Source organism: Leucogemmata humicola, from assembly GCF_055379415.1.
On record NZ_AP040875.1, the window covers coordinates 5,574,448 to 5,797,835 of the forward strand.

Below are 223,388 nucleotides of genomic sequence, written 5' to 3' on the forward strand. Positions count from 1 at the left end.
GGCAAACGCAGTTCGGTGGTCGAACCGACGTACTCGGGACCAAACTCGACATCGGACCAGCGAAGTACACGGTGATCGGTGTCGCGCCCGACGGCTTCACCGGCTACGAGATGCAGCCGCCCGTCGCGTTCATCCCAATCGCGGCGCACGGCGCGAACATGGACTACAAGGGCAAGGGTGGGTGGAACAACACCTACACCATGACCTGGTTCAACGTGTACGCGCGCCGAAAGCCTGGCGTCTCCATTCAGCGGGCGGACGCGGACCTCACGAACGCATACTCGAAGAGCTACCTCGCGCAGATACAGGAAAATCCGAAGTCGACACCGCTCGCCATCGCCAAGCCGCGCGCGTTTGCCGGACCGGTGCTCGTCAACCGCGGTCCCAATCAGAGCGCAGAGGCGAAGGTCGCTACGTGGTTGATCGGCGTTGCCGGAATTGTGCTGCTCATCGCGTGCGCGAACGTCGCGAACCTCATGCTCGCACGAGCGCTCCGTCGACGTCGTGAAATCGCGGTCCGCATCGCACTTGGCGTGAGCCGGGCGCGATTGCTCACACAATTGATGACGGAAAGCTTGTTGCTCGCGGCGATGGGCGGATTTGCCGGTTTGGTCATCGCCCAATGGGGCGGCGCCGTGGTACGACGAGCGCTCTTTGACCTCGATACGCCCGGAGGCGCGTTCAACGATCCACGCCTGGTCATCTGCGTTGCCGCGCTTGCCGCAGCGACCGGCCTTCTCACCGGACTGGTGCCCGCACTTCAAGCGGGACGGTCGGACGTCGCGGCGTCGCTCAAAGCCGGCGTGCGCGAAGGTACGGTGCACCGATCACGCGTTCGCGTTGCGTTGCTCGTCACACAAGCCGCGCTCTCTGTCGTGCTGTTGGTCGGCGCCGGTCTGTTCGTGCGAAGCCTGCGCAACGTACAGAACATTCGGTTGGGCTACGACACGGATCGCGTTCTGTGGGTGAATCTCAATCAGCGCGGTGTGCCGATGGACAGCATTCAGCAGGTCGCACTACGCGACAATCTGCTGCAGCGCGCGCAGTCGTTGGGAAATGTCGAACAGGCGAGCCGAGCGCTCACGGTTCCCTTCTGGTCGACGTGGGAATACTCGCTGTTCGTTGCCGGCATCGATTCGGTGAGCAAGCTTGGTGACTTCACGCTGCAGGCAGCCTCACCGACGTTCTTTTCCACGCTGGGAACGCGATTGATTCGCGGCCGCGGCATCACCACCGAAGATCGCTCGACCGCGCCGAAGGTCATGGTCGTCAGCGAGGGAATGGCCAAGGTGCTCTGGCCTCACGAAGACGCGATCGGCAAGTGTGTCCGCGTGAACGCCGACACCATGCCCTGCACCACCGTCGTCGGTATCGCCGAAGACGTTCGCCGCGGAAGCCTGAGCGAGCCGGAATTTCACTATTACATGCCGATCGAACAGTTCGCGCGCGAACAAGGCGGCCTCTTCGTCAGAACGCGCGGACCTGCGGCGGCGCAGGTGGAGCAAGTGCGCCGGTCGCTCCAGCAGCTGATGCCCGGCGTGTCATACGTCACGGTCACACCGATGGAGACGATTCTTGGAGGCCAGACGCGATCCTGGCGACTCGGCGCAACGATGTTCACAGTATTCGGCGCACTCGCACTCATCCTGGCGGCGATCGGCCTGTACAGCGTGATCGCGTACAACGTGACGCAGCGGATGCACGAGATGGGCGTGCGCGTTGCGCTCGGCGCCCAGGGCCGGGACGTGATTCGATTGATCGTTCGAGAAGGCCTCACCATCGTGATCCCTGGCGTGGCGCTCGGTGCAGTCGTTGCGCTCTTGGCCGGGCGTTGGATCGCGCCGCTGCTGTTCGGTGTGTCGCCGAAGGATCCTCCGGTGATTGTGAGCGTGATCGCGACGCTACTCGCAGTGGCGATCGCGGCAAGCTGGATTCCGGCTTTGCGGGCGGCACGAGTTGATCCGAACGAGGCGCTTCGATCAGATTAGAGAGCCGGATCCGGCGACCCGCCTCTCTCCTGGAGTTCCTCGATGCTGTTCCTGCCAGCGCTCGCCGCGCTACTGCTGCAAGCCACGACTGTTCCTGACTCCGCGCGTGGCGCCGGTGCCCGCAATCCGGCCTACGCGCGCGACGGACGACTGGCGGTGAGCGTGCAGGGCGACCTGTGGATCGTCTCGAAGAGCGGCGGATGGACGCAGGTCACGTCGGGACCGGCGTGGGATCGCGAGCCCGCGTGGACACCCGATGGCTCGGCGATCGTATTCTCATCGGACCGCGCTGGAAACTTCGACCTTTGGCGCGTTGCAGTCGGTGGATCTGCAGCAGAGCCCGAGCGCCTGACGACCTCCCCGCTTCCGGACGGACAGCCGGCGATCGCGCGCGACGGACGCATCGTGTTCGTGCGCGGCCGGCTCGGCGCAGCGGCGCTCTGGGTTCGTCAGTCAAATGGCAGCGAAGCGCGTCTGACGAAGGATCGTGCGGTCGAACAATGGCCCGCCATTTCCGTTGACGGTTCGCGCGTCGCGTACGTCGCGATTGCCGATGGCGCGCGGAAGATTCACGTCCGCAACCTCGACACCGGTCGCGACAGCGTGGTGCTCACGGACGCGCGCGTCGAACATCCTGCATGGTCACCGTCGGGCGATCGTTTGAGTTGGACGGCAACGGGACCGCGCGGTTCCGTGTACGTGACGCCGCTCGATGGTCGGTACTCCAACGTCGTGAGCACACGCCATGCGGAATCGGCGTGGAGTCCAGACGGAAAGACCGTCGCGCTCGCCGATTTGCCGCCCGATGCAATCGCCCCCGTCGGTTACAATGGCGATCCCGATCGCACGGGCGATCGCGACGCAAATCTTCTGGCTACGGCGACAGGGCATTTGTGGACCATCGACGCGCCGTCGACGCCCGATGGACAACTGGCTGAACAGTCGGGCAGCCCCGCTGCGGCCAACGATCGCACGCAGCACAATGGCGACGCGTTCGATCAGCTTTGGAATCGGACGGCGTCACTCTACTACTCGGCCCCGGACGCCGCCGCTCGGCGCGCGCAGTGGGAGTCACTGAAATCGAAGTACCGTCCGCGTGCGGTCGCCGCCAAGACTGACGACGAGCTCAAAACGGTTCTTCACGATTTGCTCAAGGAGCATCCGCCGTATCGTCAGGCGGCAGCAGGACGCGCGGCAGTTTCGAGTGCGCATCCGGTGGCAACTGCGGCGGGATTGGAAATGCTTTCCAAGGGCGGCAACGTCGTCGATGCTGCAGTCGCCGTGTCGTTCGCACTCGGCGTGGTCGAACCCGACGCGAGCGGTCCTGGCGGTTACGGACAGATGCTCGTGTTTCAGAAGGGCATGGATCGGCCGCAGCTCATCGAATTCATGTCGCGCGTTCCCGAGGACGCGGGGCTCGGCAACACGAGTCTGCTACAGAACGGCCGGCTCCCCGACGGTGGTCCGGCACTCGTGAACGTGCCTGGCACTGTCGCGGCGATGTATCTCGCGTGGCAGAAGTTCGGCAGCAAGAAGCTCGGGTGGTCCGATCTCGTGCAGCCAGCGATCCGCGCGGCGCGCGACGGCTACGTCGTGAGCGAGGGCTTGGCGACGACGCTCGCGACCGAGCGTGAGCAATTCATGAAGTATGAGTCGAGCCGAGCGCTGTTCTTTCGCGACGATCAGCCGCTGCATGCGGGCGATACGCTGAAGAATCCCGACCTCGCATGGACGCTCGAGCAGATCGCGAAGGGCGGCGCCGAGGCGTTCTACAAAGGTGAAGTCGCCAAGCGGATGGTGACGGATCTACACGCGAAGGGGAACGCCATGAAGTTGAGCGACATGGCGCGATACTTCGCCGCGGAGCGCGATCCGGTTGGTAGCACGTATCGCGGATACACGTTCTTCTCGAGCGCACCGCCAGTCTCTGGCGGCGCGGAGCTCGCGGCGAAGCTGAACATGCTCGAGCAATACTCATCGCCCAAACCGTACGCCGATGACGCCGGCACGCTGCACGCGATGATCGCTGCCTGGCAACTCGTGCCGCCGACGCGCAATCGCATTGCCGATCCGAGCTTGTGGCCCACGACCACGGAGCCGTTCACGAACAAGGACACGGCGCGTACGCGTTGGGCGTGCTTCGACGCGAACCGAGCGATCAATCTGTCGGTGCTGCGCGGCGATACGTTGAGTTGTGCACAATCGGACAAGAGGACGGCGTCCGTCGAGTTGATGCGTGACGCCGAATGCTACGCCCATGGATACGGTGCGACGCAGGCGGCGTCCTGTCGCGCGGCCGGAACGACAGCATTCGCAGTCGCCGACGCCGACGGGAATCTCGTGGCAACCACACAGACGCTTGGCACCTGGGGCGGGAATTTCTACGTCACGCCTGGTTTAGGATTCTTGTACAACGATAAGTTGACGTCGTACGGCAACGATCCCAATGCCTACGGCGCTCGCCTTCCCTTCGCGCGGCACGGCAGCACCATTGCGCCGACGATCGTGTTCGAGGGAACGGGTAAATCCATGCGACCGGCCATGGCACTTGGCGCGGCGGGCAACGCGTGGATCACGTCGGCCGTGTATCAAACGCTCGTCGGCATGATCGACCAGCATCTCGATCCGCAGGCGGCACTCGAGCTTCCGCGTTTCCTGATCGGCGGCGGGGGACGCGGCGGCGCTGGAGCTGCTCCGCAGCCCGCTGGCGCGACGATTCAGCTCGAAGACGGCTTCTCGCCCGATGTCATGAAACGTCTCGAAGCGCTCGGCTATCGCACGCAGATCGTGTCGCTGCCCGGTGAGCTCCGAGAGGGCTACGGCGCGGCGGTGCGCATCGAGAAGGGACGCGTCACCGCTGGCGCCGACCCTCGCCGCGCCGGAGCGGCCGGCGCCGTTCCCTAATTGCGGGCCTTCAACGACGCGGCGAGTGCCACGTCGCGGACGGTGTAGGTCACTTCATCGTCGGCGATGTTCGTGGCGCCATCGTAAACGATCTGACTCGGATAGCCGAGCGTTGGATCGTAGATCACCTGAAGGATGACGGCGTGATTGGTAATGCCGTGATCGATGAAGTCGAACAGCTTCTTGATGCTCGGCACCCAGCTCGGGTTGATTGCCTCGCCGGTGGAGATCAGGGTCGCGCTGACGAGGGAATCGTTCACGACTGACGCGCGAATCGGCCCGTTCACGGCGCAGAAGCACGCCATCTGGATGGTGAACTGGTACGTCGCGTTGCCCTTCGCGGCCCAGGTTTGACGAGCCTTGTCGAGGTCGGTCGACGTTGGGCCAGTGGAAGTGTCACTGCAGCCCATCGCGAACGCGACAAGCACGATCAGAAGTCGAGATGTGGAGCGCACGTTTCCCCTCGGTGGTCGAGCGTGTTTCGCCCAACCGACCTCCGGAACCGCCGGTCACTCCGGCGGTTTAGCCCCGGGCATCGAAGTACCGGCGGGCATCTTCATTCCGGGTGGCATCGCGGCGGCCGCCGAGTCGGGTATCGGCGGCAGGTCGGAGAGATGTTCCTGGATGATATACCAGCGATCTCCGCGCTTCTGAAACACGGCGGTCCACGCGCCGCCGATCGTGTGCGGCAGATTGCGTGGCGTGAGATGCGGCACGTGGTACGTCGCGGTCATGACCGCAGCGTTCGGCGACAGGACGTCGAACGACATCTGGTCCCAGATCCACTTGGGCTGGCGCATGTTCGATCCGACATTCTGCCAGAACGCCTTGATCCCGAGAGCCAGTGTGTCTCGCGAACCGATCACCTGACCACCGGCCGCGGAGATGACGCGGCCGCTCTCCGGGTACAGACTGAGCAGTCGCTGCTCGACGTCAGGCTTGGACAGATCGTACGCGGCCTTGACCTGGCGGGTCAGAGAGTCCACGATAGACCGGCGCTCGGATTCGGAAACCGAAGTCGACGAGGCGCAGGCGGCGAGCGCGATGAGAGGAAGCGCAGTTGCGAGTCGCATGGGGTGTCTGACGGATTCGGACCACGGTTTGCCCAAACGATGATACCCAACATCAACGCGTTCGTCGCGTAGGGGTATGTTGGCGATCAAACGTCCCTTTGATGAGACGCTACCGTCTACGCAGAGTGACGCCTTCTGTGATTAACCGCACAGATTGACCGTTAAGAAATGGCCCATGGCCTGCTTGTCCCTTTTGATAGCATTGTTGCGCGTCGGCGTACACGCTGATCGACTCGGGGGGAGGAAACGTGCGTAAGCTCATTCAGTGGACGTTGGCTCCGGCTGCTCTGTTCGCACTTGCTTGTGGCAAGAGCGAATCGCGCCCGCGAACCGCGATGGGGGAAGATCTCAAGCGTGATCTGCAGCTCGCTTCGGCGACGCAGAACCTGAAGATCAGCCCGGACGAAATTTCGCCAAAGAGTCACGAGGAACTCGCGGTCAAGCCGAAAAAGGCGCCCGATGGTCCCAAGGTGATTCGTACGGAAAAGCCCACGGTAAAGGCGTCTGACCTCCCGACCGAAGTCGCCGAGATCAAGTCAGAGATTCCTCAAATGCAGGTGCTGGCGTCGTCGCCGACTCCGTCGGAGACGCCGAGCGCCGATGCGCCGCCTCTAGCTCGTCCGTCGGCCATTCCAGTGTCGTCGACGTATCCTGGCGCTGCGCCAATTCCTTCCAGCGGAAGCGGTGGAAGCGGTGGCATTCTGGGCGGAATCTTTGGCGCTGTCATCCGTGGCGGCGGCATCGGCGATGACGACCACTGCGACCCGCGAGGCGCGGTTCCGCGCCGTCCTGTCACAGGTCACCCAATCGGCGGCAGTGGCAACTACTACCCGTCGCCAATGGGCGGCATGGGCTCCGGCCGAGTGATTGGTGGCGGCCGCATGCGTCCGTGATGTACTGAACAAACTCCCGTCGTGGGGGCGGGATTCAACGGCGTCGTTCGACTTCGGTCGGGCGGCGCCGTTCTGCGTGAGAGGACTGACGTAAAACGATTTGAACGATTGACTCGTACGGACTGTCCAATCGTTCTGCCGTGCGCCAAGTCCTCCCCCCTTCTTCGAGACGCCCATGGACGCGCTACTTCGAGATATCGGCTACAGCGTTCGCCGCCTCCGTAAGAGTCCCGCGTTCACGGCAATCGTCGTGATCACGTTGGCGCTCGGCATTGGTGCGAATACGGCGATCTTCAGCGTCGTCAACACGGTGCTGCTTCGTGCACTTCCGTATCGATCGCCCGGTGCGCTCGTGTCGATCGAGCACTTTTATCCGTCGCTCAACAACATGGAAGCGCCCGTCTCGGCGCGCGGCTTCCGCGACTATCGCGACCGGACGAGCAGCTTCGAGTCGGTCGCCGTCGAGACGCAGTTCGGCGCGAACCTCACCGGCAGCGGCGACCCGGAGCGCGTTCCCGGTGTGCGCGTTTCCGGCGACTGGTTTCACGCGCTTGGGGTCGCGCCGTTGTTTGGACGAGTCCTCACCCGCGACGATGACGAACCGGGGCGCGAGCATGTGGTGGTGCTGAGCCACGGCGTTTGGACGCGGCTGTTCGCGGCGAGTCCGTCGGCGATCGGGAAATCGATCGAGTTGAACGGCGAGACGTTTCAGATCGTCGGCGTGATGCCGCAGGACTTCCGCAGTTTCTTCGTCCGAAACGCCGATCTCTTCGTGCCGCTCGCGCTCAAGCCGGCGGCGTTCACCAGCGGATACACCAACGAGTATCTGAACTCTGTTGCGCGACTCAAGCCGGGCGTGCCGCTCGCGCGCGCTCAGGCCGAGATGACAACGTTCGCCGAGAATTTGAAAAAGGAGAACCCGAACAACTTTGCGCCGACGTGGACGCTCAAGGTTCGCAGCTTCGACGATCTGTCGAGTGGTCGAATTCGCCCGGTACTGTTCGTTCTGCTCGGCGCCGTCGGTTTCGTGCTGTTGATCGCGTGTGCCAACGTTGCCAATCTGCTCCTTGCCCGCGCCGCCGTTCGCATCAAAGAGATCGCGATTCGGTCGGCGCTTGGAGCGGATCGCGCGTCGCTCATCCGTCAGTTGCTCACGGAGAGCGTTTTGCTCGCGCTGAGCGGCGGCATTCTCGGACTGTTGCTCGCTCAGTGGAGCGTGAAGTCGCTCGTTGCGCTCAACCCCGGCCTGCCGCGGGCCGCTGAGGTCGGCATTGACGCCAACGTAATGGTGTTCACGCTCGTGGTGTCGCTGTTTACCGGACTTCTCTTCGGCCTCGCACCGGCCCTACAGGCGTCGCGCACCAACCTTCAGGAAACGCTCAAGGACGGCAGCCGAAGCGGTGCGGCCGATTTTGCTGGGCGCTCCGTGCGCCGCGCGCTGGTCGTTGCCGAGGTGGCGCTGTCGCTCACACTGCTCGTTGGTGCTGGGCTATTGATCAAAAGCGTCTTCCGGTTGCAGGCCGTCGATCCGGGCTTCGATCCAAAGAATGTTCTGGTGTTCAATATCGCCCTGCCGGCCGTGAAGTATTCCTCAGATACGTCGCAGGTGCTGTTCGCCGAACAGTTGCTTCCACGGCTGAATTCTCTTCCCGGCGTCCGCGCGGCCGGTACGACGTCCGTCATTCCTTTCGGCGGTGGTTGGTCGACCGCGAGCTTTGCGATCGACGGACTGATCGTTCCGCCCGGACAGAACGGACCCTGGGGTGACCTCCGCGTGGTAACACCACGCTTTTCGACGCACTCCGAATTCCGCTGAAGGCAGGCCGCGGCTTTACCGATCAGGATCGCCTCGGCACGCCGAGCGTGGTCGTAATCGATGAGCAATTCGTGAAGAAGTACTTTGCCAACACCAATCCGATTGGCAAGCGTATCACGTTCGGCTTGGCGCCGGGCTCGAAGGACACCACCTGGATCACGGTTGTCGGCGTGGTTGGCCACGCGGCGCACGAAGGACTCGACGCCGAGCCCCGTATTCAGTACTACTTGCCATTCTCTCAGCGGGCGGGACGCAACATGCAGGTGGCGCTTCGCACGAGCGGCGATCCGGTGGCGCTGCTTCCGGCGGCGCGCGACGCAGTGCACGCGCTCGATCGCAATCTTCCGGTGTCGAACGTGAAGACGATGACCGAGCTCGTCGACTCGTCTGTTGGACAGCGCAAGCTGTCGATGATCCTGCTCGGCGTGTTCTCCGGAATCGCTCTGCTGCTCGCGTCGATCGGCATTTACGGCGTGATGAGCTATTCCGTCGCTCAGCGCACTCGCGAGCTCGGCATTCGTATGGCGCTCGGCGCAGCGCGGTCTCGCGTGTTGGCCCTGGTCGTCGGACAGGGCATGGTGCTCGCCGGAATCGGCGTCGGTATCGGGCTGGTTGCGGCGTTTGCTCTCACGCGCTTTCTAACAAATCAGCTGTTCGGTGTCGGTGCGACGGATCCATCCACGTTCGCGATCGTATCTGCGCTGCTCGTTGGAGTCGCGTTACTCGCGACGCTCGTACCGGCGATGCGCGCAACGCGCGTCGATCCTGTAGTTGCGTTGCGCGACGAGTAGCGAGCTACGCTGTCTCGATCATTCGACTGATCAGCTCCTTCACGAATTTGGCCGCGACGAATGAGGTCACTCCGGTCGGGTCCTGACTGGGGTTGACCTCGACGACGTCGGCGCCGACGATCGGCCCTGCGATCGTCTGAACGACGCTGAGGATTTCGCGAACCGTGAGCCCGCCCGGTTCGCGGTGCGATACGCCAGGCGCAAACGCCGGATCGATTCCGTCAACGTCGATCGACACGTACACCGGCCCTTCTACCTGCGGGCGTTTGCCAGCCGCCCACGCGCGCATGTCGATCACGTCGACGCCGAAGCGCGCTGCCTGTTCGCGCTGGTGCCCTGACATCGTTCGAATTCCTACCTGGACGAGTCGCTTGGCGAGTCCCTCCTCGAGAACGCGCGCGAAGGGACAGGCGTGTGAAAAGCGATCGCCCTCGAACGAATCGTAGAGGTCCGGATGCGCGTCGAAATGCAGTACCGTGAGATTGGCGCGCGCGCCGCCGACAGCACGAAGAACGGGGTACGTGACCGAGTGATCGCCGCCGAGCGATACGGGCCGACCGCCGTCGTCGATGATCGCGCGAACACCGTCTTCGATCATCGCGCGCGCGGCGTCCGTTGCCGAAAGGTCGAGATCGCCGGCGTCGGTGAATGACACGCCATCGACGATCTCGATTCCTGCTTCACTCCACGCATTCGACGACGAAGAGTAGAGTGCAGAGCGAATCGCCGGCGGCGCAGCCGCGGGACCGCGCAGGAACGACGAACTCGCGTCGTACGGAAGTCCAATCAGCGTCGGCAGCTTTGTCGGCATGCCCGAACTCTAGCGGCTCAGCCTGTAAACCAGACCATCGCGGCGTCGCGCATCTCGGGAGTGGCGACGTGTCCGCCATCGAACTCGTCGAAGCGGGGGTTATATCCGTCGCGCTGAAGCTGAGCGACAACACGCCGCCCGCATTGATCGATGGGCAGAATCGGATCCTGCCGTCCGTGCGATACGAACACTTTGGGGCGGCCGTGCTTTGGACCGGGGATGATGAATCCCGGTGAGTGCGCAATGACGTGCGTGAACAGATCGCCGTTTCGTAGCCCGGCCGATACGGAGTAGGTCGCGCCATCGGAAAAACCGACGATCGCGAGACGCGTCGGATCGATCGAACATCGATCGAACACGTCGTTCATCCACCGATCAATGCGGTTGAAGTCGTCGCCATAATCCGTACGAAGCGCATCCCATGTTCTCGCGTTCGAGCTCGGCGCCAAGACAACGACGCCGTGCGCCTCGGCGGCGGCGCGAGTTCCGCGAAGCATCGAGTCGCCGCTTCCCGATGCACCGTGCAACGCGAGCGCGAATGGGGCCGGCCGCTTCGCATCGTAGGTGGTTGGAACGAAGAGAATGCACCTTCTGCCGTCTTCTTCGAAGAGCACGTGCTCTCCTGCGGCGGTCGTCTTCGTTGGCTTGTGGGGGCGTGTGGCGAAGCGGCCGGTTTCGGCCGCAAAGGGCCTGCGCATGTCCGGGCTCAGCGCGAATGTCGCGGCGGCGAGCGCGCCATACTCCACGAAGTCGCGTCGAGTCAGCAGTCGGTCGAGCGGATTTGGCGTCATGGTCAGGCCCCCGACGAAAAGTGCGTACACGTTAACGCTCGCGAATCGACACCGATCGCGCCACACGAGCGATTTACAACACTCTTACCCGACCGCCGACCTCAACTCGGGGACAGGTGTCGTCTCGGCCGGTCCCGCTCTTGCGCTGTGGTTGGTGAACGGAGGAGCGATATGTCCGAACATGCTGACCACGACCGACAACTATTCCGCCCACACTTTCTCAGCGCCGACCAGCTCGCTGATCGTCCGCCAAAGGATGAGAGCGCGAAGACGGCAGAGGGGGCGAGTGGCGTCGAGCCGATCGAGAAAGAAGTCGATGGCGGATGGCTCAATGTTCGATTCGGCGATGGCGAATGGGCTTCGGTCCACGAACTATCTCCTGTGAAGACCGATCGCACGCAGCAAGGTCGCATCGCCGACGCGCCGCCATCGACGGAGTGGTCCGAGCGACCCAGCTACTCCGATCCGGTCGCGGACAACATGGATCCGACCGCGCCCGACAGCCCAGAAAGTCGATTCTAGCAGCGACAACCGGGGACGTTGCGGGACGGGCGCGCGGGCGCCAATGTCCGGCAACGCCTTCCCCGTGCAATGTCATCGACTTCTCGTCGCGATTTTCTCCGCACCTCTGCCGCTGCCGCCGCGGTTCTCGTCGGATCTCCGGCGCTGCTGCTCCGCTCGCGTGCCGACGCTGACCTCATCGTCCGCAACGGCACCGTGTTCGACGGACTCGGCGGCGCTGGAAAAGAGCTCGACGTCGTCATCGCCGCAGGCCGCATAGCGAGCATCGCCAAACACGCTGCGCAGCGCGGTACCGTGGAGATCGACGCACGTGGACTCGCAGTCTCCCCGGGCTTCATCGATATCCATTCGCACGGCGACGGCACGCTGTGGGATGACCCGCGGGCCGAGTCGCTCGTGCGACAGGGAATCACGACGATCGTTGCTGGGCAGGATGGCTCATCGCGCGCGCCGCGTCGAGCGGTCGCAGAAGACGCGAACGAATCGCGCGGGCAGTTTGCGCGCTTCAGTGAACTCTGGGCATCGATCGACAAACTCCAGCCCGCCGTGAACGTTGCGTCGATGATTGGACTCGGCACAGTGCGCGACGTCGTCATCGGCGGAAAAGATCGGCCGGCGACGCCTGAGGAATTGTCGCGAATGGTCGAGATGGTGCGACTTGCCATCGCCGATGGCGCGTGCGGCGCGTCGTCGGGGCTCGAGTACACGCCAGGTGCGTTCGCTCCACTCGACGAGCTCATCGCGCTGTGCAAGCCGCTCGCGTCACGTCGTCTTCCGTACGCGACGCATATGCGGAATGAGGACGACCGTTTGATCGAGGCGATTGACGAATCGATCGCCGTGGCTCGTGGCGCTGGATGTCCGTTACAGATTTCTCATCTCAAGACTCAGGGCCCCCGCAACTGGCCCAAGCTCGACGTCGCCTTCGCGCGCGTGGCCGCCGCGCGCAAGGCCGGTTGCGATGCCGCGTTCGATCGCTATCCCTACATCGCGTATCAGACCGGACTGTCGAATCTCTTTCCCGTCTGGAGCCGCGACGACAGCACGGGTGCCTTTCTCGCACGGCTCACCGACGCATCGACGGCGGAGCGAATCAAGACCGAGACGCTTGCGAAGGTCGCGCTGATCGGTGGCTGGAACAATGTCATGCTGTCCAACGTCTCGAGCGCCAGCGATCGCGCCGCCGAAGGTGCGCGGCTCGGGGAATACGCGTCGAAGCTGAACGCCGATCCGTATGCGACGGCGATCGGACTGCTGCAGCGCAATCGCGGGAACGTCGGCATGGTAGGCTTTGCGATGAGCGAGGACAATCTCGATCGCATCCTCGCGCACCCGCAGGGCATGGTGTGCAGCGACGGCGGTTCGTTTGCGGTCGACGGTCCGTCGCACCGTGGGCACCCGCATCCGCGCGGACTCGGCACATTTCCACGCATCATCGCGCGGTACGTGCGTGAGCGCAAAGCGCTCACGCTCGAGCAAGCGATCTACAAAATGACCGCCTTTCCGGCGTCGCGGATCCACCTCGCCGATCGTGGCCGCATTGCGCCCAAGATGGCCGCGGATATCGTGGTATTCGATCCGGCAAAGATTCAGGACACCGCAACCTACGACAATCCGTTCCAGTATCCCGTCGGCATCAATGCGGTAATCGTTAACGGAGCAATCGCCCTTCGCGACAATCAGCGTTCTGATAAGAATGCTGGCCGATCGGTAAGAGCTAGCGCGTAAGCAGGACGATCACGTCGAGCGAATGTAGGCGCAACCAGCTTCCTGTGCGCGCAACGCCGCGTACACGCCAGTTGGCTGCAGGATCATTCCGGGAACGAGGTTTACCTTCAATTCCTCGTACACTGCGCGCTGGTCGACTTTAAAGTTGCGCGCAATCACGTTCGAATAGTTTCTCGTCGCCAGATCACAGGCGAGCAGGATCTGTCCGTGCGTATTGAGCCATGCGAATGTCGGCCTGGGCTGGTCAGCCGCCGGTGCAGCACCGCCGCGTCCAGCGCTTCCGTTCAAATAGGGATTGTGCGTCGCCCAGTCGTCGGTGCGACCTTCCTTGATCTTCTTGTCCTTTCCGATCTCGTACTTCTCCCACATGGCGTCGTTGAACGCCATCACGACCGCAGCATGCCGAACGACGATCACAGTTTGCACATCATTGTCGCCTGCCGACAGCGCGTCACGCATTCCGCGGATGTAGCCCGTGGCGTTGGCCAGCGCGAGACCATCTTCGATCTGCGGTGAATCGAACACGGCCTTGTGCTTCGCGGTCAGTCGCGCAAACCAGGAATCATCCCAATGCACCGGAGCCGTCGAAGCGGGCGGGGGCGTTGGCGGCTGCGGACCGGGCTTGGCTGGCGCCGGTGCGGGCGTCGTTGCCTGTTGTCCCGTTGCGGCAGGCGTCGAACAGGCCGCCCCCGCGAGAACGATGGCCGATGCGGCAACCTGACCAAGAAACTCACGCCGCGGTTGGGTACGCTCGTCAGAAGGGTTCACGGTGCGATGAACGGTAGGAGAATGCGCACTTTCCGGCTGATGCCAGCCGGGCGAATTATCGTCGCGGAAAGCTACTGCACCAAATACGCTCGGCGAGCGGTGTTCGCTCGTGGGACGAATGGTCCCAAGGCCGGACGACTTTCGCCGGACCACGTTCAGTCCTGTTGGTGTAAATCATTCAACACCAACAGGATGAGATCCGTCGACCAGGGCATGATTGTTCCCATGGCCTCGGCAGGCCTCCTCTCCAGCCCGACGCATGGATATCCTCGCTCAAGACATTCGCTACGCCGCTCGAAAGCTGCTGCGTACGCCCGGCTTCACGCTGATCGCTGTCACGACGCTCGCGCTCGCTATCGGCGCGACGACGGCCGTGTTCAGCGTCGTGAACGGCGTGCTCCTGAAGCCGCTTCCCTTTTCCAACCCGAACGAGCTCGTACGAATGGGATCGTCGGGCAAGGATGGAAAGCTCACGCACCTCTCCGTTCCTGATTTCATCGACTATCAGAATCAGACGCGGAGTTTCGCGGCGATCGCGCAGATCGAGGATAGAAATAGCGCCAACCTCACCGTCGCAGGCGCTGAACCCAAGCGCATGAATTCCGCGATGGTCGGCGCACGCTTCTTCGACCTGCTCGGCGTCCGCATGCAACTCGGCCGCGGATTCACAGTCGGCGAAGATGCCAATGGCGCGCAGCACGTCGTCGTGCTATCGGACAAACTGTGGCGCAACGAGTTCGCCGCCGATCCGCACATTGTTGGCCGCGCGATCATGATCAATGGTGCCGAACACACGGTGGTCGGTGTTGCGCCGCGATCGCTGACGTATCCCGAGCAGCCGGATCTCTGGACTCCGTTCGTTTTCGAACCGTGGATGGCGGGGCCCGACAATCGTGGCGCGCACTTCATCACGGCAATTGCTCGGCTTCGTCCTGGAATCACCGTCGACGCAGCCAAGCGCGAGATGGCCACGATAGGTGAGCGTCTGCGTGCCGAGTATCCGAGGTCGAATGCATCGTTCGGTGGAACAGCGGTAAGTCTGCAGGAGTCGATCGTTGGCGACGTGCAGAAGCTGCTGCTCACTATGTTCGGTGCCGTTGCGTTCGTGCTGCTGATCGCGTGCGCCAACGTTGCCAATCTGCTTCTCGTGCGCGCCGCGTCGCGCGAAACCGAAATCGCGGTGCGCACAGCACTTGGTGCCGGACGCACGCGCATCATGCGTCAGTTGGTGACGGAGAGTCTTATGCTCTCCGCACTCGGAGCAGCCATCGGCGGTGCGCTCGCGGGTTGGGCCGTAGATGCAATTGTTGCATTCGGTCCGCGCGGCCTGCCGCGTCTCGACGACATCAGCGTTGACGGACGCGTGCTCGCCTTCTCCGTTCTCGTTGCCCTCGTGACCGGAGTCGCGTTCGGCCTCGTGCCCGCGCTGCACTCGGGCAAGTCCGAGCTCGGTCAGATGCTCAAGGAGAATGGCCGCGGTTCGAGCGGTCGCCGAGCGACACAGCGCACGCGTAGTGCACTCGTCGTGAGCGAGATGGCGCTCGCCGTGGTGCTGCTCGTCGGCGCCGGGCTGCTCATTCGAAGCTTTGTAAAGTTGCTGAAGGTCGATCCTGGGTTTGCGACCGAACACATCGTGAGCTTCGACGTCTCGTTACCGCCAACGAAGTACGCACAGGACCATGACATTCGGCGTTTTGCGGCCGACGTGCGCGATGGCCTGTCGTCGCTCCCGGGAACCCAGTCGGTCGCCGTTGCTTTCGCACGCCCGCTCGAGGCGCAGGGCATGCGTATGTCTTTCGACATCGACGGGAGACCTCCCGCTGCGCCCGACAAGCGAATGCTCACCGACTTGCGTCCGGCGTCGGCGAATTTCTTCTCGACGATGGGCATTCGACTCGTGCGCGGTCGTTTCTTCACGCAGGCCGAAGAAGGATTCGGTCCGCCGCCGGTGCTCGTCATCACCGAGTCGCTCGCAAAAAAATACTTCCCGTCGGAAGATCCGATCGGCAAGCATCTCACACTTGGAATCTCGCACGACACCGGGGGGACGAACACGAGCGTCACGACGAAAGGAGAGATCGTCGGGATTGTTGGCGATGTGCATCAGCGCGGCCTGAACGATGACCTCGCCCCCGCCGTGTACAATGGTTGGGGAACGCTCCCGATCAACGACATCTCGTTCCTCGTGCGCTCGAACAGCGATGCACAGACGATTGGCGCCGCGATTCGTGAGCGCGTGCACGCCGTCGATCCAACCATGCCGATCTACGAATTGCGAACGATGTCCGATGCCCTTTCGGAATCCGTCGCGCAACCTCGCTTCTATATGGTGTTGCTTGGCGCGTTCGCTGGTATTGCACTGCTGCTCGCAGCGATCGGCATCTACGGCGTCATTTCGTATTCGGTGAGTCAGCGAACTCGGGAGCTCGGAATTCGCATCGCACTCGGCGCGACACAGGAGCGCGTCGTCCGCCTCGTGCTCGGACAGGGCCTGGCGCTTACTGTCGCCGGTGTCTGCGTCGGCTTGATCGGCGCATTCTGGCTCGTTCGGCTACTCAGCGCGCTGTTGTTCGGAGTGGATGCAACGGATGCGGCGACTTTTGGCGGCGTCGCCGCGGTGCTGCTCGGCGTCGCCGCGATCGCGAGCTATCTACCGGCGCGGCGAGCTGCTTTGGTCGATCCTGTCATCGCGATGCGCGCGGACTGACCAGCGGTTGCGTCTAGGCGAGGCGCGCGGCGATTGCCCGCGCCATGCGCGGCGCGGCGCCGTCTTGAAACTCGAGAAAGAGGTTGGGCTCGATCAGCTCGAGTTCCATGAGGAGAAACGCGTCGCCGCGAGCAATGCCGTCGACGCGCGCGTACAGCGGAATCTCCGGCAGCACGCTCAGCACCCGAGCAGCCTGTGACCGGAGCGAATCGCTCGCAGTTACGCTGTCGACTCGGCCACCATGTTCAGTTTGCACGCGAAACTCCCCGGCGGTTGCACGCTTGATGGTGGCGTGGCTGAACGCACCGTCAATGAACGTGAACGAGTATTCGCCGTCGCGCGGGACTTCCTCAGCGAATGGTTGAACGAGCACATCGCCGACGGCCGCCGCACGCTCGAGTGATGCGCGCGCACCGTCATCGAATGGCGACGTGAAGGCATAAGTCTCGTGGCCACTCGCCGATACCGCCGGCTTCACCACGAAACGATTCCACCCTTCGGCAGCAGCCATGCGCGCGATGTCGTCGGCGCTGCCGTGCTCGACGATCATCGTTGGGATTGTCGGTATTCCGTGACGCGCGAGATCCAGCAAATAGCGCTTGTCAGCGTTCCAGCGAACGAGAGCGGTGGAGTTGAACACGGGCATGCGCAGCGACTCGAGGTGCGCGAGCCATGCCGCGAATTCTGTCGAGCGTAGATGGTAGTCCCAACACGAGCGAATGACGACTGCGTCGAACGAATCCCACGCGACGTTGCTGTTGGACCAAACCGACGGAACGGGAACGAGCCCGCACACCTCGAGCGCTGGCGGCAACAGCTGGTCATCGGCTGCCAAACCGGGCGCCTGTTCGTACGTCGCCAGGGCGACGCGGCGGTGTTGTTTCACTGACGACAGGGAACGTGTGGGTTAATCGGCTTCGGTACGCTCAGTCGCGGAGCGTGATCCGCGTTGGCGACGAAGATCGCTCCATCGAACACTAGCCGGGTGAGCCGCGCGTAATCCTGATAGTCGATGTACTGCGGTTCATCGGTGAGTTGGTGGTAGTCCATATGACCGCCACGCGACAGCGAGACGCTGGGGATGCCATACCGCGCATAGCTGTAGTGATCTGCGCGACAGTAGTACTGCTCGGGATGTCCGGGAGCGTCGTACTCATAGTTGAATACGAAGGGCGTTTTCTCTTTCGCGTTCACGGCCTCGAACCAGTCCCCGAATTCTTGCGACAGCCGCTTGAGGCCAACGACTTCCAGATACGCCGGACCACCACCTTTGATATCCACGGCCGCGCCGCGACCAATCATATCGACATCGAACTCGGCGACGATCGAATCGATCGGGACAGTCGCGTGGTCAGTGAACCATTCTGAACCGAGCAGTCCTTTCTCCTCGGCGGTGTGCGATACCAGTAGAATCGACCGACGCGGCTTGATGTCGCCACGCGCGAGCGCCTCGGCCAGCTCGATGAGCGCGATTGTCCCGCTTCCGTCGTCGTCGGCACCGTTGCGAATCGAATCAGGGCGTGGTGGACGCAGCGCGCGGAGGCTATCGAGCTTTCGGCGAATCTGCGTCCATTCTTCGGGCGACGGTTCGCGCATTCGACTGTCTGCGCCCATTGGGCGGACGACCGTATTGAACGCTCGTAGCGAATCGTGATCGACCGGGTGGTGCGTGAAGCCGATGTGATCGTTGTGCGCGGTGATGGCAACGTATTCGCCGCGGAGTGCCGGATCGCTTCCGGGGAATACGCCGATGACGTTTCGTGCGGGTCCGATTGGCGCCGTCGCATCACCTGGCCGAATATTTGGCACAGTCTGGAAGTACGTGCCGCTGTCGCCGGCCGGACGAAGTCCGTACTTCGCAAACTGCGACGCCACGTAGTCGGTAGCCTTCACGTTCCAGATCGTGCCCGCCTCGCGCCCCATCATGGAGTCGTTGGCGAACGCCATCAGCCGAACCCGCAGGTCCTGTGGCGTTATTGCCGCCGACGTCCCCGACGACGTCGCAACGTTGACGTGCACGCAGCCGACGACGCCGAGCACAATCGCCAGATTGGGGATGGAACGCCGAAATCGCATTGGCAACGCTGTTGAAGACATCGCAAGATCATTGGACGCGTGGCGAGCAAGCAAGCCGAAACCATGGCAAATGCTCTGTCGTACCAGTGAAGGACATCAACTCATCTTCATGAAATCTTTACGTTCGCTTCGCGCCGTGCTGCCGCTCCTCGCCATCGCATGGCCACTGAGCGCCCAGGTCATCGACCTCACGGTCAACAACGCCGGTCTCGCAATCGGCGACAAACCGCGAATGACTGGTCTTCGGATCAACTTTCGCGATCGGTCGCTGGAAGAGATCAGAGGAGTGAATATCACGATCTGGCAGCCGTATCAGCCGGCGACAGGAACCGTCCGAGGTCTGGCAATCGGCCTGCCGAGCACCGGCGCAAAGAACATCAACGGCGCAATGATCGGGATTTTCGGCGGCGGTACCGACGCATCGCTCAACGGCCTTGGAATTGGTGGCATCGGAGTCGGATCAGGCGGCAACGCTCGAGGAATCTTGCTCGGCGGCGTCGGCGTTGGATCCGGTGGCTCGATCACCGGCCTGACGATCGGCGGCGTCGGCGTTGGATCAGGCAGTTCAATTACTGGAATTCAGATCGGTGGTATCGGTGTCGGCGGTGGCGGTAGCATGACGGGGCTCAGCGTTGGCGGCATTGGAGTTGGCAGCGGCGGTCCGGTGACTGGCATTGCGATTGGCGGCATCGGCGTCGGCAGCGGTGGGCCGTTCAAGGGAATCGGCTTCGGCGGCATCGGCGTTGGCGCAGGTGGTGATGCGACAGGACTGCTCATCGGCGGTATTGGCGTCGGCGCGGGCGGAACGCTCAAGGGCCTGAGCATTGGCGGCGCTGGCGTCGGCGCTCCGGCAATCCATGGCGTCGCGATCAGCGCACTCGGCGTCGGTGCGCACGACGCGCACGCCATCGTGCTCACGGGAGCCTATTTCAAGATCGAGAACAACGGCCGGTTCGATGGTGGCTCACTGGCCGCGATCAACAACATTCAGGGCGCGCAACACGGCCTTTCGCTCGGACTGATCAACTACGCGAGAGAACTCCACGGCGCGCAGATCGGTCTGATCAATATCTCGGAGAACGACGGCAATCGTCGCATTTTGCCAGTCCTGAGCATCAGATAACGCTCAGACCTATTCTCAGGGCGGTGGCGGCGGAGTTGGGCGACGTGGAGCACGAAGCATCTCGTCCAACGAAGCCACCGTCGACAGCAGCACCTGATCGAGGTTGTACAACACCTCGTTCTTTGAAACTGGCTTGCCGCCGGCTGTGCGTGAGCGATACTGGTTCACCGCGCCGTAGTCGAACGACTGCAGCATGAGTATCGCCGTATCGCGCGGAAGCGCCTGAAGACGGATCGTGACGATGAGGTCGGAGTTCAGCGTTCTGGTGATTTCTCCGACATTCTGTGTCCGCGCGATCGTGGTGCGGACTGAATCCTGATCCACGAGCGTGAACTGCGCCTTTCGCTGACGCAGCATTCTCCTGAGACTGTCCGCAACGGCGCGGCCGAGTAGCGTTGCCTCTGGCCAGTTTCTTTGCTCCGGCGCCTCGACGATGATGAGTCGGCGCGGACCAGTCGGGGACGCGGCGGCCGCACCCGAATTCGCCGCGATGATCGAGTCCGTCATCTTGCGCTGCGTTTCTTCGGCGAGCCTCACCTTCGCGACAGAATCCTTCAGTCGCGCAGCATCGAGGCGCTTCCGCACGGCCTCGGCGATGTGCACGGAATCCTCGTGCGTGAGCAGGGGACGCGCAGGCTTCGCTGCGGGAGAAACGTTCGCGCCAGCAGTTGCTGCCGGAACCGCTGGTGCGGCGGGCGGAGCCGCTACGGTAACTGGCACACTCGCCTGAACCGGCGCCGCGTTTCCCGTCGTCTCGGCCAATCGCTGCCGGCTCACGCCGTACACGACTCCGCCAAGAATCGTGATTGGAATCACGATCGCGGCGAAGGTCTTCCAGCGTGCTCGTTGTTTGGGCGCTTCGATGCCACCGCCCGCGGGCGTGACGCCGAGCGGCATGGTCATCGAATCCAGCTCGTGCAAAACGTCGTCGGCCGTCTGCGGCCGCGCATCAGGATCCTTGGCCAAGCAACGCATGATGAGCGTCGAGAGCGACCGCGGAATTCCCGGAGAGATCTCGTGAAGCGGCTTGGGGTCGCGCGTGAGCTGCGCCGCCAGCGTCTCACGCGGTGACGGTCCCGTGAATGGCGACATGCCGGTAACGAGCTCGTACGCGAGCAGGCCCACGGCGTAGATGTCCATCCGGTGATCGGCATTCGAGTCGCCAGCCAACTGCTCAGGAGCCATGTACGCTGGCGTACCGATCGCGATCCCGGCAGAGGTTACGCCGCTGAGCGGCATCGCGGCGCTGAGCGCCTTCGCAACGCCAAAGTCGGCGACGAGCGCGTGCGATCCCTGTGTGAGGATGTTCGCCGGCTTGATGTCGCGATGGACAACGCCGCGGGCGTGGGCAAAGGCTAACGCGTCAACAATGTCATGAAGAACCCGCATGACCTCGCGAGCGCCAAACTGCTTTTTCCGTTCGAGTGCCGCACGTAACGACTCTCCCTCGATGTACGGCATCGTGTACCAGAGCAGGTCGCCCTGCTCTCCAGCCGAGAGGAGTGGAACGATGTGCGGATGTTGCAGCTGCGCGGCAACCTGGATTTCTCGACGGAAGCGGTCGCGGTTCACTCCTGCCGCTAGCTCGGGCGGCAGAACTTTGACGACGACGTTTCGGCCGAGAACACGGTCGATCGCGACGAAGACTCGGCTCATACCGCCGCCGGTCAACTCACGATCGAGCCGATAGTTGGCCCCCAACGCATTCTGGAGGTGCTCAGCGAATTCTGTCATTGGCCATTAAGGAAACACTAACTTCCTCCGCCACGGTTGCTCCGCAATGGGGATTGGCCTTTCGTACCACGTTGTTCTCGAGCGCTAAAGCGAACGTCGTTGGCAAATTGGACACAAACAGCCACGAAATCGCTGAAAATCGGCAGAGAACATGCAATTAACCCTTTCGTCTTTTCCTGGTTGGAATAAGATTAAAGCGCTCTAATGTCGCTGGACATCCTCATTCCATTTTTCCCAACGGACCGTGGCCCGAGCCAATTCAAAGAGCAGCCCTAAGCGGGCAAGCGCCGATTCCGTGATCCCGAAGAACGTTCTCGCCAAGGAAATCGCGAGCATTCTCGAGGATCAGAATCTGACCCAGACCGAAGCAGCGTACATCATGCGTGACGCGCCGTCGCAGATCTCGCTCGTCGTCACGGGCAAGCTGCGTGGTTTCTCCACCGAGCGTCTCCTCCGCATGTTAGCGCGACTGGGCCGAGATATCGACATCGTGATTCGTCCTTCCAAGGGCAAATCCGGCAAGGTCACCGTTATTAGAAAGTAGTCCCCGTTGCTTGCGCGGTGCCGTCGCCCAGTCTTCCAGGTCGTCGGCGCTGCGTGGGACTGATTGATCGACAACGCAACAGCCGTCTTGCTTCCTTTTGTTAGACGGCTGGACACTCATCGCTGGTTGCTTCGGCGATGGTACGCGTGTAAACCAATTGTAGAGACCGCGGCGCCTCTCACTCGTGGTGAATCGCGTCGATCGGGGAAAGCTTTGCGGCGCGCATGGCGGGGTACAGTCCGAACGCCAACCCCACCACCACCGACGCGCCGATCGCTACCAGCACAGTGCTCAATGACAGCCATGCCTGAATCGGGGCGTTGGCGAGTTTGCGCATGAGCGCCGTAATGCTGAACGCCGCCACCACACCGAGCAGCAGGCCGATCATGCTGCCCACGCCGGTGATCGCCACCGACTCACCGAGGAACTGCCAGAGGATATCGCGCTGAGCGGCACCCGTCGCCTTGCGAATCCCAATCTCGCGTGTGCGCTCGATCACTGAACTGAGCAACACGTTCATGATGCCGATGCCGCCCACGATGAGCGAAATGCTCATCAGTGCGCCCATGAAGAGCTTGAAGAGAAAGAGCGCCTTGGTCGCCTGCTCGAGTCTGGACTCGTCAGACATCACGCTCAGTCGATCCTTCCAGGTTGCGCCGAGTTCGCGGGCAGCCCACTGCTCGATCTGAGCTCGGGTCACCTTCACACCTTCGAGCGAGGGCGATGTGACGAGGAGCTGCGGCGGTCGCTCGCTCGGACCGCTGACGACAATGCCGGCAATCGCGCGCGACGGCATGATCGCACGCCGACTTCGATCGTTCTCCGCCGCTTTCAAAACGCCGATCACAGTTCGGCGCTGACCAAGAAAGAGTAATGTGTCGCCGACCACGTCTTTCGGCGACCGACCATGAGCGAAGTCGCTCGCCAGCCGATGAGAAATCGTTACGACCGGCGCGCCCGACGTTCCCTCGCTCGGCGTGAAATACCGTCCGGCAATCAGCATCGAGTCGGCCATCGACTGATCCGGAGCGAGCATTCCCTGCACCTGCGTCGCATGGGGAGTCGTGTCGCCGAGCGCCGTCACCAGCGAAAGCCCCATCGACACCAGGTTTACAGGAATGGAATCACCGAGCACCCGTCGTAGCGATACCGCTTCGGCCTCACCGAGCTTGGCCGGATTTGGCTGCGGGAACGGTGTACCATCCACGATCCGGAACAATCGTGGGCTGACTTGAATTCGCTGAAGGTCAGTCGTCCGGCCAATCTGCTCCCGCGCCAGACGCTCCATGCCGTCGCCAACAGAGAGGACCGAAACGAGCGCGGCCACGCCGATGATGATGCCCAGCGTGGAAAGGATGGTTCGCAATGGGTTCGCACGGAGGGTCTCGAGCCCAACACGAAGCGAGGTGGCAAGGACGGAAGTTCGCATGAGAACCCTACGCGGGGTTCGAGGATTAGTTGCCACGCGACCGCCCGTTCGAGCAGCCACGGTGACGGGCGACCGTGCCAGACGTCGTATCGACGGGCCCTCGCATCCATGGTAATATCTCGCACCTCCCGTTCGAGGGCTCGGGGTGCAGTAACGAGCGACGGTGAGCTCCAATGCGCAAAGTTCTCACGTTCGTGGGCGCGACGATCGGTGGCTACGCCGGCTGGTACCTCGGCGCTCCGATTGGCTTCATGACGGCCTTCATGATCAGCATGGTCGGTACGGGCTTCGGCATCTATCTCGGAATTCGCGTCGCGCAAAACTACGAGTGACCACCATGCTGCCACGTCTTCGTCACGCCCTGTTGATGGTCGCTAGCGCCGTTCTGGCGTTGCCGGCCGCGGTCCAGGCGCAAGGCGGAACGATCGTTGGCAGAATTCTCGTGAAGGGAACGGACCTTCCCGTCAGCTTCACGATCATTTCGGCGAAACCTGGGTCGGCGGACCGATTCACCGGCGATGACGGACGGTTTACGATCACCGGATTGATGACCGATCGCGTGGTCGTGAGCGCGAGGCACATTGGCTATGCGCCGTACGACACGAGCGTCGTCGTTACACCAGGCGACACGGTCCGACTCACCATTCAGCTCGCGCTCATCACGATTCAGCTGCCTGCCGTCCAGTCGTTGGCCAAGTCGTGCGGCCACCCGGGAGCGACTGCAGATACGCTGCTCAACCTGCAGCTTGCCATGCTGTTCGAGCAGCTCAAGATGAACGCCGAGCGTCACGCGCTGCTCTCGCGATCGTATCCGTTCGAGCTTCGTGTCGAACGTAAGATCACCAAACCAGAACCGGCAATCGAGGCGCGATTCATCGCGTTCGACACGGTCTCTCGGTCGAGCCAGAGAGATTGGCGCTATGCGCCTGGCAACATGATGGGAATGCGCGAGATCGACGGCGGCGTGTTCGGCGGCAACTGGTACACGGTCAACATGCCAGAACTCGGCGATCTCGCCGACGAACAGTTCATCAAGCATCACTGCTTTGATTTCGGCGGCACCGACGTCGTTGACGGTGACACGCTGATCCGCGTCGACTTCATTCCCGCGCCGAGCGTTCACGAGCCAGACGTGTCGGGCTCCGTCTTCCTCGATCGCGCGACGTACCAGCTTCGCCGAATGCAGGTGACCCTGGTCAATCTTTCCAAACCGCTGCGCGCGCGGATCGATGGTCAGTCGATCCGCGCCGAGTTCGTCGAGGTATTTCCTGGCGTGCCGATGCTGAGCTACGTGTCGTCCGTCGTGATCCCCAAGGAGGACCCGAAGAAACCAACTGTGGAACCAGCAACGGAGACTCAGCGAGTGCTCTCAGTGCGGTTTCTTCGCGGCAGACCCTAGGACGCTTGCGCCAGCGGTGCGCGTGACGTGATCACCGACTCGGCAAATCGCTCCATCTCCTCGAGCTGCGGACTACACTGCAACAGCAGGAGATCGACGCCAGCATCGGCGAACTCACCGACGCGATCGGCGACCTGATCAGGCGTACCCACGAGACCCGCACGCAGTCCACGATTCGACACCGAGTAGTCCTGCAGACTTACCTGCTGCTCGAGCTTGGTATTGGAGATCCAGTCTCGATAGTTCTCATAACCCGGTGAACCCGCCGCGACGTTGGTGATTCGCTCAACTTCGCGCTTTGCCTCGGCCTCGCTCTCGCGAACGATGGCATACGCGGCGACGCCAAACTGCATCGGCGGAAGATCGACCCCGAGTGCTTCCGACGCCTGCTCTCGGCGCAGTCGCATGTCGGCAATCTTTGGTGCGATGCGCTCCGGGGGATCACCGTGCATCACGTACGCGTCGCACTGCCGCGCGATGGTTTTCTTGGCGGTGTCCGACTCTCCGCCCGCGTAGATCGTTGGGCGACGACGACCTTCACGAGAAATCGGTTTGGGCTCGAGCACGATGTCGTCGTGCTGGTAGAAACGACCCCTGTAGCTGAATGTCGGTTCGCTCCACGCGCCGTCAACGACGTCAAGCCACTCCGTGGTGCGCGCGTATCGATCGTCGTGTTCGTCGAACGTCGCGCCATATCGCCGAGCCTCGTCCTTCCACCACGCCGACACGACGTTGAGCGAGAGGCGTCCATTCGAGATGCGATCGATGTTCGCCGCCTGTTTCGCGAGAATTGCCGGCGGATGAAAGGATGGTCGAACGGCTACCATCAACTCGAGTCGCTCGGTCACCGCGGCAAGTGCGGCAGCGGTGGACCATGCGTCGAGTGACGGCGCGTTGATCCCCTTGATGTCGTTGAGTAGCAGCTCGGCAATGAGCGTGAGGTCGTAGCCAATCTCTTCGCTCCGCTGCGCGAGACGTCGGATGTAGTCCCACGACGCTGCCATGCCTTCGTCTTCGACATTGCGCAGCCATCCGCCGAACACGGGAAGCCAGTACCCGTATCTCATGGGAGAAACGCGGGAAGCGGAACGTTCGACGCGGCCGTTCCGGCAAGCTTTCGATCGGCCGCTCGTGCCCCTTCTCGCCTTACTCGTCCCACCAGATAATCGGCGAAGCGCGCCCACGGATCGAAGCCGAGGACGTTGACGGGATCGGCGACGAAGTTCGACAGCGCGTTGATGTCGTAGAAGTAGTGCTTGCCGTCGCGATCGTCGATCAGATACTCGATGCCGCCGATGTCGAGACCAGCGCGACGTGAAATCGCTTCGACCTGTTCGATGATCTCGCGTGGTGGTTCGTAGCCTTCAACGCGAAGTCCCGTCTTGGGTGCGTCGACTGCGCATGCACCGCGCACGAGCTCGACACCGTCTGCCGTCTGACACGCGTCGGCCGGGCACAGATCGAACGAACCGACTGCGGGGAACACTTTGATGGCGTAGAGATACTTTCCGCCGAGCGTTTCGACGCGAACGATGTGACCATCGCGAAGTGGCGCGGACTCCTGCACGAGCGCGACACCATCGATGCCCAGTTCGACTTCGCCGCGTGCGATCGCTCCGGAGAGCGCAGCTTCATTGTCGTATCGAACGATGCCCGCGCCGCTGCCGCCGATATTCGCTTTGACCAGCACCGGATAGCGAAGTCCCTTTGCCGCTTCAGCCGCGAGTGAGGGATGGTTGATCGCGCGCGACTTTGGATATGGAAGCCCGAGCTCCTCGAGCAGATCGAGTTGCGATGCCTTGGAGAGTTCGAACGAGTAGACGCTCGATCCGTTGACGACGGGAATTCCAATTCGCTCGAGATGTCGGACCCAGTGGAGCGTATGGAAGGTCGACTGGCGGTGTCCGCGAAGGTATGCGGACGGACTCGCGCGATTGACGACGAGCGAATACGGGACGTCGTCTTCGGAGGGATCAAAGACGTGCGCCGACGCATCCAGGCGCACGTACGGCAGGTTTCGCCGCTCGAGTTCGGCGAAGAGCGGCTTGAACCAGTCCGGATGTTCGTGATAGATCGCGATCGGTTGCATGTCTGTTCCGGTGAAGGTCGTGTGAACGACTCTTTCGCTTGGTCTCGCCGGATCAGTGCGTGCAGCACCGCGTTAACAAAAAACGCTCCGATCCGGGGGAGGATCGGAGCGTTGAGTCGCGGGTAGATCGAACCTACATGCGAACGCCCAGAGCCTCAGTTGCCGGTTGGCACATGAGACACGTACACATGCAACAACAGCACATGGCCTGGGAGGACGTCATGATCCAGAAGCTAGCGGCGGGGGGAAGGCCCGCAATGCTTGGCGCGCAAAGATCTTGTAACTGGGTTTTGTATTTCAGACCGACAAATGACTCGGACCAGCACTCCATCGCTTAGTGTTTACTCACATCAGAGCATTCCTGGGTCCCTGGTTCGGCAAGGTTCACCGCACTAGAACTTGGCTTCCAAGTAGAGATCGACGCGGAACTGTTTGAGCGGATACAAACCGCGCGCAACGTCAAATCGGAACAGTCCGTCGAGGAACGAAGCACCGGCGCCAACGCCGCTCATCGGCCGCCCGACTTGACTCATCTTCGTGCGATCGCCCACCCAGCCGATGTCACCGAAGATCGTCGGACGCACGCCGGCGTCCGTCGTTCCGAGTTCGGCTCGACCGAGCCAGAATGCGTTACCACTCTGCGCGGGATCTGGGCTCTGACCGCGCACCGTTTGCGATCCACCGAGGTACCAGAGTCGCTGCGGCGGAAGTGCGCCGACCGAGCTGCCGCCCGACGCCGTCAACGCGGCGGCAAGACGTCCCATTCCGTGTGACACGGTGACATCGAGCGCCCCGCGCCCATACATCGAATCGCTCGCCGCGGCTTCGACGCGCAAATCAGTAAACACTCGAAGGCCCGACGGGTCGAGGCCGTAGTCCTTCGTGACCCGCGCACCCACTCCCGCGAAATCGGCGCGACGTGCAGTAAGGTTGCCCGGGAATTTCGATCCGTTCACGACGAAGCTCGCCTTCACCGCTGCGTTGCGTTCCTGCTCGGCGAATGCGCGCCACTCGATGCGCGAACCGCCGCCGAACGACGACGCGCGAGATCCGGAAAGCTCGAGACCTGTGGCGCGGTAGTAAAAACCCTCATCGCGTCCGAACATCAACGCCGAGAATGAACTCCCAAAACTGAGCGGACGTCCCCAGTCACTCGCCGAGACGAGATGATTGTACGCGGTCAGCCCGATCGTTTCCGCCACGTTCGAGCGTTGCAGTCCGAGCTCGACATTCGGCTCCCAGTCTGCGAGACCAAGTCGCGCGACGGCCGTTCCGTTGTAGCCGCCGCCCAACTGTTGATCGACGGATGCGCCAACGGATAGTCCTTCGACGCGATTGTATCGCAGCATCGATGGTCCGTAGGCGAATGTCGGAGGCGGAAGCAATCCGCCTTGTAGACGGAACGCGAATGGAGCCTGCGCACTCATCGACAGCGCTTCCGCCTTGAGCGCCTCGAGTTCCTTTCCGCCAAAGATTTCGTCGCCCGGATCGTAGATCGACGCCGGGAGATCAGGCGAGTTCTCCAGCTTCGACAGATCGCATGGAATCTTCAGGGCGATGGGCAGCTGTGAGTCGTACCGCCGCTGCATCACGATGCGAACATCGGATGTGTCGCACGCCTTCGGTCGGTCGCGATCGGCAACGCGCAAACCTCGTTTGATCGAGTCATTCGTCGCGCGAACCCGGGCGCGCGCGGCAAGACGCACAGAGTCGCGCCACTGCGCTTGCTGTTCGACCGTCAGTGTGTCTGGCATGCGACGACGCACAACCTCCACTCCAACCGGAAGCGTCGGCAGCGTGTCCTTCGAGTTCACGCTCGCGTACTTGAAGCTCTCTTCCATCTTGAACGGCACGTGCATGAAGCTCACCTGCGCGCTCCCCTCGGCGAGACGCAGCCGCGGCAACCAGAACTTGCCTTCATGCAGTCCATATTCAACGGCGATGGCCGAGACCTCGGCCTTCATCGGTGTGATCATTGGCTTGACCCACACCGGCACGTCGTCCATCGACTTCGGATCTTCCTGCTGCGCGACCGCCCAGATGTCCATGGGGATCGACAGGCGATACGCGGCGCGCACGATCTGACCGGACTGCGTGTCGAACCAGAGTGAACCGACGGCCAGATTCCACTTCGGCTGACGCGGTCTGAATCGAATTTCGCGCAGGCGAATCACGGTCTTGTTCGGCAGCGTGAAGCTGACCGAGTCGCCCGTTTCATACGTGTAGTAGGCCTCCGCACCATCGGCGATCGGATTGACGATTTCCGATTCATCGACCTGCGAGCGGGCCATGTCACTTCCAATCCAGAGCGGCTCGTATCCCGGGAAATACGGGATCGACGCGTTCATGTCTGGATCGGCCATCTCGTTTCGGATTTCCTTCTTGGCTTCATCGTGCGTCACGACGGGAATGGCGGTGCGTTGCCCGCGCGCTTCCATCCACACGCCCTTGCCCTGCTGCCACTGGACGCGCGCCGCGCTTTCGTGGCGGAAGAGCAACCTGTCGCGCCCGATCGCACGAAAGCCCATTCCGGCCGAAATCCGCTGGTAGGACATCGCGTCGTACCCGGTGAGCGTCGAATCCTGCTTCATGCGGGCGACACGGGCTTGGAGCAGCGTTGCCTTCGCCGTGGCGTCCTTGAACGCCGTGGCCTGGTCCTCGGCGGTCACTGCCTTTCGGACACCCCGGTTGCGACGCCGGCCGCTCGACTGGCTCGTGTCGGCGGTGCTGTCTCGAACGACCGGGGCCCGTCGCGTCGACGGTCCGATTTGGACTTGCTGAGTCAGCGCGAGAGCAACGCCGAGAATCGCGAGCATCGAGGCCTCTTTGGGGTGCGGCGGGTCCCCACGATACGAGTCGGTACCGGGGGTAGTTTCGGGGGCCGAGCCGGGCCTGCGGCGGACGCGGCCATTCGGAAGTACCTTCTCGCAATGAACCGATCCCTCGCACTGGCGACCCTCGCGTCGCTCGCCCTGGCGCCCGTCGCCGCGACCGCCCAACAGCCCAAAGCCCCGATCAACTGGGACGTGCTAACGTCGGAGACCGTCGGGCTGCTGTCGGGCTACATCAAGGTCAATACGACCAACCCTCCGGGAAACGAGCTCGAAGCGGCTCGCTTTCTCAAACGGGTGCTCGATAAGGAGGGGATCGAGAACAGGATTCTCGACACCGCCGAACTCAAACCGGCGGGGCGAGCAAATTTTTACGCTCGGCTCAAGGGCAACGGCTCCAAGAAAGCCATCGCACTCGTCCACCATATCGATGTCGTCCCGGTCAACCCCGCCACCTGGACGGTGGACGCGTTTTCGGGCGCTGTGAAGGACGGTGCCATTTGGGGACGCGGCACGATCGACATGAAGGGCGAAGGCATCGTGCAGCTGATGACGATGATCGCGATCAAGCGAAGCGGACTGCCGCTGACGCGCGACATCGTATTCATCGGCAACGCCGACGAGGAGCTCGGCTCAACGGGCGCGATCGTCTTCGTACAGCGACATCCGGATCTGCTCAAGGATGTTGAATTTCTAATGACTGAAGGCGGGGGGAATCAGGTCGAGAACGGCAAGCTGGCGTACTACGGCGTTGGTGTATCGGAGAAGCGAACGTTCTGGCAGCACGTCACCGTCGCCGGCACACCATCGCATGCGTCGCGCCCCACGAAGCTGAATCCCGTTCCACGTCTCGTGGCCGCGCTCGACAAGATCGGCAAATACGAAACGCCGCTGCACGTCACCGCTGGCGTCGAGAAGTATTTCCACGATATCGCCGCATCGTATCCGGAGCCTAAGCGCGGTTGGCTACTCGACGTGAAGAAGGGATTGGAGAACTCTCAAGCACGGGCCTGGATTCTGAGCGACGTGTACTGGAACGCGATTCTTCGCAACACGATCTCGCTCACCGGCCTTCAGGGATCGAACAAGACGAATGTCATCCCGGCCGAAGCCAGCGCCGACATCGACATTCGACTCCTTCCCGATACCGACCCGGACGAATTCATCGCGACGCTCAAACGCATCGTCAACGACACCGCAGTGCATTTCACGACGCAGCTTCAGCCCAAACCGCCGCTCGAAAATCCGATCGCGACGGATCTCTTCCGCGCGATTGAGAGAGCCTCGCGCGAACGGGACCCGAACGCGCTCGTCACCACGCCAATGCTCACGGCGGCGACTGATCGGCCGACATACCGCAAGCTCGGGATCATCACGTACGGTTTCGATCCATTCAAGCTCGAAGCGGCCGACCTGCAAAAGGGAATGCACGGGAACGACGAACACATCAGCGTGTCCAATATCACATTCGGCTTGAAGTACACCTACGATGTGATCAAATACGTGCAGTAGTACCCGGCGCGGAGGCGACCAGGGCGATGTAGTATTCACCGCTATGGCCGCTTCCGGTTCAGCCCTGCTCGTTCGCGACCTTCGCAAGCATTTTGGCGACGTCCGCGCCGTCGATGGACTCGATCTCGACGTTGCGCCAGGCGAGTGCTTTGGTCTGCTCGGTCCCAATGGTGCCGGCAAGACCACGACAATCGAGATTTGCGAAGGCCTCACGCGCGCCGACTCTGGCGACGTCCAGCTGCTCGGCCTGAACTGGGACACCGACGAGTTGCAGCTTCGTGAGCGACTCGGCATTCAACTTCAGGAAACACAGTTGGCCGAAAAGCTCACGGTCGAGGAGACCGTTCGGCTCTTTCGCAGCTTCTATCAGCGCGGCCGCACAGTGGACGAGGTCATCTCACTCGTTCAGCTCGACGAAAAGCGAAATGGACGCGTCGGCAAGCTGTCGGGTGGACAGAAACAGCGACTCGCACTCGCCTGCGCAATCGTCGGCGATCCTGATCTGATTTTTCTCGATGAGCCAACGACCGGTCTCGACCCACAGTCACGACGCCAGCTCTGGGAACTCATTACCGAATTCAAATCGCTCGGCCGTACGATCATTCTGACGACGCACTACATGGACGAGGCAGAGATCCTCTGCGATCGCGTCGCCATCGTCGATCACGGCAAGGTGATCTCGCTCGGCACGCCAGCCGACTTGATTCGTTCACTGGGCGCTGAGCATGTGGTGGAGTTCGCACTTGCTGACGGATCTGTCGTTCTCGACGATGAAACGCTGTCGCAGATCTATGGCGTTCGCGCGTATCGTCAGAAGGCCGGCGGTTACGAACTGCAGGTCGACGCGCTGCATCGCGCAGTTCCGGCGCTGCTTGCGATGCTGGCGAATCGCCGACTCGAACTCGCGCAGCTCACGACGCACTCGGCTACGCTGGAAGACGTTTTCGTGTCACTAACCGGGAGACAGCTCCGTGACGAATAATTCCGGACCTGTCACCGAACGTGAACCGGGGCTAGCAGGAAACTCGCTTTGGCAGCTGGTTGGCGTGCGGTTCAAAGAGTACATGCGCGAACCGGAAGCGCTCTTCTGGTCGTTCGGCTTTCCCATTCTGCTGGCGATTGGCCTCGGCATCGCCTTCCGGAGCAAACCGCCGGATATCGTGCACGTCGCGGTTGCTCAGTCCGGCCCTGCGTCCACGGCGCTCCGACAGGGCCTCAGTAAGAATCGCGAGCTCGAAGTCGAAGATCTTCTGCCAGACAGTGCGCTGCTCGCGCTGCGCACTGGTCGTGTGGCGCTTGTCGTTTCGGTGACCGAGGACTTTTCGCTCGAGTACACCTACGACGACACCAGGCCAGACGCGCGAACTGCTCGGCTCCTCGTAGACGACGCGGCGCAGCGACTCTCTGGCCGAAAGGATCCGCTCAAAACGTCAGAGCGACACATCCAGGAGCGCGGCTCGCGGTACATCGACTTCGTCGTGCCTGGATTGTTGGGAATGACGATCATGGGCGGGGGTATCTGGGGCCTCGGCTTCTCGATCGTCGATCAGCGTCGCAAGAAACTGCTCAAGCGTCTCGTTGCAACGCCGATGTCGCGTGCCGAGTATCTCGCGTCATACGTGATTTCGCGATTGGTGCTGCTGACGATCGAAGCCGGCGTACTGATTGGTCTATCGACGCTGCTCTTCGGCGTTCCGATGCGCGGATCATGGTTCGCGATCGCGTTCGTCATCATCATCGCTTCGCTCGCATTCGGTGGACTCGGATTGCTGATCGCGTCGCGTTCGTCGACGATCGAAGGCGTGTCGGGCCTCATGAACCTGACAATGCTTCCCATGTGGGTGCTGTCCGGTGTGTTTTTCTCGTCCGAGAATTTTCCGCCGTCCCTGCAGCCGATCATCAAGGCGCTCCCACTCACCGCGACGAACGACGCCTTGCGCGCGAACATGTTGCGCGGCGTCGGACTGTTGTCGCTTTGGCCGCAAATAGGAATTCTGTTTGCCTGGATGGTGGTCTGCTTCGCTATCGCGCTCAAGATCTTCCGCTGGAGGTAGCGTGGCAGATGACGAATCAGTGAACGAGATGCGTGGCGACCTGCCGCAACACGAGCTGTTGTCGCAGGGTCGCGCCGTTCTCGACTGGGTGGCCGCATATCTCGACAATCCTGAGCGCTACCCTGTGCTCTCGTCGTCGCGGCCAGGAGAAGTTCGAGCGTCGCTGCCGTTATCACCACCCGTTCGGGCCGAATCGCTCGAAACGATTCTCAGCGATTTCGAATCGAAGATCATTCCTGGAATCACGCATTGGAATCACCCGGCGTTCTTTGGCTATTTCGCCACGTCATCGTCGGTGCCAGGCATTCTTGCCGAACTCCTTGCCGCCACGCTCGACGTGAAGGCGATGCTCTGGAAGACGTCGCCCGCCGCGACCGAGTTGGAGCAAGTCGTGACGGACTGGCTGCGACAGATGCTCGGCATGCGCGAAGGATGGTTCGGCATCACCACCGACACGGCTTCGATTTCCTCGATGCTCGCACTCGCGGCCGCTCGCGAAGCGCGCCCCGAGCTGCAGATCCGCGAGCGTGGAATGGCCGGTCGCACCGATCTCCCGCGTTTGCGCGTGTACTGCTCGACGCACGCGCACTCGTCGATCGACAAGGGCGCGCTCGCCCTCGGGATCGGCCTAGAGAACGTCGTGAAGATCGACGACGATGGTGATTTTCGCATGCGGCCCGACGCGCTCGAGGCGGCGATCGCCGCTGATCGCGCCAATGGCTTTCTTCCGCTTGCGTGTGTAGCGACTGTCGGCACGACGAGCACATCGAGCATCGACCCTGTTCCCGCGATCGCCGCGATCTGTCGGCGGGAGAACGTCTGGCTACACGTCGACGGTGCTTACGGCGGCGTGTTGGCCATCGCGCCAGAGTACCGTGACATCCTCGCCGGTCTCGAGGAGGCTGACTCGCTCGTCGTGAACCCGCACAAGTGGTTGTTTGCCCCCTTCGACTGCTCAGTGCTGTACCTGAAGCGCCCCGACGTCCTCAAGCGCGCCTTCTCGCTCGTGCCCGAATATCTCGTGACGCGCGAACAGGACGAGGTCGTGAACTACATGGACTACGGCGTGCAGCTCGGCCGCAAATTTCGCGCGCTCAAGCTATGGATGATCATCCGCGCGTTCGGCGTCAACGGATTGGCCGCACGGTTGCGCGACCATTGCGTGCTCGCGCGGACTTTTGCCGACTGGGTTCAGTCGAGCAGCGATTGGGAACTGACTGCCCCCGTTCCCTTTTCGCTCGTGTGCTTTCGCTACGCGCCAAACGGCATGAGCGAAGCCGAGCGCGACCGACGCAACGAGGAGATCATGCACGCCGTGAACGCCGGCGGCGATGTGTTTCTCTCGCACACGAAACTGCGGGGTCGTTTCACTCTACGGCTAGCGGTCGGCAACATCCGCACGGAAGAGCGTCACGTCGCGCTCGCATGGCAACGACTGCGCGAAGCGGCGTCCAGTTAGGACGCCGCTCGCTCCGACTCAGTCGTGCGCGGCGAGTTTGTCGGTGTACATCGCGGGGAACTGCTTCTTCAGATTCACGACCTTCGGCGCATCGTTGATCATGATGTACGCGTTGGTCGGATTCAATTCGGCGTAGTTCTGATGGTACGCCTCAGCCGGGAAGAACGCCTTGTACGCCGTGACCTGCGTGACGATGCGCTTCGGATACGCGTGCGCGTCGTTCAACTGCTTGATGTACGCCTCGGCGGTTTGCTTCTGCGCGTCGGACATGAAGAACAGCGCCGACCGATACTGCGTTCCCACGTCCGGTCCCTGACGATTGAGCTCGGTGGGATCGTGCGCGACAGAGAAGAAGACCTTGAGCAAGTCGCCGTACGACACGACCGACGGATCGAATACAACGCGCACGGATTCAGCGTGTCCGGTTCGACCCGAGCTCACGTCCTCATAGCCCGGCTTGTCCGTCCAACCGCCGGCGTAGCCCGACGTCGCGCTCGTCACGCCTTTGATGTGCTGGAACACGGACTGAATTCCCCAAAAACATCCGCCCGCGAAAACCGCGGTTTCGGTCTTGGCGTTCGCGTCGCGCAGGTCGAGCGCTGGCGACGGAATGACTGTCGCCGCGCGTGTAGCACCCGAGACGCGCTGCGCGAACACAAGGCCGGCGGCCAGGACGAAGACGCCGAACATCGCGACACTTCGATTGCTGCGCATCATCATTCTCCTTGCTGAGAGACTTCGAGAGCCCCGAGAAATTTACAGGTCGTCAGGGCGAGATAGCTTCGGAATCGGCCCGGTGTCGCCCTTCGCCAACACCTCGACAACTTCGTCTTCCACGTGCCGCTTCCGCATGAACCAGAAGATGGCCGCCAAAATCAAGACGATCGCAACGATGAGATAGTTCTCATATCGCCGAACGTGGCCGAGTACAATCAACGTCGTCCGGCCGAAAGCCCAGCCCAGTAGGGTAAAAACGAACGCCCAGCTGAGTGCGCTCAGCGCCGTTCCGATCGAGTAGATCCAAAGCGGCAGTCGTGCGGCGCCGCAGGCGACAGGAAGCGTCAGTCTCAGTCCATACGCCCAGCGCACGGCGAGCGATGATCGCCACGGGTGGCGTCGTACGATTTTGAACGCCCGAAGCGTGACGATACGTAGGCGAGGCCAACGGCGGCGTGCCCAATCACCACGCTTTCTGCCTATGTAATACAACCCGAGATCGGCCAGCCATGTTCCGGCCGCAACCCATAGTCCCACAGCGGCCACATGCAGGTGCCGGTTGTGCGCCGCCAACCCGCCGATCAGCGGTGTCGCTTCTTCGGTGATGATCCCCGTGGCGCCCAGGGACAGGTATGCCCACAGGCGATGCCAGAATGAAGCGGCACCGGGATGCGACGTCGCAGCCTGCAGCAGCGCAAACATGAGCGTTACGGAACGTCGTTACGACGTCGCGTGTGCGGCCCCGCATGCCGCATCCAGATACGCTCGAAACTCAGTAACGAGCTTTGTTGTGATCGGTCCCGGACTTCCGCCGCCGACTGGGAGGTCGTTCACGCGGACAATCGGCATGACATCCGTCGTGGTTCCGGTCAGAAAGGCTTCCTCCAACCGATCGAGTTCCGATTCGGCGATCGGCACTTCCGATACCGGCATCCCCAGCCCGGCAGCGATTTCCAGCACGACTGCCCGTGTAATTCCTGGCAGAATCAGATGGTTCGTTGGGTGCGTGCGAATGACGCCGTCGATGATGCCCATGAAGTTGGCGTGGGACCCCTCGGTGATCACGCCGTCGCGAACCATCAGCGCGTCGATCGCTCCACGCTCCACCGCGGCTTGCTTGGCGAACACATTCGGCAACAGCTGAATCGACTTGATGTCGCAGCGCAACCAACGAATGTCCGGAATCGTGATAGCCGCCGCGCCGCGCGCGCGAAGCTCGTCTGCCGGTTTGAACGCGTTCACCGTCATATAGACGGTCGGTGCCGTTGCGCTCGGGGGAAACTGATGCGCTCGCGGCGCTACTCCACGCGTGACCTCGACGTAGAACGTCGCTTCGCCTTCGGTGAGGCCGGATTCGCCAAGCAACCGATCGGCGATCGCGGCAAGCTGCGTTGCCTCGAGTACCTGAGGCGCCGCAATTCTCAGCTCGCCGAGTCCGCTTATGAGCCGCGCCGTATGGCGTTCCGACTCGAACAGGCGCCCGTTGACCGCGCGCCAGACCTCGTAAACGCCGTCGCCAAAGATGAACCCGCGATCTTCAACTGAGATCGTGGCGGCGGAGCGGTCGAGGAAGGAACCGTTGAGATATGCGAGCACGGCGCTGCCTGAGTGGGTCGTTGAAGGTAATTCCGGGCGTGTGGCTGACGACAGGGACCGTTGTACGACCGCGGGAGGCTTCGTAAGATCACTCCACTGCCATCTCCTACCCATCTATGCGACTTCCAGTCCTCCTAGTCTCGCTCGCCGTCGCGGCTCCAATCTTTGCGGCAGCAGCCCAGCAACGCGCCGGTGGTGCCCCGGCCAGCGGCATCGTCCGCGTCATCATCGAGACGGAAAAGGGCAATGTCAGTGTCGATCTCGACAGCGCGCATGCTCCGGTGTCGGTCACCAACTTCCTACGGTACGTCGACGGGGGCTTTTACGATGGCGGAAGGTTCCATCGGACGGTGACTCCGGCCAACCAGCCGAAGGATACGGTTCGCATCGAGGTGGTTCAGGCCGGCGCCAACCCAGACCGGCGCAGCACCGGCTTCCCTCCCATTGACCTCGAGCGCACGAATACGACAGGCCTTCATCACAAGAACGGAACCCTGTCCATGGCCCGCGGCGGCCCGAACACGGCAACGTCGGACTTCTTTATTTGCATCGGCGATCAGCCCGCCCTCGACTTCGGCGGTCACCGGAATCTCGACGGTCAGGGGTTCGCGGCGTTTGGTCAGGTGACGGACGGTATGGCTGTCGTCCGCGCCATCCAGGCGAGCCCGGCGAACGGCCAGACGCTCCAACCGCCCATCCCGATCCTCAAGATTCGACGCGTGGCAAAATAGCGTTTGGGCTCGCTCGGCCGGCGTCGTAACTCGGCGCCGCCGCGACACGTAGGGCGGTCATGCTCGATCGAGAATTCATTGACTTTCAGCAGGCCGTCGCCGGCGAGTACTCGCTCGAACGCGAGCTCGGACGCGGCGGCATGGGCATCGTGTATCTCGCCCGCGAGGTCCAGCTCGACCGACTCGTCGCGATCAAGGTGCTCCCCGAAATGCTCGCGACGCGCTCCGACATTCGCGAGCGCTTTCTCCGCGAAGCGCGCATGGCAGCGTCGCTCTCGCACCCGCACATCGTTCCGATCTATCGGGTTGGCGAGTCGAAAGGCTTCGTCTTTTTCGCCATGGCGTACGTCAACGGCGAAACACTCGGCGAACGTCTGCGCTCGCGCGGCCCGCTTCCGCCGAGTGTGGCGACGCGGATGATGCGTGAAGTCGCGTGGGCACTGTCGTACGCGCACGGCCGCGGCATCGTCCATCGCGACATCAAGCCTGACAACATTCTCATCGAAGCGGAAACGGGTCGCGCACTCGTCAGCGATTTCGGAATCGCACGCGGAGCGGAAGAGGCGGTGCTGTCGGATCCGGGACGCGTGATGGGCACCGCGCATTTCATGAGCCCGGAGCAGGCGTCGAGTGAACCGCTCGACGGACGCAGCGATTTCTATTCGCTCGGTGTCGTCGGCTATCTCGCGCTTAGCGGGAGACTGCCGTTCGATGCGCCGAGTGTGCCGGCACTGTTGGTGAAACAGGCCAGCTCGGAAGCAGCGCCGATTGCTTCGGTCGCGCCAACCTTGCCGCGCGGACTCGCCGCGGCAATCGATCGGTGCCTGCGACGATTGCCAGCGGATCGCTACGCCACCGGCGAAGAGTTGGCGGAGGCGCTCGACGCGGCCGCGGTGACGACGAATCGCGCCAAGATGCCACTTGCTCTACGAGTCTGGGCGCAGGCGCAGGATCCGCTTCGGCCGCTGTACCTCGCGTGGAGTGGCATGTTCACGATGGGTCTGTTGAGCGAGCTGCGCTCGACCGCGTGGGGTCGCGGCGGAGACTGGCCGATCGTTCTCGCTTTCGATCTTCTTCCGCTCATACCGATCACACTCTTTCATGCGCGAAAGACGTATCAGGCGCTGAGTGCCGGCTACACGTTGCGAGATTTGCGAAGTGCGCTCGGTGCGTGGCAGCAGGAGCGTCGCGAAGAGCTGACGTTCGATTTCGACCAAACCGAATCGCGCTGGGCGCGAGTGATGCGCCTCAGCACGTACCTGCTGGTGGGGACGCTCGGTGGATTCTTCTTCGCTGGCGTTCCGCATACACTCGCTGGACGGATTGCGTTGGCGGTGGCGATCGGTGGATCAGCCGTGGCTTTTACAGCGAGCAACGTCTTCGGTGTTCGACTGATCAGTAAACAGGTTCGTCCACGTTTCGTCGGCGCCATTCGATCACTGATCTGGAATAGCCGCATTGGAGTGTGGGCAGCAAAGCTCCTTACGCCTGCGGGCAAGAAGACTGTCGCGGAGCTGGAGTATCGCCCAACGGAGATGGCGCTGAGTGTAGCCGCGGCCGATCTCTATGATGCGCTTCCCAAGGCGTATCGCGACAATCTGCCCGACCTTCCCTCCGTGGTTGCACGGCTCGAGGCACACGCAGCAGCGGCGCGTGCGCGCATCGACGAACTCGACGCACTCATGGCCATGGGCGATGCTCACCGGTCTCGTTCTGCTCCGAGTGCGACAGTCGCCGCACGCGACGCGGCCAAGCGCGAACTCGGTGATAGCGTTGCCGCACTCGAGGCGGTGCGACTCGACCTGTTGCGGTTACACGGTGGCGCCGTCGATCTCAGACCGATCACCACAGTCCTCGAAGCCGCGCGTGATCTTGGCGATCAACTCGATCGGCTTGGCAAAGCGGGACAGGAAGTCGACAATCTCACCGCTCTCCCGCTCGCGCTGGACCTCCGACCGATGACGCCAGTATAGTTCGCCTACCATGGCCATCCCCGATCGCGATTTTATCGACTTTCAGGTCGCGGTCGCGGGGGACTACTCGCTCGAACGCGAGCTCGGTCGCGGCGGAATGGGCATCGTCTATCTGGCGCGCGAAGTTCAACTCGACCGTCTCGTTGCGATAAAGGTTCTTCCTCAGAGCCTGGCGGCGCGTCCAGAGATTCGAGAGCGATTCAAACGCGAAGCCCGCATGGCCGCGTCGCTCTCACATCCGCACATCGTTCCGATCTATCGAGTCGGCGAAACCAAGGGCTTCGTCTTCTTTGCCATGGCTTACGTGGACGGTGAAACTCTCGGCGAACGGCTGCGCGGCCGAGGTCCGCTAGCTCCGGCGCTGGTGACGCGAATGATGCGCGAAGTAGCGTGGGCGCTCTCGTACGCACACGATCGCGGCATCGTCCATCGCGATATCAAGCCAGACAACATTCTCATCGAGTCGGAGACCGGGCGCGCTCTCGTCACCGACTTCGGTATCGCCCGAGGCGCCGAGGAGTCAGCGCTGTCCGATCCAGGGCGCGTCATGGGTACGGCGCATTTCATGAGCCCGGAGCAAGCGTCGAGTGAGTCGCTCGACGGTCGCAGCGACTTCTATTCACTCGGCATCGTCGGCTTCCTGGCGCTGAGCGGAAAGTTGCCGTTCGATGGGCCGAGCGTGCCAGCGTTGTTGATGAAGCAGATCGGGACGCCGGCACCGCCAATTCTGTCCGTTGCGCCGGCTGCGCCGTCGAGCCTCGGTGCGGTGATCGATCGGTGTCTCCGCAAGACACCGTCCGATCGCTTCACAACGGGTGAGGAGATCGCGGATGCACTCGATGCAGCAGCCGTCACGCGCGCAAAGCTGCCGCTCGCACTGCGAGTCTGGACACAGTCGACAGATCCGCTTCGGCCGCTGTACATCGCGTGGACGGGGATTCTGTCGATGTCGTTGCTCGGACAGATGCTCATTGAAGCGGTCATTCACCAACCGCACCGAAGCGACTGGAGTGCAATCGTCGTCGTCGGATTGCTTCCGCTGATTCCGAGCGCGCTGTTTCATGCGCGAAAGACGTATCAGGTACTGAGCGCTGGATTCACCTTGCGCGATCTACGTGCAGCATTGGCAATCTGGCGCCAGGAGCGTCGGGAGGAGCTCGCGTTCGACTTCGGGCAGCCCGAGTCGCGCTGGGCGCGCATCATGCGCGGGGCGACGTACTCGCTAATTGCCGGCGGCGCGTTTCTCGTCGTCGCCGGGCTGACGCAAACCTCCGTGGGCAAGATTCTGCTCGCCTCACTCACGGGCGGCGTAATCATTGGAAAGGTCGTGCTGGCGTCGGTTGTCGGCGGTGCAATCGTCGGCATCTCGGCGAGCAACGCGCTCGGTGTTCGCCTCATCAGCAAACGCATACGGCCGCGCTTCGTCGGCGCACTTCGATCGTTGTTTTGGAATAGTCGCGTGGGCGCGTGGGCGGAAAAACTGCTCACACCCAAGAATCGCAAGCGCACCGCGGAGCTCGACTATCGGCCAACTGAGATGGCGCTCGGCGTCGCCGCAGCCGATCTCTATGCCGCGCTCCCGAAATCGTTTCGCGAGAACATGCCCGATCTCCCCGATGTCGTCGCGCGGCTCGAAGCACACGCAACCGCAGCACGTGCGCGCGTCGAAGAGCTCGATGCGTTCATGGCGATGGGACTGACCGAACATTCGAGCGCAGCGCCGGCACCGACGGTGGCTGCACGCGATGCCGCGAAGCGTGAGCTCGCCGACAGCGTCGCTGCACTCGAAGCGGTTCGACTCGATCTACTGCGCTTGCACGGTGGCGCGGTCGATCTTCGTCCGATCACGACCGTGCTCCAAGCCGCGCGCGGACTCGGCGATCAACTCGACCGGCTTGCTCAGGCGAAGCGCGAGGCCGACGACATCGCCGGACCAATGCTCGCCTGAGCACCAGAAAGAATCAGTCCCCGGCCCCAGCGGCCGTTGGCAGCGGATGTTCAGCCGTCATCTGCTTCGGACTACGCCCAAGCATGCGCATGAACCAGTGACGCCACTCGTCGAGAATCTCGTAGCCCGTCGGAATCACGAGCAAGGTGAGGAACGTCGACGTGATCACGCCGCCGATCACCGCCACGCCGAGCGGAGCGCGGAACTGCGCGCCTTCGCCGCGACCTAGTGCGACCGGGATCATACCGGCGATCAATGCGAACGTCGTCATCAAAATAGGACGAAGACGGATCGCACCTGCTTCAATGAGCGCTTCGCGCAACGGAAGACCGCGCTCTTCACGCGCCCATTTCGCGAAGTCGATGAGTAGAATCGCATTCTTCGCCACGATTCCCATGAGCAGAATCACTCCGATCAAGCTCATGATGTTGATCGTCATCCCCGTGATCGCGAGCGACATCAGCACGCCGATCAACGAGAGCGGCAACGACATCAGAATCGCGATCGGATCAATGAACGATCCGAACTGCACGACGAGAATGAGATACATCAACAACACAGCGAGGCCGAGCGCCGAGAAGATCTGACCGAACACCTCGGCCTGCGACTCCGCGTCGCCACCGATCGTGTACCGCACGCCGGCGGGCAAACGCATCTGATCGAGGCGCGTCTGAATGTCCTTCGTCACGTCACCCGCAGCACGGCCGGAGGTGTTGAGTTCCACCGTCACAACCGGTTCGCGATTGAGGTGATCGATGATCGCCGGGCCAATGCCCTCGTGAATCGTTGCGACCTGACCGAGCGGCATCGTCGACGGTGTGCCGTTCGGACCCATCACGACCATCGGAAGTCCCATGAGGTCCGACGCGCGCTGCCGCGCTTCTGCGGCGAGACGCACCGTGACCTTACGTGACTTGCCCGTTGGATCGATCCAGTAGCCCGCATCGATTCCTGCGAACGCAGGGCGCATCGACTGCGCTACCTGACCGACAGTAAGACCCATCGAACCAGCGACGCCACGATTCAGCTCGATCTCGAGCTCCGGCTTCTGACCCTTCGTCGACAAGCCAATGTCTACCGCACCAGGAATCTTCTCGACTTCTGCCTTCACCATGTCCGCCGCTTGCGCAAGCGCGGCAACATCCTGACCGCGAAGCTGCAACTGAATCTGCTTGAAGCCGGCGTTGAAGTCGCTCGTGAAGACCGAGATCGTTGCGCCAGACATGCGCCCCGTTTCATGACGGATTTCTTCAGCGAGCTGCTCGATCGAAAGCTTTCGCGCAGTCTTCGCAACGGTACGCACGTAGATGTTTCCTTCGTCTACGCCGCCGGTCGCGCTGTTGCCGAGCGTTGTGTAGGTGTACAGCACCTCTGGATGTGAGCGTGCAATGCGCGACGCTTCATCCGCCTTGAGACGCGAGTACTCCATGTTCGATCCCGGTGGCGTTTCGAGCGCCATGATGAACTCGGCGCGATCGTCCTCGGGGAAGAATCCAGTGCCGACTGTTCGTTCGACAGGCACGACGGATGGAAGCTTCACGAACATCACCAGTCCAACCACGACGATGACCGCTCGACCGGCCCAATGCATCTTCTTTCGCGTCAGACCGAACACCACGACGGCCACGCCAACGAGCGCTGCGCCGAGACCGGTCAACCCGCGAGTCGGAAGGAAGAACGATGCGAAGAACGTCAACGCTGCCATCGACATCATGGCCGCGCGGTGATCGAGCGCCCAGGCAATGACGTTGCGATAGTTGTGCGCCTGGCGGTTGAACCATTCGTTGAACTTGTCGAGCTGACGCGTCAACCACGCGCGCTCGTGTGGCAGCTTGTGGGGATCGGGCCAGTACGCGGACAACATCGGATCGAGCGAGAATGAAACGAACAACGACACGGCCACCGAGCACGCAATCGTCAACGCGAACGGCTTGAACCACTGACCGCCGATTCCAGGCATGAAGCCGATCGGCACGAACACCGCGAGAATGGAGAACGTCGTCGCGGCAACGGCGAGACCGATTTCATCGGTTCCGTCGTGCGCAGCTCGGAAGTGATCCTTACCCATCTCCACGTGTCGCACGATGTTTTCGCGCACCACGATCGCGTCGTCGATCAGAATACCGATCGCCAACGAAAGCCCAAGGAGCGACATCGTCTCGAGCTTGAAGCCGAGCGCCCAGACGGCGATGAAGCTCGCGAGGACGGAGATCGGGAGGGCAACGCCCGTGATGACCGTCGAGCGCCACGAGTTCAGGAAGACGAACACGACCAACACCGTGAGGATTGCGCCGAGCACGAGTGCTTCCTCGACGTTGCTCACCGCGTGTTCGACGCGCGTGCCGGAGTCCTTCACCAGCTCGATCTTCGTACCGGCCGGCAGCGTCTTTTCGATCTGCGCGAGACGCTCGCGCACTTTCGCTGCGACGTCCGTCGTGCTGTAGCCATTCGACTTCTTGATGTCGATGCCGATGGCTTCCTTGCCGTTGTACAGCGCCAGCGTTCTCGGCTCTTCCGTCGCATCCTTGATCGTCGCGACCTGACCGAGACGAATGAGCTGACCATTTCGGTCGGCGACAACGAGGTTGTCGAACTCCGCCGGGTTCTGTAGACGGCCGCGCAAGCGAATGGCGCGCTCATCGAGAGCACCGTTCACGCGTCCGACGGGAGCGGCGAGGTTCTGCGCCTGCAACGCCTGAACGACCTGCGCAACGCTCACGTTCGCCGATTGCAGTCTGTGTGGATCGACTTCGACCGTCAGTTCGCGCTCGACCTTGCCGAAGATCTGAACGTCTGCCACGCCCTGAATCGCGCGCAACTCACGCGTAATGTCCGGGTCCGCGAGTCGCGTCAGCTCCGGCGGCGAGAGCACCGTCGACGAAATTGCGACCGACACGATTGGCCGGTCGGTGCTGTTGAACTTCTGGATGATCGGCTCTTTCATCTCCGCAGGCAGATCGGAGCGGACGGACGAGATCGCGTCGCGCACCTCCTGCGATGCGACGTTCATGTCCTTGCCGAAGATGAACTCGATCATCACCATCGAGTATCCGTCGTACGCCTTGCCGATGATGCGCTTCACGCCGGAGATGGAGCCAATCTGCTCCTCCACCGGTTTGAGCACCTCGCTCTCGACTACGTCGGGTGACGCGCCGGGATAGACGATTCCCACGGTGAGAAACTGCGGCGAGACCTCGGGGAATTCGTCGGTCTTGAGTTTGAACAGCGCGAACAACCCGAAGATCACCATGGCTACCATGGCAACGACGGTGATGAGCGGACGCTTGATTGCGAAATCCGAAATGATCATAGGAAAGTTGTTGTTGGCCGCCCGGGGCAGTCGCTGTAACGGTCAGCGACTAACCCCGAACGACCAACGACCCTCGTTTATTGTTTCCGTCCCGTATCCGTCGTTGCGCTGACCTTGACCGGCGTCTTCTCGGAGATGCCCCGCGCGGCGCCCAACAGAATCGTGTCGCCGGGCTGCAAACCGCCGCGGATTTCGACCGTCTCCGTTGCCGCATCGCGAATTCCGAGCGTCACTTCCGCCTTTGTTACCAGACCGTTCTTGATCAACATCACGAACGGCTTGAGTCCGCGTTCATCGAGCGCCGCGGCCGGAACAACCGGCGCACTACGCACTTCGCTTGCGACGTGTCCGTCAGCAAACAGTCCGCCGACCAACACACCGTTCGCGTTCGGCAGCGAAACGATGATGCGCACCTGGCGCGTCGACGGATCGGCGACGGGATTGATGCGCGTCACGTGTCCGGTGAATGCGCGATTCGGATAGCCGTTCACGGTGAAGTCGACTGGCGCTCCAACGCGCACCGCCGACAGCTGATCTGCGGGCACGGAGGCTTCGAGGCGCATCGACGATGGATTTACGATCGTGTAGAGCGCACCGCCCGGCTGCACGACGTCGCCCGCGCTCACCTGACGCGCGCTCACAACGCCGGAGAACGGAGCAACTACCGTGGCTTTGCCCAACTGTTTCTGCGCGTTTGCCAACTGCGCCTGCGCATTCGCCAGCTGCGACTCGCCCGCAACGAGCTGATTCCGCACGAGCTCGAGATCGCGCTCGGCGATCGCACCCGCTTTCATCAAGGCTTCGTTACGCGTCACCTGACGCTTGGCGATGTCGACCGAGTTCTGCGTGTTCGTCACCTGCGCGCGCGCCGCGAGTTCCGCTTCGCGCAAAACCGCATCGTCAATACGCGCCAGTGCAGCACCCGCGGCCACACGATCGCCCTGCTCCACCATCGTCTGGAGAATTGCGCCGCCGATTTCAGCGCGAACCGTTGCCTGCGTCTCCGGCTCGAGATTGCCGGAAATGGCTGGACCAGACCTGAGCTGCTCTGCCTTCACGACGGCCACGTTCTCGGGGCCGACGACCATTCCAATCGGAGTGGTTGCCGCCTTCGTCGTTTCAGTCCCCTTGCAACCCGCGATCGCGCCAAGCGCGACGAGCGCGGCTGCGGTCGACAGTGCACGACGACGGAGAAGAATTGTTCGCTTGCCTACCCCTTTCATGGCTGTGTGCCCCCAGTTGTGCCGCCCGTAGCGGGCTGAGTGGAACCCGTTGAACGTTGCTGCTGCTGCTGTGGTTGCTGTTGCGCGCTTGCACCCGATGCTGCGCCGCTGGTCGCCTGAATGGGCAAATCACGAATCAACGTGAGACGCACACGCGCCACGGCGAGGTTGCGCGCTGCCTGCGCGCGATTCGCCTTCGCCTGCTCGAGCAGCAGTCGCGACGCCGACAAATCGGTCTGCGTGGAGATGCCTTCGCGGTACCGGACTTCGTCGATTGCGTACGCGCGCTGCGCCTGATCAGCAGTACCGCGACTTGCTTCCCACGCGGCTTCTGCTTCATGCAGCGACGTCAGAGCGACGCGTGTGTCGAGCGCTGCAAACTCCTTCGTTTGATCGCGTTGCGCCTTCGCCTGCACGACTCCCGCCTGCGCGATCGTCTGGTCGCCCTTGATTCGGCCACCGTCGAGAATCGGGAAGCTCGTCTGAAGCCCGAGCGTCCAGTTGTTCACGCCAGCGTTGAGCGACGGGATGTTCCCGATCGGGAAGTACAGTCTCTGGTAGTTCGATACGAGCGACAGCGACGGAATGCGTTCGGACCGCGCGATCTTGACCTGCGCTTCCTGCGCGCGGATTGCTTCGTCGAGTTGACGCACCGGAGCACGGTTGCTGCTGGCCGTATCGCCCTGACCTTCAGCCGCGATCGCGGGGAGCGTCGGACCAGCGGTGCCTTCGATGCCCGTCGTGAGCCGAAGCGAATCGTCGAGAGGCATCGTGAGCAACTGCTTGAGTCGCAGATACGCGACCTGGCGATTCTGACGCGCCTGCAGGCGCACCGGAATCTGATTGTCGCGCGTCACCTGCGCGCGAAGCAGATCGTACTCCGACGAGTTGCCGACCTGGCGCGCGAGTTTCGTTTGGCTCAACACCACGTCGGTCTGCGCCAGCGACGAATCAGCGATCGCGAGGAATTGATCGGCGAGCACTGCGTCGTAGTATGCCGACGTGACGTCCAGCGAGACCTGCGCGCGCTGCGCGTTGACCTCGATGTTCGCCGACCGGAGCTGTGAATCGGCTGCGTCGTTCTGCGCAGCAATCCGGCCACCAGTGTAGATGTTCTGAGAAAAGGCGAGCGACAGTGTGTACTGGTTCTTTGCGCCGAAGCTCGTCTTGCTCAGATCAAAGCCACCGCTCGCCGCGGACTGACAGGTTGCCGTCTGCGCGAGTGCCGCGTTTCGCTCGGCCGCGGTGGCCGTGGCGGCAATGAACGGTGCGCACACCGACTGCGATGCGACCGGCCTTGGTGCCGTATCGATCGGCGTTGCCGTTGCCGAGAAGCTGGAGAACTGCGACGCAAGCGTTCTACCGTATGCGGCGCTGGCGTTGAGCTGTGGAAGGTTTTGACTGCGCGTCTGCATGCGCTGTCCGTTGGCGCGGGTCACGCCCGCGCGTGCGATTTCGATGGTGTGGCTCTGCGCCTGCGCCATTTTCAGCGCGTCGTCGAGAGAAAGGGTGACCGTTCCGCTGGTCCGACCCGAAGCTGGCTGCTGCGCGCTGGCGCGTCCGGCGCACATCGCGAGAGCGAGCGTGCCGAGGAAAAGCGCAACGAGGTAACGCGTCGATCGCGCGTCCGCGGATCGGTGCGTTTCACGTGCGGTCGCGGGTGTCATTGGCGATTGGTAAGTAGAAGTCATAACGAGCTGGTGAAATCAGTCCCCAGTGGCGGAGCGATGTACTGGAATGACAGGAACGACGAGCGCGCGGTGTTGTGCACGATCGACGCCGAGCGCACGCAGGAAGACCCGGACGTATTTGTTCGGAGCTTCCTCTAGTGGCTGCGGAAAAGCGTTCGGCATCACGTCACGCGAGATCGCGTCGCCGAACATGGCGCTCATGAGCATCGAAATAGCGGTCGCGATGTCGCAGTCGTGAGCCGCGATGCCGAGCGACTGCAGGCGAAGCACGTAGTCGGTGAGGATCATGCCGGCGCAGTTCGGCCCTTCGCACATGGAGATCGCCGCTTCGGGGCGGTCTTCGATCTCGCCGAACGACGTTCGAATGAGCGCGCTGTTTTCGCGCATGTGGCCCAACACGGAGGCGCACCAATCGGTCATCTCGAGCTCTGGATCGATTGGATTGTCTGGGAGCGCCGGGATTGGCGACTGAGAGACGTGCCCCTGCATGAGGACTTCGAAGAGCGCGGCTTTAGAGCCGAAAATGCGGAATAGAGTGACTTCGTTGACGCCAGCCTCGATGGCGATCAGGCGCGTCGTTGCGCCCCGGAAGCCGTGTTGGGCGTAGACTTTCTTGGCGGCGTCGAGAATGCGGTCGCGGATATCCATAAGGACGGGAAGGCTAAACAGAGGCGCCCACGCTTGCAAGTGGTTACTTACTTACTCACGTGTTTCCCTTAGTACGACGAATAGGCGCTCCCGGTTTCGACATTCGGTATCGACAGTCGAAACGAACGCTAATCCGCACCATTTTCCATTTTCTGGCGGCGACGAGAACGTCCCGGCCGCCGTACCGGCGAGGAAGACCGGATTGCTTGGCTCAGCCAGTACGGCCAGACTGCTGGAGTATTTAATAGCAGACTAGCGCCGTATTCGAGTCAGTATCGCGACAGATGACGTAATACGAAAGCTGCAGGCCGGAATCTCTACGGCGTCGAATCTCCCTTCCGACGCGCCGAGTGTTTTGCCGCGGAATCCACCATCGCCAGTGAATCGGAGACCGCCAAGCGCGTCTGCATTCCGCGCGCGCGCGCCAGGTCAGCGTTCACGGTGGTCGCCGCCAACGACAGCAGCCCCCGCAACTCAGGCCGCTCAGCAACGCCGGCAAGCTGCTGGATGTACTGCCCCATGAGCGCATGACCGGCGATCTGCTGCCGGACGAACGCACGATCGAGCGAACCGCGCGGCCCCGAGCGATTCGCAACCATCGAGTCGACCTGTGCCTGGAACGCGGCGCCAATCGGAACCGCAACCGCCGGCCTCACCGGCATCATGTTGAGACGCTCGGCCAGCGAATCGATGGAACGCTGAAGCACGGCATGGTCGTGCGCCATCTGCGTCGCGAAGACGCGCACGGTATCGATGTGCCATTCTCCGAGCTCCACATCCGCAGCCGCGATCTGTCGCCCGTTCATGAGCGAGAGAAGCGATAGCACATTCGGATCGGACAACCACTTCTCGACGGGCGCCCGGTCGGCCGAATCGTCAACGACCTCTCCGGCAACCTCCACCGTGTCATTGGTCGGGCCACCGGCGGTATCGCGGCCGATGCGGTCGTGTGCGGCAACGGACGTGTCCTGCGCTTGCGGCTTTGCGGTGTGGCGGCATGCAGTGGCGGTCAGCAGCGCTACCGCACTCATCGCAATGATGATTTTCGAAAGGCCCGATACCACTGCTACCCCAGTCACCAGCCCCGCCCCCTCGAAATGAAAATGCCCGGGCTCACACCCGGGCATTCTATACAAGGAGCGCGCCGAACTCTGTCGCGTTCGTTACGGAGCCTTTTTCGCGGTGTCTCCACCTGCGGCTGCGGTAGCTCCCAACTTCGTTTGGATGTCCTGCGCCTTGGTCAGGTGTCCCTGAATCATCGGCTGCGCCTTGACGATCGCGGCCTTGAGCGAGGTATCCTGCGCCGCGGCCTGGGCTGCGGTGAGAAGCGCGAGTACGGCCTGGTGTACTGCCACTTCATTGTCGATGTATGCCTTGTCCCACGACGCACCCTTTGGCTGCGCGTTCATGTTGTCAGCCATCTTTTGCGCGGTGGCCGGAAGCGTGTCGCCCGCAGGTGCAGCGGCCGTGATGTTCAGCTTCTTCGCCAGATCCTGTGCGCCTTTTCGCAGCGCATGATGATCCTTCATCATCGTTCGGCCGAAATCCTTGACGGACGCCGCAGTGCCTTTCGTCGACGCCAGGCTGCCACCAGCGCTATCAGCCGCGTTCGCTTCATCGAGGAGCGCGAAAATGTTGGCGTCAGTTAGAACGACGGCCGCCGGAGCAGCGGGCACGGCAGCAGCCGCAGCAGCCTTTGCCATGCTGTCTGCCACTGCAGCCGAATCGACCTTCGTACCGCCTTTCGAACATGCCGCACTCAGCGCGCACACGCCGAGCAGCGAGATCCCACGGGTAGCGCGAGTCAACATACGTCCTCCGCACAGGTTGAAGCTCCAAACTCGACCGTTTTGGCCAAGCGCGACCTTGGCAAGTTCTATACGCACGCGCTTGCTGTTGGGTCGGCTAACGGCCGTCGATCCAAGGCGTCGCATATGTAGGAAATCCCGCACAATCTGGGAAATCGCACGACGCGTGGTTCGTCAGAAAATTCTGATGCATCACGCGCCTGACGTGTTGGCATAGATGGTATGAAGGAGGAGTCATGATTCGTCGTTCTGCTCGGAACGCGCTGGTCATGGCGGCCGCGGCGGTATCTGCCGCGATCGCCGCACCGCCTATGGCGCGCGAGCCACTCAGCGTGGCCACAGCCGACCTCGCCGGCGCGCCGTCCTCCGCGGTCGCAAATCTCGTGAGCAGTGTTACGAGTAACGCGGCGCCCGCTCCGCAGGAAAGTCACCTCGGCTTCGACACGAACGCCTATCCCGGCGACAAAGCAATGGACGCCTGGAAGCGCTCGGGCGAATACGAGTGGGTCGGCTATTACCTCGAGGCGCCCTGTCACAAGGACACATCGTGGTCTGGAACGCGTGCGCGACTCACGAAAAGCGGCTGGGGACTCGCCGTGATCTACGTTGGACAGCAGACGTGGGGTAAAGCCGTCGGCACACCAGTGAAGGCGGTATCGGCGAAATCAAAGAAGTCGAAAGGCAAGAAAACCTATCAGATGACGCGTAAGTCGACGGCACCGGTAGCGAATACCGGCGACGGTTGCTTTGCGTCGTACGTCGGTGCAGCGCAAGGTCGCATCGACGCGCGCGACGCGATCGCTGCGGCAACTCGGGAAGGCTTCGACAAGGGTTCTGTCGTGTTTCTCGACGTGGAGCACATGGACGCTGTGCCGCAGGCAATGCGTGACTACTACACGACGTGGGCGCAGACCATGTTGGCCGACGGTCGGTATCGCCCAGGCATCTACGCGCATACGAGCAACGCCGCCACGATCTACGACGACGTGAGTAGCGTGTATCAGAAAGCAGGGATCACGACCGATCCGCCGTTCTGGATTGCTGGTACGCACGGCTTCTCCGTCGACCGACTTCCAACTGACGTCGGCCATGCGTTCGCATCAGTATGGCAAGGCGTGCTCGACGTCGTACGCACGCACAACGGTGTGAAGCTCCCCGTCGACATCAGCGTCGCGTCGGCAGCATCACCGAGCGACGCCGAGTAAGTCGAACGGCCGATTACCGCGCCGGGGTCGTGTGGCTCACGAACACGATCGCGTCGAAGTATTTCGGGAACTCCATCGGAGTCTGAAATACTTCGGCGGCCGAGGCGGAATACAGACCGGAGATCACACGCATCGGCCGCGGACCACGAAGCCAGGTCCCGCCCATGTCTTTGGGGAGCCCGCGCATGTCCAACCAAACGCCCGACTGCGGGACGCGGGCGAGTACTTCTTCATAAGTATCCGACAACGGTCGAGCGACGCGCATGTCGGAGAGTCCAGGTTCTCCGCCGCCGCGTCCCGGCTGGGCCGAGCGCGCACGAATTGTCCCGTCTCCGAACGCAAAGGCGATCGGACGATACGCGGTCCCGAGTTTATCGCCCAGTGGAACGCCTGTCTGCGTGATTTTGTTGTCCGTGAGACGACCCATCTCGAAGTCGCCACCCCACAGCACAAGCTTGGCATTCGCGCCGATCAAGTCGGAGAGAAAGAGCACGTGCTCGGCGTTGCCGTCATGTCGTGAGAGATGTCGTAGGCCGATACGAACGTGGTGCTCGACGACTCGCGCCATTTGCTCAGCGAAGGCGACATTGGCTGCGCCGGACCTTCCGCTCACTCGCCGATTGAGCGCGATCACACTGTCGAGCGCGATCTTCACCGCGGGCCCGCACGTGTTCCAGTACGCGCTGTCGGCGCTCCGGCCCTCCAACCCCCAATGCGCGCCCTCGTTGATCGCAACACATGAGTATTGTCGAACGAGCCACGCTTTGAGCGACGTGCCGACGATCGAGTCGCGCAGCGAGGTTACAACGGCAACGGCATGCTCCGCTGATGGGATTTCAAATCCGTAAAAGCCGATCTGCTCGTCTGCCGGTTTGCCGCGATTGTACTCGCGGAGGGCTTCGACGAGGGCACGCACTTCGCGCGTCTCCCATCGCCACGAGCCGAGCGTCCTGAGCCACTTAAGCGGATCGCCAACGCCAGTGCGGACGTAGCGATCCAACTCCATCGCTTCGGCCATCGGCGCCTGAATAGCGAGGCCTCTCACATGAGAGGACCCGGCCAGCGAGAACACCGAGCGGCGGACGATGTACGGGAACTGGTGCGTCCCTTCCGATAGTTCGCTAAATCCGATAATGCGTGTGGCTTCAGCCAAACCGGAGAGAAACGATCGCTCGCCGGGCGACGCAATCGAATCATCGGCCTGAAAGGCGACGGCGTTCGGCTCGACCCACTTGAGCGCAGATGCGGCTGAGTCGGACAGGGCCGGAGGTGGTGCCGGCGGCGGCGGTGGCGGCGACGAGTGACACGCCACGACGATCGCGGCAGCGAAAGCACCAGCGACAGCGAACGCGGAAGTACGGGAGTGCATGATGGACGTGTGATCGGGTCAGGGGAATGATACCCAGCCCCGTGGTGTGGTTGTTCCCGAGTCGCCCGATGCATCGTTCAGGCTGTCGGCGTCGGGCGATTCGGCGAGTAGTCCTTTCAACTCGCGCGCCGCGCCGGTGAGAGTTCGGTCGCGAAGCTCGAGTTGAGTAAGGGTACGCCGGATCACGAGCCCGTCGACACGCAGGATAGAAATCTTCTTCAGCGCGAGCTGGTCCACGGCGGCCGCCTGCGAGACGATGCCGAGGCCCAACCCGGCCGCGACTGCCTGTTTGATCGCTTCGGTTCCTCCAACACGCATGGTGTTGCGCAACCGAACTCCATGCAGCGCGAGCGCTTGCTCGCTCACCTCTCGGGTGCCGGAACCCGGCTCACGAACGAGAAACTGCTCCTTGGCTAGGTCAGTCACATCGACTCGCTGGCCAACGAGTGGGTGCTGCGGGTGCGCGATGACCACCAGCTCGTCTTCGAGCCAGGGAATCACGTCGACCCGCGGGTGCGACACCGGTCCTTCGACCAGCGCAACGTCGACGCGGAACTCGAGCAGTGCACGCAGCACGGAGCGGGTGTTCGCTGCTGTGGTTTGGATGCGCACGCCGGGATGGCGCAGGTGGAAACGCCCGAGATACGCGGGAAGCAGATAGGTGGCGATCGTGGTGCTCGCGCCCACCCGCAGAATCCCACGCTTGAGACCGCGCAGTTCACGAAGCTCTCGCTCGGCCACTCGCTCGACGCCGAACAGCTCGCTGGCCCGAGCGTAGAGGCTGGTGCCCGCCTCGGTGAGCACGATCGACTTTCCGGTTCGGTCCAGCAGGTCGACCTGTAGCTGCCTCTCCAACTCGTTGAGAGATTTGGAGATAGCTGGCTGGCTGAGACGAAGTGCCTTCGCGGCTTTGGTGAATCCGCCGTGATCGACAACCGCAGCGAACAGACGAAGGTGATGGAGGTTCAGAGCCATAACACTTCCTCATTGATTCATGAGAATAACGTACTGGATTCATAATGTTCCGGTGACCTAGAATGCTGAGTGACCATCAGCGCCCAAACGTTCAGCACAAATGTCCCCGTCGGCCGCGTTCCTCGACTACCAGGAATCGCCGCCGCGCTGGTCGTTTCATCAATCGCAATGGCCGGAGGCGCGATTCAAGAGCGCGTCTTCGGTCGGGCGATCATGGAGCCCCTCGTCCTCGCCATTCTGATCGGCATGGTGGCTCGAACCGCGCTCGGCACGGTCCCGCGCGCCGAGCCGGGCGTCCGATTCGTAGCGAAAGAGGTCTTGGAATTCGCCGTCTTCCTGCTCGGCGCAACGATGGACGTGCCGAGGCTGTTTGCGTCCGGACCTGCGCTGGCGGCGGGAATCGTCGTTCTCGTCTGCCTTGCGCTCGCGTTCGGCTACGGCATGGGACGCGTCGTGGGGCTGTCGCCCAAGCTGGCGATTCTCGTGGCATGCGGGAACGCGATCTGTGGCAACTCTGCCATTGCCGCTGTTGCTCCCGTGATCGGCGCCGATCGCGAAGACGTCGCCGCGTCGATCGCACTGACAGCCGTGCTCGGCGTCATCGTCGTTTTGGCGCTCCCACTGCTCATCCCGATTTTCGGATTATCCAACTATCAGTACGGCGTGCTCGCCGGACTCACCGTGTACGCAGTGCCGCAAGTGTTGGCGGCAGCGTTTGCAGTGAGCGCGCTCAGCGGACAGGTCGCGACCGTGGTGAAGCTTGCACGCGTGCTGATGCTCGGACCGGTCGTGACCTTCTTTGCCCTCCGCGCAAATCGCGGCGCGGCGACGATCTCGCTTCGCCGGTTGGTGCCGTGGTTCGTACTTGGCTTCATCGTGCTGGCCGCGCTACGATCGACTGGCGTCATTCCCGACGCGCTTGGAAATGACGCGAAGTTGCTCGCCGGCTGGTTGACGATTGCAGCGATGTCAGCGCTCGGCCTGTCGGTGGACGTGCGGTCGGTGAGCCAGGTCGGTGGGCGCGTCGTGATGGCAGTTGCCGGATCGCTCATCACGTTGATCGTACTCGCGCTGCTGTTGATCAGAGTGATTGGTATTCGCTGACAGTACCGGCGAAAAAAAGCGTCGACCAATTGGTCGACGCTCGTATCGAAGGCTGTAGAGCGAAAATCAGCTCGTTGTCACTTCATCGAAGCGAATGAGACGGCGACGATCTTCGTCCCACAGCGCGAGGCGGAGCGCGGCCATACCCGACCGCGGCGTCACGACCGGAGCTTCGTGAAAGATCGGATTCTCGTCATGGCAGCGCTGTAGCCGATAGTTCGGAATGCGCGGCGCCAGGTGATGCACGTGGTGCACGCCGATGTTTCCCGTGAACCAGCGGAAGATGGCGGGCAGCCGAAGATGCGAGCTTCCCTTGAGTGATGCCGTCAGGTAATCCCAGTCTTCGTGCTCCTCCCAGTACGCATCTTCAAACTGATGCTGCACGTAGAAGAGCCACACGCCCGCCATTCCGGCGAAGTAGTACGAGAGGCCGTAGACGAGCAATACGTTCTTCCACCCGAAAAGCCACGTGGCGACGCCGAGCCCAGCAACGATTGCGGCGTTGGTGGCCCAAACGCTGTTCACCTGCTTGTCGCGCGTCGCCTTGCTACGGCCGCGAATGCGCTGGCCGAGCAACAGGTGAAGCGGTCCGACGAAGAGCAGTGATGCCGGGTGGCGAATGACGCGATACCAGAATTGTTGTTTCGGGGTCTTCGCGTGGTATTCACGTACTGTCCACGTTGGGACGTCGCCATGCCCGCGTCGATCGAGATCGCCAGACGACGCGTGATGCAGCGCGTGATCTCGACGCCATTGACCGAACGGCGTCATGGTGATCACGCCGGTGACGAAGCCAATCGTCTCGCTCACGCGGCGCGACGCGAACAACGAGCCGTGCGCGCAGTCGTGCATGAGAATGAATGTCTTAACGAGCAGCCCAGCCGCGAACGGCGTGAGCAAAAGCATCGCGAAGACGGAGTAGTCGAGGGCGATCGCCATCACCCAGAACGTGATCGACAGAAGCCCGAGCGTCGTAATGACCTGCGCGGTCGCTGGCCAGAAGCTCGGCCCGATGTAGGGCTCGACGATCTGGCGCCAATCGCTCGGGCGAGTGTACTGCGTGGCTGGCGCCGGTGCGGACAGGACGCCGTTGGAAGGGGGATTCACTGTGCGAATGTACGACAGGGGCATCGACGACGCGAGCTTTTCGATGGCGCTCGAACGATCGAACAAACGGACGGCGCCTGACACACCACTAAAATTGCGACCACCGCGCGTCGGAAAATCCAAACCGCGGGAGGCCTCCCGTTACTCCGCTCGCAGCGCAATCGCCGGGTGAACACGTGTGGCACGCCACGCCGGAACAGCGCTTCCCAATGCTCCACTCACCAATAGCGCGACGCTCGCCGCCGCGAATACCCACGGATTGTGCGCCGCGGTGGCAAAGAGCATCGAGGCAATCAGTCGACTGAACGACAGTCCGAGGATCAAGCCAAGAACGATCCCCAGTCCAATTGCACGCACGCCGTCGCCGACTACGAGCTGCACGATTTGACGTTGGCGCGCGCCGAGCGCGAAACGGACACCCATCTCGTGAACACGCTGGCTCACCGAAAACGCGAGCATGCTGTAGACGCCAAGCGTCGCGACGACGAGAGCGAGGGCGCCGAACAATGAAAAGAGCGATGCGCCCAACCGCCACGGCCGCACCTCCGCTTCGAGCATGTTCGTGGCCGTCGTGACCCACGGTGGTTCAGCCGTGGGGAAGGCGCGCGCGAGCTCGCTTCGCAGCACCTCTGCGACGCGATTCACGCGGCCTGACTTCGCGCGGACGATGAGATAGCGCGGATGATGATCGTATCCAGTCATCTGCGCCATCGGGACAAACACTTCAGCAACGGGGGGCTCGACGATCTTGCGGAGATGAGTGTCGCGTGTGACGCCGATCACGGTTGCGCAGCCGCGCTTACGAGACAGCATGAGGCACTGTCCGATTGCGTTCTGGCCCGGCCAATACGTGCGAGCCGCCGTCTCGCTGACGACGACGACTGGTGTGGAACCGATGTTGTCATTCGCATTGAAGAAGCGTCCGCGTATGACGGACATTCCCGAAGCGAGCAGGTAGTTGGTATCGGCCGAGATGAGGGCTGGATCGCGAAAGCCGATCTGGGGCACTGGTGTGCCGTCGGCGAGGAAGAGCGACGTCATCGAGTATCCGCCAAGCGGCGGCGAGACGGCCGTTGCAACGGCATCAACATCCGGCATCGACGCCACACGGGCCGCCGTCGCGACGAGTCCCACATCCACTTCGTCCTCACGCGCGGAACTGAAGTAGTCGACGTAGCGGCCATTCGGATCGCGGAAGTATACGGTGCCATAGGTGATTCGTTCGGCATCGTAGCCCAAGTCGACTGAGAGAGCCGACCGAAGACTCAAAACGAAGAGACCAGCGCCCGCCACGAGTATCACTGACAGTGCCGTCTGTGCAGCGACGAGCGCCGATCGAACTCGGGATCGCTGTCCCCCACCTTCGCGAGCGCCAGACTTCAGCGCGACGTTGAGATCAGTTTTCCGCGCATGGAGGGCCGGGAAGAGTGCCGCGACTATCCCGGTGACGGCAGCAGCGGCCATCGACGCCGCGCCAAGTCGCCAGGTGAACGTGCCGTGCGCCCAGTGCGTATTGGGCAAGATCATCGCGCGAAGCAGGCGTCCGCCCTCGACGCCAACGACGAGCGCGACGATCGACGCGACCAACGCCAACAAACACCCCTCGAGCAGTAGCTGTCGAACGAGGCGAGCATGTTGAATGCCGAGCGACAGGCGGATCGCGATTTCACGCCGACGCTGGAGTCCACGAACGAACAGCAGATTGGCGATGTTCGCACAGGCGATGATCAACACGATGATCGTCACCCCGAGCAGCCGCGTTGTAATCGCACGCTCGGCCATGGGAGTAAGCGATGGACCGAGCGTCTCGAGGAGTGGTCCAGTCAGCACGGTGCCGGTCGTATCGGCAGTGCTTCTAGAAAGGTTCGCGCGTTGACCGTTGCGAAACGCTGTCGTTGCTCCCGCAGCGAGCGTCGCGTTTGCGGCTCGCGACGGCACTCGCGCCAACACGCGGACGGACATGCCGGCGCGCCAGTGCTGATACCAATGATGTCCGCCGACGTCAGTTGCTGGATACGTCGCAATTGGCAGCCAGATATCAGCACGATCGAGATCGGGACCGGAGAATCCGGTCGGAGTGATCCCAATGATTGTATAGCGCGCGAGCGCGATGGTGATCGTTCTTCCAAGCACGGCGGAGTCGCCGTTGAATTCGCGTTGCCACACCGCGTTGCTGATTACGGCTACGGGGACGCCGCCGCCCATCGCGCCTTCCGTCGCGGTGAACGAGCGACCGAGCGTGGGTTTGACGCCGAGCACGCCGAAGTAGTTCTGCGTCGCGTACACAACGCGCAACGTGTGAACGGCGCCGTCGATGGTGACGTGCTCGGAATCTGGCTTCGTGTACGCCGCCAGCCTTACGTCTCGTGGCACGGCAGCCGCCAGCGCATCGTACGCTGCGAACTCGAAGTACGGCTTGATTTCAGGAATTCGTGCTACGGTGCGCGTCGTGTTCAGATATAGGCGAGTGACATTCGACGGCTCGACGATACCTTCCGGCGCGCGAAGAAAGAGCTCGTCGGCCACGGCAAACGCCGCGACGTTGGCGCCGACACCAAGCGCGAGAAGCGCGACGATGATCGCGGCTAATCCTGGCGTGCGGCGCAGTGCACGCGCTGCATGTTTGACGTCGTCGCGAAATGCTTCCCACTTCACCGAGCGACTGGTTCGATCGTGTCGTCGCCGCGCGGCGTCGATCAACTCTTGCCGCGATTCCGACACGTCGCCGTATTCGTGTTCGGCAATCGACCGTGCGGCATCGAGCGAATGTCCGCGCGCGACGAGGTCCTGGATGCGACTCTCGACGTGGAACGCGATTTCGGCGTCGACATCTCGCTCGACGCCGCGGCGTGTCGGAATGTGAAGCCAGCGCGCGAGTCCGGTCCATGTCGGGATCATGCTGGCGCTTCCTTGCTCGCGGCGAGCAGCCGTATGAGCGTTTCCGAATGAGCCGTCAACCGCTCGGTCTCAGCTTTGAGCTGACGGCGTCCCGCAACGGTCAGCCGATAGAACTTGGCGCGGCGGTTGTTCTCAGAACGAGCCCATTCGCTCTCCACCCATCCGCGGTCCTCGAGACGATGGAGTGCGAGGTAGAGGGCGCGATCTTCGACGGCGAGCGCGTCGCGGGACGATTCCTTGATCCAGCGCGCGATCGCGTAGCCGTGACGCGGTCCCCAGCTGAGGGTCTTGAGGACCAGCGCGTCGAGCGAACCGTATAGGAGCGAAGCATCAGTCATGTCGTTCCCCGGAGTAGCTCCGGGGAACGTGCCTAGGTTTCCGCGCGGCGTCAAGACGGCGCCGAACGGCTGTGGTCGGTCTGGACCGGGAACCTGGACGCTGTATTGTGGAGTAGAATAAGGTTCGGGAGACCCCGAACTACTCTCTATACTCGGAGCAAGCGATGCACGGAATTCAGATCACGGCGCGACTGAAGCGGAGCGTGCACATCGCACTGTCCGTTGCCGCCGTAGCGATGATACCTCGTGTCGGCACCGCGCAAGCGAAGGCTGCAGGCGCATCGGCCGAGCAAGCAGCACCGGCGCGCGCCAAGACGTTCGTGAAGCCGAGCGACGGCGAACTCAAGAAGAAGCTCACGCCTCTTCAGTATCAGGTGACCCAGCACGACGCCACCGAGACACCCTTTCGCAACGAGTACTGGGACAACCACAAACCCGGCATCTACGTCGATGTCGTTTCCGGCGAGCCGCTCTTTAGCTCGCTCGACAAGTTCGAGTCGGGCACAGGTTGGCCGAGTTTCACGAAGCCGCTCGTTCCCGCCAACGTCAAAACTGCAGACGACCACACCGCCGGAATGGATCGAACCGAGGTTCGCTCGGCGGCCGCGAACTCGCACCTCGGCCACGTGTTCGACGACGGGCCTCGTCCGACTGGGTTGCGCTACTGCATGAACTCAGCGGCGATGCGCTTCATTCCAGTCGAACGGTTGGCGCTCGAGGGCTACGGAGAATACGCGTCTCTCTTCGCCAAGAAGTAAGGAAACGCACACATGCGAATCAGCGCGAGGAATCAACTACCAGGGACCGTCGAAGCGGTAAACGCGGACGGTGTGATGGCCGAGGTCGTGGTTCGACTCGCTGGTGGCGAGTGCATGGTGTCGGCCATCACGTCTGACGCGGCGAGAAACCTTGGCATCGCCGTTGGGAAGTCAGTCATCGTCGTCGTGAAATCCACGGAAGTGATGCTCGGAATCGACGATTGAGATAAGAAATGGGAGGCCGACGACAAACGTCAGCTTCCCATTTCTGACTCCGCGTTCGCGTTTAGGGTTTCGTCATCGACGCGTTGAACAGCATCGCCCGATGCTGCGCGCGGAAGCCGATCAGCAAGACCCGCCGCTGACCGAACGGCACCGACAGCATAGCGGATTTGCCGGCGATGACATTCTCGCCGAATGGCTAACGGGTCCGCAGTACGTCCTTGCCGACGTACTTCGCGAGCGATGCGCAGCCGCGGCCCCGGTCAATGCGCTGAGGAAAACGCTGGCGAATTCACAGCCTCGGAGGCGCCGCTGTCGTAGTATTCGACGTGGCAACATTCCTCTTCATTCATCGCATCGCCATGCCCGTAGCTCCGCTCCGTCGAATAAGCGTCTGCCTTTTGCTGTTGTTGTCGGCGACGAACGTCGTTGCCGCGCAGTCAGCCAAGCCGGCATTGACCAGTTTTGGTTTTCGCGTCGAACTCTCTCCCGCCGACGGGCACGTCGTTGCGCTGCGCGACTGGACTGGTCGCGTACTCGCCGGATCAGCCACCGACTCGATCGGTCTTTGGTCGATCGACCTGAAGCCGAACGCCGGAGCGCTCGGCGTACGAGCGTCGGAGGCCAAGACGTTCGTCTGGCGTAGCACGGGGCCACAGAGTCTTGAGCTCACGTGGAGCGGTTTCACCAAATCGCGTGCGCCAAAGCTACGCGTCACGGCGACGGTCGAGATGCGGCGCGACTCGACGACCGCTTGGCGTATTCGACTCGACGGACTGGACGGAGTCGAAGCAGACCAAATTCATTTTCCGCGAATTACCAACATTCCCACCACAGCGCGCGGCCTCGCGCTCGCAGTGCCGTTGTGGATGGGACAGATCGCGCGCGACCCGGACAAACTCCTCACGGGCAGCGAGGGCGCTCCGCGCCGCCTCGAGTGGGTGTATCCAGGTTCGATGTCGATGCAAACCGTCGCGCTTTCGAGTTCGGCCGACGGCGGATTGTACTTCGCGACCGACGACTCGGCTGCGTTTCGAAAGACCTTTGCACTCTGGGGGGAACGCGAAGGTGTCGCTGGATTCGACATGGTTCATGTGCCCTCGGATCCGGGCAAATTCAGCAGCTATTCGCCGTCGTACGCGACAATCGTGGGCGCGGTCGGAGGCGACTGGCTCACCGCTGTCGAGCGATATCGGAAATGGGGAACGGCTCAGTACTGGGCACGCACCAGTCGTCTCCATACCGGTGTCACGCCCGCGTGGCTCCGCGAAACCGGCGTTTGGGTTTGGAATCGCGGCAAGTCCGACGTCGTGCTCGAACCGGCGGCCGCGTTGGAGCGGGACGCAAAGCTTCCGGTGAGCGTGTTCTGGCATTGGTGGCACAACGGTCCGTACGACACGAGCTTCCCCGACTACATCCCGCCACGCGAAGGCGCGCAGCCGTTCACGGACGCGGTGAAAAAGGCGCACGACGCCGGACTACACACGATCGTGTACATGAATCAGCGGCTCTGGTGCACCAACACGCCGAGCTGGACGAAGGAAGGCGCCGAGAAATGGGCGGTGCACGAGCGCGACGGTAAGCTGCGCCTGGAGACGTACAACGTCTTCAATCCGCTTCCCTGCGCGACGATGGACATCGCGACGCCGTTCTGGCGAAACAAGTATGCCGGCATCGCCGACACGGTTATCCAGCAGTACGGCGTCGATGGGATCTACATGGATCAGGCAGTACTCAGCCTGATCGACTGGACTCCCGGGCACGGGCATCCGGTTGGCGGCGGCAACTATTGGATGAATGGCTTTCGAGAACTCGCAAAGGATCTACGTCGCCGTAATGCGACGCGTCCGGTTGGTTTCGCTGGTGAAGGCGGCGGCGAGAGCTGGATGCCGGACCTCGACGCGTTCCTCACGCTCCAGGTGAGTCAGGAGCGCTATGCGGATCCTGCGACTGGATGGGAAGTCATCCCGATGTTCCAAGCGGCATATCATCCGTATGCTCTCACGTACGGTACGTACGGTTCGCTCACGCTCCCACCGTACGACGAGCTATGGCCCGCCGAAAAGCGGCCGCCAACCGCAATGGAGCTGCTCGACCCCAAGTACATCGGACAGTTTCGTCTCGAACAGGCGCGCATGTTCGTGTGGGGCATGCAGCCGACGATCGCGAACTTCCTGCCGAATCAACTCACTGAACGGCGTGCCGAGATCGACTATCTCGAACGTCTCGCTCGCCTCAGATATTCGCTTCGCGACTTCTTCATGACCGGCACGTTCCTCCGCCCGCCAACAATCGAGGTGTCGTCGTCCGAAGTTCTGCTTTCACGAATTTCTATTTACGCAGCACGGTTGGGTGGTCCGACAGAGGCGCGCCGAATGTCGTCGGACGTGTTGTCATCGGCGTGGCGCGCGGCCGACGGGCGCGTCGCGATCGCACTGGCGAGCATCAGCTCGAAGCCGATCGTGGTGAAAGTCTCACTACCGCAGGATCGCTACGGACTGCCGCTTCGCGCGCGCATCATCCGCCACGACGACACCGGTGAGCACGGGCTCGGAACGATCGGCGATGCATCGGAGTGGCTCAACGTTCCTATCGATGCACTCGGCGGGGTGGTGCTCGAATTCCAGCCGCGAGCGACGCAACGCGGCAACAATCACTAGAACGGGGGCACGACCACGATAGTGGCGTATTGAACGCAAAGAGCGCGGATCCTGGATGGGTCCGCGCTCTTTGCTCGTTTACGGTGTGAATTCGTGCGTCTGCTCTCTCCAGCTCAGGTTCGCACGAGCTTCTTGTACGCAACGCGGTGAGGCTGATCAGCGTCGGCGCCTTTGCGACGCTTCAGATCCTCGATGTAGCTGGCGTAGTTGCCTTCGTGCCACACCACCTCGGAGTTGCCTTCGAACGCAAGGATGTGCGTCGCGATACGATCGAGGAACCACCGATCGTGGGAGATGACGACCGCGCAGCCCACGAAATCGATTAGGGCGTCTTCGAGCGCACGCAGCGTATCGACGTCGAGATCGTTGGTCGGTTCGTCGAGCAGCAGCAGGTTGCCGCCGCTCATGAGCGTTTTCGCAAGGTGCAGTCGATTGCGCTCACCGCCCGACAGATTGCCGACTTTCTTCTGCTGATCGGTGCCGCGGAAGTTGAAGCTCGACAGATACGCTCGGCTATTGAGCTCCTTCTTGCCGACCATGATCAGTTCCTGACCGCCCGAAATCTCCTGCCACGCAGAGACGTCGGCGTTGAGCGTACGACTCTGATCCGTGTACGCGATCTGCACCGTTTCACCCACCTTGAGCGAGCCAGAATCGGGCTGCTCCTGGTGAACGATCATCTTGAACAGCGTCGTTTTACCGGCGCCGTTCGGACCGATGATTCCGACAATGCCGCCGCGCGGCAGTGCGAAGTCCAAGCCGTCGATTAGAATCTTCTCACCGAAGGCCTTCCGGAGATCCTTCGCGGTGACCACGTCGTTGCCAAGGCGCGGCGGCGGCGGAATGACGATTTCGTGCTGCATCACCTTTTCCGCCGTTTCCTCGGCGGCCATCTCCTCGTACTTCTGCACACGCGCCTTGTTCTTGGCTTGACGCGCACGCGGCGCGAGTCTCACCCAATCAAGTTCGCGCTGGAGAGTTCGCTGACGCGCTGATTCCGTCTTTTCTTCCGTGGCGAGGCGCGACTTCTTCTGCTCGAGCCACGACGTGTAGTTGCCCTCGTACGGAATTCCGTAGCCGCGGTCGAGCTCGAGAATCCAGCCGGCGACGTTGTCGAGGAAGTATCGATCGTGGGTTACCGCGATGACGGTGCCCGGGAAATCGTGCAGATACCGCTCGAGCCACGCAACGCTCTCGGCGTCGAGGTGGTTCGTCGGTTCGTCGAGAAGAAGAATCTCCGGATCTTCGAGCAACACGCGACAGAGCGCGACGCGGCGACGTTCGCCGCCCGACAGGAGCGTCACGTCGGCGTCGCCTGGCGGCAGACGAAGCGCATCCATGGCGATCTCGATCTTGTTGTCGAGATTCCAGAGGTCGTGCGCGTCGATCTGTTCCTGCACCCGAGCCTGACGCGCCAACAGCTTGTCCATCGCCGCGTCGCTCATGGGCTCGGCGAAAGCCATTGAGATATCCTGAAACTCCTGCAGGAGGCCACGCTGCGTCTTTACCGCGAGCTCGACATTGCCGCGCACGTCGAGCGTCGGATCAAGTTGCGGTTCCTGCGGGAGGTAGCCGATGCGCGTTCCCTCGGCGGCCCAGGCTTCACCCTGATAATCCGTGTCTACGCCGGCCATGATGCGGAGCAGCGACGATTTTCCCGCGCCGTTCGCGCCAAGGACGCCGATCTTGGCGCCGTAGTAGAAGGACAGCCAAATACCCCGCAAGATCTCCCGCGACGGCGGGACGACCTTGCGCAGGTCTTTCATGACGTAGATGAACGATGGAGGCGCCACGGCGAGGTCGGGTTAATGGGAGACGGCCAAAGAATTTAACCTGGGGCCGCCTCGGTCGATCAGGGCGACTACAGACTCAGCTCCCAAGTCTCGGCGGTGAGCGGACTTCCGAAGAGGTCGTGCCCCTCGGTGCCAGTCAGTTCAAACCCCTTTGCCTTGTAGATCTTCCGCGCCGAGACGAGATCGCTCTGCGTCCAGAGGACGATCCGCTTGTACCCGACATTGCGAGAAAACTGAATCACCTCGTCGACCAGTCGCGCGCCGATTCCAAGGCCGCGGGCCGACGGCTCCACGTACAGCAACCGGAGCTTGGCGATGGTCTTGGATTTCTTGACTGCGAAGATCGATCCGAGAATCTCTCCGTTTCGCTCAGCAACCCAGCAGCGTTCGCGCTCGGGATCGAACTGTTCGACGAAATCCGCGACGACTCGAGCGACGAGCGCCTCGAAGCGCTCATCCCAGCCGTACTCCTTCGAATAGAGCACGCCGTGGCGATGAACGATCCAGCCCATGTCGCCTGGCCGATGGGTGCGGATGGCGTACGGCGCATCGCTGACGGCCTGAGCGTGATTACCGTCGCTGAAAGCGCGCTGGATCGTGCGCATCGCGTCGAGGGTGCGCCGCTGCTCGGCCTCGCTCAAGGGGGCGAGCATCTCGACCACCGATTTGCGAGCGCCTTTTTCCAATGGTGCGAAGGCTTTTCGGCCGGCGGCTGTAAGCGCGAGGTGTGATCGTCGGCGATCCTCACCCGTTGTCGTGGCGACGAGTCCTCGTCGCTTGAACGCTCGGAGCGTGCGGCTCAGGTATCCGCGATCAAGCCCGAGAGCGTCGCCAATTTCCGACGCCGTTGGCCGGTTGCGGTGTGCGAGTTCGTAGAGGACTCGCGTTTCGGTGAGTGAGAATGGGCCGCCGAGATGGCCTTCACCGAGCACGCCGATGCGGCGTGTGTAGAAGCGGTTGAATTCGCGGACGGAGTCGGCCCGCTGTTCGATAGGACGCATGCTGCAAGGTTGGTCCGATGGTTGACTTTGTCAACTATCGCCCGCCCCCAACGTCTCAGTTCGTTTTGTGCCCCTGGTCGTGATGGTCGTCTGCGAAGATCGACGCGAGGTCGGTGCCCTCGAAGACATTGGCGTGGAGCATCCAGCCGAACAGGTGATCGTGAAAGTCGCCGTTCACGGCATCGCATGCGGCCTTCGTGGAGATAGAGCTCTCGGGACCGAACACCGGCTTGCCATTCTTCTGCTCGAGCCAGCGTGCTTCGTTTCCTTTCTTGGGCAGGCACCAGTTCACGTGCTTGTGCCAGCGCGCGATGCCTAAAGGAACCCGGTCATTGAGGCGCTTGATGCTCGCGTTGCGCGGCATCGTGTACATCGCGCCCACGAGCTGGAGCCTCCCGTCGTCGCCGCGCTTGTAAAGGACCGACGTTGGCTTGGCCGGATCGAAACGAAAGACGGATGTAAAGGCGCGTGCATTGTTCGTGAAATGGTACACGTGCTGGGTCTTTACATTCGGCAAGAACATCTTGTAGCCGTCGGCGATTGCAACCGCGGTGTCCTGATATTTGGCGATTGCGCGTTTCAGATCCGCGGCGACGCGCGTGGCGCGCAGGCTGTCATCGCGGGTGGCCGTTCTGGCGGGCGAGAGCTCCATGTGTTTCATCATGTTCTCGTCCATCGGCCCGCTCATGGCGTGTTCGGCCATTCCGGCCATGCGCGCGCTGTCGGTTACCGGCCTGTCGGCCCCCACGGGATGAACATGTCCACTCTGGGCGGCGACGGTTGCCGGGAACCACATGGCGCCGGCCAGAACTAGTCTGTACAGGCGCACACGTTCTTTCTCGTATGCGGTGCGCATAGCTTTCCCTCCAGATAGCTGACGTCGCCATTACCCGCGGCGTTAACGGCTTTGCTTCCTTCTTCCCGCGCCTCCGCTTGCTGCCTGACCTTTCTAGTCCCCTGCGGGCGCTTCCGGCGATTTTCCTCGGCGGCGTGCTGACCAGCCTGACGCCGTGCATTTATCCGATGATCCCAATCACCGCGGCGATCGTTGGAGGAACGTCCGTCGGCGAACAGGCTTCGGGCGCGACGCGTCCGCCCCGTTGGCGGCCAGCGCTGCTCACTCTCATGTACGTATTGGGACTCGCGCTGGTTTACTCGGCGCTGGGTCTGTTTGCCGGTCTCACCGGAACGCTCTTTGGTTCGGTGAGTACCAATCCCTGGCTGTACTTCGCCATGGCGAACCTGTTGCTGATTGCGGCACTGGCAATGCTGGATGTTCTCCCGGTTCGCGTGCCGAGTGCAATTCTGCAAAGGGCAAGCACAGCGGGAACAGCGGGTCGAGCATCTGGCGCGTTTACGATGGGTGCGATGTCGGGGCTGGTGGCAGCTCCATGCTCGGCACCGGTGATGGCCGCGGTGCTGACGTGGGTGTCCACGACGAAGAGTGCGGCGCTCGGATTCACCTATCTGTTCGTGTTTTCGCTTGGAATGTGCACGTTGCTCGTGGTGGTTGGTCTGTCGTCTGGATCACTCGCGCGCTTGCCGCGTGCTGGGCTCTGGATGGTCTGGGTGAAGCGGGTGTTCGCGCTCGTGATGATTGGAGTGGCGCAGTACTATCTCGTCAAAATGGGGCAGCTGATCATATGAACTCTGTAGCCAAGCGCTGGACGTTGGGCGCTAGAAAATCGATGGCGATCGCCTTTGGTGTCGCTGCGCTCCTGACATCTAGCCGAGTGGCGCAGGCGCAGGATCTCGGAATCGAGATTGGAAGTGTGGCGCCGGCGGCGAAGATGCAGACGCTCGATGGAAAGGCGGCCGATCTCGCGCAGTACATCGGCAAAACGCCGGTGATCATGGAGTTTTGGGCGACATGGTGCCCGAACTGCAAAGAGCTCGAGCCCACGCTCCTCGCCGCCGCTAAGAAGTACGGCTCGCAGATCAAATTCGTCGGCGTTGCCGTGTCGGTGAACCAGACGCCCGAACGCGTAAAGCAGTTCGTGGAGAAGCATTCACTGCCGGGCGATCAGTTCTTCGACAATAAAGGAAACGCGACAGGTGCGTACGACGTGCCTGCAACGTCGTACGTCGTCGTCGTGAACAAGGCGGGCAAGGTCGTCTACACGGGACTTGGCGGAAAGCAGGACCTCGAAGCAGCGATCAAGAAAGCGATCACGCCCGTGTCATAACGTTCGGCCGACTGCCGCAAGTCCGTCGAGAACGTGGCGGACATCGGCAGCGGTGGTACGCGGATTCATCATCGTCACACGTAGCACCCGGCGACCATCGAGATTCGTTGCCGTAATCCAGCCTTCGCCCGACTTATTGTAGCGCTCGCGCAGCTCACGATTGAGCTGATCGAGCGCTTCGTCGTTCCGAGAGCCGTCGCCGACGTACCGGAAGCACAGAATGTTCGATTCCGGTTCGTGCATTGCTTCGAACTCCGGGCGTTGGGAAATCTCCTCCCACACAATGCGCGCGAGATCGCAGAAGTAGTCGTGCAATTCGGCGAGTCCGTCAATGCCGTAGCGAAGTAGGGCGACCCAGACCTTCAGAACATCTGCGCGTCGAGAACAGGCGAAGTTCCGTGTGCCCTGATCCCACACGCGCTCGCCATCCGCACCCTGAAAGAGGTACGGCGCACGCTGCGAAAATGCGCCGTCGAGATCACGCTCATTGCGCACGAGTAGCATTCCCGCTTGTGAGGGGATGAGCATCATCTTGTGCGGATCCCAGGCGATTGACCGAGCACGATCAATTCCGCGCAGGCGATGGCTGTGGCGTTTTGACAGTAGCGCCGAGCCTCCGTGGGCCGCGTCGATGTGCAGCCATACGCCATGATCGTCGCACAGCGTCGCGATTGAGTCGATGTCGTCGAACGAACCAGTCGCCGTCGAACCTGCAGTCGCCACGACAGCCATGACCTTCTTTCCCGATGCGCGAAGCTGATCGAGCGCCTGACGGAGCGCGTCGGGATCCATCTTGTGATTCCGAGAGCGAATCGGCAGCACGCTACGGAGCCCGAGCCCGAGTTCGGCGGCCGCGCGGGTAACCGCGTAGTGCGCGTGCTCACCGCACAGGAGCACCGGTGGATCTGCGCCTACGCCCGTCGACCATGCATCTGGCAACACTGCGCCGCGTGCGGCGAGTAGCGCCGTGAACGTCGCTTCGGTGCCGCCGCTCGTGAGGGTGCCTCCACTGCCCTTCGGGAATCCAGCGAGATCGCACATCCACGAAATCACCCGATGCTCGAGCACTGTGCCAACGGGTGACATCTCGAATACGGCAAGCGACTGATTCAGCGCCGCGGTGATCGGCTCGGTCCACACCGCTGCGGGGAGTGGGCCCGCGATCTGATGACCGACGTATCGCGGATGGTACAAGTGGTTGCTGTCCGGGAGGACTTCGGTGCGTAGTCGTGCGAGAATGCTCTCGAGCGATCGCCCGGTTCTCGGCGCCGGTTCATCGAAACGCGTCGAGAGTTCGGCGGGCGTGTGCGGCGTCGACACGCGATGGTCGCGGTTGCGCGTCTGCGCGAAATACTCGGCAGCGACGGCAACGAACGCGCGGCCAACCATCGCGTCGGCGTCGGCTTCGATCCGGTCGAGGATTTCTGGCGGGGCGAGTGTGCGGATGGAATGTTCGAGATCGCTCATCGAGCAGCGGCGCCAGTGAGTGGGAGATCGAGCACTTTCTTGGTCGTCGTGAGGTTCGTCGATCGATACGCTTGAATCGAATCGATCAACACTGGTTCGGAGAAACGGACGCGCACGAGGTCGCGCAAGCGATCACGCGTGAGCTCGGGATAGAAGCTCAGCGTCAGATGGGGTGTAAAGGTGAAGCGTGGCTGTTCGTATCGCAGTCCGCTCTGTTTGATCTGTTCGTGCAGCGCGCGAATGGGACCATTGGGATCGATCTGCATGACGACCACGGTACTCTGCATGAAACGCATCGGGGGCTCCAGCACGACGCTGAAGGGCATGCACGCCTTGGCGACCGGCTCGAGCGCGCGCCGCAATTCGTCATCGGTGGTTTCGGGCACGATTGGCCCCATACCCGACGAACCGGTGATCGTAACATGCGGCGGCAACTCGGCCGCCATTCGCGGGTCGAAGCGCTCCTGGATCTCGCGGAGACGAACCGCGAGCTCACCGCCCAACTCGGCCATGACAACGATCCCCGGCTTCATGAAGCGCGGAGACGGGCTAGCGGCGAGTCAGTGCCGGCAGGATTGAAAACGAGATGTGCGATGGATCGGAGGGAGAAAGCGACGCGCGCAACAACCATCGATCAAGACGATTGTCTGGGTGCGTACGATGATAGCGCACCACCTTGGTTCCAGCGAAGGTTCCGATCGCCGCGCCTACCAGCACATCGCTCGCCCAGTGCCGGTTGTCATACATGCGCGACACGCCAATGAGCGCTGCGCCGCCGTACATCGCCGGACCGACAAAGTAGATCGCGTGCGGCCACCAGCGACTTGCTTCGCTGCTCACCGCGGCCGCCGCAGCGAAGCCCGCCACGGTATGTCCGGAGGGGAAGGAGCGAAACTTGTCGCCACCGCTGAAGCCGCGGAGCAGCTGCCAGTTGTCGGGGTTGGGAACGGAATCGACCCACGGGCGCGCGCGCCCGAATACGTCCTTGAGAATGCTTCCTGTGCCTTCACCTACGACCAGCGCTTCCGTCCCATAGAGTCCGAGCTCCGCGAGCCGGTCGACTTTGGTGACGCGGCCGACCGCATACATCGTCGTACCGATGATGAACGCCCCAGGAAGCGCGATTGTGCGAAACCCCTTCGCTCCGAGTTTGTAGACCGAGCTTTTCTGCCGCTCCGGCGATTGAAGCAGGTCGGCCGCGCTCTTGTCGAGCGGACGGATAGCGAACGTCGCGACGACGAAGCCGCCGGCGAGAATGCCGTCCCGCCAGGTGAACAGCGAACGCTGATGTGCGGATGAATCAGATTGCGCGACCGCCGATGTCGCGACACTCAGAGCGAGAACAGCTGCTCGAACGAGCGATGCTGCCTTACAACGTGACTTCACGCGATTCCTCGAGGTCGGCGAGGAACATCTGCTCGGCCTCTTCGCCGAGATGCTTGTCCTCGATGACCGCGTCGAGCTCGTAGTTGATCGCGACTCCGAGCGGGTTGAAATCTGTCGATCCGACACGTACCCAGCGCCCGTCGACCACCGCGGTTTTGGCGTGCATCATCTCGCCCTGCCATTCCCAAATGCGCACACCGTTCGTGAGCAAGCGTCGATAGAAGCGTCGCGCGAGCATTGCCACCCACGGATGGTCATTCCGACTCGGCACGAGGATGCGCACGTCGACGCCATCGCGTGCTGCGCCGTTCAGAGCTTCGATCTCGGACGGCGACGGTGTGAAGTACGCCGTCGCTATCCAGATAGATCGTTTTGCAGAAATGGCCTGAATCTGCAGGGCGCGCGAGACGCGAAGCTTGAGCGGTTCGCCTTCGATGATTCCGACGAGCGCTGGTTCGTGCGTTGCCGGATCGATATGCGCGCCTCGCGCTTTCCGACGAAGGAAGCGATGCGACCCACGTCGCTCGGTGCCGGTCGTGCGGTCCCACATGCGGTCGAACGCCTGCACCATGTCGTGCGCGGCGGGACCTTCGATTTTGACCGCCGTATCGCGCCACCGTGAGCGATGCGTCTTCTGCACACCGGTGGTCCATTCGCGTCCCACGCCCAAACCGCCGGTAATGCCAACACTCTCATCGACCACGAGTAGTTTGCGGTGGTCGCGCGGCACGAGTCCGAGCCAGCGGTGAAAGCCGAGCGGATTGAAAACAGCGACCTTGACGCCGGCCTCGCGAAGCGAGCGCAGAAACTTTCGCGACGTGCCGCGCCCGCCGATCCAATCGAGTTGCAGCCTCACTGCGACGCCGCGCTTCACGGCGCGAATGAGCGCGTCGGCCATGCGGTGGCCGACTTCGTCCGAGCGGAAGATGTAGCTCTCGAGCGCAACGCTCGCGGTCGCCGCGTCGATCAGTCCAACCATGGCATCGAAGGTTGCAGGCCCGTCACGGAGTAGGGTCACGCGATTGCCGCTGGAGACGTCGGCGGCGGCTAACCGCCACAGACCGAGGGCAAACGACGGTCCCGGAGCGACGGGGTAATCACGTGCACCGTCGCTCAAGCCGAATTCAGGGGCTGGGATCGTCACGAGGGAGTCTGTTTCAGGTTGCATGCCTGTCGCGTGCGGGGCGGCGGCGAGGGGTGAGCGTGAGGCGTACGGCGTGAGGCGTGAGGCGTGAGGCGTGAGGCGTGAGGCGTACGGCGTTCGAACTGCGGAGGCAAATGGCGCGCCGGACTCGACCATCCGAGCGCAGCTCACCCGACCGATGCACGATACCGCACCCCGCAGCCCGTCGGACGCCGGACGCCTGACGCCGGACGCCGGACGCCGGACGCCGGACGCCGGACGCCTCAGTCTGACAGGCTCCAGTATATTGCGCCAATGCTCAAGATCGATCTCACTGGCCGGCGCGCTCTGGTGGCGGGCGTCGCCGACGATGCCGGTTTCGGATTCGCCATCGCCAAGGCATTGGCCGAAGCTGGAGCGAGCGTGTGTGTCGGCACCTGGCCGCCGGCGCTGAACATCTTCCTTAATCTGCTCGAGCGCGGGAAGATGGACGAGTCAAGAAAACTCTCGTCGGGTGAGTTGCTCACGTTCGAGAAGATCTATCCGCTCGACGCCGTGTACGACACGTTCGATCAGATCCCCGACGACGTTCGCGCGAACAAGCGATACAAAGACGTCGGCGATTGTTCGATCGGCGGATTGGCGGACCGACTGGTCGCCGATTTTGGCGAGCGACCGCTCGACATCGTCGTGCACTCGCTGGCCAATGGCCCCGAAGTGAAGAAGCCGCTGCTCGAAGTCAGTCGAAACGGATATCTCGGTGCAGTGAGCGCGAGTGCGTATTCGATGGTGTCCATGGTTCAGCGTTTTGGGCCACTGATGCGAGAGCACGGATCATTCGTGTCGCTTACGTACCTCGCGAGCGAGCGAGTGATTCCCGGATACGGCGGCGGCATGTCGTCGGCAAAGGCGGCACTCGAGAGCGACACGCGCACGCTGGCATTCGAAGCGGGACGCAAATTCGGGTGTCGTGTGAACACGATTTCCGCGGGCCCGCTGGCGTCACGCGCTGCCAGCGCGATCGGCATCATCGAGAAGATGGTGGAATACGTTTCGCAAAACGCGCCGCTGACCGAGAAGCTCACCGCAGAGGATGTCGGCGCAGTCGCGACGTTTCTCTCATCGCCAATGGCAGGCGCGATTACGGGCAACACGGTTTACGTCGACAAGGGCTACCATGCGATGGGCATGGCAATCCCCGTGTGACGAGCGTTCGGTTGTTCCGTGGTGAATCGAGAATCACGGAACACACCGAGCGCCGAGTACTACGGAATCGGTCCAGTCGGGTCGATCTGTTTCAGTCCGGCGGCGCGGAGCAGCGCGTTGAGCTTGGGAAGGTTGGCCTCGCGCGCCTGCTTCAACTTCACGAGTTGTTTCGTGAGCTCCGATGAGAGAACGGTGTAGACCTGGTACGACTGCGTTGTCGGCCGTCCGCCGGACGATGCCACCACGCCCATGAGCGCGCCGATTCTGTTGTTGAGACGAATCGGGTAGTTGAGTGGATCCTGGCCGCTCCGGTTCTTCGTCTGATAGAGAGAATCTTCGACTTCGGAAATCGCAGCGCTAAACGCCTTGGACAGAGCGGTGAATTCGCCCTGCTGCGCCGCAGGGACCTTCGTTTGACGATCTGCCAACTCGGCTTTGATCCGGCGAATGTCCTTCACCGCATCGTTTGCGTCGGAGAACCGGTCGCGCACCTGCATGGCCAGGCGTGACTGTTCTTGCCAGTCAGTGAGGGTCGCACTGATGCGCGGATCGGCGATGATCTTGAACGACTCGGTGCCGACGGGCTGCCCGCGTATTGTGAGGCGGACACGATACGCGCCCGGAGGAACGAGCGGTCCGGTGACGTTCGCCGCCCAGAGAATCATTCCCGGGAAGCTCGACGCATCGGGGTACCGCATGTTCCACAGGAACGTGTTGACGCCGCGTTTGTTCGCAACGCGGGGCGGCGGCGGTACGAAGCCCTCCTCGCCGGGTTGTGGTCGTGGACCCGCGGAATCCTGTTTGCTCGAATAGCTCCGTAGGACTTTCCCCGCCGCATCGAGAAAGTCGAGTCCCACGTCTTCGCCGCCGGTCTTGAGCCAGTACTGCACCGTCACCCCGGTCGGCGGGTTCTCACCGACCGGATGAATCGGCGCATTCTCCGGGGTAATGTTTGCCGGATTGGTTGCACCTCCGCCGAAACCGCCGAAACCGCCGCCCGATGCCAGACGGGTTTGATCACGCGGCTTGAAGAGATATGCGGGCTTGGCAGCGATTACATCCGACATCTGCTCGAGTGTCGAGATGTCGTCCATGACGTAGAAGCCGCGGCCATGCGTCGCGATGACCACGTCGCCCTGCTTGAACGCAAGATCGTGCACGGGAACCATCGGCAGGTTGAGGCGCAACGATTGCCAATGCCCGCCGTCGTCGGGCGAGTACCACACACCGCGTTCGGTGCCGGCGATGAGAAGCCCGCGCTTGCCGGGGTCCTCACGAAGTACGCGCGTGAATTCGCTCTGCGAAATGCCGTTGTCGATCTTCGTCCAATGCACGCCGCAATCGGCGGTCTTCCAGAGGTACGGGCGGTCGTCATCGAGTTGGAAACGATTGGCCGCGACGTATGCGATGCATTCGCCGAAGCGTGACGCGTCGATGCTCGAGACGCGCGTGAACTTCGCCATGTCCGGCGGCGTGACGTCGGTCCACTTTGCACCGCCGTTGCGCGTCACGAACACCTTGCCGTCGTCGGAGCCGGTCCAGATGGTATTCGCCGTGACCGGCGATTCTTCGATGATGAAGATCGTTGCGTAGTACTCGACCGACGTCTGATCCTTCGTGATCGGACCGCCGGAATTGCCGAGCGTCGCGGGATCATGATACGTGAGATCGGGCGAGATCACCGTCCAGCTGTTTCCGCCGGTCGTCGTCTTGTGGACGACGTTCGAGCCGGCATAGACGACATTCGAATTGTGCTTCGAAACGGTGATCGGAAAGGTCCACTGGAAGCGGTACTTCGGATCCATGGCCGGGTGCCCCATCGGATTGTCCGGCCACGGATTCACGTTCACCGTGATTCCGGTACGCAGATCCTTACGGGTGAGCAGGTTGCCATAGCTGCCCGCGTAGACGACGTCTGGATTGTCGTTGCGAGGCGCGATCCAGCCGGATTCGCCACCCCCCGCTTCGAGCCAATCAGAAATGTCTAATGTGCCGCGACTCGGCCCGCAGAGCGTTGAGTTATCCTGCTGCGCACCGCAGATGTGATACGGCACGTGTGTCGTTGTAATGACGTGATAGAACTGCGCGGTCGCAAAGTCTTCGTCGGACCAGGTCTTACCGCCGTCGATGCTCACCGTGGAGCCGCCGTCGTCCGATTCGATCATGCGATTCGAATTCTTGGGATCGATCCAGAGATCGTGCGAATCTCCGTGCGGAACGCCGCGGACCGGACGGAATGTCTTGCCGCCGTCAGTCGACTTCATGAATGACACGTTGTTGTCGTATACGACGTTCGTGTCGTTCGGATCGGCGTGAATTTTCGTGTAGTACCAGCCGCGCTGGCGAAGATTGCGATCGGAGTTCGTGCGAATCCACGTTTTTCCTGCGTCGTCCGACCGAAACACGCCCCCGGAATCAGCCTCGATGTTGGCCCACATGCGATTGGGGTTCGCGCCGGAGACGGTGATCCCGATATTGCCCCAGATGCCCTCGGGCAGCCCTGGATTCTTCGTGATCTCCGTCCAGTGGTCACCGCCGTCGATCGTCTTGAACATTCCGCTGCCATTGCCGCCCGACGACAAGCTCCACGGCGTACGTCCCGCCTGCCACAAGCCGGCGTAGAGCACGTTTGGATTCTTGGGGTCCATGACGAGATCGACGACGCCGGTGGAATCGTTGCGGAATAGAATCTTCTCCCACGTTTTGCCGCCGTCCTTCGACCGAAAGACTCCACGCTCAGCGTTCGGAGCCCAGACGTGGCCAAGCGCGCCGACGTATACGAGATCCGGATTCGTCGGATGCACGATGATGTCGGCGATCTGACGAGTGTCGCCGAGGCCCATGAACGTCCAGGTTTTTCCGCCGTCGGTTGTCTTCCAGACGCCATCGCCATGCGAGACGTTACCGCGAATCGGGTATTCGCCGCCGCCGGCGAAGACCACATCGGGCGCCGATGGTGCCACGGCGATGGCGCCGATAGTGCCGCCGAAGTACTTGTCGCTCACCGGCGCCCACGACTGCCCAGCGTTGACTGACTTGAAGACGCCGCCTCCCGTCGTCCCCATCCAGAACTCGTCGGGTCGTGATGGGTTGCCCGTACCGGCCACGGAACGCCCACCGCGGTACGGCCCGATTTCGCGCCACCGAAGGCCCGTGAAGGCCAGCGAGTCACGCTGCGCCGCGAGCGTCGCAGGAAAGGCGAGAGCCGCTAGAAGAATCTTGAAGCGTCGCACGATGGGCCTCGAGGTTGTGTGTCGATTGGGGCCGAACCGAACCAACAGGAAATTCTAACGTGCTGAGCCTGGTTGCCAACGTCAGGGGGAAGTCGCACGTTCTCCCCTTGCCGGGCTGCGGCCGATCTCGGCCGACTAGCCTGATCTGGCGTCCTTCTCATCACCATCAGGCGGTTTTATGCGAACGAGTTCTGCTCTCGTCTTCGGGAGCGCTGTCGTCGCAGCCGTAGCGATTGGCTGCACGGCGTCCCAGCCACCGGCTCCTGCTCCCGCACCTGCGGCCAGCGCCCCAACGCGACCGGCGACACAAACCCAACCGTCTGGCGGCGGCGCGCCAACGATTCCTGGCGATACGTCCGAGGGACAGCCCGCCGGGGGCGGAGCTGGCCGCGGCGGTCGAGGTGGAGCGGGAGGCGCCGCACAGGCAGGAGCGGCGAATCCGCAACCGTACAATCGCGTCGTCACCGCACAGGCGCAGACGAAGAGCGGATTGTTCAAGGTTCATCGAATCGGCGAGCGGGTGCTGTTCGAGATTCCGCGCCGAGAGATGAACAAGGACCTTCTCCTCGTTCAGGAAATCGCGCAGACCACCCTCGGCGCGGGTTACGGTGGTCAGGCCGTGGGCAACCGCATGCTGCGCTTCGAGCGAAAGGACAACCGCGTGTTGCTGCGCGGCATTTCATACGAAGTCATGGCGAGCGACACGACGTCGCCAGTCGCTGGTGCAGTTGCCGCGTCGAACGTCCATCCGATTCTCGCAACGTTCAACGTTGAGTCGTACGGACCAGACAGCGCGGCAGTGATCGACGTGTCGCGCATGTTCACGCAACCACCGCAAGAACTGTCGCCGGGGCAGCGCATTGGCGCCGGATACCAGATCGACGCGACGCGTTCGTGGATCGAACACGTTGCGGCGTTCCCAGATAACGTGAACGTCTCGTCGACGTTGACGTTTGCGAGCAACGGCGCCGGCCGCGGCGCGACTCCGGCAACCGGACGTGGCGGTGGACGTGGCGCACCGGCGGGCGTGACCGCGCCGTCGGCGACAATCGTGATGTCGTACAGCTTCCATAAGCTGCCCGAGACGCCGATGCAGCCGCGTCTCTGCGACAATCGCGTTGGCTACTTCAATCTCACGGTTACCGACTACTCGCAGCCATCGCAGCGTGTGGCCGACGATCAGCGCTGCTTCATCACGCGCTATCGTCTCGAGAAGAAGGATCCGACCGCCGCGGTTTCGGAACCGGTGAAGCAGATCGTGTACTACCTCGACGCCAATACGCCGGTGAAGTGGCGTCCGTACATGATCAAGGCGATCGAAGACTGGCAGCCGGCGTTCGAAGCGGCTGGCTTCAAGAACGCGATCGTTGGCAAAATTGCCCCAACGAACGATCCGGATTGGTCGCCTGAAGATGCGCGCTACTCAGTCGTGCGTTGGTTGCCGTCGACGACCGAGAACGCGTCTGGACCGAACGTGCACGACCCGCGTTCAGGCGAGATTCTCAACGCGCACATCCAGTTCTATCACAACGTGCAGAACTTGGCGCGTACGTGGTATTTCACGCAGGTCGCGGCGCTCGATCCGCGCGCGCGCCAGTTCCCGGTGCCGGACGAACTCATGGGCCGTCTGCTCGAGTACGTACTCGCGCACGAAGTCGGGCACACGCTCGGCTTCCAGCACAACATGAAGGCGAGCTCGCAGTATCCGATCGACAGCATTCGCAACGCTGACTTCCTGCGCCGCATGGGCCACGTGTCGACGTTGATGGATTACTCGCGCTTCAACTACGTCGCGCAGCCGGAAGACAAGATTCCAGTCGACCTGCTGGTCCCTGGCATTGGACCCTACGACAAGTGGGCGACACACTGGGGTTACGCGCCGATCAATGCACCAATGCAGGTGGCGCAGCAGGGCGGCCGCAGGACCGGCGCCGAACAGATCGCCGGTGCTGAAGCCGAGCGCACGATACTCGATCAATGGGCACGCGAGCAGGACACCAAGCCGTGGCTGCGCTTCTCGACCTCGGGTGCGTTCGGTTCGGATCCGGGTGACGAGACCGAGGCCGTTGGCGACATCGATCCGGTGCGCGCCACTGAACTCGGCATCAAGAACCTGAAGCGGAACATGCAGTGGATCGAAAGCGCCACGGTGAAGCCGACCGAGGATTACGACGTTCTCGCGGAACTCTACAACAGACAGATCGGACAGTTCCGCACCGAGATGGGTCACGTCGCCAATCTTGTAGGCGGTATGAACTCGCAGGAGAAATACGGCGATCAGCCGGGCCCGCGCTTCACGCCAGTTCCCAAGGCGCGTCAGTCACAGGCCATGAAGTTCATTTCCGACAACGCGCTGCAAACACCAACCTGGTTGATCGACAACGACATCCTGCGCAAGATCGAACCGAACGGCGAGGTCTCGCGAATCGTGAATGCGCAGTCGGCATTGATTACGAATTTGCTCAACGATGCCAAGATGACGCGCCTCATCGAGTCTGAAGCTCTCGCAAAGACTTCGGCCGAGACCTACACGCTCGCCGAGATGCTGGGCGATCTTCGGCACGGCGTGTTCACCGAGATCTACGGCAGCGGTGCGGTGAAGATCGACGTCTATCGTCGCGGTCTCCAGCGCGCATACCTGCGGGACGTCGGCGATAAGATCAATCCGCCCGCAACAGCGGCTGCCGCCACGGGACGTGGTGGTGGTGGTGGCGGCGGGCGCGGTGGTGCGGCGCCGGCGGCCAACACCGGCGAAATCAAGTCGATGCTTCGTGGAGAATTGAAACAGCTCGACGCTGAACTGGCCGGTGCCGCTAAGCGCGCGACCGATGTAGCGACGAAGCGGCACATCGACGATGCTCGTCAGCAGATCAGCCACATCATCAAGCCGAGTGCGTCGGCGAGCGGTGGTGCTGCGGATGAAGAAGGGATCAACCGAAAAGGTTGAGCGTTGAGATGTGAAAACGCGAAGGGCCCAGACGGTGTCTGGGCCCTTCGTTTTTCTCAGCCGCGTGGCTTGGATTCGTCGAGTCTGTCTCGAACATTGGGAGGAACGAGAAGATCGTCGGCGATGGCAGCAACTTCCTCGGCCTCGCGCCAATCACGCTCGAGCGATGCGAGCTCCTGGTCGAGTGCGAACTGTTCGCTGCGCTCGTGAAGCGCCATCTCGAGCGCCAAGCGCTCCACCGCTGGAAGTTGGTAGAGCGCACCGGGATTGCGCGGCTCGACGTTGGTGCGTTTTCGCCAGGGGAACGGTTCAGCGCCTTGTCCCCAATCGAAACGCATCCAATCGCCGCGCGCGAATGAGGCATAGCGTTCATCGAAATCACCGCGTCGCTGTTCCGCGTCGGCGCTCACACGTGCGATTGCGCCATCGGGATCGCCTGATTCCGCAATGAATGACACAGCCGACACGACGGTCTTTGTTCGCGCGCCGGCTCCGTTGATGCCCGCGAGAAGCGCCGTGATTGCGCGCGCTGCGCGCTCGCCAGTCAGTTCCTGATGCCCGTAACTGTGTTTGAGCTGAAGCCGAATCGGAACTCCGGGTTCGACGATCAGCCGCGTGTGGTCGAGGTCCGCGCGCACGACGCGGAGCGCTTTGGCATCATTGCCAACAACGCGGAGAGGAGCGAGCCGGCGGCGAAGGGCAATTGTCGCCAGAGTGCCGGCGCGAATGACGTGGATCGCGAAAGGCGACAGCAGCGCCACCTGCGCCGCGGACAGCGACCCCGAAACCGCAAATGCCCCGGCGCCCACTATCGCTCCAGTCACACCAATTGCCGCGATCCGGCGATGCAGCCGCGAAGTGAAGATGCGCCCGTATCGCCACGCGGCAAATTCGGGGCGGAGCGGAGTTCCGATCCGAATCAGCTCTGTACCGTCGGGAAGTTTGGCGAGGCCGATGTTGTCCGTTTGAGCGCGAAGGATTTGGCCACGGAAAAGGCGTTCGCAGTCCTCGACCGCTTCCCATCGCTCTTCGATCGGCGTGAGATTCCAGCGCGCGCACGCGGCGCAGACCACCCACAAGCGTCCCTTGGCTGCGTCGAAGGCCAGGCGGCGACCCACCGGGAATCGCTCGATGGCATCGTTGGTGCCAAGTTGCTGGTGGCAGTGCAAACACGTGGCGTACACGCGTATTAACATGTAGTGATGCCGAGAGCCATGACAGTAGAAACCCGTTCCGCATGACGTGGAAGCGTTGGGCCTTCACAGCCGCGTCGTTCGCGGCAGTGATCGGCGTCTCGGTCTTCTTCATCCTCCGGTGGTGGCGCGCCGGTAGTGCGATCGGTCTGCCGGCGCGGTCACATTTGCTGGCGATTACCGCGGTGCTCGTCGAGATCCTGACGCGGTCCTGGAAGATCACGTGGAGCGCCAAGGCGGCGCACATCCGCCTGAGCTTCACCACCGCGTTGCGTACGACGCTCGCTGGAGATTTCGGTGCGTCGATCACGCCGGCGCGTTCTGGAGCGGAGCCCGCGCGCTTTCTGGTTCTCGCCGAGGCTGGTGTACCAACGCCGAGTGCACTGGTGGTGTTGTTCGCCGAGTTGTTTCTCGAGGCGCTGTCGTTGGCGACAGTCGTAATCATTGTCGCGATCGTTTTCCGACACGCAGGCGTGGTTCTCGGCGCGTTGGTCGGCGTAGTTGGCGCGTATTCCGGGTTCGTGATCGGAATGGGCACGCTCGCCGTGCTTCTGTCGCGGCGGCACATCGGCGATCAACCGCCTCGTTGGGCGCGGCGGCTAGGGCTGGGCGGTAAGCGCTGGGATGTGATCCAGCGCTGGTTTGCGCAGGTGCGCGCGACGGTCGACAGCGTCAAGCACGTCGATCTCCGATGGGCAGCCGCATCGTACCTGATGTCGGCGCTACACGTAGCGATGCGTCTCTGCGTTCTTCCGGCACTCGTGCTCGGAGCTGGTGCCGACGCGCCGCTCGCGCCGCTGGCGCTTTGGCCGCTCGGATTGCTGTACGGGGCAGCGGTCGTTCCGGCGCCGGGCGGCGGTGGCGCGGTCGAACTGGCGTTCCGCGCGGCGCTTGCCGGCGTGATTGGACCGTCGCTGTTCGCGGCAGCACTGCTCTGGTGGCGCTTCTACACTTTCTACATCTACATCGTCCTCGGCGCGATCGTGGCCGGAAACACTGCGCTTCGTGCCGTGCGCAAGACGACGGAAGTGGAGATCGAGGCGTTGGGCGCGAGTAGCTAGGTCGTAGAACAGGCGCTGGGTGCTGGAGATATGGAAAGCGGGGGCGCGACTTCGTCGCGCCCCCGCTTTGTTGCATTTGAAACAGAACGGCGACTAGCGGCCAGTCACTGCCTCGACCAAGGCCGTGCTGTCATCTGGGAAGTAGGCATTGCGAACGTACTGCTCGACCATGCGCTGCGTGTTGAAGAACGATCCGTTGATCGAGATCGCCGACCGCATCACTTCGGCATAGGCGAAGGGCAGGCCGTAGTACAGCGGCAGGATGACGCGTTCGAGCTTGAGATAAATCTCATTCGCGTCCTTGGATTGATCGCCTTCGGGATCGAGACCGCCGATCGACCAGCCAGTGACGCCTTCGACGTGGCCTTCGATCCACCAGCCGTCGAGGACGCTGAGGCTGGGCACACCGTTCATCGCAGCCTTCATCCCGCTCGTGCCGCTCGCCTCGAGCGGTTTCATCGGATTGTTCAGCCAGAGATCGACGCCGGCGACCATGGCCGCGGCAATCTCCATCTCGTAGTTCTCGACGTAGACGACCGTCACGTTGTCGCGGAGGGCGGCAGCGGCCTGGTGAATCCGTCGAATGAGATCCTTGCCACCGCCGTCATGCGGATGGGCCTTCCCACCAAAGACGATCTGTAGCGGACCGACGCCAGTCGCGATTTCTGAGAGGCGAGCCAGGTCGGTGAACATCAAGTCGGCGCGCTTATACGGCGTGGCGCGACGAGCAAAGCCGATGGTGAAGACCTTGGGATCGAGCGACACACCGGTGCGCGCGGCAACGGCGGCGATCATCGCCTTCTTCGATTCCGCATGTGCCGCGCGAATCTCGGTCAGCGGAATGCCAACGGCGTATCGGAGATACAGATTGTCGGTGCGCCACTCCGGAATGCGTTTGTCGAACAAACGTTGAAACGCCGGCGACGTCCACGTGCCGGCGTGCACTCCGTTGGTGATCGCGTCGATCGGGAAGTTGGGAAACATTCCCTGCGACACTTCGCGGTGCTTCATGGCCACGCCGTTGACGAATCGAGCGAGGCGCAGCGCGAGATGGGTGAGGTTGAGTCCACCATCGTCGAGACAGTGCGCCGCATCGAGCAGCGCGACCTGCTCCTCACCGAGGACCGACCGCACCATGTCGATCGGAAACTTGTCGTGACCGGCCGGCACCGGCGTGTGCGTCGTGAATACGCAGCGACGGCGCACCGTTTCAATGTCCGACTCATCCAACTCGAACGCCTTGCGACCGTCGAGCTGCCACTCGAGGAGGCACAGCGTCAACAGCGCCGAGTGACCCTCGTTCAGGTGATAGATCTCGGCGGGTCGGTTGAGTGCGCGAAGCAGTTCGGCGCCGCCCATTCCGAGTACGACTTCCTGCAGCAGGCGATAATGGCTGTCGCCGCCGTAGAGTGAGTCGGTCAGCGTGCGGTCGAACTCGCTGTTTTCCGGGAGCTGCGTATCGAGCAGGTAGACCGGAACTTCGTGTCCGGTCACGCCACGCACCGGATATTTCCAGGCACGAATCGCCACGGTGCGGCCTTCGATCGTTACGGACGCGCGCGCGTCGACGGCCTCGAGAACATCCTCAGGGCGCCAAACGGCCGGCCGCTCGGACTGGTTGCCGTTGCGGTCGATGTGTTGCTCGAAATAGCCCTTTCGGTGGAGCAGCGTGACGCCGACGACCGGCACCGATAGGTCGGCCGCCGAACGAAGCGTGTCGCCAGCAAGCACACCCAGGCCGCCGCTATAGGTGGGAATCGCCTTGTCGAGGGCGATCTCCATTGAGAAGTACGCGACGGTGGTCTTTGAAGCGGAGGGAATCATGTCTGGCGACAACCTAGTTCACGAGCACTGCCACAGGAAGTTTTTCGAGTACCGACCCGAGCTCGAGACGCCCACTTCTGGCGTCGAGCTCGTCCCCAAGGATCTCGGAATACCATCGATTGTTGGCCGCAGATTGCGGCAGTTGAACCGTAGTATCGCGCCACCATTCAGCCTCTTGGCCTAATGCCGACGATCCGGTGAGCCGCGATGCAACCGTTACACAATGGCGATCGCCCAGGCAGCGGTCGTACGCTAGAACATGCCTCGCTCGAGGGCCTTCCACGGTCAGGCGGCGATATCCGCCCTGCGTGAAAAGGTCGACCGCATGCCGCCGAAGGTGAAGTAAGCGCTGCGTAATGAGGAGCTTGAGCCGTCCGTCGAACAGGTCTGTCGCGCCCTTGGTGTGCAATCGCTCGTCCACGTCGGCGAGCTCGGCGAGAGCCTTTAGCCGAACCTCGTAGTCCACCGGTCGCCGGTTATCGGGGTCGACCAGCGTGAAGTTCCACAACTCGTCGCCCTGATAGATGTCGGGCGTTCCCGGTGATGTCAGATGCACGGCAATGCGTGACAGTGTGTTCCGCGCACCGATCGGCGCGATTCGGGCGACCAGTCGGGCCACGTCTGGAAGAAACGGCGCATCCTCCTTCGGCTCCAAAATGGCCGACACGAAATCGGTGAGCGCGCGTTCATAGGTCGAGTCGGCATCGACCCACGACGTTCGGATCTTGGCCTCGCGAGCGGCCTTGAGCGCGTACCGAATGAGTCGCTCTTTGGCCGACTCGCGCCACGCTCGCTCTGGCAGATCGTCACTCCTGCGACCTGGACGTGGTGCCGGCCAGAGCGCGACGAGAATCTGATAGAGTAGGTATTCGGTGTTCGTATCTGGCGACATACGGCCACGAACAGTTTGTCGATGTTTGGCGTTCAACCGCCGCCATCGCCGAATTGCACGTTCCCATTCATGTGGGAATTCAGTGAGCGCACCCAGCCGAGCGCGTACGTCGGCGCTGCGCTTGGTGTCATGCGTGTTCGTCGCGAGCAATCCGGACGGCCAGTGTTCGGCGCGGAGCTCGTTCGCATGATGCATTCGAGCTACGGCGTCGTCGAGTGGTTGGTCTGGGCCGCCGCCAATCTCGTTGCGCGACGTGAGCGGCACGTACACGTAGAGTGCCGTATCCTCGACACCCTTCGCGGTCGCAGGTGCACTCAGCTGCTGGAGACGCTGGGCAAACTCGATGCGTTCAGGGCTCCGAGCGACGCCCTCAGTCCCGATCAGAATGTCGACGACGAGAGCGACGATATCAGGCGCCGCTCCGTTCGCCACGGCGCTGGCCGCTGAACGAGCAATCACGTCGCGGTCGGATGCCGCGGTTGACGTGCGCGCGTCCACGTACGTGCGATATACAGGAAGCGCAACGATGAACGCGACGAGCGCCGACGACAGCTCGGCCGCGGTCCACCGCTTGTCGTCGGCGAGCGCAATCTGCGACATGAGACGCGTCAGCCGATCGACGTCCGCGCGCATCGAGCCATTCAGAACGCTCGCCTTGCCCGTGCGAGCGATGTCGGGGAAGGTCGTTGTCCCGAGACGTCGCATGCGGCGATAGAACGTCTCGATGTTGGCGACGCCGGTTGGATCGTGAAAGACATCCTCGAGATCGTTGAGAAACTCATAGCCCGTGGTGCCCTGCACCGGCCACGCGTGCGAAAGCTCCTCGCCATACGACAGAATCTTTTCGACGACGATTGGCGTCTCTGGCGATGTGGCAGCTCGAAGCCGATCGAGATACGCCTGAGGATCGAGCAACCCGTCGACGTGATCCACGCGCAATCCGTCGACGACGCCCTCGCGAACGAGACGCAGCATCAGCGCGTGCGTCTCGTCAAATACCGCCGGATCCTCGACACGCAGAGCGGCAAGATCTGTCACGTCGAAAAAGCGACGGTAGTTGACCTCGGTTGCACCGCGTCGCCAGTCGACGAGTCGATAGTGCTGATCGCGTAGGAGTGCACGGAGCTTGTCCTGGCCTTCGACGCCGGAATACAACTTCGCGAGCTCGCCTGTCTCTTCCGGATCTACTTGAGCGAGCTGCAGATCAGGCGGTAGCGACGTTGGGTCGACGGGAAAGCTGTGCGTGTGGTACACGATGCGCGGCGTCGCGCCTTCGTGGAGCTCGACAGACAACTCCCCGCGCTGCAGAACGCGATCGAGATCGTCGCCAAGGATGGGAAGAACGAGCTTGCCGCGCGTCCCATTGCCGGTATTCCAGGTGATGTCGAACCAACGCGCGAAGCGCGATCGCTCGCCGTGGGCAAGTACGTCGTCCCAGAAGGGATTCTCCGCACCGATGCCCATGTGATTGGGCACGATGTCGACGATGAGTCCCATCTTGCGGTCGTGCAGCGTGTCGGAAAGCGCGCGCAGCTCGCGTTCGGTGCCGAGCTCGGGATTAATCCGGGTCGGATCGACGACGTCGTATCCGTGCGTGCTGCCACGGCGCGCCGCCAGAATTGGCGACAGATAGAGATGTGAAATGCCGAGCTGCGCGAAGTAATCGACCTGAGCACGAGCCTGCTCGAAGGTGAATGCCGCATTCATCTGCAGGCGGTACGTCGCGGTGAGGGCGATTCCACTCATGGACAACGGTCCCTGCTCGGTTCGCTCGGTCTACGAGGAATCGCTGCGATTCCTGGTTTCCCGGAGAATGATGTCGGCTTCGTCGCTCGTCGTGATGGCTTCGAGGTCAGCCCGCATCTTTCGCGTCCAGCTGGCGAATTTGTCGGGACCAACTCCTGGCACGTTTACCGGCTCGACCTCACCAGCGAGATCATCGAGCGACAACCCCACGAGCTGCGCGGGCGTGCTCCATAGGAAGCCATGCACGGCAGCTCGCAGCTCTGCGGAAGAGCGCGGCGCCTGACCCTGCGGCAAGATCTGCTCCTGTTCCAGCAAGCCCAGCAAGGCTCCACGGTCACGATCTCGATCCGAACGCGCGCGGGCTTCTTCACCATCGTCGGCGATCAAGCCGAGCTCACGACGAACACTGATGTCGCGTTCGGCCCAGAAGCCGGCGATCGTCGGCATGTCGTGCGTGTTGGCCGTGGCGAGCGAGAGCGCAGGATAGCTGCTCGCCGGCTTGAACCCGCCATGCCATTCACGTTCGAAATACAGCACCTTCGACGAAAGGATTCCCCACTTCTGCAACTCACGGGGAACGTGCTCGGGCACGGTGCCGAGGTCTTCACCAACGACGAGAGCCGCGTGGCGAACGCTCTCGAGCGCGACAATGCCCAGCAGGTCATGCGACGGGTAGCTCACATACACTCCGTCGCTTCCGCTGCACCCGTCAGGAATCCAGAACAATCGAAAGAGTCCCATGACGTGATCGACGCGCAACGCGCCCGCATGTCGAAAGCCGTTGCGAATGAGATCGATGAAATACCGATACCGATCTCGGCGAAGTGCACGCGGATCGACAGGCGGAAGTCCCCAGTTCTGCCCTTCGGCGGCATACGGATCGGGCGGCGCACCCACACTTACGCCGCGCACGAACAATTCAGGAAACGCCCACGTGTCGGCGCCCGCTGGAGAGCTGCCGATCGCGAGATCCTGATACAGACCAATCCGCATTCCGGCAAGACGCGCCGTGAGCGCGGCTGCGCCGAGTTGGCGATCGATCTCGAACTGCAGCCAGCGATGGAAGTCGACGCGCACCGCGTGATCGCGTGCGAACTGGTCAACGTCGGTACTCGATGCACTCTGAAGCGACGCAGGCCAGGAACGCCAGTCGGCGGTGTGTTGTTGCTCAGCGATCGCCATCCATGTGGCGAACCGGTCGAGCGACGTTCCGGTGCGATTTAGGAATTCTTCATACGCGCGATCGCGATCGCTGCCAGAGCCACGGACTCGCTCCAGAAAGACCCGATGCAGGGCGTCGAGCGCCATGCCCTTCACGGCCATCACCTGTTCGTACCGCACCGATGACGGCTCGCGCAGCGCTTCGAGCTCGGCCGCAAACTCGGCCGATGCAAGCCGTTCTCGAACGGTCGGCGCGTGCTCGAGTTCCGGCACACGGGCAACGTCGATGTACAGCGGATTTCGAAAGAGGCGGCTCACGGGGTAGTAGGGACTCACATCCCCCCCGCGATTGAGCAGCGCGTGAAGCGGATTTACACCGACGAAATCGGCACCCACTGAACCACCCCAGCCGGCGAGCGACGACAAGTCGGTGATGTCACCGACGCCCCAGTTTGCTCGACTCCGTACAGTGTACAGATTCGCGATGAGGCCGAACGCCGGCGTTTCCCCGAGAAGCTGGTCGGGGCTCGTGCATCGCGACGGAACGATGATGAGCGTTTGCTCATTGGTCCACTCGCGACCACCGGCGCCGAACGACAAGCGCACCTGGTGGTAGCCCAGCGGCAAGTTCGGAGGGAGCGCGAGATCCAGCGCGGCGTCGCCACGCCACGGCCCTTCAGTGACATGCCGGTCGCCCTGCTCCGTCACGACTTCGAGTCGCCAGGGTCCACTTTCCATTCGTGACGCTGGCGCCCGCGCTTCGAGCCGAGCGAGCGCCGGGTCGCCAACTTCGATGACGCGCACGGGATGCAAGAGTTCGTGTGCGGTCTCGTGATCCTGTTTCGCGAGCGCGTCGCGTGCCGATTCATCCGAGCTCGCGTCGATTCCAAGCGCGGCGAGAATTCGGCGACGCGTCTCGTCGGTCGTGACGCGCCGGTGGCCATTGTGGTCGAAATAGTCGTCGTAGATCCCGGCGCGCGACGCGAGCTCACGAAGCGGATTCTCCACGTGTGCGCTCATGATCTGCCCGCGCTCAACCGCGCGACGGCGCGAGAATCAGCGCGCCAAGCGGCGGGAGCGTGACTTCGATCGACTGTGCGTGGCCGTGAAAGAACGACGGATCGGTGGAAACCGAATCGAACGCCCCGTAGCCGCTTCCACCCCACTGCGCATCATCGCTCGAGAGCAGTTTGTCGTAACGACCAGCCTGGGGAACACCAATTCGATAGTTTTCGCGCGGCACTGGCGTGAGATTGAGCATCACGATCGCGAGAGATCCGTCGCCAGACCGCCGCGAGAACGAGATCACGGAGTTATCGCGGTCGGCAACGTCGAGCCACGAGAAGCCGTCCCAGCTCAAGTCGTCGCGCCAGAACGCCGGTTCACGTTTGTACATCTCGGCGAGATCCGATACGTACCGGCGAAGTGAGCCGCGAAGTGGATCGTCGAGCAGGTGCCAATCCAAGCTCGTGTCGTGGTTCCACTCGGACCACGGGGCAATCTCGGTTCCCATGAAAAGAAGCTTCTTGCCCGGGCGCGCGAACATATAGGCGAGTAGCAGCCGAAGGTTGGCGAACTTCTGCCAATCGTCGCCTGGCATCTTGGAGATCAGCGATCCCTTCATATGCACGACTTCGTCGTGCGACAGTGGCATGATGAAATGCTCGCTGTACTCGTACAACATGGCGAAGGTGAGCCGATCGTGATGGAAGCGACGATGCACCGGGTCGTTCGCGAAGTACGCGAGCGTGTCGTGCATCCATCCCATGTTCCACTTGAAGGTGAAGCCGAGGCCTCCCTCGTAAACCGGCTTCGTCACCCCAGGCCACGCCGTCGATTCCTCGGCAATAGTAATGAATCCCTGCCCCGACGCGTGCACTGCCTCGTTGAACTCCTGCAAGAAACCGATCGCCTCGAGATTCTCACGGCCGCCGTGAACGTTCTGCAGCCATTGCCCTTCCTCGCGACTGTAGTCCAGGTAGAGCATCGACGCTACAGCGTCCACCCGTAGGCCGTCGCAATGGAACTCGTGGAGCCAGTAGAGCGCGTTAGCGATGAGGAAATTACGAACTTCGTTGCGCCCGTAGTTGAAGATCAGTGTTCCCCAGTCAGGGTGTTCGCCGAGTCGAGGATCTTCGTGCTCGTACAGCGCCGTACCGTCGAACATGCGCAGCGCGAAATCATCCTTCGGAAAGTGCGCCGGAACCCAGTCGAGGATGACACCGATGTCGTTCTTGTGCAGCGTGTCGACGAGAAAGCGGAAGTCATCTGGCGTCCCGTATCGCGACGACGGCGCGTAGTAGCCGCTCACCTGATAGCCCCATGATCCGTAGAACGGATGCTCCATGATTGGGAGCAGCTCTACGTGCGTGAAGCCGAGGTTCTTCACGTGAGTCGCTAAGCGCGGCGCGATCTCTCGATAGGTGAGCATCCGGTTATTCTCTTCCGGCACGCGCGCCCACGAACCGAGATGCGCTTCGTAGATGCTGACCGGTCCGCGCACGTAGTCGGTGGTGCGACGTGCAGTCGTCCACGCGTCGTCGGCCCACCGATAGTCACTCGGTCCTTCAACAATTGACGCGGTGCCTGGATACTGTTCCATCTTCGCGCCGAATGGATCAGTCTTGAGCCGGATCAGCTCTTCGCGGGTCAGAATCTCGTACTTGTACAGCGCGCCCGCTTGGACATCGGGAAGGAACAACTCCCACACACCGGAGCTGCCGAGCATCCGCATTGGATACGTGCGGCCATCCCAGCGACAAAAGTCGCCGACCACACTCACGCGGCGGGCGTTCGGCGCCCACACGGCGAAGCTTGTGCCTCGCACGCCGCCGATGGTCCGCACGTGCGCGCCGAGTTTCTTCCACAGCTCGCGGTGTGTGCCTTCGTTGAATAGATGGAGATCGACCTCACCGAGCGTCGGCAGAAAGCGGTACGGATCGCGGCGGTCCCAGATCGAGCCGTCGGCGTAATGGAAACGCAGGCGATAATCCAGCGGCAGAACGGCACCAGCGATGAATCCGGCGTACAGATCCGATGTACCCCGCGCGTGTCGAGTCAGTGGAACGACGCGACCATCCGGAAGCACGCATTCCACTCGCTTCGCGTCCGACGCAAGCGTGCGCACGACCGCACCCTGTCGGCCGTTGAGCACCGCGGGGTGCGCGCCGAGAATGGAATGCGGATTCGCGTGGCTGCCTGCGAGCAGCCGCTCGATCTCATCGCGCGCGACGAACGTGCCGGTGCTCACGATCGCGCCTCGGCGTCGGCCATTCGCCGATTTTCGCCGTACCGAAGGAGGACGAGTGAATATGCGGCGAGCTGAATGGCGCCGGACGTGACGACGCGAAGCTCTCGAACAGCCGTATCGATGAGCTCCGCCCAGATACCGTCACCCTCGATGACGGGCAGCGTAAACTCCACGGCGTTGTCTCCGCTGTTCGCGACGAGCAACAGCGTTTCACCCTTGATTGGACGTCCGCGATCGTCCGTCTCGTCAGTGGCGTCGCCGTAGATCAACATGCCGAGCGTGCGATTATCGCCGTCGTGCCAATCCGAATCGCCCATCTCACGGCCGTCGGGACGAATCCACGATAGATCCTTCGGACCACCCTTCACGGTGGGTTCGCCGCGAAAGAAGTGGCGGCGGCGCATCACGGCGTGCGAGTGCCGAAGGTTCAAGCACTTTCGCGTGAAGGCGAGGAGCTGCTTGCGACGATCATCGAGGTCCCAGTGGACCCACGTCGTTTCGTTGTCCTGCGCGTAGGCGTTATTGTTTCCGCGCTGAGTGCGCCCGATCTCATCGCCGTGCGACAGCATCGGCACGCCTTGCGAGAACGCAAGCGTAGCGATGAAGTCCCGCATGATGCGAAAGCGCATATCGAGGATGTGCGGATCGTCGGTGTCGCCCTCGACGCCCCAATTGCGACTCACATTGTCGTTGTGGCCGTCGCGATTGTCTTCGCCGTTGGCTTCGTTGTGCTTCTGCTCGTAGCTCACGAGATCATACAGCGAATAGCCGTCGTGCGCCGTGACGAAGTTGACACTCGCGTACGAACCCCGCCCACTCGGCTCGTAGATGTCGCTCGAGCCAGCTAGGCGCGAGGCGAGCTCGGGAACGCAACCGCGATCACCACGCCAATAGTGTCGCACCGAATCTCGGTACCGGCCATTCCACTCGGCCCAGCGAATTGGAAAGTTGCCAACCTGATACCCACCTGGGCCCACGTCCCACGGCTCGGCGATCAGCTTCACGTTGGCGAGCGTTGGGTCTTGGTGGATGATGTCGAAGAACGCCGAGAGCTTGTCGACATCGTGCAGCTCACGCGCGAGCACTGGCGCGAGGTCGAAGCGAAAGCCGTCGACGTGCATGTCGTTCACCCAGTAGCGCAGCGAATCCATGATCAGCTGGATCGTGCGCGGATGCTGCATGTTCAGGCTGTTGCCAGTGCCGGTGAAGTCTGTATAGAAACGCTGATCCTGGTCCAGGCGATAGTACGCTCGATTGTCGATTCCGCGCAGAGACAGCGTGGGCCCGAGGTGATTGCCTTCACCCGTGTGGTTGTAGACGACGTCGAGAATGACTTCGATCCCTGCGGAGTGCAGCGTCTTCACCATACTCTTGAACTCATAGACCTGATTACCCAGGCCTTTTGCCGCGTATCGAACGTCGGGCGCAAAGAAGCCGATCGAGTTGTAGCCCCAATAGTTCGTGAGGCCGCGCTCGGCCAGATGCCTGTCGACGACGAACTGATGCACGGGGAGCAGCTCGACGGCCGTGATGCCGAGCGAGAGGAAGTACTCGACCATCGGATCGCTACAGAGGCCGAGATACGTGCCGCGAAGATTCTCGGGAATGTCCGGATGCAGCTTCGTCATTCCCTTCACGTGACACTCGTAGATGATCGTACGATTCCACGGAATGTGGAGCGGACGATCGTCTTCCCAGGTGAACGCCGGGTCGATGACGACGCACTTTGGTACGTCGCCAGCGGTGTTATCCGGATCGATCTCGAGATCTTCGCGCGGGCTCTCCGGTGGATACGCAAACAGCTCGTTGCTCCACTCGATCTCGGTGGTAATCGCCTTGGCGTACGGGTCGATGAGCAACTTGGCGGCGTTGAAGCGATTGCCAGAGCCAGGATCGTACGGCCCGTCGACGCGATAGCCGTAGAATTGGCCCGGGCGCACGTCGGGCAGGTAGCAATGCCAGACGTGATCGGTTCGCTCACGCATGCTGATTTTGAACGACTCCACGGCGTCTGCCTCTCGATGGAACAGACAGAGGTCGACAGCGGTCGCATTCTCGGAAAAGATCGCGAAGTTGACACCTTGACCGTCCCAGGTTGCACCGAGCGGATAGGGTTGGCCGGGCCAGACGCGCATTTAGCGTTCTCGTGGTAGTGACGACGTGAAGAGCGTGGCTGATCGAGCTGTACTCACAGCACCGCCGAAAAGAGAGCGGCCGACCACGGCGGAAGTCTCAACGTTCGACTCGTGGGTTTCCCAACGTCGAGCAATCGTTTTGGTCCGTCGGGCGGCTTGAATGCTTCGATGTTGGTGACCACCTCTCCGCTTCCACCATAGCCGGGCGCATCCGTCGATAGACGCAGACTCCATGCGCGTGTGGTCGACCCCGGTATCGGAATATCAGCGACCTGGTCAGAACAGTTGAAGAACGTCAGAAGCGCTTCGTCCTGCCAGGCATCGTATCGGCTGTACATGTCGGCGGGCTCACGAACCAGCGTTATCCAACCAGGTTCCCCATTGGCGACATCGATCACCGATCCGTCTGGACGAAGCATCGCCTCTTCGCGACGGAGTGCAAGGAGATCGCGGTACAAAGCAAGAAGCGGTTGATGCCGCTCTTCATCGGCCTTACCCCAAGCCAATTTGGAGCGTTGAAACGTTCCGTCGTCCTGCGCATCGGGAACGTCGCTACTCCAACCGAACGACTCGAACTCTCGCCGGCGTCCGTCGCGCACCGCGGCAACGAGACTGTCGTCGCCGTGGTTGATGAAATACTGAAACGGATTCTTCTCGCCATACTCCTCGCCCATGAACAACAGCGGGACGTACGGCGACAGAATCAGCAGTGCCGCTGCGAGGCGCAATTGTGCCGGCGACAGGAGCACTGACAAGCGGTCTCCAATCGCGCGGTTGCCCACCTGGTCGTGATTCTGAATCGCAACCACGAAGCGTCGCCGCGGAATTCCGATAGACGGTGCGCCGTGCTTTCGCCTGCGATAGAGCGAGTACTGTCCCGCAAAAGTGAACGGTTCGCGCATCGCATCGGCAATTGCCGATGCGGTACCAAAGTCAGCGTAGTAGCCTTTGCGGTCGCCCGTCAGTAATGCGTGGACGGCGTGATGAAAATCGTCACTCCATTGGCCGTCCAGCCCAAGCCCGTTGTCATCGATCGATCGCAGCAGCCGTGGATCGTTCAAATCGCTTTCAGCGATCACGACCACCGATTTGCCCAACCGATCGCCCTGTTGATGCACGGCCTCTGTCAGATCAGCGATCAAGTGGCGCGCGCTGAAATCGAAGATGCCATGAACGGCGTCGAGGCGCAGACCATCAATGTGGTACTCCGTGACCCAGAACAACGCGTTGTCGATCGCGAAGCGACGCACTTCGTCGGAGTCCGCGTCGTCGTAGTTGAGCGCGCGTCCCCACGGCGTGGTGTATTTATGTGTGAAGTATGGCCCGAATGCCTCGAGGTAGTTCCCCTCTGGACCGATGTGATTGTAGACGACGTCAAGCAGAACGCCGAGTCCAAGCGCGTGCGCCGCGTCGACGAGCGCCTTAAGACCGGCGGGGCCACCGTAACTGTTCTGCGGCGCATATATGGCCACGCCGTCGTAGCCCCAGTTGCGTTCACCCGGAAATTGTCCGACGGGCATCAGCTCGATGGCGCTGACGCCGAGCGACTTCAGCTCCGGGAGGCGTGGGATGATTGCTTCGAAAGTGCCCTGTGAAGTGAACGCGCCAACGTGGAGCTCATAGATCACCAGCTCGTCCATCATCACGCCGCGCCAGCTGTCATCGGTCCACGGAAAGGCGGCGGAATCGACGACGCGCGACGCAGCGTGGACACCCTCTGGCTGCCAGCGGCTGATCGGATCCGGGAGCGTACGTCCCTCTTCGGTGACGAAGACGTAGTCCGCACCAGCGCCGACGTTCGGGACGGTTGCCGAGTACACCCCGTGCGTCTCGGGGACCGACGCGAGTGGGTAGTCGCCGGCCGCAGGTCCGGACAACACTCGCAGGCGTGGCGACGGCATGCGCGGCGCCCAGAGCGTGAACCGAACTGAATTGTCGGGGAGTAGCTGTGCGCCTCGATCGAGGACCCACAGGTGGGACATAGCTGCGTTAGGCGATCGGGTGGACGCAGCTTGCGGGCAAGACGCAGGCCTGCAGAGAGCGGGACATGCTGAACGCTAGTCCGCTTGGCAAGCCGTCCGGTCAGAGTGTCTTCGACGCCTCACGTTACGTAAGGTTTACGGGCGAATTAAGCTATCGCATGGCCGAACGCGCTCCGTCGACTGATCCGGTTTTCTTCGTCCGCCCTGCGGTCCCCGCCGACGGGCCGCTCCTTGCTCGAATTGGGGCTCGACTATTCGAGCAAACGTTCGGTGCGGCAAATGATCCGGACGATATGGCCGCATATCTGACCGACGCGTTCTCGATCGAGCGTGAAACGGAGTTGCTCGCTGATCCAATGCGCGCGGCGTGGATCGCTGAAGACGCCGGACGCGCAACCATCGGTTACGCCGTGGTTCGCCGTGGCTCACTCGGCGACGGTGTCGTTGCCGAGCGACCCGCCGAGGTGCAGCGCATCTACTCGGATCAGTCGTGGCACGGGCGTGGAGTTGGCGATGCACTCATGCGCGCGTGCATCGAGCAGGCGCGAGCGTGGCACTGCGATGTGCTCTGGCTCGGCGTGTGGGAGGAGAATCCGCGAGCAATCGCTTTTTACGAAAAGAAGGGTTTTCGAAAAGTTGGACGCACGACGTTCTTGCTCGGGCTCGACGTGCAGCACGACTTCGTGATGGCGCTGACAATCACTTGAGCTAGTCGGCCGGCTTCTTGCTTTTTTCACACGCACACCGTGTGATCACAGGGGGCGAGTCGATGCGATGGACGCCGGGCGGAGAAAGTAGGAACGTCGAAGATCGCCGAGGTGGCGGGTTCGGGATGGCTCCGATCGGGATCGGGGGCACCGTGATCCTGCTCGTCTTGAGCCTGCTGTTCGGACGCGACTTCGTATCGTCGGGCCCGTCGACCGAGCAGCAAACGCAGACGTCGAGCGGCGAAGTGGCGCCGGTGCAGCAAACGCCCGAAGAAGCGAAAGAGGTTCAGTTCGTTTCGTGGGTGCTCGACACCGCCGAAGGCACGTGGTCGCGGCTGCTACCAGAATCGATGGGCACACCGTGGCACGACGCGAAGCTCGTGCTGTTTCGAAACGCGACTCAAACGGGCTGTGGCGTAGGACAAACGGCGATGGGTCCGTTCTACTGCCCGGTCGATCAGAAGCTCTACATCGACCTCGCGTTCTACGACGAACTGCGAACGCGATTCGGTGCGCCTGGCGATTTTGCGCAAGCGTACGTGCTCACGCATGAGCTGGGTCATCACGTACAGCATCTGTTGGGCACGGACGCCAAGGTTCGCCGCGCGCAGCAACTCTATCCCGCCGAAGCGAACAAGCTATCGGTGATGCTCGAGCTGCAAGCCGATTGTTACGCAGGCGTGTGGGGACACTTCGCACAGGCCGGCGGTGCGCTCGAACAGGGCGACATCGACGAAGGGCTCGCGGCTGCGGCAGCTGTTGGCGACGATCGCATTCAGCGGCAGGCGACTGGCCACGTGAACACCGACAGCTTCACGCATGGTTCGTCGGATCAGCGCGAGACGTGGTTCAAGCGCGGCTTCGCGTCAGGAAATCCGAACGACTGCAATACCTTCGGCTCAGTCAGCGAGCGCTGACGGGCCGTTAGGGTTTCATAAACAGCTTGGCGATTCCTCGCATGGGTATCCATGCCCATGCGGGGCGATGATTCAGCTCGTATGCCAGCTCGTAGAAAGCTTTTTCTGTTTCGAATAGCGCGATGAGGTGGCGGACGTTGGCCTCCTCGTCAGGAAGCAGCCCTGGCTCGTCCGACGCGCCGATGTATCCGGCGAGGTACGCGGCCCTAACGTCGCGCTCCCAGCGGGCGATCCGGAGTTCGCGAACGTGCGGTGGTACGTTCTTCCCGTCCTTCTGTGACAGCGTCGCCGCGGCGTAGGCGAAGCTGCGAAGCATTCCCGCCACATCGCGCAACGGCGACGTCTTTTCTCGGCGCTCGGTGAGCGACCGCGCCGGCTCCCCTTCGAAATCGATGATCATAAAGGTGCCGTCGTTCGCGCGCAGCACCTGGCCGAGGTGGAAGTCGCCATGGATTCGCGTGCGCATGCCGAGGTCGTCGCCAAGCTGATCGTCGATCTCGTTGACCCAGCCCAGGTAGTGATCGCCGCGCTTCATGAGTGCCTGCGCTTCGGGCACGCGATCCTTGGGAAAGGACGGCGTCGCAATTTGACGTTCGAGCAGCGCCAGAGATTCGCGCACCGTTTGTTGGGTCCTGAGCGCCCATCGATCGAGATCTTCTCCCGACACCGGCTCGGGAGCGAAATCGGGATCGTCGTCGTTGCCCGCGAGCGCCTCGTGCATCGCGCGCGTGACGGCACCAAGTTTTTTTGCGTCGTCGAGGAACGCATTGGGTGCCTCGCGATCGGCCGGCGCGGCGAAGTACTGACGCCCGCGCTCGAGCGCATACGTCCATGCGTCGACGGCGTCGGGCACGAGTTCCTGCATCACGCCACTCGTTGACGTAGAGCCTTCGCCCTCGACACGAATTTCCGCGAGAAGCGCTGGCGTGTTGTTGAAGTCCGCGTCTCTCGTGAGAAAGCGTGTGACTTCAACGTCAGGATTCTCGCCGGATGCGATGCGACGGAAGAGCTTCAGAATGGCGCGATCGCCAATGATGATCGACGTGTTGCTCTGTTCTGCGTTGGCAACGCGAGTCCCGATCGTCGACGGGAGATCGATGCGACGACCAGATGCAGGCTCGGCGACGAGTCGCGTTCCGGCGCGGCCGTTGACCGATAATCCGTGGAGCGCGGCGCGCGCGAGACCGTCGCGAAAGTCGGCGTCGTAGACTGCGTCGTACACTGACAGGTCCGTTCCGTCGAGTGCGACGCCACCAATGGCCGCCAGCGCCGGAATGTGCGAACTCGGAGAGTGTCGCGCGGCGATCGGCAACTGATACATCTGTTCAATGCCGTTGACTTCGACTTCAACGTGCGCGATCGCGAAGCGTCCGTCGCCCCATGGCATCACGAAAACATTCGTGATGCGGGGCGCCAGTGACGACGAACCCTTCGTAGCAAACCAGCGTTGCCGCTGGAGAAAGCCCGAGAGATCGTCACTCGTCAACAGCACGAGCGCTCTCTCGACGGGCGTACCTGCACCGCGTTGGTTCACGTGGAACGTTGAAACTCTTTGGCCTGTTCGGATCGGAGGAGGCGAAACCAGAGCACGTTGTGCGGTCCGAGCGTGAGCAGATACGGAAGGTCGCCAACGCGCGGGAAGCAGTACTTGCTCCACAGCTCGAGCGGAAACATTCCTCTGAACTCGCTCAGGTCAAGCTCCACGAATTGTGCGAAGCGGGAAAGATTGTTGACACAGAGGATCGTTTCGTCACGATAACGTCGCAGGAAGACGAGCACGCGGCGGTTTGCCGCGTCGAGTGCCTGCCAGCTACCGCGACCAAACGCCTTGTACTCCTGGCGCACCGCAATCAGTCGTCGCATCCACCGCAGCAACGACGTAGGAACCCGCTCCTGCGCTGCGACGTTCACCGTATGATAGCCGTATGGCGGGTCAACAATGAGCGGTGAATACAACGCCGCCGTATCGGCGTCGGAGAAACCTGCGTTTCGATCGGCGCTCCACTGCATCGGTGTCCGCACGCCGTTTCGGTCACCGAGGTAGATGTTGTCGCCCATGCCGATCTCGTCGCCGTAGTAAATGATCGGCGTGCCCGGCATGGACATGAGCAGAGCGCTCATGAGTTCCACCTGGCGACGTCCACCCTCCATGAGCGGTGATAGTCGGCGGCGAATCCCGACGTTGATGCGCATCCGGGGATCGCGCGCGTACTCACGATACATATAGTCGCGCTCTTCGTCGGTCACCATCTCGAGCGTCAGCTCGTCGTGATTGCGCAGAAAGACCGCCCACTGACAATCGGGCGGAATATCGGGCGTCTGGCGCATGATGTCGACGATCGGTGTTCGATCTTCCTTGCGGAGCGCCATGTACATGCGCGGCATGACCGGGAAGTGAAACGCCATGTGGCATTCATTCGAATCGCCGAAATACGAGCGCACATCGCTTGGCCACTGATTCGCCTCGGCGAGAAAGATGCGACCGGGAAACTCGGCGTCGAGCGTCGCGCGGAGCGCCCGCAGGACGTCGTGTGTTTCCGGAAGATTCTCGCAATTCGTGCCTTCGCGCTCGACGAGGTACGGAATCGCGTCGAGGCGCAGACCGTCCACTCCCATGCGCAACCAGAAACGCATGACGTTTCTGACCGCCTCGAGAACTTCGGGGTTGTCGAAGTTCAGGTCGGGTTGATGACTGAAGAAGCGATGCCAGTAGAACTGCTGGGCTTCAGGATCCCACGACCAGTTGGAGCGCTCGGTGTCGGTAAAGATGATGCGGGCGCCAGAGTATCGGTTTGGATCGTCGCTCCAGACGTACCAGTTTCGCTCCGGCGAACCCTTTGGCGCCTGGCGTGCGCGCTGGAACCACGGATGTTGATCGGAGGTGTGATTGATCACGAGTTCCGTGATCACTCGGATTCCGCGACCGTGCGCCGCTTCGAGGAAGGCGCGAAAGTCCTCGACCGTTCCGTACGTTGGATTGATCTCCTCGTACGACGCGATGTCGTAGCCATCGTCCTTGAGCGGCGACGGATAGAACGGCAGCAGCCAGATGGTGTTTGCGCCAAGGTGCTGTACGTAATCGAGCTTCTCGATCAGTCCACGGAAGTCGCCGAAGCCATCCGCGTTCGAGTCGCGGTAGCTCTTGATGTGGAGCTGATAGACGATGGCGTCCTTGTACCAGAGCGGGTCGCTTTCCACGGCGTCAGACAGGGGTTGCAGGAAGTTCGGTTTCGACGAGGAAGACGTGCGCAGGTTCGACCGTGGGATCGAGACGAACGTAGTTCCGTTCGCCGCGCCACGTATAGCGGGCACCTGTAAGTAAATCGTGAACGACGTACGGCTGTTGATCGTCGAGACCCATGTCGTGAATCGGAACGTGGATCATCGTTTCCTGCGCGTGGAACGGATCGGTGTTCACGACGACGAGTATGTCGCCCTGGCTGGATGCCGCGGCGTCTGGCACACTGAGGAATGGCGCTGGAATTGGATGACGCACACCATCGATCCACTCAACCGCGGGTTCTCGCGCTGACTTTCGGTAGAACAGGATGTTGGGGTTTTCGCTGGTATGGAACGAAAGATTTGCGTAATGCTGCAGCGCCGGATGCGCACGGCGTAATTCATTGACGCGCCGCACATCGGCGTTGAGGTTCCCGGGCGCATCGTAGTTGCGCGGCCGGAGCTGGTATTTCTCCGAGTCGAGATACTCTTCGCTGCCAGGGGCGGCGGGCACATTTTCGCACAACTCGAATCCGCTGTAGATACCGTACAGAGGAAGGAGCGTCGCCGCGAGAAGCAATCGAATACGAAATGCGGGTCGGCCGCCCGTGACGAGATACGAGTTGAGAATATCCGGCGTATTGGCGAACAGATTCCCGCGAAAATATTCGACCGCTTCGGTTTGCGTGAGCTCCTCGAAATACTCGCGAAGGTCCCACGGACTGTTCTTCCACGTGAAATACGTGTAGGACATCGTAAAGCCGATCCGAGCCAGTTCCTTCATCCGTTTAGGGCGTGTGAACGCCTCAGAGAAGAACACTACCTCCGGATGTTGACGCTGGATGTCGTCGATCATCCATTCCCAGAATGCGAACGGCTTCGTGTGCGGATTGTCCACGCGAAACGTGGTGACACCGTGCCCAATCCAGAACGCGACAACATCTCGACAGGCGTTCCAAAGACTCTGTCGGTGGGCGCACCAGAAATTCAGCGGGTAGATGTCCTGATACTTCTTCGGTGGATTCTCGGCGTATTTGATCGATCCGTCAGAGCGGACGTGAAACCATTCGGGGTGCTCGCGAACCCACGGATGGTCTGGCGAGCACTGCAGCGCGTAGTCGAGCGCGATTTCCAATCCAAGATTCTTGGCGGTCTCGACAAGACTGTCGAAATCGTCGAGCGAGCCCAGCGCTGGCTCGATGGCCGTATGACCCCCGTGTTCGTTGCCAATCGCCCACGGACTGCCGACATCGTTCGGCTCGGGAGAGAGCGAGTTGTTCTTCCCCTTCCGAAACGTGTGGCCGATCGGGTGGATCGGCGGCAGATAGATCACGTCGAAGCCGAGCTTGGCAAGTCGAGGAAGACGCGCGGCTGTGTCCGCCAACGTTCCGTGACGCGCTGCTTTTCCGGGCGTCGTCGACGACCGCGGAAACGTCTCGTACCACGCTGCAAAGCGCGCTCGCGGGGGATCGACGGTGATGCCCAAGTCACGACGATAGCGTGTGAGATCGGGCGGACGAAAATGTTCACGGACGAGCGCGATGAAGTCATCCTCGAGCACGCGCTGGACGCGTCGTTCCACAGACGCGTCGCGCCGATCCTCGAGCATCTTCGCGGTCATGAGCAGCGACGCGCGCGAAGGGCCGGAGCGAGCGCTGCGGGAAGCAGCACGCGCCATATGGGCCGCTTCGAGCAACTCATTCGCTACGTCTTGGCCTGCGTCGAGCTTCTTTTTGAACGCGGCGCTCCATGTGCCGATTCGATCCGTCCACGCTTCGACAGTGAACGTCCAGCGACCAATCCGGTCGGCGGCGAACGTGCTGTACCAGCGGTCCGAGTCGAAGTCGAACGACATTGGGGTGACCGACCAATCGGCGTCGCCCGGCGCTTTGAACAGCACGCGCGCACCGAGTTGGTCGTGACCCTCTTTGAGAATATTCGCGCCGACGATCACGGCGTCACCGACGACTCGCTTCACCGGATATCGCCCGCCGTCGAGTTCCGGCGTGACCTGTTCGATGTAGACGTACTCCAGTCGGCGCGCGCCGGCACGCCGGTCGGTCTTTCTCGTCGTCACGTGCGAGGGTTTGCGGGTCGGAACGGTCGCTGCGGATCGGCAACTGGTCGCAACAACCGTTCCGCCCGCGTCGCTCTACGCGCAGACAGCTCGTTACGGCGTTTGACGAGAACGTAAAAACTTTGGCGCGAACGAGATCACGAGTAGCAACACGCTCGCAATCACAGTGCTCCAAATCGCGTTCGTGTGACCGCTTCCCGCTCCAGCGAGCAGACTGTTGGCGAAGTACGCGTAGATCAGCGTGGCCGGAATGATCCCAATTGCGGTCGCAGCGAGATACCCGGGAAAGGGCGCACGAGCGAGTCCGGCGACGAAGTTGACGGTTCCGAGTGGCAATACTGGCAGCAGTCGAAGTCGCAGCATCCCGCTGAAGTCGCGCGCCTCTTCAATCGCGGCGTCGATGCGTCGAAAACGACGCAACCAACGGACGACGATGTCGTGGCCAATCGTTCGCGCAATTAGATATCCGATAACCGAGCCCAACATTGCGCCCGTCCACGCGAGCGCGCTGCCGAGCAGCGTCCCGAAGAGCACGCCAGCTGCCACGATGAAGGGCAAGCCTGGTAATCCAATCGCGCTGCCCATTCCGAAGATGAGGATGTATGCGCCGGCGAACAGCACGAAGCCGTGCGTTTGCCGGAGTCGCGTAACGCGCTCGAGCGTGTGGCGGTAATCGAACCAACCGAAATGGTATCCGACGAGCGCCGTCGCAGCGAGAATCAGGACGAGTCCGCCCAGTCGAAGCAGCGCCGAGCGCGTGAGCGGCATGCGACGCACGCGCTGTGGCTGGAGACGATCAGAGTGCACCGGTCCCGCGATGTCACATCTCGTGCCGATCTATCGAGGACAGACGACCTTGGTGATGCGAACCGGCTGACTTCGGCCGCCGACCGTTGCTTGTGCACTCACTCCATTTGATGCTGAAGTCAAATGCAGGTCTTCACGTTCACGACCCACGGCCCACGTCACCGTTGCGCCGACGCGACTGACCGGCTGCCATGTTGCGGTCGTCAACACAGTATCCATGACACCGCTGGCACCGATCGATCGGACCACATTCCGCGTGGGCGACGGCGAACTCGTTTGGTCGAGTCCAAATCGATCCGGCACCAAGCGGAACGGCGGGCTCGTGGAGTCAGATAGAATTCTATAACAGCCGACGAACTCGCCTGACGCCGCGGTCGTCGATGTTACAGTGACGGCGTCGAGCAACGACGCGGATCGCGCAGTCGACGCAAATGCCCTGGCTCCGGCGCCGGCGGCGCGAAGAGCCACCGCCGAGTCTTGCGCGCGAGAATCCTGCGCGGTTGAGTCAAGCTTTGCTCGGTTTACCGCACCGACGATTTTTGCCTCACTGGCCACCGCATTCTGCGCTGATGACGGTGGCGCCGGCGCCGATGGTGGCGACGCAGCCACGACCTGGGACAGCTGCGATATCGGTGGTTCACGACGCGGCTCTGGTGCTTGAACCTTTGCTGCTTCCCTGTCCTTCGCTTTCGCGGCAACGACCGGCTCCGCGACGCCTGACGGTGCGAGCTGATCGCGAGCCGCAGCGGATCGCGATGGCTGCGTCGGTTGAGGCGCCGCCGCTGGCGCCACCGCAATCGCTGGCGCGGGTGCCGCTACCGGCGGTGCAGCAACCTGCCGCTGCGCGAGAACGGAGTCGACGACATTGCCCGGCGTGTCGTGCCGCACTGCGAACATCGATGCGACGGCAATCATCAGCGTGGCTGCGAGGCCCGCCCGAAGAGGCGTGAGTCTGAGCGACCGCCAGACGCTATCAGATTTCGTCTTCTCCGGCGGCGCGGGTCGCTTGGCCGGAATGACGCCGCCCGGAACGCCGTCGAGGGCCGAAATGATCCGCGACGCACCGGCAGTCAGTCCCCGCGCATCGGCAACATGTGCCGCGCACGCGGCGCACTCGCGAACATGTTGCTCAATGAGCGTTTGCTCATCGGTAGGCAATGCCCCGTCGAGCCACGCGTGGATCGTACCCTCGTCAAGATGCTGCATGTGACCCTCGTGCAACGCTCCCCGCGTTGCCCTGGAGCGATTCATAAGCTTCAAGAAGCCGGTGACGCGCTCGTGCCAGCGTCGTACCTACCGACTTGATGGATAGATCGAGTGCGCTGGCGATCTCCGTATAGTCCAATCCTTCCTCCCGCATCAGCAGCGCCTCGCGATCACGTTCGGTGAGCATGTCGAGCGCCCGCCGCGCAATGGCTGCTTCTTGTGCCCGCTCGATGCTCAGCGGTTCGGGATCGACAACCTCGTCCGCGCGGGCCTGTTCTCGGAGAAGCTCGAGGTGCCGGCGCCGACGAGTGTCCTTTCGTGCATCGTCGCGGACCAGATTCGTCGCGACGGCAAAGAGCCACGAGCGTTCGCTCAAGATCGTCTCCTGCTTCACGGCGCGCAGGAAGGTTTCCTGCGCCACCTCTTCGGCCCAGTCACGATCACCGAGCCGCCGTGTGAGATATCGCACGAGCGGCTGGTGGTATTCGCGAAACAATCGGTCGATGTCGTTCAACGTGACATCTCTCGAAGCGGCTGGACCTGTCGCATGTGCTTACCAGCCCTTTGTGAGCGCGGCGAGTGCAGCGCTCGACAGCGTATCGACGCCATCGTCGGCGAGCATCACCGCTTGGTCTCGGCCAGCGACGGTGACGCGGTTTCCGAGCGCGAACACAGCGCGGAGCTCCGGCAGTGCCGCCGTCAGGTCGAAGTACGCTCTGGAAAACGGCTTGATGCGCGTTGTGGTCATCGTCGCGCGATAGCGTTCATCAGTCCAGACGCCGTCGCGAAGATTGAAGCTTCGCGCATCTACTCGGCGCGTTGTCGTTGAACCATCAGCCTTCGCGCGACCGACGACGGCACTCATCGAGTCCATCACGGCCACCGAATTCAGCATGCGTTGCGTTGATGCCGCCTTCGCGGACTCGAACGCTCTGTCGCGAGAGTCGTTGGCCGCTCCCGCGGACTGGCGCTTTACCGCCACGCCCGGCGCGGGACGAACAACGCCCGTCAGCTGTGCCGCAGTCAATTGCGGCTCGGTAACGAGATACGACGTGAATTCTGTCGGGATGCCGTAGCGTTCGCCGAGCGAACGAATTTCATCGTCGAACTCGCGGGAGTTGCCGTTCTTTCGCTTTTCAGCGCTCAGGTATCCCACGCGCTGCGCTGCCCACAGTCGAGCGACGAACGGGTTTTGTCGTTCGCGATCGGGAAAGTCGACAGATGTCGTCCAAGTCACCGGAACCCCGCGCCGGTTGCCTTCGACGATGATCCGCGACGAACCATGGCCGGAGTAGCGCGTGAAGAGGACGAGATCGCGATCCGCGAATACGTCGCTCGTCGACGCGGGCAGCAACTTCGAGACACGCGCGTTTCCGTCGACGCGAATGCGCACGTCAGTGAGCACTGGGTCGACCAGACGGTTGGCAACGATGCCAACCATCCGCTCGACCGATTCGTCGGGGCGAACGAATTCCGCGGTACCACGGCCTTCCATGGCCAGTTGCTCGAGAAGTGTCACGTTGACATCTGACCCCAGCCCGAAGGTGAAGATCCGCCGTTGCGCGCCCGTTCGGCCGACCGCGTCTCCTCCAATGGACGCCAGACGCTCCGGTCGCGTTTCGCCGACGGTTGGTTCGCCATCGGTGAGAAACAGGATCAGAGGCAAACGACCGCTGGTGACAGCCGGACGAGTCGCCTCGCGGAGCGCGCCTTCGATGTTGGTTCCGCCCTGCGCCTCGAGCGCGTCGAGATACCGATTCGCTTCGCGAAGATTTGCCGCAGTCGCTGGCGTGAAGTCGTCGCGAAACGTACGAACGTCGCTGGAGAAATCGATCAACCGAAAGCGATCTTCCGGGCGGAGCGTGCCGATGAGCTGCCTGCCTGCGGCCCGCGCCTGTTCCATCTTTCGCCCCTGCATCGAGCCAGACACGTCGAGGACGAGCGTGACGTCACGCGGTGTCGTTTCGCCGCGGACAGCCGGAGGCGGAGTGACCGTAATCAGGGCGAAGCCATCTTCGTTGCCCGGTGCGTACGGCAGCATGCTGATCGACGCCGCAGCGTTACGACGCATCGGAAGCAGTAGTGTGAGGTCGCGCGCGTCGCCTCGCACGTTGACGACTCGACGGCCGTCGCGATCGGATGCGTCGAGCGTGTGCGTCGGCGAGAAGGGCGTTCCAAACTCCGGCGATGTCGTGTAGCTCAGTGAGAACGACGTCGAACCTTCATCGCGCGTGGTCGACGGATTCTGCTGTCCAGCGCCACGATAGTAGTCGATGCGCAGTGCGTCACCTTCACGCGGCGCCACACTCTGAAAGCGAACGACGACCTTCTTCTCTTCGCCCGGATTGAGCGGAAAGATTCGCGCGTGCAGCAGCCCATGTCCCATCCATTCGACAAGCGCGGGATCGCGCTGCGTGCGAACGATGTTCTCATAGATGCGTCGCGCCTGGTCGACATTCATCGTCTCGCCGGCAACCAGCTCGCCGTTGATCGACAATTTGAGATCTTGAAAGGCCGCGTTCGTCGGGAGCGGAAAGAGATAGTCCGCTTCGCCAATCGTGCCGCCCCGATTGATGAATCGCTCCTCGACTTCGTATTTGAGAACGCGCCCGGACAGTTCGACGCGCACGTCGCTGCGGGTGCGCGAGATATTCGGGCGACAGTCGCGCACCGGGACGACGTTCGGCATTCGCTCGTCCATCGGCCGCGCGCCAATCCCACATGGGCGAGGCACGATCCAACCCTGGGCGGTCGCACGCGGCGCGGCGACACTGACTGCGGCAAACGACAGCAGACCTACGACGATTGACCGGCGCATTGAGAGCTCCAAACAGGTTTCCTGTATGGAGACGTCGCTTGATCGGCCGCTTGCACATCCCTCTTACGGCTGTGCGACGAAAACACGATCTCAGACGCGATACGGCTTACGCGGGCGCCTCGTAAGCCGTTCCTTCAACAGCAGTTATCCGCGACCGCGCACTCAGTCTATCGCCTCTGGAATTCCGGGGACCCGAGCGCCAGACCAACGATTGCTGGCAGGCCCGTGAGCTGCACGACCCCGCCCGGCGGGGGCGGAGCGCCTTTCAACATCGGGTTCTCGCCGCTCGACAACACTCGACGCGTCTCCTCGGACACATCGCCGCCAAGGATCTCGGCGACCACGCCGTCGACCTGCGCAGCGGGCGGCAATGATCGCAGACGCGCCGCAAATGGCCACGCGGACAGCTTTACACCGGGCACGCGGTCACCAGCGATGCGCTGTCCGAAGTTGATTCGATTCATGATCGCGCCGCTGTTCATCCACGCATCGCCGCGCTCCGGCCATCCATCGGGCGTCACGCGTCCGAAGAACGGCTGTCCGAGCTGATTGGCGATCTGTCCACTTCGCGCAGTGGTGTCGGGCGGCGCGCCGATCACGCGCAGCGTGCTCGCAACGAGCTCGAACGGTGTTTTCACTTTGACGCGATATGCCGCGGGACTGAAGAACTCCGGCGACGTCACGATGCAGCGCAGCGTCTGACGAATGTCGCCATCGCTTTTGGTGAAAATTGCCGCGCAACGCTCTACCAGTGCCGGTGGCGGATCGTCGCTCACGAACCGACGGGCGAGTTTCGTCGCGATGAACTTCGCGGTAGCCGGCGCACGAGCGAGAATGTCGAGCACCTCTTCGCCATCTTCGATTCCGCGACCCGCGGCGAGCTTGTGTCCGAGCACCACCTTCTCGGCCGCATCATGCAGCTCTGGACGGAACACGAACGTTCCGCCGAACTGCGGCATGTCGACCGTCCAGCCTGACAGCGCGCGCGCGACTTCCTGAACGTCAGCCTGCGTGTATCCGCCGTCGACGCCAAGTGTGTGGAGCTCCATCAGCTCCCGCCCGTAATTCTCGTTCAATCCTCGCGGCCGGCGATGCGGCAGGATTGCGAGCGTCTGCGCGAGTGGGTCGCTCGTGTTCGCCAGACGCCGCGCCTCAATGCGCTGCTCCTGCACGTTCGGATGCAGGCTGTCGACTCCGCTTTGCGCGTTGTCGAGGTATACGAGCATTTCCGGACTCTTCGCCACAGCGCCGAGTAGGTCGCGGAATTTGCCGAGCGCGCGGGGGCGAATGATGTCGCGATCGTATTCAACGAGCGAGTAGCGCGTCGGCATCTTGCCGATGTACACGCTGAAGTGATTCTCCCAGAAGTCCGTCATTACCTCGAGCAGCTGACGTTCGCTCGCCACTGCACGGACGAGTTTGGCTGCGAGGATTTCGTTGGCGAGCTGCTGTGACGTCTGCTGAGCTCGCACCAGAAGCAGACTGTCGGCTGTCGATCGAACCTGCTGCCCACCAGCCGCCTGCTTTCGCTGATTGAACTTCTGTTGCAGCTCCTGCGGATCCGGATGGTCGGCGATCAACTCGAAGACCTGTTTTCGCTGCGTCTCGAACATTGCGAGCACACGATCCGCGTCGGTGTCGCGAATTGATTCAGGCGATAGCTGTTGGTCGATCCAACGATCGACACCCATGGCCGACACGCGATCGAAATCTCCCGGTCGCGCTCCGAACGAGAGACGCGAAATCGCCTGTCGGACGCGTTGATCTCTGGTTAGTTCGCGGCCGACCATCGCGCGCATCGGCTCCGGTTCCGTGGACGATGCCGGATGACTGCAGGCCGCAGCGACTGATGCGGCGAGAACGAGGATCGACCTATGAAAATGCGACATGGGACCTCTGATAAACGGACTTTCAAACGGACGGCGCAACACCGCGCTCCTCCGTTGGATGGTCGACTCCCGCGCACCGTCGGCGTTAACTGGCACGCCAATTTCCTTAGGAAGCCGATACTCAGGGTTATGTGACCACCGAACCAATGAAACCGGCTGTCCCATGCGTTCTCGCGTTTCGACTCGGATGAGCTTCTTCCTCGGCTTCGCTAGTGCTGGAGCCGCGGTCGTGATCATCGGATGCGCGCACGTTCCGCAGCCGGGCATGATGAGTGGCTCTCCGCCGCTCGAGGAAACGAGCAGTTTCTACAGCCTCGCCTCCAGCAGTGCCCGGTCGACGACGATCTACACGTCGCGCACCATTTCATTCGCACTCGATCGAATCGATCAGCGGGGACTTCCGCTCGATCAGACTTATAGTCACTCCGCCACCGGCCTAGGCGTCACTGTCTATGTCTTCGATGGCGGAGTTTTGCCGACCCATCCAGAGCTCGTGGGTCGCGTACGACAGGGTTACACGGGTTTTCCGGACGACGCAAAGATTTGCAATCCGCACGGAACAGCCGTGGCCGGCGCCATTGCCGGCTCGAGCCTGGGCGTTGCACCCAACGCAACCATCGTCGATGTAAAGATGGTTCAGTGCGACCGACTGCGCGGCACCATCAAGGCAATCGTCGACGGCGCGCATTGGGTGATTGAAGACCACAAGCAACATCCGGGACCGGCGGTCGCCAACTGGTCGTTCATCGCCGACACCTCGGCGCGCATTCCGGCGCTCGACAGTGCCGTGGTCGAGCTTCGCGCCGCGGGAATTCCCGTGGTCGTATCGGCTGGCAATCTCGAGATCGACGCTTGCCGCGTGTCGCCAGGCAACGCCAAGGGCACGATCGTCGTGGGCGCCTCGGGTGTGTCCACGGAGCAGACAGCAACCGGCACACAGATCATCGATCGACGGTCGCCAGGAACAGCATACGGCCCGTGTGTTGATCTGTACGCGCCGGGCGATTCAGTACTGCTCCCGAGCTTTGACCACAGCCGGAATCCGATCTCACAGCTGTGGAATGGAACTTCGATGTCCGCGGGATACGTGAGCGGCGCTGCCGCGCTCTATCTCGAGTCGCATCCCGATGCGACGCCCGATCAGGTGGCCGACGAACTGAAGCGGACAGCCACCATCAACATGCTCCGCGATACACGCACCACGTTTTCTCGAATGCTCTATGTTGGTACGCGCGAACCCCTCGTAACGGTGAGGACGGCTTCGCGGCGGTGAACGTATAGATGCACGTGGAATCCTGCGTCTCCGAGCATCACCATGGAGCGCAGGCAGAGGATCGCCCATCGCACGGCAACCCAACTGCCGCCGCGACCCGGGCGATCCTTCTGCACGACTGAGCTCGGGGCGTCAGTTGGCGGGAATCGAGACGCCGTAGCTCGCTTTTGCCCGTCGTATTGCGCGTGCGACCCGCGCGATGTTGTCATCGCCGCCGCGCATCTCGATTGAGATCCAGCGCTCGTACGCGATCGACCGAAGGCCGTCGCCAGCGCTATCGTGATCCGATTCCGCGCCGAGCTCCGCGAGTTGCGGTTCGCTCGCGTGAAAGTGGCCGAGCATTCCGTCAACGGTCGCAAGCGTCGCCTTCGGCTCTTCGCCGGACATCGTCATTCCGCCGAGATCGCCGTTCACGCCGATGCCGCGGTTGTTGATCGCATCGCATAGCACCACGGCCTCGGCCGTGGTAGTCACGAAGTCGCAGCCGTATTCCGGCGGATTTGCTTCGATGCAGAGCACGATGTCATTCGCGGCTGCGTGTTCACCGATTGGGCGAAAGAACTCGACGGCGCTCGACATCGCGTCGACTGGGGAGATGTCGCCGCGCAGACGGTTTTTCGGCGAGCCGAACACCAGCGCGTGCGCGCCCAGGCTCGCGCCGAGGTCGATGGTTCGGCGCAGGTATTCGGCGAGGGCGTCGCGGGTTTCGCCGAAGAGTTGGAGGTCGGGTCTTCCGAAGAGCAGCGACTGCATCGACACGATGCGGAGCCCGCGATCCTCCCACTCGCGTCGATAACCGGCGATCTCGCGCGCCGTGGCGTCGAGCGGCCTCTCGCGCCATTTCGTGGGTGCGATCTCGACGCCGTTGACGCCTTCGCTCTGCAGTAGGAGTCCAATGGCATCGTCTTCGTCCGGATTCCACGCGATGTTGGAAACGGCGAGGCGCAGTGCGTCAGTCATGGCCAGCGCGCTCACCGGCAACGTACGCGGCGATATTGGCGAGTTCCTGGTCGGCGCTTTCGATGTACGGCCCTGTGCCGCCGAATAGCATCGCGAACTGTGTTCGAATGTCATAGCGAGCAGGCGACGGAACCACCTCGTTCTTGAAATCGATTCCGAACGCATCGCGCGCCAGCTCGGCGACGCTCACTGGTTCCGTGGGCAGATGAACGAGCGACAGTTCGCAATCGAGCGCCGTTTGAATGTCGTGCCACAGGCGCTCGACGTTGTAGAACTGGAATACGCCGCGCGAGTCGATCTTGTGCGTTTCGTTGTCATTCAGAAGATCGTAGATCACGTTCTTCTTCAGGCCCGGACCGTAGAGCCCCGGCAGTCGGATGATCGATGCGTCGAAGCGACCGGCGATGATCTCCTCGAGGCGCCGCCGATTGCGACCGTACGCATGCAATCCGGCCATGGATACCGGCGAGTTCTCGTCGACGTCGACTGGATTCAGAAACACATCGACCGTCGAGATCAGAACGAGCTTCCCGACGTTCACTTGCTCGAGCGCCCGAACCAGGCACTCTATGTTATCGAGGTCCTGTGCTGGTTCCGCATTGGCTTTCCATTTTTCGGCGCGCGCGCCGGCACAGACGACGAGGTCGAAGCTGCGCCCCGCGATTTGATCGATGTTCTTGGAATTGAACATCGCGTCGAAGCTATGCTGGCGCAGCAGATTGCCGCCAACGAAACCGGTATGACCGATGAGAGCGGAGCTTGCGTCGTCGTTCATGGATTGAATCGTCCGAGCGCCGCCGCGGCCAACGTGCGGAGGATCGCGAGGTTTCCCTTGATCGGACTGATTTTCGTTGGAGTCTTTCCCGTTGTCGGATATCGGCGCGTCACCGGCGTCTCAATGATCCGGAAGCCGAGTCGCGCGGCGCGAATCGCAAGATAGTAGTGGAGTTCATACGCGGCGAACACGTCGCGCAGCGGCTGGATGCGCTCGTCTGCCAGCAGCCGCCTGCTGTACGCGCGAAAACCATTGGTCGTGTCCGTGTATCGCGCTCGCGCAGCAACACTGATGAGCGGAGCGTGCAGCAGCCGAACACCGAGCGTCCGGCTGAGCGGCGTGTTAATGCCTTCGCCACCGGGAACGTACCGCGATCCTTGTACGTGATCGTAGCCGGCGTCGAGCAGCTCGATGAAGCGCGGAATTGCGGAGTAGTCGTCCTTGCCGTTGCCGTCGATGACGATGAGCCCGTCGTACTTCTCCCTGAGCGCGTAGGCGATGGCCATGCGCATTTGCGCGCTCAGTTTGCCTGGCCCGCGCTTGACGAGCAACGCACGCAGCCGAAAATCCGCCAATGAATCGAGTGAGAGCGAATCGTCGGTGCTGCCGCCGTCCGCTACGATGATGTCGACCTGGTCGGCGAACCGCGACATTCCGCGCAACTGCGCGCGAACGCGCTCGCCCTCATTGATTACGAAGACGGCGACGCAATAGCGGTGCTGTTTGGTCGTGAAGTCGTAACGCTCGTGCGCGGGAACGCCGGGCGCCGCGGGCACCGTCGTCATCCCGGCGATGAACGTGGTACCGAGTGGCTCGAATCTACGACGTTCTTTCGATCGTCGCGCAGCAGGACAGAGCTGGTCTGTTCTTCGCGCACGTAATACGCTGGCCGATCGCGAAGCCGGCGTTGCAGTGCGCCGACGTACTCGCCGATCGTTGCGATCATTGCGGTAATGAGGAGCAGGGCAAAAGCCGTATGCAGCTGCGCGCCGCTGGCGTCATCCGACGATCGGATCATCGCGACGATGGTATTGATCACAGCCAGCAACACGCCACCCCGTAGCACGAAGCGCAGCGGATGCGTGGTATGATCCATGATCAGCGTGCGCGCCAGGTGAGCGGCTTCACGCTTGGGACGAACCATGGCCACCCCGCTGCGATTGATCGGCGCATACGGGAGGGCCTGTTTGCGAAATCCAATGTACGACGTGAGCAAACGCAAATACTGCTCAGGTCCGTGAATCTGCATGATCGCGTTCACAACCTGGCGAGTCATACATCGGAACTGCGTCGAGTTTTCCGGAATGCCCGCCTTCACGACGCCGTTGATATACCAATAGAAGGCGCGCGTGCCAAGGCGATACCAGAACGGTTCAGTCTTGCGGTGCAACCGAACGCCGTAGACGATGTCCGCCTCTGACCGCGCGCGCTCGAAGAACTCTGGAATGAGCGACGGCGGGTCCATGTTCGGCAACATCACGATCACGTAGTCGCCGATTGCGGCCTCGAGCCCAGCAGTAATCGCCGTCTCTTCGCCGAAATGGCGCGATAGCCGGAGGAAGCGCAGGAAGTCGAAACGCGACAGCAACGTCCGCACTCGCGCCACCGCTTCATCCGACGCGCCGTCGTCGACGAAAATGATCTCGTGGTGCGTGACGATGCCGCGCAACACCGACACCGTTTCGTCGACGAATGCTTCGACGGTTTCGGCGCTGGCGTCTGCTTCGAGCGGCGCGACGATGGAGATGAGCGATTCGATCACGCGCGCACCGCCGGCCGCGATCCGTGAGGCGTTAGACGCGAGGGTCGCGGCGCGGTATTCGGCGACAACACTGCGCTCAACGCATCTTCCACGTCGTACACACTATCGATCTTGGCACCAAGCACGGTAAGGCACATGGGAAAATGAGCGTTGCGTTGCAGAAGAATCGGCCGACTGTCGTCCTGTTCGCTCCGAGGCATGACGGTCTTGACCTCCCAGAGTGAATCAGCGTAGCGACAGTCGCGCATGACCGGCAGATAGCGCGCGGCATCGCGTACCATGTGCATGAAGCGCGACTCGCGGTTGGCGAGCAAAGACTGCGCATCGATGAGCGGCTGACCAGGCACGTCATGCCAGCTCGCGTGGGGCGTGTATCGAACGTGACTCAGTGTAAACTTCCCGCGTGACGGATAGGGCATCATCGAAAAGAACGGGCCGTCCATCACTGTGACGGCCGCACCTTCCAGCTGCGGTGGCGGATCGACGAGCGCCATTTCCGTCAGCTCGTGCTTGGCCGGAATGATCGGCGCGTTCGAGTTGGCGAGAAGTCGATTGAGTCGAGAGTATGTGCAGTTCAACACCAACTCAGTCGTGACGGTATTCCACTCCACAGGCCCGTCGAGCGAGATACGCGCACCGGCACCGCCCGCGCTGGCTTCGAGTCGCGTTGCCTCGGTTTCGAGCGCGACGTACACACCGGCCGCCGACAGTTCACGACTGACTCGCGTGCGCAACTTTGCTGCATCGAACGCACACTCCTGCACCTGGAACACGGCTTCGATCCGCGACGGATCGAATAGACGAGCTACCGGCAGGGGCGCTGGCGCAACGGGCGCTTCGATGCGCCGACAGAACTCGCTGAATTGCGCCGCCGTAATCTTGGATACGCCGCGGCCCACCGCGTAGTAATGCGGAAAGGACTGATCCACGCACTCGGCGTATTCTTCGAGGAAGCGCGCGTAATTGATGCGCGACCGCAGCGACGTGAGCAGGCTGCGCGGGTAGTGGTAGCCGTTGTGAACGCGTGCCTGATTCCGGAGCGAAGCACGACCCAGGAGCGTGTTCTCACGTTCGACGAGTAGCACCGTGCGCCCGGTCGCTCGAAGCATGAGCGCGAGCCGGGCACCGTAAAAGCCACCGCCAACGATGGTGGCGTCGAAATGAGACGTCGTGGGCATCCTCTAACGACGAGTCCCACGAGTGGGTTGTCACCGCCCGATTCAGCTACCGGTTTGGCGGTAGCCAGCCATTCATTCGGTATTTGACCATGCCGAGCCGCTCATAGGCATAGGCGCCGAACGCCGCGAGCCGAGTTTCGCTGTTGATCGGGTGCCGAGTCATGATCACCCGTTCGCGAGCCGGCTGGCAGGAGACTGTGAAGCCAACGGCTTCGAAGGCGGCACAGGCGCGCCGCGTATGAAACGGCGACGTCACGACGGCAACGCGGGTAACGCCCAGCGGCAGCAGCAGGGCCGCCTCGCGGACGGCTTCGTCCCGTGTCGAGGAGACGCTGTCCACTTCTACCCAGGCGGCCGCGGCACCAGTGAGTTCCAAAAGCCGACGCTGATCTGCCGTGCTCGATCGAGACACGTTCGAGTCATGACTCTGAACGCGCGACGTCACCAGGCGCGGAGCCACGCCGGCCCGAAAGAGCTCGATCCCGGTCAACAGCCGCTCAGTCGCCTCACCCCCGATGGCGGAATCGGGCTGAACATAGCCCGAGAGGACGATGATCGCGTCCTGCTGCGCCGGCGGACCGTCGTCCCGAACCCACCGCTTGGCGATCTGGCCCATGATGGGGCCGTCGGTGATCGTGAAATACAGGAAGATCAGCACGGCGTTCAGGGCAATCAGCCAACGTTCCCACCCCAACGCCCCGACAGCGGCGCCAACCGTCAGGCCGCCCATGATCGCTTTGCCAATATCCGGGTCGTGAACGATCGCCGCGACCTGCAGATGGAACAGCAGGAAAACGGCGAGCGCGCCTGCAGCCGCCCCCATACCCGCACGCTTCCCGGAGTCTACTAAGTTCATTGTGATTGTTGCCTTGTTTTGCCTTCCGACCTACACAGCAATGCCGACGAGCGACCTCGATCTTCTTGCCATCAATACCGTCCGCACCCTGTCTATGGACGCGGTGCAGAAGGCCGAATCAGGACACCCGGGCACGCCCATGGCCCTCGCGCCATTGGCCTACGTGCTCTACACGCGGATCATGCGGCATGACCCGTCCGACCCCGCCTGGCCAGACCGCGACCGGTTTGTCCTGTCGGCCGGTCACGCGTCCATGCTTCTCTATAGCTCTCTCTTCCTGAGCGGCTATGACCTGACGCTCGAAGACATCAAACAGTTCCGACAGTGGGAAAGCCGAACTCCCGGCCACCCAGAGTACGGATACACGCCCGGCGTCGAAACCACGACCGGCCCACTCGGCCAGGGAATTGGCAATGCCGTCGGCATGGCCGTGGCCGAAGCGCATCTCGCCGCGGTGTTCAATAAGCCGGGCAATGACGTCGTCGATCACTACACATACTTCATATGTAGCGATGGCGACCTCATGGAGGGCATTTCCCACGAAGCGGCAAGCTTCGCGGGACACTTCAAGCTCGGGAAGCTGATCGGATTCTACGACGACAACAAGATCACGATCGACGGTTCGACAGATCTGACCTTTACCGACGACACGGCCAAACGCTTCGAAGCCTATGGCTGGCAGGTGCTGCACATCGACGACGTGAACGACCTCGATCAAATCGAGGGCGCCATCGCGGAAGCGCAGTCAGATACGCACCGACCGACGATGGTGATTACGAAAACGCACATCGGCTGGGGCAGCCCAAAACAGGACAGCGAAAAGGCGCACGGTGAGCCGCTGGGCAAGGAGAATGTGCTCGCAACGAAGAAGAACTATAAGTGGCCGAGCACCGAGCCATTCTTCGTCCCCGATGAAGCACTTGCACACTGGCGCAAAACCAAAGAGCGCGGCGCGAAACAGCACGCCGAGTGGAACGGCAAGTGGAGCGCCTATGCGACCGCCTACCCCGCCGACGCCAAAGAGCTTGAGCGCCGTCTTGCCGGTAAGCACATCGCTGGTTGGGAATCGAAGATTCCGACGTTCACCAAGGACAACGGAAACATCGCAACACGTGCTGCCTTCGGCGCCGTGCTCAACGCGACGGCCGATGCGCTGCCCGAGCTCATTGGCGGCTCGGCAGACCTTACGCCGTCGAACAACACGTCGGTAAAGACCTGGAAGGAATTCACGCCGACGGATTACGCCGGCCGATATATCCATTTCGGTATTCGAGAACATGGAATGGGCGCCATCATGAATGGCATGTCCATTCACAAGGGCGTGATGCCGTACGGCGGAACGTTCTTGATCTTCTCGGACTACATGCGTCCGTCGATTCGACTGGCGTGCATCACGCGCGAGCAGGTGATTTACATCTACACGCACGATTCGATCGGCCTTGGCGAGGACGGGCCAACGCACCAACCGATCGAGCAGCTATCGACTCTGCGTGCAATTCCGGATATGACCGTCATTCGTCCGGCCGATGCGAACGAAACGGCGGTAGCGTGGCGCATGGCGGTCGAGCACGAGCACGGGCCCGTCGCGTTGATCCTTACGCGTCAAAAACTGCCGTTCATCGACCGCGACCAGTTTGCGTCGGCCGAAGGCGTGGCGAAGGGCGCGTACGTGTTGGCGGAGCCAGCCAATGGTGCGAAGCCGCAGGTTGTTCTGCTGTCGTCGGGAAGCGAAGTCTCTCTGATCATGAAGGCGCAGTTGCAGCTCGCCGAGCAGGGCGTGGCCGCGCGAGTCGTGAGCATGCCCTCAATGGAGATCTTTGCGCGGCAGTCGAATGAGTATCAGTCGACGGTACTGCCAGCGGGAATTCCGCGCGTAGCTATCGAGGCGGCGGCGCCAATGTCGTGGTACAAGTGGGTCGCCGGTAACGGCGAGGTAATCGGCATCGAGCGCTTTGGTGCGAGTGCGCCGTATGAGAAGATCTATGAAGGGTTTGGACTGACTGCCGCGCGTGTGGTCGAAGTGGCGCGGCGTTGTGTGAGCGCCAAGTAGGGGCGTTGGCATGAAGGTCGATGTGATTGCCGGCGCTCGACCAAACTTTGTAAAGATCGCGCCGATTCTTCGGGCGATCGACGCGCGCGCCGCGGCTGGCCCGGTCCGCTATCGATTGGTGCATACCGGGCAGCACTACGACGAGAGAATGTCCGGCGATTTCTTCGCGCAACTCGGCATTCCTAGGCCGGACGTCAATCTGGAGGTCGGTTCAGGCACGCAGGCCGAGCAAACAGCGGCAATCATGACGCGATATGAACGTTTGCTGATCGAGTCTCCCGCGGACCTGTGTCTCGTCGTCGGAGACGTGACCTCTACCATGGCGTGCGCGATTGCCGCGCAGAAGCTCCGTGTCCGCGTGGCGCATGTCGAAGGAGGAATTCGCTCTGGCGATTGGACGATGCCAGAGGAGATCAATCGAATCGTGACAGATTCTATCACGAACTATTTCTTCACGACGTCCGAGACGGCCGGCGAGAATTTGCGGTGCAGCGGCGTGACATCCGATCGAATTTTCTTCGTCGGGAATACCATGATCGATTCTCTGTTGGCGAACATGGATCGCCTTCGCAAGCCTTCGTGTTGGGACGAACTCCGACTCGAATCAGGACAATACCTGGTCCTGACGCTCCATCGTCCCGCAAACGTCGACGAAGAAACGAGTCTCGTCGCCATGCTCGACGCCATCTCGGCCGGAGCGCGCAATCTCGATATTGTGTTTCCGGTGCATCCGAGAACCGCAAAGACGTTGCGCGCGCTCACAGGCGAGCGCCCGAACATTCATTTCACCGATCCCCAGCCGTATCTCGAATTCAACTACCTGGTGCAGCACGCCCGAGCGGTTGTCACCGATTCTGGCGGCGTGACGGAAGAGACGACCGTGATGGGTATTCCGTGCATGACGCTGAGAAACAGCACGGAGCGACCAGAGACGGTGACCGTCGGAACGAATGAGATTCTCGGCACCGATCCAGCGGCGCTTGCACCGGCGTTCGCGCGCCTATTTGCTGGACAGTGGAAACGCGGAGCGATCCCGGCGAAGTGGGATGGAAAGACGAGTCAGCGGATCGTTGACGTTCTTGAGTCGCTCGCCTAGTCGCCGCCGATTCCTATTATTTCGGCTTGCGGAACGTCGCGAAAATAACGGCACGAAAGCGCGCGAGTTTCGGCGTCGAGTTCACCAGGCGCTCGTAGACTAAGCCGACGCCATACGTCACCGGGTTAGCACGTAGGTACTCGGGACGACCTTCGTGGAGGGTGACATTCGCGAGTTCGAGTCCCGAGGCTCTGGCCACCTCTCGAAGCGCGCGCGGTGTATTGCATCGGTAAGTCGTCGGAAAGATATCATCCGGGGCGGTCCCCCGACGAGCATTGTACCAACGATGAAACGCTACCGGCGTTGCACGAGCAACGGTCGCGATATAGTGGTGCAAGTTCGTTGTTTTGATCACCACAATTCCACCCGGTCGCAATACCCGGGCGAGTTCGCGAAAACTCTGCGTCGGCTCCGGCAAATGTTCGACGACGTTGCTTGAAACGATCGCGTCGAACGACTCCGTCGGATATGGGATCTCGTAATCGGGCGCTACGAGGAGCGACGTCTCGTGAACGTGTTGGTTCCCGCTGACCGCGGGATCGACGTCCACGCCGACGACGCGGTCGACAAACGCACGAAAATCGAATTCTGGATGGGCGCCTCGTCCAGCACCGTAATCAAGTATCGTGTCGGTGATCCGTAGTCGCTCACCAACATACAGACGGAACCGTTTCGCATCCCAGTGAGAAGCATCGTTCGGATACCACTTCCGATCGATTCGTCGAACAACCGACGCAACGAGGCCTTTCGCAGACACGGTCTCCGAGTGTGCTCTCATTGAGCTTCCGTCGCCTCCACCGTAAGCGAAAGCGGTTGGTCTTTCCGATCGCGAAGTGACTCAGCGATCTGCAGAAACTGGATGGCGTGCGTATCGCGATTGAAGTGCGCGGTAACGAACTCGCGCCCATTACGACCCATTTGCTGCGCGCGCTCTGGGTCAGCGGCAAGCTCACGTAGTGTCGCCGCCAATCCCACCGGATCGCCGGGACGGACAAAGACGCCAGCGCCGGCGGCGTCAACGAGCTCGCGAATCACTCCGTCTATCGCAAGCACGACGGGTTTTCCCGCGGCGAGATAGTCGAACACCTTGTTCGGGTACACACGAGAAAACATCGGGACATTCTGCAGGATCGCGACGCATGCATCGGCGGCGCCAAGCAACGCAGCCATCTGAGCCTTCGGTCGCGCGCCGATGAAGGAGACGTTAGTAAGACCCGCCCGTTCGGCGCGAGCGATCAACCCTTCGCGAGTCGGCCCGTCGCCGACGAGAACAAAACGAACGGACGGCGTGTCGCGGAGATGCTCGGCGGCAGCAAGAAGCGTTGAGAGATCATTTGCCGGGCCCATCGCACCCGCATACATCACCACAAAGCGATCTGAGGCATTCAGCTCGTTTCGGGTTACTTCGCGCGCCTCCGCGGAACAGTCGAACATCGTTGGGTCGACGCCATTTGGCACAACGCTAATCGATCGGCGATCTACGCCCTTCCCGAGGATGTGCTCGACATAGCCAGGCGAGTTGACCACGACGTAATCCGCCCGAGTGTACAGAAATCTCTCAACCACGCGCGCAATACGTATTGCGAAAGGATTTCGTAGCTTCCCCATCTCGATGAGGAAATCGGGCCACAGGTCTCGCACCTCGAGAAGGAATGGTGCGCGACGTAGTCGAGCAACGAGCCATGCCGCCGGCGCTTGGAACAACGGCGGCGTGGTACCAATGACGAGATCAAGTTTGCCGGCACGAAGCGCTACCACTGGCGCTGCGATCGCGAAACCGAGAAAGGCAATGAGTCGAAGCACCATCGATCGGTGCATCCGGCCGAGCGTCGGGACGCGAAGAATGACCAAGCCTTGCGGAAGCGATGATTCGGTGCTCGCGGACGCGCGCGCGCCGGTGAGGTAGGTAACGTCGCCGGTGACGATCGTCACTCGATGCCCGCACGCGACGAGCCTCGTCGCAATTTCAAAGTGTCGCGTACCGCCTGCTTGGTCGGCTGTCGCGAAATTTTGGTGTATGAGCAGAATGTGCATTCTATACAAACGCCGAGATGAGCTCGCCAAGCCGCCTGAACGGAATGATGCATCTGGAAGACTCAGGCCACGCGCGCACCGACGGCGGTCGGCCACCTCTGGACGTCGTTGATTGCTTAGCCCAATAGCTGTTGTACGAGACGTCGAACGTCGTCGAGGCGACGATCTGCTGAAAACAGCCTGACTGCCCGGAGGCGCGCCCGATGTTCGAGGTCTGCGCGCCACGCTTGATCGCCGAGTAGAGCGATGACTGCTTCGCTGATCGCGGCGGGAGTTGGTGAGGCAGCGTATACCACGGCATCGCCACCGACCTCAGGCACGGCACCTGCGGTATTCGTGACCACCGGAGCACCGCAACTCATCGCTTCGAGAATCGACAATCCGAAGCCTTCGTAATGGCTCGGTTGCAGATAGATACGGCATCGTTGGAGAAGTGAAATTTTGTCCTTCACGGAGACAACTCCGGGAAAGTCCACGTATTCGGCGACGCCAAGACGCTGCGCCAGAGCGCTGAGCTCGGCGAAATCGGAGCCTTTGTTTCCAACTATCACGAATCGAATGTCGGGATGCTGTTCGCGGATCGCCGGAACCGCCTCGATGATTTCGGCAATGCATTTCCGCTTGGAGTTCCCCCGATCCATACCGGACCCGGCAATTGTCAGGACGAACGGCTCCCGCGTGACCGAACCGGGCTGGAGCTCCACCGTATCAACGACGTGTGGCGAGTATAGCGCGTTCCTTGCACCGAGCGCTCTCGACACCCCGGAGCATTCGAGTTCTGAGACAAAGAGGTTCGCGCTCGCCTGCCGGAGAGCGAATCGATGAAGGACTCGATGGACAATGGATCGTGAGTCGAACAACCACAGGTCGAACGTCCCCGTCACGATCGCCGGGCGACCCAGTAGTCGTGCGATGCCGACCGGTGCGAATGCCCAAGTCCACCACCAAATGAAATAGAGATCTGCCGACGGTATCGAATGAAGACTCGTCGCGATCAGGACGCGAAATCCCAGCGCCCGCAGGATCTGTAGATCGCGCTGATAGAAGTCCACGCGCTCGAGGATCGAAGGATCCGCCGTTTTGCAAAAGAAGCAGACTGTCAGCCCCTCTCCGGGACGGTCGGTGTTTGCAGTGGTGCTTTGCTTCACGGCGTTCGATTCAAACTGGGATGCGTCATGTAGGAGCTGAAGCCTTTGTTGCGTCGACGAGTTGTGTTGCGGTCGAAGTCTGCTTTGTCCTGAATACCTCAATGCACACGAACACAGTTAAGCGCGACCCCGAACATCCTGATGTCCTGAGCTATTGGCGTACCACTGTCGCTGGCGCCTCCTCCGATGCGGTCGACGAGGTGGGTCATCCTGACATGGGCCGTGCTTGGAATTTGTGGGCATATCGGCTGCGCCGACGTGCAGTCGTCGACGAGCTGCGGCGCCTAACCTATCTGAATGGGCAGACTGCCGTGTTCGAAGCCGCTTACGGCGTTGGTTACTATCTCGAACTCTGGCGAGATCTCAAGTGCGCCCGCGTGGCTGGCATCGACATATCGGAGCGCGCCTTTGAGAGCTGCTCGAAACGGTTTCCTGCGTTTGATCTGCTGCACGGCCCGCTACAGCAACTCGCTGCCGCGGAAGCGTGGCCGCGCCTTCGGGAAAGCTTCGATGTCGTAACCGCTATCGACGTTCTCTATCACATCGTGGATGATGCCGAGGCCGCTCGGGCTGTGATTGCCCTCGCTCGCCTCGTTCGACCAGGAGGAGCGCTGCTACTGACCGATAAGGTCGCTGGACTCTCGGCGACTCGGCGCGAGAGTGGTATCGTCGCACGGCGCCCGCTTTCATGGTATGAGAGCATTCTGGCATCAGAAGGATTTCTCGCCGCTGCTTCGCGGCCGGTATTCTGGTGCATGGACCCTCCAGTGGCTGGCGATGATCCTCGGTCGACGATCGCCGCACAACGTGCATGCTGGATCGCAATGAGAGCCACTCTCAAATACCTGCCTCGAAATGGTCGCCTGCAGGGGGCGGTCGGTTCTGTCGTCGGATCTGTCGGGTACACTGTCGACCGCGCCGTGCTTTCTCGGAGATCCGGGAGCCGAAATCTGAGCCTACTCACGTTTCGAAAGAGCTCGGAGGCGCCCTGATATGAAAGTCGTCATCTTGGCGGGCGGACTCGGCAGCAGACTGGCCGAGGAGAGCTCGATTCGCCCCAAGCCCATGGTCACGGTGGGCGGCAAGCCGATTCTCTGGCACATCATGAACGTCTTCGCCGCGCACGGATTATGCGAATTCGTCGTCGCGCTTGGCTATAAGGCCGAGGTCGTCAAAGAATACTTTTTGAATTTCTACGCGGTCAACAACGACCTGACCATTGATCTGCGCAATGGCATGGTTTCGGTTCACGACGGTAAGCAGCAGCCGAATTGGCGTGTGCATCTCGTTGACACCGGGCTATCCACGATGACCGGCGGGCGAATCAAGCGTGCGCTGTCGTTGCTAGGTGATGACGAGGACTTCGTGTGCACGTACGGCGACGGTCTTGCTGACGTGGACGTGACGCGTCTCATCGAGTTTCATCGGTCGCATGGCAAACTGGCAACCGTAACCACTGTGCGTCCGCCGGCCCGTTTCGGAAGCATTGTATTTGACGATGATCGAGTTGCCGCGTTTACAGAAAAGCCTCAGACCGGCGAAGGATGGATCAACGGCGGTTTCTTCGTCCTCAATCGCAAAATTGGTGAGTACATCGCGGGCGACAACATCATCTGGGAACGAGATCCGCTCGAATCCATCGCCGCTGCCGGCGAACTGATGGCGTATCGCCATTTCGGATTCTTTCAACCAATGGACACTCTGCGCGAGAAGCAGGTTCTCGAGGAGCTATGGGCGTCCGGATCTGCGCCGTGGAAGACATGGTAAACACATCACCGAGAGACGGGGCGCGTCAAAATCGATGGGCGGGTGAGTGCGTATTGGTCACCGGTGCAACCGGGATCGTAGGCTCTTGGCTGACGCGCCGCTTGGTCGACGAAGGTGCTCACGTGATTGCGCTCGTGCGCGACTGGGATCCGCAGAGTGAGCTGATTCGCAGCGGATATATCAAACGGATCAACGTCGTCTCGGGAGAGCTCGAAAGCTACGCGACGATCGAGCGCGCGATCAACGAGCACGAGGTGAACATCGTCTTCCATTTAGGAGCCCAGACGATCGTCGGCACCGCACTTCGCAATCCGCTAGCAACGTTTGAGACCAATCTGCGAGGCACGTACAACGTGCTCGAGGCGTGCCGAGTGCACTCGCAACTCGTGCGAAGCGTTGTCGTTGCGAGTAGCGACAAAGCGTATGGTGATTCCCCGACACTGCCGTACACTGAAAATATGCCGCTGTCGGGTATGCACCCGTACGATGTCAGCAAGAGTTGCACGGATCTGCTGTCGATTTCGTACGCACATACGTATGGAGTTCCGGTCACTGTCGCCCGATGCGGGAATATCTATGGCGGTGGCGATCTCAACTGGAGCCGGATTGTTCCCGGAACTATTCGAAGCGTGTTGCAGGATTGTCGCCCGGTGCTGCGAAGCGACGGAACGAACATTCGGGACTACGTCTATGTGGACGATGTTGTCGACGCCTATATGCTCCTCGCCGAGCGTGCGTGTGACGGCGATGTCAGAGGGGAAGCGTTCAACTTCAGCCCAGAGCTTCAGGTCCCCGTCATCGACATCACGAACCGCATTCTCGCTCTAATGGAAAGGCCCGATTTGGCACCAGTGGTGCTCGGCCAGACTAAGGGGGAGATCAAGCATCAGTATCTCGATGCCACCAAAGCGCGCACGCGCCTCAATTGGCGTCCGCGCTTCGAGCTCGATGACGCCCTCGGACGCACGATCACATGGTACCGCGAGTACCTCGCCTGATGACGCAGTCAGCCGAAGAGCTTCGTCGCGATATTCTACGACTCACCCGCGAGTATCACGCGACTCGCTGGCCAGCCACCGAGTTCGTTCCTGAAGAATCTCCGGTTCCCGTAAGCGGCAAGGTGTTTGACGCAAACGAGCTCGAATTGCTCGTCGATGCGTCGTTGGATTTTTGGCTGACCTCGGGTCGCTACGCCCACGAATTCGAACGCCGGTTCGCTAAATGGTTTGGCATGCGCCACTGCATGCTCGTGAACTCTGGATCGAGCGCGAACCTGGTCGCATTGTCGGCTTTGACTAGTCCAAAGCTTGGCGACGAGAGGTTGCGTCCTGGCGACGAAGTCATCACCGCCGCCGAAGGGTTTCCGACGACGATCAATCCGATCCTTCAGAATAATCTCGTCCCGGTGTTCGTCGATGCGCACATCCCGACGTACAACATCGACACGACTCGCCTCGAAGAGGCGATCGGCCCGCGCACACGGGCCATCATGGTCGCGCACACACTCGGCAATCCGTTCAACCTCGATGCGGTCATGCGAGTCGCGCGTGAGCACGACCTTTGGGTCGTCGAGGATACGTGCGACGCCACCGGCGCGCTCTATCGAGGACGCAAGGTGGGCACATTCGGCGACGTTGCGACGGTGAGCTTCTACCCTGCCCACCACATCACAATGGGCGAAGGCGGTGCTGTCCTGACGGGCAGTCCTAGGCTCAAAGTCCTGATTGAGTCGTTCCGAGATTGGGGCCGCGATTGTTGGTGCGATACAGGGAAGGACAATACCTGTGGCAAACGCTTCGATTGGTGTTTGGGATCGCTGCCACATGGCTACGATCACAAGTACACGTACAGCCACATCGGCTACAATCTCAAGTTGTCGGACATGCAGGCGGCCGTCGGCGTCGCGCAGCTGGATAAGCTCGATGGCTTCATCGAGGCACGGCGCCGCAATTTTGCGCACCTGTTCAGCGCATTGGAGCCGCTGCGCGACTTCCTCGTGCTTCCGGAAGCGACCGAACACAGCGAGCCGAGTTGGTTTGGGTTTCCGATCACGCTGGCGGCCGACGCGCCCATTTCGCGTAACGACCTCATTCGACATCTCGAATCGCGCCGGGTGGCGACGCGTCTTCTATTCGGTGGCAATTTGCTTCGTCAGCCAGCCTACGAATCCATTCCTCATCGCGTCGTCGGCGATTTGACGAACGCCGATGTGATCATGGAGCGCACCTTCTGGGTGGGCGTGTATCCAGGCCTCGGCGCAGCGGAGATGGATTACATCGCCGACTCCATCACGCAACCGTTACTCGCGGCCGATCGCCGCTGACCTTTAGCGATGCGCATTCTCGTCACCGGGGCCACCGGCTTCCTCGGCAGCCGTGTCGTCCACGAGTTGCTCCATCGCGGACATTCGGTTGTCGCGGCGCGGCGCGTTGCATCACGAACCTGGAGACTCGACGAGGAGAGCGCGGCTGTCGAGTGGCGTTCGCTGGATCCCGGGAGCTTGTCCGACCTATTTGCCGGCGAGCCCATCGCCTGTGTGGTGCACGCGATAGCGAACTACGGGCGCGCTGGCGATTCACGAGGACTCGTCGAGACTAACGTCGCGCTCCCCGTCGCTATACTCGAGGCCGCGATCGCTCGTGGTGTTCCACGTTTCATAAACACGGGAACAGCGCTGGATCCCGGCGTGAGCCAATACGCGCTGTCCAAGCATCAGTTTCGCGCTTGGGCGGAGCGCCTCACACAGGGAACGCGAACGAGCTTTGTCGATACACGAATTCAGTTGATGTATGGCCCAATGGACGATGACTGGAAGTTCGTTCCCTCTCTTATTCGCGGTTGCCTGTCCGCGGGAACGGCATCAATACCGCTCACACCCGGCGAGCAGCGTCGCGATTTGATTTTTGTCGATGATGTTGCTCGCGCACTCGCATTGATCGCCGAGAATTCGCAGATCACGGGGTCACTGGACATCGGAAGTGGCGTCGCGATGACTGTCCGTGAACTCGCACTTCGGGTACGTCAACGAACGAGCTCCGCGGTGCCTCTGGACTTCGGTGCGCTTCCTTATCGAATCAATGAACCCGTCGAGACGGTGGCGAATCCGGCGTACTTGCGCGGCTTCGGCTGGCGAGCTGAGACGGAGCTGAACGCCGGTCTCGATCGCACGATTGCATGGCATCGCGGGCAACTTGGATTTGGAGGCGCCGATTAAGTACTTCATTACTGGCGGTTGCGGCTTCCTGGGGTCAAACCTCGCGGCGCGTCTCATCGACGATGGGGCCGACGTGACGGTTTTTGATAACTTGTATCGCGTTGGTGCGACGGAAAATCTCGCATGGCTGCGATCCCGCGGCGATGTTCGCTTTGTTCATGGCGACGTGCGCCATGCAAACGATGTCCTACGCGCGTTGGCAGATCGGCCACCGAACGTGGTGTTTCATCTCGCGGGCCAGGTCGCCATGACGACCTCCCTTGCAAACCCTCGGTTCGACTTCGAAGTCAACGCGCTCGGCACCCTGAACGTGCTCGAGGCGATTCGCGGAGCTGCGCCCGAAGCAACGCTGGTCTATTCGTCGACCAACAAGGTGTATGGAGATCTCGAACACCTCCGGTATGACGAGACAGACACACGATTCGTCCTGAGCGACTTTGTCAATGGTCTCGACGAATCCGTGATGTTCGATCCGCATTCGCCATATGGGTCGTCAAAGGCGGCTGCTGACGTCTACATCCGCGACTATGCACGGATGTACGGGGTGCGCGGTATCGTGTTTCGACACTCTTCGATTTACGGCGGACGCCAATTCGCGACCTACGATCAGGGATGGATTGGCTGGTTTTGTCAGAAGGCGTTCGACGCTGCATGCCGCTCTCAGCACGAACCGTTCACCATTTCTGGCTCGGGGAAACAGGTTCGAGATGTTCTCCACGCTGATGATGCGGTGGCGTGCTACCTCGCTGCTGTCGCGAATGCAGACGCCGCTGTCGGCCACGCGTTCAATATCGGAGGCGGCATGCCGAATAGCCTCTCTTTATTAGAGCTCTTTGATCGGCTAGAAACAATCCTGGAAACCCGATTGGCTTACACCCGCCTTCCGGAGCGATCGAGCGACCAGCGTGTCTTCGTCGCTGATTCGTCGAAGGCTCGTAGAGTGTTGGGCTGGGCGCCACAGGTATCCGCCGATGATGGCCTCAGACGGATGGTATCGTGGATCGAGGAAACGCGGGCGTCCTGAGAACATTCGTATTGCCGACGCACTTGCTGGTCACCGCAAGTGCGTGGGCCAGTCGTATCATCGCGGCCCTCTCACAACTTCTAGTGATTCGCCTGCTGTTGCCGTATTTGGGCGCCGGCGACTACGCCTTGTTTTCCGTCGTGACGTCACTTGCGACCTGGTTTGCGCTCGTAGAGTTCGGCGTCGGAAGTAGTCTGCAAAACCGCATCTCAGCGGCTCGCTCTGCGGGCATCGAGCGTGGGGCTCTCATTCGCTCCGCGCTGCCTATTTTGCTCGGCCTTTTCACGCTGAGCCTGCTACTGCTGTTGCTACTGGGGCCGATCCTTCAGCGTTTCCTCTTTCGACGAATCATCAGCGGCGCGGCTGCGCCCGCCGGCGGCGCGTTTCTTGTAACTGTCATCGGCCTGATCTACGTGCTGAACAGCCTTTCGACGGTCTCGTACCGTGTTTTCTACGGCGAGATGCGCGGTTGGCTGTCCAACGTTTATCTGAGCATCGCGAGCGTTCTCGGTTTGGTTGCGGTTCTTGGCATACGCGTCAGGGAGATCGATGCCAGTCGGCTCTCCTGGGCGCTCGTCGCATGGACGGCTCCGCCGGCGCTTGTCGCGTTGGCGTCGGTAGTTCACGTATTTCGGTTGCACGATGTCTTGAGCACCAAGGTGGATTGGCAGATCACACGATCCCTGTGGTCGCGCGCTTGGCGCTTCGGAGGGTTCGCAGCAATGTCCGCCGCCGTTCTGGGAGTGGATTATGTCGTCATGTCCCAAACGCTATCTGCTGAGCAGATCGTTGAATACAACGCGGCAAGCAAGGTCTACGGTTTGATTTTCTTCTTGTATACCTCATTGCTACAGGCGACGTGGCCGGTTTGCGCAGAGTCGTTCGCTCATGGCGACTTCGCGGCCGTTCGCCGTTTGACTCGCACGACCATGCTGGCCGGCGCTAGCATCGTTGTGATTGGTACCCTCGCCTTTCTCGGCGGGCGCGCCGTCGTCAGCAGCATCATGCTTGGCCAGCAGGGCATTGCCGTGCCGGCGTCCGTAGTGCTGGCATTTGCAGGGTATTTTCTCGTGCGCGTCTGGTCGGACACGTTCGCCATGATTCTGATGAGCCGAGATCGCCTGCGCGTATTTTGGCTATACGTTCCTTTTCAGGCAGCCATCAGCATTGGCGCGCAGGTGGTTCTCGCGCGGCGGTTTGGCGTGTTTGGCATCCTTGGCGGGTTGGTGGTGTCCTTCGGGTTGACCGCTGCCTGGGCTTTGCCGCTCGAGTACGTGCGAATCACGCGTCCCGCGGAGGCGCGATGAACCGCACGCTATCCATCTGTATTCCGACGTTCAATCGTGCTTCGCTTCTCGTCGAGTGTTTGGCGTCGATTATCCCACAGGCGCGCGCGCACGATGTCACGATCTGCATTTCAGACAACGGATCGACCGACGATACGCAGGCTCGGGTAGACGAAATCCGGACTCGCGACTACGCCAACATCGTCTATGACCGCCACCCAACGAATCGGGGAATCGATCGCAACATCGTGAGTGCCGTGGCGATGACGCCGGCGCGCTTTGCTTGGATTTTTGGTGATGATGATCGCCTGAAACCTGGCGCGGTTGACGCGGTTATCAACGCTCTTACGGCGAACCCGGCACTTGTCCTGGTAAATCGTTCCGAGTGCTCGAATACGATGAAGACGGTACTCCGTGAGCGGACGCTGCCGATTCATGTCGATCAGAGTGTGCGTGATCCCGACGAGCTGCTCGCCACCTTCGCGCCGTACATGACCTTCGTGGGCGGATTGGTGGTCGATGTGGAGCGTTGGCGGTCGATCGACCCAGCGCCTTATCTCGATACGGATTTCGTGCACGTAGGGATTGTACAGGAATACTTCGCGGCCGGATCGGTTGCTCGCGCAATTGCGTTTCCGTTCATTGAATGCCGTATTGGCAACGCAACGTGGTCGAATCGCTACTACCAGGTCTGGTTTCGCAACTGGCAAACAGCGATCGGGACTCTGCCGTCCCGGTACTCGGCGTCGGCGAAGATGCGAGCGATTCGAGAGGCCCTCGATCCGTCACTCGTGTCACTGCTCTCGGCGCGTGCCGTGGGGCAGTATGATCTTGCGGAATACCGTCGTTGGTTGCGGCCGGTCTATGGCGCCACGAACTGGCGGAGTTTGGTCGCGCTCACGGCCGCGGTATCACCGCGTTGGGCTGCTCGTGCGCTAACAACGTCGCAGCGAGCATTACGAAGGCATCTGGCCGCGCGCCGAATCGAGCGCGAGGCGCGACTCGAGCCGGCATGAACTCGTACACGCTCGTGGGCCTCGCAACTGCCTTGGTCCTGCTCATTGGGATTCGTCCCGGCGTGTGGGGTGCCCTGCGGCTCGTGCTGCTCGTGCATTTGATAGGCGATCTCATATTCGACCCAGTCTGGTCGATCATGCCGACGTACGCCTTCATGCGCGACGTCACGCAATTCGATCGCCAGCGGGCCGCACTGTTCCTCGCGCTCGCAGTCTGCCTGACAGACCTCGGATATCGCTTTGCCGGCATCGTCGCCCGCGAGATCGGCCCGCGCTCTAATGGTTCTGATCATGGCTCGACAGTGCGCGACGCGGCACCCCTTACATCAGGCGGGCATGGCTCCGGGGCACTTCTCGTTGCCGGGATCGGTCTGAAACTGGTATTCCTCGCGGCAACCGGCGTGCTAACGGGCGCCAGGAGTCTCAGCGACCTTCGACCAGACGACAGTCTGGGTTTGGGTGCGGTCGTTTTTCTGTCTGACTTTTTTATTCCGTACGGCCTTGTTGTCTGGCGGCGAGCTCGAGCGTCGCGACGTGTCGTGGGCGATATGCTCTTTCTCGCGGCATGTTCTTACTTCTCTTTTTCTAAATCGGCGTTCATCACGTACGCCGTCATATACGGCTTGGGCTATGTCTTCGCCTTCGGGCGAGGGGAGGCCATGCGGCAGTTTATGAGCTGGCGCCTCTTACTCGTTGTTGCAATCGCATTCCTAACGCTCGGGATCAAGTCGCAGCAGCGCTCTGGCTTCGCCGTGAGCTTGGCGACCTCTGTGCTGGTGGACCAAGCAACCTCCGGCGCGTCTGCCCGCTTCATGGGTGGAATCTTCCGTGCCTATTCCGTCACGTACAGAGAGATTCGAAATGGCTGGCCGCCGTTAGGCGGCGCCTACCATGAGCAGGCAGCTGCCTTGGTGGTTCCGCGGGCGCTCTGGCCGGATAAGCCAAGAGTCGCCGCGGAAGAACTTTATTACTTGCTTGGAGTTACCGAGGAGCCGTACGGAACCGCGTTCGCCGTGAACGTGTATGGTGCGATGTTGTTCGATTTTGGAGTTATTGGGACTCTAATTGGCGCGGTATTGTTGGGCGTTGGTCTGCGAACGGGCGACATCGCCGTGCCCACATGGCGCGCGTTGCGCGATCCGCACATAGGCGGCGTACAGCACTTTGTCGCGACAGCGTGGGTGTTCATGGGCATTCCGTTGTCGGAGGGCGGAATTCCCATAGCGGTTGTGAATTTTGGTTTACTCGTCGCGGCCTTTGTGCTGATCATTGGCGCGTCGTTTCTCATGCGCAGTCTCATCCGCGCTGCGGCCGCTGACTCGCGACTCGCCCCGTCCATCCTTCCCGCTCGCTGAGGAAAGGATCATGTGCGGAATCGCCGGGTTTTCGGGGTTTTTCGATTCGGGTCTACTCGTCAAGATGAATCACGCGATTCAGCATCGTGGCCCGGACGACGCCGACACGATTTACTTTGCCGATTCCGGGGTGGGTCTCGCACATCGTCGATTGTCGATCATCGACCTTTCGGCGGCCGGGCGACAGCCGATGTGGGACGCTACCCGCACGGTTTGTGTCGTCTACAACGGAGAGCTGTACAACTACCGAGAGCTGCGCCACGCGCTAGAGGGAGACGGATTTCACTTCAGAAGCCAAACGGATACTGAAGTTCTCCTGAATTTGTATTTGCGTGACGGACCGAGCATGCTCTCTGATTTGAGTGGCATGTTCGCCTTTGCGCTGTGGGATACACGGAGTCGTGAACTACTTGTCGCGCGTGACGTCGTCGGTATCAAACCATTGTATTTCAGTCAGACGCGAGAAGGGTTTGTTTTTGCCAGCGAGATCAAGGCGCTGCTTCAAGTTCCGTCGGTTGAGCGAGATCTCGACATTGACGCGGTTCGTCAATACACGCGCTTTCTGTGGTGCCCGGCTCCGCAGACGATGCTTCGATCAGTGTCGAAGCTATCGCCAGGACACGCGGCGATCATCGTCGAAGGACGCGTAGCACGCTCGTGGCAGTACGCCGAACTTCCGTATTCGGCGATTGACGAGCCGCTCGATCCCGCAACGGCGATCGCGTCAACACGTGACGTCATCGCTCAGGCTGTGGAGCGCCAGATGGTCGCGGATGTTCCGGTCGGGGCGTTTCTTTCGGGAGGCCTCGACTCCAGCGCCGTCGTCGCATTCGCCCGAGAGCATGCGGGCGAACGGGGCCTCCGTTGTTTCACGATCGCGTTCGATCAAGGCCGCACTGCGGCTGAGGGCGTCGCAGATGATTTGCCGTACGCGCGCCGAGTAGCTCAGCATCTCGGCGTCGAGTTAGAAGAAGTCACCGTCGGGCCAGAGATGTTTAATGACCTGCCCTCGATGATCTATCAACTCGACGAACCGCTCGCGGATTTGGCCCCACTGAACGTCGCCTACATCGCCAAGGCGGCTAAGCGTGCAGGAATCCCAGTGTTACTCTCGGGTGCCGGCGGTGACGACATCTTCAGTGGCTATCGCCGTCACCAGTCGCTACAACTCGAGCCATACTGGGGTTGGTTGCCTCAGCGAGCGCGCTTGGCACTCCGTGGTGTAGCCCAGCGCGTCTCGACGCGCCGCCCGCTGATGCGACGAGCAGCCAAAGTGTTCGCGAATGCTCATCGGACGCCAGACGACCGAATCGCCAGCTACTTCTATTGGCTCGATCCCCAGTCCGGAAATGCACTCATCAATCAGGATCTGACGACTGAACGTTCCGGCAATTCTGATACACTGCTCGAGTGCGTTCGGGGATTACCGGCCGCCATGCCGCGCCTGAACAAGATGCTGTACTTGGAGACGAAGTACTTTCTCGTGGATCACAACCTGAATTACACGGACAAGATGAGCATGCAGCATGGCGTTGAAGTGCGCGTGCCATTGCTGGACGATGCCGTGATGCGGCACGCCGCGCGTTTGCCTGTCGCGTTCAAGCAGCGCGGCCAGACCGCGAAGTGGGTCTTTCGTAAAGCGATGGAAGGCATTCTTCCGAACAACGTCATCTATCGACCAAAGGCGGGATTTGGCGTGCCGTTGCGTGGCTGGATGCATGGCGGCCGCGTGCCACTGTTCGAAGACCTTCTGTCGGCGCGCTCGCTTTCGAATCGCGGAATCTTTTCCGGGGCCGCCGTTCACGCGCTAATCGAACGCGACCGTCTCGGCGCTGTCGATGCCTCGTATCCGATTCTTTCTGTTGCCTGCATAGAGATGTGGTGCAGGTTGTTCCTGGATCGCACATGACAATACTCGGCGGGGTTGCGCTCGACACGGGATCGCTGCACGGCGCGAGGGAGGGCGAGCAATGAGTGAACGCGTCGCTCCTTCGAGTTCTCGACCAACCATCACACCGGCGTCCCTCGAGCCGCCGCGGGTGCACCGTGACGAATCACGTGTGCCTGCGTTGCCAGTCGTGGCGCTGGTGATCGAGCGATGGCTAGTCATTGTTCTCACCGGGTTGGTATTTGCAGTCCTCGTCGGCGGGATGGTACTTCGCTCACCACGGAAGTTCGAAGCAGCCGTCACCGTAGCACCAATCAGTAACGCGCGCCAAATCAGCCTTCCCGGTGGCATTCCGGGTTCGCTGCTAGGGGCCGTGGGTGGTGGCGGCGGGCTTCAGGCTACTCCCGTCTTTGTCGCGCGGCTGGCTCGTCTGAATGGTGTCCTCAATGCGGTAGCGCTCACGCGGGTGCCAGGCGACTCGACTCACGTGATCGTCGAGCGTCTCGTTCGCCAGCCGCTGGCTTCCATCAAGCCTCACACGTACGCCACCGAAATCGGCCGCGTGCTGAACGCCGTCGTCGATCGTGAGAGTGGAACTGTCACGCTTCAAGTCGCGCTTGCGGACAGCGGACTTGCCAGGATCACCGTCGGCGCGTTGGTGTCGGAGGTGAGACGGGCGTTCGCGCGGACCAATAAGTCCCAAGGGTCAGAGCTTCGTGAGGCGCAGGTTAAACGAGTCGACAGTGCGGCTTCCCAACTCCGCCGCGCGCAGTCGGCTGTCGTGAATTTCACAGCATCCAACAGACAGGTCGCAGCCTTCTCCGCATCGTGGGTCGAAAGTCAGCGCCTCGCTGGTGATCTCCAAGTCGCTCAGTCGGTGTACACGTCCGCTGTTTCCGATCTTCAGGCGGCGAAAGGAAAAGAACTCGAGGATGCGCCGGCCCTCGTCATTCTTGATTCGGTGCCCGGTTTCCTTCCACCTCTGGGTCGCGGAACACTCTCGAAGTCCATCGTCGCGTTCGCGTTTGGCGCTGTTCTCGCGTTGGGGCTGGTGATCGTACGGCAGGCGGCCGCGAACACAGCACGTTATGGGAACTCAGACGCTCAGCGTGTTCTCGTCGCGTGTGCCAAACTTCCCTTAGTCGGCAGCCTTTTTCGATCGCTGGTTCACAACGCTCGACACGCCGACCACCCCATCGCATGAAACAGATTCTTCAACGTCTCGACACTGGCGAGACGACGCTCTTCGATGTTCCGTCGCCCGCAGCGAGTGGTCACCGCCTGGTCATCGAAACACAAGCCTCACTCATCTCGGCTGGAACTGAGCGGATGCTCGTGGAATTCGGGCGTGGCAATCTACTAGAGAAGGCACGTAGTCAACCCGACAAGGTACGAGACGTTTTGGCGAAGGTCCGCACCGACGGATTCACCTCAACACTCGAGGCGGTGAAGGGAAAGCTCGCGGTGCCGATTGCGTTGGGTTATTGCAATGCGGGTGTTGTACTCCGCGTCGGTCCACGAGTAGAGCGATTCCGAGTGGGAGATCGTGTCGTCAGCAATGGACCTCACGCTGAAATCGTGACGGTGCCGCATACACTCGCCGCGAAGATTCCAGATAGCGTGAGCTTCGAGCATGCGGCGTTTACGCCGATCGCAGCCATTGGTCTACAGGGAATTCGTCTGGCCCAACCAACGCTCGGCGAAACGGTCGTTGTTTACGGCCTGGGACTGATCGGTCTCCTATGTGTGCAGCTGCTGCGGGCGAATGGCTGCTCGGTGATCGGTATCGATCACAGTACCGAGCGCTTGGCGCTTGCCGAACAGTTCGGTGCGCGTGTTGTCGACGCATCGAGCTGTGCAGATATCGCCATGCATGTGATCGACGCCACGGGCGGACTCGGTGCCGACGCGGTGCTATTGACGTTGGCGTCGGACTCTGATCAGCCGATTCGAGAATCGGCGAGGATGTCTCGGAGGCGCGGACGAATCGTACTCGTGGGCGTGACAGGACTCAATCTCGCACGCGATGAGTTCTTTAAAAAGGAACTCTCGTTCCAGGTTTCGTGCAGCTATGGTCCCGGACGATATGATCCGCAGTACGAGGAGGGCGGCATCGACTACCCTGCAGGTTATGTGCGGTGGACCGAGCAACGAAACTTCGAGGCCGTTCTCGCAGCAATGGCCTCGGGTATGGTTAATCCAGCTCCACTGATCACACACCGATTCGATGTGTCGGACGCCCCACAGGCGTACGACCTTGTCACGGGCGGCAAGCCGAGTATTGGGATCGTGCTGCGCTATCCGGGCGACACCGAAGCCCGGGCGGGCCATGATACCCAGCGGATCGAACGCCGCGACACGCCGGACTTGCTCCGGACGGGCCGACAAATGACCGCGGGCGTGATCGGTGCTGGCAATTTTGCAACCCGGATGTTGCTCCCGCTTCTTCAACGCGCCGGTGTGCGACTGCGGACTATCGCAAGTGGCACCGGTCCGAGCGCTGCGATCGCCGCAAAACAGTTCGACTTCGAACGAGTCACGTCGAATGAGCAAGATATCTTCGACGACCCGGCGATTGACACCGTTTTCGTTCTGACGAGGCACGACAGTCACGGTCCGCTTGCGCTTCGCGCGCTTGAGGCCGGAAAGAACCTATTCGTCGAAAAGCCGCTTGCGCTGACGGAGATTGAGCTCGACGCAATTGAGAACGCGCCAAGCAACTCAATGATGGTCGGATTCAATCGGCGATTCGCGCCGCTCGCAATCGAAGTGAAGGAACATGTTTCGCGTCGAAGCGGTCCGTTGGCAGTCAACATTACCGTCAATGCTGGCTCGATCCCGCGAGATCATTGGACGCAGGATTTACGCAGTGGAGGTGGTCGGATCGTTGGTGAAGCATGCCATTTCATCGACCTTGCCCGATTCTTCGTCGGCCACCGCATCACGTGCGTGTCGGCGATGCCCGCTACGTCGAGCACGGGCACGGTGATCGATGACATTGTTGCACTCTCCGTTGGCTTCGCCGACGGCTCGGTGGCGTCGATCCAATACGTGTCCAACGGCGCGAAGTCGTTTCCGAAGGAGCGCGTCGACTGCTTCTTTGATGGCCGCTCGCTCACGATCGACAACTGGCGGCGGTTGCACCGATACGGCGTAGGAGGGCCGCTGTTTCAGTGGGGATCGCGACAGGACAAGGGACACCATGCCGAGATCGCCGCGTGGCACCAGAGTGTGCGGTCAGGTGGTAACAGTCCCATTCCGCGCGATGAGTTGTTCGAGGTTTCTCGATGGTCGATTAGAGCAGCCGCACTCGCACGCCAACGCGATTCGGCGTGAACGCAAAGACGGCGTGGCAGACAGGGCGAACCCTCGTGGAGACATTCGGATGGACCGGCCTCCGCCTGCGCAGCACGTTCGAGACTCGCCGACTACTCAGACTCTTTCGCGAAGCACCCTCACTTCAGTTCACGGCACCAGTGGCGCTGCCGTTGCCGTGGGCCTTCGCTGTTGATCTCGATCGACTCGGCGACTCGACAGATCGCGAGGTCGCGTTAGCTCGCGCCAATCGCGTCGTTGCCGGCGAGTACCATGCCTACCGTAGCACGTGGCGGCCCATGCCACGTACCCCTGGCGAGTGGAACTCACATCCCGTCACGGGTTTTCGCTATCCAGATGCTCCTTGGTCTGTTGTGCAGCCACTCGCCGCAGGAATGAATGCGACGATTGGCGACGTGAAGGACGCTTGGGAACCGGCCAGATTTGGGTGGGTTTTCGATCTGATTCGTGGCTACGCAGTTTCGCGCGATCAAAAGTTCCCCGCCGCATTCTGGCAAATCCTTAAAGAGTTTGCCGCTGCTGCTCCGCCGTTTCGCGGTGTGCAATGGACTTGCGGTCAAGAGACGGCGATTCGGGCGATCTCCTGCCTGTGGGCAGAGGCGGCGTTTTCGTCATGTGAGCCTTCCGACCTGAGCTCTCAGTTGTTGTTGCAGCGTTTTCTCGTGTCGTCCGCTGAAAGAGTGGATGACGCGCTCGAGTACGGCGTATCGCAGCGGAACAACCACGGGATTTCCGAGGCCACAGCTCTCGTTACGCTCGGACTTCGATTTGCTCGCGACGTTCCGCGCGCACGCCGTTGGCTTTCACGGGGTAGGCGATGGCTCGAGCACTGTATTCTTGATCAGTTTGCCGAGGACGGTTGGTATGCGCAGCATTCGTTCACGTACCTCCGCGTCGCACTCGATCAGATCATGATCGCTGAACGCGTGCTTCGAATGACCGGACAAGATGGGTTGTCCGCAGAAGCACGCTCACGAATCGCCGCTGCGATCCGGCTGCTCGCCGACGTGTACGACCCAGCGACAGGAGATGTCCCCAATCATGGCGCAAACGATGGAGCGTATGTATTTGGCGGTTCCACATCTTCTTACCGCGACTTTCGACCGAGCATCACAGCCGCGGCTGCGACATTCGGTGTCTCGCTTCGATCCGACTTTCAAGCCGAGCGCGAGACACTGGCCTGGATTGGGAGTGAGTCAATCGAGGCGGTTGACCGAACGCCGGACGATGTCATCGTGGGGAGCTCGGGCTGGGTATCCGCTCGAATAGGTCGTACACGCATTTTTGCCAGAGCAGCAAACTATCGTTCCAGGCCGTCGCACATTGATCCAGCGCATCTCGATATCTGGATCGATGGAAGACCGGTGGCGATCGATGCGGGCACGTTTCGATATTGCTCTGCGCCTCCGTGGCGGAATGCGCTGACCACAATCGACGTGCACAATACCGTTTCGATTCCGTCGATTCCTGCAGCCATCAGAGGACCACGATTTCTGTGGCTATCGCGGCCGAGTGCGCGGATCGCTGGCGAACGTCGGCTGCCGAACGGGGCTGTCGAGTTAGAAATTGAGAATGACACGTGGATCGAGAGCGGCATCTCGCATCGTAGGCTTGTCGAACTCAACAGCGAACGACTGGTTGTAACTGACGAGATCGCGTCCTCTCGCGGGCCGATCGACGTCGTGCTGCATTGGCTGATCGCAGACGATGCCTATCGCCCGATCGTGTCGGCGAATCACCCGATGACAATCACGGCGGTCTGTGGATCTGACACCGATGTGTTTGGATGGCACTCGCTCGAGTACGCCCGAAAATTGCCAGCAACGTCCCTTCGAATCCTGGCGTCGACGCGACGCGACGGGGAACCCCTTCGTTTCGTGTCGACGTTCGCTCCGCCGTCTCCGCCGTGAGGCGTGGCGGCTATCGACGACTCCATAGACCACCGGAGGTTCCGTTGTCTCAAAAGCGCATCTACATGTCCGTGCCGCACATGGGCGATCTCGAGCAGCAATACATTGCCGATGCGTTTCGGACGAACTGGTTGTCATCAGTAGGCCCGCACATTGACGCTTTTGAGAATGAAGTGTCGACAAGACTTGGCGGCGACGTTCACGCCGTCGCGGTCACTAGCGGAACCGCCGCACTTCATTTGGTCCTACGGTACATCGGGGTTGGTCCGGGTGATCGCGTCGCCGTTCAATCCGCGACCTTTGCGGGCTCAGTCTATCCGATTCTATATCTCGGAGCAGAGCCGGTGTTCATCGATAGCGAGGACATCTCCGGAAACATAGATCCCGAACTCGTACGGGAATATTTGACCAAAGCGAGAAAGGAGAATCGACTGCCTAAGGTGCTGGTCGCGGTTCACCTCTATGGACAGCACGCGGATCTCGATCCGTTGCTTGCCGCCTGCGAAGAATTTGGCGTAACCCTCGTCGAAGATGCGGCGGAATCGTTGGGTTCGACGTACAAGGGTCGGCAGACGGCAACCACGGCGCCGTTCTCTATTCTGAGCTTCAACGGCAACAAGATCATCACGACGACCGGGGGCGGAATGTGCGTCAGCCGCGATCCTGCCGCGGCGCCAGTGTTTCGAAAATGGGCGACGCAATCGAAAGAGCCCAAGGTTGAATACGAACACACGCAGCTCGGCTACAACTACCGAATGAGCAACGTGCTCGCGGGGATTGGCCGAGGACAAATCCGAGTTCTTGATGAGCGGATCAAGCAGCGCCAACGGGTCGCGCAACGATACGCAGAGGCTCTTACGGATATTCCGGGCGTCGCGCTACAGCCCGAAGCACCGTGGGGTTCTCACACGCGATGGCTGAGCGTAATTCATATCGATCCGGAAGTGCATGGTGTGGTCCGCGACGACGTCGTTCGTTCGCTCGAGACACGCAATGTAGAGACGCGACCCGTGTGGCGACCAATGCATACGCAGCCGTTATTCGCCGGCGCCACAACAATTGGTGGTGCGGTCTCGGAACGACACTTTGCACGCGGTCTCTGCCTGCCGTCGTCGTCGAGCCTTACCGAATCAGATCAGGATTCTGTGATCGATCTGATTCGTGAGTGTTTTGTATCGGAACCTGCGGCCCGTACCCGGTGAAGTACGCCATTGTTGCCGCACCCGGCGCAGAGATTCCGCGCCGGGTGACCACCGCGGCCAATGTTCGCGCCAGTATGGACAGGTCAGTCATGAACGACACGTGGTCCACATACCAAACGTCGATATCGAAGCGCTCCGGCCAAGAGAGCCCGTTGCGGCCGGAGACCTGAGCGAGACCCGTCAATCCTGGAGGCAGATCATGACGGCGCGCGTGCATTGGCGAATACAGGGGGAGATACTCTGACAACAGCGGCCGCGGCCCAACCAGACTCATCTCCCCTCGCACGACGTTGAGTAGCTCAGGAAGTTCGTCCATCGACGTAGCTCGCAACGCTCGGCCAAACGCGCTCAACCGCAGCTCGTCCGGTAAGAGAGATCCGTCAGCATCCCTCGAGTCGCTCATCGTCCGAAATTTCACTATGTCGAACGCCCGACCGCCGAACCCAGCGCGCTGCTGCTTGAAGAACACCGGAGACCCGATGCAGAGTCGAACTGCGAGCGCGGTCGCTAAGAGTGCCGGAATCCAGATTGGGCTGAGCGCGACGATAATCGCCAGGTCCAAGACCCTCTTTCCTGTATAGCCAGGCATTGATGACGAATCTGCCGACCGCATCACGGTCTGTGAACGGGAAAAAGCCGGCGATCGCGGTGATCGGCGGCGGCATCATCGGATTGGCGACGGCGTACAAATTGTTGCTGCGGTGGCCGAACAGACCGGTCATCGTGCTGGAGAAGGAATCGACGGTCGGGTCGCATCAGAGCGGACATAATAGTGGCGTGCTTCACGCGGGATTGTACTACGCCCCTGGTTCGCTCAAAGCTCGATTGGCTGTCGACGGCATTCGACAGATGAAACGATTCTGTCGAGACCATTCTATTCCGCATGAAGAGTGCGGCAAGCTCGTCGTCGCCGTCGATGCAACCGAGGTTCCCCGCCTCGAGGAGCTCTTGCGACGCGGTATTGCCAACGGATTGTCCGGCCTGCGCCGCATCGGCCCAGAGGAAGCCGCCGAACGCGAACCAAACGCCCGCTGCGTGAGTGCACTTCTCGTCGCCGAAGAAGGTATCGTCGACTACGTCGCCGTCTGCGCGGCCCTTGCAAGACTTGTCAGCGAATTGGGAGGCGAAGTTCGCACTGGCTTCGAGGTGCGCCGCCTGCCGCGAACGTCCGACGGGTGGCGCGTTGCCTCGGACGATACAGAGGTGCCGGTATCGCATCTCATTAACTGCGCAGGCTTGCAGTGCGATCGAATCGCGCGACTCGCCGGCGAGAAGACCGACATTCGCATCGTCCCTTTTCGCGGAGAATACTTCAATCTTCGGCCGGAGCGAGCGCACCTGGTTCGGCACCTCATCTATCCGGTCCCCAATCCCGCATTCCCATTCCTCGGCGTTCATTTCACGAGGATGATGCGCGGCGGAGTTGAAGCTGGGCCGAATGCTGTCCTCGCGATGCATCGAGAGGGATACAGAAGAGGACGTATCAACGTGCGAGACGCCCGCGACGCGCTGTTGTCGCCCGCAGTTTGGCGCTTCATTGCGCACTATCCGTCGACGGTCGCGTACGAGATGGCGCGTTCGATGAGTCGTCGCATGTTCTGTCGATCGTTGCAGCGGCTCGTGCCCGCGGTTCAACTCGACGATCTCGCGCCCGGAACGACTGGCGTTCGCGCGCAAGCCATGCGACCAAATGGTCGATTTGTTGAAGACTTCGAAATCCTCGAAAGACCTGGAAGCCTTCACCTGCTCAACGCGCCGAGCCCAGGAGCGACGGCATCGCTCGCGATCGCCGATGTGCTGGTCGATCGTATGGCAGCGAATCTGGCGTAACCACGCACGACCTTTTGTGCGTCGCTCAGCGACCAATTAGGCAGTCGCGAGAACGGCGTCCGCCATCGGACGCTCGCGCATCTGTCGCAGCGCCTGAACATTGTGGAACAGCGGATCCATGTGTGTCCGCAAGTTGAGATCGGAGTGCATTGCGGCCGCAACCTCCGTGACGCCATCCCGGACTGTATAAGTCGGCTCGAACCCAAGCACCCGACGAATCTTCTCAAAGTTCACGCGATAGTCGCGCGGATCAGGAATCTCATTCTGGAGATCGATCTGCACGTTGCCAACGATTCCGGCGACGATATCGCCGAGGTCAGCAATCCGATGGTTGTTGGCGTCTCCGCCCACGTTGAACACTTCACCGGCGACACGATCGCTGGGGGCTTCCAGCGCGGCGAGAAATGCTCTCGCGGCATCACGACAGTGTACGTTCGGTCTCCACTGTCGACCTCCGAAGATCGAGATCTTCCGATCCATCACCGCGCGAGCAGTCAACGTATTGACGACCAGGTCGAAGCGCATTCGCGGAGAGAGGCCGAAGACCGTGGCCAGACGTAACACCACGGGTTCCGCATCGCCGCAACGATCGAACACGATGTTCTCGCTCAGGACGCGCGTTCGCGCATACAGGGATACGGGATTGAGCCGTGAGCGTTCGTTCAGCAGTTCGTCTTCCTTTGTGCTCGCTCCGTAAACACTGCAGCTCGATGCAAATACGAGTCGACCAACGCGATAGAAGTCGGCAGCCTCAGCCAAGATCTTCGTGGCCGAATAGTTGAGGTTGATCGTTTCTTCTGGGTCGATGTTACACGCAGGATCTCCAACGATGGCGGCTAGCGCAATCACGCCATCCACATCCCGCATCGCACGGCCTACGTCGCGCAAGTTGCAGATATCGCCGCGAACGACTTCCAATCGCGGATGCTGGCGAATTCCTACTATACCGGCCTCACCGTACGTGAAGTTTTCGAGAATCCGAACGTGATATCCTCGCTCGAGAAGCATTCGCGTGAGATGCGAGCCGATAAATCCGGCACCTCCAGTGACCAGAATGCGGCGATCCGCCGTCGTTCGCGTCGACGTTGGGGTTGGCCATTGCACGAGCGGCTGCGGCGTAAGCTCGCGAAGCGTTATGGTCCCGGGACGGTGACTGTCGCCGCTGACGAGAAGGCGGCCGATGCCGGAAAACGATCTTACGCGCAGCCCGAAGTCCTCGACCCGGCGCATAAGCGCACGGACGAATTCAATAGAAGCCGACGGCATTGCAATTACGACTTCGGTGGCGTTGAAGCGTTCAGCGATCGACAGCAGGTGTTCGACTCTTCCGAGCACCGGGATTCCGTTCAACAGAGTGCCAATCTTGGATGGGTCGTCATCGAGAAAGCCGATGAGGTCCACGTTGCCCACACGAAACTCTTCGAGTTGCTGACAGATGGCGAATCCGGCGTCGCCGGCACCGACGATCAAGAGTCGATGACGGTCAGCGACCTCGAGTGACCGCGCTCCATGAACCCGACGGCGCCGATATGCAATGTGCCATCGACGAAGTGTTCTAGCTCCGGTCGAGAGCGCAAACGATAATAGTGGAACGAGCAAGATGGTTGAGACGGCGAGCACAACGGCGCTGGAGATCGAGAGCGCGGCTAAGACGACAAATACGGCGCAGCTCGTTAGAGTCAGAACGAGTTGTTCCTTTACCCCGGAGTATCGCCATGTCGTCCGATAGCTGAGGCCAGCGGCGTTGCCGGCGGAGACTACCGCGCCAATCAATAGCGCCAAACCCGCTGAGAGTGGGACAGAATCCGTCGTAACGCGGTGCGCGGCTGCCAACCCCAGCAATACGGCGATGGCACCGCAGCCAAAATCGAGGCCCGCTTTGACTGCGCGACGAATCGATTGTTTTTGCGTGATCTCCCAGCGAACTGTCGTTTTGGGCATCTTTCACGTTTAGAGATCGGTGACGTTGCAATCGGATCGCGTCGGCGATGCGACACGGCTCACTCGTTGCACGGCAACTTGTGCGCCTCTGACCGCCATCGGTCAAATCGCGCCACAGAGCCTGATGCAAACTGCGGTCCGATTTAGACTACTTCGATCGCACGATCCCTTAACGACAATTCGAATACTCAGATGAGTGACGGCAGATGACGCCCAGCGCATTGTATCTCGTCGGTGCCGGGGGCCACGCCCGTGTCGTCGCTGATGCGCTCGTTGCTTCTGGTGTGCAACCGACTGCATTCATCGATCGAGCACCTCCAACGACGACCATCGGCGGAATTCCCGTGATAGCGGGAACGACGTTACCGGACTCGGCCGGATCGGTGATAATCGCGATCGGTGATAATCACACGCGCGAGACTCTGTCCAAATCGTTTCACGCGTTCGGTGTCGCCGTTCACCCGGCCGCCGTCATCGGCTGCGACGTCGAGATTGGCGAGGGCAGCGTCATTATGGCCGGAGCGATAATCAATCCGGGCGCGAAGATTGGACGGCACTGCATCGTGAATACCAGGGCGTCAGTCGATCACGATTGCATCATCGGCGATTACGCACACATCGGACCCGGTGCAACACTCGGCGGCGCCGTACATGTTGGTCATGGAGCGATGGTTGGCCTTGGCGCAAACGTCATTCATGGAATGCGTATCGGCGACTACGCCGTTGTAGGTGCCGGAAGTACTGTTGTCGCAGACATCGCAGCCTCGGTTGTGGCCTTCGGAACTCCCGCTCGCACCGTTCGGCCGCGTAAGCCTGGTGATCTTTACCTTTAGAACACGCGCCGCAGCGCAACGCTCGCGTTGATGCCGAATTTGTCAGCAGCGAAGTCTCGGTTCAGATCCCAAACGGCATTTCCAGAGATGATGAGGCTGCCTAGAGTGAAGTTCCGAACTCGCTCCACGCCGAGCGCGTGCATCACATCTGCTCTGGAAGGAATGGGCAATCCATTTCCGTCGATTGCCTCTGCGCGCATGATTCGATTCCAGGCGAGCGTCCAACGTCCTTCGGCGGTGAGCTGATCGACGGCGACTGTCGAGGCGCCGCCACCGAAGGCGCCGATGGCTCCAAGCGCCTGGCCATCGAACGTGTGTCCCTGCGTAAGTAGCGTGTGGACATACCACGGCGCCTGAAGACGACCCTGTTGAAGATGCGACAATCGTGTGTCGAGTACCTCGGCGCGCATCGAGACAACTGACCCAGTTGGACGTTTCCAGGCTTTCTGCAGGCCGAGGACATAGCCGGATTCGTGATCCGGCTCTTGCCAGAAGTCGCGAAGATCCTGGTTGTGATCATCGCGCCCGAATTCTCCGTAAACCTCGAATCCTGCCCCTGGGAATGCCCAGCGAAAGAATGCCGATGCCAGTTGATTGTCGTTGCTATTCCCAGTCGGATTGTCTGAGGTTTCCAGCGATTGCTTGAGGATTCCTTCAAAGGGTCGTCCGAACGGTGCATGGCTGAGCCCGTTCGACGGCCACGGTGTGTGAAAGAAGCGCGCAGCGCCTAGTTCTAGCCCAGGAACTCCCCGTGGAACAAACAGCGCCACGAAACCAGACATGAATCGTTTGGTCGCGATCGTGATAGTGGGCGCGAACGAACTCTCATTCAGCTCGCCCCAGACGACGCGTCCATGAATCGTTCCGATGCCGATTCCGATCGGGTGGGCTGTGCCGAGAAGCAGGTGCGGAAACCCGCCTGCGTTGTTGCCAAGAAGCATCGGATTTTCGATTGCCGGCCCCCACCACTGGCTGGCAGTCGACAGCTCCGCGGCAATCGGTCCTGCGTCGAGTCGGAGGCTACTCTCGCCGAGATCGAATCGGCCATAGGATGAATTGCCAAATCGCTGCGGCAGATCGATCGTCGTCGGATATGAGCCGTCGAGAAATGGCTTGCCCGCGATGCCGTTGGGTTTGAGCGGAAAGCTCGCGTTGCTGGCGTCGAACACCATTGGCTCGAGTTGAAACGAGAGTGGGCCAAACCGTCCCGCGAACCCCGCCGACGCAAACCCTGTCACTCCCTTCCCCGCCCAGATCGGCCCATCGTTGTAGCCGTACGGAAAAGCGGAGTTGTAGATCGTTCCCGCTTCGACGGGTAGCCACTCCACGCGCATTCCCTCGAACGTTCGCTGCCGCGATTCGGGCGGCAACAGCGCGCGTCCAGCCGCGGTGCGCGGTGTGAGCCAATCCCATTCCGCCGGTGAGAAGCCACGAAGCGACCAGGGATACAACGGGACATCGCCGGTGAGTTGCAGCACGCGCAACACCCGTTCGCGCTCACTTCCAACATCGAGGAAGCGAGCTGACGGAACTATTTGTGCACCAAGAGAGAACGCGCAGCCGCTAACAATGGCCGCGCCATAGATGATGCGTCTCAGGACTCTGCCGCGATCGAGTGGTTGCATGAATGCTCGACCTGGCGAGTTCATTAACCGTGCCCATTCGTATCCGCGACGTTCCGCATCGCGCCGATCTGACCCAAATGCACTTCTTCCTTAGCGCGTGCGTCGACGCTTCGTAGCCCTCGCACTCGTCGCACTGGCCGGCGACGCCATTGGCGCGCCACTGCGAGCTCAATGCGCTGATCCCGGAACCGTCTGGTCGTCTGTCACGACGGTGCAGAGCTTTGCCGACGACCGGCGTCGTATCGCGCAGGATCTCGGACGCTGCTCCACAAATGGCGAACTGATCCGATCCGGACTGTCGCTCACACCGCGATACACGGTGCCGGGACCATTGCGTTGGGGCGCTGTGCTTCCAAGCGTCGACGTGACATACAACTCGGCGCTCCCGTTCTCGTTCAACGATGGCCCTCAATGGGCGGGTCGCGGCGTCACAACGACACTGTCGGGCGGCGTTCGTCTCGAGACCGACTGGCTGTCGATCAGCATCGCACCAGATTTGGTATTTCAGCAGAATCGCGTCTTTTCAATTCTTCCATCGCCGGCGTCAGATCGCAGTCCGTTCGCATCGCCTTGGCATTCAGGCATCGAGTCGGCCGATCTTCCGCTGCGGTTTGGCAATCAGTCGCAGACGATTCTGTATCCTGGGAATTCCTGGGTCGACTTCCGCACCGGCCCCGTGTCGTTCGGCTTCTCGACCGACGACCAGTGGTGGGGCCCTGGGATGCGCAATGCGCTCGTGATGAGCAACAACGCTCCGGGCATTCCGCAGCTGTATCTCCGATCGGGCCATCCGCTCGATACGCCGATCGGCACCATCGAATTTCGCTGGCTTCTTGGCGGATTGACCGAGTCGCTGTTCTTCGACACGCTCGGATCCAACAATCTCCGATCGCTGAGTGCCGTGGTGGCCACGTTGCGCCCAGCGTTCGACACGGCTTTGACGGTGGGTGTGGCGCGCTCCGTGTACGCGCCGGTCACAGGCACCGGCGGAATTCCGTCGCACCTGTTCGACGTCATCACGAAGTGGAATCAGTCACCCGACACGATCGGAGATCGGCCCGCACATCCGAGCGACCAGCTGCTGTCACTCTTCGGTCGTTGGGTCTTTCCGTCCGCGGGCTTCGAGGTTTACGCGGAATGGGCAAAGCTCTTTCCGCCCGGACTTCGAGAAATGCTCGTCGCGCCGCAGCTGCACCAAGGATTCACCGTCGGACTTCAATGGTTGAAGCCGTTGTCCAGCGTGACGGCTGTGCGCATTCAGGCCGAAGCGACGATGCTCGAGCAGACTCCTCCATCGTTGCGCGCTCTCATGCCAAGCTTCTACACGAGTCGTTTTGTGCCGCAGGGCTACACGCAGCGCGGACAAGTCATTGGCGCAGCGATCGGGCCTGGATCGTCGAGTCAGTTTCTCGCTGGCGATTATCTCGGGTCGCGATGGCGCCTTGGCGCGGAGTTCGGGCGCATTCGCTGGGAGGACGACGTGTACTATCGCTCGCCGAATGGGGTGAGCTTCACGGCGCACGACGTTTCGCTCTTCGGAGGTATTCGCGGCGGTACGACGGTGTCAGGCTTCGATATCGATATTGAGGCGATATCGACCAAGCGACTCAACTATCTCTTTCAGAGCGCCGTGTCGGGGTACGCTCAGGACCGCGCATTCGACGTCGACAACTTCACGTTTCGTATGCGCGTGTCTCCGCGCTGACGCCTAAGGCGTGGCTGCGCTCGTGCGAAAGAGAGCCATTCGCTCCTCGCGTCGCAGCAGTTGCCACCAGCCCACTGCTCCGAACACCAGCAGCATCCCCGCCGTGAACACGATCCGCGCGCCGAGCGAATCGAGTACTCCAGCGGCGATCAACACCAAGAGCAGCAGCGCCGTCACTCGGGTCGAGCGCCATAGATGCGTTTGTGCTTCTGGAAGTTTGCGGCCCGATAGAACGAGCAGCGCCATCGTGTCGAAAGCGACGCGAAGCGTCCAGGCGATCGCCACGCCGGTAAGCCCGAGCGATCTCGTCAGCAGGAAGAGAATCGCCGCGTAGATCGGCAACTCGATGACATGAAGCTTTGCCGTGAGATCAGCGCGCCCAACACCCTGTACCGCGGCGAATGCAATCTGTCCGATGCTGTTGATCAGCACTCCGGCCGCGAGCCATCGAACTACCATCGCGCTGTGTGACGCGAAGTCGCGGCCAAGCCATAGTTGCATGCCTTCGTGCGCAAAAGCCACCAGCAGCAGCACCGGCGGAAAGATTGCGAGAAGCATGAGGCGGAAGGTGCGGTCGAATAGAACCGCCATCGCTGACGGGTCCTGCTCGAAGCTGGCAGCGAACGCCGGAAAGAGTACGCCCAACAGCGCACTTGGAACCAAGAGGAGCTTCATCACCATGTCGTACGGCGTGGCATAGTACGCCACCGCCGTAACCGAGAGCAGCGCCCCGACGACGAAGCGGTCGAAGTTCACCATCAATGGGCTGATGATGTTGCTCACGGTCATCCATCCGCCCGTCTTGAACAGCGGAACGAGAATGTCCCGGTCCACCCTCACTCGAGTGCGCAGGAACAGGAAGCGACGCCGGCCGACGACCCAATGTGCCACGCAGGTGGTGACACGCCCGACGACGAGAATCGCCACGACGGGAACGAGGCTGTGCGAGAAGGGCAATACCGCCAGCGGCGCGACGAAATTGAAAATCGCATACGGGACTCGTAACGCGGTCGCAATTCCAAATTCCTGATGTGCTTCGAATACGCTCCGAAGCCCGGCCGTTGCCAGTACGAACGGCAGCGAGAAGCACAGCAGGTAGAACGACGTTGCCGTTTCCGATCGGAGATCGACTGGAATTCGTAGAACGTGTCCGACGATCCACGGCGTGATGGCGGCGAACGCGATCGCTCCCACGACACCGAGTGCAATCATCGCCGACAACGCCGCCTTGGTGAGCGACGGCAACTCGTCGGTTCTTCCACCGCCGATAGCCGCACTCAGACTCTGCGTGAGCGCTCGCCCCAGCCCCAGATCGAACAGGCTGAAGTAGCCGATCGCGGTCCACGCGAGCGTGAGAATACCGAAGCGATCGACGCCAAGAGCACGAACTAGGATCGGGACAGCAAGCACGGCAACAACGAGCGGTCCGAGTTGCCCGAGAATACTCAGCAACGAGTTGCGAGCGAGGAGGCGACCGTTCGTGACCATGCGATCAGCGCCGGCTGGTCATCGTTGCGGAAGATCCCAGGCGGCAATGAATCTGCCGTCCGTGTCGAAGTCCAACGTGGGCAGGTGCAGACCGTGCTGCACATAACCAATGCATCCACTCCCCGCTGGCGGGAAAAACTCGAGATCCACGAGGAGATCGCCGTAGTCGGCGGGTTTGAAATTCAGACTGAAGTAGCCATTCACATCCGAGGTGACACTCATACTGGCCGGCGTGGCCGCTATACCGCCGACCCGGACGACGTTGACAGTTGCGCCTTTGAGCGGCTTGCCGCTGCACTGGACGACACCAAGCCACGGCAGATGCGGACCGACACCAAGCGGCTGCAGAAATCGCACGCCATCTGCGTCGAACGTCGACAGCGCAAAGCCGGTCTTCACATAGCTATGAAATGGCGCTGGTGGCTGAATTGTCAGATCACCAACGACCGTCCCGTTTTGCAACGCTTGCAGGGGAAAGCGAACTTGACCAGCGACGTCGGTCGCCGCGCTGAACGACTCCGGCGACGTGCCAATTCCGCTGGTTCGACGGAACGACACAGTTGTTCCCGGAACTGGGGCAACCGTGGCGCGGTTGTAAATGCTCAACACCCAAGCGAGCTCCGGCCCGACTGCCATTCGCAAGACGTCGCGCGGCCGAAAATCGTAGCTCGGTTGAATACGAACATCGGGAATGACCGATACGCCGAGCGAGTCCGGAAACGTGATCGATAGCTCTCCAATCACCGGATCCGTACCTGCTGCGTACACGCCCGCGAGAATCGCCACTCGGCCGGCCACGTCGATGCCGGACGTGAAGACTCCGTTGACCAGGCCACCGCCGGAGATCGCAACACCCCCTGTGCGACGGAATGAGACTGTCCCACTCGTGACAGGCTCGCCGTTCGAACGGTAAATCAACTCGAGTGCGACTCCGAAGATCGGTCGATTGACCCAAACGCCAAGTACGTTTCCGTCGCCCGCCCTCGTAGCACTCGAGAGCTTGAGGCCGTGTACCTGATATGGCGCGAGTCCCGCGGGTTCCACGTCGACGTCGAACGTGCCGGATCCCGTACTGAGCTCCAGCTGATAGTTGCCCTGGCCATCGGTGAGCGCCCAGGTGGAGTCTCGCGGCGTCACGTCAGTGCGTACGAGTGAGACACGAGCGCCCGAGACAGCTCGGCCGTCGACGACATCGACGAGACGACCTTGCACCGCGACGCGCGGCGAGGTCGCGCAACCAACAACACCAGCGCACGGGTCACACGAAACCGCGGCGGCACCGAGCGCCAATGCTGCGCTCGTCATCGCCGCGCGACTGAGGATGTCTAGATAGCGGCGCACAATCAGTCCGCGTTTCCAACGGCGACGTAGCGACGCGCCTTGCCGCGAAGCCGTTCATACGCGGCGAAGACGTCATTGGCTGATACATCGCGCACGCACGACATCTGCTCACAGCCATTCTTCCGAAAGCACGGGGAGCAGGAAAGCTCGCGCGTGAGCACTACGGCATTGTTGCCGAGTGGGCGCCAGTAATCCGGATCGCTCATCGCGGCCATGATCGATATCGTTGGCACTTGCTCTGCGGCTGCGACATGAGCGGCCACCGAGTCCGGGCCAATGAGCAGTGACGCGCGCGCGACCACCGCACGAAAAGTCGGCCAGTCGAGCTGGTCGACGAGATTCACAACGGTCGGATGAGCCGCTCGCAGCTCAGCAGCGATTTGCGCGTCCGCATTTCCGCGTCCGGTGATGACGACGCGTTCGCCAGCACTCACGAGCCGCTCGATAATCTGGAGCCATCGTTCGCGAGGCCACGCCTTTCGTAAGTCGCCGGTTCCCGGATGCACAACCACAAATGCACCTCGAACTGCGCGCGACGCACCGCGCTGTGCATCGGCACCGATGGGCGGAAGGTCGTAAGCGAGCGCGTTGCCATCCACGGCGCCTAGCTCGCGGATCAGTCGGTTGTGTTGAGCCGCCGTATGCCCGGAGGTCGGCCGCCAATCGATTGCTGTCGTATAGAGCGGACCGCAACCGCCACTCGTGTAGCCTATACGTGTTGGAATGCCCGCACGCCACAGCAGCCACGCCGCATTTGGATAGTATGCGTACAGATCGATCGCGACATCGTAGTCCACCATTGCGAGTTCTTTGATGACGCGATCCGCCGTCGTGCGATACCGTCGCCATTTCAATCCAGCGCCGGGCGTGGCGCGATTTATTTTCCAATGATCAGCGTGATGGATCCATCGCAGTCGCGGATGATCCTCGACCACGGCGCGCGACCAAGATGGCAATAGCATCCCGATGGCCGCGTCGGGAAACAGCGTTGCTAGCGACGGCAGGACGCTCGTGGCGATCACCGCGTCGCCGAGCTGTCCACCTACGGCGACGAGAATGCGACGCGGCGCTCTCTGTGATTCCGCTGGTTTCGTCCGGACTACGGTGGACAAGACAGCGTCGGTGACGCGAAGCGCCGCATTCCACCCTCGGTTGCGAACGAGATATCGCCCACGAAGGGGAGAGTTGTTCGCGCGGTCGGTCACGACGCGGACCGCTGGGGAACGGACTCCCCAATTCCGGCGGCGGCGGTATTGCCACCAACAAAGCTGAAGAAGTCCCGATAGGCGCTCGTGACAGCGCGCAATCGCGTCCAGTCACGGCGGAGGATCTTCGGGAGGGCACAGCGATAGAGCGAAAATGCCATCGCCGCTGGTATCAGCATTGGATACAGCTTGTGTACCAGCAACAGGGAGTTGCGTACTATATAGTAGTCCCGCTTCGCCCCCTGCCCTCGCGTCGTCCCTCCGTTCTTGTGCCACATCTCGGCGTCTGGCACGAGCGCGATCCGCCAGCCATTTCGGCGAATCCGAAGCGAGAGCTCGATGTCCTCACAGTAGAGGAAGAAGCGCTCATCGATCAGACCGACTTTTTCGAGCGTCGATGCTCGCATGAGCATGCACGCCCCGGTGAGAAAATCCAGCCGCCGAGGTATCGACGCGCTCGTGCCGCGTCGCTGGCGCGTGGCGGAAGTGCCCCGGGGCATTCCCTGCCATGGGTGCACCACGCCACCGCCGGCAGACTCCACGAGTTCCGGTTCATAGTACTCGAATAGCATTGCACCGGCGGCACCGATCGTCGCATCGGCGGTGATCGACCTCATTAGCCGAGATAGCCATTCTCGCGATACTACCGTGTCGTTGTTCAGGAGGCAGACAAAGCCGTCGTCGTTTGAGCCACGAGCGGCAATTGCGTACCGAATGCCAACATTGTTTCCGCCGGCGAATCCGAGATTGCCGCCGTTGTGCACGAGCACCACTCTCGCGCTCCGGCTTTCCGGTGTCCCGCCGCGCTCCGCGACAGCACGATCAATCTCGGCGAATGGCGTTGGATCGAGGCGCGGCGCGTCCATCAGATGGCGAAGATCATCGCAAGGCTCGTTGCCTTCACCACACCCGTTGGCCCACGCTCGAATCCGCTCCGTCGAATCGTCACTGCTCGCATTGTCGCAAACGACCACCTGATAGTTCGGATAGTCAATGCGCATCACGCTCTCGAGACATTCGAGCGTGTCGGCGGCGCTGTTCCAGTTGAGCAGCACGATGTGCACGCGCGGGTGACTCATGAATCCGTCACCAGCACCGACGGCAGTGCCCACAGGACCCAGAGCGTCTCCATTAAGAACGGCAGTAAGAGGCTATTCGAGAAAAGGCTGTGCACGACGATCATCGGGACCGTTACCGCTGCACCCAAGGCGAGGCCTCGCGCATCAGCCGGCCGCGCTCGATCTCGCCAGACTCTGAGGGCGGTGCGAAACACGGACCAGAGCATTGCCGCGTATAGCGCGAGCCCGACCACACCTGTCAGCACTAGCACGAAGAAGAGCCCGCCATCGATGCCGTATGTCGCAGAGAAGGATCGAACCCAACCGTAGCGCTCGGAGACGTATCCCCAGGTATTGAACCCAATGCCGATCACCCAGTGATCGCGCAGGACGATCCAGCCGTGCAGCCACGACGTGAGTCGAGCCATTGCAGACGGGTCGATGCCCAATTTGTTGAAGGACGCGGCGAACTGAATGAGCTTTGGTAGCGCGATGAGCATCAGCAGCGCGGCAACACCGAGCGCGCGCAGCAACCGCTTCGACAGACCCGTGATCGCGAAAAGCACACAGCCACTGACCAGCAGCGCGAGAATCGAACTTCGCGACGCGGTGAGAATGAGCGCGACGCCGAGGACGAGCAGCTTCCACGGAGCGACTTTCGCTCCACACGCGACGCGAGCGAGGCAGACGATCAGCCCAATCGCGATAAATGCCCCCGCGTAGTTCGGGTCGAGCCACGTAGATACGAGGCGGCGACCCTGAATGTCCCAATCGAGATAGGGGCGCGAATCGGGATACACCATCTGGGCGAAACCCGGAAGAAACGCCGATTGGAGAATTCCAAATACCGAGAACGCGAGAATGGTCCCTTCGAGGGCGTTCCATACTCGGCCGACGTCCGCGGCGCGAACGGAGTTGATCACCACAACGTAGACGCCGAAGTAGAACAGCCAGCGCGCGAGGTAGCTGAGACTTACGAACGCGTCGAAGCCAGATAGCCCGAAGCGTGGAACCGCCAGCGCCGCGGATAGCGCGCCCAGTCCGGCAAACACCAACGCGAGGCCACTCGCCCGATCGAGATACAGCGATCTGTGAAAGGCCATCGCCAACGCGCCAATCGCAAGCAGCGCCGCGACCGCGAAATCATTGACGAGTATTGGAACGTCACGGCCACCAGTGGAGAAGATCGGAATGCGGCCGAGATTCCCCACAAAAAGAACCGTCACGGTCAGGCAAACGGCTGACGCGACTCGTATCTCGAAACGCGATCGGTCCGGGACCAGTGGAACGACAACGACCGGATGCGCCACTCCGACGCTAGACGTGCGCGCCATCGCTCGCGCGGTTGACTACGACGCCAGCGCACGGCACATCCAGTCGGCGAAGTGTCTGGATGGCTTCGACCAACTGTCGTCGCTCGAGGCGTCCGGGCGGCGCGACAAACAACACCGTTCGCTCTGGCCGCAGCGCCGCCGCGGTTTCGTCCGCGGCAAGCGCCGGGAGCCGGACGATGACCATCCCGTGCGCCGACTCCAGACGCGCCATCGTGGCATTGACGTCTGTCGTGAGAGCGGTCGATTGCGTTGCTGACGTCCCCGCGCCAGACAGATCGAGTACCGCCGGCTCACTGCCTCGCGCCAACGCAACACGTGCGAGCCTCTCGGCAACTCCCGCCGTACTCACACGGCCGTCAATTGGCACGAGAAGCAGCGTCGTCGAAATCGCATTGCCCGATACGAGCAGCGGAACACTCGTGTCGAGACGAAGTGCCGGTACTCCTGTCGTTCGTTCGATCGCCTGTGGGTCTTCAACGTATCGACCGAGGGTACCAGCAAGCAGCGCCATGATGAGCCCAATGAAAAGGCCTGCGCCGACACCAATACCCATCGTCATCATTCTCTTGGGAAAGACGACCTTCTTTGGCGGAGTCGCGCCATCGAGAAGACGAACGTCACCGCCCTCCCCGATTGCCGCGAGACGCGCTTCCACCAACTGTGCTTGAAGGGCTGCGTAGGTCTGCGCGAGTTGCTTTGCCTGGCGCTGCAACCGTCCGCTCGATTCTGCGGCACTCGGGAATGTGCCGAGTGTGTGGCGAATGGTGTCGAGCTGCGCGGTCATATCGATGCGCTGTTTGTCGAGCGACGATTTGTAACTTCCCGCGAGTGCTTTGATCTGGCCTTCGATGTTTGCGGCGCTCTGCGTGAGCGCCAGAACGTCGCGGTCCGACTCGAGGCGACGACCGAGCAATTGCGTGCGGTCGGTTTCGACCTTCACGAGCTGTCCTAGGAGCTCGTTGATTGCTGCGCTCTTGAGGAACGCGGGATAGACTGCAAGCTGTCGCGCGCTCATTTGCCCCGACGTGATCTGCGACGTGAGCTGCTCCAGCGCGCCGCGCTCGACGTCGACCGCGCCAATTTGCGTCCGAAGCTCCGCCGCCTGATCGAGTTGCAGCTTGCCCTGTACATCGGGCTGCACCATCCCGGTCGCTTCCTGAAAACGGCGTAATGAATCCTCGGCGCTGGCCAGCGTGCGTCCGATGGTGTCGAGCTGCGCTCCCAGGAATGCCGCGCGATACGCGTTCGTTCCGCGATCCACGGTGCGACGCCGAACGAGATAGTCGGCGATCAACGCGTTTGGTACCGCGGCCGCCGTCATCGAATCGGGCGCCTGGTAGGAAACGTTCAATACTTCACTGCCGGTGGTCTTCGTGACCGAAACACGCTGCTGCGTTGCGGTAAGCGCGTCCTCTCGATCGAGCAGCAGCAGCGAGAATTTCGATGGCAGTATCGTGTCGGCCCGGAGGACGATTGTCCCTTCGGGTAGCACGGCCGGTTTACCCGCCTCTGCAGTGAAGCGCTTGTCGCCAACCGACAGGCGGTACTGGGCTCCGCTGACCTGCTCGACAGTATATGTGACTTTTGGAAACGCCGGCGCGAGTCGCATCTGCGAAATGACATCGCGACCAGTCACCGAGCGCGGCGACGTTACATCGGCCTGCAGGCGGAGCGAATCGATGACGCCGCCAACGAGTGCGCGACTCGATAAGATCGCGACTTCGGTCTCGAGCGGTGCGGGCGCGCCGAGCGCGGGGGCTGCGTCGCCCAATCCAAGTTTGGCGAGGACAGAGCCGGCGCCTGAGCTCGGCGCCGCTTTAACGACGATGCTCGCCGACCCGGCAAAGCGTCGTGGAGCCCAGGTTAGTACGGCTAGGCCACCAAGCGCGCCAAGGATCGTGCACGCTGCGAGCGCGCGCCACCCGCGCCGCGCCGCATGCGCCAGCTCGATCACGTCGATGCGATCGGCACGCTCCCCCATCGTCGTCACGGCGTTCAATGCCGGAGGAACGCGATCGCCAACGACGTGAGTACGCCGACCGCGCCGATGATCGACCCCGTGTTGAGCGAAATCCAACTACGACGCCCGACGACGACTTCGTCGCCAGAACGCATTTCCGTAAGGCCCTGCTCCGTGTCACTCCAGTCGGGATACTGCGTCGACTGTGCGCCACGCACCACGATCACTTTCTTGGTGTTTCCCTCGGATGTCACGCCACCAGAGCGGGCGATCACATCGCGGAGCGTCAAAGACGGATCCACATAGTAGACGTCGGGCTTGAGCACCGCGCCGTTCACCGTCACTCGGCGAAGCGCGCGCACGTCGACCGACGGCTCGCGAAGAAACGTCGCGTACCGCGCACGGACAGTGTCGCGGAGCATGTCACTCGTCATGTCACCAACGTCGAAGACGCCGAGTCGGGGCAGCGCAATCTGATTGCGTCCGTCGACATAGACTCGCGCACTGAGTTCCTTTTCCTGAAACACGACCACGACCACATCGTCTCCCGCGGCCAGTCGCGCCGTCGGGAGTCGGACCGCCGAACTCTGCAGACTTTGCGCCGTCAGCGACTGCACAGCAACCAGGGCCGCAGCGACGACAAATGGGCCGAACGCTCTAGCGTGGCGCATCATTGCAATAGTTCACCAGCGGTGAGAAGAGCGGCTATGAGCCTTTTCGGAAGATCAGCATTGCGCCGAGGTGGCCGCCGTGATCCGTGAGACGTGAATGCACGTCGCGGCACCCGTTGTCAGCGAGCATTCGATAAAGCGCTCCGATGTCGTAGTTGTTCATCGGGATGAACGGCTCGCCGATCGGACGACGCTGCACGATGTTCGCGACTCGGTTGACGCCCGGAACGTGGCGGCGCAGGCGATTAACTGTCTGTCGCAGTCGGGTCGAGCGCCGGGCGTAGGTGAAATGCAGCGCGCCTATTCCACCGGTTCGCAGCCGGCCGACGAGTTCGTTGGCCAACCACATTCCAGCTTTCGGTGGAATGTGTTGAAAAACGATGAAGGCGTGGATGAAGTCCACGTCATTGCGTGAACCATCACGGCCAAAATAGACATCCGACGTGACGAACGTCGCGTTGTCGACACCCACTTCGACGCAGTTTCGTCGAGCTTCAGTGAGCATCGCATCGCTGATATCGATGCCAACGACGTGCTGACTGAGCCGCGCCAGTGGGATTGTCAAACGGCCGACACCACAGCCGAAGTCGACCGCTTCCTTCGGAAGAAAATCCGGTGCGATCCAGCGACGAATGTCGTCGACGGTCTGCGCGATATCGCGTTCACCAGAGTCGACGAGTTCTCGCCTCGCGTCGTCGGTGAACCGGCTGTTCCGATTCGCCTCGGCGTTGATGACCGCGTAATACGGATCGCGAGCCAGGCGGTCCCAACGGGAACGCTCGGTGCGCAATGCTTTCGGTAGTTCTGTCATCGTTGGCTCGGCAGTGCCGAGTCAGTACGCGCCGCGCTGACTGAAGACGGCGGTCGGAGTCCGGAACAGAATGACGAGGTCGGTGCCGAGCGACCAACCGCGGACGTAGTCGAGCTCCATCGACGCACGGTGCGGATACCCGACGCTGCTACGCCCGTGTACTGCCCATGCCCCTGTGAGGCCTGGACGGACAGAGAGAAGCAGTGACAGCGAATCGCCATAGTACGTTGACTCGAGCGGGACGATCGGACGGGGACCAACGAGCGACATCTCGCCGCACAGCACATTCCAGAGCTGCGGCAATTCGTCGAGGCTGCTGCGTCGCAAGAAATGGCCCAGTCGGGTTATTCGCGGATCGAGGTGCGTCGGGATCTTGAAGTGGTTTGCGACATACTGCTTCCGGAGTGCCGCATCCGCGCGCAATCGTGATTCGGCGTCGGCGTGCATTGAGCGGAACTTCCAGCAATTGAATAGCCGTCCGTTCCGTCCCAGTCGTCGATGAGCAAAGAACACCGGCCCACGCGACTCCAGTTTGATCGCTAATGCGATCACGATGATGACCGGGGCGACGATGATCAACGCGATCAACGCCCCGAGCATATCGACGCCCCGTTTGAGCGCGACCGCCTCGCGCGCCGCCGGCGCCCGATCGATCTGCGCTGCGGGCGCGATTGCACCCATGTCGATTGCTCTATCTCGCACCAACGCGATCGACGTCGCTCGCGTGCCTGCCTTCGCGGCCTTCCGACCCCGGCCGTCGGTATTGCTCGTTCTCGTTGCGTTGGTAGTCGGCGTCACGTTCTGCGTCGTGGATAGAGCGACCGGGCACAACGATGCCCAGACCGCGTTAAGGCCACCTGTGTATGCTAGTTGTGGGCCAGCGCGCGTCGTTTCAGAGATGCGCAACTGGTGATGAGAGCACTTTGGTCATCGTGTACTCATGACATCGCCGCGCACCTTTGCGCGACGGAGTATCGCGCGCGCAGTGCCGATGACGACTTCAGGCTCGATGCTCGACATGCATTTGTTGTCGGCGCACGCCGCGAATTCGCGGCCGTCGTAGCACGGCCGACAAGGGAGATGCGCGCCGCCCCAGAGGACAGTCGTGCGCGAATCCTCGACGACGAATTGCGACGGCATCGTCGGCCCAAAAAGCGCGAGCAGGCGTACGCCCGCGAGACGCGCGAGATGCATGGGTCCGGTATCATGCGAAATGACGAGGTCGCTCGACGCCAGGAGTGCGAGCGTTTCCGGAAGCGTCGTCGTCCCGATGCGATCGTCGACTTCGACATCGGCGAAGCTCGGCCGCACCCACGCGTCGTTCGCGTCACCGACGAGCGTGATGTGACTTCCCTCACTAGCCAGCGATCGCGCGACGTTGGCGTAGTGCTCAACTGGCCATCGCCGCACACCACTCTCGCGCATGACATTGCGCGCGCCACCGGGCACCATCGCGACGCGCGGACGTGACTCGTCGCGGCTGAAGTGCTCGAGCAGCGGCAATGGCTTCAGTCGCCCGAGTGGATAGCGATTCTCTAACGGACCGATGTGCTGCAATCCGTCGAACACGCGCGCGTATTCGTCACCGAAGTACCGCCCGGGCACTGGGTTCATCGCGCCGTGGACCGCGCGGATCAACGTCGACGTTGGCGTCCTGACGAGTGGGGCCGTCACAACGCGGTAGCGACGATCGACGTGCAACAGCATGACTTGAGTAAATCGTCGTTTCAGTAGCGTCCGCCACAATGGTGCGAGCTCCGACGCACGAGCAAACGCGTTGCCCCGGAGTAGGCGCCGTTCATCCACAGTGATGACATCATCGACGTCGGCAAACTGCTGGACGAGCGGAGCGAGGGTGCTGCCGCATAACCAGGTGATCTTCGCGCTTGGTCGCTCATCTCGGATTCGTCGGGCGAGTGTCGACGCCATCACGACATCCCCGACCGCCGCTAAACGGACGATGAGAAAATGCTCTGCGGCGGTGGGCCCGCTCATTTCCGGGCGCGGAAGAGGAAGTTGTTCACATAAACGCCTACCGGACGTCCCGCGGCGTCCGTGCGCTGATGCTCGAACGGATCGAACTCGCTCAGCGGCTGCATTCCCTTCCCCGGCAGGAGCACGAGACCGTCGTAGCCGACGTTGTCGAGCCACGCGAACACGGCTGCCATCGAATCGCCATGATGACGTTGCTCGATCTCAACCAGCAGCAACGGACGTGCTCGCTGCAGTGTTTCAGTCGCTCCGCGTAGAACATCCAACTCGGCGCCCTCCACATCGATCTTGATCGCGTTGACTCGATCGAACTCGAACGAGTCCAGTGTGTGAACTGGAACGTCGATCATTTCGCCGGCCGCTTCCGCCATCGCACGCACTGTCGCCGACCCGCGCGCCAAGCGGCCGCCCTCGATGGGAACGGACAGCGTCGCTCGCGACGTCGCTGCGCCAAGTGCAACTGAATGCACCCGCACTGCCGGATTTGCGGTCGCGTACGCTCGGAGGACCGCTGAGCACGCGGGTTGCGGTTCAAAGGCTTCGACGATCGCACCGCGCCTCCTGAGCGCGTGCACGTAGATGCCAACGTTTGCACCCACGTCGACCACGACATCGTGCCGTTTTATCTGATTGCAGAAGATCGGGAGCTCGCGCTCCAGCAGGCCGCGCCAGCGCTCATAGTGGTAGCGCGCCACCGGCTGCAGATGCATCGGCAAGATGCCTCGTGCTCGAGACGCGATGCTCATCGACGGCCACCCGCGATGCGGCCTTCTCTGGCCACGATATGACCGCGGTCGTGGTTCCGGATTCCAGCGCCGCCGCGGCGCGCGGAAATGGATTGCTCAAGCGGATCGACCGCTATGCGGGCGTCGCCTTGCTCGCACCGTTCGCGCTGCAACGCAAACGGAACGTTCTTTCGCTCGACTCGGTGCGACGAATCGGTCTGTTGAAGAGTGCGGCGATTGGCGACACGTTGCTGCTCGCCGGGTTGCTCATCGATCTTCGGCGAGCTCATCCCGCTGCGACGATCGTATTCATCTCCGGCCCTGACAACCGCGCCGCGGCGCAGTTGCTCCCCGGCTGCGCCGACGAGCATATCGTCGTGTCGCCGCGCGATCCGCTCGGCGCCGTTCGGGCAATTCGCGATGCGAAACTCGACCTGATCGTCGATCTCGGTGCGTGGCCTCGCTTCGATGCGCTTCTGGCAACGTTGTCCGGCGCGCGCATGCGCGTCGGATTCGCGACGTCCAATCAGCACCGGCACTTCGGCTTCGACCGCTCGATTGCGCATTCCGATGCCGTGCACGAGCGAGACAACTACGCTCGGCTGTTGGCTCAAATTGGCGTCGATCCGCAATCGCCCGCGCAGATTACCGCGCCGCGTGTGCTCATCGACTATCCACCGGGCCCCTACGCCGTTCTTCACGCATGGTCGAGCGGTTACATGCATCATGTGAAGGAGTGGCCAACCGAACGTTGGGTATCCGTTGCGACTGCGTTGGCCAACCGCGGTTGGACCGTGGTGCTCTCGGGTGGACCGGGTGAACGCCATCGAACGGATTCTCTCTCCACTGCTATGCGGTCGGCAGGTATCGATGCCGTCGACGCAGCCGGTCGCTATACCCTTCCTGAGCTGGCGGACGTTCTGTCGCGCGCCGAAGTCGTCGTCGCGGTGAACACTGGCGTCATGCATCTATCGAGTCTCGTGGGTGCTCCGACCGTCAGTCTCGAAGGCCCGACGCCGCTTCGTCGCTGGGGCCCGCTTGGTCCGCGTACCCGCTCCGTCGTATCGACGCATGCGGGTTCCGGATATCTCAACCTCGGCTTCGAGTACACTGGCCAGCGTCATGATTGCATGGACGGGATCGCGGTCGACGCGGTCCTTCGCGCCATCGATGAGCTGGCCGAACGGCCGAACTAGCGTCTGATGATCGCGGCGATGGCAATGAGACTTCCCAGAATCGAAGTCGCCGCCGTCGCAATTGTTGCCCATTCACGTTTGTCGTTCGGATCCTTGAGCGGTACGACCACGGTGCTTCCGGGCTGCGGTTGCGGCTTCGACTCCCACAGATAGAAGTGGCGTTGGAACGTTGCCACCTTTCCGTTCGGCTGAGTCACGTACGCGCGGCCGTGATCACCTGTCGGGATCACACCACCAGCTGAACGCAGGTAGTAGTCGAGGTTCGCTCCCTCTACGTATGCCACGCCAACCGGCGTGTTCACGGCGCCGCGGACAATCACGACCTGCGTAAACTTTGGAATGAAGATCGAATCGCCGTCGACCAAACGCAGATTGTCGACACTATTCGGATCGCGCAGCACGTCCGGCAGATCGATGCCGATGCGGCCGACGCCGTCGCGCTTGCGCACGAAGACGATGCCGTTCGCATAGGCCGACGGCGTCAGCCCGCCCGCACGAGCGAGAAGGTCAGACAGTCGTTCCGTACGCGAGATGAGTGAGTAGTCCGCGGGATACTTCACCTCTCCGCGAAGCGTGATGGTTTGCTGAAGTTGCCATTCCGGCTGGAACTTGATCGTGATAGCGTCATATGGCCGGAGAAGCTCCGGAGTCGCTTTTATCGTCCCAATCATCACGCCCGGCGGTCCGACGTATCGACTGTCCTGCCCGCGCTCGAACAGGTAGCTCGAGTCCAAGGGCACGGTCGTGGTGACGGCCGTCACACCAGCCGCGCGATTCTCGGGAAGTCGCGCGACCTCGGCTTCGGTGAGCAGCGCGCCTTCCTGCAACCCGCCGGCGAGAAGCACTGCATCACGAAGCGTCATGCCATCGCGAAACGCGACACGCGCGCCCGGCTTCTTCACCGCGCCACCCACTGTCACATACCGCACAGGACGCATCTCGGTCGTCGAGAAGACGGTGATTTCGTCACCATCGGCGAGCGAGAAGTTCGTCGCCGGATGCCCGACCGTATCGAGTATCTCGCTGCGCAGCATCGACCGGGTCGAGTCCGGATTCAGTCGCGTGACCTGGACATCGCCAAGGTAGCTGTCGGGTCGCAAGCCGCCTGCGCGGCGGAGCGCGTCGAACAACGTCATCCCCGGCGAGAATCCCAACGCTCCAGGGGTCCACACACTGCCCCGCACATTCACACGCATCGCGACACGATTCGGAATATCAACAATGCGAATGACGTCGCCGCCAAGGGCCGGCGCCGTGGAGAGGAGCTCGGCCGAGAAATCTGCCATGCGGCGATCGGTGCCCGTTGAACCGCGCTTGTCCGGCGGAACTATTCGCTCCACCTGGATCCGGCGTCGATCGGCCGCTGGCGTGAATCCCCCCGCCATCTCAATCGCGTCGGCGAGTGATTGGCCAGGCTTCAGTTCATACGTCGCCGGACGTAGCACCGCGCCAGAGATCCGAACATCGCCGCCCTTTGGCGGCACGAACACGATATCACCGTTTTCCAATCGCACGTCATTCGACGCATCCCCGTGCAGCGCGTAGTCGTACACGTCGAGCGTCGCCGCTACCTGACCGTTGCGACGCACCTCCACTCGGCGCAGCGAACCACGTTGTGTTGGTCCGCCTGCCATGTACAACGCGGTCATCACCGTGCTCGCGCGCGACACGCGATAGCTGTTCGGTCGAACGACGTCGCCGTTCACATACACCTGGTTCGTTCCCATCTGACCCAGATCGATATAGAAGCGCGTCGTTGCACCTGCCCCGCGCCGGACGCCCGAGTACACGCGACCGAGTCGGTTATACAGCATATCCTCGAGCTGCGTTCGTGTTTCGCCAGCGACGTTGATGACGCCAACATCGGGAATGAACACAAACCCCTGCGGATTTACCGTCAGCGGATATGACTTCTCGACGTCGCCCGTGAGATAGAGGACCAGCTTGTCGCCAGCGCCAAAGCGATAGTTCGCGTCGGCACCTCCAGTCATATTGGCGTCGAACTGCGACGATTCTTTTTGAAAGAGGTCGACGCCGAATACGGTGAAGCCGCTGTCCATCGTTTGACGCTGCAACTCGCGTGACTTGAGCAACGTGCGTACGGCCGCGGCGATCGTGTCGTTCTTCATCGCCGTCTTGACCGTATCGAGAAACGCTGAGTCGTTTCCGGCGCGCATGCGCCGAAAGCCGCGCGCTCGCACACTGAGCGAATCCACGAAGAGCGAGTCGCCAACGCCGATCGCGCGCAGAGCCGTGAAGACGTCTTCGGTGGGCACGAACGTCGAATCGGGGCGCGTTCCGCCGGGTAGGTACTGATCGAGTAGCGAATCCGGATATCCCTGCGCCTTGAGTCGCGCGCGGATTTGCTCCGGCGTCAGACCGCTCGACTGCATCATTTGCGTCAGGCGCTGAACCATCCCGGGATTGTTCTGCAACATCTGCTGCGCCTGGGTGGGCGATGGTGCGTTGCCCTGGGTCGGCAAGGGGACGGGCGTGCCCTGCGCCGCACTCGATGTGCTGACGACTGCAAGACTAACTGGAAGTGCGAGAAGACGAATTGCGCGTGCAAACATCGATGAGATCACAGATTGATCATGGATTCAAAGGCCATCGCCGAGAGAGGACTGCAGCTCCGATCGCCCCGCCAAGTCCAGCGCCAACGACGATGTCGACAGCGTAGTGAAAGCCGCCGTAAACGGCGCCGATGCCGACGAGCAAAGTCACGGCAGTGAGGGCCCACGCCATTCGACGCTGCCACCGGAATGCCATGACTGTCTGCACTACCATCACCGCCATATGTGATGACGGGAACGCCGCACCTCGCGACGAGCCGGCGGCGAGGATGTGGAGCGTCAGCCGCCGAATCGGTCCATCAGGTACGGTTGGGTTCGCTCCCCACACATAGCGCGGTCCCTCAACCGGAACGAGCACGAAAATCACCCAACAGACCAAATAGGTGATCGTCAGCGCCGCCACCGTTTGAGCAAACGCGCGTCGCTCTCTGTGCACAAACAGAGCCAGCGGCGGCACAAAGATCGCGACGTAGTAGGCGAGGTAGCCGGCGTGTAACAGTTCACTCAAGCCAAGAAATGGGACACGCGACGCCAATCCCTGAGACAATTGCGAGCCGAAAACCGACAGCTCCAGGTGCTGAATCGCCGTGTCGTGATAGACGGGGCTTCCGCCACCTATGCCACTGATGGCCGCGATCAACATTGGAATCGCGCCGTATAGCGCCGGTGCGAGGATCAGCGGGAGGACATCGCCGATCACTCGCGCGGTCTGCCCGCGCGGCAGGATCGTCCAGCCGATGACCAACACGGCCAGTCCGTGCACCGCGGCAAACCCTTGATGTCCGCTGGCCGCGAGTACGCCCGCCGAAAGCGCGAGATAGCCGGCAAGCGAAATCAACGCGATCGCGCGCGGTCCACGCAGAATCGACCTCAGCCGTTCGTGCGAACCGACAACTTCGTGGATTACATTGGCTGACGTGCCCGTTGAACTCATCTCGGTCCAATCATCTCGCGCTCTGCGCCAATTCATAGATCTCCCTTGGAAGATCTATAATCGGCACGACCACCCCCAGTGGGTGCCTCCGCTGCGTATCGCCGTGCGCGACGCGCTCGATACCAAGAACAATCCGTTCTATCGATCGGCCGATCGCCAGCTGTTTCTCGCACTGCGCAGCGGTCAACCGGTCGGCCGAATCGCCGCAATCGAGAATCGAGCGCACAATGAGTTCCACAAAGATCGCGTGGGATTCTTTGGCTTCTTCGAATGTCAGGATGACCCGGAGGCGTCAGCGGCCCTCTTCGCCGCCGCCGAGGCTTGGCTTCGCGATCGTGGCCTCGATACGATGCGCGGCCCCGTAAATCCGTCCACGAACCATGAATGCGGCATGCTCGTCCGGGGATTCCGCTGGCACCCGATGATCATGACGACGTGGAATCCGCGGTACTACCCGACCCTCCTGGAGTCGGCCGGATTCGCCAAGGCCAAAGACTTGCTTGCGTATTTCTTCCCCATGCAAGGGGAGCGGGCATTCGAGATGCCCGAACGATACCGCATCCACGCCGAGCGAGCTCTCAAAGGCCAGCGCCTGACCTTTCGCGATCTCGATCTGAAGCAGTTCAAGCAGGAAACTGAACGCTGCTGGGAGATCTACAACTCGGCCTGGGAGCCCAACTGGGGATTCGTCCCCATGTCGAAAGAAAGCTTCATGCACGAAGCTCAGGTCCTGAAGTACATCGTGTGGCCGCAATTCACCTTCATGGCGGAAGTCGATGGCGAGCCGGCAGGCTTCATGATCATCGTTCCAGACTTTCATCATGCGTTCAAGGCCGTTGGGAATGGACGACTCTTTCCGACCGGACTCTTCAAGCTCCTTGCCGCAAAACGACGCATTCGAAGTGGACGCATCATGATCCTCGGCGCCAAGGAGGAGTACCGCAAGCGCGGTATCTTCGCGCTCTTCGCCCATGAGATGTTTCGTCGTGGGAGAGAATTCAACGCGGTTGGCGCAGAAGCGTCGTGGATTCTCGAGGACAATGACAAGCTCAACCGTCCGCTGGTTGCCCTCGGCGCAAAGGAGTATCGCCGATGGCGGATTTACGATCGGCCCATCGTTCCGGCGCTATGAGCATTCTTGATAAGTGTGCGTCGTACACGACGCCGCTCGAAGTGCAAGCAATGGGCATCTATCCGTACTTCACGCCGATTCAGGAGACCACGGCGACCGAAGCACGGATCGGGGGTGTTTGGAAGATCATGGTTGGCTCGAACAATTACCTCGGGCTCACCCATCACCCGCGAGTTCTCGAGGCGAGCCACCGCGCTGCGCTTCGGTATGGCGCTGGCTCCACGGGTAGTCGCTTCCTGAACGGGACGCTCGACCTTCACTACACACTCGAAGCTCGCCTCGCGGAGTTCTTCAAGAAGCCGGCGGCTCTAGTCTTCACCACGGGTTATCAGGCAAGTCTTGGTGCGCTCGCTCCACTCCTTGGCCGCGGCGACCACGTTTTCCTCGATCGTCTCGATCACGCGTCGCTCGTTGACGGCGCGCGGCTCGGCTTGGGCGAGATACATCGCTACGCGCACGGTGATGTGAACGGACTTTCCAGACAACTCGCGCGTACGCCGCGCGACGCAGGGCGACTCGTCGTCACGGACGGCGTGTTTTCCATGGAAGGCAGCATCGTTGACTTGCCAGCGCTCGTTGCGGTTAGCAAGGAGCACGGCGCAGCACTTCTCGTCGACGAAGCGCATGCACTTGGTGTCCTGGGCGACGACGGGGCTGGAACGGCAAGCCACTTCGGCCTCGGCGACAGTGTCGATTTGCTGCTTGCGACATTCTCGAAGTCGCTAGCGTCGGTCGGCGGCGTTGTCGTCGGACAAGAAGACGTCATTCGATATTTGCGTCATCACAGTCGCGCGCTGATCTTCACCGCCAGCATGCCTCCGGCGTCGGTCGCCGGCGCGCTTGCTGCGCTCGATCTACTACGCGAGGAACCGGATCGGCGCGTTCGACTCTGGCGCAACACCACTCGCGTAGCCGACGGACTTCGTGCGCTCGGACTCGATGTCGGCGCGACGCAGACGCCGGTGATTCCGGTGCTGGTCGGCGATCCGATTCGCGCAATGTCTACTTGGCGCGCGCTATTCGACGAAGGCGTGTTCACCCATCCGATCATTCCGCCCGCCGTTCCGGCGCACGCATGTCGGATTCGCGTCTCGATGTCGGCCGAGCACACTGACGAGCAGATCGACCGTGTCCTCGCCGCGTTTGAAAGCGTGACGCGATCGATGTCGCTCGGACGGTCCGACGCATCCGCTCGTGCCGAATTCACGTCGTTTCCCGCGAACGCCTCCCTTTGACCGAGGCTACCGATGAAAGTCGCGCTCATCTGCGACTGGTTTCATCCGCGCGTTGGAGGCATTGAGCTCCACCTGCGCGACCTCGCAATTCAGTTGCAGGGTCGCGGGCACGACGTAGTGGTCATCACCTCCACGCGCGGCGACGAAACGCTGGATGGCATTCGCGTTCGCCGTATCGATGGACTTCGGGCGCCTCGCTTCGACTTTCTGGTCACACCCGGTGGCATTCACGCCGTTGGCAAAGCCATCGCGGACGAGAAGGTCGACGTCGCGCACTGTCATGTCAGCATCGTCTCGCCTGTCGCACTCGGCGGCGCCCTCGAGGCAAAGCGCCGAGGAATTCCGGCGGCAGTGACGTTCCATTCTGTCGTTCCGCAGACGCCGCTGCTCGCTCGCCTGGTGAATCTGTCGCTTCGCACGTCGCGTTGGCCTGTGCGTTACTCCGCGGTCAGCGAGCGTGTGGCGCGCGATGTACGTCCGGCAGCGGGGCAGCAGACAATCAGTGTTCTCTCGAACGGTATCGATGCGGGCTTCTGGCGCGTCGAACCTGTTGCGGGTACTGACGACACGCTGCGACTCATGACGGTGATGCGCCTGAATCCGAAAAAGCGGCCGTTGGCGCTCGTCGATTTCAGTCGTCGTCTTGCAACCCTTCTGCCGAAAAGGCGTGTCCATCTTCGCATCATTGGCGATGGTCCGCAGCGGGTATCGCTCGAACGAGCAATCGTCCGCGGCGGCCTCTCCGATCGAATCACCGTGGTTGGGCGCCAAACGCGTGACGAGATTCGGCAGCACCTCGCTGCAAGCGACGTTTTCGTCCTTCCGACCATTCGCGAATCGTTCGGCCTCGCTGCACTCGAGGCGCGCTGCGCCGGCGTTCCGGTCGTGGCCATGCGCAACTCCGGCGTCGCCGAAATCATTTCGCATGGGCAGAGTGGCCTACTCGCTTCGTCCGATGAGGAGATGGCGCAGCTCGTAGCCCATCTCGCTGTCGACAAGAAGCGCCGATTGGCGATTGCACACTTCAATCGGACAACAACGCCGGCCTTTGACTGGTCCACTGTCGTCGACGATCACCTCGCGATTTATCGTGAGGCAATCGCACTTCGTGCCACGGTGTGAGCGGATATATAGATGTAGCCAATGCCCACTGATGGCAGCATGAAGCAGATGTGCTGCACGAGTGCGAGGCTCATCGCCAGCTCCGGCGTGACGCCAAGGTATCGATAGGCGAGAAACACGCTCGCCTCGTACGTTCCGAGATTGCCGGGCGATACGGGAATCATCGAGCCGAGAATGACCGACGCGAGTACGAGAAGCGTCCCGGATAACGGAATCGCGAGACCGAAAGCGTGTTGAATTGCGGCAATCGCGCACGCCTCCACCGCTTTCATCCCGAGCACGTAGCCCATCGCCCGCAATGCGCGTGGCCGTCGGAAAAGGCGGAGTTCCTTGGCCCAACGTGACGCGACCAGCAACGTGACGAACCACGCACCGACAATCAGTGACGCCGTCGTGATTCCCGCACGCATCCACGGTGGTAGTGGCACGAGGAGACCGACGAGCAGAAACACCGTCACCTTCGCCAATCCTTCGCCTAGCTGATCGAGCGCCATCACCGACAGCGCGCCACGCTGCGTCGTGTTTCCACGCCGAATCAACAGAACGATGCTCGACGCGTGGCCGCCGCCGAACGGTACTGTATTCATCAAGGCTGATGCTGTCGACGCGATCTCGAACATCCGACCGAATCCAATGGCGGTTTCGTTGTCCGGACGTAGCGCTCGCCAAAAGGCCGCCCACCATATGAGAATGGCGGCATTCGCTGCGACCCCGATCGCGATCCAACCCGGACGTACCGCCGAGAGGACGTCGCTCGCTCGTGTCCAATCGACCGTCCGCGCGCAAACGACCAGCAGCGACGTAGCAACTAGCCAACCGAAGACGAGTGCGAGTCGTCGTCGTCCAGGCGTCCACGCAAATGTCATTGCATTGCGCCGAGTTCTCGCATCCGAACGAAGTGCGCGTTGCGGTGTGCGTAGGACGTCAGTACGTCGCGGACACAGCCAAGTGCGATATCACCCGTCTTGAAGCGACAGTCGAGCCTGAGCTTTTCGCGGCGGAGATCGACGAACTCCCACGGATGCACGAACAGCACAATTGGATTCGACAGCGCGGCCAGATAGGCGCGTCGCACGGGATTCGGCAGCCGCAATACGGACGACGTCACTGACGCAGCGATGCGACGCATCTTGGTCGGCGGTGATTTGTAGTACGCGAGCTTGTACTTCGCCTGCGACGAGTCGAGATCGAAGTCGGAATTCTCTAAGAGCTCGACGTACTCGTCTGGAAAGCGGAGGTACGGCGCGCGGAACGACGTCACTGGCGCGAACGCGCGAAGTATCGCCGCCGATTGTTCAATCTCCCTCCGCGCCGCTTGCACATCTAGAGACGTGAACGCCGTATGCGTCATCCCGTGGCAGCCGAGCTCGTGGCCGGCCGCGAGTACACGTTCGACCGCGCGAGGATACCGTGTCGCAACGTCGCCAGTCGTGAAGAACGTCGCGGGAACGCCGAGATCTGCGAGGACTTCGAGTAGTGCCGGCAGTCCGTGTTCTACTCCGCGATAACCCTGCAAGAACGGCGGGCAGTCAGGCTCGAGGTCCACGGTGAAAGCGACGACTGGTTTATTGTCTCTCACGGCCGTACAACCACGGCTGCGCGCCCGAGTACATTCGTTCGATCGTCGCCACCAACGAAATTGAAGTTCGCTACGCGTTCTACGCCGCCAGCGATGGTGAGCGAAAGCAACGTTGTTTGTGCGCGCGTCCAGGTGGCCATCACCCGCGCGCGTTTTTCACTCGGGCGGCGATCGACGAGCTCGAAGTGAAATCCCTCTTCGTGAGCGCCAGTCGTTGCCGAACGATAGGTGTTGCCGCTCCGTGTCTCGAAGGCTCCATTGACCGACAATTGGCCGAACGGTCCAGCGTCCCTGTCGAGCGTGACATACCCACCGACGCCACGAGGCCCGAGGGGATCTCCGAGCAACAGCTGGTTCATCGCGATTGGATAGTCCGAGTGCGTGTAGTAGCGAATCCCAGTTTTATGATACTCGGCCCGAACACCAAGCGCACCGCACTCCATCAGACACGTGAATGACAGCCCGAATAGATAGCCTGCGTCATCGGTGAACCCACGGCTCAGGTTGCGTCCGTCGAAGTCGTCGGCGTTGCCCTCGGCGTAGAACTCGAAGCCGCGCCAACGCGGCATGCGCCAGTGCAGATCGACACCAGCGAGTTTGTTCGAGAACTGGAAATCCGACGACGTTCTCAATGCATCGATGATGGGAATGACGTCGAGCACGCGATCGCCGAAGCTCGCGGGCTGGCCGCCGTTTCCGCCCATTGCGTCGATGACCTGAACGCCGATCTCGAGTTGTGGATGAGGAAGCGCCGCGACGTGGTAGCCAATCAGCTTTGAGTGCGGATGTGGCTGGTGATCCGAGCCGAGATCAGCGCCGAACAACACGCCGCGCATGGGGCCGAGCAGTCGCGAGATGAGTGGGATCCGCCAAGGGCGATCATTCGAGATCCGAACGAGATTGAGCGCCGGCGCGTTGTCCGAGAGCAACAGCCCGCCCGTCGGTGCCTGGCCAAAGATCGCATAGTCCCGTCCAGCTTCGATCGAGAAGTCGCCGAACAGACTGTTGAGGGATCCCGACTGTAGCCGAAGGTCTGCCTGACCCCCGTAGAACATCCCCGTCGCGATGGTCGCACGAGGATTCAATGTCGCCGCGAAGTGTGAGCCGAGCAGCGCGGCGTGCATCGACTCGATGGTGGCAGTTCCTCCATCCGCGATCGGTCGTCCCTGCCGGTACGCGACGAGCGGATTGATGACCGCGTCGACCCGGCCGTTGAAGTCACTCGGGATCGTGCGATACGGGCTGTCCATGCCAGCGACTTCGGCGCCAATCGCGTCGATCGCGCGGTTCTCGGTTCGCGTGTATCGCGCGAGATCGAAAGTGATCGTTTGCTGTGCCCACGCTCCTCCGGACCGCGCACGACTGATGTTTCTCTGCGCTTCGTTGAGCAAGCGCCGGATTTCTCGTTCGCTGAATGGCCGCGCACCCACCAGCAGTGTGTCGATCAGCCCCATCGCGGCGAGGCGCTCGACATCGCGATACACTCCTGCGGTCGGCGAAACGAGCGGCGTTGCCTGACTGAACGATCGCGAAGGCAACACACCTATGACTGCGGCTAACGCAGCGCGACGGAAGATCGAGTTCAATCAGAGCCAACCGTTCGTCGTGTACCACTCGTGCGTCGTGCGCAGGCCATCGTACAGCCGAACCGTTGGGGAAAAGCCGATCTCTTGCTTCGCGCGCTCACTGGAGCAAACCCAGAACTCCGGTGCGGCGAGCGCGACCTTCTGGCTCGTCAGCAAACCGGCATGACCTGAGACTGACGCCGCGATGTCACCAGCCGCCGCACCAAGGCGGACGAGTGTTCTCGGAACCTCTAGGTCCACCTTTAGTGAGCGCTGGACGCACGTCGCGCATTCACGAAATAGCTCGCCCCATTGAATCGGATGATCGTTCGCCATGAAGTAGGCACGGCCCAATGCGCGATCATCCACGCTCGCGCGTAGCACGCCGCTCGCGAGATCGTCGACGTGAATGATCGAGATCCACTGATTCCGGTTTCCCGGATGAATGGCGACACCTCGACGAGCCAAGCGAAACATGGACAGAAAGTCTCGATCTCCCGGGCCGTAGACGGCGGCGGGACGCAGAATCACGAAGGGCAGTGTGCCTGCGGAGTGCAGAACTCGTTCCGCGTCGAGCTTGGTTTGTCCGTACGCCTCGATCGGAGCGGACTCGTCGTCCTCTCGCCGCGGTCGCTCGCGCGACACAGCCGGCCCAGCGGCAGCCTGCGACGAGATGAAGACGAACCGTCCAACGCCAGCGCGCCGAGCCGCGTCGAATACGTGCCGAGTCAGCCGGACGTTCGAATCCCGGAGTTCCGCAATGCTCGGAGCGCGCGTCGCTCCGGCAGCGTGGACCACGACATCGGCGCCAGAAAGTTTGCCGACCAGCCCGTCGTCCTCGAAGTCGCGACGCACGATAGGGCGCACTTCCCAGCCTGCGGAAGAAAGGCGACGGACGAGATTCTGGCCGATGAACCCGTTCGCACCAGTGACGGCCACGATCATCGCACGCCTCCCGCTACTTCATCGCCGCACAGCTCGCATCAACGGGAGTCCGAGCGCCGAATTTGGTCCGAACGACGCCCGCCCTTCCGTCGGCCGCAATCGTCACGATATACAGATTGTCATACTCGGCATCACAGATGGCCGCTGGTCGCTTCGCTCCCAGTGCCTCGATGATTGCCGGTACGGTGTTCGAGTGGCCGACGACGAGGACCGTATGTCCCGCATGCTTCCGGACCGCCGCAGCAACCTCTTGAGGATGCGTTGCGCCAGAGCCCGCTGTGATGACCTCGGTCGGTATCGACAGCGCGGCAACCGTTGGCTGGGCGGTTCCCTTCGTTCGCGCGAACTGCGTCGTGATCGCGACAGTCACACCGGCGTCGCGAATCGCCGCCAGAAGATCGCGGGCGCGTTCTTCGCCCGCCGCGGTCAGCGGCGGATCGTCTGCGGGCGCGGCAGCCTTTTCGGCGTGGCGAACGACGATCACGGTCATCGCCTGGCTGTCGCGCTGTGCTGACAAGCCGGATGCCGCAACGAGCATGAGCCCGCCAAGCAACGCCGACTGCATTGAACGCATGAAGGAGCTCATTGATTTGTCTTGAGAGACGCTACGGACGCCACAGCCCGTTCGCACAGTTTGGCGCCTCGCTCCCCTTCAAGCAACCGCACTGCATCCTCGTGCGTCATGCCGTCTCGATACGGGCGACTCGAAGTGATCGCGTCGTACATGTCGGCCACGGCCAACACCCGCGCCGACAGGTCGAGCTGTTTGTCTTTGATGGACCACGGATAGCCCGAGCCATCGATCTTTTCGTGGTGCGTTGCCGCGGTCCATGCAAAGCCGCCAAACGCAGATACCTGCGAGAGAATCGACATCGTGTACTTCGGATGTTCGCGCATCTGCGTCCACTCCTCCGGCGACAGCTTACCCGGCTTGTCGAGAATGCGATTCGACACACCGAGCTTGCCGATATCGTGGAGCAGACCCGCCCTATAGATCCGTCGTTGTTCATCGGCGTCGAAGCCCAATTCTCCGGCAAGCACGCGCGCATACGAAGCAACGCGCGCCGAATGGCTCGACGTATACGGAGATTTGGCATCAATGATCGCCGCGAACGCGGTAGCAATCGCATCGAGGCCATCGTCGTCCACGAAGCGCACGTTGTCCGTCGGTTCGGCCGCGACTACGCGCGCGCGAATATCGGGAGCTCGCAGAGATCGCCAAAATTCATCGTCGCGCTCCCACGACAACACCACGTCGACCAGTCGCGGATCGAACCAGCTTCCTCGTCGCCGACGAACCTCGCGTAGCGCTCCGCGCACGCCGCGCGAGTCATGAAGCACATCGACCACCTGGGCGATGTTTGCAATTCTCGCGAGCAACGGAATCTGCTCTTCCGTCAGTCCCTCCGGGTAACCGAGGCCACACCAATGCTCGTCGAGCGAGCGAATGGCGCTGGCGGTCGCCTCAGGAAAGCCGAGTTGCAGCGCGATGGATGCACCGCGTTCGCAACGGACGGCGATGAGATCACGCGTCATCCCTTCTGTCTGCGCAATCGCCGCGAAGTGTCTGAAGCGTTCCGCAATCGACTTTCCTTCGCCAACGTTTCTCGCCGTCTGAAACGCGAGCGTAAAGCGCGCGTGCCAGTCGACGAGCTTCATGCGCGGCTTGACGTGCCGATCGTCAGATCCGAACAGCGCCGCCATGCGCGCCGCGTTGCTCGAACACCCGGCGTCCTTGAGCAGCAGCGCGTAGTACAGAGCGGAGCGATCGGTTGCCGGCAACGAAAGTTCGTCCGCAATGCGCATCCCAATGAGACACGCGCGAATCGTGTGGCCGAGTGGTTGACCTTCCGTGAGATCGAGCGCGTGCGACAGCGCGGCGAGAACCTCGGAGAGGCTCACCTGCACTGCGGGTGCCGCGCTCGTTGTCATCGTGTCCGGTGTCCGCACCTATCCCTCATCGGCCTCGTCCGCCCCCGACCGACTGTTGCACGTCGCGGGTGTAAGGTCTAGACAGACAAAACGGGGCCGCGCAACGCGCGGCCCCGCTCACCTTCCCTAAGCCTAGACTCGGCTTAGATGGCGCTCCACTTCACCAACGCCTTCACGACAGTGGTGATCATCGCCATTTCGGCGATCATTCGGGTACGGAACAGCGTCGCCGCCGGGACTCTCTTCGCGCCAAACCAGCGGCGCCGCGCGGGGGCATCGACGAGGGCATCGGCCAGATCACGCCCGGTGCGCCAACGCTCATCGCGGCTCTTCATCAGGCAGCGCTCGATCGCCGCCGACAACGCTTCTGGAACGTCCGGGCGCGCATCCGAGAGCGGAACGTGCGATTCGGTGATGTGCTTCGCGGCAAGCGCTTCGAACGTTTGACCGTCGAAGGGAAGCACGCCGGTCAGCATGTAGTAGCCGAGCACGCCGACCGAATAGAGATCGCTCCGATTGTCGATGTCGAGCTCACCAGCGGCCTGCTCGGGCGACATGTAGTGCGGCGTACCAAACGCGCGTGACGAGTCCGCACGAACCGGATCGAGCGACCGCTGCAGCGCGACACCGAAATCAGTGAGCAACGCGCGATTGCTTCCACGCTCGAGCAGAATGTTCTCCGCCTTGAGATCGCGGTGCACAACGCCGTCGCGATGCGCCGAATCCAGCGCCAGTGCGAGATCGCGAAGAATGCGCTGCACTTCGTTCGCCGGCAGCGTGTGTTCGCGCCGCATGCGCTCAGCCAGCGACTCACCGTGCACGTATTTCATGACGATGTAGACGAGCGGCGCATTGCCCGCGTCGTCATGGATTTCGCCGAAGGTGTGGACCGGAACGATGTTGGGGTGGCTCAGGCGCGCCGTCATGCGCGCCTCGCGGCGAAAGCGCTCGCGGTGCTCTTCCGACGACGTGAACTCGTACCGAAGGACCTTGATGGCGACCAGACGGTGCAGCGCGATATCGCGCGCAAGGAAGACGACGCCCATTCCACCGCGCCCGATTTCGCGGACGATCTGGAAGTGTGCGCCAAGGTGTTTGACGACTTGCTCGTGCTCCCAGTGCGCGGACACCACGGGAAGCTCGCCGGAAACCGGGAGCTCGAGCGTGTCAGCGTAGGGATCGACGAGGAACGACTGGGGACTCATGACGAAAACCGAATGACCTGGAAGTGCGGGGATTGCAGAAGGGCTCTTTCCCACTGAGACACAGCGAGCGTCCGAAGGGTTTGCCTAGGGAAGACGTGTGCCGCCTCTGGTCAGTACGGATGTCGTTCGCTGAAAGTTACTTAGCGAAGATTTCCCGCCTCGTGCGCTCGCTCTGACTGTCCGGAATTGGGACGCGACGGTCGAACCCGGAACCAGATTTCGTGGCCTCGGACAACCAGTTAGCCGCTTTGTGTGTCCCATTGACATTCTATGGGAAGCACGCACTTTCCCAGAGACACTCTATGGGACCGCCCATGGCCAACGACGCCATCGAACTGCTCCAAGGCACGCTCGATCTCCTCATCCTCAAAACGCTCAGCTGGGGCTCGACCCACGGCTACGGCATCGCGCGCTGGATTCAGCAAGTCACCGGCGACGTGCTCCGCATCGAAGAAGGATCGCTCTACCCCGCGCTGCACCGGCTCGAGAAACGCGGATGGATCGACGCCGAGTGGGGGCTCTCCGAGAACAATCGCCGCGCGAAGTTCTACAAACTCACGACACGCGGACGCCAACAGCTCCGCACCGAAACATCGTCGTGGTCCGTGTTCTCTGACGCAGTCGGCAAAGTGCTCACGTCGACCGATCAACCCACCTGGTCGCGTTCATGAACGCGCCACACCGCGCTCCCGCGTGGCGTCGATATCTGCGCTTCTGGGGCAACGACCCGGCACGCGATCTCGACGACGAACTCCGCTTTCATATCGAATCGCGCTACGACGAATATCTGCGCGACGGCATGGATCCGGCCCGCGCACGCGCCGAAGCAGAACGACGATTCGGTGATGTCGTCAGCGTGCGCGATAGCTGCGTCGCCGTTGACTCGCAGTGGCAGAGGGAACGAACGATGTCCGATCTTTTTGAAGGCCTAGTCGCGGATCTCCGCTTCGCCGTACGTCAGCTGCGTCGCAGTCCATCGCTCAGCATCGCCGCCATTCTGTGTTTCGCACTCGGCATCGGTGCCAACACGTCGATCTTCAGCGTCGTCGACGCGGTGCTCTTCCGTCCACTCCCCTTCCCCGAGTCGAACCGCTTGGTCATCGTCGGCGAAGAGTTGCCGCATTTTGGCGGCGGCAATCGAGGACTCATCTCCACCGCCGAGTATGCGGACTATCGACAGCTCAACGGTCGTGCGTTCGAGAGCTCCGCGGTCTATGAGAATACGTCGTTCACAATCACGGGCTCCGGCGATCCCGAGCGCGTTGCCGGCGCGGCCGTCTCAGCGTCGCTCTTCAAAGTACTTCGCGTCGACGCCGTCGTCGGTCGAACCTTCCTGGCCAACGAAGACATTGTCGGTGGTCCGAACGTCGTGGTCCTGAGCCACGCACTCTGGCAGAAACGCTTCAATGCCAGTCGTTCGGTCGTTGGTACGACAATGGTCGTGAACGGCGTGCCATCGACGATCATTGGCGTGATGCCGCGTGGATTCGCGTTTCCGCTCCCGGGACTCGGCAATGGCGTAGCCGATCTCTTCGAACCGTACTGGATCACACCGGAAGTCGAGAAGCAGCGCGGCAATTCCTACAACGCGACGTTCATCGCACGTCTTGCCCCGGGCGTGACGATCGATAACGCGAGGCGTGCCGCCAATGACATCGCCGCGCGACTGCCTCAACTTCACCCTGGCGTGTACGGTCCGCGACAATCGACCATCGCCGATGTGTTCTCGCTGCGTGAACGCGCCGTCGGAAACGTTCGTCGATCGTTGACCGTTCTGTTCGTCGCCGTTGGCCTCGTGCTGCTCATTGCGTGCATCAATGTTTCGAGCCTCCTACTCGCCCGCGCCGCCACTCGTCAGCGCGAACTCTCCGTTCGACGCGCACTCGGTGCTTCACGCGCGCGGTTGGCGCGACAGTTTCTCGCTGAGAGCGTCGTACTGATCGCGATCGGTAGCGCGCTCGGGACCGCGTTCGCGGCCTGGGGCTCGCGTACACTCGCACTTCGAGCTCCTCGAGCGCTGCTGCAAGGCTACGACATTTCGGTGAATGCGCGTCTTGCTGTTCACCGCCGCAATCGCGACGCTCACTGCAGTCGTCGTGTCGCTGCTTCCGGTGATGCAGCAACCGGAGAACGGTCTCGCGCGTTCGCTTCGCGATGAAGGCCGATCATCGAGCGGCAGCGTTACGCGTCAGCGCGGCCGCAGAACACTCGTCATCAGTGAGATCGCCCTCGCGATGGTCGTTGCGACCGGTGCTGGCCTCATGATGAAGAGTTTTCTCAACGCGCGAAACGTCGATCCGGGATTCGATCCGCAAGGGCTGGTTTCGCTACGCCTCGGGCTCGTGGATTCTCGATATCGAACGGCAGACGAGATCGTCCGCTTTGAGAAGAACCTTGTCGAGCGGCTTCGCACCCTTCCGGGTGTGTCTGCGGCGACGGTTGCGAGTACGGTTCCGATGGGTGGTACGCAGCATCTCAGCTTTTCGATCGAGAATCGTGAGCTTTCACAGATTCCGATCGCCACGAATACGCTCGTCTTTCCACAGTACTTCGAGACGATGCGAAATCCCATCCGTGCCGGCTCGGCATTCACCGGACTCGAGCGACTCGACTCACCGCCGGTTGTCATCATCAACGAAACGCTTGCTCGTCAGTTCTTCGCCGGTGCGAATCCCGTCGGTCAGCGGCTCAAATGGGGCAGCCCAACCTCCAAGGCGGCCTGGGCGACGATCATTGGTGTTGCTGCCGACGTCAAAGCGACTGCGCTCGATACTCCAAACGAGCCGGCGATCTACTTCCCCGCGGCCCAGATGGATACGGTCGTCGTGCAGCGAATGATGCGCAGCATGGTGTATGTCGTGCGCACCAACGGCAACCCGAGCGCGCTTTTCAATCCCATTCGTCGCGCGGTAAGGGAGGCCGATCCTGAACTGCCTATCGCCTCGCTCTCGACCGTCGACGACATCGTATCACAATCGGTTGCCGGACGCCGATTCAACACGGCGTTGCTTGGCGCGTTCGCGCTCCTCGCGTTGATGCTTGCAGCGGTCGGCATTTACGGACTCATGGCGTACGCGGTCGTTCAGCGCACGCGCGAGATCGGCATTCGTCTCGCCATCGGTGCCACGTCGCTCGACGTCCTTCGGCTGGTCGTTGGCCAGGCAACGCGTGTTGCGCTGGTCGGCGTTGCCATCGGCGTGGCCGGCGCGCTGTTGCTCACGCGCATCATGACCTCGCTGCTCTTCGACGTCAGCCCGATCGATCCGCTGACGTTCGGCACGTCCGCACTCGTGCTCTTCGCCATCGCCGGCATCGCCAGCTATCTGCCCGCACGCCGAGCGGCGTCGATTGATCCGCAGTCCGCTATTCGCGCCGAGTAGGTGTTGCGTCGGCGGCTACTTCACCACCATTGCCGTGAACGGAAAGACGTACTGTTGGAGAAGAGTGAGTAGGCCAACGAGTCCGGCAAGCATAAGGCTGTGAAAGAATACGAATCGCAGAATGCGCCATTCGTGGCCCACATAGCCAGTCGCCGTACTTGCGACGCAGATGCTCTGCGCGTCGATCATCTTGCCCATTACGCCGCCGGAGCTGTTTGCTGCCGCCATCAATACGGGACTCAGCCCAAGGCGAGTCGCCGTGATCGTCTGCAGGCTGCCGAATAGCACGTTGCTCGACGTGTCGCTTCCGGTGACTGCGACGCCGAGCCATCCGAGCATTGCCGCAAAGAAGGGATACACAACGCCCGTGCGAGCGAACGCGAGACCGAGGATCGCATCTTCGCCGGAGTACCGCGACGTGTACCCCAACGCGAGCATCGCAGCGATCGTCAAGAGTGAACGCCAGACGACGGCGAGCGTCGTGACATACTTATGCACCAGTTCACCAACCGAATAGCGAAGCATCAATCCGGTGATGATTGCCGTAATGAGAATCGCCGTGCCGCTCGCTGATAGCCAGTTGAACAGAAACACCGCCGGTTCCGCAGTCGGTTTGGCCACGACAGGGACTGCACGCAGCACCATCTTGTCGAGTCCTGGCACCGCGAACGTCGGTGCCGACAAGTGATTCAGGTAGCCTTTCACCTGCGGCGTGCCCCATGCAAACACGATCACCGTCAGAATCACCCAAGGTAGGATCGCGACACGAAGTGACGGACTCGCGCGGCCTGAGTCTGGCAACGGGTCAGCGTGGAAGTCGGCGGAGAGCGGCGTGCCGCCCGACCGGCGCCATACGCGCAGAAACAACGCCAGCGAGAGCATCGAGCACGCGGCGGCGATGATATCGACCAACCACGGCCCGTGAAAGTTGGAAACGAGAAATTGAGGAATCGCGAACGTTGCTCCTGCCACGAACACCGCCGGCCAGATCTCCTTCACTCCGCGCCATCCTGAGTACGCAGCGATCAGCCAGAAGGGCACGATCAGCGAGAAGATCGGCAGCTGACGACCAATCATTGCGCTGAGTGCGTTGAGATCGAGCCCCGTGACACCTTGCAGCGCAATCACCGGCGTGCCGAGCGCGCCGAATGCGACTGGTGCCGTATTCGCGATCAACGAAAGTGCCGACGCTTCGAGCGGCGGAAAACCAATGCCGATGAGAATCGCGCCGGTCACCGCGACGGGAGTTCCGAAGCCCGCGGCACCTTCGAAGAAGGCGCCAAAGCAAAATGCGACGAGAAGCAGCTGTAGTCGTCGATCAGTTGTGATGTTTGTAATCGCGCGTTGCAGCGCGACGAAAACGCCGCGCTCCTCGGTGACGCGATAGAGGAACATGACGTTCAACACGATCCACCCGATGGGCAGCATGCCATACGCTGCGCCGAGCAGAGCGGCTCGTCCGGCCATGGGCGCCGGCATCCCAATCACAGTGACGGCAACGAGTAGCGACGCGGCCAGTCCAGCGAGCGCAGCCATATGTGCTGGAACTCGACGGAGCGCGAGGAGTCCAAGTAGGATGACAAGCGGAAGCGCGGCGACGATCGTCGACAGCGGCCCGTGCAACGGATCGTAGTTCTGCTGCCACGGCATATGCGCCAGGGTAGAGGAGACGCTATACATCCAGTGATGACCAAGCTGAACCGAACAGCCCGCCTCGCGGGCGTGATGATTATGGCCGCCGCCGGCGTGTCTGGCTATACGCCGAGCTCGCTCGCGCAGCGTCCGACGCAAGCGGGAAAGCCGTTAGCTGCTGCGAAGAAGTCCGCGCCCACGGCGCGCCGTTCCGACTCCACCGCCAAGCCGAAAGCCAAGGTCGCCGAGCCCGTGTGGCCCGTGAACTCGCCGACGCCGATTGCGGGCGCAGTGTTGCCCGCCAAGCGCATCGTCGCGTTCTACGGCAACCCGCTCTCGAAGCGCATGGGCATCCTCGGCGAACTACCGCCCGACGAGATGCTCGCCAAGCTCGATCGAGAGGTCGCGGCCTGGAACGCCGCGGATCCGGCGACGCCGGTGCAGCCTGCGCTTCACCTGATTGCAGTCGTCGCGTCGGACAACCCGGGAACAGCGGGGAAGTATCGCACGCGAATGGACAGCGCGCTCATCGAGAAGGTGTACAGCTGGGCGCGGAAGAAGAACGCGCTGCTTTTTCTCGACATCCAGGTCGGGCAAGGCACGCTGCAAGAGGAGCTGCCGCGGTTGCGCACCTTCCTCAAACGCCCCGACGTGCATCTCGGAATCGATCCTGAGTTTTCCATGAAGTCCGGGAACGTTCCAGGAACGAAGATCGGAACGTTCGACGCGAAGGACGTGAATTACGCGTCGTCATTGCTGCAGGATATCGTGACTGAGGAGCACCTGCCGCCAAAGGTGCTGATCGTCCATCGATTTACCCGCGACATGCTGACGGGCTACAAGCGAATCAAGCTCGACCCGCGAGTACAGGTCGTCGTCAACATGGATGGTTGGGGTCCGCCGTCGCTCAAGCGCGAATCGTATCGCGCGTACGTGTACAAGTATCCGGTCGAGTACACGGGCTTCAAGCTTTTCTACAAGAACGACACGAAGAAGGGTGACAAGCTCATGTCGCCCGCGTCGGTGCTCGCGCTCAACCCACGCCCGTTCTACATTCAGTACCAGTAGGCATTAGTAAATACGAAAGGCCCGACGAGACGTCTCGTCGGGCCTTTCGCGCTTTAGTCGGCAACGACGATCGTCGGTTCGTGCCGTACCGGAAAGTTGACTGAACTCGCGATGAAGCAACCTTGGTGCGCCGACTCGTGCAGCGCGCGTGCTTTGTCCAGATCCGTGCCCTTTGCCACCGTCACGCGGGGACGCAAGAGCACATCGGTGAAGCGCATCTTGCCGTCATGCATCGCCATCACACCCTGCGCATCGTCGTCGTATGCCACCACGATCACGCCGCCGCGCGCGCAGTCAGCCAGATAGCTAAGCAAGTGACAACCCGACAGGGCGGCGAGCAAGAGCTCCTCCGGATTGTACAACGCTGCGTTTCCACGAAAGTGCGGATCGGCCGATAAGAGAATTGGACTCTTGTCACCGCACCGCACTTCATACTCGCGCGAGTACGACTGATAGGATGTCGTCGCTCCAGCGCTCGCTCCAGTCCAGACGAGCGACGACGCGTAGACGTGCTGCCCGTGTTCCTTTTTGTGAATGGCCATGGATGAAAACTACTGCGGCTACTCATACTTCTCTCGCAAGCGGGTGCGAAGCGCCTTGATCAAGGTCTTGGTGTGATTGCGCGCCGCTGCCGACGCAGCGGCGTCCTGTCGTCGTTCGAGATACGCGAGCTCGCGTCGGAGCGACTGCCAGCTCTCCAGTCGATCGGCGCTCATTTCACCACGATCGATCGCGCCGCGTACGGCGCAACCAGGCTCAGTAACGTGTGTGCAGTCGCCAAAGCGACACGCATTCGCCAGCGTCGCGATGTCGTCGAATGCTGACTCCAACCCGTCGGCGGCGCTCCACAGCTGCACCTCGCGCATCCCCGGTGTATCGATCAGGTAGGCGCCGCCAGGCAACTCGATCAATTCGCGATGCGTCGTCGTGTGCCGACCCGCTCCATCGTCCCGAACCCCCGAGGTGCGCTGCTGGTTTGCGCCGAGGAGCGAGTTCACGAGAGTCGACTTGCCGACTCCGGAGGAGCCCAGAATCACTGCCGTGATGCCGGCAGTGAGCATGCTCCGCAACGCACCAACGCCGTCTCCGGTAACGGTGGAGATCGCCAACACACCCACGCCCGGCGCAATCGAGCGAACCTCCGCGACGGCGACTGACGGATCGCTGACTAGGTCCGTTTTCGTGAGCAGCACTACCGGTGTTGCGCCGCTCTCCCATGCGAGGGCGAGGTAGCGCTCGATTCGGCGAAGATTGACATCGTGCGGAAGGGCCGTTGCCACGATTGCGAGATCGACGTTCGCCGCGATGACCTGAGCCTCAGACGCCAATCCCACGGTCTTCCTGCAGAACGCGCTGCGACGAGGCACGATTGCTCGAATCTGGCGGGCCGATCCGTCGGCTCCGTCCGCGGTCGTCTCGACCCAATCGCCGACGGCAGGCACGTCTTCCGCCGATGCAATCTGATGCCGGTACTTCCCGGACAGAACTGCGTCGTGGTCGCCTGTCGAATCGCGGACGATATATCGGGCGCGGTGCTGCGCAACGACACGCGCGCGATTAGGCGCGTCGTTGTAAGAACTGTCGTTTGTCATTTGAACGGCTCCGAGCGGCGGCGGCGCGTGAGCGCCGCGAATCATGGGCGCGCGCAAGCCGGCGAGTCCGGCAAGCGCGAGATGCGCGGTTGCCCGGTCGGTGTCGGAGCGTAAACGTGCGGACCGCGCCGTGACTCACGGCTCGGCGGTTAGACTCGCTGCGTCAGAGCTCCCGGCACGCGGCCAGGCGAGGGACGGAGCGGACGGCGGAACGCAGAGGCGCCTCACACATTGGAACGGTCGCATCCGCTCGCTTTCGGACGGAATGACCGTTCTGTGACTCAGACAAATCTAGCGACGCAAACGTCGCCCGTAACTCCGCCGGGCCTTCTCACGTACCATTAGGAATGAGTTCGGATCGCCCGGGATTCCGACCTGACATCGAAGGCCTCCGCGGCCTCGCCATCCTGCTCGTCGTTGCGTTTCACGCGAGCGTGCCTTGGGTCGCGGGCGGCTACGTGGGCGTGGACGTCTTCTTCGTGCTTTCCGGTTTTCTCATTACCGGACTCCTGGCGCGAGAAGTCGAGTCCACCGGCGACATCAACCTCACCGAGTTCTATGCGCGACGCGCGCGACGCCTACTGCCGGCGCTGCTCGTTGTGTTGGTCGCGACCATCGCGGCTGCGCTCTGGATCTACGCGCCTATCGATCAACCGGCCGTTGCATCGGACGGTCGCGCGGTGGCGCTGCACTACGGCAACATTTTGTTCGCGCGGACGGCTGTCGACTATCACGCGACGTCTACCAATCCTTTTCTTCACACCTGGTCCCTCGCCGTCGAGGAACAGTTCTACCTGATCTGGCCGCTGCTCTTCATGCTCATCGGCCGTTGGTACGGTGGAAAGGATTCGCTCAATCGACAGCTTGTCGTCGGCGTTGCATTGACCGGCGCGGTGTCGTTCGCCGCATCGCTCTGGGTCACGCGCGTTGCCCAGCCGTGGGCGTTCTTCGGCATGCCCACGAGAATCTGGGAATTCGCACTCGGCGGCTTGGCAGCGCTCGGACTCAAACGGTCATCACGCCCATTCGACATTCCGGGCGTTTGGCTCCAGCTCGCCGGCCTGATCGCAATCGCCATCGGCGTACTCGCCTACAGCGCGATCACACCGTATCCCGGCAGCGCCGCCCTCCTTCCCGCGCTCGGAACAGTTGCACTGCTCCTCGGCGGACAATACGCGCCCGAGAGTCGAGTCAGCTGGATACTCGGTGCGCCATGGCTGCAGTGGCTGGGACGCATGTCCTACTCGTGGTATCTATGGCACTGGCCGCTCGTAGGCATTGGCGCTGTGATCGACTGGAGGATTGGTGTACTTGGCCGCCTCGTCTGGTCCGCGGCGGCGCTGGTGCTCGCTGTACTCACATATCGATTCGTCGAACAACCGACTCGAAGCGGCAAGCTCTCGCAGGTGCGTCCCGAACTGCTCACCGCCTTCGCATTTGGCGCAAGCGTCGTCGTCGCGCTGCTCGCGTATGGCGCAGCGTCTGTCGCGGAGGATCGAGCTACGTCGCCTGCGCAGCGACCGTTCGCGATAGCGCGCGCAGACGGCATGTCGCATGACTGTTGGGGTTCGATGCTCACCAATGCCACGGCGCCGTGCATCTTCGGCGATACCAACGCGCAAACGGTCGTCGCGCTGCTCGGCGATTCACACGCCGAGCATTGGTTGCCTGCGGTCGACCTCATTGGTCGCGAGAGACATTGGAAAGTGTACGCGATGGTGAAGCCCGGTTGCCCTGTGTCCGACATGACCGAGCTGCTGAATGCTCGGCTCAAGCGCGTGTATACCGAATGCACGGAATGGCGCCGAGCAATGCTCAAGCGGATTGTCGCGATGCATCCGTCCGCCGTGATTCTGTCGAGCTACGATCACTACATGCCCACGACGGGTGACGGATCGGCGTGGCGCGTCACACCCGAGACATGGCGCGCCGGACTTCGACGAACGTACAACACGCTGTCCGCTGCGCGAATCAACACGCTCATTCTTCGCGGCACGCCGGTCGCGGGATTCGACGCACCGTCTTGCCTGTCTCGACGAGCGGCGAACGCGCCCTTTCAAATTCGCTCCTGTGAATACGAGCGAGCGGACGCACTGCACCCGCCCGCCATTGCTGCACAGAACGACGCCGCGCGTGGTCTCGACCACATTGCCTTCGTGGACATGAACGATCGCGTGTGTCCAACCGCGCGCTGTTCTGTCCTTCAGCAAGGAATCGTGGTCTTTCGCGACGACGATCATCTGACCGCAACCTTCAGCGCCGCTCAATCCGCCGTACTCGGCGAGCGGCTCGGTACCGCGCTGAAGCACCTCACGAGCGCGTACTAAGTTTTCTCGTTCCGGCACGCTCGAAGGCCGACGCACGCGCGCGACTTGCGTTCTTCCCCGCGCCGAAGGACTAGCCGCGCGGTGTTTTGTCGTCCATGCAACGAGAACGGAAGCGCCCGGTTTTCAGTCAGAGTTCCGGCACGCGATGGCTGCGTATTCGCCGCATCGCGGCGGCAATTGGGCTTGCTACGAGTGTGTTGCTCCTCGGGCTGGTCGCCGCCATTCTCATCCCCCCGAGCATTCCCAGGATTTCTCTGCGTGAGTCGACGCCCACCGCGCCGCCGAAACTCCCGGAGCTCAACGGAACGCGCGCGCTTCAGCTCAAGGCGGTAGCGCGCGAACGCTTGTTTGAAGCACTGCACGCAATGCCGGCTGTGCCCGCGAGGCGAGCGGCGCATCTGGCGCTGAACGCGGCCGCACTACCCAAGTCGACGTCCGCCAGCGGCGTTGCACCTGTCACTGTCGGGTTCTACGTATCGTGGGACGACAACTCGCTTGTGTCGCTGCGAACGAATCTTCCCAAACTCGACTGGGTCATTGGTGAGTGGGGATTCATCGCGCCAACAGGCGATTCAGTGGAAATCCGCGTCGATCGACGTGCGCTGTTCGTGATGCAGCAAGCGCCGGCCGATCAACGACCGCGGGCGTTTCTGATGTTGACGAATGTCGACACGTCTGGCCAGATCTTCATGCAGGCGGCTACCACGCGACTGCTGAGCGAGCCGTTCCGCTCGCGCGCCATCGATGCGCTCGCCGCCGCGGCAACGACCTTCGGCCTGGCCGGCATCGCGATCGATCTCGAGGAACTCCCGTCCAGCTCCAATGCGGCTCTTTTGGGTTTTCTTACAGCGCTTCGCGCGAAGCTCGCAACCAGCGGCCGTATCCTGCTCGTCACGGTCGCCGCCGATGCGCCTGCCGCCGACCTTTCCGCGCTGGCTGGTTCGGTCGATCGCGTGATCCTCATGGCGTACGACGAACACGATTCTCAGAGCGATGCCGGACCGATCGCGAGCAACGCGTGGTTCACGGCGCAGGTCGCACGCGCGGCGGCGATCATTCCTGCCACATCGCTCATTGTCGGCATTGCTGGCTACGGTTACGACTGGAACGACGATACGCCGCGTCAGCCCGCTGAAGAATTGACTTTTCAAGACGTCATCACCTACGCTCGCAACAATCACGCGGCGATTCACTTCGATACCAGTTCTGGAAACCCGTATGTTGCGTGGAGCGATCCAGACTCGACCGACCACGTCGCGTGGTTTCTCGACGCCGCCGCGGGCGTCAATCAGGTGGCCCTGGCTCGCTCGCATGGTGTAGCGGGCGTTGCACTTTGGCGCCTTGGCGCTGAGGATCCATCACTTTGGCGCGCGCTTGGCCGCGGCGCTTCGCTCGGACCAGCCACGCTGATCGATACGATCCCCGGTGGCTACGACGTCCAGTTCGACGGCGTCGGAGAAATCCTTCGCGTCGCCAATCGACCCAAGGTGGGTTTGCGCGACGTCCAGATCGATCCGATCACGCGCATGGTGCGCGACGAACAATATCGCGTGCTTCCGCTGCCGTACATCGTGCAACGCTCTGGGCAAGCGAAGCACCGGATTGCACTCACCTTCGATGACGGTCCCGACGGTTCATGGACCGCCGCAATTCTGGACACGCTCCGCTCGCGACACGCGCCAGCGACATTTTTCGTCATCGGCGAAAACGCGGAAGCTCACATCGCCCTGCTTCGCCAGATCTATGACGAAGGCCATGAGATTGGCAATCACACCTTCACGCATCCGAATCTTGCCCTCACGTCGCGCTTCGTAACGCGGCTCGAAATTGATGCGACGGAACGATTGATCGAGGCTGCGCTCAACAAGCGCTCCGCCTTTTTCCGGCCGCCCTATTTTGGCGACGCAGAGCCGACAACGTCCGACGAGCTCGTGCCGGTGGGCGTGGCCACGGACCTTGGGTTCCTCACCGCCGGCCTGCACATCGACTCCGACGATTGGCGACGTCCAGGCGCCCCGAGAATCCTTCGCAACGTCATAGATCGGAGTGCCAGCGGGAGCGTCGTTCTCCTTCACGATGGCGGGGGAGATCGCTCGCAAACGGTCGCAGCGCTTGGTCCAATGATCGATTCTCTGCGCGCGCGCGGAGACACGCTCGTCATACTCTCCGCGTTGATTGGATCGAGCCGCGATCAGTCGATGCCGTCGCTACCGAAAGGCAGCGTGGCAGCGCGCCTGTTCGAGCTCGTCGCGTTCGGCACACTCGGCACCGTCGAGTGGATTCTTCGCTGGTTCTTCCTCATCGCCATCGTGCTCGGCGTGACGCGCGTCGTGGTGATGACGACTCTCGCGTATATCCAACGGTTCAAGCAGCGCAGGACGAGTCGATTTGCAAAACTCTACTGTCCGGCGGTATCGGTCATCGTTCCAGCCTTCAATGAAGGCAAGGTGGTCGTTGCCACGGTGAGAAGCCTTCTCGCGTCGCGCTACGACGGTCCGCTACAGGTTCTCGTCGTAGACGATGGCTCGAGCGACGACACGGTTACAGTTGCGCAACGTGCCTTCGTTGGCGAACGCAGTGTCACGGTGATGACGAAGGACAATGGCGGAAAGGCGAGTGCCCTCAACTACGGCATCGCGCGTGCGAGCGGTGAGATTATCATCGGCCTCGATGCGGATACCGTGTTTCTGCCGGACACCATCAATGCGCTCGTTCAGCCACTCGTCAATCCACATGTCGGTGCCGTCGCGGGCAATGCGAAGGTTGGTAACCGCCTCAATCTCGTGACGCGACTCCAGGCGCTTGAGTACATCACGAGTCAGAATCTCGATCGACGCGCATTCGCGCTGCTCGATTGCATCACTGTCGTGCCGGGTGCGGTCGGTGCTTGGCGAAAATCCGCCGTTGATTCTGTCGGCGGTTTTCAATCGGACACGCTCGCCGAGGATCAGGATCTGACGATCCGCCTCCACCGTGCCGGGTGGTCGGTCGACTATGTCGATTCAGCGATTGCGTACACCGAGGCCCCAGACACCCTCAGCGGCCTCGCGAAACAACGCTTTCGCTGGTCGTTCGGGACACTGCAGTGCGTGTGGAAACATCGCGTCGTATTGTTTCGACCAGTGTACCGGGCGCTCGGCTGGTTTGCCTTTCCATGCGTCTGGCTCTTTCAACTCATCTTTCCCGCGCTCTCGCCGGCCGCCGATCTGCTCTTCGTCTGGAGCCTCATTTCGTTCTGGCTCGTGCGGGCACAGCACGGCACGACGTACGCGCTCACCAACCTACGTGAGTTGATGACGCTGTACGCGCTGTTCCTGCTGATCGATTGGGCGGGAGCTGTACTCGCCTTTCTGCTCGAATCGGGTGAGCAGGCCGAATTGACGCTGCTCGTGGCCGCGCAGCGTTTCATCTACCGCCAGGTGATGTACGGCGTCGTCATTCGTGCGTTCGTGGCGGCCGCGCACGGCGGTTTGGTCGGCTGGGGAAAGCTGGACCGTAAGGCGACGGTGGCTCGCCGAGTTGCGTAGCCACCGTCGTCTGTACCGAAGGCGTTAGACGAAACGCATTCCGTTCGGCGCAACGTCGCCACGCTTCGGCGCTTTCGGCGGCGGCGCCGATGGTTTCGGTCCGCGGCCGCCGCCACTCGGCGCACGCTCCGCCGATGCCTCTTTCCGCATCGACAGGGCAATGCGATTGCGCTCGAGATCTACCGAGATGACGCGCACTTTCACCTTCTGACCCACCGAGACGACGGCGTTCGGGTCGGTGATGTATCTGTCGGCAAGCTGCGACACGTGCACGAGACCATCTTGGTGCACGCCGACGTCAACGAACGCGCCGAATGCTACGATGTTCGTGACGACGCCTTCGAGTTCCATTCCAGTCGACAGATGCTTCGGCTCTGTGACGTCAGATCGGAATGCCGGCGGTTCGAATGCTTCGCGCGGATCACGTCCCGGCTTCTTGAGTTCCGCGAGAATGTCCTGCAGCGTCGGCAGGCCCACGCCGTCGCCAACATATCGCTCCAGCTTGATGCGTTTCAGTTCACCGTCGTTTCCCACGAGTGACCCGAGCGGCACACCGAGATCAGCGGCCATCCGCTCCACCAGACCGTAGCGTTCCGGGTGAACCGCAGACGCATCGAGCGGATTCGCCCCGCCGCGTACACGGAGAAATCCTCCAGCCTGTTCGAACGCCTTTGCGCCGAGGCGCGGAACCTCAGCGAGGTCCGTACGCGAACGGAATCCGCCGCGAGCATCGCGCGCCTTCACGATGTTTGCCGCGAGCGATGGCCCGATGCCGGCAACGTACGAAAGGAGCGGCGCCGACGCTGTGTTCACTTCTACGCCGACACGATTCACGCAGCTTTCGACGACTTCGTCGAGGCGCTGCTTCAACCGCGGCTGTGAGACGTCGTGCTGATACTGGCCGACGCCGATCGACTTCGGATCGATCTTCACCAACTCAGCCAGCGGATCCTGCAGTCGGCGAGCAATCGATACCGCTCCACGGATCGATACGTCGAGATCGGGCAACTCATCGCGCGCGAGCTCGGATGCGGAGTAGACGGACGCACCCGATTCGTTCACTACGACGACCTGCGGCCGATCGAGTTTCCGTTCGCTGAGAATCTCTCGCACGAGCGTCTCGGTCTCCCGGGACGCGGTGCCGTTGCCGATCGAGATCAGATCCGGATCGAGCTTGGAGATCGCGGCGAGGAGCGCATGCGCAAATCGATCCGGTTGATGCAGCATCCACGTGTCCGTAGCGACGACTGCTCCGGTGCGTGAGAGCGCTGCGACTTTCACGCCAGTGCGGAACCCCGGGTCGAGGCCAATCACCGTTCGCTCACCCGCCGGCGGCGCGAGCAATAGCTGTTCGAGGTTCCGTCCAAAGATCGTGATCGCGTCTTCGTCGGCCTTGGTCTTGAGTTCCAAGCGAAGATCGACTTCGACCGCCGGTGCGATCAATCGCTTGTAGGCGTCCTGCACGACCAATCGCATCTGGTCCGGCGCCGCGTTGCTGGCGACGAACTGCTGTTCGAGCTGGCCGACGATTCGCTCAGCAGGGGCGTCGACAGAGCAGAAGAGAAAGCCCTCCGTCTCTCCGCGACGCATGGCAAGCATGCGGTGCGACGGAAGATCCTTGAGGGGTTGAGAGAAGTCATAATAGTCCTGGAACTTCGACACTTCGCCTTTCTTCGCGGTTGCTACGCGCGACTTGATGACGCCTTCGGCGCGCGTCGTCTCGCGAACCTGGCCGCGAACGGTTGCGTCGTCGGCAATGCGTTCGGCGAGAATGTCGCGCGCGCCGGCGAGCGCGTGATCGACGTCCGGCACTTCCTTGGCGGCGTCGACAAACGAGGCGGCTTCACTCTGTAACTGCGCACTGGAGTGTGCCCCGCTCCAGAGCAGCTCGGCGAGCGGTTCCAGACCGCGCTCGCGCGCAATCATCGCACGAGTGCGGCGCTTGGGTTTGAACGGAAGATAGAGATCTTCCAGCGCCTGCTTCGTCGTCACCGCATCGATGCGCGCAGCGAGCGCAGCGTCGAGCTTTCCTTGCTCTTCGATGCTCTTGAGGATGGCGGCCTTGCGCTCAGTGAGCTCGCGGAGATACAGCGCTCGATCGCGAACGTCGCGCAGCTGTATTTCATCGAGGCCGCCAGTTGCCTCTTTGCGATATCGGGCGATAAATGGAAGCGTGTTGCCTTCGTCGAAGAGCGCAAGTGCGCCCTGAACCTGCTGCGGCGCGAGCGATAACTCGCTCGCAATCGTGGCAATGAGCTGCGACATCAATCCGTGTTCGAGGAAAAGCGCGACGAGAGAGTGGAGCGGAGATCCGAAGTTAGTCGGCGAACACGCGGAATGAAGCGGCTGATTTATTGCTCCGCGCTCCCGCTGTTCTTTCCCGCCGCTTGACACGCAACCACATCATCATCACGAGGTCATCTGATGCCTACGATTACGACCAAGGACGGAACCGAGCTCTATTACAAAGACTGGGGCGCCGGCCAACCCGTTGTGTTCAGTCACGGCTGGCCATTGAACGCCGATGCGTTCGAGGATCAAATGATGTTCCTCGCATCGCACGGCTTTCGGTGCGTTGCCCACGATCGACGCGGCCATGGACGATCAGGTCAACCTTGGAAGGGAAATGACCTTGACACCTACGCCGATGACCTTGCTGAACTCACGACCGCACTCGACTTGCGTGATGCGATTCACGTTGGACACTCCACCGGTGGCGGCGAGGTCGCGCGATACATCGGGCGACACGGAACCAAGCGCGTCGCAAAGGCCGTTCTGATCAGCGCGATTCCCCCGCTCATGCTCAAGACGCCGGCGAACCCTGGCGGTCTTCCGATGGAAGTCTTCGATAAGCTTCGCGAAGGCGTACGCGCAGATCGCTCGCAGTTCTTCAAGGACCTGAGCGCCCCGTTCTACGGAGCCAACCGCCCCAACTCTAACGTCAGCCAAGGACTTCGCGATTCGTTCTGGATGCAGAGCATGCTCTGCGGCCTCAACGCGTCTTACGACTGCATCAAGGCGTTCTCAGAAACGGACACCACCGAAGACCTGAAAAAGTTCGGCGATCTGCCCACGCTGCTCATTCATGGCGACGACGATCAGATCGTTCCCATTGGTGCGGCGTCGATGGCGACCGTCAAGATTCTGAAGAACGCTCGACTCGAGGTGTACAAAGGTCAACCCCACGGAATCTGCTCGACTCAGAAGGACCGCGTGAACAAAGACCTACTCGCGTTCGTCGAAACGAAGAGCGAGCGAGCGGCGGCGTAGGCAATCGACAACCTGCTGGACTGCGACTACCAGCCATCGCGACAGATCGTGAGAGCCCGCCACCTGGCGGGCTCTTTTGGCTTGCCGGCCGCGCCGGATCAGGGTATCTACGCGATCGGTTCAATCGGCAACCGATTCCACCACGGCAAAAGAACTGTCCGTCCCATTTTCGATGAGCGATCCAACTGCCTCCACACATCCTCGGATGCTCGGGACGGTGGCTTGCCTCACGTGGGCAGCGAATGTCTCAACTTGGATTTTGAACACGTCAGGCGCGAGGATCGACATATATGAGCCCCACTGCAACGCTTGCACAGTCCGGCGGTCGCGCGCCTCGACAAACTATGACCACCGAGCAGCGCGTCGCCGAGGCCGTCAAATGGCTCAAGCGCAACGGATCCAAGCGCGTGCGCGACGAGATGCTTCCGCGCTATGGCATCGATGCGCCGAAGTCTTTCGGCGTTCCGATGGCGAAGATCCAACAGCTCGCCAAGCAACTCGGACGCGACCACGATCTCGCACTCGCGCTGTGGGACGCCGAGTGGTACGAGGCACGGTTGCTCACGGCGTATGTGGACGATCCGGCTCGCGTCACTGCGGCGCAGATGGATCGCTGGGCGCGCGACTGGGACAACTGGGGCATCGTCGACACGCTGTGCTTCTCGCTCTTTGATCGCACGCCGCACGCGTGGAAGAAGATCGAGCAGTGGAGCAAACGTCGGGATGAGTTTGTGAAGCGCGGCGGCTTCGCGCTGCTCGCCTGCGTTGCATTGCATGACAAAGCCACCGGAGACAAACCGTTCATCGAGTCGCTGTCGCTCATCGAGCGTGGCGCGAGCGACGAGCGGAATTTTGTGAAGAAGAGCGTTGCATGGGCATTCCGCGCCGTCGGCAATCGGAGTGCGACAATCAGGAAAGCGGCGATCGGTTTGGCGGAACAGCTGGCCGAGTCGGCAAACGTCACCGAGAAGTCGATCGGCAAAGGAGCGCTCAGGGATTTCAAGACGCCGGTGAGCAAGCGATCCAACGCGCGGTGACGTGGGCGGCGGGTTCGGAGTCCACGAGCTATATGACCGAGCCCGCATGAAGAACCTCTTTCGACGCTTCGCCGTGGCGACAGCTACGGCAACCGGGTCTGCGTGGGCATTCGTTCTCGCCTGCGCCGTGGTGATCGTGTGGGCGATCCTCGGCCCGGCGAATCGCTTTTCGGACACGTGGCAGCTCGTGATCAACACCGGCACCACGATCGTCACGTTCCTGATGGTGTTCCTGATTCAGAACACCCAGAATCGAGACTCGCACGTGATGCACCTGAAGCTCGACGAGTTGATTCGGGCGGTGTCGGGCGCGCGCAATTCGCTCGTGGCCATGGAGCAGATGTCCGACAGCGAGCTCTTGCAACTCGAGAAGGAGTTCGAGCACCTACGAGACACGGCGGCGCGACATCGCGGAACACGCCAGCAGCGCGGACCGGAGCGACGGGCGGAAGCCTAGAGGCCGCTAGGACGGTCTCGATGCGACAAACGGCCGCCCTTTGGGGCGGCCGTTCGCGTTTGCTCATTGATTTCAACGACTTACGTCTAGTGGCTAGGGACGGAATCGAACCGCCGACACGCGGATTTTCAGTCCGCTGCTCTACCAACTGAGCTACCTAGCCAACTTCCCTACCCACTGAAACCTACTCGGTCCCAGACGGTCAAACCTAAGAATCCCCCTCGCTTGGCGGTACCCCTCCGTGGCCTCTCGTGTGGCCAAGACGTGCCGTCCTTGGCATTGCTGGCCGACAGAACGATAGGGCATCGCGATACACAGCCACTCAATGGAAAGCGGGCGTGGGATAAATCCCACGCCCGCCCTCTGACTCTCTAGCGTCCAGCGTCTAGCTCTTTAGAAGCTGTACCGCATCGACAGCTGCATGCGATAGTTCGACGAGGCGTTGTTGAAGTCGAACGCCTTGAAGTTCGTGTCGTACGTGTAGATGCCCTGCGCCTGCGCGCTGTTCGTCGTGCCTGTCGGAAGCTTGTTGCCGGTCTGCGTGAGGACGACCGTCGCGCTGCAGATCTGGCCGCAGGTCGAGCCCTGGTTCGAGAACGCCTGGTGGCCCCAGTTCTTGTTGAGCAGGTTGCCGAAGTTCACGATGTCGAAACGCGCCTGGATGTTGTTGAAGCGCCAGCCAAGGTTCTGCGCGATCGAAAGATCGAACTCGTTGACCCACGGATTGCGGCAGGAATTGCGGCTCATGATCGTGCCGCGAGCATTCTTCAAGCAATCGACGCTGTTGATCAACTTGTCGAAGGCATCCGCCATTCCGGCCGCCGCGGTCTGCTGAGCCGCTGTTCCGTTGTAGCCCGTGAACAGGATCTCGTTCTGATCGTGCGTGTCCTTCGGGACGTACATCAGATCGTTCTGCGACTGACCATCGGCGTTCGCATCGCCCGAGCCAGTGCCGCTGCCTGCGCCGTAGACGTAGTCGAACGGAGCGCCCGAGTTGCCGGTGTAGATGAGCGAAACGTCGGTCAGCGTCTTGAAGCGATACGTGCCGGTCGCGACGATGCGGTGCGGCTGGTCGTACTTCGACGTCGACACCGACTTGTCGAGAATGTCGCCGCTCACATCACGCTGATAGCGATAGTTCGAACCCGCCGTGCTGCTCGTCGTCGACGTGACGTCCATCGACTTCTGGTGCGTATAGGCGATCGAGCCTTCGAAGTTCGTCGTGAACGACTTCTGGAGCTGGCCGGTGACGCTGTACGTGTAGTCGCCAGACGAGTTGCTCATGTCGAGAACCGTCGTGCGTGAACCCTTGAACGTCGCCGTTCCGCCCGTCGCCGTCAGGATGCCGTAGATCGTGCGGCCATTGCGGTCGACGCCCTGCGGGCCAGCCAGCGCGAGGTTCTGATAGAAGACGTTATTGGTCGAACGCGTGTACAAGCCTTCGATCGTTCCGATGATGTCGTGCATGAATCGGTGATCGTAGCCGAGCGACGCCTTGAGGTACTGCGGGAACTTGAAGTTCGGATCGGTCGTGTTGATCGACGAACTGGTAGCAACCGTGGCGCCGGCCTTACCCGCGGCCGCAAGACACGCCGTTGGCGGCGTCGAGATGTTCTGCGCGTTGAACGCCGGCACGGCCAGCGACGTCGCGCCAGTCGTCGAACCGCTGCACGTCAGCGCCGCGAAGCCCGTGAGGCCCGAGTTGCCGAAAGCATTCGACAAGTACACGAACGGCGGCGGACCCGTGAATTCGCCGATACCACCGCGAACCTGGTTTGCCTGATCGCCCGTCACGTCCCAGTTGAACGCAATACGCGGCGAGAAGACGCCATTGCCCGGCACGTTCGCCGTATTGCGATTGTATTCCGTCTGCACCGACGTGTTGGTCGGCGGAACGTCCGAGAAGCTCGGTACGTCGTAACGCACGCCGCCCGTGATCGACAACCTCGGCGTCACCTGCCAGTTATCCTGCGCGTACAGACCGAGCATGCTCGCATGGAACGTCGCGAGGCCGTGGGCCGGATCCGTCGAGGCCGGCGCGCTCACCGAGTAGCTCGACGCGACGCCGCTCTGCAGCGATGCGAGATCGTTGAACGTCCACGAGCCGAGCGAGTTCTGCGCGAACAGGTTGATCGGCTTGTAGAACTGATCCTTCACGCCGAACGTGAACGCGTGCGCTCCAACCGGAATCGTGAAGTTGTCAGTGATTTCGAACGTGCGCTGATCGAGCGAATTTCCCTGCGACGACGCCTCCGTGCCGATGACGAAGTTCGCGCCGGTTCCGGCCACGCCGTCGATGCGCGGAATGCCGCGGATCGTCAGCTGCGGAAAGCGAACCGGCACGGTGCGGAAGTCCGACGTCTTCGTGAGGTTGAGCAGCAACTCGTTGTAGATGCCGTTCGGCATGTTCGTCAGGAACTCGGCAACCGTCGCGTTCGTCTTGCTGCTGAACTCGTACAGGTTCGACGTGAGGTTGAAGTTCGGGTTCGCTCCCGTCGTGGCGGCGCGGCTGAACGTCGTGTTGTCGGCGCTCGCGTAGTTGTGGCGGAGCACGAGGTGCGTGTTCAACGGCAGATACGCATCGAAACGCACGAAGACGTTACGCGTCGGATTCTGCTTCTGGACCTGACTGCCGCTACCGACATCGGTCAAGCCATACGACTTCATGATCGTCGAAAGCTGGTCGATGCTGCTCTGAGCGATCGGCGCGTCGGACGAGCCGATGTACGGACCGGTTGCCGGCGTCTGAAGCTTCTGCCACTCGCCGTTCACAAAGAAGAAGGCCTTGTCCTTGAGGATCGGGCCGCCGAGTGAGAAACCGTACTGCTGCTGCGAGTAGTCAGCGAGGTAGGACTGCGTGCGCGTCAGGCTCTGATTGCGGGTATAACCGAACGCCGAGCCATGGAAGTCATTCGTTCCGCTCTTCGTGATCGCGTTGATCAGCAATCCGCCGAAGTTGCCCTGACGAACGTCGAAGGGCGAAAGGAGCACCTGATACTGCTTGACCGCGTCCAGGCCGATCGACTTCGCGTTCGCGGAGCTTCCCGGCTGACCCGTCGTGCCGATACCGAACAAGTCACCGGCCTGCGCGCCGTCGATCTGAATCGCGTTCTGGCGCAGGTTCACGCCGCCGCCCGACAGATAGCCCGTCGTGGTCGACACCTGCGGAACGAGCTGTACGAAATCTGCGAAGTTGCGGTTCAGCGTCGGCAGACGGTGAAGCGCGGAATCGGAAACCGTGGTGCCGGTTCCCGTCTTCGTTGCGTTGATGACCGGATCCGTCGTTGCGACAACCTGAACAGCCGAGAGGGCAGTTGCACGCTGTGCGAGCGTGAAGTCCTCGCGACGCGTCTGGCCAAGCGTGATCGAGATGCGATCGCGCGTCTGCGGCTCGGAGCCGATACGGCGAACGGTGATGGAATAGTTCGCGTCCGGCTCGATACCCTGAATGAGATAGAGTCCGCCGCCGCGCGTTACGGCCCCAACCGTACGACCGGTCGCGGGATTCTTGAGCTGAACCTGAGCGCCTTCGAGAGGCTGGCCGCCTTCACTCGTCACAATGCCGGTGAGGCCGCCAGTCGTGACGCCCTGGGCGAGCGCTGGCGTAGGATAGCCAGTCGCGAGCGCGCCAAACGCGGCGAGCGCGACGAGCAGAAATTTCTTCATGAAAAGTCTCGGGGGGACAGTTGGAAGTGAGGAGCTTGCGAACAAGCTATGGACGCGCGCGCGGACTCGGCAAGAGAATCGCGTAACTATTCGGTCAACGCGCCACAGCTTGTAAGCACTTCGGTAACTCTGTCCTCCCCACAGGGCGTCACCGCTCGAGCTTGAACCCCGCAATCGCGTCTGGACGCTGTGGCGCCGACGCAACAATCCACCCCGTCGCATACATCCACTGAGTCATTTTCGTCAGTTTCGTGATGTCGATTCGCGAAGGCTCATCGCGCGGCGTGTGATAATCGGGGTGAAGAAGCGTGCTGAACATGATTGCCGGGATGCCCACGCGCGCGTACGGCAGGTGATCGCTCCGGAAATACCAGCCTTCGGCATGCGTCGGCCGATCCCATATTGTATCCAGCTTGAAATGGGTCAGTTCGGCGTTGGCACGAAGCGCCGCGTCAACCAGGGCATTTGAATTTTTGTGTGGCGGTTGCGCCCCCAGCAACGCCGCGCTATCGGGGTTGTTTCGACCGATCATATCGCCGTTCAGCACGGCAACGATTTGCGAATGCGGCACCGTCGGATGATTCACGTACCATCGCGAGCCGAGCAGTCCGCGCTCCTCCGCGCCATGCCAGACGAAGAGAACGGGACGCGGCGCCGGATGCTTCACGAACGCACGCGCCGACGCGAGCAGCGCAACGCTGATGGTCACGTTGTCGTCCGCACCGTTCCAGATCGAGTCGCCATTCACTGAGTAGCGCGTGCCGTCGTGGTCCTGGTGTCCACTGTATAGCACATACTCATTCGCGAGCTTCGGGTCGGTACCGCGCACCACACCAATGACGTTGCCGGACGGATAGTAGAACGTTTCCGTAAACACCGTCGCGTTGATTCTCGCATTCGACGCCTTCACCGCGTCGAGCATGTCGTGTCGCAGCCAGAGCGTCGGAATCGCCGCGGCATTGCTACGACCGCGCCCAGCAGCCGCGTTCGCCGCCGGTTGAGCCTGCGCGTTTCCGGCGCCGGCCTGCGTGATTTGCGCAGGGCGGGCGTATTGTCCGGTCGGTCCGCCCGCCGAATCGATCGCGTACGTTCCACGCGACGACACCGCGGCCGTCGCGTCGAATCCCGCGTCGATATTCGCATCGCCATTCGAGATCAGGATCGCCGCCACCGCGCCGGCCTGTGCAATCGCACTCGCACGAGCTCGCACCATCTGGCTGATCGCCGCCTGGAAATTTCCACGAATCGTGAATTGCTCCGGTGGCTGCGTCTTGATCGACGGCAACACCATCGCGACCGCGCGGCCGCGCACATCGGTCGTTGCCAGCGCGGCACTATCGGAGATGAACACGATCGGAAGCTTGACGTCCGCGTACTGATTGTTCAGCACCACGACATCTTTCCACAGGTGCAGCGGCTTGTCGGCGATGTTGATGATGCTGCTCTCGCTCAAGCGAGTGCGACGCATCGACCACCACTGGAAGAACGTGCCGTCCTCTCCCGCAGGCTGTAGCCCCGCTTCACGCGCACGTTCGGCGACCCAACCAGTCGCGCGCATTTCGTCCAGCGTACCTGCTTCGCGTCCGCGCATGGCATCGCCGCCCATCGCGAAGAGATCGCGTCGAATATCGGCCGACGTGATGGCGTCCAGCGCCGGAGCGATCCCGCCATTCGTCCTCGAGGAGGATGGCGACGCCGTGGTTGACGAGGAGCCTGTGCCGGTCGATGAGCACGCCGTGACGACGAGCGCGGCGACTGTCAGTGAGAATCTTCTCATACGCTCAGACTCCTGGTGAACGCGCGCCGACGCGCGCCCGAATGATGGATTTGATTCCGCCACGAATGTTGAAATCGCCAACCACTTCCATCCACCGCGGCTGCGTGACTTTCGAGACGTCGTCGAGAATGCGGTTTACCGCGCGCTCATAGAAGATTCCATCGTCGCGGAAACTCCAGAGATAGAGCTTTAAGCTCTTGAGCTCGATGCACAGATCGCCCGGCACGTACGTGATGTACATGGTTCCGAAGTCTGGCGCGCCACCCTTGAGCGCGCGTAGTTCATCCGCGTCGCTCTCGATTCCGCCGAGCGGACACAGCGCGGTAAACTCCGGACACTCCATGGCGATCTCATAATCCCGGCCCGGGTACGGGTTCGGGAACGTCTCGAGAAGTTCTGGTTTCGGCATCGGGCCACTCGTTGCGGGGCTTCTGATTCCTGTACTGCGGACAGGTAGAAGCTAGGCGCCGTCGGGCCCCGCCCGACAGTTCGCTGCGCAAAAAAGTGCGGGCACAAAAAAGAGCCCCCCCGGGCTATGCCGGGGGGGCGGTGCCGCCACGCCGTTCTCGCGGCGGCGATGACCAGCGCATAGCGCCGGCCCATTCTCAATATGTGGTTCGGTACAGAGACCCGCTAGACCACAAGCAATCGCGGCTCGAAAAGATTATCGGCACGCCGCGCGAAAAGCTTATCGGTCGCGCAGCCGTCTCGACATTTCCTCGAGAACTTTTCGTTCGTCGGTAGTCAGACTCTCGATACCGTGCTGCGAAATCTTGTCGAGCACGCGGTTGAGTTCCTCCGCCTTTGCTTCGCGGCGGCGCGACGGCGGCGTGAGCGCAGTCACGCGCTTGGCCGCGATCGCCTTACTCTTTGCGACGATGTCATCCACCTCGTCACCGCGTTCACGACGCGGAAGATTTCGCGGAATCGCGCGCGGCGGTTCGTCGGCGTCTGGCAGGTTGGCAACGCGCTGACGAACCTGATCCATGCCGGTCGACGTGGCCATCCGGATGTAGATGTACGCCGTGATCGCGCCGCCAAGGTGGGCGAAGTACGCCAAGTTCGCTCCGTCGCCCGTGCCGGCAATTCCAAGCACGAGGTTGAAAACGAACAGACCGACCACGAGCGTCCGCGCGCGCACCGGAACAACAAAGGCGAGATAGACCTCTTCTTCCGGCCACTGCATCGCGTAGGCGGTCATCACACCGAACACGCCAGCCGAGGCACCAACGACACTACCGGTTCGAATGAACAGCATCTCGAACGCGACGCCGCCGAGTCCGCACAGTAGATAAAACCAGAGAAACTTGCGGTAGCCCCAGCCGTGCTCGAGTCGCGGACCGAACAGGTAGAGCGCGTACATGTTCGCGATCAGATGCGCCGGCCCGGCGTGCACGAACATGTACGTGATCGCCGTCCACCAATGGCCGGGCAGCGCGTTCGAATCGAAGCCGAACGCGGCGGCCACGTCGGTGAACTTCACCAACGTCAACTGCAGGAACATCAGCGCGACGTTGATCGCGATGATCACCTGAACGCCAGGCGTCAGGTTTGGATGTTCCTGCTGTTCGTAAGTGGCCGGAAACGACATAAATCCTACGAAAGAACAGAATTGGGGGACTACCCTAATAACACGACTTAGAGAAGCGAGTTCCGGTCACCACTATGACTCAGCGCATACCTGTCGGAGGTGGCAGCTTGAGAGCCAATCTGACATCCCCGTGCAGAGCCGACGCCCGCTCGAACAGCGTGGTCCATCGGCGGTCCCGGTCGACAGGAGTGCCCACACCCGGGTGTACGACTACCGGCATTTTTTCGCTGGCGGCATGAGCTCGCTCGATCACACGCAGCATCTGTGCGTCAGTCGTCCGCTCGTCAGCCAACAATACGAGTGCGTGTTGCATTCCAGCACCAGCCGCCACCTGGACGGCTTCGAACGCCCGCTCCGTCGCGGATTCGATGGCTGATCCTTCCAAACTAATCTGCGCGAGAGTCAAAAAAGCCTTGAGCTCCGCGATCTCATTCGGACGCTGTCCGTCTGTGTCCAACATCACAGGAAGCGCCGTTTCCACTTTGGAAAAAGCGGCCTGAAGGTACTCGACATTGGACAGCGGATCACGTCCGGTGATTGCGATCGAGTGAAACGCTGACCGACCCGTCCCGCGCCGCAGTTCGTTCGCCAACGCGTCCGCCGTGTACATCGTGGCTGTCTCCGCCTCGGCGGCAAACCGCACGAAAAGCTGACGACGGCCTGCCCAGACGCCCTGCGACTGGAGTCCGGCCGGAATTCCCGCGAGTGCTGCGGTGGGACCCGCTACTTGTGCCATCAGTCGCCTCCGCGCCGCTCGAGCGCGAGTTGGACAATCCGATCACACAGCTCAGGAAAGGAAATTCCCGCCGCTGCCGCCGCCTGCGGAATGAGACTCGTCTGCGTCATACCCGGAAGGGTGTTGGCCTCGAGACAGTAGAACGTTCCCTTCGTCGACATTCGAAAATCAATGCGCGCGTAGCCACTCAGCTTGAGAGCGCGAAACGCGTTGATCGCCTCGTCCTGAATTCGCGCGACTTCATCGCCGGAGAGCTCTGCGGGGAATCGCTCCTCCGCCATTCCCGGCGTGTATTTGCATTCGTAGTCGTAAATCTCGTGCTTCGGGATGATTTCGCCAACCGGCAGCGCCACGTCGCCGAGGATCCCGACCGTCAGTTCGCGTCCGGCGATGAACTGCTCGATCATGACCTGCGGGTCGAACCGCAGTGCTTCGTCGATCGCTGGCTGGAGCTGTTCGGGCTCTTTGACGATCGACAGTCCGACCGTCGACCCCTCGTTCGCCGGCTTTACAATCACTGGAAAGCCAAGCTGCGCGCGGACTTCCTCGACACTCGCCGGTGCGAGAAGCCAGTCCGCTGTGGTTACCCCCGCCTGACGGAATAGGTGCTTTGACACGTCCTTGTCGAGGGCCAGGCCGCTCGCCAGGTGGCCACTCCCGGTGTACGGAACGCCGGTCAGGTCGAGCAGCGCCTGAATGGTACCGTCTTCGCCGGAGCCACCGTGCAGCCCCAGGAACACGACGTCGGTGTCGCCCTGCCGCGGAAGCGTGCTTACGAGTCGCGGGAGCGCCTCGCGCGCCATCTGCCTCAGCGCGTCCTGCGACGGCGGTGCGGTTCGCACGACAGTTCCGCTGGCGAGCGCACGGTATTCGTCGTCGCTGATCGGCCCGCGCGCCGGATCGACCGGCGTGACCTGATGTCCGCGCGAACGCAGCGCCTCCGTCACGCGCACGCCCGACGCCAACGACACGTCGCGCTCCGATGACGTTCCACCCATCAGCATCGTGATTCTCATCGGGCCATCAAATAGTTCAGCATGTCGGACCGCGTCACGATTCCCTGTACTGTGCCGTTCGATCGCACGAGCACCGCAGGATTCGATTTTGAGAGAAGTTTGGCAACGTTGTCGACCGGCTGCGCCACATCGACAACCGGAAACGGTGCATCCATCACTTGCCCAACCGTCGCATCGAGGAGCTTTGTGTCATCGAGGCTTCGCGCCGACAACGACCAGTCAGCAACCGAGCCCACGCAGTTCGTGCCGTCCATCACCGGCAACTGCGACACGTCGTGCAACGACATCAGGCGAAGCGCCTGCCGTACCGTCGCCCCGGTCGTCACGCTGACGATCGTCGGCGTATCGCCGTCGCCGCGATTCTTCGCCTGAAGTACGTAGTCGAGCGTCGTACGATCGGCGTCGAGGAGCTGGTTCTCGCGCATCCATTCGTCGTTATACAACTTTGATAAATACCGCTCTCCGGTATCGGGCAGCGGAACCACGATGACGGCGTTCGGATCGTCGATGCGCCGGGCAATGTGCACCGCAACGTGGACGATCAGACCACTCGAACCGCCAACGAACAGCCCTTCCTCGCGGGTTAGACGGCGCGCCATGGCGAACGCCTCTTTGTCGCTCACCGTCATGAAATCGTCGATCAATCCCATATCGAGGGTGCCAGGAATCTTGTCCTGACCAATCCCTTCGACCTTGTACGGCACCCCTTCAACCTTCCCCTCACCCTTCGTTCGCCACATCTCGGCCAGCACAGATCCGACCGGGTCGCCAGCGATGATTTGAATTTTTGGATTCTTTTCTTTCAAATACCGGCCAACGCCGGTGATCGTACCGCCAGTACCCGCCGCGTACACGAAGTGCGTGACCCGACCTTCGGTCTGCTCCCAGATCTCTGGGCCGGTCGTGTCATAATGCGCCTGCGGATTGGCGTCGTTGTAGAACTGATTGGCGAGAATCGCGTTTGGCGTTTCTTGTGCAATGCGCTTCGCCATCATCACGTAGTTGTCCGGATGATCGGGCGGTACCGCAGTCGGCGTGACGATCACCTCGGCGCCAAACGCCTTGAGCAGTCGCACTTTCTCCTGCGACATCTTGTCGGGCATCGTGAAGATGCACTTGTAGCCCTTGAACGCGGCGGCAATCGCTAGCCCAATGCCCGTATTGCCGCTCGTTCCCTCGACGATGGTGCCGCCAGGCTTCAAACGGCCTTCACGCTCCGCCTGCTCGATGATCGGGCCGCCGATGCGATCCTTGATCGAGCCGCCTGGATTGAAGATCTCCGCCTTGGCATACACCGGCGTTCGCACGCCACGCGTCACTCGGCTCAGTCGAATGAGCGGTGTCCATCCGATAGTTCCGAGAACGTTGTCGTACGGCTTGGCGTTCCGCTGCGTCATCGAGAAATGAGAGATATGTGAAACCACCGCGGTGGCAATGACGTCACTCAACGCTCGCCGGGGCGATGCGGTGTCGACTGGAGGATCGTGTCGCCCGCAAGCGGCCGAGCTTCCGGATGTCGAAAATACACGGGAAACAGTATGGTGACGGGAATCGGCTCACCCTTCAACTTCGCGGGAACGAACCGGAGTTCGGACGCCGCGCTCCTCGCCGCCGAATCCAGCACCGTATTGCCACTCGGGTCATCGACCCGAGTCGACTCTGGCGCGACCCGGCCATCGCGATCGATGAACAGCCGCAGCGTCACGTTGCCCTGCACCTTTTGTGCGTACAGCGCGGCGGGGTATCGAAACGGAAGCTCGGTGTTCACTAGCGCCGGCATTTCGTCCGGCCGTGGCCCAACGTCGCGAGCGAGCGGCATTCGGGGTGGAGCATCGGGCCGAGAACACCCTGCAATGGCCGCGATCAGCAATGACTCCCACCCACGTCTCCGCCCCGGGCGATTCATGGGGCGAAATCTACGTGTGCCTGGAGAGCGCCGCGATAATGCAGCGCCTAACCCGACGCCCTCGCCTCAGCCGCAAGTGACGCAAGCAGGTTGAGCGCCTCGATCGGCGTGAGTGCGTTGACGTCGAGCGCGCCCAGCTTTTCGACGACTGGATTGACGGGCGCCGAAAACAACCCGAGCTGATCTGTCGCCGTCGCCCGCGGTTTTGCACCGCCGCCCCCTCCCTTCCCGCTTCCTGCCAGATGTTCGCCCTCCAGCAAGGCAAGCATCTCCCGCGCACGCGAAATGACGGGCTGTGGCAATCCGGCCAAACGGCCAACCTCGATTCCGTACGACCTATCCGCCCCGCCCAGCTGGAGCCGGTGCAAAAACAGGATCTGATCGCCGACTTCACGCACCGCGACGTTATAGTTGCGAAGTGAGTCTAATTGCTCCGACAGCTGCGTGAGCTCATGATAGTGCGTCGCGAACACTGTCTTGCAGCCAATCTGCTCGTGCAGGTGCTCGGTCACCGCCCACGCAATCGATACTCCGTCGTACGTCGCCGTTCCTCGGCCGATCTCATCGAGCAGCACGAGACTGCGCGCCGTTGCTGTATGGAGAATCGCGCTCGTTTCACTCATCTCCACCATGAAGGTGGATTGGCCGCGGACGAGATTGTCGCTCGCTCCAACGCGCGTGAAGATCCGATCGACGATACCGATCGTCGCACTGCTCGCCGGTACGAAACTCCCCACCTGCGCCATCAACACAACAAGTCCAATTTGGCGCAGCACGGTCGACTTACCGGCCATGTTCGGGCCGGTGAGGATGATCATGCGCGCATCTTGCGGCAGCCGAAGATCGTTCGGGATGAATTTGTCGCGCGGCATCATGCGCTCGACCACAGGATGACGTCCCGACGCAATGTCGAGATCGAAATCGTCCGTCATCGTTGGGCGAACGTATCCCTCGCGCGCCGCCACGTCGGCGAGCGTGCTCAACACGTCGAGCTCGGCCACCGCACGAGCGATGCGTTGCAGTCGCGAGATCTCTCGTCCTGCCGCGCTCCGCAACACTTCAAAGATCTCGCGCTCGCGACTCTCGATTCGTTCGGCGGCCGTGAGAACCTTTTCTTCATACTCTTTCAACGCCGGCGTCACGAAGCGCTCGCCTGACGTGATTGTCTGTCGTCGCTGATACTCCGACGGAACGAGGTGCAGGTTCGGCGTCGTCACCTCGATGTAATAGCCGAACACCTTGTTGAAGCCGATCTTGAGCGACGAAATACCCGTGCGCGCCCGTTCCTCGGTCTGAATTCGCGCGATTGCGTCTCGTCCGCCATCGCGAAGGTCGCGTAGCGTGTCGAGATCGCCGTCAACGCCGGGGGCGACGGTGGCCTCGTCACCGATCGCGATTGGCGGACGCTCTACCAGCGTGGCCGAGATCTGCGACGCGAGCTCCGGGGCACTGTCCCAGTGTTGTGAGAGTTCGCCAAGCCGTCCAACGCCGCTCAACCGATCGAGCGCTTGCTTCACCGCAGGAAGGCTCGCGAGCGAGTCCCCGAGTGCGCGCAGTTCGCGCGGAGTGCTTCGCCCCGACGCCGCTTTCGCCGCGAGACGCTCGACGTCGCGCACATCGTCGATTGCGTCGCGCATTGCATCGCGCGTGATTGGATCGCCCGTCAGCGTCGCCACTGCGTCGAGTCGTGCGTCCACCGTGGACCGTTCGGTGAGCGGAGCCAGCAACCACTGACGTAACAGACGCGCGCCCATCGGCGTGCCGGTGCGATCGAGCACCGAGAGGAGCGTTCCCTCTACGCCACCGCCGCGGAGCGACTCGACCAATTCCAAATTGCGGCGCGTCATTTCGTCGAGCGGCATCACACCGCCTGGCCGCTCTACGATTGGCCGCGCCAATTGTGGCAGCCCACTTGGCTGCAACTCGCGCAGATAGCGAAGCAGCGCGCCGGCTGCGGCAACGACGAGCGTGTCGCTCCCGTCGATGCCAAGACCTTCGAGTGTGATGACGCCGTACTGCCGTGCTAGATCCTCGCGCGCCAACGGCTCGTCGAACTCCCACGCTTCCCGCTCGGTGACGAGCGCGTCGTTGCGGGATGCCGGAAGCGACACGTGCGAGGTGGGCGAAACGAGAATTTCTCGCGGCGACAGACGCGCGATCAGCGGATCCAGTTCGGCGGCAGCGGTCAGAATCAGTCGGACCTCTCCCGTCGACACATCCGCGGCCGCGACGCCAACCAGCTCGTTGTTCCCACTCGTCGCGTCCCGTTTCGCGCTTCCCGCCCAGACGGCGCAGATGAAGTTGTTGCGAGCGCCATCGAGCAAATCATCTGAGAACGCGACGCCGGGCGTGATCGTTTCGACGACCTCTCGGCGCACCGGACCCTTCGCCGTCTTTGGGTCCTCGACCTGCTCGCAAATCGCGACGCGGAATCCCTGCTGCACGAGGCGCCGCACATAGTCACCAGCAGCCTTGACGGGAACACCGGCAAGCGGCACCTGCGATGCGCCGCCGTTGTTGCGCGACGTCAGCGTGATGCCCAATACGCGCGACGCCGTTTCGGCGTCGTCGTAGAACATCTCATAGAACTCACCCATGCGGAAAAACAGAATCGCGTTCTGATGCCGACCCTTGATCTCGCGATACTGTTGCATGAGCGGAGTCTGCGACGCCGTCGTCATTTATCGTCGCTACCGATTTCCGTGACGAACGCGTCGATCTTCTTCGTCGCCTTGAGCTCTTTCGCTGCCGTGGCGGCCGCAGTGCGGGTGGCGTAGTGTCCGATGCGGACACGGAAGGTCTTCGCGGTGCCGGCAATGCGAACGTCGAGTCCACGCGCCTTCAGTCGCTTCGCCAGCACATCCGCTTCGGCGCGCGTTTTGTACGCGGCAACCTGCAGCGTGTATCGCGTCTTGCCGGCTGTGGTCGTCGAGTCATGCCGCGTCGTGTCGCTCTTTACGGTCGAATCGCCAGTGGCGCGCGCGCCCGGCGCCGCGGCCACCTGCGTGAACTTCGTCGTGTCTACGCTCGCGCAGCGCGGCGAATAGTACGTGAGCTGATTGCGGAGCTCGACCGACGTTTCCGGAACCTCGCGAAGGATTCTCCCCAGGAACGTGCAGCCGACCTGCGGATCGTTCTGTTCGAATGCGAGTCGAACCAACAAGAGTCCCGCGCGAGTACGCTCGGTGCTCTTGGGGTTCTCCAGGAGGAAGCGCTGGAGATGGGTGATCGCCGGCGCGCGATCGCTGCGCGCGGTCTCGAGCTGCGCGAGCTGAAGCAGCGCATCGCCCGTGCGCGGTGAGAGCGGATACTCAACGACCACGCGTCGATAGTCGCGCTCAGCGTCCGCGCTCGACGCGGCGAGCGTCGCCCGCCAATACAGGGCGTCCGCAAAGGCGGGTGTGTCCGGCGTCGTTGCTGCAACCATCGAGTCGGCGAGTACTCGCCCCGCCGCCCCGTTGCCGTTCACGACGAGCTGGCGCGCGCGAGCGTAAACCGAATCCGCCGCCGTCGTCGGGGGAGTGGGAGCGCTCTGCGCCGCGGCAATTGAGGCCGTTGCCGCCAACGCGCCGACGATGAGTAATCTTATACGCTGCATTGTCAGGCCAGTTTATGCCGCGCGGCGACGCGACGTCACGCCGCACAACGTGAGCACCAGATTGGACACGACCTGTTCGTCGGAGGAAAGCCGGGTCGTCTTGAGCGTCACGTCCGCTTCGAGGAGTGCGGCGAGCGCGTCATCGACGTTGCGTGCGGTCCAGACATCCGCGGCGCGAGCACAGGTCGACGCAAATTCGCCCCAGGCACGCCAGGGATATGCACCGGTTTCTTTCAACAAGTTGAATAGATCACCGTTCAATCGCGACGGACTCGCGCCGCGATCGCGGGCCGCCTGCGCCCAGCCAATGCCGAGCGTTTGTACGGTGAGCGCGAGAACGATCGGAACTCCGCCAGACTTCGGCTGCTGCAGGACAACCGGCAGCATCCTGAGGGCAACCATCGCATCTCGGCGCGCGACGGCGTCGAGCAGATCGCCGAGTGTTTCTCCCGGACGAACACCAACGACCGCGGATACCGCCGCTTCGTTGATTGCGCCGCCGCCGGTGAACGCCACGAGCTTGTCCAGCTCGACCTTGAGCTGCGCCAATTCGGTTCCCGCGGCCTCCTGCAGAAGCGTGACCGCGCCCTCAGTGATTGACGCGTGCAAGTCATGCTCGACGTAGTACGCGATCCATTTCGGGATTCGCGCACCACTCAGCGGCTTGAACTCGATCGCCGTCGTCCGGGTAACGAGATTCTTGTCCGTCTTGCCGCCCGACGGCGACACGAGCACGAGCAGCAGATCGGGTGCAGGATTCTTGAGATACTTGTCGAGCATCTCCCGCGCCGCCTTCTTGAGCGCGCCCACGTCGCGAATCACGACCACCCGCCGCTCAGCCATCATTGGCGGCGTGCTCACGATCGAGCCAAGTGTCTCAGCGTCGACCTCCGCGCCGCGGAGCAACTCGAAGTTGAAGTCTCGCGTTGCCGGATCGATTGCTGCATCGACCAGCCGCCGGACTTCCTCCTCCTTCACGTAATCGTCGTCGCCATGGAGGTAGTAGACTGGCGCGAACGATCCGTCTTTGATCGCAGTGCGGAGAGCCTTCGCGTCGGCAAGCGGTGACATGCCGAGCAATATACGGTCACGCGCTGGCTCACAACAAAAAAGTCGGCATCTCGCCGACTCGTTGTTCGTGTTTCGTCGTTTGCCGAAGGGGGTTCGCTCAGCGGGCGAGATCCCCGTCGTGAAAATCGAGACTCGCGAAGTGCAGCGGTGATTGTCCAGCCATGAGAACCGCCGGCCACACCGGCATTCCCGTTGGGACAGAGGCGACGAATGCCGAATTGGCCATTGGCGCGGCCGTTGGCTCGAACATCGGCGCCGAGACGCTCGCAATCGTTGGTACGGGCACCGCACCGGCGCCGGTCGCGAAATAGTGGTTCGTCTCGATCGCCATGTACGCAACTGCGACAACTCCGGCGGCGAGCGCTGCAAAGGCGCCAGCGGATGGCAGGTGCGGACGAGGCGCTACGAGATCGACGCGAGACGTTGGTCCGAGATTGTCCAGCCGCGCATTCAGCCGAACCATGAAGTCTGCCGATGGCTCGATTGGCGGCAGATTGCGCACGATGAGTAGGCTCCGGCGAATCGCCGTGTCGTGCTTCGAGCAACGAGCGCAATTCACGCGATGCCCGGCCATCGCCCGCATTTCCACCGCGGGCAACAGGTCATCGACGAAGGCTACGTGCTTGTTTCGGAACTCGCGGCAATCCATCAGCTAACTCGTGTGCGAGGCAACATCGGTTCGCCCATCGGTACCCCCGCGGCCGGGGGACGGTTCCAGGATACTCGGCCGTTGCGTGCGCCGCGAGGGGCCCATCGCGCGACAGATGGGCGAAGGTGGAAAGAAAATTCGCCCTTCGTCCCGACAAAGAAACAGGCGGGACCGCTGAGCGGCCCCGCCTGTTCGATCCTCGAAATCACGTGGAGCGACAATCAATCGATCTGCGGTTCGATGATCGACGCGAACGCGTTGCGTGCGCGATTCAATCGCGACTTCACCGTTCCAAGATTGCAGTCCGTGATCTCTGCGATTTCCTCGTACGACTTGCCCTCCAACTCGCGGAGCACGAACACCTGACGGTGATGCTCTGGCAGCTTCGCGACCGTGTCCTCGACGAGCTCGCGAAGGTGCCGCTTGCGGTACATATCGTCCGGCCGAGCCGTCGTGTCTTCGAACTGGAGCGGCCGGTCTTCGTCGTCCCAATTGCCCTTGATCGTCTGAAACAGCACGAGCGGATTGCGCGAGCGATTCCGGAGCTCGTTCTTGGCCAGATTGGACGCGATCGTGTAGACCCAGGTCGAGAACTTCTTCGAGCGGTCGAAGCGGTGAATGTGTCGATAGACACGGATGAACACCTCTTGAACGAGGTCCTCAGCCTTTTCTCGATCACCGATCGTCCGGTAGATGAAGTTCAACAACCTCGTCTGATAACGCTCGACGATTTCCTGGAACGCGCGCTCCTCGCCGCCGAGAAATGCTGCGACGACCGCACCATCATCCTGCGACCGGAGCGTCTCTCGTGTTGCCGCACCGGGCAACATCGTTCGTTTGATAGCAATCTCAGCCATAGTAGACCATGCCCCCTTGGCACTGCTAATAGGGTACGACCCAACAGACAGGACAGATTCGATGAACTGGACCTCCGTTCGAATGCACTGGCTGCGTCCCAGCGGAAAGGCAGACCGTATGCCCATTAGACGCCGCCGGAAACATCTCGTTAAGGCCTTGTAGAAATGCGACTTACGCTCAGCGTACCGAGCACAGCCTTACGGGGGCCCGTCCTCCAAAGGCGACGGTCTGGTGAGACAAGCGGCGTGCGCGTGTCTACGTTTTGACACAGTCCAACCCCGCCGAGTTGCCTACTGTCCGGCGCGAAATCCCGCCGCGTAGAGCACGCCGAGCGCCGTCTTGGCGTCGGGGATCTGGCCCTCTTTGATCAACTGAAGGGCCTGGGACAGGGTCACCGTCTCCACGGTCATGAACTCATCGGCCTCATGAGCGGTCTCCCCACGCTCGAGTCCGGTTGCCATGAATAGATGAATCCGCTCGTCCGTAAAGCCTGGCGTCGTGTAGATCGTCACCAGGAATTCGAGATGTTCGGCGGTACAGCCCGTTTCCTCGCGCAACTCGCGGATCGCGCAGTCACGTGGATCCTCACCTGGCTCGAGGCGACCCGCCGGGATCTCGTAGAGAAACTGCTCAGCCGCATATCGATACTGCTTCAGCAGTAGGAGCTGCGGATCGTCGCCGGTCACATCACTGAGAAAGGGCACGACGGCGCTCGCACCCGGATGCCGAATCATGTCCAGCTCGCCGGTCGACCCGTTCGGAAAGCGAACGGTATCGGTGTCGACGGCGATGATTCGCCCGGTATATGCTCGGCGCCCGCTGACCTTCCCCGGTGTCACCTCTGAAGATCCGATGCTGTCGCGGTCGTGAGACACGGTCACGTCGTCGGATGCCCGAGCGTGTCGTACAACGAGATCCGGCCAAAGCCCAGCTTTTCGATCGGGCCACGAACAGCCGTGGGATCGCCCACGACGACCATCTGAATGGCGTCGGGGTGGAGATAGCGCTGGGCAGCGTGAAGGATGTCAGCGGTCGTCACAGCCCGCACACGCTCACGATATCGATCGTAGTAGTCATCCGGCAGTTCGTGCAGCGCCAACACCGAGAGCGCAGCGGCAATTGCTGATGTCGTCTCGAATCGGATCGGGAAGACACCGTCGAGATAGCTGGTGGCGAGCGAGAGCTCGTCAGCCGAGATCGCCTCCGAACGGATTCGATCGATCTCAAACAGGACTTCGCGCGCCGCCGCGTCCGTGATGTCCGACTTCACCGCCGTCGAGACGACGAAAGGTCCGGACTGCCGACGCCACTCGAACGACGAGAATGCGCCGTACGTGTACGCGTGTGCCTCGCGCAGGTTCAGATTGATTCGCGAATTGAACAGACCGCCGAGGACGGCGTTCATCACGTTCACCGGAAAAAAGTCCGGGTGCTTTCGTGGAATACCAACGTGCCCAATGCGCAGCTCCGACTGTGGTGCGTCGCTCTTGGAGATGATGTGCACCGCACGTTCGTGCTTTGCCGGACGGTCTTCGCCCACCACGCGCGCCGGCGTCCCACCACCCCAATCGCCGAGGGCGCGCCGAGTCAGCTCCTCGGCACGATCGGCGGTGATGTCGCCAGCAACAACCACCGTCGTACCGCCCGGCAAGTAGCGGGAACCGTAGAACGACTCGAGGCGCTCACGCTCGATCCCTTCGACGCTACGCTCATCACCGCCTTCAGGACGCGCATACCGCGAACTCGGAACGTACAGAAACCGGCCGAACAACTCGTCGGCCAATCCGCGCGGCTCAGCTCGCAGCTGAAGCAACTCGGCAACGCGTTCGGCCTTCAGCCTCGTCACTTCCCGCGAGCGAAACGCCGGCGTGCGAAGCACCTCACCGAGAAGAGCAAACGCATCGGGTAGCCTGTCGGCCATGGCTGTCATCGTGAACGCGGCAGCATCCCAATCCGTCTGCGCGTCGATCGTCGCTCCAAGCCGCTCGAAACGTTCAGTCAGCTCCGCGCCGTCGCTCTGCTGCGTTCCTTCCAACATCAGCTTCGCGACGAGTTGCGCGGCGCCCTCCGATCCTGCGGGATCGCAAACGGCGCCCGCATCGACGAGCACCACGACAGTGACGACCGGAAGCTTCGCTGCCTGGGCAACGATCAGCTCGAGTCCGTTCTCCAACCGTCGTCGCTCGAATCGAGGAAAGTGGTATTCCCTCGGCAGACCAGGTTTCGGTCGTGCGGCGCGTAGAGGCGTCGTGGTACTCATTCAGCCTCCGCGACAACGCCGCTAGCTACCAGTTCGTCCGACGGCGACTCGCGCGGGACGTATAGCAGGCTCGCGCGATTGTTCTCTCCCAGCCTGGCGCGAGCAAATGCGCTGACGGCTTCGGCCGTGACGGCGCGGTACCGATCGACTTCTTCGTTGACCAATTCAGGATTATTGAAATACGTCGCAAACATCGAAAGGCGGTCTGCTCGTTCGCTTGCCTGCTGCATTGCGGTCACGAACGAGGTTTGGATGAGCGCGATCGCACGCTCGACCTCGGCAGGTTCGACGCCATCGTGCACAATGGCATCGATCTCGTGTGCCACCTCCTGCTCGAGCTGCTCGGCAGGAATTCCGGGGCGCGCCGTCACGTCGACGACGAGGAGATCGGCGCCCTTGGCGAGATCGTAGGTGAACGCAGACGCATCGGCGGCCACTTGTCGCTCACGGACCAAACGTCGCTTTAGTCGGCTGGCATTGCGCAGTCCGAGTACGGCGCCACACACGCTGGCGGCGAAGTACTCTTCGGTGCCGAATGCGGGCGAGCGAAAGGCGAGAAAGAGTCGCGGCAACATGATCTCGTCTTCGACGACCTCACGCTTCCACTGTCCAAAGACTGGCGGAAGCGACATGTCGGGAAGCGGAGGTTTGCCAGCGCCCGCCGGAATTCCACCGAAGTGTCGCTCGACAAGCTCTCGTGCCTGCGCCGGTTCGAAGTCGCCAGCAATGGAGAGTACGGCGTTGTCCGGCGTGTAGTACGTCGCGAAGAACTGCGCGATATCGTCGAGACTCGCCGCGGCGAGATCCTCCATCGAACCGATCAACGAATGATGGAAGGGATGTTCCGGCGGAAAGCATAGCGCCGGCAGCTTCTCCATCCATGTTCCGTACGGCTGGTTGTCCATCGTCCAACGCCGTTCGTTCATCACCACTTCGCGTTGGGTGTCGAGCTTCTGCTGCGTCATCGCGGGCAGCAGCTTGCCCATGCGATTCGCTTCAAGCCAGAGTGCGAGCTCGAGTTGATTGGACGGAACGGTCTCGAAGTAATTGGTCCGCTCCAACCACGTTGATCCGTTCAGTGTTCCACCAGCGCGCTGCACGAGCTCGAAATGCTCGTTAGCGTCGACGTCGGCAGAGCCCTGGAACAACATGTGCTCGAACAGGTGTGCAAAGCCGGTTCGCCCAGGCCGCTCATTCGCTGAGCCAACGTGGTACCACAAGTTGACCGCAACAATCGGGGCGGTGTGATCTTCGGACAGCGTGACAAATAGTCCGTTCGGCAATCGAAAAGTTTCGATCGGAATGCGCATTGTCGTAAATTGCACCCTCCTGAGTACCACAGGAACCCTAGTCCGGGACCCTTGGCTCGTTCGCGTGTGATCCAGTTCATTCTGTTCGCGACCGCCGGTCTGGGCTTGGTGTACTCCGGCGTGCTCCTGATGCTCTGGCGCTTTCAGGAGCGCATTGTCTTCCAGCCACCGGCTGACGTTGCACCAACCTCCGTGCCAGCACGGCAGGTGCGCTATCGCGCAAGCGATGGCGTGGAGCTATTCGCTTATGTGGTTGGTGATTGCGGCCACGACCGCCCGGTCGTGCTCGCGTTTCACGGGAATGCCGATATCGCACGCTGGTTCGTGCCCTGGGCGTCGACACTGGCGCAAGAAACGAACGCGTGTGTCGTGATCCCCGAATATCGTGGTTACGATGGGCTCGGCAGCACACCGACGTATCTCGGCTCTGAGCGCGATGCGTTGGCCGCGCTTCAGTACGTCACCGATACACTCGGCGTTGAGTCAAACGACGTGGTGTACTTCGGTCACTCGCTCGGGTCCGCGATAGCTGCCGAGCTTGCCGCGGCACATCCGCCCCGATCGCTCGTTTTGCAATCGCCGTTTTCGTCGGCGCGAGAGATGGGCAACCGCATGTACCTCCCCGGTCTCGACACGTTTTGGAGCGCGGTTTCGCGCGTCCACTTCGACACGATTCTGCGGGTCAAGTCAATGGCCGCCCCTGTATGGGTCGCCCACGGCGATAAGGATTTTGTCATCCCAGTCTCCATGGGGCGCGAAGTCTTTCAGGCGGCAGAGCACAAGGGCGACCTGCTCATCGTCCCACGCGCGGGCCACAACGATGTGCCCCAAGTGGGTGGTCGCGACTACTGGTCGTGGCTCGCGCGAGCGGTACGCGGTAACGGTGCCACGCTCACTCACGCCGCTCGAGAAGAAACACGATCGGAACCTTGATCGATTCCGCGAGAACGTACTTCCACGATTCGCGTTTGTTGAGCGAAATGGGACTCGTGCGCGTGGGCGACGTGTACGGATTCATTCCAAAGCGCCGCGCCAAAACGGACAGGCGAAGCATGTGAAACGGATCGCTCACGAGGATGATGTTTCGCGTGGGCTCCGCTTCCATGAGAAACGCCACCTGCTGAAGCGACTCCGCCGTGGTGCGTCCGCTGTTCTCGATCAGAATGTCGCGTGGCGGCACACCCCGTTCGATCGCGTACCGTTGGCCGACTGCTGCCTCACTCGTCGTGTCGCGATCACCGAAGCCGCCCGTGAAGATGATCCGCGGCGCCATACCCTGTCGCCACAGCGCAATGGCGTGATCGATCCGTGCCTTCAGCACGGGTGACGGACGGCCGACATACTGCGCCGCACCGAGCACGACAATGGCCGACGCCGGTCGCGCGGTGTCACGGTGCTCCCAGATGACGACTGCGATGAGTGAAAACACCCATCCGCCCACCATCAGGAAGCCCAGTATCCAACCGAGCCGGAACCAGTTCGCTCTACGCCGCGGAAGCATGGCGTTGGTTAATGATCCGCTCGGTATTCTGTCATGGGCGCGAAATTAGTAGTTTGCGCGCCATGGACACCACCCCCGTCTTCCCGACGCTTCGCATCGTGTCGCACCCACTGGTGCAGCACAAATTGAGCATCTTACGAGATCGCGAAACGCCAACGAAGATCTTCAAAGAGCTCGTTGACGAAATCGCCATGCTCATGGCGTACGAGGCGACGAGTGATCTCGCGCTCGAAGACGCGATGGTCGACACGCCGCTCGAGCGAACGCTCACGCGTCGAATGAGCGGCAAGAAGCTCACGCTGGTTCCGATCCTGCGAGCCGGGTTGGGCATGGTCGAGGGAATCTACCGGCTCGTGCCCGGAGCGCGGATCGGTCACATTGGCTTGTATCGCGACCACGACACCCTCGAACCGGTCGACTACTACTTCAAGGTGCCGAGCGACGCGCCGGAGCGCGATTTCTTTCTTCTCGACCCGATGCTCGCCACAGGTGGAAGCGCTGCTGCGGCAGTCGCGTCGCTGAAACGCGCCGGAGTGACCCGCATTCGTTTCATGTGCCTCGTGGCGGCTCCTGAGGGCGTACAGAGGCTCGCTGCTGCGCATCCCGACGTCCTGGTATACTGCGCGTCGCTCGATCGTGGTCTGAACGAGAGCGGGTACATCCTCCCAGGCCTCGGCGACGCCGGCGATCGACTGTTCGGCACTCGATAGTCGATTGGACGAACGGTTCTCGCGTCCCCGCGAGATACGAGTGTGGCGTGAAAACGACGAGCGGCGGAGGCACTGTGCCTTCCGCCGCTCGCCGCTCTAAGCCTTCCGTTCGATTGCCTTGCTGCCGCGCGTTCAGCCGAACCACTCCCTCGGACAATCACGCTGTTGCCGCGCGGCATCAATGACCCACTGTTGCGTCTGCGAGTCCACGATTTCCGACACCACCCGCTGGAACCAGGCGGTTGCAAGCTTCGCGTCCCCGACTCGCCTCCACAGTTCACCGACCAGGTACGTCAGGACCGCTCGCTCGTCGCGCGCAACCCCGTCGAAGCTGTCCAGTGCTTCTTCAAATTTCCAACCGGCTCTTCGACGGAAGAACCGCTCTGCTTCGACGTCCCCTTCGTCCACACAACACCACGCGGCACGCAGCAGTAGGTCGGCTACGTGTCGTGCTTCCATTCCTTGCCACTCCGCAACCTTGGCTGCGGCCTCGTACTTCTCGGAGCCCGTGAGCGTACCGCATGAAATGCACGGCGCGAGCTCGTTCCAAACACGCTCTTTGAGTACTGGCGAAACGTCCGCTTCTTCCGTGAAATCGCGATCTGCGCCAGAATAGCCGCAGCGATTGCACGTATGAATCAGGTAAGGCAGCGGCTGCGTTCCCGCTGCGCGTTCATGAAAGTCCGTGCGCTTGCCGCCAAAAGAATTCGTCGACACCACCGACTGAGACCGAAAGCGCGTCTCGCAGATGGGGCATTGCAGCTCGACTTGTTGTAGCGTGGTCATCGGTGCCTCTCCGTCTTTCGTCCTTCCCTGCGGAGGGTGTAAAGGGAAGAAGCATGCCATCCTCAGCGCGTCGCCTCTTGTACGCATTTAGCTGCACATTTATCATTCCGCACCCGAGCCACGGCACGCGCCCCTTCCCCGCGCCCCGGTCGAATGCTGATCAATTTGCTGCCTGATTTTCTTTCTGTTCTTGATAGCACCGACCGCCTCGCCGCCTATCAGCGTTTCTTCGCCGCTCATCGCAAAATCCTCGAACCGTACTGGAACAACTACGTCATCGACCCCGACAGTCCTCATTTCGCGGACATCGTTCGGTCGACCGTAAACGCCAGTCGCGCGGATCTGTTTACGATGCTCGAGCGCACCGACGTGGTCGCGCTGGCACGGAGCGCGGAGCAGCAGTGTCGGGAACTGCTCGCCCTCGACTGCGACGTTGACGTCGTTCTCATGGTCGGCGTTGGCGCGGCGAACGCAGGTGAGCTCGTCGTCGATGGACGAGGAATCGCCTTCGTATGCCTCGAGCATTTCACCGGCACGCAGAACAGCCAGACCGATGGTCTCGGCCTCGATCCAGAACTCATCCCACTCTGGCTAGGCCACGAGATTGCCCACGTCGCTCGCTACACGTCTCCCACGAGCCGCAGTGAGCTCCGCGACATTATCGCTGAGTCGTCGGGGTACTACTCGTACTGGGACACGGGACGCCGGGCGACGCTGAGAGAGCTACTGGTCAACGAAGGCCTCGCCGTCCATGTGTCGCGCGCGATCAGCCCCGGACACGCCGCGTGGGAGTACTTCGGATACGAGCGACGTCAGTACGCCGAAGTTCGCCAGCTCGAATCAGTGATGTCACGCGCCGTTTCGGACGATCTCGATCGTTCTGGCTTGGGCCTCCGACTCAGATATCTCTCGGGCGGCATGAGCGACGAAGCGCGAACGATCGATCGCTACGTCCTCCCGCAGCGTGCTGGCTACTACCTCGGCGCACGACTATGCGAACCGGCGGTCGCAGCGAACGGATTGGCGTGGGCAATTCGCGCCGGAGCTGCGGAGATTGCGGCAATCGGTCAAGCGGCGGCGATGACGGCGTAGTCGCCGTCACCGCTTTCACTTTCCAACGCAGAAGCGCCGAAACACCTCGTCGAGGATATCCTCGACGTCGATCGCACCCACGAGATCTTCGAGCGCGTGTACTGCTTCACGAAGGTGTACCGCAGCAACGGGCGCCGGCACGTCACCGCTGCTCCACCGTTCTCGAAAGGCACGCGCTTCGTCCAACGCGCGGCTCACTCCGAACTTGTGTCGTTCGTGAGTCAGCATCGGCGCGTCACTCTCTCCAGTCCCCTCGGTGGCGGCGACTGACGCGACAATCACATCGATCAGCTCCGACAGCCCGCGGCCGCTTTCGGCGCTCACAGACAACGCGGTCGCCGCATCAATGCGTTTTGCGTTGTCGGCGAGATCCAGCGACGAGGCAGCGGTGACGTCGGCTTTGGTTCGGACAACCACGATCGGCGACTTCACGCGTCCGCCAAGTGCGGTGGACAGGGCATCGAGCGATTCGGTGCTATCGGCGCAGGCGAGCACGACCGCGGCGCGGTCTACGTAGGACTTGCTGACTGCCACGCCAATTCGCTCGACCGGGTCCAGCGCGTCTCGCAGACCAGCGGTGTCGACGAGACGAAGCGGAAGCGTTGGCGTATCGATGACCGCTTCGATCGCGTCGCGCGTGGTACCGGGGATCTCCGTGACGATTGCTCGGCTTTCGCCGAGCAGCGCGTTGAAGAGGGACGATTTTCCAACGTTGGGCGCGCCGGCGAGGACCACCAGTGCCCCTTCGCGCACGAGCTCGCCGACGCGCGCGGTATCTAGCAAACTCTCGAGTGCAACGATCAGATCGTCTGTCGCACGCTGAATTCGAGCCGGCGCAACAGGACCGTCGTCTTCTTCCGGAAAGTCGATGTCGTATGCGATCAGCGCTTCGAGGCCAATCAGCTGATCGCGAAGGGCGAGAACGCGCCGACTCAGGCCGCCATCGAGCTGTCGCAATGCCACTCCCTGCGCTGCACGAGAGTTCGCGTTGACCAGATCTCCAGTCGCTTCGGCCTGGAGGATGTCGAGCTTTCCGTTGAGCACTGCGCGGCGAGTGAATTCACCCGGTCGTGCGGCGCGCGCGCCGCGGGCGATCAGTGCGGCAAGCACCGTGGTCGGTACGACGAGTCCACCGTGCGTAATGATCTCGACCGCATCTTCGCCGGTGAACGACGCCGGAGCGTCGTACCGAAGGACAATGGACTGATCCAGCTCTGCGCCCGCATCGTCGCGAATGGTCGACAGCGTCGCGGTGCGCGTGCGTTCCGGCCACGTGTCGATGATCGCCCGTGCAACGGCGTGAGCCGCCGGACCAGAGAGGCGCACGACTGCAAGCGCGCCACGACCGGCCACTGTTGCCTGCGCAACGATCGTGTCGGAGCTGTCGAGTGGATTGACGAACGATGCGTTCACGCCGGCGCGATTGACCGTGGGATCTCGAGCGCCTCACCTGGTTCGATGATGCGCACGGCAGACGTCAGATGATGCGACACGAGCCGCGCGCGAAGGCGCTCGATTGCGTCGTATGCGGTTGCCGTCACGTGTCGAAATGTGCCCCAGTGGTACGGCACGAGAATCTGCGCGCGGAGTCGTTCGAAGAGCGTCAGCGCATCGTCGTGCGTCAGATGACCCTTCCGGAAGCCTGGCTTCCACCACGGCGCGTATCCGATCGGGAGCAGCGCGAGTTCGAGCTCGCGCCCCTGTTCCCAGAGCGTTCGTTGCACGAGATGGTGCGTGTCGTCGACGAGCGCGGTATCGCCGGCGAAGAAAATCGACTCACCCGCGTCGAGCAGGTACATGTTCGCCGCGCTACGCCATCGATCGAAGCCGTAGCGGTTGCCGCGATGCGTCGCGGCGGCGGCGTGGATGGTGACATCGCCAACGCGCATGGATTCCCCGGCCGGATGATCCACGGCCTGGGAATGACCGAGACGGCGAAGCCACTTCGCAATCACTGGCGGGGCAAAGAGGGGAATGTTCTGCGGCAACCGCGCGAGCGAATCGAATGACAGATGATCCGCATGCGCATGCGTCAGGAGGATTGCATCGAGTTGCGGCAACTTGTCCAACGCTACGCCAGGCGCCGAAACGCGCGGCAGCAGACGGCCAAGCTTCGGATCGAAGTTCGGATCGGTGAGAATCTTCACGCTGCCCAGTTCGAGCAGCAGCGTTGCGTGACCGATGTACGTGATCTTCATCGCCGTCCGAGAAACGCGGGGCAGGTGCGCACCAACCCCGCGCGCCGCTCCCGCTACGTTTTTCGACTTCCTCCGCTACCTCCGCCCTTGCCGGATGCAACGGCTTTCGCCCCACTCGATGCAGGCAGCGTGCTAACGCCCGCTCGGGCTCGCGCCCGTGTCAACATCCACTGCTGCGGAAGCGCCGCGATGTTCTGGACCGCGTAATAGAGGTTCAGGCCCGACGCAAAGTTGAGGAACATGACCGTGAACATCACAGGCATCATGTAGCTCATCATTTTCGTCTGCGGGTTCGGCGGCATTCCGCGCATACCGATCCACGACAGCAGGAACATCGACGCGCCCATCACGATCGGCGTGATGAAGAATGGATCACGCAGCGAGATGTCCGGCAACCACAGGAAGGACACGCCGCGGAACTCGATCGTATTCTGGAATACGAAGTAGAGCGCGAACAGCACCGGCATTGGCAACAGCATCGGCAAACAGCCAAGCATTGGGCTGAGCGGACTCATGCCGTGCGATTGATACAACTTGACCAGTGCGTCGCGCTGCTTTTCCGGCTCGTCCTTGTAGCGCTTCTGCAGTGCGTTGAGCTCGGGCTGTAGGCGCTGCATTTGAATGCTGGTGCGCATCGCTTTCTGGTTCAATGGCCAGAGCAACAAGCGAATGACCACGCCGAACAGGACGAGCACCCAACCGTAGTTGAGGTGGAAGGTCGCCTTCATCCACAACAGCACTCGCATCACGATCGTGGCGAACGGCTGAACCACGGCATGCAGGAAGCCTGCGTACGGGTTCACATTTTCCAGATCGTTGCCGAACGAGTGCATCTCTGCCCACGCCTGCGGACCGGCGTAGATGTCGAATGCGATTTGACCGTTGATGATCGGGTAGCTCGTCGTTGCATGGGCAACGCGCGCCACCTTACCGGAATAGCTGCCACCGCGACTCGACAGTCCGCGGAATACGCCAACGGGTTCGGAAGTCGTCGTCGACACCGGCTGCATCAGTGCAACGAGCCAATACTTGTTGCGCGCCGCAACCCACTGCATGCCGCCCGTATCGAAGCGCGTTTGCAGACTATCGAGCTTTCCATACGGCACGCTCACCACATCTCGGCGCGGACGCTTGAAGCCGAAGGCGAGGTGGCGCATGTCATCGAGCGTGTCGGCTTCGATCGACCGCAGGTGGCTCGGGAGGTCGATGAGGAGCGTCGAACCCGGCGGCGCGTTGGGCACGGTGCCGCGCACCTGGGTGCGAAACCCGTCGTTCGTTGCCTGATAGGAAATTGTGATGGGTGTCGACGCGAATGTCACCGTCGATCCGGACTGCGTAACGGTGAACGGAAGCGTGTCGAGCGCAATCGTGTCGCGGCCGAGCGCGAGACGGAAGCTGAGGAGCGCGTCCTTGCCGGCCGTGAGTACGGCGGCGCTATCCCGACGAGCGAGACCAGGCGTCAGGTCGTGATACGACGGAACCTTGATCGCCGCGGGGACAGCCCCCGGGTTGAGCAGCACATATTCGGCGCGCGGCGTCGTGAGCGTGGCCGTTGCGCGCGATTGAATCGGCGTGATCTGAGCCGCCTGAGCGCCGGGTGCGGCAATCGTTGGCGCCGTGCTTCCCGGTGCGACGGGCGCCGTGGTCGGCGCAGGGGCAGTAGCGGCGGGAGCGGCTGACGTATCGACTATTGGAGCCGGCGTTCGTCGCGACGACGGGAATAGCATCGGCGTGGCAACGAGCACCACCGCCATCAGCGCGAGCGCGAGAAGAGTGCGTCTTTCCATGCAGGCAGATAAGGTCGCTAGGGAACTGGGTCGTAGCCGCCAGGCCGAAACGGGTGGCAGCGCGCAATACGACGCACGGCAAGCCAGCTACCACGAAGCGCACCGTGACGCTGAAGCGCCTCGATGGCATACGCGGAGCAGCTTGGATAATAACGGCACGAGGCTGGAAGCAGCGGTGAGAGCGCTACTTGATAGCCGCGCACGAACAGAACGAGAACGGTGCGCATGGAATGAACACTACGTCGCTTTCCCGCTGTCGGTGACACGGGACAGAATGGCGATCACGTCCGCGCGCAGGCCGTCGAGTACGGCGGCGTAGGCTTCGCGACGCGCTCGAATTGCGAGATCGACCGGCGGACGATCGCGAAGGCTTGGGAGCAGCTCGACGCGCACGAGTTCACGAAGGCGACGCTTGAGCCGATTTCGATCGACAGCGGATCGCTGGTGGCGGGGAACCACGATGCCCACACGCGGAAATTCGAGAGGGGAAGCGACGATCCGTACATCGAGATGTACGGTCCGTATGCGCTTCCCCTCTCGAATGACGGTTTGTATGTCTGCGCCCCGCGTCAGTCGATTACGACGCGGGAAGGCAAATCCGCCGTTATGCGCCTGCGTACTTGCTCGGGAGCTTAACGGTGAGGAGCTTGCGACCCTTCTTCCGTCGGCGGCTGAGTACTGCACGTCCCCATTTCGTTTCCATGCGCGTACGAAACCCGTGGGTCTTGATTCGGCGCTTGTTGCGGGGACGATAAGTCGGCTTACCCATGGACAACTCCAAAATACGGTACGAACGAACCTGCGGTGCAGTCGGTAAAGCTATTTCGGATCGAGGGATAGATCAAGAGACCTCCATTCACTTCCGCGAGAATCTCTGCTCGCCGCGGTCACATTGCATGGCGCTGATTGATTTTTCCACATTGCGCCTCTAGCTTCGCTCCCCCGCCTCAGCTTTACCCGTTCCCCCGTC

The 223,388-nt window shown here is 61.7% G+C and carries 176 protein-coding genes and 1 tRNA gene (1 of these 177 running past the window's edge); 67 read left to right on the forward strand and 110 right to left on the reverse strand.

Translation table 11 applies throughout. The features are described from left to right. Together AC6H4Z_RS23950 and AC6H4Z_RS23955 are read left to right on the forward strand one after the other, a co-directional pair. Window positions 1–1,988: the 3' portion of an ABC transporter permease gene (locus AC6H4Z_RS23950; protein ID WP_497544494.1), read on the forward strand. It extends 727 nt beyond the left edge of the window; 1,988 of the gene's 2,715 nt are visible here — the last part of the coding sequence; its start codon lies off the left edge, out of view; it ends in the stop codon at window positions 1,986–1,988. 42 nt (window positions 1,989–2,030) lie between these two features. After that, a complete protein-coding gene (locus AC6H4Z_RS23955; RefSeq protein ID WP_497544495.1) occupies window positions 2,031–4,892 on the forward strand; it encodes a gamma-glutamyltransferase in 2,862 nt (953 codons plus the stop codon). Here the strand turns inward: AC6H4Z_RS23955 and AC6H4Z_RS23960 are convergent. Together AC6H4Z_RS23960 and AC6H4Z_RS23965 are read right to left on the reverse strand one after the other, a co-directional pair. Further along, on the reverse strand, window positions 4,889–5,347 hold the full coding sequence (locus AC6H4Z_RS23960) for a DUF6174 domain-containing protein (protein ID WP_497544496.1): 459 nt from the start codon (window positions 5,345–5,347) through the stop codon (window positions 4,889–4,891). The two genes, AC6H4Z_RS23955 and AC6H4Z_RS23960, sit on opposite strands and share 4 nt — an antisense overlap. A gap of 54 nt (window positions 5,348–5,401) precedes the next feature. Further along, on the reverse strand, window positions 5,402–5,878 hold the full coding sequence (locus AC6H4Z_RS23965) for a DUF4440 domain-containing protein (RefSeq protein WP_497544497.1): 477 nt from the start codon (window positions 5,876–5,878) through the stop codon (window positions 5,402–5,404). Window positions 5,879–6,213: 335 nt separating this feature from the next. Between AC6H4Z_RS23965 and AC6H4Z_RS23970 the strand changes: the two genes are divergently transcribed. From AC6H4Z_RS23970 to AC6H4Z_RS23980, 3 genes are all read left to right on the forward strand, one after another. Next, entirely contained in the window at window positions 6,214–6,858 is a 645-nt protein-coding gene (locus AC6H4Z_RS23970) for a hypothetical protein (RefSeq protein ID WP_497544498.1), read from the forward strand. A gap of 175 nt (window positions 6,859–7,033) precedes the next feature. Then, a complete protein-coding gene (locus AC6H4Z_RS23975; RefSeq protein ID WP_497544499.1) occupies window positions 7,034–8,674 on the forward strand; it encodes an ABC transporter permease in 1,641 nt (546 codons plus the stop codon). After that, window positions 8,671–9,465 (forward strand): FtsX-like permease family protein, encoded by a 795-nt coding sequence (locus AC6H4Z_RS23980; protein ID WP_497547086.1) that lies wholly within the window; start codon window positions 8,671–8,673, stop codon window positions 9,463–9,465. The genes AC6H4Z_RS23975 and AC6H4Z_RS23980 overlap by 4 nt, the downstream gene beginning before the upstream one ends. 4 nt (window positions 9,466–9,469) lie before the next feature. Here the strand turns inward: AC6H4Z_RS23980 and speB are convergent, their stop codons facing one another. Both speB and AC6H4Z_RS23990 read right to left on the reverse strand, forming a co-directional pair. Then, complete coding sequence (speB, locus tag AC6H4Z_RS23985) at window positions 9,470–10,276, reverse strand: agmatinase (RefSeq protein WP_497544500.1); 807 nt, start codon at window positions 10,274–10,276, stop codon at window positions 9,470–9,472. Between the two features lie 17 nt (window positions 10,277–10,293). Next, window positions 10,294–11,067, reverse strand: coding sequence for an alpha/beta hydrolase (locus AC6H4Z_RS23990; protein WP_497544501.1), 774 nt, complete (start codon window positions 11,065–11,067; stop codon window positions 10,294–10,296). A gap of 171 nt (window positions 11,068–11,238) precedes the next feature. Between AC6H4Z_RS23990 and AC6H4Z_RS23995 the strand changes: the two genes are divergently transcribed. Next, entirely contained in the window at window positions 11,239–11,589 is a 351-nt protein-coding gene (locus tag AC6H4Z_RS23995) for a hypothetical protein (RefSeq protein ID WP_497544502.1), read from the forward strand. A gap of 69 nt (window positions 11,590–11,658) precedes the next feature. Further along, the gene (locus AC6H4Z_RS24000; RefSeq protein WP_497544503.1) at window positions 11,659–13,317 is read left to right on the forward strand and encodes an N-acyl-D-amino-acid deacylase family protein; all 1,659 of its coding nucleotides are present in this window, start codon (window positions 11,659–11,661) and stop codon (window positions 13,315–13,317) included. Between the two features lie 9 nt (window positions 13,318–13,326). Here the strand turns inward: AC6H4Z_RS24000 and AC6H4Z_RS24005 are convergent, their stop codons facing one another. Beyond that, window positions 13,327–14,085: a hypothetical protein gene (locus AC6H4Z_RS24005; RefSeq protein ID WP_497544504.1), complete on the reverse strand. Its 759-nt coding sequence runs from the start codon at window positions 14,083–14,085 to the stop codon at window positions 13,327–13,329. A gap of 259 nt (window positions 14,086–14,344) precedes the next feature. Here AC6H4Z_RS24005 and AC6H4Z_RS24010 point away from each other — a divergent pair, with 259 nt between their 5' ends. Then, window positions 14,345–16,792 (forward strand): ABC transporter permease, encoded by a 2,448-nt coding sequence (locus AC6H4Z_RS24010; protein ID WP_497544505.1) that lies wholly within the window; start codon window positions 14,345–14,347, stop codon window positions 16,790–16,792. 13 nt (window positions 16,793–16,805) lie between these two features. On the opposite strand, the gene AC6H4Z_RS24015 is transcribed toward AC6H4Z_RS24010, so the two are convergent. After that, the gene (locus AC6H4Z_RS24015) at window positions 16,806–17,678 is read right to left on the reverse strand and encodes an ATP-grasp domain-containing protein (RefSeq protein ID WP_497544506.1); all 873 of its coding nucleotides are present in this window, start codon (window positions 17,676–17,678) and stop codon (window positions 16,806–16,808) included. Beyond that, window positions 17,675–18,868: a M28 family peptidase gene (locus AC6H4Z_RS24020; RefSeq protein ID WP_497544507.1), complete on the reverse strand. Its 1,194-nt coding sequence runs from the start codon at window positions 18,866–18,868 to the stop codon at window positions 17,675–17,677. Before AC6H4Z_RS24020 ends, AC6H4Z_RS24015 begins: the two co-directional genes overlap by 4 nt. Before the next feature lie 109 nt (window positions 18,869–18,977). Here AC6H4Z_RS24020 and AC6H4Z_RS24025 point away from each other — a divergent pair, with 109 nt between their 5' ends. Next, on the forward strand, window positions 18,978–19,991 hold the full coding sequence (locus tag AC6H4Z_RS24025; RefSeq protein ID WP_497544508.1) for an LA_2272 family surface repeat-containing protein: 1,014 nt from the start codon (window positions 18,978–18,980) through the stop codon (window positions 19,989–19,991). Window positions 19,992–20,006: 15 nt separating this feature from the next. Here AC6H4Z_RS24025 and AC6H4Z_RS24030 read toward each other — a convergent pair whose 3' ends face one another. Then, window positions 20,007–21,725 (reverse strand): serine/threonine-protein kinase, encoded by a 1,719-nt coding sequence (locus AC6H4Z_RS24030; protein WP_497544509.1) that lies wholly within the window; start codon window positions 21,723–21,725, stop codon window positions 20,007–20,009. Between the two features lie 295 nt (window positions 21,726–22,020). Between AC6H4Z_RS24030 and AC6H4Z_RS24035 the strand changes: the two genes are divergently transcribed. Beyond that, on the forward strand, window positions 22,021–22,269 hold the full coding sequence (locus tag AC6H4Z_RS24035; RefSeq protein ID WP_497544510.1) for a helix-turn-helix domain-containing protein: 249 nt from the start codon (window positions 22,021–22,023) through the stop codon (window positions 22,267–22,269). A 178-nt stretch (window positions 22,270–22,447) separates the two neighbouring features. Here AC6H4Z_RS24035 and AC6H4Z_RS24040 read toward each other — a convergent pair whose 3' ends face one another. Then, window positions 22,448–23,698, reverse strand: coding sequence for an ABC transporter permease (locus tag AC6H4Z_RS24040; RefSeq protein WP_497544511.1), 1,251 nt, complete (start codon window positions 23,696–23,698; stop codon window positions 22,448–22,450). A 173-nt stretch (window positions 23,699–23,871) separates the two neighbouring features. On the opposite strand from AC6H4Z_RS24040, the gene AC6H4Z_RS24045 reads away from it, so the two are divergent. Together AC6H4Z_RS24045 and AC6H4Z_RS24050 are read left to right on the forward strand one after the other, a co-directional pair. Then, a complete protein-coding gene (locus AC6H4Z_RS24045; protein ID WP_497544512.1) occupies window positions 23,872–24,030 on the forward strand; it encodes a hypothetical protein in 159 nt (52 codons plus the stop codon). 5 nt (window positions 24,031–24,035) lie between these two features. After that, window positions 24,036–25,097, forward strand: coding sequence for a carboxypeptidase-like regulatory domain-containing protein (locus AC6H4Z_RS24050; protein WP_497544513.1), 1,062 nt, complete (start codon window positions 24,036–24,038; stop codon window positions 25,095–25,097). Here AC6H4Z_RS24050 and AC6H4Z_RS24055 read toward each other — a convergent pair. From AC6H4Z_RS24055 to AC6H4Z_RS24065, 3 genes are all read right to left on the reverse strand, one after another. Beyond that, window positions 25,094–26,164 carry an LLM class flavin-dependent oxidoreductase gene (locus tag AC6H4Z_RS24055; RefSeq protein ID WP_497544514.1) on the reverse strand — a complete coding sequence of 357 codons (1,071 nt, stop codon included), beginning with the start codon at window positions 26,162–26,164 and terminating at the stop codon, window positions 25,094–25,096. The two genes, AC6H4Z_RS24050 and AC6H4Z_RS24055, sit on opposite strands and share 4 nt — an antisense overlap. Next, window positions 26,161–27,186: an ATP-grasp domain-containing protein gene (locus AC6H4Z_RS24060; RefSeq protein ID WP_497544515.1), complete on the reverse strand. Its 1,026-nt coding sequence runs from the start codon at window positions 27,184–27,186 to the stop codon at window positions 26,161–26,163. Before AC6H4Z_RS24060 ends, AC6H4Z_RS24055 begins: the two co-directional genes overlap by 4 nt. Before the next feature lie 392 nt (window positions 27,187–27,578). Further along, window positions 27,579–30,002 carry a BamA/TamA family outer membrane protein gene (locus tag AC6H4Z_RS24065; RefSeq protein WP_497544516.1) on the reverse strand — a complete coding sequence of 808 codons (2,424 nt, stop codon included), beginning with the start codon at window positions 30,000–30,002 and terminating at the stop codon, window positions 27,579–27,581. 114 nt (window positions 30,003–30,116) lie between these two features. On the opposite strand from AC6H4Z_RS24065, the gene AC6H4Z_RS24070 reads away from it, so the two are divergent. The 4 genes from AC6H4Z_RS24070 to AC6H4Z_RS24085 are packed head-to-tail and all read left to right on the forward strand — an operon-like array spanning window position 30,117 to window position 35,042. Further along, window positions 30,117–31,529 carry a M20/M25/M40 family metallo-hydrolase gene (locus AC6H4Z_RS24070; protein WP_497544517.1) on the forward strand — a complete coding sequence of 471 codons (1,413 nt, stop codon included), beginning with the start codon at window positions 30,117–30,119 and terminating at the stop codon, window positions 31,527–31,529. 43 nt (window positions 31,530–31,572) lie between these two features. After that, window positions 31,573–32,511 (forward strand): ABC transporter ATP-binding protein, encoded by a 939-nt coding sequence (locus AC6H4Z_RS24075; protein WP_497544518.1) that lies wholly within the window; start codon window positions 31,573–31,575, stop codon window positions 32,509–32,511. Next, entirely contained in the window at window positions 32,501–33,583 is a 1,083-nt protein-coding gene (locus tag AC6H4Z_RS24080) for an ABC transporter permease (RefSeq protein WP_497544519.1), read from the forward strand. Before AC6H4Z_RS24075 ends, AC6H4Z_RS24080 begins: the two co-directional genes overlap by 11 nt. A 1-nt stretch (window position 33,584) precedes the next feature. Continuing rightward, the gene (locus AC6H4Z_RS24085; protein ID WP_497544520.1) at window positions 33,585–35,042 is read left to right on the forward strand and encodes a pyridoxal phosphate-dependent decarboxylase family protein; all 1,458 of its coding nucleotides are present in this window, start codon (window positions 33,585–33,587) and stop codon (window positions 35,040–35,042) included. An 18-nt stretch (window positions 35,043–35,060) separates the two neighbouring features. Here the strand turns inward: AC6H4Z_RS24085 and msrA are convergent, their stop codons facing one another. The 3 genes from msrA to AC6H4Z_RS24100 are packed head-to-tail and all read right to left on the reverse strand — an operon-like array spanning window position 35,061 to window position 37,355. Next, on the reverse strand, window positions 35,061–35,756 hold the full coding sequence (msrA, locus tag AC6H4Z_RS24090) for a peptide-methionine (S)-S-oxide reductase MsrA (RefSeq protein WP_497544521.1): 696 nt from the start codon (window positions 35,754–35,756) through the stop codon (window positions 35,061–35,063). 42 nt (window positions 35,757–35,798) lie between these two features. Next, window positions 35,799–36,461: a DedA family protein gene (locus tag AC6H4Z_RS24095; protein ID WP_497544522.1), complete on the reverse strand. Its 663-nt coding sequence runs from the start codon at window positions 36,459–36,461 to the stop codon at window positions 35,799–35,801. An 18-nt stretch (window positions 36,462–36,479) separates the two neighbouring features. Then, a complete protein-coding gene (locus AC6H4Z_RS24100; protein ID WP_497544523.1) occupies window positions 36,480–37,355 on the reverse strand; it encodes an aminotransferase class IV in 876 nt (291 codons plus the stop codon). A 116-nt stretch (window positions 37,356–37,471) separates the two neighbouring features. Here AC6H4Z_RS24100 and AC6H4Z_RS24105 point away from each other — a divergent pair, with 116 nt between their 5' ends. From AC6H4Z_RS24105 to AC6H4Z_RS24115, 3 genes are read left to right on the forward strand one after another with little or no spacing between them, the layout of a single operon-like run. After that, window positions 37,472–38,086, forward strand: coding sequence for a peptidylprolyl isomerase (locus AC6H4Z_RS24105; RefSeq protein ID WP_497544524.1), 615 nt, complete (start codon window positions 37,472–37,474; stop codon window positions 38,084–38,086). Window positions 38,087–38,145: 59 nt separating this feature from the next. Then, window positions 38,146–40,059, forward strand: a complete 1,914-nt coding sequence (locus AC6H4Z_RS24110; RefSeq protein ID WP_497544525.1) for a serine/threonine-protein kinase — start codon at window positions 38,146–38,148, stop codon at window positions 40,057–40,059. 10 nt (window positions 40,060–40,069) lie between these two features. Continuing rightward, window positions 40,070–42,007 carry a serine/threonine-protein kinase gene (locus AC6H4Z_RS24115; protein WP_497544526.1) on the forward strand — a complete coding sequence of 646 codons (1,938 nt, stop codon included), beginning with the start codon at window positions 40,070–40,072 and terminating at the stop codon, window positions 42,005–42,007. A gap of 13 nt (window positions 42,008–42,020) precedes the next feature. On the opposite strand, the gene AC6H4Z_RS24120 is transcribed toward AC6H4Z_RS24115, so the two are convergent. The 6 genes from AC6H4Z_RS24120 to AC6H4Z_RS24145 all read right to left on the reverse strand — a co-directional run bounded on the left by AC6H4Z_RS24120 (window position 42,021) and on the right by AC6H4Z_RS24145 (window position 50,690). After that, complete coding sequence (locus AC6H4Z_RS24120) at window positions 42,021–45,317, reverse strand: efflux RND transporter permease subunit (RefSeq protein WP_497544527.1); 3,297 nt, start codon at window positions 45,315–45,317, stop codon at window positions 42,021–42,023. A gap of 77 nt (window positions 45,318–45,394) precedes the next feature. Then, the gene (locus AC6H4Z_RS24125; protein ID WP_497544528.1) at window positions 45,395–46,540 is read right to left on the reverse strand and encodes an efflux RND transporter periplasmic adaptor subunit; all 1,146 of its coding nucleotides are present in this window, start codon (window positions 46,538–46,540) and stop codon (window positions 45,395–45,397) included. Further along, the gene (locus AC6H4Z_RS24130) at window positions 46,537–48,207 is read right to left on the reverse strand and encodes a TolC family protein (RefSeq protein WP_497544529.1); all 1,671 of its coding nucleotides are present in this window, start codon (window positions 48,205–48,207) and stop codon (window positions 46,537–46,539) included. The genes AC6H4Z_RS24125 and AC6H4Z_RS24130 overlap by 4 nt, the downstream gene beginning before the upstream one ends. Window positions 48,208–48,246: 39 nt before the next feature. After that, entirely contained in the window at window positions 48,247–48,879 is a 633-nt protein-coding gene (locus AC6H4Z_RS24135; RefSeq protein ID WP_497544530.1) for a TetR/AcrR family transcriptional regulator, read from the reverse strand. 317 nt (window positions 48,880–49,196) lie between these two features. Further along, the gene (locus AC6H4Z_RS24140; RefSeq protein WP_497544531.1) at window positions 49,197–49,958 is read right to left on the reverse strand and encodes a DUF4142 domain-containing protein; all 762 of its coding nucleotides are present in this window, start codon (window positions 49,956–49,958) and stop codon (window positions 49,197–49,199) included. Between the two features lie 84 nt (window positions 49,959–50,042). Continuing rightward, window positions 50,043–50,690 (reverse strand): DUF4142 domain-containing protein, encoded by a 648-nt coding sequence (locus AC6H4Z_RS24145; RefSeq protein ID WP_497544532.1) that lies wholly within the window; start codon window positions 50,688–50,690, stop codon window positions 50,043–50,045. 233 nt (window positions 50,691–50,923) lie between these two features. Here AC6H4Z_RS24145 and AC6H4Z_RS24150 point away from each other — a divergent pair, with 233 nt between their 5' ends. Then, a complete protein-coding gene (locus AC6H4Z_RS24150) occupies window positions 50,924–51,892 on the forward strand; it encodes a glycoside hydrolase domain-containing protein (protein ID WP_497544533.1) in 969 nt (322 codons plus the stop codon). 13 nt (window positions 51,893–51,905) lie between these two features. Here AC6H4Z_RS24150 and AC6H4Z_RS24155 read toward each other — a convergent pair whose 3' ends face one another. Continuing rightward, a complete protein-coding gene (locus AC6H4Z_RS24155; RefSeq protein WP_497544534.1) occupies window positions 51,906–53,261 on the reverse strand; it encodes an erythromycin esterase family protein in 1,356 nt (451 codons plus the stop codon). 18 nt (window positions 53,262–53,279) lie between these two features. Next, on the reverse strand, window positions 53,280–54,236 hold the full coding sequence (locus tag AC6H4Z_RS24160; RefSeq protein ID WP_497544535.1) for a LysR substrate-binding domain-containing protein: 957 nt from the start codon (window positions 54,234–54,236) through the stop codon (window positions 53,280–53,282). A 69-nt stretch (window positions 54,237–54,305) separates the two neighbouring features. Between AC6H4Z_RS24160 and AC6H4Z_RS24165 the strand changes: the two genes are divergently transcribed. Then, on the forward strand, window positions 54,306–55,340 hold the full coding sequence (locus AC6H4Z_RS24165) for a YeiH family protein (protein ID WP_497544536.1): 1,035 nt from the start codon (window positions 54,306–54,308) through the stop codon (window positions 55,338–55,340). Window positions 55,341–55,406: 66 nt separating this feature from the next. Here the strand turns inward: AC6H4Z_RS24165 and AC6H4Z_RS24170 are convergent, their stop codons facing one another. From AC6H4Z_RS24170 to AC6H4Z_RS24180, 3 genes are all read right to left on the reverse strand, one after another. Then, window positions 55,407–56,447: a fatty acid desaturase family protein gene (locus AC6H4Z_RS24170; RefSeq protein ID WP_497544537.1), complete on the reverse strand. Its 1,041-nt coding sequence runs from the start codon at window positions 56,445–56,447 to the stop codon at window positions 55,407–55,409. A 141-nt stretch (window positions 56,448–56,588) separates the two neighbouring features. Further along, on the reverse strand, window positions 56,589–59,345 hold the full coding sequence (locus AC6H4Z_RS24175; RefSeq protein ID WP_497544538.1) for an ABC transporter permease: 2,757 nt from the start codon (window positions 59,343–59,345) through the stop codon (window positions 56,589–56,591). Continuing rightward, on the reverse strand, window positions 59,342–59,683 hold the full coding sequence (locus AC6H4Z_RS24180; protein WP_497544539.1) for a PadR family transcriptional regulator: 342 nt from the start codon (window positions 59,681–59,683) through the stop codon (window positions 59,342–59,344). The genes AC6H4Z_RS24175 and AC6H4Z_RS24180 overlap by 4 nt, the downstream gene beginning before the upstream one ends. Window positions 59,684–59,847: 164 nt before the next feature. On the opposite strand from AC6H4Z_RS24180, the gene msrB reads away from it, so the two are divergent. From msrB to AC6H4Z_RS24195, 3 genes are all read left to right on the forward strand, one after another. Beyond that, entirely contained in the window at window positions 59,848–60,441 is a 594-nt protein-coding gene (gene msrB, locus AC6H4Z_RS24185; RefSeq protein WP_497544540.1) for a peptide-methionine (R)-S-oxide reductase MsrB, read from the forward strand. 12 nt (window positions 60,442–60,453) lie between these two features. Further along, on the forward strand, window positions 60,454–60,666 hold the full coding sequence (locus tag AC6H4Z_RS24190) for a TOBE domain-containing protein (RefSeq protein WP_497544541.1): 213 nt from the start codon (window positions 60,454–60,456) through the stop codon (window positions 60,664–60,666). Between the two features lie 326 nt (window positions 60,667–60,992). After that, window positions 60,993–63,323: a DUF6259 domain-containing protein gene (locus AC6H4Z_RS24195; RefSeq protein ID WP_497544542.1), complete on the forward strand. Its 2,331-nt coding sequence runs from the start codon at window positions 60,993–60,995 to the stop codon at window positions 63,321–63,323. A 113-nt stretch (window positions 63,324–63,436) separates the two neighbouring features. On the opposite strand, the gene ettA is transcribed toward AC6H4Z_RS24195, so the two are convergent. The 3 genes from ettA to AC6H4Z_RS24210 all read right to left on the reverse strand — a co-directional run bounded on the left by ettA (window position 63,437) and on the right by AC6H4Z_RS24210 (window position 66,973). Further along, window positions 63,437–65,116 carry an energy-dependent translational throttle protein EttA gene (ettA, locus tag AC6H4Z_RS24200; RefSeq protein WP_497544543.1) on the reverse strand — a complete coding sequence of 560 codons (1,680 nt, stop codon included), beginning with the start codon at window positions 65,114–65,116 and terminating at the stop codon, window positions 63,437–63,439. A 68-nt stretch (window positions 65,117–65,184) separates the two neighbouring features. Then, window positions 65,185–66,117, reverse strand: a complete 933-nt coding sequence (locus AC6H4Z_RS24205) for a bifunctional helix-turn-helix transcriptional regulator/GNAT family N-acetyltransferase (protein WP_497544544.1) — start codon at window positions 66,115–66,117, stop codon at window positions 65,185–65,187. A gap of 55 nt (window positions 66,118–66,172) precedes the next feature. Then, window positions 66,173–66,973, reverse strand: a complete 801-nt coding sequence (locus AC6H4Z_RS24210; protein ID WP_497544545.1) for a hypothetical protein — start codon at window positions 66,971–66,973, stop codon at window positions 66,173–66,175. Between the two features lie 77 nt (window positions 66,974–67,050). Here AC6H4Z_RS24210 and AC6H4Z_RS24215 point away from each other — a divergent pair, with 77 nt between their 5' ends. Together AC6H4Z_RS24215 and AC6H4Z_RS24220 are read left to right on the forward strand one after the other, a co-directional pair. Continuing rightward, entirely contained in the window at window positions 67,051–67,764 is a 714-nt protein-coding gene (locus AC6H4Z_RS24215; protein ID WP_497544546.1) for a cytochrome c biogenesis protein CcdA, read from the forward strand. Continuing rightward, the gene (locus tag AC6H4Z_RS24220; protein WP_497544547.1) at window positions 67,761–68,303 is read left to right on the forward strand and encodes a TlpA family protein disulfide reductase; all 543 of its coding nucleotides are present in this window, start codon (window positions 67,761–67,763) and stop codon (window positions 68,301–68,303) included. Before AC6H4Z_RS24215 ends, AC6H4Z_RS24220 begins: the two co-directional genes overlap by 4 nt. Here AC6H4Z_RS24220 and AC6H4Z_RS24225 read toward each other — a convergent pair. The 4 genes from AC6H4Z_RS24225 to AC6H4Z_RS24240 are packed head-to-tail and all read right to left on the reverse strand — an operon-like array spanning window position 68,298 to window position 72,300. Continuing rightward, complete coding sequence (locus tag AC6H4Z_RS24225) at window positions 68,298–69,770, reverse strand: pyridoxal phosphate-dependent decarboxylase family protein (RefSeq protein ID WP_497544548.1); 1,473 nt, start codon at window positions 69,768–69,770, stop codon at window positions 68,298–68,300. The two genes, AC6H4Z_RS24220 and AC6H4Z_RS24225, sit on opposite strands and share 6 nt — an antisense overlap. After that, complete coding sequence (locus tag AC6H4Z_RS24230; RefSeq protein ID WP_497544549.1) at window positions 69,767–70,303, reverse strand: 2'-5' RNA ligase family protein; 537 nt, start codon at window positions 70,301–70,303, stop codon at window positions 69,767–69,769. The genes AC6H4Z_RS24225 and AC6H4Z_RS24230 overlap by 4 nt, the downstream gene beginning before the upstream one ends. A gap of 16 nt (window positions 70,304–70,319) precedes the next feature. Further along, a complete protein-coding gene (locus AC6H4Z_RS24235) occupies window positions 70,320–71,156 on the reverse strand; it encodes a phosphatase PAP2 family protein (RefSeq protein WP_497544550.1) in 837 nt (278 codons plus the stop codon). Further along, window positions 71,140–72,300, reverse strand: coding sequence for a phospholipase D-like domain-containing protein (locus AC6H4Z_RS24240; RefSeq protein WP_497544551.1), 1,161 nt, complete (start codon window positions 72,298–72,300; stop codon window positions 71,140–71,142). Before AC6H4Z_RS24240 ends, AC6H4Z_RS24235 begins: the two co-directional genes overlap by 17 nt. A 294-nt stretch (window positions 72,301–72,594) precedes the next feature. Here AC6H4Z_RS24240 and AC6H4Z_RS24245 point away from each other — a divergent pair, with 294 nt between their 5' ends. Next, the gene (locus AC6H4Z_RS24245; protein ID WP_497544552.1) at window positions 72,595–73,485 is read left to right on the forward strand and encodes an enoyl-[acyl-carrier-protein] reductase; all 891 of its coding nucleotides are present in this window, start codon (window positions 72,595–72,597) and stop codon (window positions 73,483–73,485) included. A 59-nt stretch (window positions 73,486–73,544) separates the two neighbouring features. Here the strand turns inward: AC6H4Z_RS24245 and AC6H4Z_RS24250 are convergent, their stop codons facing one another. Beyond that, entirely contained in the window at window positions 73,545–76,718 is a 3,174-nt protein-coding gene (locus AC6H4Z_RS24250) for a WD40/YVTN/BNR-like repeat-containing protein (protein WP_497544553.1), read from the reverse strand. Between the two features lie 178 nt (window positions 76,719–76,896). Here AC6H4Z_RS24250 and AC6H4Z_RS24255 point away from each other — a divergent pair, with 178 nt between their 5' ends. Continuing rightward, window positions 76,897–79,665: a zinc-dependent metalloprotease gene (locus tag AC6H4Z_RS24255; RefSeq protein ID WP_497544554.1), complete on the forward strand. Its 2,769-nt coding sequence runs from the start codon at window positions 76,897–76,899 to the stop codon at window positions 79,663–79,665. Window positions 79,666–79,721: 56 nt separating this feature from the next. On the opposite strand, the gene AC6H4Z_RS24260 is transcribed toward AC6H4Z_RS24255, so the two are convergent. Further along, window positions 79,722–80,861, reverse strand: coding sequence for a hypothetical protein (locus AC6H4Z_RS24260; protein ID WP_497544555.1), 1,140 nt, complete (start codon window positions 80,859–80,861; stop codon window positions 79,722–79,724). 41 nt (window positions 80,862–80,902) lie between these two features. Here AC6H4Z_RS24260 and AC6H4Z_RS24265 point away from each other — a divergent pair, with 41 nt between their 5' ends. Further along, a complete protein-coding gene (locus AC6H4Z_RS24265) occupies window positions 80,903–81,919 on the forward strand; it encodes a lysylphosphatidylglycerol synthase transmembrane domain-containing protein (RefSeq protein ID WP_497544556.1) in 1,017 nt (338 codons plus the stop codon). 93 nt (window positions 81,920–82,012) lie between these two features. Here AC6H4Z_RS24265 and glgP read toward each other — a convergent pair whose 3' ends face one another. The 6 genes from glgP to treZ are packed head-to-tail and all read right to left on the reverse strand — an operon-like array spanning window position 82,013 to window position 94,909. After that, the gene (glgP, locus tag AC6H4Z_RS24270) at window positions 82,013–83,743 is read right to left on the reverse strand and encodes an alpha-glucan family phosphorylase (RefSeq protein ID WP_497544557.1); all 1,731 of its coding nucleotides are present in this window, start codon (window positions 83,741–83,743) and stop codon (window positions 82,013–82,015) included. 13 nt (window positions 83,744–83,756) lie between these two features. Then, window positions 83,757–86,381, reverse strand: coding sequence for a malto-oligosyltrehalose synthase (treY, locus tag AC6H4Z_RS24275; protein WP_497544558.1), 2,625 nt, complete (start codon window positions 86,379–86,381; stop codon window positions 83,757–83,759). A 30-nt stretch (window positions 86,382–86,411) separates the two neighbouring features. Beyond that, entirely contained in the window at window positions 86,412–88,562 is a 2,151-nt protein-coding gene (gene malQ, locus AC6H4Z_RS24280; RefSeq protein ID WP_497544559.1) for a 4-alpha-glucanotransferase, read from the reverse strand. A gap of 13 nt (window positions 88,563–88,575) precedes the next feature. Continuing rightward, window positions 88,576–90,792: a 1,4-alpha-glucan branching protein GlgB gene (gene glgB / locus AC6H4Z_RS24285; RefSeq protein WP_497544560.1), complete on the reverse strand. Its 2,217-nt coding sequence runs from the start codon at window positions 90,790–90,792 to the stop codon at window positions 88,576–88,578. Continuing rightward, window positions 90,789–92,927: a glycogen debranching protein GlgX gene (glgX, locus tag AC6H4Z_RS24290; RefSeq protein WP_497544561.1), complete on the reverse strand. Its 2,139-nt coding sequence runs from the start codon at window positions 92,925–92,927 to the stop codon at window positions 90,789–90,791. The genes glgB and glgX overlap by 4 nt, the downstream gene beginning before the upstream one ends. A gap of 53 nt (window positions 92,928–92,980) precedes the next feature. Next, window positions 92,981–94,909, reverse strand: coding sequence for a malto-oligosyltrehalose trehalohydrolase (gene treZ / locus AC6H4Z_RS24295; protein WP_497544562.1), 1,929 nt, complete (start codon window positions 94,907–94,909; stop codon window positions 92,981–92,983). Window positions 94,910–95,067: 158 nt separating this feature from the next. On the opposite strand from treZ, the gene AC6H4Z_RS24300 reads away from it, so the two are divergent. Both AC6H4Z_RS24300 and ypfJ read left to right on the forward strand, forming a co-directional pair. Next, window positions 95,068–95,616, forward strand: coding sequence for a GNAT family N-acetyltransferase (locus tag AC6H4Z_RS24300; protein WP_497544563.1), 549 nt, complete (start codon window positions 95,068–95,070; stop codon window positions 95,614–95,616). Window positions 95,617–95,678: 62 nt separating this feature from the next. Continuing rightward, window positions 95,679–96,533 (forward strand): KPN_02809 family neutral zinc metallopeptidase, encoded by an 855-nt coding sequence (gene ypfJ, locus AC6H4Z_RS24305; RefSeq protein WP_497544564.1) that lies wholly within the window; start codon window positions 95,679–95,681, stop codon window positions 96,531–96,533. Between the two features lie 7 nt (window positions 96,534–96,540). Here the strand turns inward: ypfJ and AC6H4Z_RS24310 are convergent, their stop codons facing one another. The 8 genes from AC6H4Z_RS24310 to AC6H4Z_RS24345 form a co-directional block, all read right to left on the reverse strand. Next, a complete protein-coding gene (locus tag AC6H4Z_RS24310; protein WP_497544565.1) occupies window positions 96,541–98,025 on the reverse strand; it encodes a maltokinase N-terminal cap-like domain-containing protein in 1,485 nt (494 codons plus the stop codon). Window positions 98,026–98,063: 38 nt separating this feature from the next. Then, window positions 98,064–99,731 (reverse strand): maltose alpha-D-glucosyltransferase, encoded by a 1,668-nt coding sequence (gene treS, locus AC6H4Z_RS24315; RefSeq protein ID WP_497544566.1) that lies wholly within the window; start codon window positions 99,729–99,731, stop codon window positions 98,064–98,066. Between the two features lie 4 nt (window positions 99,732–99,735). After that, the gene (locus tag AC6H4Z_RS24320) at window positions 99,736–101,829 is read right to left on the reverse strand and encodes an alpha-1,4-glucan--maltose-1-phosphate maltosyltransferase (RefSeq protein WP_497544567.1); all 2,094 of its coding nucleotides are present in this window, start codon (window positions 101,827–101,829) and stop codon (window positions 99,736–99,738) included. A 93-nt stretch (window positions 101,830–101,922) separates the two neighbouring features. Then, window positions 101,923–102,597 carry a TVP38/TMEM64 family protein gene (locus AC6H4Z_RS24325; protein WP_497544568.1) on the reverse strand — a complete coding sequence of 225 codons (675 nt, stop codon included), beginning with the start codon at window positions 102,595–102,597 and terminating at the stop codon, window positions 101,923–101,925. 69 nt (window positions 102,598–102,666) lie between these two features. After that, the gene (locus AC6H4Z_RS24330) at window positions 102,667–103,842 is read right to left on the reverse strand and encodes a zf-HC2 domain-containing protein (RefSeq protein WP_497544569.1); all 1,176 of its coding nucleotides are present in this window, start codon (window positions 103,840–103,842) and stop codon (window positions 102,667–102,669) included. Continuing rightward, window positions 103,829–104,356: a sigma-70 family RNA polymerase sigma factor gene (locus AC6H4Z_RS24335; protein WP_497544570.1), complete on the reverse strand. Its 528-nt coding sequence runs from the start codon at window positions 104,354–104,356 to the stop codon at window positions 103,829–103,831. The genes AC6H4Z_RS24330 and AC6H4Z_RS24335 overlap by 14 nt, the downstream gene beginning before the upstream one ends. 39 nt (window positions 104,357–104,395) lie before the next feature. Beyond that, entirely contained in the window at window positions 104,396–106,660 is a 2,265-nt protein-coding gene (locus tag AC6H4Z_RS24340) for a VIT domain-containing protein (protein ID WP_497544571.1), read from the reverse strand. Window positions 106,661–106,827: 167 nt separating this feature from the next. Next, a complete protein-coding gene (locus AC6H4Z_RS24345; protein ID WP_497544572.1) occupies window positions 106,828–108,549 on the reverse strand; it encodes a DUF1800 domain-containing protein in 1,722 nt (573 codons plus the stop codon). A gap of 163 nt (window positions 108,550–108,712) precedes the next feature. Here AC6H4Z_RS24345 and AC6H4Z_RS24350 point away from each other — a divergent pair, with 163 nt between their 5' ends. Beyond that, complete coding sequence (locus AC6H4Z_RS24350; protein ID WP_497544573.1) at window positions 108,713–109,822, forward strand: S8 family peptidase; 1,110 nt, start codon at window positions 108,713–108,715, stop codon at window positions 109,820–109,822. A 132-nt stretch (window positions 109,823–109,954) separates the two neighbouring features. Here AC6H4Z_RS24350 and AC6H4Z_RS24355 read toward each other — a convergent pair whose 3' ends face one another. From AC6H4Z_RS24355 to AC6H4Z_RS24380, 6 genes are read right to left on the reverse strand one after another with little or no spacing between them, the layout of a single operon-like run. Continuing rightward, window positions 109,955–110,782 carry a sugar phosphate isomerase/epimerase family protein gene (locus AC6H4Z_RS24355; protein ID WP_497544574.1) on the reverse strand — a complete coding sequence of 276 codons (828 nt, stop codon included), beginning with the start codon at window positions 110,780–110,782 and terminating at the stop codon, window positions 109,955–109,957. Continuing rightward, window positions 110,775–111,557, reverse strand: a complete 783-nt coding sequence (locus AC6H4Z_RS24360; RefSeq protein WP_497544575.1) for an NAD-dependent epimerase/dehydratase family protein — start codon at window positions 111,555–111,557, stop codon at window positions 110,775–110,777. The genes AC6H4Z_RS24355 and AC6H4Z_RS24360 overlap by 8 nt, the downstream gene beginning before the upstream one ends. Next, window positions 111,554–112,342, reverse strand: a complete 789-nt coding sequence (locus tag AC6H4Z_RS24365) for a glycosyltransferase family 2 protein (protein ID WP_497544576.1) — start codon at window positions 112,340–112,342, stop codon at window positions 111,554–111,556. Before AC6H4Z_RS24365 ends, AC6H4Z_RS24360 begins: the two co-directional genes overlap by 4 nt. Further along, window positions 112,339–113,319 (reverse strand): glycosyltransferase family 2 protein, encoded by a 981-nt coding sequence (locus AC6H4Z_RS24370; RefSeq protein WP_497544577.1) that lies wholly within the window; start codon window positions 113,317–113,319, stop codon window positions 112,339–112,341. The genes AC6H4Z_RS24365 and AC6H4Z_RS24370 overlap by 4 nt, the downstream gene beginning before the upstream one ends. Further along, window positions 113,316–114,497, reverse strand: coding sequence for an FAD-dependent oxidoreductase (locus tag AC6H4Z_RS24375; RefSeq protein WP_497544578.1), 1,182 nt, complete (start codon window positions 114,495–114,497; stop codon window positions 113,316–113,318). The genes AC6H4Z_RS24370 and AC6H4Z_RS24375 overlap by 4 nt, the downstream gene beginning before the upstream one ends. 46 nt (window positions 114,498–114,543) lie before the next feature. Continuing rightward, a complete protein-coding gene (locus AC6H4Z_RS24380) occupies window positions 114,544–115,320 on the reverse strand; it encodes a YdcF family protein (protein ID WP_497544579.1) in 777 nt (258 codons plus the stop codon). Between the two features lie 73 nt (window positions 115,321–115,393). Between AC6H4Z_RS24380 and tkt the strand changes: the two genes are divergently transcribed. Next, window positions 115,394–117,403, forward strand: a complete 2,010-nt coding sequence (tkt, locus tag AC6H4Z_RS24385) for a transketolase (protein WP_497544580.1) — start codon at window positions 115,394–115,396, stop codon at window positions 117,401–117,403. A gap of 10 nt (window positions 117,404–117,413) precedes the next feature. Continuing rightward, window positions 117,414–118,499 (forward strand): non-hydrolyzing UDP-N-acetylglucosamine 2-epimerase, encoded by a 1,086-nt coding sequence (gene wecB / locus AC6H4Z_RS24390; RefSeq protein WP_497544581.1) that lies wholly within the window; start codon window positions 117,414–117,416, stop codon window positions 118,497–118,499. A gap of 16 nt (window positions 118,500–118,515) precedes the next feature. Here the strand turns inward: wecB and AC6H4Z_RS24395 are convergent, their stop codons facing one another. From AC6H4Z_RS24395 to AC6H4Z_RS24405, 3 genes are all read right to left on the reverse strand, one after another. Further along, window positions 118,516–119,277 (reverse strand): class I SAM-dependent methyltransferase, encoded by a 762-nt coding sequence (locus tag AC6H4Z_RS24395; protein ID WP_497544582.1) that lies wholly within the window; start codon window positions 119,275–119,277, stop codon window positions 118,516–118,518. Then, on the reverse strand, window positions 119,274–120,533 hold the full coding sequence (locus AC6H4Z_RS24400; protein WP_497544583.1) for a glycosyltransferase family 4 protein: 1,260 nt from the start codon (window positions 120,531–120,533) through the stop codon (window positions 119,274–119,276). Before AC6H4Z_RS24400 ends, AC6H4Z_RS24395 begins: the two co-directional genes overlap by 4 nt. 116 nt (window positions 120,534–120,649) lie before the next feature. Next, the gene (locus tag AC6H4Z_RS24405) at window positions 120,650–121,681 is read right to left on the reverse strand and encodes a glycosyltransferase family 4 protein (RefSeq protein WP_497544584.1); all 1,032 of its coding nucleotides are present in this window, start codon (window positions 121,679–121,681) and stop codon (window positions 120,650–120,652) included. A 101-nt stretch (window positions 121,682–121,782) separates the two neighbouring features. Here AC6H4Z_RS24405 and AC6H4Z_RS24410 point away from each other — a divergent pair, with 101 nt between their 5' ends. From AC6H4Z_RS24410 to AC6H4Z_RS24475, 14 genes are all read left to right on the forward strand, one after another. Beyond that, window positions 121,783–122,673: a class I SAM-dependent methyltransferase gene (locus tag AC6H4Z_RS24410; RefSeq protein WP_497544585.1), complete on the forward strand. Its 891-nt coding sequence runs from the start codon at window positions 121,783–121,785 to the stop codon at window positions 122,671–122,673. 1 nt (window position 122,674) lies between these two features. Next, entirely contained in the window at window positions 122,675–123,448 is a 774-nt protein-coding gene (gene rfbF, locus AC6H4Z_RS24415) for a glucose-1-phosphate cytidylyltransferase (protein WP_497544586.1), read from the forward strand. Further along, on the forward strand, window positions 123,442–124,446 hold the full coding sequence (locus AC6H4Z_RS24420; protein ID WP_497544587.1) for a GDP-mannose 4,6-dehydratase: 1,005 nt from the start codon (window positions 123,442–123,444) through the stop codon (window positions 124,444–124,446). Before rfbF ends, AC6H4Z_RS24420 begins: the two co-directional genes overlap by 7 nt. Continuing rightward, a complete protein-coding gene (gene rfbH / locus AC6H4Z_RS24425; RefSeq protein WP_497544588.1) occupies window positions 124,446–125,771 on the forward strand; it encodes a lipopolysaccharide biosynthesis protein RfbH in 1,326 nt (441 codons plus the stop codon). The genes AC6H4Z_RS24420 and rfbH overlap by 1 nt, the downstream gene beginning before the upstream one ends. 9 nt (window positions 125,772–125,780) lie before the next feature. Continuing rightward, window positions 125,781–126,662 carry an NAD-dependent epimerase/dehydratase family protein gene (locus tag AC6H4Z_RS24430; RefSeq protein WP_497544589.1) on the forward strand — a complete coding sequence of 294 codons (882 nt, stop codon included), beginning with the start codon at window positions 125,781–125,783 and terminating at the stop codon, window positions 126,660–126,662. After that, window positions 126,646–127,686: a GDP-mannose 4,6-dehydratase gene (locus AC6H4Z_RS24435; protein WP_497544590.1), complete on the forward strand. Its 1,041-nt coding sequence runs from the start codon at window positions 126,646–126,648 to the stop codon at window positions 127,684–127,686. Before AC6H4Z_RS24430 ends, AC6H4Z_RS24435 begins: the two co-directional genes overlap by 17 nt. Window positions 127,687–127,769: 83 nt before the next feature. Further along, on the forward strand, window positions 127,770–128,993 hold the full coding sequence (locus AC6H4Z_RS24440) for an MATE family efflux transporter (protein ID WP_497544591.1): 1,224 nt from the start codon (window positions 127,770–127,772) through the stop codon (window positions 128,991–128,993). Beyond that, on the forward strand, window positions 128,990–129,988 hold the full coding sequence (locus AC6H4Z_RS24445; RefSeq protein WP_497544592.1) for a glycosyltransferase family 2 protein: 999 nt from the start codon (window positions 128,990–128,992) through the stop codon (window positions 129,986–129,988). The genes AC6H4Z_RS24440 and AC6H4Z_RS24445 overlap by 4 nt, the downstream gene beginning before the upstream one ends. Continuing rightward, window positions 129,985–131,343 carry a hypothetical protein gene (locus AC6H4Z_RS24450; RefSeq protein ID WP_497544593.1) on the forward strand — a complete coding sequence of 453 codons (1,359 nt, stop codon included), beginning with the start codon at window positions 129,985–129,987 and terminating at the stop codon, window positions 131,341–131,343. Before AC6H4Z_RS24445 ends, AC6H4Z_RS24450 begins: the two co-directional genes overlap by 4 nt. A 10-nt stretch (window positions 131,344–131,353) precedes the next feature. Continuing rightward, the gene (gene asnB, locus AC6H4Z_RS24455; protein ID WP_497544594.1) at window positions 131,354–133,252 is read left to right on the forward strand and encodes an asparagine synthase (glutamine-hydrolyzing); all 1,899 of its coding nucleotides are present in this window, start codon (window positions 131,354–131,356) and stop codon (window positions 133,250–133,252) included. A gap of 61 nt (window positions 133,253–133,313) precedes the next feature. Further along, window positions 133,314–134,435, forward strand: coding sequence for a hypothetical protein (locus AC6H4Z_RS24460; protein WP_497544595.1), 1,122 nt, complete (start codon window positions 133,314–133,316; stop codon window positions 134,433–134,435). Beyond that, a complete protein-coding gene (locus AC6H4Z_RS24465; RefSeq protein WP_497544596.1) occupies window positions 134,432–136,567 on the forward strand; it encodes a bi-domain-containing oxidoreductase in 2,136 nt (711 codons plus the stop codon). The genes AC6H4Z_RS24460 and AC6H4Z_RS24465 overlap by 4 nt, the downstream gene beginning before the upstream one ends. Next, entirely contained in the window at window positions 136,564–138,477 is a 1,914-nt protein-coding gene (locus tag AC6H4Z_RS24470) for a heparinase II/III domain-containing protein (RefSeq protein WP_497544597.1), read from the forward strand. The genes AC6H4Z_RS24465 and AC6H4Z_RS24470 overlap by 4 nt, the downstream gene beginning before the upstream one ends. A gap of 44 nt (window positions 138,478–138,521) precedes the next feature. Further along, window positions 138,522–139,679, forward strand: coding sequence for a DegT/DnrJ/EryC1/StrS family aminotransferase (locus AC6H4Z_RS24475; protein WP_497544598.1), 1,158 nt, complete (start codon window positions 138,522–138,524; stop codon window positions 139,677–139,679). On the opposite strand, the gene AC6H4Z_RS24480 is transcribed toward AC6H4Z_RS24475, so the two are convergent. Next, complete coding sequence (locus AC6H4Z_RS24480) at window positions 139,600–140,241, reverse strand: sugar transferase (RefSeq protein ID WP_497544599.1); 642 nt, start codon at window positions 140,239–140,241, stop codon at window positions 139,600–139,602. The genes AC6H4Z_RS24475 and AC6H4Z_RS24480 overlap by 80 nt on opposite strands. Window positions 140,242–140,270: 29 nt before the next feature. Between AC6H4Z_RS24480 and lhgD the strand changes: the two genes are divergently transcribed. Beyond that, a complete protein-coding gene (gene lhgD, locus AC6H4Z_RS24485; RefSeq protein ID WP_497544600.1) occupies window positions 140,271–141,509 on the forward strand; it encodes an L-2-hydroxyglutarate dehydrogenase in 1,239 nt (412 codons plus the stop codon). Between the two features lie 36 nt (window positions 141,510–141,545). Here lhgD and AC6H4Z_RS24490 read toward each other — a convergent pair whose 3' ends face one another. Next, complete coding sequence (locus AC6H4Z_RS24490; RefSeq protein ID WP_497544601.1) at window positions 141,546–143,450, reverse strand: NAD-dependent epimerase/dehydratase family protein; 1,905 nt, start codon at window positions 143,448–143,450, stop codon at window positions 141,546–141,548. 206 nt (window positions 143,451–143,656) lie between these two features. Between AC6H4Z_RS24490 and AC6H4Z_RS24495 the strand changes: the two genes are divergently transcribed. Then, window positions 143,657–144,283 carry an acetyltransferase gene (locus tag AC6H4Z_RS24495; RefSeq protein WP_497544602.1) on the forward strand — a complete coding sequence of 209 codons (627 nt, stop codon included), beginning with the start codon at window positions 143,657–143,659 and terminating at the stop codon, window positions 144,281–144,283. Here the strand turns inward: AC6H4Z_RS24495 and AC6H4Z_RS24500 are convergent. Further along, entirely contained in the window at window positions 144,280–145,908 is a 1,629-nt protein-coding gene (locus tag AC6H4Z_RS24500; RefSeq protein WP_497544603.1) for a capsule assembly Wzi family protein, read from the reverse strand. The two genes, AC6H4Z_RS24495 and AC6H4Z_RS24500, sit on opposite strands and share 4 nt — an antisense overlap. A gap of 97 nt (window positions 145,909–146,005) precedes the next feature. Here AC6H4Z_RS24500 and AC6H4Z_RS24505 point away from each other — a divergent pair, with 97 nt between their 5' ends. Continuing rightward, the gene (locus AC6H4Z_RS24505) at window positions 146,006–147,613 is read left to right on the forward strand and encodes a capsule assembly Wzi family protein (RefSeq protein WP_497544604.1); all 1,608 of its coding nucleotides are present in this window, start codon (window positions 146,006–146,008) and stop codon (window positions 147,611–147,613) included. A gap of 3 nt (window positions 147,614–147,616) precedes the next feature. On the opposite strand, the gene AC6H4Z_RS24510 is transcribed toward AC6H4Z_RS24505, so the two are convergent. The 11 genes from AC6H4Z_RS24510 to AC6H4Z_RS24560 form a co-directional block, all read right to left on the reverse strand. After that, window positions 147,617–149,101: a flippase gene (locus AC6H4Z_RS24510; protein ID WP_497544605.1), complete on the reverse strand. Its 1,485-nt coding sequence runs from the start codon at window positions 149,099–149,101 to the stop codon at window positions 147,617–147,619. An 18-nt stretch (window positions 149,102–149,119) separates the two neighbouring features. Then, complete coding sequence (locus tag AC6H4Z_RS24515; protein ID WP_497544606.1) at window positions 149,120–150,442, reverse strand: hypothetical protein; 1,323 nt, start codon at window positions 150,440–150,442, stop codon at window positions 149,120–149,122. Between the two features lie 2 nt (window positions 150,443–150,444). Next, window positions 150,445–151,647, reverse strand: a complete 1,203-nt coding sequence (locus AC6H4Z_RS24520) for a glycosyltransferase family 9 protein (RefSeq protein ID WP_497544607.1) — start codon at window positions 151,645–151,647, stop codon at window positions 150,445–150,447. After that, entirely contained in the window at window positions 151,644–152,726 is a 1,083-nt protein-coding gene (locus tag AC6H4Z_RS24525; RefSeq protein ID WP_497544608.1) for a glycosyltransferase family 2 protein, read from the reverse strand. The genes AC6H4Z_RS24520 and AC6H4Z_RS24525 overlap by 4 nt, the downstream gene beginning before the upstream one ends. Continuing rightward, the gene (locus AC6H4Z_RS24530; RefSeq protein ID WP_497544609.1) at window positions 152,723–153,931 is read right to left on the reverse strand and encodes an O-antigen ligase family protein; all 1,209 of its coding nucleotides are present in this window, start codon (window positions 153,929–153,931) and stop codon (window positions 152,723–152,725) included. Before AC6H4Z_RS24530 ends, AC6H4Z_RS24525 begins: the two co-directional genes overlap by 4 nt. A gap of 91 nt (window positions 153,932–154,022) precedes the next feature. Beyond that, the gene (locus tag AC6H4Z_RS24535) at window positions 154,023–156,020 is read right to left on the reverse strand and encodes a GumC family protein (protein WP_497547087.1); all 1,998 of its coding nucleotides are present in this window, start codon (window positions 156,018–156,020) and stop codon (window positions 154,023–154,025) included. Between the two features lie 14 nt (window positions 156,021–156,034). Continuing rightward, entirely contained in the window at window positions 156,035–156,670 is a 636-nt protein-coding gene (locus AC6H4Z_RS24540) for a polysaccharide biosynthesis/export family protein (protein ID WP_497544610.1), read from the reverse strand. Window positions 156,671–156,704: 34 nt separating this feature from the next. Beyond that, a complete protein-coding gene (locus AC6H4Z_RS24545; RefSeq protein ID WP_497544611.1) occupies window positions 156,705–157,481 on the reverse strand; it encodes a class I SAM-dependent methyltransferase in 777 nt (258 codons plus the stop codon). Between the two features lie 21 nt (window positions 157,482–157,502). Next, window positions 157,503–158,279: a sugar transferase gene (locus AC6H4Z_RS24550; RefSeq protein ID WP_497544612.1), complete on the reverse strand. Its 777-nt coding sequence runs from the start codon at window positions 158,277–158,279 to the stop codon at window positions 157,503–157,505. 129 nt (window positions 158,280–158,408) lie between these two features. Further along, window positions 158,409–159,476, reverse strand: a complete 1,068-nt coding sequence (locus AC6H4Z_RS24555) for a glycosyltransferase family 9 protein (protein ID WP_497544613.1) — start codon at window positions 159,474–159,476, stop codon at window positions 158,409–158,411. Then, window positions 159,473–160,219 carry an FkbM family methyltransferase gene (locus AC6H4Z_RS24560; protein WP_497544614.1) on the reverse strand — a complete coding sequence of 249 codons (747 nt, stop codon included), beginning with the start codon at window positions 160,217–160,219 and terminating at the stop codon, window positions 159,473–159,475. The genes AC6H4Z_RS24555 and AC6H4Z_RS24560 overlap by 4 nt, the downstream gene beginning before the upstream one ends. Before the next feature lie 38 nt (window positions 160,220–160,257). Between AC6H4Z_RS24560 and AC6H4Z_RS24565 the strand changes: the two genes are divergently transcribed. Beyond that, entirely contained in the window at window positions 160,258–161,394 is a 1,137-nt protein-coding gene (locus AC6H4Z_RS24565) for a glycosyltransferase family 9 protein (RefSeq protein ID WP_497544615.1), read from the forward strand. Here the strand turns inward: AC6H4Z_RS24565 and AC6H4Z_RS24570 are convergent. Then, a complete protein-coding gene (locus tag AC6H4Z_RS24570) occupies window positions 161,391–163,967 on the reverse strand; it encodes an SLBB domain-containing protein (protein ID WP_497544616.1) in 2,577 nt (858 codons plus the stop codon). The genes AC6H4Z_RS24565 and AC6H4Z_RS24570 overlap by 4 nt on opposite strands. A gap of 19 nt (window positions 163,968–163,986) precedes the next feature. After that, a complete protein-coding gene (locus AC6H4Z_RS24575; RefSeq protein WP_497544617.1) occupies window positions 163,987–164,937 on the reverse strand; it encodes a phosphatase PAP2 family protein in 951 nt (316 codons plus the stop codon). Between the two features lie 46 nt (window positions 164,938–164,983). Between AC6H4Z_RS24575 and AC6H4Z_RS24580 the strand changes: the two genes are divergently transcribed. The 3 genes from AC6H4Z_RS24580 to AC6H4Z_RS24590 are packed head-to-tail and all read left to right on the forward strand — an operon-like array spanning window position 164,984 to window position 168,390. Continuing rightward, complete coding sequence (locus tag AC6H4Z_RS24580; RefSeq protein ID WP_497544618.1) at window positions 164,984–166,033, forward strand: N-acetyltransferase; 1,050 nt, start codon at window positions 164,984–164,986, stop codon at window positions 166,031–166,033. After that, the gene (locus tag AC6H4Z_RS24585) at window positions 166,030–167,268 is read left to right on the forward strand and encodes an aminotransferase class I/II-fold pyridoxal phosphate-dependent enzyme (protein WP_497544619.1); all 1,239 of its coding nucleotides are present in this window, start codon (window positions 166,030–166,032) and stop codon (window positions 167,266–167,268) included. Before AC6H4Z_RS24580 ends, AC6H4Z_RS24585 begins: the two co-directional genes overlap by 4 nt. 12 nt (window positions 167,269–167,280) lie before the next feature. Continuing rightward, window positions 167,281–168,390, forward strand: a complete 1,110-nt coding sequence (locus tag AC6H4Z_RS24590) for a glycosyltransferase family 4 protein (protein WP_497544620.1) — start codon at window positions 167,281–167,283, stop codon at window positions 168,388–168,390. Here AC6H4Z_RS24590 and AC6H4Z_RS24595 read toward each other — a convergent pair. From AC6H4Z_RS24595 to AC6H4Z_RS24625, 7 genes are all read right to left on the reverse strand, one after another. Further along, window positions 168,354–169,256, reverse strand: a complete 903-nt coding sequence (locus tag AC6H4Z_RS24595; RefSeq protein WP_497544621.1) for a lysylphosphatidylglycerol synthase transmembrane domain-containing protein — start codon at window positions 169,254–169,256, stop codon at window positions 168,354–168,356. The two genes, AC6H4Z_RS24590 and AC6H4Z_RS24595, sit on opposite strands and share 37 nt — an antisense overlap. After that, window positions 169,253–169,969, reverse strand: coding sequence for a polysaccharide deacetylase family protein (locus AC6H4Z_RS24600; protein ID WP_497544622.1), 717 nt, complete (start codon window positions 169,967–169,969; stop codon window positions 169,253–169,255). Before AC6H4Z_RS24600 ends, AC6H4Z_RS24595 begins: the two co-directional genes overlap by 4 nt. After that, window positions 169,966–171,510: a capsule assembly Wzi family protein gene (locus AC6H4Z_RS24605; RefSeq protein WP_497544623.1), complete on the reverse strand. Its 1,545-nt coding sequence runs from the start codon at window positions 171,508–171,510 to the stop codon at window positions 169,966–169,968. Before AC6H4Z_RS24605 ends, AC6H4Z_RS24600 begins: the two co-directional genes overlap by 4 nt. Before the next feature lie 45 nt (window positions 171,511–171,555). Further along, window positions 171,556–172,479, reverse strand: a complete 924-nt coding sequence (locus AC6H4Z_RS24610) for an NAD-dependent epimerase/dehydratase family protein (RefSeq protein WP_497544624.1) — start codon at window positions 172,477–172,479, stop codon at window positions 171,556–171,558. Window positions 172,480–172,492: 13 nt separating this feature from the next. Beyond that, window positions 172,493–173,065 (reverse strand): SixA phosphatase family protein, encoded by a 573-nt coding sequence (locus AC6H4Z_RS24615; RefSeq protein WP_497544625.1) that lies wholly within the window; start codon window positions 173,063–173,065, stop codon window positions 172,493–172,495. Next, the gene (locus AC6H4Z_RS24620) at window positions 173,062–174,411 is read right to left on the reverse strand and encodes an HD-GYP domain-containing protein (protein ID WP_497544626.1); all 1,350 of its coding nucleotides are present in this window, start codon (window positions 174,409–174,411) and stop codon (window positions 173,062–173,064) included. The genes AC6H4Z_RS24615 and AC6H4Z_RS24620 overlap by 4 nt, the downstream gene beginning before the upstream one ends. A gap of 143 nt (window positions 174,412–174,554) precedes the next feature. Next, window positions 174,555–175,616, reverse strand: a complete 1,062-nt coding sequence (locus AC6H4Z_RS24625) for a serine/threonine-protein kinase (RefSeq protein WP_497544627.1) — start codon at window positions 175,614–175,616, stop codon at window positions 174,555–174,557. Between the two features lie 314 nt (window positions 175,617–175,930). Here AC6H4Z_RS24625 and AC6H4Z_RS24630 point away from each other — a divergent pair, with 314 nt between their 5' ends. The 3 genes from AC6H4Z_RS24630 to AC6H4Z_RS24640 are packed head-to-tail and all read left to right on the forward strand — an operon-like array spanning window position 175,931 to window position 178,996. Further along, the gene (locus tag AC6H4Z_RS24630) at window positions 175,931–176,287 is read left to right on the forward strand and encodes a PadR family transcriptional regulator (RefSeq protein ID WP_497544628.1); all 357 of its coding nucleotides are present in this window, start codon (window positions 175,931–175,933) and stop codon (window positions 176,285–176,287) included. After that, the gene (locus AC6H4Z_RS24635) at window positions 176,284–177,774 is read left to right on the forward strand and encodes an ABC transporter permease (protein WP_497544629.1); all 1,491 of its coding nucleotides are present in this window, start codon (window positions 176,284–176,286) and stop codon (window positions 177,772–177,774) included. The genes AC6H4Z_RS24630 and AC6H4Z_RS24635 overlap by 4 nt, the downstream gene beginning before the upstream one ends. Further along, a complete protein-coding gene (locus tag AC6H4Z_RS24640) occupies window positions 177,662–178,996 on the forward strand; it encodes an FtsX-like permease family protein (RefSeq protein WP_497544630.1) in 1,335 nt (444 codons plus the stop codon). Before AC6H4Z_RS24635 ends, AC6H4Z_RS24640 begins: the two co-directional genes overlap by 113 nt. A gap of 15 nt (window positions 178,997–179,011) precedes the next feature. On the opposite strand, the gene AC6H4Z_RS24645 is transcribed toward AC6H4Z_RS24640, so the two are convergent. Continuing rightward, window positions 179,012–180,646: an L-lactate permease gene (locus AC6H4Z_RS24645; RefSeq protein WP_497544631.1), complete on the reverse strand. Its 1,635-nt coding sequence runs from the start codon at window positions 180,644–180,646 to the stop codon at window positions 179,012–179,014. A 36-nt stretch (window positions 180,647–180,682) separates the two neighbouring features. On the opposite strand from AC6H4Z_RS24645, the gene AC6H4Z_RS24650 reads away from it, so the two are divergent. Further along, window positions 180,683–181,696, forward strand: coding sequence for a hypothetical protein (locus AC6H4Z_RS24650; RefSeq protein WP_497544632.1), 1,014 nt, complete (start codon window positions 180,683–180,685; stop codon window positions 181,694–181,696). Window positions 181,697–181,749: 53 nt separating this feature from the next. Here the strand turns inward: AC6H4Z_RS24650 and AC6H4Z_RS24655 are convergent, their stop codons facing one another. Together AC6H4Z_RS24655 and rsgA are read right to left on the reverse strand one after the other, a co-directional pair. Then, a complete protein-coding gene (locus AC6H4Z_RS24655; RefSeq protein WP_497544633.1) occupies window positions 181,750–182,238 on the reverse strand; it encodes an OsmC family protein in 489 nt (162 codons plus the stop codon). Window positions 182,239–182,256: 18 nt separating this feature from the next. After that, complete coding sequence (rsgA, locus tag AC6H4Z_RS24660) at window positions 182,257–183,288, reverse strand: ribosome small subunit-dependent GTPase A (protein WP_497544634.1); 1,032 nt, start codon at window positions 183,286–183,288, stop codon at window positions 182,257–182,259. 347 nt (window positions 183,289–183,635) lie between these two features. On the opposite strand from rsgA, the gene AC6H4Z_RS24665 reads away from it, so the two are divergent. Continuing rightward, window positions 183,636–185,615: an acyltransferase family protein gene (locus AC6H4Z_RS24665; RefSeq protein ID WP_497544635.1), complete on the forward strand. Its 1,980-nt coding sequence runs from the start codon at window positions 183,636–183,638 to the stop codon at window positions 185,613–185,615. A 95-nt stretch (window positions 185,616–185,710) separates the two neighbouring features. Continuing rightward, on the forward strand, window positions 185,711–189,142 hold the full coding sequence (locus AC6H4Z_RS24670; RefSeq protein WP_497544636.1) for a trifunctional glycoside hydrolase family 18/polysaccharide deacetylase/glycosyltransferase family 2 protein: 3,432 nt from the start codon (window positions 185,711–185,713) through the stop codon (window positions 189,140–189,142). A 24-nt stretch (window positions 189,143–189,166) separates the two neighbouring features. Here AC6H4Z_RS24670 and AC6H4Z_RS24675 read toward each other — a convergent pair whose 3' ends face one another. Beyond that, a complete protein-coding gene (locus tag AC6H4Z_RS24675) occupies window positions 189,167–191,407 on the reverse strand; it encodes a Tex family protein (RefSeq protein ID WP_497544637.1) in 2,241 nt (746 codons plus the stop codon). Window positions 191,408–191,566: 159 nt separating this feature from the next. Between AC6H4Z_RS24675 and AC6H4Z_RS24680 the strand changes: the two genes are divergently transcribed. From AC6H4Z_RS24680 to AC6H4Z_RS24690, 3 genes are all read left to right on the forward strand, one after another. Next, entirely contained in the window at window positions 191,567–192,412 is an 846-nt protein-coding gene (locus AC6H4Z_RS24680) for an alpha/beta fold hydrolase (protein WP_497544638.1), read from the forward strand. 290 nt (window positions 192,413–192,702) lie between these two features. Beyond that, window positions 192,703–193,449, forward strand: coding sequence for a DNA alkylation repair protein (locus AC6H4Z_RS24685; protein WP_497544639.1), 747 nt, complete (start codon window positions 192,703–192,705; stop codon window positions 193,447–193,449). A 46-nt stretch (window positions 193,450–193,495) separates the two neighbouring features. Further along, window positions 193,496–193,906: a low affinity iron permease family protein gene (locus tag AC6H4Z_RS24690; protein WP_497544640.1), complete on the forward strand. Its 411-nt coding sequence runs from the start codon at window positions 193,496–193,498 to the stop codon at window positions 193,904–193,906. A gap of 90 nt (window positions 193,907–193,996) precedes the next feature. On the opposite strand, the gene AC6H4Z_RS24695 is transcribed toward AC6H4Z_RS24690, so the two are convergent. The 17 genes from AC6H4Z_RS24695 to AC6H4Z_RS24775 all read right to left on the reverse strand — a co-directional run bounded on the left by AC6H4Z_RS24695 (window position 193,997) and on the right by AC6H4Z_RS24775 (window position 214,344). Further along, window positions 193,997–194,069 (reverse strand) — tRNA-Phe (locus AC6H4Z_RS24695). 230 nt (window positions 194,070–194,299) lie between these two features. Then, window positions 194,300–197,572, reverse strand: a complete 3,273-nt coding sequence (locus AC6H4Z_RS24700; RefSeq protein WP_497544641.1) for a TonB-dependent receptor — start codon at window positions 197,570–197,572, stop codon at window positions 194,300–194,302. Window positions 197,573–197,720: 148 nt separating this feature from the next. Further along, entirely contained in the window at window positions 197,721–199,349 is a 1,629-nt protein-coding gene (locus AC6H4Z_RS24705; protein ID WP_497544642.1) for a M28 family metallopeptidase, read from the reverse strand. Window positions 199,350–199,353: 4 nt separating this feature from the next. Continuing rightward, entirely contained in the window at window positions 199,354–199,758 is a 405-nt protein-coding gene (gene queF, locus AC6H4Z_RS24710) for a preQ(1) synthase (RefSeq protein ID WP_497544643.1), read from the reverse strand. A 279-nt stretch (window positions 199,759–200,037) separates the two neighbouring features. Continuing rightward, window positions 200,038–200,940, reverse strand: coding sequence for a rhomboid family intramembrane serine protease (locus AC6H4Z_RS24715; RefSeq protein WP_497544644.1), 903 nt, complete (start codon window positions 200,938–200,940; stop codon window positions 200,038–200,040). Window positions 200,941–201,019: 79 nt separating this feature from the next. Next, a complete protein-coding gene (locus tag AC6H4Z_RS24720) occupies window positions 201,020–201,676 on the reverse strand; it encodes a hypothetical protein (RefSeq protein ID WP_497544645.1) in 657 nt (218 codons plus the stop codon). After that, complete coding sequence (locus tag AC6H4Z_RS24725) at window positions 201,676–202,692, reverse strand: D-alanine--D-alanine ligase (protein WP_497544646.1); 1,017 nt, start codon at window positions 202,690–202,692, stop codon at window positions 201,676–201,678. Before AC6H4Z_RS24725 ends, AC6H4Z_RS24720 begins: the two co-directional genes overlap by 1 nt. Continuing rightward, window positions 202,689–204,089, reverse strand: a complete 1,401-nt coding sequence (locus AC6H4Z_RS24730; RefSeq protein WP_497544647.1) for a pyridoxal-phosphate dependent enzyme — start codon at window positions 204,087–204,089, stop codon at window positions 202,689–202,691. Before AC6H4Z_RS24730 ends, AC6H4Z_RS24725 begins: the two co-directional genes overlap by 4 nt. Before the next feature lie 47 nt (window positions 204,090–204,136). Continuing rightward, window positions 204,137–204,511, reverse strand: a complete 375-nt coding sequence (locus tag AC6H4Z_RS24735; RefSeq protein WP_497544648.1) for an energy transducer TonB — start codon at window positions 204,509–204,511, stop codon at window positions 204,137–204,139. A gap of 134 nt (window positions 204,512–204,645) precedes the next feature. Continuing rightward, window positions 204,646–207,279 carry a DNA mismatch repair protein MutS gene (gene mutS / locus AC6H4Z_RS24740; protein WP_497544649.1) on the reverse strand — a complete coding sequence of 878 codons (2,634 nt, stop codon included), beginning with the start codon at window positions 207,277–207,279 and terminating at the stop codon, window positions 204,646–204,648. Then, a complete protein-coding gene (locus AC6H4Z_RS24745) occupies window positions 207,276–208,196 on the reverse strand; it encodes an SPOR domain-containing protein (protein WP_497544650.1) in 921 nt (306 codons plus the stop codon). The genes mutS and AC6H4Z_RS24745 overlap by 4 nt, the downstream gene beginning before the upstream one ends. Window positions 208,197–208,208: 12 nt before the next feature. Further along, entirely contained in the window at window positions 208,209–209,267 is a 1,059-nt protein-coding gene (holA, locus tag AC6H4Z_RS24750) for a DNA polymerase III subunit delta (protein WP_497544651.1), read from the reverse strand. Window positions 209,268–209,364: 97 nt separating this feature from the next. Then, entirely contained in the window at window positions 209,365–209,916 is a 552-nt protein-coding gene (locus AC6H4Z_RS24755; RefSeq protein ID WP_497544652.1) for an anti-sigma factor family protein, read from the reverse strand. A gap of 221 nt (window positions 209,917–210,137) precedes the next feature. Then, window positions 210,138–210,773, reverse strand: a complete 636-nt coding sequence (locus tag AC6H4Z_RS24760; RefSeq protein ID WP_497544653.1) for a sigma-70 family RNA polymerase sigma factor — start codon at window positions 210,771–210,773, stop codon at window positions 210,138–210,140. 291 nt (window positions 210,774–211,064) lie between these two features. Continuing rightward, window positions 211,065–211,649, reverse strand: a complete 585-nt coding sequence (locus tag AC6H4Z_RS24765; RefSeq protein ID WP_497544654.1) for an NUDIX hydrolase — start codon at window positions 211,647–211,649, stop codon at window positions 211,065–211,067. Between the two features lie 2 nt (window positions 211,650–211,651). Beyond that, the gene (locus AC6H4Z_RS24770) at window positions 211,652–213,034 is read right to left on the reverse strand and encodes a M16 family metallopeptidase (protein WP_497544655.1); all 1,383 of its coding nucleotides are present in this window, start codon (window positions 213,032–213,034) and stop codon (window positions 211,652–211,654) included. Beyond that, window positions 213,031–214,344, reverse strand: a complete 1,314-nt coding sequence (locus AC6H4Z_RS24775) for a M16 family metallopeptidase (RefSeq protein ID WP_497544656.1) — start codon at window positions 214,342–214,344, stop codon at window positions 213,031–213,033. The genes AC6H4Z_RS24770 and AC6H4Z_RS24775 overlap by 4 nt, the downstream gene beginning before the upstream one ends. A 66-nt stretch (window positions 214,345–214,410) precedes the next feature. Here AC6H4Z_RS24775 and AC6H4Z_RS24780 point away from each other — a divergent pair, with 66 nt between their 5' ends. Further along, a complete protein-coding gene (locus AC6H4Z_RS24780; protein ID WP_497544657.1) occupies window positions 214,411–215,277 on the forward strand; it encodes an alpha/beta hydrolase in 867 nt (288 codons plus the stop codon). Here AC6H4Z_RS24780 and AC6H4Z_RS24785 read toward each other — a convergent pair. After that, entirely contained in the window at window positions 215,237–215,845 is a 609-nt protein-coding gene (locus tag AC6H4Z_RS24785; RefSeq protein WP_497544658.1) for a YdcF family protein, read from the reverse strand. The two genes, AC6H4Z_RS24780 and AC6H4Z_RS24785, sit on opposite strands and share 41 nt — an antisense overlap. A gap of 62 nt (window positions 215,846–215,907) precedes the next feature. On the opposite strand from AC6H4Z_RS24785, the gene upp reads away from it, so the two are divergent. Beyond that, on the forward strand, window positions 215,908–216,555 hold the full coding sequence (upp, locus tag AC6H4Z_RS24790; RefSeq protein WP_497544659.1) for a uracil phosphoribosyltransferase: 648 nt from the start codon (window positions 215,908–215,910) through the stop codon (window positions 216,553–216,555). Window positions 216,556–216,687: 132 nt separating this feature from the next. On the opposite strand, the gene AC6H4Z_RS24795 is transcribed toward upp, so the two are convergent. Next, window positions 216,688–217,341, reverse strand: coding sequence for a DUF2225 domain-containing protein (locus AC6H4Z_RS24795; protein ID WP_497544660.1), 654 nt, complete (start codon window positions 217,339–217,341; stop codon window positions 216,688–216,690). 153 nt (window positions 217,342–217,494) lie between these two features. Between AC6H4Z_RS24795 and AC6H4Z_RS24800 the strand changes: the two genes are divergently transcribed. Continuing rightward, window positions 217,495–218,433, forward strand: coding sequence for a DUF2268 domain-containing putative Zn-dependent protease (locus AC6H4Z_RS24800; protein WP_497544661.1), 939 nt, complete (start codon window positions 217,495–217,497; stop codon window positions 218,431–218,433). Window positions 218,434–218,448: 15 nt separating this feature from the next. On the opposite strand, the gene mnmE is transcribed toward AC6H4Z_RS24800, so the two are convergent. The 6 genes from mnmE to rpmH are packed head-to-tail and all read right to left on the reverse strand — an operon-like array spanning window position 218,449 to window position 223,187. Beyond that, complete coding sequence (gene mnmE / locus AC6H4Z_RS24805) at window positions 218,449–219,846, reverse strand: tRNA uridine-5-carboxymethylaminomethyl(34) synthesis GTPase MnmE (RefSeq protein WP_497544662.1); 1,398 nt, start codon at window positions 219,844–219,846, stop codon at window positions 218,449–218,451. Next, window positions 219,843–220,631, reverse strand: a complete 789-nt coding sequence (locus tag AC6H4Z_RS24810; protein ID WP_497544663.1) for an MBL fold metallo-hydrolase — start codon at window positions 220,629–220,631, stop codon at window positions 219,843–219,845. Before AC6H4Z_RS24810 ends, mnmE begins: the two co-directional genes overlap by 4 nt. Window positions 220,632–220,684: 53 nt before the next feature. Beyond that, entirely contained in the window at window positions 220,685–222,418 is a 1,734-nt protein-coding gene (locus tag AC6H4Z_RS24815; protein WP_497544664.1) for a YidC/Oxa1 family insertase periplasmic-domain containing protein, read from the reverse strand. 17 nt (window positions 222,419–222,435) lie between these two features. After that, window positions 222,436–222,645: a membrane protein insertion efficiency factor YidD gene (gene yidD, locus AC6H4Z_RS24820; RefSeq protein WP_497544665.1), complete on the reverse strand. Its 210-nt coding sequence runs from the start codon at window positions 222,643–222,645 to the stop codon at window positions 222,436–222,438. 10 nt (window positions 222,646–222,655) lie between these two features. Next, window positions 222,656–223,102: a ribonuclease P protein component gene (rnpA, locus tag AC6H4Z_RS24825; protein WP_497544666.1), complete on the reverse strand. Its 447-nt coding sequence runs from the start codon at window positions 223,100–223,102 to the stop codon at window positions 222,656–222,658. After that, on the reverse strand, window positions 223,023–223,187 hold the full coding sequence (gene rpmH, locus AC6H4Z_RS24830; protein ID WP_497544667.1) for a 50S ribosomal protein L34: 165 nt from the start codon (window positions 223,185–223,187) through the stop codon (window positions 223,023–223,025). Before rpmH ends, rnpA begins: the two co-directional genes overlap by 80 nt. Between the last annotated feature and the right edge of the window lie 201 nt (window positions 223,188–223,388).

Excerpts from the sequence above, each read along its gene's own strand:
- AC6H4Z_RS24230 (WP_497544549.1), bottom strand. The coding sequence starts at position 70,303 with ATGAAGCCGGGGATCGTTGTCATGGCCGAGTTGGGCGGTGAGCTCGCG.
- lhgD (WP_497544600.1), top strand. The coding sequence starts at position 140,271 with ATGACGAATCTGCCGACCGCATCACGGTCTGTGAACGGGAAAAAGCCG.
- AC6H4Z_RS24595 (WP_497544621.1), bottom strand. The coding sequence starts at position 169,256 with ATGACATTTGCGTGGACGCCTGGACGACGACGACTCGCACTCGTCTTC.
- AC6H4Z_RS24175 (WP_497544538.1), bottom strand. The coding sequence starts at position 59,345 with ATGATCCCGACATGGACCGGACTCGCGCGCTGGCTTCACATTCCGACA.
- AC6H4Z_RS24125 (WP_497544528.1), bottom strand. The coding sequence starts at position 46,540 with ATGAAAGGGGTAGGCAAGCGAACAATTCTTCTCCGTCGTCGTGCACTG.
- AC6H4Z_RS24120 (WP_497544527.1), bottom strand. The coding sequence starts at position 45,317 with ATGATCATTTCGGATTTCGCAATCAAGCGTCCGCTCATCACCGTCGTT.
- AC6H4Z_RS24450 (WP_497544593.1), top strand. The coding sequence starts at position 129,985 with ATGAACTCGTACACGCTCGTGGGCCTCGCAACTGCCTTGGTCCTGCTC.
- AC6H4Z_RS24560 (WP_497544614.1), bottom strand. The coding sequence starts at position 160,219 with ATGAGCATCGCGTCTCGAGCACGAGGCATCTTGCCGATGCATCTGCAG.
- AC6H4Z_RS24110 (WP_497544525.1), top strand. The coding sequence starts at position 38,146 with ATGCTCGATCGAGAATTCATTGACTTTCAGCAGGCCGTCGCCGGCGAG.
- glgP (WP_497544557.1), bottom strand. The coding sequence starts at position 83,743 with ATGATTCCCTCCGCTTCAAAGACCACCGTCGCGTACTTCTCAATGGAG.
- asnB (WP_497544594.1), top strand. The coding sequence starts at position 131,354 with ATGTGCGGAATCGCCGGGTTTTCGGGGTTTTTCGATTCGGGTCTACTC.
- AC6H4Z_RS24720 (WP_497544645.1), bottom strand. The coding sequence starts at position 201,676 with ATGGCACAAGTAGCGGGTCCCACCGCAGCACTCGCGGGAATTCCGGCC.
- AC6H4Z_RS24095 (WP_497544522.1), bottom strand. The coding sequence starts at position 36,461 with ATGTTTGCGCTGCTGCAGGCTGCGACGTCGCATCCCGGTGCCGCTTCA.
- AC6H4Z_RS24685 (WP_497544639.1), top strand. The coding sequence starts at position 192,703 with ATGAGCCCCACTGCAACGCTTGCACAGTCCGGCGGTCGCGCGCCTCGA.
- AC6H4Z_RS24630 (WP_497544628.1), top strand. The coding sequence starts at position 175,931 with ATGGCCAACGACGCCATCGAACTGCTCCAAGGCACGCTCGATCTCCTC.
- malQ (WP_497544559.1), bottom strand. The coding sequence starts at position 88,562 with ATGAGCGCACACGTGGAGAATCCGCTTCGTGAGCTCGCGTCGCGCGCC.
- AC6H4Z_RS24220 (WP_497544547.1), top strand. The coding sequence starts at position 67,761 with ATGAACTCTGTAGCCAAGCGCTGGACGTTGGGCGCTAGAAAATCGATG.
- queF (WP_497544643.1), bottom strand. The coding sequence starts at position 199,758 with ATGCCGAAACCAGAACTTCTCGAGACGTTCCCGAACCCGTACCCGGGC.
- AC6H4Z_RS24365 (WP_497544576.1), bottom strand. The coding sequence starts at position 112,342 with ATGACGACGGTGCCCGCGGCGCCCGGCGTTCCCGCGCACGAGCGTTAC.
- AC6H4Z_RS24065 (WP_497544516.1), bottom strand. The coding sequence starts at position 30,002 with ATGCTCGCGATTCTCGGCGTTGCTCTCGCGCTGACTCAGCAAGTCCAA.
- AC6H4Z_RS24700 (WP_497544641.1), bottom strand. The coding sequence starts at position 197,572 with ATGAAGAAATTTCTGCTCGTCGCGCTCGCCGCGTTTGGCGCGCTCGCG.
- AC6H4Z_RS24265 (WP_497544556.1), top strand. The coding sequence starts at position 80,903 with ATGACGTGGAAGCGTTGGGCCTTCACAGCCGCGTCGTTCGCGGCAGTG.
- AC6H4Z_RS24705 (WP_497544642.1), bottom strand. The coding sequence starts at position 199,349 with ATGAGAAGATTCTCACTGACAGTCGCCGCGCTCGTCGTCACGGCGTGC.
- AC6H4Z_RS24590 (WP_497544620.1), top strand. The coding sequence starts at position 167,281 with ATGAAAGTCGCGCTCATCTGCGACTGGTTTCATCCGCGCGTTGGAGGC.
- AC6H4Z_RS24070 (WP_497544517.1), top strand. The coding sequence starts at position 30,117 with ATGAACCGATCCCTCGCACTGGCGACCCTCGCGTCGCTCGCCCTGGCG.
- AC6H4Z_RS24755 (WP_497544652.1), bottom strand. The coding sequence starts at position 209,916 with ATGGATTGCCGCGAGTTCCGAAACAAGCACGTAGCCTTCGTCGATGAC.
- AC6H4Z_RS24775 (WP_497544656.1), bottom strand. The coding sequence starts at position 214,344 with ATGCGCATTCCGATCGAAACTTTTCGATTGCCGAACGGACTATTTGTC.
- rsgA (WP_497544634.1), bottom strand. The coding sequence starts at position 183,288 with ATGACAAACGACAGTTCTTACAACGACGCGCCTAATCGCGCGCGTGTC.
- AC6H4Z_RS24525 (WP_497544608.1), bottom strand. The coding sequence starts at position 152,726 with ATGAGTCACCCGCGCGTGCACATCGTGCTGCTCAACTGGAACAGCGCC.
- AC6H4Z_RS24375 (WP_497544578.1), bottom strand. The coding sequence starts at position 114,497 with ATGCCCACGACGTCTCATTTCGACGCCACCATCGTTGGCGGTGGCTTT.
- AC6H4Z_RS24730 (WP_497544647.1), bottom strand. The coding sequence starts at position 204,089 with ATGACGCAGCGGAACGCCAAGCCGTACGACAACGTTCTCGGAACTATC.
- AC6H4Z_RS24000 (WP_497544503.1), top strand. The coding sequence starts at position 11,659 with ATGTCATCGACTTCTCGTCGCGATTTTCTCCGCACCTCTGCCGCTGCC.
- AC6H4Z_RS24205 (WP_497544544.1), bottom strand. The coding sequence starts at position 66,117 with ATGCGTCCTATCGAACAGCGGGCCGACTCCGTCCGCGAATTCAACCGC.
- AC6H4Z_RS24760 (WP_497544653.1), bottom strand. The coding sequence starts at position 210,773 with ATGGCTGAGATTGCTATCAAACGAACGATGTTGCCCGGTGCGGCAACA.
- AC6H4Z_RS24465 (WP_497544596.1), top strand. The coding sequence starts at position 134,432 with ATGAAACAGATTCTTCAACGTCTCGACACTGGCGAGACGACGCTCTTC.
- AC6H4Z_RS24145 (WP_497544532.1), bottom strand. The coding sequence starts at position 50,690 with ATGTTGACTCGCGCTACCCGTGGGATCTCGCTGCTCGGCGTGTGCGCG.
- glgX (WP_497544561.1), bottom strand. The coding sequence starts at position 92,927 with ATGCGCGTCTGGCCCGGCCAACCCTATCCGCTCGGTGCAACCTGGGAC.
- AC6H4Z_RS24245 (WP_497544552.1), top strand. The coding sequence starts at position 72,595 with ATGCTCAAGATCGATCTCACTGGCCGGCGCGCTCTGGTGGCGGGCGTC.
- AC6H4Z_RS24460 (WP_497544595.1), top strand. The coding sequence starts at position 133,314 with ATGAGTGAACGCGTCGCTCCTTCGAGTTCTCGACCAACCATCACACCG.
- holA (WP_497544651.1), bottom strand. The coding sequence starts at position 209,267 with ATGTCACCGCTTGCCGACGCGAAGGCTCTCCGCACTGCGATCAAAGAC.
- AC6H4Z_RS24535 (WP_497547087.1), bottom strand. The coding sequence starts at position 156,020 with ATGGGGGAGCGTGCCGATCGCATCGACGTGATCGAGCTGGCGCATGCG.
- AC6H4Z_RS24680 (WP_497544638.1), top strand. The coding sequence starts at position 191,567 with ATGCCTACGATTACGACCAAGGACGGAACCGAGCTCTATTACAAAGAC.
- AC6H4Z_RS24045 (WP_497544512.1), top strand. The coding sequence starts at position 23,872 with ATGCGCAAAGTTCTCACGTTCGTGGGCGCGACGATCGGTGGCTACGCC.
- AC6H4Z_RS24410 (WP_497544585.1), top strand. The coding sequence starts at position 121,783 with ATGCACACGAACACAGTTAAGCGCGACCCCGAACATCCTGATGTCCTG.
- AC6H4Z_RS24650 (WP_497544632.1), top strand. The coding sequence starts at position 180,683 with ATGACCAAGCTGAACCGAACAGCCCGCCTCGCGGGCGTGATGATTATG.
- AC6H4Z_RS24210 (WP_497544545.1), bottom strand. The coding sequence starts at position 66,973 with ATGCGCACCGCATACGAGAAAGAACGTGTGCGCCTGTACAGACTAGTT.
- AC6H4Z_RS24155 (WP_497544534.1), bottom strand. The coding sequence starts at position 53,261 with ATGCACTCCCGTACTTCCGCGTTCGCTGTCGCTGGTGCTTTCGCTGCC.
- AC6H4Z_RS24105 (WP_497544524.1), top strand. The coding sequence starts at position 37,472 with ATGCGACTTCCAGTCCTCCTAGTCTCGCTCGCCGTCGCGGCTCCAATC.
- AC6H4Z_RS24050 (WP_497544513.1), top strand. The coding sequence starts at position 24,036 with ATGCTGCCACGTCTTCGTCACGCCCTGTTGATGGTCGCTAGCGCCGTT.
- AC6H4Z_RS24225 (WP_497544548.1), bottom strand. The coding sequence starts at position 69,770 with ATGAGCGATCTCGAACATTCCATCCGCACACTCGCCCCGCCAGAAATC.
- mutS (WP_497544649.1), bottom strand. The coding sequence starts at position 207,279 with ATGACGACGGCGTCGCAGACTCCGCTCATGCAACAGTATCGCGAGATC.
- msrB (WP_497544540.1), top strand. The coding sequence starts at position 59,848 with ATGCACGGAATTCAGATCACGGCGCGACTGAAGCGGAGCGTGCACATC.
- AC6H4Z_RS23955 (WP_497544495.1), top strand. The coding sequence starts at position 2,031 with ATGCTGTTCCTGCCAGCGCTCGCCGCGCTACTGCTGCAAGCCACGACT.
- AC6H4Z_RS24340 (WP_497544571.1), bottom strand. The coding sequence starts at position 106,660 with ATGCGCCGGTCAATCGTCGTAGGTCTGCTGTCGTTTGCCGCAGTCAGT.
- AC6H4Z_RS24325 (WP_497544568.1), bottom strand. The coding sequence starts at position 102,597 with ATGCCGCTCACGCGCTCGGCGCTGCTTCGACTGGGCGGACTCGTCCTG.
- AC6H4Z_RS24060 (WP_497544515.1), bottom strand. The coding sequence starts at position 27,186 with ATGCAACCGATCGCGATCTATCACGAACATCCGGACTGGTTCAAGCCG.
- AC6H4Z_RS24655 (WP_497544633.1), bottom strand. The coding sequence starts at position 182,238 with ATGGCCATTCACAAAAAGGAACACGGGCAGCACGTCTACGCGTCGTCG.
- AC6H4Z_RS24545 (WP_497544611.1), bottom strand. The coding sequence starts at position 157,481 with ATGACAGAACTACCGAAAGCATTGCGCACCGAGCGTTCCCGTTGGGAC.
- AC6H4Z_RS24400 (WP_497544583.1), bottom strand. The coding sequence starts at position 120,533 with ATGCACATTCTGCTCATACACCAAAATTTCGCGACAGCCGACCAAGCA.
- AC6H4Z_RS23990 (WP_497544501.1), bottom strand. The coding sequence starts at position 11,067 with ATGACGCCAAATCCGCTCGACCGACTGCTGACTCGACGCGACTTCGTG.
- AC6H4Z_RS24255 (WP_497544554.1), top strand. The coding sequence starts at position 76,897 with ATGCGAACGAGTTCTGCTCTCGTCTTCGGGAGCGCTGTCGTCGCAGCC.
- AC6H4Z_RS24040 (WP_497544511.1), bottom strand. The coding sequence starts at position 23,698 with ATGCGAACTTCCGTCCTTGCCACCTCGCTTCGTGTTGGGCTCGAGACC.
- treZ (WP_497544562.1), bottom strand. The coding sequence starts at position 94,909 with ATGTCCCACCTGTGGGTCCTCGATCGAGGCGCACAGCTACTCCCCGAC.
- AC6H4Z_RS24610 (WP_497544624.1), bottom strand. The coding sequence starts at position 172,479 with ATGATCGTGGCCGTCACTGGTGCGAACGGGTTCATCGGCCAGAATCTC.
- AC6H4Z_RS24135 (WP_497544530.1), bottom strand. The coding sequence starts at position 48,879 with ATGGATATCCGCGACCGCATTCTCGACGCCGCCAAGAAAGTCTACGCC.
- AC6H4Z_RS24585 (WP_497544619.1), top strand. The coding sequence starts at position 166,030 with ATGAGCATTCTTGATAAGTGTGCGTCGTACACGACGCCGCTCGAAGTG.
- tkt (WP_497544580.1), top strand. The coding sequence starts at position 115,394 with ATGCCGACGAGCGACCTCGATCTTCTTGCCATCAATACCGTCCGCACC.
- AC6H4Z_RS24350 (WP_497544573.1), top strand. The coding sequence starts at position 108,713 with ATGCGTTCTCGCGTTTCGACTCGGATGAGCTTCTTCCTCGGCTTCGCT.
- treY (WP_497544558.1), bottom strand. The coding sequence starts at position 86,381 with ATGAGTGGAATCGCCCTCACCGCGACGTACCGCCTGCAGATGAATGCG.
- AC6H4Z_RS24570 (WP_497544616.1), bottom strand. The coding sequence starts at position 163,967 with ATGTTTGCACGCGCAATTCGTCTTCTCGCACTTCCAGTTAGTCTTGCA.
- AC6H4Z_RS24540 (WP_497544610.1), bottom strand. The coding sequence starts at position 156,670 with ATGCGCCACGCTAGAGCGTTCGGCCCATTTGTCGTCGCTGCGGCCCTG.
- AC6H4Z_RS24625 (WP_497544627.1), bottom strand. The coding sequence starts at position 175,616 with ATGAGTCCCCAGTCGTTCCTCGTCGATCCCTACGCTGACACGCTCGAG.
- AC6H4Z_RS24615 (WP_497544625.1), bottom strand. The coding sequence starts at position 173,065 with ATGAGCTCCTTCATGCGTTCAATGCAGTCGGCGTTGCTTGGCGGGCTC.
- AC6H4Z_RS24575 (WP_497544617.1), bottom strand. The coding sequence starts at position 164,937 with ATGAATTGGCGCAGAGCGCGAGATGATTGGACCGAGATGAGTTCAACG.
- yidD (WP_497544665.1), bottom strand. The coding sequence starts at position 222,645 with ATGCGCACCGTTCTCGTTCTGTTCGTGCGCGGCTATCAAGTAGCGCTC.
- AC6H4Z_RS24055 (WP_497544514.1), bottom strand. The coding sequence starts at position 26,164 with ATGAGATACGGGTACTGGCTTCCCGTGTTCGGCGGATGGCTGCGCAAT.
- AC6H4Z_RS24715 (WP_497544644.1), bottom strand. The coding sequence starts at position 200,940 with ATGTCGTTTCCGGCCACTTACGAACAGCAGGAACATCCAAACCTGACG.
- AC6H4Z_RS24345 (WP_497544572.1), bottom strand. The coding sequence starts at position 108,549 with ATGTCGCATTTTCATAGGTCGATCCTCGTTCTCGCCGCATCAGTCGCT.
- AC6H4Z_RS24725 (WP_497544646.1), bottom strand. The coding sequence starts at position 202,692 with ATGAGAATCACGATGCTGATGGGTGGAACGTCATCGGAGCGCGACGTG.
- AC6H4Z_RS24495 (WP_497544602.1), top strand. The coding sequence starts at position 143,657 with ATGACGCCCAGCGCATTGTATCTCGTCGGTGCCGGGGGCCACGCCCGT.
- AC6H4Z_RS24300 (WP_497544563.1), top strand. The coding sequence starts at position 95,068 with ATGGCCGAACGCGCTCCGTCGACTGATCCGGTTTTCTTCGTCCGCCCT.
- speB (WP_497544500.1), bottom strand. The coding sequence starts at position 10,276 with ATGCCGACAAAGCTGCCGACGCTGATTGGACTTCCGTACGACGCGAGT.
- upp (WP_497544659.1), top strand. The coding sequence starts at position 215,908 with ATGGACACCACCCCCGTCTTCCCGACGCTTCGCATCGTGTCGCACCCA.
- AC6H4Z_RS24665 (WP_497544635.1), top strand. The coding sequence starts at position 183,636 with ATGAGTTCGGATCGCCCGGGATTCCGACCTGACATCGAAGGCCTCCGC.
- AC6H4Z_RS24785 (WP_497544658.1), bottom strand. The coding sequence starts at position 215,845 with ATGCTTCCGCGGCGTAGAGCGAACTGGTTCCGGCTCGGTTGGATACTG.
- AC6H4Z_RS24075 (WP_497544518.1), top strand. The coding sequence starts at position 31,573 with ATGGCCGCTTCCGGTTCAGCCCTGCTCGTTCGCGACCTTCGCAAGCAT.
- AC6H4Z_RS23975 (WP_497544499.1), top strand. The coding sequence starts at position 7,034 with ATGGACGCGCTACTTCGAGATATCGGCTACAGCGTTCGCCGCCTCCGT.
- AC6H4Z_RS24180 (WP_497544539.1), bottom strand. The coding sequence starts at position 59,683 with ATGACTGATGCTTCGCTCCTATACGGTTCGCTCGACGCGCTGGTCCTC.
- AC6H4Z_RS24490 (WP_497544601.1), bottom strand. The coding sequence starts at position 143,450 with ATGCCCAAAACGACAGTTCGCTGGGAGATCACGCAAAAACAATCGATT.
- AC6H4Z_RS24130 (WP_497544529.1), bottom strand. The coding sequence starts at position 48,207 with ATGACACCCGCGACCGCACGTGAAACGCACCGATCCGCGGACGCGCGA.
- AC6H4Z_RS24360 (WP_497544575.1), bottom strand. The coding sequence starts at position 111,557 with ATGAACGACGACGCAAGCTCCGCTCTCATCGGTCATACCGGTTTCGTT.
- AC6H4Z_RS24150 (WP_497544533.1), top strand. The coding sequence starts at position 50,924 with ATGATTCGTCGTTCTGCTCGGAACGCGCTGGTCATGGCGGCCGCGGCG.
- AC6H4Z_RS24010 (WP_497544505.1), top strand. The coding sequence starts at position 14,345 with ATGGATATCCTCGCTCAAGACATTCGCTACGCCGCTCGAAAGCTGCTG.
- AC6H4Z_RS24675 (WP_497544637.1), bottom strand. The coding sequence starts at position 191,407 with ATGTCGCAGCTCATTGCCACGATTGCGAGCGAGTTATCGCTCGCGCCG.
- AC6H4Z_RS24770 (WP_497544655.1), bottom strand. The coding sequence starts at position 213,034 with ATGAGTACCACGACGCCTCTACGCGCCGCACGACCGAAACCTGGTCTG.
- rfbF (WP_497544586.1), top strand. The coding sequence starts at position 122,675 with ATGAAAGTCGTCATCTTGGCGGGCGGACTCGGCAGCAGACTGGCCGAG.
- AC6H4Z_RS24565 (WP_497544615.1), top strand. The coding sequence starts at position 160,258 with ATGACCGCGGTCGTGGTTCCGGATTCCAGCGCCGCCGCGGCGCGCGGA.
- AC6H4Z_RS24690 (WP_497544640.1), top strand. The coding sequence starts at position 193,496 with ATGAAGAACCTCTTTCGACGCTTCGCCGTGGCGACAGCTACGGCAACC.
- AC6H4Z_RS24025 (WP_497544508.1), top strand. The coding sequence starts at position 18,978 with ATGAAATCTTTACGTTCGCTTCGCGCCGTGCTGCCGCTCCTCGCCATC.
- AC6H4Z_RS24430 (WP_497544589.1), top strand. The coding sequence starts at position 125,781 with ATGCGCATTCTCGTCACCGGGGCCACCGGCTTCCTCGGCAGCCGTGTC.
- AC6H4Z_RS24510 (WP_497544605.1), bottom strand. The coding sequence starts at position 149,101 with ATGGTCACGAACGGTCGCCTCCTCGCTCGCAACTCGTTGCTGAGTATT.
- AC6H4Z_RS24645 (WP_497544631.1), bottom strand. The coding sequence starts at position 180,646 with ATGCCGTGGCAGCAGAACTACGATCCGTTGCACGGGCCGCTGTCGACG.
- AC6H4Z_RS24640 (WP_497544630.1), top strand. The coding sequence starts at position 177,662 with ATGCGCGTCTTGCTGTTCACCGCCGCAATCGCGACGCTCACTGCAGTC.
- AC6H4Z_RS24030 (WP_497544509.1), bottom strand. The coding sequence starts at position 21,725 with ATGACAGAATTCGCTGAGCACCTCCAGAATGCGTTGGGGGCCAACTAT.
- msrA (WP_497544521.1), bottom strand. The coding sequence starts at position 35,756 with ATGCGCAGCAATCGAAGTGTCGCGATGTTCGGCGTCTTCGTCCTGGCC.
- AC6H4Z_RS24355 (WP_497544574.1), bottom strand. The coding sequence starts at position 110,782 with ATGACTGACGCACTGCGCCTCGCCGTTTCCAACATCGCGTGGAATCCG.
- AC6H4Z_RS24620 (WP_497544626.1), bottom strand. The coding sequence starts at position 174,411 with ATGACAACGAGCGCGGCACCCGCAGTGCAGGTGAGCCTCTCCGAGGTT.
- AC6H4Z_RS24745 (WP_497544650.1), bottom strand. The coding sequence starts at position 208,196 with ATGCAGCGTATAAGATTACTCATCGTCGGCGCGTTGGCGGCAACGGCC.
- AC6H4Z_RS24330 (WP_497544569.1), bottom strand. The coding sequence starts at position 103,842 with ATGCAGCATCTTGACGAGGGTACGATCCACGCGTGGCTCGACGGGGCA.
- AC6H4Z_RS24810 (WP_497544663.1), bottom strand. The coding sequence starts at position 220,631 with ATGAAGATCACGTACATCGGTCACGCAACGCTGCTGCTCGAACTGGGC.
- AC6H4Z_RS24395 (WP_497544582.1), bottom strand. The coding sequence starts at position 119,277 with ATGAGAGCACACTCGGAGACCGTGTCTGCGAAAGGCCTCGTTGCGTCG.
- AC6H4Z_RS24115 (WP_497544526.1), top strand. The coding sequence starts at position 40,070 with ATGGCCATCCCCGATCGCGATTTTATCGACTTTCAGGTCGCGGTCGCG.
- AC6H4Z_RS24260 (WP_497544555.1), bottom strand. The coding sequence starts at position 80,861 with ATGTTAATACGCGTGTACGCCACGTGTTTGCACTGCCACCAGCAACTT.
- AC6H4Z_RS24735 (WP_497544648.1), bottom strand. The coding sequence starts at position 204,511 with ATGCCGCTCGCTCGCGACGTTGGGCCACGGCCGGACGAAATGCCGGCG.
- AC6H4Z_RS24020 (WP_497544507.1), bottom strand. The coding sequence starts at position 18,868 with ATGCGATTTCGGCGTTCCATCCCCAATCTGGCGATTGTGCTCGGCGTC.
- AC6H4Z_RS24500 (WP_497544603.1), bottom strand. The coding sequence starts at position 145,908 with ATGCAACCACTCGATCGCGGCAGAGTCCTGAGACGCATCATCTATGGC.
- AC6H4Z_RS24555 (WP_497544613.1), bottom strand. The coding sequence starts at position 159,476 with ATGAGCGGGCCCACCGCCGCAGAGCATTTTCTCATCGTCCGTTTAGCG.
- AC6H4Z_RS24445 (WP_497544592.1), top strand. The coding sequence starts at position 128,990 with ATGAACCGCACGCTATCCATCTGTATTCCGACGTTCAATCGTGCTTCG.
- AC6H4Z_RS23995 (WP_497544502.1), top strand. The coding sequence starts at position 11,239 with ATGTCCGAACATGCTGACCACGACCGACAACTATTCCGCCCACACTTT.
- AC6H4Z_RS24815 (WP_497544664.1), bottom strand. The coding sequence starts at position 222,418 with ATGGAAAGACGCACTCTTCTCGCGCTCGCGCTGATGGCGGTGGTGCTC.
- AC6H4Z_RS24635 (WP_497544629.1), top strand. The coding sequence starts at position 176,284 with ATGAACGCGCCACACCGCGCTCCCGCGTGGCGTCGATATCTGCGCTTC.
- AC6H4Z_RS24670 (WP_497544636.1), top strand. The coding sequence starts at position 185,711 with ATGCAACGAGAACGGAAGCGCCCGGTTTTCAGTCAGAGTTCCGGCACG.
- rfbH (WP_497544588.1), top strand. The coding sequence starts at position 124,446 with ATGACGCAGTCAGCCGAAGAGCTTCGTCGCGATATTCTACGACTCACC.
- AC6H4Z_RS24795 (WP_497544660.1), bottom strand. The coding sequence starts at position 217,341 with ATGACCACGCTACAACAAGTCGAGCTGCAATGCCCCATCTGCGAGACG.
- AC6H4Z_RS24800 (WP_497544661.1), top strand. The coding sequence starts at position 217,495 with ATGCTGATCAATTTGCTGCCTGATTTTCTTTCTGTTCTTGATAGCACC.
- AC6H4Z_RS24380 (WP_497544579.1), bottom strand. The coding sequence starts at position 115,320 with ATGGGGGCGGCTGCAGGCGCGCTCGCCGTTTTCCTGCTGTTCCATCTG.
- AC6H4Z_RS24160 (WP_497544535.1), bottom strand. The coding sequence starts at position 54,236 with ATGGCTCTGAACCTCCATCACCTTCGTCTGTTCGCTGCGGTTGTCGAT.
- wecB (WP_497544581.1), top strand. The coding sequence starts at position 117,414 with ATGAAGGTCGATGTGATTGCCGGCGCTCGACCAAACTTTGTAAAGATC.
- AC6H4Z_RS24190 (WP_497544541.1), top strand. The coding sequence starts at position 60,454 with ATGCGAATCAGCGCGAGGAATCAACTACCAGGGACCGTCGAAGCGGTA.
- AC6H4Z_RS24420 (WP_497544587.1), top strand. The coding sequence starts at position 123,442 with ATGGTAAACACATCACCGAGAGACGGGGCGCGTCAAAATCGATGGGCG.
- rpmH (WP_497544667.1), bottom strand. The coding sequence starts at position 223,187 with ATGGGTAAGCCGACTTATCGTCCCCGCAACAAGCGCCGAATCAAGACC.
- ypfJ (WP_497544564.1), top strand. The coding sequence starts at position 95,679 with ATGCGATGGACGCCGGGCGGAGAAAGTAGGAACGTCGAAGATCGCCGA.